General features: G+C 60.2%; 193 protein-coding genes, 1 tRNA gene and 24 pseudogenes (1 of these 218 running past the window's edge). 96 read left to right on the forward strand and 122 right to left on the reverse strand.

The features are described from left to right. Window positions 1-244: 244 nt before the first annotated feature. Entirely contained in the window at window positions 245-1,042 is a 798-nt protein-coding gene (locus J4G43_RS48980) for an ATP-grasp domain-containing protein (protein WP_208089146.1), read from the forward strand. A gap of 187 nt (window positions 1,043-1,229) precedes the next feature. Here J4G43_RS48980 and J4G43_RS48985 read toward each other — a convergent pair whose 3' ends face one another. Together J4G43_RS48985 and J4G43_RS48990 are read right to left on the reverse strand one after the other, a co-directional pair. Beyond that, window positions 1,230-2,150, reverse strand: a complete 921-nt coding sequence (locus J4G43_RS48985) for an amino acid ABC transporter substrate-binding protein (protein WP_208089147.1) — start codon at window positions 2,148-2,150, stop codon at window positions 1,230-1,232. 12 nt (window positions 2,151-2,162) lie between these two features. After that, a complete protein-coding gene (locus J4G43_RS48990; protein WP_063980689.1) occupies window positions 2,163-3,458 on the reverse strand; it encodes a dicarboxylate/amino acid:cation symporter in 1,296 nt (431 codons plus the stop codon). 209 nt (window positions 3,459-3,667) lie between these two features. Here J4G43_RS48990 and J4G43_RS48995 point away from each other — a divergent pair, with 209 nt between their 5' ends. From J4G43_RS48995 to J4G43_RS49015, 5 genes are all read left to right on the forward strand, one after another. After that, entirely contained in the window at window positions 3,668-4,669 is a 1,002-nt protein-coding gene (locus tag J4G43_RS48995; protein WP_208089148.1) for an NADP-dependent oxidoreductase, read from the forward strand. A 236-nt stretch (window positions 4,670-4,905) separates the two neighbouring features. Beyond that, window positions 4,906-5,697 (forward strand): cysteine rich repeat-containing protein, encoded by a 792-nt coding sequence (locus J4G43_RS49000; RefSeq protein WP_208089149.1) that lies wholly within the window; start codon window positions 4,906-4,908, stop codon window positions 5,695-5,697. Between the two features lie 126 nt (window positions 5,698-5,823). Next, complete coding sequence (locus tag J4G43_RS49005) at window positions 5,824-6,039, forward strand: hypothetical protein (RefSeq protein ID WP_028148322.1); 216 nt, start codon at window positions 5,824-5,826, stop codon at window positions 6,037-6,039. Window positions 6,040-6,227: 188 nt separating this feature from the next. Continuing rightward, the gene (locus J4G43_RS49010; RefSeq protein WP_085398803.1) at window positions 6,228-7,367 is read left to right on the forward strand and encodes an FAD-dependent monooxygenase; all 1,140 of its coding nucleotides are present in this window, start codon (window positions 6,228-6,230) and stop codon (window positions 7,365-7,367) included. Further along, window positions 7,364-8,977: a benzoate-CoA ligase family protein gene (locus J4G43_RS49015; RefSeq protein WP_208089150.1), complete on the forward strand. Its 1,614-nt coding sequence runs from the start codon at window positions 7,364-7,366 to the stop codon at window positions 8,975-8,977. Before J4G43_RS49010 ends, J4G43_RS49015 begins: the two co-directional genes overlap by 4 nt. A 163-nt stretch (window positions 8,978-9,140) precedes the next feature. Here J4G43_RS49015 and J4G43_RS49020 read toward each other — a convergent pair whose 3' ends face one another. Together J4G43_RS49020 and maiA are read right to left on the reverse strand one after the other, a co-directional pair. Next, window positions 9,141-9,653, reverse strand: coding sequence for a MarR family winged helix-turn-helix transcriptional regulator (locus tag J4G43_RS49020; RefSeq protein ID WP_208089151.1), 513 nt, complete (start codon window positions 9,651-9,653; stop codon window positions 9,141-9,143). Next, the gene (gene maiA, locus J4G43_RS49025) at window positions 9,643-10,275 is read right to left on the reverse strand and encodes a maleylacetoacetate isomerase (RefSeq protein WP_208089152.1); all 633 of its coding nucleotides are present in this window, start codon (window positions 10,273-10,275) and stop codon (window positions 9,643-9,645) included. Before maiA ends, J4G43_RS49020 begins: the two co-directional genes overlap by 11 nt. A gap of 209 nt (window positions 10,276-10,484) precedes the next feature. Between maiA and gtdA the strand changes: the two are divergent. Further along, a pseudogene (gene gtdA, locus J4G43_RS49030) lies at window positions 10,485-11,526 on the forward strand (gentisate 1,2-dioxygenase). A gap of 122 nt (window positions 11,527-11,648) precedes the next feature. Here gtdA and J4G43_RS49035 read toward each other — a convergent pair. From J4G43_RS49035 to J4G43_RS49050, 4 genes are all read right to left on the reverse strand, one after another. Beyond that, a complete protein-coding gene (locus tag J4G43_RS49035) occupies window positions 11,649-12,467 on the reverse strand; it encodes an ABC transporter permease (RefSeq protein ID WP_208089153.1) in 819 nt (272 codons plus the stop codon). Beyond that, window positions 12,460-13,233, reverse strand: coding sequence for an ABC transporter ATP-binding protein (locus J4G43_RS49040; RefSeq protein ID WP_071908427.1), 774 nt, complete (start codon window positions 13,231-13,233; stop codon window positions 12,460-12,462). The genes J4G43_RS49035 and J4G43_RS49040 overlap by 8 nt, the downstream gene beginning before the upstream one ends. Window positions 13,234-13,301: 68 nt before the next feature. Beyond that, window positions 13,302-14,306 carry an ABC transporter substrate-binding protein gene (locus tag J4G43_RS49045; RefSeq protein ID WP_208089154.1) on the reverse strand — a complete coding sequence of 335 codons (1,005 nt, stop codon included), beginning with the start codon at window positions 14,304-14,306 and terminating at the stop codon, window positions 13,302-13,304. Between the two features lie 45 nt (window positions 14,307-14,351). After that, entirely contained in the window at window positions 14,352-15,719 is a 1,368-nt protein-coding gene (locus J4G43_RS49050) for an FAD-dependent oxidoreductase (protein ID WP_208089155.1), read from the reverse strand. A gap of 110 nt (window positions 15,720-15,829) precedes the next feature. On the opposite strand from J4G43_RS49050, the gene J4G43_RS49055 reads away from it, so the two are divergent. Continuing rightward, window positions 15,830-16,714, forward strand: a complete 885-nt coding sequence (locus J4G43_RS49055; RefSeq protein ID WP_208089156.1) for a LysR family transcriptional regulator — start codon at window positions 15,830-15,832, stop codon at window positions 16,712-16,714. Between the two features lie 43 nt (window positions 16,715-16,757). Here J4G43_RS49055 and J4G43_RS49060 read toward each other — a convergent pair whose 3' ends face one another. Both J4G43_RS49060 and J4G43_RS49065 read right to left on the reverse strand, forming a co-directional pair. Beyond that, window positions 16,758-18,794, reverse strand: coding sequence for a methyl-accepting chemotaxis protein (locus J4G43_RS49060; RefSeq protein WP_208089157.1), 2,037 nt, complete (start codon window positions 18,792-18,794; stop codon window positions 16,758-16,760). Between the two features lie 17 nt (window positions 18,795-18,811). Then, a complete protein-coding gene (locus J4G43_RS49065; RefSeq protein WP_208089158.1) occupies window positions 18,812-19,801 on the reverse strand; it encodes a TRAP transporter substrate-binding protein in 990 nt (329 codons plus the stop codon). Window positions 19,802-20,000: 199 nt separating this feature from the next. Here J4G43_RS49065 and J4G43_RS49070 point away from each other — a divergent pair, with 199 nt between their 5' ends. Continuing rightward, window positions 20,001-20,249, forward strand: a complete 249-nt coding sequence (locus J4G43_RS49070; RefSeq protein ID WP_225005592.1) for a hypothetical protein — start codon at window positions 20,001-20,003, stop codon at window positions 20,247-20,249. Window positions 20,250-20,469: 220 nt separating this feature from the next. Then, window positions 20,470-20,865 carry a riboflavin biosynthesis intermediates N-glycosidase gene (locus J4G43_RS49075; RefSeq protein ID WP_225005594.1) on the forward strand — a complete coding sequence of 132 codons (396 nt, stop codon included), beginning with the start codon at window positions 20,470-20,472 and terminating at the stop codon, window positions 20,863-20,865. Here the strand turns inward: J4G43_RS49075 and J4G43_RS49080 are convergent. Further along, a complete protein-coding gene (locus J4G43_RS49080) occupies window positions 20,862-21,659 on the reverse strand; it encodes an enoyl-CoA hydratase-related protein (RefSeq protein WP_208089159.1) in 798 nt (265 codons plus the stop codon). The genes J4G43_RS49075 and J4G43_RS49080 overlap by 4 nt on opposite strands. Window positions 21,660-21,818: 159 nt before the next feature. On the opposite strand from J4G43_RS49080, the gene J4G43_RS49085 reads away from it, so the two are divergent. Further along, a complete protein-coding gene (locus tag J4G43_RS49085) occupies window positions 21,819-22,793 on the forward strand; it encodes a ketopantoate reductase family protein (RefSeq protein ID WP_135215913.1) in 975 nt (324 codons plus the stop codon). A 3-nt stretch (window positions 22,794-22,796) separates the two neighbouring features. On the opposite strand, the gene J4G43_RS49090 is transcribed toward J4G43_RS49085, so the two are convergent. Further along, window positions 22,797-23,474, reverse strand: a complete 678-nt coding sequence (locus J4G43_RS49090) for an alpha/beta hydrolase family protein (RefSeq protein ID WP_208089160.1) — start codon at window positions 23,472-23,474, stop codon at window positions 22,797-22,799. A 127-nt stretch (window positions 23,475-23,601) separates the two neighbouring features. On the opposite strand from J4G43_RS49090, the gene J4G43_RS49095 reads away from it, so the two are divergent. Then, complete coding sequence (locus J4G43_RS49095; RefSeq protein WP_208089603.1) at window positions 23,602-24,747, forward strand: acyl-CoA dehydrogenase family protein; 1,146 nt, start codon at window positions 23,602-23,604, stop codon at window positions 24,745-24,747. Window positions 24,748-24,753: 6 nt separating this feature from the next. On the opposite strand, the gene J4G43_RS49100 is transcribed toward J4G43_RS49095, so the two are convergent. Further along, complete coding sequence (locus J4G43_RS49100; RefSeq protein WP_208089161.1) at window positions 24,754-25,728, reverse strand: helix-turn-helix domain-containing protein; 975 nt, start codon at window positions 25,726-25,728, stop codon at window positions 24,754-24,756. 156 nt (window positions 25,729-25,884) lie between these two features. Here J4G43_RS49100 and J4G43_RS49105 point away from each other — a divergent pair, with 156 nt between their 5' ends. Both J4G43_RS49105 and J4G43_RS49110 read left to right on the forward strand, forming a co-directional pair. After that, entirely contained in the window at window positions 25,885-26,610 is a 726-nt protein-coding gene (locus tag J4G43_RS49105; RefSeq protein WP_063980670.1) for an alpha/beta fold hydrolase, read from the forward strand. Between the two features lie 198 nt (window positions 26,611-26,808). Further along, complete coding sequence (locus tag J4G43_RS49110; protein ID WP_208089162.1) at window positions 26,809-28,419, forward strand: ABC transporter substrate-binding protein; 1,611 nt, start codon at window positions 26,809-26,811, stop codon at window positions 28,417-28,419. Window positions 28,420-28,455: 36 nt separating this feature from the next. Here the strand turns inward: J4G43_RS49110 and J4G43_RS49115 are convergent, their stop codons facing one another. Next, on the reverse strand, window positions 28,456-29,595 hold the full coding sequence (locus tag J4G43_RS49115) for an amidohydrolase/deacetylase family metallohydrolase (protein WP_208089163.1): 1,140 nt from the start codon (window positions 29,593-29,595) through the stop codon (window positions 28,456-28,458). Between the two features lie 288 nt (window positions 29,596-29,883). Here J4G43_RS49115 and J4G43_RS49120 point away from each other — a divergent pair, with 288 nt between their 5' ends. Then, window positions 29,884-30,399 carry a BA14K family protein gene (locus J4G43_RS49120; RefSeq protein ID WP_084794944.1) on the forward strand — a complete coding sequence of 172 codons (516 nt, stop codon included), beginning with the start codon at window positions 29,884-29,886 and terminating at the stop codon, window positions 30,397-30,399. Window positions 30,400-30,577: 178 nt separating this feature from the next. Here J4G43_RS49120 and J4G43_RS49125 read toward each other — a convergent pair whose 3' ends face one another. Both J4G43_RS49125 and J4G43_RS49130 read right to left on the reverse strand, forming a co-directional pair. Then, window positions 30,578-30,859, reverse strand: coding sequence for a DUF2569 family protein (locus tag J4G43_RS49125; RefSeq protein WP_225005598.1), 282 nt, complete (start codon window positions 30,857-30,859; stop codon window positions 30,578-30,580). 8 nt (window positions 30,860-30,867) lie between these two features. Further along, window positions 30,868-31,251 (reverse strand): hypothetical protein, encoded by a 384-nt coding sequence (locus J4G43_RS49130; protein ID WP_225005860.1) that lies wholly within the window; start codon window positions 31,249-31,251, stop codon window positions 30,868-30,870. Window positions 31,252-31,688: 437 nt separating this feature from the next. Here J4G43_RS49130 and J4G43_RS49135 point away from each other — a divergent pair, with 437 nt between their 5' ends. The 3 genes from J4G43_RS49135 (at window position 31,689) to J4G43_RS49145 (ending at window position 36,039) form a co-directional block, all read left to right on the forward strand. After that, complete coding sequence (locus J4G43_RS49135; RefSeq protein ID WP_028148347.1) at window positions 31,689-32,744, forward strand: tyrosine-type recombinase/integrase; 1,056 nt, start codon at window positions 31,689-31,691, stop codon at window positions 32,742-32,744. A 738-nt stretch (window positions 32,745-33,482) separates the two neighbouring features. Further along, window positions 33,483-33,926, forward strand: coding sequence for a hypothetical protein (locus tag J4G43_RS49140; RefSeq protein WP_208089164.1), 444 nt, complete (start codon window positions 33,483-33,485; stop codon window positions 33,924-33,926). After that, the gene (locus J4G43_RS49145) at window positions 33,916-36,039 is read left to right on the forward strand and encodes a type IV secretory system conjugative DNA transfer family protein (RefSeq protein ID WP_155258175.1); all 2,124 of its coding nucleotides are present in this window, start codon (window positions 33,916-33,918) and stop codon (window positions 36,037-36,039) included. Before J4G43_RS49140 ends, J4G43_RS49145 begins: the two co-directional genes overlap by 11 nt. A 35-nt stretch (window positions 36,040-36,074) precedes the next feature. Here J4G43_RS49145 and J4G43_RS49150 read toward each other — a convergent pair whose 3' ends face one another. Beyond that, window positions 36,075-36,263, reverse strand: a complete 189-nt coding sequence (locus tag J4G43_RS49150; protein ID WP_028153890.1) for a zinc finger CCHC domain-containing protein — start codon at window positions 36,261-36,263, stop codon at window positions 36,075-36,077. A gap of 199 nt (window positions 36,264-36,462) precedes the next feature. On the opposite strand from J4G43_RS49150, the gene J4G43_RS49155 reads away from it, so the two are divergent. Both J4G43_RS49155 and J4G43_RS49160 read left to right on the forward strand, forming a co-directional pair. Next, window positions 36,463-37,422, forward strand: a complete 960-nt coding sequence (locus tag J4G43_RS49155) for a replication-relaxation family protein (RefSeq protein WP_208089165.1) — start codon at window positions 36,463-36,465, stop codon at window positions 37,420-37,422. A gap of 1,811 nt (window positions 37,423-39,233) precedes the next feature. Then, on the forward strand, window positions 39,234-39,863 hold the full coding sequence (locus J4G43_RS49160) for a hypothetical protein (RefSeq protein WP_208089166.1): 630 nt from the start codon (window positions 39,234-39,236) through the stop codon (window positions 39,861-39,863). Window positions 39,864-39,890: 27 nt separating this feature from the next. On the opposite strand, the pseudogene J4G43_RS56290 reads toward J4G43_RS49160, so the two are convergent. Beyond that, window positions 39,891-40,056: pseudogene (locus J4G43_RS56290) on the reverse strand (IS5/IS1182 family transposase); the annotation flags it as partial. A gap of 277 nt (window positions 40,057-40,333) precedes the next feature. Here J4G43_RS56290 and J4G43_RS49165 point away from each other — a divergent pair. Together J4G43_RS49165 and J4G43_RS49170 are read left to right on the forward strand one after the other, a co-directional pair. Then, window positions 40,334-40,738 (forward strand): annotated as a pseudogene (locus J4G43_RS49165) (ATP-binding protein). Between the two features lie 52 nt (window positions 40,739-40,790). Beyond that, window positions 40,791-41,108 carry a site-specific integrase gene (locus tag J4G43_RS49170; RefSeq protein WP_208089167.1) on the forward strand — a complete coding sequence of 106 codons (318 nt, stop codon included), beginning with the start codon at window positions 40,791-40,793 and terminating at the stop codon, window positions 41,106-41,108. A gap of 528 nt (window positions 41,109-41,636) precedes the next feature. Here J4G43_RS49170 and J4G43_RS49175 read toward each other — a convergent pair. After that, complete coding sequence (locus J4G43_RS49175) at window positions 41,637-42,662, reverse strand: IS110 family RNA-guided transposase (protein WP_208089168.1); 1,026 nt, start codon at window positions 42,660-42,662, stop codon at window positions 41,637-41,639. Window positions 42,663-42,948: 286 nt separating this feature from the next. Next, window positions 42,949-43,845 (reverse strand): IS110 family RNA-guided transposase, encoded by an 897-nt coding sequence (locus J4G43_RS49180; RefSeq protein ID WP_225005600.1) that lies wholly within the window; start codon window positions 43,843-43,845, stop codon window positions 42,949-42,951. A 115-nt stretch (window positions 43,846-43,960) separates the two neighbouring features. Between J4G43_RS49180 and J4G43_RS49185 the strand changes: the two genes are divergently transcribed. After that, window positions 43,961-44,800, forward strand: a complete 840-nt coding sequence (locus J4G43_RS49185) for an IS5 family transposase (RefSeq protein WP_208089169.1) — start codon at window positions 43,961-43,963, stop codon at window positions 44,798-44,800. A 126-nt stretch (window positions 44,801-44,926) separates the two neighbouring features. Beyond that, window positions 44,927-45,964, forward strand: coding sequence for an IS110 family RNA-guided transposase (locus J4G43_RS49190; protein ID WP_038381005.1), 1,038 nt, complete (start codon window positions 44,927-44,929; stop codon window positions 45,962-45,964). Window positions 45,965-46,082: 118 nt separating this feature from the next. On the opposite strand, the gene J4G43_RS49195 is transcribed toward J4G43_RS49190, so the two are convergent. The 5 genes and pseudogenes from J4G43_RS49195 to J4G43_RS49220 all read right to left on the reverse strand — a co-directional run bounded on the left by J4G43_RS49195 (window position 46,083) and on the right by J4G43_RS49220 (window position 50,105). Beyond that, complete coding sequence (locus J4G43_RS49195; RefSeq protein ID WP_208089170.1) at window positions 46,083-46,748, reverse strand: recombinase family protein; 666 nt, start codon at window positions 46,746-46,748, stop codon at window positions 46,083-46,085. A gap of 310 nt (window positions 46,749-47,058) precedes the next feature. After that, window positions 47,059-47,714: pseudogene (locus J4G43_RS49200) on the reverse strand (transposase); the annotation flags it as partial. A 479-nt stretch (window positions 47,715-48,193) separates the two neighbouring features. Next, window positions 48,194-49,353: pseudogene (locus J4G43_RS49210) on the reverse strand (IS110 family RNA-guided transposase). Window positions 49,354-49,413: 60 nt separating this feature from the next. Beyond that, window positions 49,414-49,653, reverse strand: a pseudogene (locus J4G43_RS49215) (IS256 family transposase); the annotation flags it as partial. Window positions 49,654-49,799: 146 nt separating this feature from the next. After that, entirely contained in the window at window positions 49,800-50,105 is a 306-nt protein-coding gene (locus tag J4G43_RS49220) for a recombinase zinc ribbon domain-containing protein (RefSeq protein ID WP_225005606.1), read from the reverse strand. A 286-nt stretch (window positions 50,106-50,391) separates the two neighbouring features. On the opposite strand from J4G43_RS49220, the gene J4G43_RS49225 reads away from it, so the two are divergent. Then, on the forward strand, window positions 50,392-51,366 hold the full coding sequence (locus J4G43_RS49225; RefSeq protein WP_208089171.1) for a GmrSD restriction endonuclease domain-containing protein: 975 nt from the start codon (window positions 50,392-50,394) through the stop codon (window positions 51,364-51,366). Window positions 51,367-51,492: 126 nt separating this feature from the next. Here the strand turns inward: J4G43_RS49225 and J4G43_RS49230 are convergent, their stop codons facing one another. Next, window positions 51,493-52,836: an IS1380-like element ISBdi2 family transposase gene (locus J4G43_RS49230; RefSeq protein WP_208089172.1), complete on the reverse strand. Its 1,344-nt coding sequence runs from the start codon at window positions 52,834-52,836 to the stop codon at window positions 51,493-51,495. Window positions 52,837-53,104: 268 nt separating this feature from the next. Between J4G43_RS49230 and J4G43_RS49235 the strand changes: the two genes are divergently transcribed. Beyond that, entirely contained in the window at window positions 53,105-53,572 is a 468-nt protein-coding gene (locus tag J4G43_RS49235; RefSeq protein WP_028182172.1) for a HEPN domain-containing protein, read from the forward strand. Between the two features lie 169 nt (window positions 53,573-53,741). Here J4G43_RS49235 and J4G43_RS49240 read toward each other — a convergent pair. Further along, window positions 53,742-53,971: pseudogene (locus J4G43_RS49240) on the reverse strand (recombinase family protein); the annotation flags it as partial. 204 nt (window positions 53,972-54,175) lie between these two features. Here J4G43_RS49240 and J4G43_RS49245 point away from each other — a divergent pair. Further along, window positions 54,176-55,216 carry a M28 family metallopeptidase gene (locus J4G43_RS49245; protein WP_208089173.1) on the forward strand — a complete coding sequence of 347 codons (1,041 nt, stop codon included), beginning with the start codon at window positions 54,176-54,178 and terminating at the stop codon, window positions 55,214-55,216. A gap of 13 nt (window positions 55,217-55,229) precedes the next feature. Continuing rightward, entirely contained in the window at window positions 55,230-57,086 is a 1,857-nt protein-coding gene (locus J4G43_RS49250; RefSeq protein WP_208089174.1) for a hypothetical protein, read from the forward strand. Between the two features lie 15 nt (window positions 57,087-57,101). Here J4G43_RS49250 and J4G43_RS49255 read toward each other — a convergent pair. The 3 genes and pseudogenes from J4G43_RS49255 to J4G43_RS49265 form a co-directional block, all read right to left on the reverse strand. Next, window positions 57,102-57,373: pseudogene (locus tag J4G43_RS49255) on the reverse strand (thiamine phosphate synthase); the annotation flags it as partial. Window positions 57,374-57,411: 38 nt separating this feature from the next. Then, window positions 57,412-57,771, reverse strand: a complete 360-nt coding sequence (locus J4G43_RS49260; RefSeq protein ID WP_208089175.1) for a hypothetical protein — start codon at window positions 57,769-57,771, stop codon at window positions 57,412-57,414. 140 nt (window positions 57,772-57,911) lie between these two features. Further along, complete coding sequence (locus J4G43_RS49265; protein ID WP_208089176.1) at window positions 57,912-58,112, reverse strand: tyrosine-type recombinase/integrase; 201 nt, start codon at window positions 58,110-58,112, stop codon at window positions 57,912-57,914. A gap of 278 nt (window positions 58,113-58,390) precedes the next feature. Here J4G43_RS49265 and J4G43_RS49270 point away from each other — a divergent pair, with 278 nt between their 5' ends. Next, window positions 58,391-58,534, forward strand: coding sequence for a transposase domain-containing protein (locus J4G43_RS49270; RefSeq protein ID WP_208089177.1), 144 nt, complete (start codon window positions 58,391-58,393; stop codon window positions 58,532-58,534). Between the two features lie 146 nt (window positions 58,535-58,680). Here the strand turns inward: J4G43_RS49270 and J4G43_RS49275 are convergent, their stop codons facing one another. Next, window positions 58,681-59,580: an SH3 domain-containing protein gene (locus tag J4G43_RS49275; RefSeq protein WP_225005867.1), complete on the reverse strand. Its 900-nt coding sequence runs from the start codon at window positions 59,578-59,580 to the stop codon at window positions 58,681-58,683. 379 nt (window positions 59,581-59,959) lie between these two features. On the opposite strand from J4G43_RS49275, the gene J4G43_RS49280 reads away from it, so the two are divergent. From J4G43_RS49280 to J4G43_RS49295, 4 genes are all read left to right on the forward strand, one after another. Next, entirely contained in the window at window positions 59,960-60,946 is a 987-nt protein-coding gene (locus tag J4G43_RS49280) for a DUF3616 domain-containing protein (RefSeq protein ID WP_208089179.1), read from the forward strand. 70 nt (window positions 60,947-61,016) lie between these two features. Further along, window positions 61,017-62,366 (forward strand): S8 family peptidase, encoded by a 1,350-nt coding sequence (locus J4G43_RS49285; RefSeq protein WP_208089180.1) that lies wholly within the window; start codon window positions 61,017-61,019, stop codon window positions 62,364-62,366. 78 nt (window positions 62,367-62,444) lie between these two features. Beyond that, window positions 62,445-62,618 carry a hypothetical protein gene (locus J4G43_RS49290; RefSeq protein WP_225005608.1) on the forward strand — a complete coding sequence of 58 codons (174 nt, stop codon included), beginning with the start codon at window positions 62,445-62,447 and terminating at the stop codon, window positions 62,616-62,618. 471 nt (window positions 62,619-63,089) lie between these two features. Continuing rightward, window positions 63,090-65,132: a YtxH domain-containing protein gene (locus tag J4G43_RS49295; RefSeq protein WP_208089182.1), complete on the forward strand. Its 2,043-nt coding sequence runs from the start codon at window positions 63,090-63,092 to the stop codon at window positions 65,130-65,132. 448 nt (window positions 65,133-65,580) lie between these two features. On the opposite strand, the gene J4G43_RS49300 is transcribed toward J4G43_RS49295, so the two are convergent. The 5 genes from J4G43_RS49300 to tnpA (J4G43_RS56295) form a co-directional block, all read right to left on the reverse strand. Continuing rightward, window positions 65,581-66,003, reverse strand: a complete 423-nt coding sequence (locus J4G43_RS49300; protein ID WP_208089183.1) for a hypothetical protein — start codon at window positions 66,001-66,003, stop codon at window positions 65,581-65,583. A gap of 602 nt (window positions 66,004-66,605) precedes the next feature. Continuing rightward, a complete protein-coding gene (locus J4G43_RS49305) occupies window positions 66,606-67,256 on the reverse strand; it encodes a UPF0149 family protein (RefSeq protein WP_063712394.1) in 651 nt (216 codons plus the stop codon). Continuing rightward, complete coding sequence (gene tnpC / locus J4G43_RS49310; protein ID WP_035681142.1) at window positions 67,253-68,803, reverse strand: IS66 family transposase; 1,551 nt, start codon at window positions 68,801-68,803, stop codon at window positions 67,253-67,255. The genes J4G43_RS49305 and tnpC (J4G43_RS49310) overlap by 4 nt, the downstream gene beginning before the upstream one ends. A 50-nt stretch (window positions 68,804-68,853) precedes the next feature. Next, a complete protein-coding gene (gene tnpB, locus J4G43_RS49315) occupies window positions 68,854-69,210 on the reverse strand; it encodes an IS66 family insertion sequence element accessory protein TnpB (protein ID WP_018273742.1) in 357 nt (118 codons plus the stop codon). Then, window positions 69,207-69,629 carry an IS66-like element accessory protein TnpA gene (tnpA, locus tag J4G43_RS56295; RefSeq protein ID WP_018273743.1) on the reverse strand — a complete coding sequence of 141 codons (423 nt, stop codon included), beginning with the start codon at window positions 69,627-69,629 and terminating at the stop codon, window positions 69,207-69,209. Before tnpA (J4G43_RS56295) ends, tnpB begins: the two co-directional genes overlap by 4 nt. Window positions 69,630-70,118: 489 nt before the next feature. Between tnpA (J4G43_RS56295) and J4G43_RS49325 the strand changes: the two genes are divergently transcribed. The 5 genes from J4G43_RS49325 (at window position 70,119) to J4G43_RS49345 (ending at window position 76,625) form a co-directional block, all read left to right on the forward strand. Further along, window positions 70,119-70,562 (forward strand): hypothetical protein, encoded by a 444-nt coding sequence (locus J4G43_RS49325; RefSeq protein ID WP_208089184.1) that lies wholly within the window; start codon window positions 70,119-70,121, stop codon window positions 70,560-70,562. An 85-nt stretch (window positions 70,563-70,647) separates the two neighbouring features. Then, window positions 70,648-72,672, forward strand: coding sequence for a type IV secretory system conjugative DNA transfer family protein (locus J4G43_RS49330; RefSeq protein ID WP_208089185.1), 2,025 nt, complete (start codon window positions 70,648-70,650; stop codon window positions 72,670-72,672). 131 nt (window positions 72,673-72,803) lie between these two features. After that, window positions 72,804-73,925 (forward strand): potassium channel family protein, encoded by a 1,122-nt coding sequence (locus tag J4G43_RS49335; RefSeq protein WP_208089186.1) that lies wholly within the window; start codon window positions 72,804-72,806, stop codon window positions 73,923-73,925. A 557-nt stretch (window positions 73,926-74,482) separates the two neighbouring features. Then, entirely contained in the window at window positions 74,483-75,370 is an 888-nt protein-coding gene (locus J4G43_RS49340) for a replication-relaxation family protein (protein WP_208089187.1), read from the forward strand. Window positions 75,371-75,992: 622 nt separating this feature from the next. Further along, on the forward strand, window positions 75,993-76,625 hold the full coding sequence (locus J4G43_RS49345) for a LabA-like NYN domain-containing protein (protein WP_208089188.1): 633 nt from the start codon (window positions 75,993-75,995) through the stop codon (window positions 76,623-76,625). A 1,264-nt stretch (window positions 76,626-77,889) separates the two neighbouring features. Here the strand turns inward: J4G43_RS49345 and J4G43_RS49350 are convergent. From J4G43_RS49350 to J4G43_RS49380, 7 genes and pseudogenes are all read right to left on the reverse strand, one after another. Then, on the reverse strand, window positions 77,890-78,627 hold the full coding sequence (locus J4G43_RS49350) for a hypothetical protein (protein WP_208089189.1): 738 nt from the start codon (window positions 78,625-78,627) through the stop codon (window positions 77,890-77,892). 1,283 nt (window positions 78,628-79,910) lie between these two features. Then, the gene (locus J4G43_RS49355; RefSeq protein ID WP_208089190.1) at window positions 79,911-80,108 is read right to left on the reverse strand and encodes a hypothetical protein; all 198 of its coding nucleotides are present in this window, start codon (window positions 80,106-80,108) and stop codon (window positions 79,911-79,913) included. 353 nt (window positions 80,109-80,461) lie between these two features. Then, window positions 80,462-84,814: a GLUG motif-containing protein gene (locus tag J4G43_RS49360; RefSeq protein WP_208089191.1), complete on the reverse strand. Its 4,353-nt coding sequence runs from the start codon at window positions 84,812-84,814 to the stop codon at window positions 80,462-80,464. Window positions 84,815-84,894: 80 nt separating this feature from the next. Continuing rightward, a complete protein-coding gene (locus J4G43_RS49365; protein ID WP_208089192.1) occupies window positions 84,895-85,677 on the reverse strand; it encodes a hypothetical protein in 783 nt (260 codons plus the stop codon). A gap of 569 nt (window positions 85,678-86,246) precedes the next feature. After that, window positions 86,247-86,517, reverse strand: a pseudogene (locus J4G43_RS49370) (transposase); the annotation flags it as partial. Between the two features lie 825 nt (window positions 86,518-87,342). After that, window positions 87,343-89,025 (reverse strand): ATP-binding protein, encoded by a 1,683-nt coding sequence (locus J4G43_RS49375; protein ID WP_208089193.1) that lies wholly within the window; start codon window positions 89,023-89,025, stop codon window positions 87,343-87,345. Between the two features lie 177 nt (window positions 89,026-89,202). After that, window positions 89,203-90,471 carry an IS256 family transposase gene (locus J4G43_RS49380; protein WP_038952271.1) on the reverse strand — a complete coding sequence of 423 codons (1,269 nt, stop codon included), beginning with the start codon at window positions 90,469-90,471 and terminating at the stop codon, window positions 89,203-89,205. A 671-nt stretch (window positions 90,472-91,142) separates the two neighbouring features. Here J4G43_RS49380 and J4G43_RS49390 point away from each other — a divergent pair. Then, window positions 91,143-91,734: pseudogene (locus J4G43_RS49390) on the forward strand (transposase); the annotation flags it as partial. Between the two features lie 611 nt (window positions 91,735-92,345). On the opposite strand, the gene J4G43_RS49395 reads toward J4G43_RS49390, so the two are convergent. The 5 genes from J4G43_RS49395 to J4G43_RS49415 all read right to left on the reverse strand — a co-directional run bounded on the left by J4G43_RS49395 (window position 92,346) and on the right by J4G43_RS49415 (window position 94,885). After that, complete coding sequence (locus J4G43_RS49395) at window positions 92,346-93,017, reverse strand: hypothetical protein (RefSeq protein WP_155258166.1); 672 nt, start codon at window positions 93,015-93,017, stop codon at window positions 92,346-92,348. A 182-nt stretch (window positions 93,018-93,199) separates the two neighbouring features. Next, a complete protein-coding gene (locus J4G43_RS49400) occupies window positions 93,200-93,439 on the reverse strand; it encodes a C-terminal helicase domain-containing protein (RefSeq protein WP_208089194.1) in 240 nt (79 codons plus the stop codon). Between the two features lie 235 nt (window positions 93,440-93,674). Further along, a complete protein-coding gene (locus tag J4G43_RS49405) occupies window positions 93,675-94,127 on the reverse strand; it encodes a hypothetical protein (protein ID WP_155258167.1) in 453 nt (150 codons plus the stop codon). A gap of 149 nt (window positions 94,128-94,276) precedes the next feature. After that, window positions 94,277-94,516 carry a hypothetical protein gene (locus J4G43_RS49410; RefSeq protein WP_208089195.1) on the reverse strand — a complete coding sequence of 80 codons (240 nt, stop codon included), beginning with the start codon at window positions 94,514-94,516 and terminating at the stop codon, window positions 94,277-94,279. Window positions 94,517-94,636: 120 nt separating this feature from the next. Beyond that, window positions 94,637-94,885 carry a hypothetical protein gene (locus J4G43_RS49415; RefSeq protein ID WP_208089196.1) on the reverse strand — a complete coding sequence of 83 codons (249 nt, stop codon included), beginning with the start codon at window positions 94,883-94,885 and terminating at the stop codon, window positions 94,637-94,639. Window positions 94,886-95,501: 616 nt separating this feature from the next. On the opposite strand from J4G43_RS49415, the gene J4G43_RS49420 reads away from it, so the two are divergent. After that, window positions 95,502-96,845: an IS1380-like element ISBdi2 family transposase gene (locus J4G43_RS49420; protein WP_208084195.1), complete on the forward strand. Its 1,344-nt coding sequence runs from the start codon at window positions 95,502-95,504 to the stop codon at window positions 96,843-96,845. Between the two features lie 289 nt (window positions 96,846-97,134). On the opposite strand, the gene J4G43_RS49425 is transcribed toward J4G43_RS49420, so the two are convergent. Beyond that, the gene (locus tag J4G43_RS49425) at window positions 97,135-97,809 is read right to left on the reverse strand and encodes a hypothetical protein (protein WP_208089197.1); all 675 of its coding nucleotides are present in this window, start codon (window positions 97,807-97,809) and stop codon (window positions 97,135-97,137) included. Window positions 97,810-98,086: 277 nt separating this feature from the next. On the opposite strand from J4G43_RS49425, the gene tnpA (J4G43_RS49430) reads away from it, so the two are divergent. Next, on the forward strand, window positions 98,087-98,503 hold the full coding sequence (tnpA, locus tag J4G43_RS49430; RefSeq protein ID WP_208089198.1) for an IS66-like element accessory protein TnpA: 417 nt from the start codon (window positions 98,087-98,089) through the stop codon (window positions 98,501-98,503). Window positions 98,504-98,535: 32 nt separating this feature from the next. On the opposite strand, the gene J4G43_RS49435 is transcribed toward tnpA (J4G43_RS49430), so the two are convergent. Then, the gene (locus J4G43_RS49435; RefSeq protein WP_028153840.1) at window positions 98,536-98,829 is read right to left on the reverse strand and encodes a hypothetical protein; all 294 of its coding nucleotides are present in this window, start codon (window positions 98,827-98,829) and stop codon (window positions 98,536-98,538) included. Further along, window positions 98,829-100,238: pseudogene (tnpC, locus tag J4G43_RS49440) on the reverse strand (IS66 family transposase); the annotation flags it as partial. The gene J4G43_RS49435 and the pseudogene tnpC (J4G43_RS49440), both read right to left, overlap by 1 nt. A 218-nt stretch (window positions 100,239-100,456) precedes the next feature. Between tnpC (J4G43_RS49440) and J4G43_RS49445 the strand changes: the two are divergent. Further along, window positions 100,457-100,600, forward strand: coding sequence for a hypothetical protein (locus tag J4G43_RS49445; protein WP_208089199.1), 144 nt, complete (start codon window positions 100,457-100,459; stop codon window positions 100,598-100,600). 99 nt (window positions 100,601-100,699) lie between these two features. On the opposite strand, the gene J4G43_RS49450 is transcribed toward J4G43_RS49445, so the two are convergent. Next, on the reverse strand, window positions 100,700-102,040 hold the full coding sequence (locus J4G43_RS49450) for an HAD family hydrolase (protein WP_208089200.1): 1,341 nt from the start codon (window positions 102,038-102,040) through the stop codon (window positions 100,700-100,702). A gap of 456 nt (window positions 102,041-102,496) precedes the next feature. Here J4G43_RS49450 and J4G43_RS49455 point away from each other — a divergent pair, with 456 nt between their 5' ends. Together J4G43_RS49455 and J4G43_RS49460 are read left to right on the forward strand one after the other, a co-directional pair. Then, complete coding sequence (locus J4G43_RS49455; RefSeq protein ID WP_225005610.1) at window positions 102,497-102,691, forward strand: hypothetical protein; 195 nt, start codon at window positions 102,497-102,499, stop codon at window positions 102,689-102,691. A 26-nt stretch (window positions 102,692-102,717) separates the two neighbouring features. Next, window positions 102,718-103,780, forward strand: a pseudogene (locus tag J4G43_RS49460) (IS630 family transposase). 459 nt (window positions 103,781-104,239) lie between these two features. Here J4G43_RS49460 and J4G43_RS49465 read toward each other — a convergent pair. Together J4G43_RS49465 and J4G43_RS49470 are read right to left on the reverse strand one after the other, a co-directional pair. Then, entirely contained in the window at window positions 104,240-104,563 is a 324-nt protein-coding gene (locus J4G43_RS49465; RefSeq protein WP_028153387.1) for a DUF3768 domain-containing protein, read from the reverse strand. Window positions 104,564-104,575: 12 nt separating this feature from the next. After that, window positions 104,576-104,821 carry a hypothetical protein gene (locus tag J4G43_RS49470; protein WP_208089201.1) on the reverse strand — a complete coding sequence of 82 codons (246 nt, stop codon included), beginning with the start codon at window positions 104,819-104,821 and terminating at the stop codon, window positions 104,576-104,578. A 213-nt stretch (window positions 104,822-105,034) separates the two neighbouring features. Between J4G43_RS49470 and J4G43_RS49475 the strand changes: the two genes are divergently transcribed. Then, a complete protein-coding gene (locus J4G43_RS49475; protein WP_080677730.1) occupies window positions 105,035-106,213 on the forward strand; it encodes a type IV secretory system conjugative DNA transfer family protein in 1,179 nt (392 codons plus the stop codon). Between the two features lie 84 nt (window positions 106,214-106,297). After that, window positions 106,298-106,699, forward strand: a complete 402-nt coding sequence (locus tag J4G43_RS49480; protein ID WP_208089202.1) for a hypothetical protein — start codon at window positions 106,298-106,300, stop codon at window positions 106,697-106,699. A gap of 256 nt (window positions 106,700-106,955) precedes the next feature. Here the strand turns inward: J4G43_RS49480 and J4G43_RS56300 are convergent, their stop codons facing one another. The 6 genes from J4G43_RS56300 to J4G43_RS49505 all read right to left on the reverse strand — a co-directional run bounded on the left by J4G43_RS56300 (window position 106,956) and on the right by J4G43_RS49505 (window position 110,880). After that, complete coding sequence (locus J4G43_RS56300; protein ID WP_408581400.1) at window positions 106,956-107,366, reverse strand: helix-turn-helix domain-containing protein; 411 nt, start codon at window positions 107,364-107,366, stop codon at window positions 106,956-106,958. A 432-nt stretch (window positions 107,367-107,798) separates the two neighbouring features. Continuing rightward, window positions 107,799-108,263 carry a hypothetical protein gene (locus J4G43_RS49490; RefSeq protein WP_225005612.1) on the reverse strand — a complete coding sequence of 155 codons (465 nt, stop codon included), beginning with the start codon at window positions 108,261-108,263 and terminating at the stop codon, window positions 107,799-107,801. Between the two features lie 56 nt (window positions 108,264-108,319). After that, the gene (locus tag J4G43_RS49495) at window positions 108,320-109,084 is read right to left on the reverse strand and encodes a HesA/MoeB/ThiF family protein (RefSeq protein ID WP_196238342.1); all 765 of its coding nucleotides are present in this window, start codon (window positions 109,082-109,084) and stop codon (window positions 108,320-108,322) included. Between the two features lie 190 nt (window positions 109,085-109,274). Beyond that, window positions 109,275-109,769 carry a hypothetical protein gene (locus J4G43_RS49500; protein WP_208083423.1) on the reverse strand — a complete coding sequence of 165 codons (495 nt, stop codon included), beginning with the start codon at window positions 109,767-109,769 and terminating at the stop codon, window positions 109,275-109,277. 23 nt (window positions 109,770-109,792) lie between these two features. After that, window positions 109,793-110,146 carry a helix-turn-helix domain-containing protein gene (locus J4G43_RS56305; RefSeq protein ID WP_038945455.1) on the reverse strand — a complete coding sequence of 118 codons (354 nt, stop codon included), beginning with the start codon at window positions 110,144-110,146 and terminating at the stop codon, window positions 109,793-109,795. A gap of 278 nt (window positions 110,147-110,424) precedes the next feature. After that, window positions 110,425-110,880, reverse strand: a complete 456-nt coding sequence (locus J4G43_RS49505; protein ID WP_208083424.1) for a hypothetical protein — start codon at window positions 110,878-110,880, stop codon at window positions 110,425-110,427. Window positions 110,881-110,945: 65 nt separating this feature from the next. On the opposite strand from J4G43_RS49505, the pseudogene istA (J4G43_RS49510) reads away from it, so the two are divergent. From istA (J4G43_RS49510) to J4G43_RS49520, 3 genes and pseudogenes are all read left to right on the forward strand, one after another. After that, window positions 110,946-112,536 (forward strand): annotated as a pseudogene (gene istA, locus J4G43_RS49510) (IS21 family transposase). Continuing rightward, window positions 112,445-113,167, forward strand: a pseudogene (gene istB / locus J4G43_RS49515) (IS21-like element helper ATPase IstB); the annotation flags it as partial. The pseudogenes istA (J4G43_RS49510) and istB (J4G43_RS49515), both read left to right, overlap by 92 nt. Before the next feature lie 493 nt (window positions 113,168-113,660). After that, window positions 113,661-115,055, forward strand: a complete 1,395-nt coding sequence (locus tag J4G43_RS49520; protein WP_225005614.1) for an integrase catalytic domain-containing protein — start codon at window positions 113,661-113,663, stop codon at window positions 115,053-115,055. A gap of 51 nt (window positions 115,056-115,106) precedes the next feature. Here the strand turns inward: J4G43_RS49520 and J4G43_RS49525 are convergent. Continuing rightward, window positions 115,107-115,400, reverse strand: a pseudogene (locus J4G43_RS49525) (sigma factor-like helix-turn-helix DNA-binding protein); the annotation flags it as partial. A 169-nt stretch (window positions 115,401-115,569) separates the two neighbouring features. Here J4G43_RS49525 and tnpC (J4G43_RS49530) point away from each other — a divergent pair. Then, a pseudogene (gene tnpC / locus J4G43_RS49530) lies at window positions 115,570-116,727 on the forward strand (IS66 family transposase); the annotation flags it as partial. Between the two features lie 1,085 nt (window positions 116,728-117,812). Here tnpC (J4G43_RS49530) and J4G43_RS49540 read toward each other — a convergent pair. From J4G43_RS49540 to J4G43_RS49565, 6 genes and pseudogenes are all read right to left on the reverse strand, one after another. Beyond that, entirely contained in the window at window positions 117,813-120,326 is a 2,514-nt protein-coding gene (locus J4G43_RS49540; protein ID WP_208083425.1) for an AAA family ATPase, read from the reverse strand. Beyond that, the gene (locus J4G43_RS49545) at window positions 120,310-120,570 is read right to left on the reverse strand and encodes a hypothetical protein (protein WP_208083426.1); all 261 of its coding nucleotides are present in this window, start codon (window positions 120,568-120,570) and stop codon (window positions 120,310-120,312) included. Before J4G43_RS49545 ends, J4G43_RS49540 begins: the two co-directional genes overlap by 17 nt. A gap of 469 nt (window positions 120,571-121,039) precedes the next feature. Further along, a pseudogene (locus J4G43_RS49550) lies at window positions 121,040-121,198 on the reverse strand (transposase); the annotation flags it as partial. Between the two features lie 102 nt (window positions 121,199-121,300). Beyond that, window positions 121,301-122,403, reverse strand: a protein-coding gene (locus J4G43_RS49555; RefSeq protein WP_208083427.1) for an IS3 family transposase whose coding sequence is annotated in 2 segments (ribosomal slippage) — window positions 121,301-122,142 and window positions 122,142-122,403 — 1,104 coding nt in all. Because the reading frame shifts where the segments join, the coding sequence is not laid out codon by codon here. Between the two features lie 207 nt (window positions 122,404-122,610). Beyond that, entirely contained in the window at window positions 122,611-123,933 is a 1,323-nt protein-coding gene (locus J4G43_RS49560) for a hypothetical protein (protein ID WP_208083428.1), read from the reverse strand. A gap of 21 nt (window positions 123,934-123,954) precedes the next feature. Next, on the reverse strand, window positions 123,955-125,676 hold the full coding sequence (locus J4G43_RS49565) for a S8 family peptidase (RefSeq protein WP_208083429.1): 1,722 nt from the start codon (window positions 125,674-125,676) through the stop codon (window positions 123,955-123,957). Window positions 125,677-126,836: 1,160 nt separating this feature from the next. Between J4G43_RS49565 and J4G43_RS49570 the strand changes: the two genes are divergently transcribed. Together J4G43_RS49570 and J4G43_RS49575 are read left to right on the forward strand one after the other, a co-directional pair. Beyond that, entirely contained in the window at window positions 126,837-127,745 is a 909-nt protein-coding gene (locus tag J4G43_RS49570; RefSeq protein WP_208083430.1) for an SIR2 family protein, read from the forward strand. Further along, window positions 127,723-130,305 carry a pentapeptide repeat-containing protein gene (locus tag J4G43_RS49575; RefSeq protein WP_408581401.1) on the forward strand — a complete coding sequence of 861 codons (2,583 nt, stop codon included), beginning with the start codon at window positions 127,723-127,725 and terminating at the stop codon, window positions 130,303-130,305. The genes J4G43_RS49570 and J4G43_RS49575 overlap by 23 nt, the downstream gene beginning before the upstream one ends. Before the next feature lie 562 nt (window positions 130,306-130,867). Here J4G43_RS49575 and J4G43_RS49580 read toward each other — a convergent pair. Next, window positions 130,868-131,908, reverse strand: a complete 1,041-nt coding sequence (locus tag J4G43_RS49580; RefSeq protein WP_208083432.1) for an IS110 family RNA-guided transposase — start codon at window positions 131,906-131,908, stop codon at window positions 130,868-130,870. A gap of 89 nt (window positions 131,909-131,997) precedes the next feature. Further along, window positions 131,998-132,267: pseudogene (locus J4G43_RS49585) on the reverse strand (integrase core domain-containing protein); the annotation flags it as partial. Window positions 132,268-132,347: 80 nt separating this feature from the next. Here J4G43_RS49585 and J4G43_RS49590 point away from each other — a divergent pair. Beyond that, the gene (locus tag J4G43_RS49590; RefSeq protein ID WP_038945046.1) at window positions 132,348-133,370 is read left to right on the forward strand and encodes an IS110 family RNA-guided transposase; all 1,023 of its coding nucleotides are present in this window, start codon (window positions 132,348-132,350) and stop codon (window positions 133,368-133,370) included. Here J4G43_RS49590 and J4G43_RS49595 read toward each other — a convergent pair. Next, window positions 133,346-134,547, reverse strand: a protein-coding gene (locus J4G43_RS49595) for an IS3 family transposase (protein WP_408581402.1) whose coding sequence is annotated in 2 segments (ribosomal slippage) — window positions 133,346-134,286 and window positions 134,286-134,547 — 1,203 coding nt in all. Because the reading frame shifts where the segments join, the coding sequence is not laid out codon by codon here. The two genes, J4G43_RS49590 and J4G43_RS49595, sit on opposite strands and share 25 nt — an antisense overlap. Before the next feature lie 999 nt (window positions 134,548-135,546). Here J4G43_RS49595 and istA (J4G43_RS49600) point away from each other — a divergent pair. Further along, the gene (gene istA / locus J4G43_RS49600) at window positions 135,547-137,085 is read left to right on the forward strand and encodes an IS21 family transposase (protein WP_208083433.1); all 1,539 of its coding nucleotides are present in this window, start codon (window positions 135,547-135,549) and stop codon (window positions 137,083-137,085) included. Window positions 137,086-137,100: 15 nt separating this feature from the next. Next, window positions 137,101-137,664, forward strand: a complete 564-nt coding sequence (locus J4G43_RS49605) for an ATP-binding protein (protein WP_208083434.1) — start codon at window positions 137,101-137,103, stop codon at window positions 137,662-137,664. Between the two features lie 32 nt (window positions 137,665-137,696). Here J4G43_RS49605 and J4G43_RS49610 read toward each other — a convergent pair whose 3' ends face one another. From J4G43_RS49610 to J4G43_RS49620, 3 genes are read right to left on the reverse strand one after another with little or no spacing between them, the layout of a single operon-like run. Next, a complete protein-coding gene (locus J4G43_RS49610) occupies window positions 137,697-138,722 on the reverse strand; it encodes a tyrosine-type recombinase/integrase (RefSeq protein ID WP_028154610.1) in 1,026 nt (341 codons plus the stop codon). Beyond that, on the reverse strand, window positions 138,719-139,696 hold the full coding sequence (locus tag J4G43_RS49615) for a tyrosine-type recombinase/integrase (protein WP_035680914.1): 978 nt from the start codon (window positions 139,694-139,696) through the stop codon (window positions 138,719-138,721). The genes J4G43_RS49610 and J4G43_RS49615 overlap by 4 nt, the downstream gene beginning before the upstream one ends. After that, complete coding sequence (locus J4G43_RS49620) at window positions 139,693-140,433, reverse strand: tyrosine-type recombinase/integrase (RefSeq protein ID WP_208083435.1); 741 nt, start codon at window positions 140,431-140,433, stop codon at window positions 139,693-139,695. The genes J4G43_RS49615 and J4G43_RS49620 overlap by 4 nt, the downstream gene beginning before the upstream one ends. A 122-nt stretch (window positions 140,434-140,555) precedes the next feature. Here J4G43_RS49620 and J4G43_RS49625 point away from each other — a divergent pair, with 122 nt between their 5' ends. Next, entirely contained in the window at window positions 140,556-141,830 is a 1,275-nt protein-coding gene (locus tag J4G43_RS49625) for an IS256 family transposase (protein ID WP_161532324.1), read from the forward strand. A gap of 674 nt (window positions 141,831-142,504) precedes the next feature. Next, window positions 142,505-142,753 (forward strand): annotated as a pseudogene (locus tag J4G43_RS49630) (ATP-binding protein); the annotation flags it as partial. A gap of 257 nt (window positions 142,754-143,010) precedes the next feature. Here the strand turns inward: J4G43_RS49630 and J4G43_RS49635 are convergent. After that, window positions 143,011-143,283, reverse strand: coding sequence for a hypothetical protein (locus J4G43_RS49635; RefSeq protein WP_208083436.1), 273 nt, complete (start codon window positions 143,281-143,283; stop codon window positions 143,011-143,013). A gap of 136 nt (window positions 143,284-143,419) precedes the next feature. Between J4G43_RS49635 and J4G43_RS56530 the strand changes: the two are divergent. From J4G43_RS56530 to J4G43_RS49650, 3 genes and pseudogenes are all read left to right on the forward strand, one after another. Beyond that, window positions 143,420-143,874 (forward strand): annotated as a pseudogene (locus J4G43_RS56530) (IS110 family RNA-guided transposase); the annotation flags it as partial. A gap of 1,208 nt (window positions 143,875-145,082) precedes the next feature. Beyond that, window positions 145,083-145,847 carry an outer membrane protein gene (locus tag J4G43_RS49645; protein ID WP_208083437.1) on the forward strand — a complete coding sequence of 255 codons (765 nt, stop codon included), beginning with the start codon at window positions 145,083-145,085 and terminating at the stop codon, window positions 145,845-145,847. A 182-nt stretch (window positions 145,848-146,029) separates the two neighbouring features. Beyond that, window positions 146,030-146,212: pseudogene (locus tag J4G43_RS49650) on the forward strand (IS256 family transposase); the annotation flags it as partial. A 455-nt stretch (window positions 146,213-146,667) separates the two neighbouring features. Here J4G43_RS49650 and J4G43_RS49655 read toward each other — a convergent pair. Beyond that, window positions 146,668-147,132: a hypothetical protein gene (locus J4G43_RS49655; protein ID WP_208083438.1), complete on the reverse strand. Its 465-nt coding sequence runs from the start codon at window positions 147,130-147,132 to the stop codon at window positions 146,668-146,670. A gap of 538 nt (window positions 147,133-147,670) precedes the next feature. Between J4G43_RS49655 and istA (J4G43_RS49660) the strand changes: the two genes are divergently transcribed. Together istA (J4G43_RS49660) and istB (J4G43_RS49665) are read left to right on the forward strand one after the other, a co-directional pair. After that, window positions 147,671-149,428 carry an IS21-like element IS1631 family transposase gene (gene istA, locus J4G43_RS49660; protein WP_100214066.1) on the forward strand — a complete coding sequence of 586 codons (1,758 nt, stop codon included), beginning with the start codon at window positions 147,671-147,673 and terminating at the stop codon, window positions 149,426-149,428. A 4-nt stretch (window positions 149,429-149,432) separates the two neighbouring features. Next, a complete protein-coding gene (gene istB / locus J4G43_RS49665; RefSeq protein ID WP_038952109.1) occupies window positions 149,433-150,200 on the forward strand; it encodes an IS21-like element IS1631 family helper ATPase IstB in 768 nt (255 codons plus the stop codon). On the opposite strand, the gene J4G43_RS56315 is transcribed toward istB (J4G43_RS49665), so the two are convergent. Next, window positions 150,154-150,726, reverse strand: coding sequence for a HesA/MoeB/ThiF family protein (locus tag J4G43_RS56315; protein ID WP_208083439.1), 573 nt, complete (start codon window positions 150,724-150,726; stop codon window positions 150,154-150,156). The genes istB (J4G43_RS49665) and J4G43_RS56315 overlap by 47 nt on opposite strands. Before the next feature lie 97 nt (window positions 150,727-150,823). Between J4G43_RS56315 and istA (J4G43_RS49675) the strand changes: the two genes are divergently transcribed. Together istA (J4G43_RS49675) and istB (J4G43_RS49680) are read left to right on the forward strand one after the other, a co-directional pair. Further along, window positions 150,824-152,359, forward strand: coding sequence for an IS21 family transposase (gene istA, locus J4G43_RS49675; RefSeq protein WP_208083440.1), 1,536 nt, complete (start codon window positions 150,824-150,826; stop codon window positions 152,357-152,359). Between the two features lie 14 nt (window positions 152,360-152,373). Then, window positions 152,374-153,126 carry an IS21-like element helper ATPase IstB gene (gene istB, locus J4G43_RS49680; protein WP_038943657.1) on the forward strand — a complete coding sequence of 251 codons (753 nt, stop codon included), beginning with the start codon at window positions 152,374-152,376 and terminating at the stop codon, window positions 153,124-153,126. Here istB (J4G43_RS49680) and J4G43_RS49685 read toward each other — a convergent pair. From J4G43_RS49685 to J4G43_RS49700, 5 genes are all read right to left on the reverse strand, one after another. Then, window positions 153,111-153,398, reverse strand: a complete 288-nt coding sequence (locus J4G43_RS49685; protein ID WP_208083441.1) for a hypothetical protein — start codon at window positions 153,396-153,398, stop codon at window positions 153,111-153,113. The genes istB (J4G43_RS49680) and J4G43_RS49685 overlap by 16 nt on opposite strands. Before the next feature lie 97 nt (window positions 153,399-153,495). Beyond that, entirely contained in the window at window positions 153,496-153,990 is a 495-nt protein-coding gene (locus J4G43_RS49690; RefSeq protein WP_208083442.1) for a type 1 periplasmic-binding domain-containing protein, read from the reverse strand. A gap of 23 nt (window positions 153,991-154,013) precedes the next feature. Then, window positions 154,014-154,367: a helix-turn-helix domain-containing protein gene (locus J4G43_RS56320; protein ID WP_038945455.1), complete on the reverse strand. Its 354-nt coding sequence runs from the start codon at window positions 154,365-154,367 to the stop codon at window positions 154,014-154,016. Between the two features lie 278 nt (window positions 154,368-154,645). Next, window positions 154,646-155,998 carry a hypothetical protein gene (locus J4G43_RS49695; protein ID WP_208083443.1) on the reverse strand — a complete coding sequence of 451 codons (1,353 nt, stop codon included), beginning with the start codon at window positions 155,996-155,998 and terminating at the stop codon, window positions 154,646-154,648. A 29-nt stretch (window positions 155,999-156,027) separates the two neighbouring features. Further along, entirely contained in the window at window positions 156,028-157,812 is a 1,785-nt protein-coding gene (locus J4G43_RS49700; RefSeq protein ID WP_208083444.1) for a recombinase family protein, read from the reverse strand. Window positions 157,813-158,506: 694 nt separating this feature from the next. Between J4G43_RS49700 and J4G43_RS49705 the strand changes: the two genes are divergently transcribed. From J4G43_RS49705 to J4G43_RS49715, 3 genes are all read left to right on the forward strand, one after another. After that, complete coding sequence (locus tag J4G43_RS49705; protein WP_028153381.1) at window positions 158,507-158,686, forward strand: hypothetical protein; 180 nt, start codon at window positions 158,507-158,509, stop codon at window positions 158,684-158,686. 68 nt (window positions 158,687-158,754) lie between these two features. Continuing rightward, window positions 158,755-158,952, forward strand: coding sequence for a hypothetical protein (locus J4G43_RS49710; RefSeq protein WP_155258091.1), 198 nt, complete (start codon window positions 158,755-158,757; stop codon window positions 158,950-158,952). 359 nt (window positions 158,953-159,311) lie between these two features. Continuing rightward, the gene (locus J4G43_RS49715; RefSeq protein WP_208083445.1) at window positions 159,312-162,191 is read left to right on the forward strand and encodes a DEAD/DEAH box helicase; all 2,880 of its coding nucleotides are present in this window, start codon (window positions 159,312-159,314) and stop codon (window positions 162,189-162,191) included. A 63-nt stretch (window positions 162,192-162,254) separates the two neighbouring features. On the opposite strand, the pseudogene J4G43_RS56535 reads toward J4G43_RS49715, so the two are convergent. The 3 genes and pseudogenes from J4G43_RS56535 to J4G43_RS49730 all read right to left on the reverse strand — a co-directional run. Next, window positions 162,255-162,428, reverse strand: a pseudogene (locus J4G43_RS56535) (IS66 family transposase); the annotation flags it as partial. 360 nt (window positions 162,429-162,788) lie between these two features. Beyond that, window positions 162,789-163,097: a DUF3768 domain-containing protein gene (locus J4G43_RS49725; RefSeq protein ID WP_028153377.1), complete on the reverse strand. Its 309-nt coding sequence runs from the start codon at window positions 163,095-163,097 to the stop codon at window positions 162,789-162,791. 155 nt (window positions 163,098-163,252) lie between these two features. Further along, window positions 163,253-163,495, reverse strand: coding sequence for a hypothetical protein (locus tag J4G43_RS49730; RefSeq protein WP_028153376.1), 243 nt, complete (start codon window positions 163,493-163,495; stop codon window positions 163,253-163,255). Window positions 163,496-163,823: 328 nt separating this feature from the next. On the opposite strand from J4G43_RS49730, the gene J4G43_RS49735 reads away from it, so the two are divergent. After that, complete coding sequence (locus J4G43_RS49735; protein WP_049831950.1) at window positions 163,824-164,717, forward strand: type IV secretory system conjugative DNA transfer family protein; 894 nt, start codon at window positions 163,824-163,826, stop codon at window positions 164,715-164,717. Window positions 164,718-165,637: 920 nt separating this feature from the next. On the opposite strand, the gene J4G43_RS49740 is transcribed toward J4G43_RS49735, so the two are convergent. From J4G43_RS49740 to J4G43_RS49750, 3 genes and pseudogenes are all read right to left on the reverse strand, one after another. Next, window positions 165,638-166,510, reverse strand: coding sequence for a tyrosine-type recombinase/integrase (locus J4G43_RS49740; RefSeq protein ID WP_208083447.1), 873 nt, complete (start codon window positions 166,508-166,510; stop codon window positions 165,638-165,640). 131 nt (window positions 166,511-166,641) lie between these two features. Beyond that, window positions 166,642-167,087: pseudogene (locus tag J4G43_RS49745) on the reverse strand (ATP-binding protein); the annotation flags it as partial. 2,113 nt (window positions 167,088-169,200) lie between these two features. Beyond that, window positions 169,201-169,803, reverse strand: a complete 603-nt coding sequence (locus J4G43_RS49750) for a hypothetical protein (protein ID WP_208083448.1) — start codon at window positions 169,801-169,803, stop codon at window positions 169,201-169,203. A gap of 880 nt (window positions 169,804-170,683) precedes the next feature. Between J4G43_RS49750 and J4G43_RS49755 the strand changes: the two are divergent. Continuing rightward, window positions 170,684-170,851, forward strand: a pseudogene (locus J4G43_RS49755) (transposase domain-containing protein); the annotation flags it as partial. A gap of 564 nt (window positions 170,852-171,415) precedes the next feature. Here J4G43_RS49755 and J4G43_RS49760 read toward each other — a convergent pair. The 3 genes from J4G43_RS49760 to J4G43_RS49770 all read right to left on the reverse strand — a co-directional run bounded on the left by J4G43_RS49760 (window position 171,416) and on the right by J4G43_RS49770 (window position 173,854). Next, window positions 171,416-172,810, reverse strand: a complete 1,395-nt coding sequence (locus J4G43_RS49760; protein ID WP_155258247.1) for a P-loop ATPase, Sll1717 family — start codon at window positions 172,808-172,810, stop codon at window positions 171,416-171,418. Further along, the gene (locus J4G43_RS49765; protein ID WP_155258248.1) at window positions 172,811-173,377 is read right to left on the reverse strand and encodes a hypothetical protein; all 567 of its coding nucleotides are present in this window, start codon (window positions 173,375-173,377) and stop codon (window positions 172,811-172,813) included. Window positions 173,378-173,695: 318 nt separating this feature from the next. Next, complete coding sequence (locus tag J4G43_RS49770) at window positions 173,696-173,854, reverse strand: hypothetical protein (RefSeq protein WP_193376000.1); 159 nt, start codon at window positions 173,852-173,854, stop codon at window positions 173,696-173,698. Between the two features lie 883 nt (window positions 173,855-174,737). Here J4G43_RS49770 and J4G43_RS49775 point away from each other — a divergent pair. Together J4G43_RS49775 and J4G43_RS49780 are read left to right on the forward strand one after the other, a co-directional pair. After that, the gene (locus J4G43_RS49775) at window positions 174,738-175,724 is read left to right on the forward strand and encodes a PLL family lectin (RefSeq protein WP_208083449.1); all 987 of its coding nucleotides are present in this window, start codon (window positions 174,738-174,740) and stop codon (window positions 175,722-175,724) included. A 358-nt stretch (window positions 175,725-176,082) separates the two neighbouring features. Continuing rightward, the gene (locus tag J4G43_RS49780; protein ID WP_208083450.1) at window positions 176,083-176,574 is read left to right on the forward strand and encodes a recombinase family protein; all 492 of its coding nucleotides are present in this window, start codon (window positions 176,083-176,085) and stop codon (window positions 176,572-176,574) included. Window positions 176,575-176,854: 280 nt separating this feature from the next. Here J4G43_RS49780 and ftsZ (J4G43_RS49785) read toward each other — a convergent pair whose 3' ends face one another. The 8 genes from ftsZ (J4G43_RS49785) to J4G43_RS49815 all read right to left on the reverse strand — a co-directional run bounded on the left by ftsZ (J4G43_RS49785) (window position 176,855) and on the right by J4G43_RS49815 (window position 181,733). Continuing rightward, window positions 176,855-177,994 carry a cell division protein FtsZ gene (gene ftsZ / locus J4G43_RS49785; protein ID WP_028151348.1) on the reverse strand — a complete coding sequence of 380 codons (1,140 nt, stop codon included), beginning with the start codon at window positions 177,992-177,994 and terminating at the stop codon, window positions 176,855-176,857. A 52-nt stretch (window positions 177,995-178,046) separates the two neighbouring features. Further along, the gene (locus J4G43_RS49790; protein WP_080660048.1) at window positions 178,047-178,538 is read right to left on the reverse strand and encodes a hypothetical protein; all 492 of its coding nucleotides are present in this window, start codon (window positions 178,536-178,538) and stop codon (window positions 178,047-178,049) included. Between the two features lie 471 nt (window positions 178,539-179,009). Then, window positions 179,010-179,474: a DUF3768 domain-containing protein gene (locus J4G43_RS49795; protein WP_228411339.1), complete on the reverse strand. Its 465-nt coding sequence runs from the start codon at window positions 179,472-179,474 to the stop codon at window positions 179,010-179,012. 123 nt (window positions 179,475-179,597) lie between these two features. Beyond that, window positions 179,598-179,726, reverse strand: a complete 129-nt coding sequence (locus J4G43_RS55545; RefSeq protein ID WP_256461401.1) for a hypothetical protein — start codon at window positions 179,724-179,726, stop codon at window positions 179,598-179,600. A gap of 227 nt (window positions 179,727-179,953) precedes the next feature. Further along, a complete protein-coding gene (locus J4G43_RS49800; RefSeq protein ID WP_208083451.1) occupies window positions 179,954-180,226 on the reverse strand; it encodes a hypothetical protein in 273 nt (90 codons plus the stop codon). Between the two features lie 83 nt (window positions 180,227-180,309). Further along, window positions 180,310-180,612: a type IV secretion system DNA-binding domain-containing protein gene (locus J4G43_RS49805; protein WP_155257920.1), complete on the reverse strand. Its 303-nt coding sequence runs from the start codon at window positions 180,610-180,612 to the stop codon at window positions 180,310-180,312. Window positions 180,613-180,867: 255 nt separating this feature from the next. Further along, on the reverse strand, window positions 180,868-181,146 hold the full coding sequence (locus J4G43_RS49810) for a hypothetical protein (RefSeq protein ID WP_155257921.1): 279 nt from the start codon (window positions 181,144-181,146) through the stop codon (window positions 180,868-180,870). Then, a complete protein-coding gene (locus J4G43_RS49815) occupies window positions 181,143-181,733 on the reverse strand; it encodes a twin-arginine translocation signal domain-containing protein (protein ID WP_028151352.1) in 591 nt (196 codons plus the stop codon). Before J4G43_RS49815 ends, J4G43_RS49810 begins: the two co-directional genes overlap by 4 nt. Before the next feature lie 1,577 nt (window positions 181,734-183,310). On the opposite strand from J4G43_RS49815, the gene J4G43_RS49820 reads away from it, so the two are divergent. Further along, entirely contained in the window at window positions 183,311-183,799 is a 489-nt protein-coding gene (locus tag J4G43_RS49820; RefSeq protein WP_028151354.1) for a hypothetical protein, read from the forward strand. 556 nt (window positions 183,800-184,355) lie between these two features. Here J4G43_RS49820 and J4G43_RS49825 read toward each other — a convergent pair. Beyond that, a tRNA-Arg gene (locus J4G43_RS49825) sits at window positions 184,356-184,432 on the reverse strand. Window positions 184,433-184,574: 142 nt separating this feature from the next. On the opposite strand from J4G43_RS49825, the gene J4G43_RS49830 reads away from it, so the two are divergent. Together J4G43_RS49830 and J4G43_RS49835 are read left to right on the forward strand one after the other, a co-directional pair. Then, window positions 184,575-184,928 carry a VOC family protein gene (locus tag J4G43_RS49830; RefSeq protein ID WP_208083452.1) on the forward strand — a complete coding sequence of 118 codons (354 nt, stop codon included), beginning with the start codon at window positions 184,575-184,577 and terminating at the stop codon, window positions 184,926-184,928. Between the two features lie 124 nt (window positions 184,929-185,052). Beyond that, window positions 185,053-185,346, forward strand: a complete 294-nt coding sequence (locus tag J4G43_RS49835) for a GYD domain-containing protein (protein WP_135215901.1) — start codon at window positions 185,053-185,055, stop codon at window positions 185,344-185,346. 57 nt (window positions 185,347-185,403) lie between these two features. Here J4G43_RS49835 and J4G43_RS49840 read toward each other — a convergent pair whose 3' ends face one another. The 5 genes from J4G43_RS49840 to J4G43_RS49860 all read right to left on the reverse strand — a co-directional run bounded on the left by J4G43_RS49840 (window position 185,404) and on the right by J4G43_RS49860 (window position 190,109). Continuing rightward, window positions 185,404-186,360 carry a tripartite tricarboxylate transporter substrate-binding protein gene (locus J4G43_RS49840; protein ID WP_063980664.1) on the reverse strand — a complete coding sequence of 319 codons (957 nt, stop codon included), beginning with the start codon at window positions 186,358-186,360 and terminating at the stop codon, window positions 185,404-185,406. A gap of 46 nt (window positions 186,361-186,406) precedes the next feature. Beyond that, on the reverse strand, window positions 186,407-186,778 hold the full coding sequence (locus tag J4G43_RS49845) for a dimethylsulfonioproprionate lyase family protein (protein ID WP_035708285.1): 372 nt from the start codon (window positions 186,776-186,778) through the stop codon (window positions 186,407-186,409). A gap of 27 nt (window positions 186,779-186,805) precedes the next feature. Continuing rightward, on the reverse strand, window positions 186,806-187,444 hold the full coding sequence (locus J4G43_RS49850; protein ID WP_085399166.1) for an RraA family protein: 639 nt from the start codon (window positions 187,442-187,444) through the stop codon (window positions 186,806-186,808). A 23-nt stretch (window positions 187,445-187,467) separates the two neighbouring features. Next, window positions 187,468-188,985, reverse strand: a complete 1,518-nt coding sequence (locus J4G43_RS49855; RefSeq protein ID WP_208083453.1) for an AMP-binding protein — start codon at window positions 188,983-188,985, stop codon at window positions 187,468-187,470. Between the two features lie 95 nt (window positions 188,986-189,080). Further along, window positions 189,081-190,109: an alpha/beta hydrolase gene (locus J4G43_RS49860; RefSeq protein WP_208083454.1), complete on the reverse strand. Its 1,029-nt coding sequence runs from the start codon at window positions 190,107-190,109 to the stop codon at window positions 189,081-189,083. A 208-nt stretch (window positions 190,110-190,317) separates the two neighbouring features. Between J4G43_RS49860 and J4G43_RS49865 the strand changes: the two genes are divergently transcribed. Continuing rightward, the gene (locus J4G43_RS49865; protein WP_063980660.1) at window positions 190,318-190,953 is read left to right on the forward strand and encodes a hypothetical protein; all 636 of its coding nucleotides are present in this window, start codon (window positions 190,318-190,320) and stop codon (window positions 190,951-190,953) included. A 76-nt stretch (window positions 190,954-191,029) separates the two neighbouring features. Here the strand turns inward: J4G43_RS49865 and J4G43_RS49870 are convergent, their stop codons facing one another. Both J4G43_RS49870 and J4G43_RS49875 read right to left on the reverse strand, forming a co-directional pair. Continuing rightward, window positions 191,030-191,245, reverse strand: a complete 216-nt coding sequence (locus J4G43_RS49870; RefSeq protein ID WP_166065373.1) for a hypothetical protein — start codon at window positions 191,243-191,245, stop codon at window positions 191,030-191,032. A gap of 29 nt (window positions 191,246-191,274) precedes the next feature. After that, the gene (locus J4G43_RS49875; RefSeq protein ID WP_208083455.1) at window positions 191,275-192,282 is read right to left on the reverse strand and encodes a 2-dehydropantoate 2-reductase; all 1,008 of its coding nucleotides are present in this window, start codon (window positions 192,280-192,282) and stop codon (window positions 191,275-191,277) included. A gap of 167 nt (window positions 192,283-192,449) precedes the next feature. Between J4G43_RS49875 and J4G43_RS49880 the strand changes: the two genes are divergently transcribed. Further along, the gene (locus J4G43_RS49880) at window positions 192,450-193,052 is read left to right on the forward strand and encodes a YidB family protein (RefSeq protein WP_208083456.1); all 603 of its coding nucleotides are present in this window, start codon (window positions 192,450-192,452) and stop codon (window positions 193,050-193,052) included. Between the two features lie 42 nt (window positions 193,053-193,094). After that, window positions 193,095-193,367, forward strand: a complete 273-nt coding sequence (locus J4G43_RS49885; protein WP_080586664.1) for a GlsB/YeaQ/YmgE family stress response membrane protein — start codon at window positions 193,095-193,097, stop codon at window positions 193,365-193,367. A gap of 127 nt (window positions 193,368-193,494) precedes the next feature. Here the strand turns inward: J4G43_RS49885 and J4G43_RS49890 are convergent, their stop codons facing one another. Beyond that, window positions 193,495-194,280 (reverse strand): SDR family NAD(P)-dependent oxidoreductase, encoded by a 786-nt coding sequence (locus tag J4G43_RS49890; RefSeq protein ID WP_038934418.1) that lies wholly within the window; start codon window positions 194,278-194,280, stop codon window positions 193,495-193,497. Window positions 194,281-194,540: 260 nt separating this feature from the next. On the opposite strand from J4G43_RS49890, the gene J4G43_RS49895 reads away from it, so the two are divergent. The 3 genes from J4G43_RS49895 to J4G43_RS49905 are packed head-to-tail and all read left to right on the forward strand — an operon-like array spanning window position 194,541 to window position 197,611. After that, window positions 194,541-195,602: an acyl-CoA dehydrogenase family protein gene (locus tag J4G43_RS49895; protein WP_208083457.1), complete on the forward strand. Its 1,062-nt coding sequence runs from the start codon at window positions 194,541-194,543 to the stop codon at window positions 195,600-195,602. A gap of 18 nt (window positions 195,603-195,620) precedes the next feature. After that, window positions 195,621-196,781 carry an acyl-CoA dehydrogenase family protein gene (locus J4G43_RS49900; protein WP_008133127.1) on the forward strand — a complete coding sequence of 387 codons (1,161 nt, stop codon included), beginning with the start codon at window positions 195,621-195,623 and terminating at the stop codon, window positions 196,779-196,781. Between the two features lie 17 nt (window positions 196,782-196,798). Further along, the gene (locus tag J4G43_RS49905; RefSeq protein ID WP_208083458.1) at window positions 196,799-197,611 is read left to right on the forward strand and encodes an enoyl-CoA hydratase/isomerase family protein; all 813 of its coding nucleotides are present in this window, start codon (window positions 196,799-196,801) and stop codon (window positions 197,609-197,611) included. 200 nt (window positions 197,612-197,811) lie between these two features. Here the strand turns inward: J4G43_RS49905 and J4G43_RS49910 are convergent, their stop codons facing one another. The 4 genes from J4G43_RS49910 to J4G43_RS49925 form a co-directional block, all read right to left on the reverse strand. After that, complete coding sequence (locus J4G43_RS49910) at window positions 197,812-198,549, reverse strand: VOC family protein (protein WP_208083459.1); 738 nt, start codon at window positions 198,547-198,549, stop codon at window positions 197,812-197,814. 15 nt (window positions 198,550-198,564) lie between these two features. Next, window positions 198,565-199,353: an enoyl-CoA hydratase gene (locus tag J4G43_RS49915; protein ID WP_208083460.1), complete on the reverse strand. Its 789-nt coding sequence runs from the start codon at window positions 199,351-199,353 to the stop codon at window positions 198,565-198,567. Window positions 199,354-199,462: 109 nt separating this feature from the next. After that, a complete protein-coding gene (locus J4G43_RS49920; RefSeq protein ID WP_208083461.1) occupies window positions 199,463-200,671 on the reverse strand; it encodes an ABC transporter substrate-binding protein in 1,209 nt (402 codons plus the stop codon). A gap of 611 nt (window positions 200,672-201,282) precedes the next feature. Then, a protein-coding gene (locus tag J4G43_RS49925; RefSeq protein ID WP_085967151.1) for an IS3-like element ISRj2 family transposase occupies window positions 201,283-202,412 on the reverse strand; the annotation gives its coding sequence in 2 pieces (ribosomal slippage) (window positions 201,283-202,160 and window positions 202,160-202,412; 1,131 coding nt in all). A gap of 70 nt (window positions 202,413-202,482) precedes the next feature. On the opposite strand from J4G43_RS49925, the gene J4G43_RS49930 reads away from it, so the two are divergent. Continuing rightward, entirely contained in the window at window positions 202,483-203,223 is a 741-nt protein-coding gene (locus tag J4G43_RS49930; protein ID WP_208089205.1) for a thermonuclease family protein, read from the forward strand. Window positions 203,224-203,258: 35 nt separating this feature from the next. Next, the gene (locus tag J4G43_RS49935; RefSeq protein ID WP_208089206.1) at window positions 203,259-204,749 is read left to right on the forward strand and encodes a M48 family metalloprotease; all 1,491 of its coding nucleotides are present in this window, start codon (window positions 203,259-203,261) and stop codon (window positions 204,747-204,749) included. Between the two features lie 153 nt (window positions 204,750-204,902). Here J4G43_RS49935 and J4G43_RS49940 read toward each other — a convergent pair whose 3' ends face one another. Next, window positions 204,903-205,316, reverse strand: a complete 414-nt coding sequence (locus J4G43_RS49940; RefSeq protein WP_208083462.1) for a c-type cytochrome — start codon at window positions 205,314-205,316, stop codon at window positions 204,903-204,905. 72 nt (window positions 205,317-205,388) lie between these two features. After that, complete coding sequence (locus J4G43_RS49945) at window positions 205,389-206,717, reverse strand: MFS transporter (protein ID WP_071908449.1); 1,329 nt, start codon at window positions 206,715-206,717, stop codon at window positions 205,389-205,391. A gap of 182 nt (window positions 206,718-206,899) precedes the next feature. On the opposite strand from J4G43_RS49945, the gene cyoA reads away from it, so the two are divergent. From cyoA to J4G43_RS49980, 7 genes are read left to right on the forward strand one after another with little or no spacing between them, the layout of a single operon-like run. Beyond that, window positions 206,900-208,060 carry a ubiquinol oxidase subunit II gene (cyoA, locus tag J4G43_RS49950; RefSeq protein ID WP_208083463.1) on the forward strand — a complete coding sequence of 387 codons (1,161 nt, stop codon included), beginning with the start codon at window positions 206,900-206,902 and terminating at the stop codon, window positions 208,058-208,060. A gap of 11 nt (window positions 208,061-208,071) precedes the next feature. After that, the gene (gene cyoB / locus J4G43_RS49955) at window positions 208,072-210,069 is read left to right on the forward strand and encodes a cytochrome o ubiquinol oxidase subunit I (protein WP_071908451.1); all 1,998 of its coding nucleotides are present in this window, start codon (window positions 208,072-208,074) and stop codon (window positions 210,067-210,069) included. Further along, window positions 210,070-210,699: a cytochrome o ubiquinol oxidase subunit III gene (gene cyoC / locus J4G43_RS49960; RefSeq protein WP_208083464.1), complete on the forward strand. Its 630-nt coding sequence runs from the start codon at window positions 210,070-210,072 to the stop codon at window positions 210,697-210,699. Continuing rightward, a complete protein-coding gene (gene cyoD / locus J4G43_RS49965) occupies window positions 210,696-211,076 on the forward strand; it encodes a cytochrome o ubiquinol oxidase subunit IV (RefSeq protein ID WP_085399178.1) in 381 nt (126 codons plus the stop codon). The genes cyoC and cyoD overlap by 4 nt, the downstream gene beginning before the upstream one ends. A 47-nt stretch (window positions 211,077-211,123) precedes the next feature. Further along, window positions 211,124-211,972 carry an SURF1 family protein gene (locus J4G43_RS49970; protein WP_208083465.1) on the forward strand — a complete coding sequence of 283 codons (849 nt, stop codon included), beginning with the start codon at window positions 211,124-211,126 and terminating at the stop codon, window positions 211,970-211,972. After that, window positions 211,944-213,323, forward strand: a complete 1,380-nt coding sequence (locus J4G43_RS49975; RefSeq protein WP_208083466.1) for an ATP-binding protein — start codon at window positions 211,944-211,946, stop codon at window positions 213,321-213,323. The genes J4G43_RS49970 and J4G43_RS49975 overlap by 29 nt, the downstream gene beginning before the upstream one ends. Continuing rightward, the gene (locus J4G43_RS49980; protein WP_014490373.1) at window positions 213,313-213,846 is read left to right on the forward strand and encodes a response regulator transcription factor; all 534 of its coding nucleotides are present in this window, start codon (window positions 213,313-213,315) and stop codon (window positions 213,844-213,846) included. Before J4G43_RS49975 ends, J4G43_RS49980 begins: the two co-directional genes overlap by 11 nt. 2 nt (window positions 213,847-213,848) lie before the next feature. Here J4G43_RS49980 and J4G43_RS49985 read toward each other — a convergent pair whose 3' ends face one another. Then, window positions 213,849-214,739, reverse strand: a complete 891-nt coding sequence (locus J4G43_RS49985) for a LysR substrate-binding domain-containing protein (protein WP_063980644.1) — start codon at window positions 214,737-214,739, stop codon at window positions 213,849-213,851. 128 nt (window positions 214,740-214,867) lie between these two features. Here J4G43_RS49985 and J4G43_RS49990 point away from each other — a divergent pair, with 128 nt between their 5' ends. Beyond that, on the forward strand, window positions 214,868-215,539 hold the full coding sequence (locus J4G43_RS49990) for a hypothetical protein (protein ID WP_210387282.1): 672 nt from the start codon (window positions 214,868-214,870) through the stop codon (window positions 215,537-215,539). A 176-nt stretch (window positions 215,540-215,715) separates the two neighbouring features. Here J4G43_RS49990 and J4G43_RS49995 read toward each other — a convergent pair whose 3' ends face one another. The 5 genes from J4G43_RS49995 to J4G43_RS50015 all read right to left on the reverse strand — a co-directional run bounded on the left by J4G43_RS49995 (window position 215,716) and on the right by J4G43_RS50015 (window position 222,619). Further along, complete coding sequence (locus J4G43_RS49995; RefSeq protein ID WP_208083467.1) at window positions 215,716-216,513, reverse strand: CarD family transcriptional regulator; 798 nt, start codon at window positions 216,511-216,513, stop codon at window positions 215,716-215,718. Between the two features lie 344 nt (window positions 216,514-216,857). Beyond that, entirely contained in the window at window positions 216,858-217,196 is a 339-nt protein-coding gene (fdxA, locus tag J4G43_RS50000; protein WP_063980643.1) for a ferredoxin FdxA, read from the reverse strand. Between the two features lie 132 nt (window positions 217,197-217,328). Then, complete coding sequence (locus J4G43_RS50005) at window positions 217,329-217,559, reverse strand: S4 domain-containing protein (protein WP_244623368.1); 231 nt, start codon at window positions 217,557-217,559, stop codon at window positions 217,329-217,331. A gap of 49 nt (window positions 217,560-217,608) precedes the next feature. Next, a complete protein-coding gene (locus J4G43_RS50010) occupies window positions 217,609-220,998 on the reverse strand; it encodes a helicase-related protein (RefSeq protein WP_208083468.1) in 3,390 nt (1,129 codons plus the stop codon). An 805-nt stretch (window positions 220,999-221,803) separates the two neighbouring features. After that, window positions 221,804-222,619: a DUF3108 domain-containing protein gene (locus J4G43_RS50015; protein ID WP_063986025.1), complete on the reverse strand. Its 816-nt coding sequence runs from the start codon at window positions 222,617-222,619 to the stop codon at window positions 221,804-221,806. Between the two features lie 570 nt (window positions 222,620-223,189). On the opposite strand from J4G43_RS50015, the gene rpmB reads away from it, so the two are divergent. The 4 genes from rpmB to ftsZ (J4G43_RS50035) all read left to right on the forward strand — a co-directional run bounded on the left by rpmB (window position 223,190) and on the right by ftsZ (J4G43_RS50035) (window position 226,497). Beyond that, window positions 223,190-223,501 (forward strand): 50S ribosomal protein L28, encoded by a 312-nt coding sequence (gene rpmB / locus J4G43_RS50020; RefSeq protein ID WP_063980641.1) that lies wholly within the window; start codon window positions 223,190-223,192, stop codon window positions 223,499-223,501. A gap of 515 nt (window positions 223,502-224,016) precedes the next feature. After that, window positions 224,017-224,286, forward strand: coding sequence for a hypothetical protein (locus tag J4G43_RS50025; protein ID WP_208083469.1), 270 nt, complete (start codon window positions 224,017-224,019; stop codon window positions 224,284-224,286). A gap of 607 nt (window positions 224,287-224,893) precedes the next feature. Further along, complete coding sequence (locus J4G43_RS50030; RefSeq protein WP_228411340.1) at window positions 224,894-225,184, forward strand: hypothetical protein; 291 nt, start codon at window positions 224,894-224,896, stop codon at window positions 225,182-225,184. A 50-nt stretch (window positions 225,185-225,234) separates the two neighbouring features. Then, complete coding sequence (ftsZ, locus tag J4G43_RS50035) at window positions 225,235-226,497, forward strand: cell division protein FtsZ (RefSeq protein ID WP_085399187.1); 1,263 nt, start codon at window positions 225,235-225,237, stop codon at window positions 226,495-226,497. A 435-nt stretch (window positions 226,498-226,932) separates the two neighbouring features. On the opposite strand, the gene J4G43_RS50040 is transcribed toward ftsZ (J4G43_RS50035), so the two are convergent. After that, window positions 226,933-227,481 (reverse strand): nucleotide exchange factor GrpE, encoded by a 549-nt coding sequence (locus tag J4G43_RS50040; protein WP_225005617.1) that lies wholly within the window; start codon window positions 227,479-227,481, stop codon window positions 226,933-226,935. 276 nt (window positions 227,482-227,757) lie between these two features. On the opposite strand from J4G43_RS50040, the gene J4G43_RS50045 reads away from it, so the two are divergent. Beyond that, the gene (locus J4G43_RS50045) at window positions 227,758-229,098 is read left to right on the forward strand and encodes a T6SS phospholipase effector Tle1-like catalytic domain-containing protein (protein WP_208083471.1); all 1,341 of its coding nucleotides are present in this window, start codon (window positions 227,758-227,760) and stop codon (window positions 229,096-229,098) included. Window positions 229,099-229,457: 359 nt separating this feature from the next. Then, window positions 229,458-229,703, forward strand: coding sequence for a PilZ domain-containing protein (locus J4G43_RS50050; RefSeq protein WP_028149457.1), 246 nt, complete (start codon window positions 229,458-229,460; stop codon window positions 229,701-229,703). A gap of 245 nt (window positions 229,704-229,948) precedes the next feature. Here the strand turns inward: J4G43_RS50050 and J4G43_RS50055 are convergent, their stop codons facing one another. After that, window positions 229,949-230,356, reverse strand: coding sequence for a hypothetical protein (locus tag J4G43_RS50055; RefSeq protein ID WP_063980635.1), 408 nt, complete (start codon window positions 230,354-230,356; stop codon window positions 229,949-229,951). A gap of 322 nt (window positions 230,357-230,678) precedes the next feature. Next, window positions 230,679-230,686, reverse strand: partial view of an NADH:flavin oxidoreductase/NADH oxidase gene (locus J4G43_RS50060; protein ID WP_208083472.1) — the 3' portion only. The gene runs 1,105 nt beyond the window's last position; only the last 8 of its 1,113 coding nucleotides appear in the window; its start codon lies off the right edge, out of view; the stop codon is at window positions 230,679-230,681.

Below are 230,686 nucleotides of genomic sequence, written 5' to 3' on the forward strand. Positions count from 1 at the left end.
ACCTCGTTCCGGATGCAATTGATGCCGCTCAAACCGGCATTTGCGGCGGAAATGGCCACATCATTAATGAATCTGCTGCCGGGCACGCGCGGCGGGCAATTTCTTTTCCCTTCAGGGCCTGATTGCAGCACTTAATTTCCGTCGCGCTCGCGAGAATTTCATTAAGAATAGCTCTGACTTTCACCCCGGCTTGGCGCCGTTTCCCGCATTTTTGCGGCTTTTGGCGACAGGAACGACTGAACACATGGCGAGCGGCGAGCGGATCTTCGTCCAGGCGATCAGGCGCTATTGCGCGACCCACGGCATCGCGCTCGATGTCCGCGCCGGCGGCTGGCTGCTCGCGATGCGCAGCCGCGCGAAGCGCCACTTCGCGTTCGGCTACGACATCGGCCTCAACAGCGCCATCGCGCACCGCCTTGCCAACGACAAATCGGCCACTGCCGAGGTGCTGGCGCTTGAGGGCGTACCATGCGTTCCGCATCACCTCTTCCTCAATCCGGAGCTGGGCAAGAACGTTGTTGGCCCCAATTGGCGAGACGCAATGCTCGAGCTGCTTCACGACCATCCGCAAGGCGTGGTGGTGAAGCCGAACGAGGGGACATCGGGGCGCTCGGTGTTCAAGGTGACGACGGAGGCGGAACTCGACCACGCGGCTGCCGAGGTCTTTTCGATGAGCGCCGGACTCGTGATCTCGCCCTATGTCGCGATCGAGCAAGAGGTGCGCGTGATCCTGCTCGATGATGTGCCACTCGTCGTCTACAGCAAGCAGCGTGGGTCGGATTGGCGACACAATCTCGATGCCGGCTCAAAGCCGGTGCTGCTGGAGGACGACAAGCATCGTACGGCCTGTGTCAAGCTCGCGACCGATGCCGCCAACGCCATCGGCATCGCTTTTGCGTCAATTGACGTGGTGCGCGTCGACCGTGATTGGCGCGTGCTCGAGATCAATTCCGGCGTGATGATGGAAGCGCTGGCGAAGCTGCATCCGGAGCTGGTGCAGGCGACGTACGACGCGGCGCTGGATCGGGTGTTTGGGGCATAACGTTGATTGAACTCTCGCGACAAAATGCACTGCGCCCCCTCTCCCCTTGTGGGAGAGGGTGGCTCGCCGCGTAGCGGCGAGACGGGTGAGAGGTCTCTCTCCTCAACGTAGATTTAACGTGCGGATAGAGACCCCTCATCCGGCGCTTCGCGCCACCTTCTCCCACAAGGGGAGAAGGAAGTAAGCGCTAATTGTTCGCGCTCGCGGAGTCGTCCATCGCCTTGAACGCCTCCTCCAGCTGCAGGGAGATCGGCACGTTCAGGCGTTCGCCGGTGGGCAGCCGCGCGGTGAACCATTTGTTGTAGAGCGGAACCAGATCGCGATTGGAGCCGAGCTTGCGGAAGGTGCGGTCGACCACCGCCGTCAGCTGAGGCTCACCCTTCCTGAACATGATGCCGTAGGGGTCATAGGACAGGTAATCGCCGGTGACGCGGAACTTGTCCTGCGCCTTGTGGCGCGCGATCAGGCCGGAGAGCAGGATGTCGTCCGTCGCGAACGCATCGGCCTTGCCGTCGACGAGCATCTGGTAGGACTGCTCGTGGTCGGGCGAGGTGACGATGTTGAGGCCGAGCGAGGACTTCTTGTCGGCGGCCTGGATCGCCTGCTCGTTGGTGGTGCCCTTCGTCACCACCACGGTCTTGCCCTTCAGATCGATCAACGACTGGACCTTTGACGCCTTCGGCACCATCAGCTTGGTGCCGGCGACGAACATCAAAGGCGAGAACGCGACGCGCTTGCCCCGCTCGGCATTGGCGGTGGTCGAACCGCATTCCAGGTCGATCTTGTTCTGGAGCACGGCGTCGATGCGGTCGTCCGAGGTGACCTTGACGTAGTCGATCTTCAGATCGGGATCGTCGACCTCGACGCCGATCTCCTCGACGATGGCCTCGCAGAGTTCGAGGCTGTAGCCGATCGGGCGGCCTGACTGGTCGAGGAAGGAGAACGGCGGCGAGCTCTCGCGATAGCCGAGCCGCACGGCGTGCCTGTTCTTGATGGCCGACAGCGTCGGGCTAAGCCCTTCACTGCCGCCGGTCTGGGCGGAGGCGCCGGTTGCCAGCAGGCACGCCGCCAGCAACAGGCCACCCGATATCGCCGTTGAAAGGCGCATGATGCACTCCCGTCAATGGCCGGCCATCGCGGGCAGTTCGCCCGGAACCATGTCCGGCGTCGTCGCTTCGCCGGGTCCGAGCTCGTGCTCGGGCCCGAGCTCACCTTCCCACTTCGCGACCACGGCGGTCGCGAGCGAATTGCCGATGACATTGGTGGCGCTGCGTCCCATGTCGAGGAACGTGTCAATGCCCATGATCATCAGCAGGCCTGCCTCGGGGATGCCGAACTGCGACAGCGTCGAGGCGATCACCACGAGGGATGCGCGCGGCACGCCGGCAACGCCCTTGGAGGTGATCATCAACGTCGCGAGCATCGCCAGCTGCGTCGCGAGCGACATCTCGATGTGGTAGGTCTGCGCGATGAAGATGCTCGCGAAGGTGCAGTACATCATCGTGCCGTCGAGATTGAAGGAGTAACCGAGCGGCAGCACGAAGCTCGAGATCCGCGACGACGCGCCGAACTTGGTCAGCCCCTCCAGCGTCTTCGGATAGGCCGCTTCCGAGCTCGCGGTGGAGAACGCGATCATCAGGGGTTCGCGGATCAGCTTCAGCAGATGGCTATATCGCGGCCCGATCACCACAAAGCCGACGATCATCAGGATGACCCACAGGATCCCAAGCGCGAGATAGAAGCCACCCATGAAGACGATGAGCTTCCACAGCACGCCGAGGCCGTTCTTGGCGACAGTGGCCGTGATGGCGGCCCATACCGCGAGCGGGGCGAACAGCATCACATAGCTCGTCACCTTGAGCATGATGTGAGCGACGTCGTCGATCATTGCCAGGATCGGCTTCGACCGTTCGGGCATCGAGCCCATCGCCACCGAGAAGAACACGGCGAAGATCACGATCTGCAGGATCTCGTTCTGCGCCATGGCGTCGGCGATCGAGGTCGGGATCAGATGGGTCAGGAATTTTTCGATCGAGAAGGCCGAGACCGGCAAGCCGGTCGATTGCCCCGCCTGCGGCAGCGTGCCGGGGAAGTTCGCGCCGGGCTGGAGCAGATTGACCATGACGAGGCCGAGCAGCAGCGACACGAAGGACGCGCTGACGAACCAGCCCATGGTCTTGGCGAAGATGCGCCCGAGCCGCGAGCCGCTGCCCATATGCGCGATGCCACCGACCAGCGTCGCAAACACCAGCGGCGCGATGATCATCTTGATCAAGCGCAGGAACATCATGGCGATCAGGTTGATGGAGGAAGCCCATTCGGCTCTGGTGTCAGGCAGGAAGTTGAAGATCGCCGCCCCCATGACGATGCCCAGCACCATCGCGGCCAGAATGTATTGCGTAAACTTGTTCGACATCGCTTACCCCCACCTACACCGGCGCTTCATGATGTCGCAGATATGACGACGACGCAACACGCTTGGCGTGCTCGCGCGATGGCCTGATGTTCCCGTTGCGAAACGGGTCGGCGCGATCTAGCCTTCATGCAGCGCACAACGAATGCGGCTTGCACGTTTTCTTTGCGCGGCTGCATCAATAATCGTCAAGCAAACGAAGAGGAAACGCCATGAGCAGCAGCATCAATCGCCAGATTCTTCTGGTCGAAAAGCCCAGCGGCAAGCTCGGTGCCGAGCACTTCAAGATGGTCGAGGGCGCGATGCCGGAGCCGAAGGACGGCGAGGCCTTGCTGCAGGTGCGTTACATCTCGCTCGACGCCGCTAACCGCGCCTGGATGCATGGCGCGACCTACCGCTCCGCGGTCGAGGCCAACAGCGTGATGGCCGGCGGCGGCATCGCTGAGGTCGTCAGCTCGAAGGCGCCGGGGCTGGCTGCCAGCGACATCGTGTTCGGCGACACCGGCTGGCAGGAGTTTGCCGCGGTGCCGGCAAAGCATCTCACGAAAATGCCGAAGCTCGAACCGATGACGCATCTGCTCAGCGTGTTCGGCATCGCCGGCCTCACCGCCTATTTCGGCCTGCTGGAGATCGGCAAGCCCAAAGAGGGCGAGACCGTCGTGGTGTCCGCGGCGGCCGGCTCGGTCGGCTCGATCGTCGGTCAGATCGCCAAGATCAGGGGATGTCGCGTGGTCGGCATCGCCGGCGGCGCAGACAAGTGCAACTGGCTGACCTCCGAGCTCGGCTTCGATGCCGCCGTCGACTACAAGGACGGCGCGGTGTTCAAGGCCCTGCGCGCGGCGGCGCCAAAAGGCATCGACGTCTATTTCGACAATGTCGGCGGCGACATTCTGGAAGCCTGCCTGCCGCAGATGAACAATTACGGCCGCATCGCCTGCTGCGGTGCGATCTCGCAATATGACGGCGCACCTGCCGCGCACGGCCCGCGCGGCGTGCCCGGCCTGATCGTGGTGAAGCGGCTCGTCATGCAGGGCTTCATCGTGATGGACTACATGAAGGAGAGCCAGCGCGCGCTCGCCGACCTCCAGGGCTGGGTCGCATCCGGCAAGCTGAAGGTGCAGGAGGACATCATCGACGGATTGGAGAATACGCCGAAGGCGCTGATCGGATTGCTGGCGGGAGAGAACCGCGGCAAGCGCATGGTCAAGCTCTGACGCCGTATTGTTCGAGCATGATCTCCGCGCAAACGCGTTCCGCGTTTGTCGCGAGGGAAAGCCGCGGCGCACTTTTCCGGATCATGCTCTAGTTACGTCGCAATTGCGCCCGTATAATCTACTTGCGGTAGAGGCCGAGGCAGCCAATGATGCTGCATGCGGCATCACCCGCAATGATTGCTTGCATTACATTTAAAAATTGTCGGCGTGACCGACAGGGCAGGGAATTTACCCAAATGTTCAACACGTTGAAACATGCATCAACGCGTCGCGCGCTGCTGGCGGCAACGCTCTTCGCAACTGCAACAGGCGCATTCGCGCAAGCGCCGACCGACGCTCAGAAGAGCGCCATCCGCTCCGCATGCCGCTCGGACTTCATGGCGCACTGCGCGAGTGTCACGCCCGGCGGCGTGGAGGCGTATCAATGTCTCCAGAAGAACATGTCCAGCCTGTCATCGGGATGCCAGACCGCGGTTCGCGCGGTCGAGCCCGCTGCGGCGCCGAAGACTGAAGCTGCACCCGCCAAGTCCGAACCGGCAAAGACCGAAGCGGCCCCCGCCGCCGCAGCCGCTCCGAAAGCGGCGGCGTCAAAGCAGCCGAGCAGCACGCAGATTGCCGCGGTCAAGAGCGCGTGCCGCGCCGATTATCCCAAGGTGTGCGCCAGCGTGCCGCCGGGTGGCGCCCCCGCCCTCGAATGTCTCGAGAAGAACAAGGCCAAGGTTTCGCCGGCCTGTGAGAAGGCGGTGAGCGCCGCAACCGGTGGCGGCGGCGCTGCTGCGACAGCAGCACCTGCGGGCGCAGCTCCTGCGGCAGCAGCACCGGCGGCGGCGCCGGCCGTGATCGTTCTGCGCCCGCTACGGCCGCGCGAAGAACTGTTCATCGTGCGCTCGGCCTGCGGTGCCGACATCCGCACGCTCTGCGCCGGCGTCGCGCCGGGCGGGGGCCGCATCGTGCAATGCATCTCCAGCAATGCCGCGTCGCTGTCACCCCCCTGCAAGGAAGTGCTGGCGCCATTCGCGGCGCGATAAGCGGCGCGGGATTGCGCGCCAAGCGCGCGCCACCGACCGGCCGCGCGCGAATGAATTTTCGCGCGCCTGCCGCGACAGACCCTTTGCAAGTAACCGATTTCGATCACGACAAGACCGGAGAAAGACATGCGTTCATTTCTGCTTATTGCTGCCGCGCTCCTCGCCTTCGGCGCGAGCATGACCTTTGAGTCTACCGATGCCAACGCGGTGGTGTGCGCCCGGGGCGTCTACCGCGCCGGCTGTGCCGGGCCGAATGCGGCCGTCGTGGTGCGCAAGCCGGTTCCCGCGGTCCGCTGTACCAGGGTGCTGGTGAACGGCGTCTACGTGAAGCGCTGCGTCTGACCCCGGATGGCCAAGCTCGCGCGGTTTGGCTATGGTTCGCAACGTCACTGCCCCGGACACGCGCCTGGCGCGTGTCCGGGAGTAAGCTTCGACGCGCCCCGCCTTCGATAATTCCGCTGGCGCGGACGGCCGGAGCACATTAGTGTACCCCTAGATAGTAAGTATACTGTCAATTAGGGAGGCAGACGTTGCGGATCGCCGTGATTGGCGGGGGGCCCGGTGGGCTCTATTTCGCCTATCTCTGGAAGAAGCGTCACCCCGAGGATCAAGTCGACCTGTTCGAACAGAACCCGGCCGACGCGACCTGGGGCTTTGGCGTCGTGTTCTCCGATCAGGCCCTGGAATTCCTGCGCGCCGACGACCCCGAAACGGTCGATGCGATCGCGCCGCATATGGAGAGCTGGGAGAACATCACGCTGAACCTTCACGGCGACAGCGTCGCCATCGACGGCGTCGGCTTCTCCTCGATCGGCAGGCTGGAGCTCTTGCAGTTCCTCCAGCAGCGCGCGCTCGACGCCGGCGTCACGCCGCGCTTCGACACGCAGATCCACGCCATCGACCAGCTCAACGGCCACGACCTGATCGTCGCGGCCGACGGGCTGAATTCGCTGGTGCGGCGCGCCTATGAGGGCGATTTCGGCACGTCGCTGTCCTACTCCTCCAACAAGTTCGTCTGGTACGGGACCTCGAAACGCTTCGACACGCTGTCGCAGACCTTCGTGAAGACCGACCGCGGCGCCTTCAATGCCCATCACTATCGCTACTCCCCGACCATGAGCACCTTCCTGGTCGAATGCGACCACGCGACATGGCAGGCCTATGGCTTCGCCTACAAGGATGCCGAGCAGTGCAAGGGCGTCTGCGAAGAGGTCTTTGCCGACACGCTGGGCGGCCACTGCCTGGTCTCCAACAAGTCGGTCTGGCGCAACTTTCCCTGGGTCTGGAACGAGCACTGGTCGTTCAAGAACATGGTGCTGCTCGGCGACGCCCTGCACTCGGCGCATTTCTCCATCGGCTCGGGGACGCGGCTCGCGATCGAGGACGCCATTGCGCTGGTCAAGGCGCTGGAGTCGGATGCGCATCTGTCGACCGCGCTGCACCGTTATCAGGCCGCGCGAAAACCGGTGGTGCAGAAGCTCGTCAATGCCGCGCGCACCTCGGCCTTCTGGTACGAGCACTTCGCCCAGCACATGCAGCTCGGCCTGATGGACTTCGCCTACAGCTACATCACCCGCTCCGGCCGCATCGACGACCCCCGGCTGCGCACGATGTCGCCCGCCTTCATGACGCGCTACGAGGCCGAGAAGAACGGCGGAGATGCCGCATGAGCAGCGAGATCCGCGATCAGGTGCCCGCCGACAGCCCGGGCGCCCGCGAAATCGGCTTTGCCATTCCGCAAACCTACAATGCCAGCCGCGTGCTGTTCGACCAGCTTGCCAAGGGCCGCGGCGCCAGGCCCGCGCTGATCGGGCCCGCGGGGACGCGCAGCTATGCCGAGCTTTGCGCGGAAGCTTGCCGCTGGGGCAACGGTTTCGCGTCGCTCGGCCTGAAGCGCGGCGACCGCGTGCTGCTGTTCCTCGACGATACCCCGGCCTATCCGGCCGCATTCTTCGGCGCAGTGCGTGCCGGCTTCGTACCGCTCCTGATCAACACGCTGACGCCGCCGGACCTGCTGCAATTCTATCTCGCCGATTCCGGCGCGGCGGTCGCGGTGGCGGATGCCGAATTCGCGACGCGCTTCGATGCGGAGGCCTGCAAGGCGACCTGCCTGCGGACGCTGATCGTCGTCAACGGCGACGCGCGCGGCCACGCCGCGCCTGCGGCGATCGCGGCGCCAGGCTGGCTCGCGCGGTTCCCGGCCGAGCTCGCGGAAGCGGACACCGATCGCGACGAGATGGCGTTCTGGATGTACTCCTCCGGCTCGACCGGCCGGCCCAAGGGCATCGTGCATCTCCAGCACGACATGGCCTACAGCGATGCCGCCTTTGCGCAGAACGTGCTGAAGCTGACGCCCGGCGACATCTGCTTCTCGGTGCCGAAGATCTTCTTCGCCTACGGTTTCGGCAACTCCGTTACCTTCCCGTTCTCCGCGGGTGCCGCGACGCTGCTGCTGCCGGGCCAGCCGAAGCCTGCATCGATCTTTGCCGCGATCGAGCAACACAAGCCGACGGTCTTCTTCGGCCTGCCGACGCTGTACACCTCACTGACCAAGGCGGAGGGAGCAGACAAGACCAACTTCTCGTCGCTGCGTATGTCGCTTTCGGCGGCCGAGGTCCTGTCTGCGGACGTCTTCAACGGCTGGAAGACTCTCACCGGCCTCGAGATCGTCGAAGGGCTCGGCTCGACCGAGGTGCTGCACATCTATCTCTCCAACCGCCCCGAACAGAAGAAGCTCGGCGCCGCCGGCCTGCGCGTGCCAGGCTACGAGGTCGCACTGCGCGACAAGGACGGCCGCGAGGTCGGCGACGACGAGGAAGGCATCCTGTGGGTGCGCGGCGATTCCAACACACCGCTGTACTGGAACCGGCCGGACAAATCCGCCGAGACCATCCGCGAGGGCGGCTGGATCTACACCGGCGACCGTTTCGTGCGCGATGCCGAAGGCTTCCACTTCTTCCGCGGCCGTGCCGACGACCTCATCAAGATCTCAGGCCAATGGGTCTACCCGCTCGAGGTCGAGCTGTGCCTCGCCGACCACCCCGATATCCGCGAATGCGCCGTGTTCGCCGCCGAGCTGCCGGACCGGCGCATGACGCTCAAGGCGGTGGTGGTGATGAACAACCGCGCGACCGATCAGAATGAGGCGACGCGGCGGCTACAGGATTACGTCAAGGGCAAGTTGCTTCCCTACAAATATCCGCGCGAGGTGATCTTCATCGACGAGCTGCCGAAGACGGGAACGGGGAAGATTGATCGGCAGGCGTTGCTGCGGATGTAGCAGTCCCAAACTCGCTGTCATCGCCCGCGAAGGCGGGCGATCCAGTATTCCGAGACGGCGAGAGATGCGGAGAAGCCGCGGCGTACTGGATTCCCCGCCTTCGCGGGGAATGACAGTTGAGACTGGGGCAACGGCGTCACTAAACACGAGAGACGCCCCGCCCTCACCCCGCCTTCCCCAGATGCTCCAGCGCGTCCTCCGCGCGCAGCGGCACGCGCGAGGCCTCGTTGTTGAGGTCGACGAGCTGCACCAAAAGCCCCATCAACGCCTTGCGGTCGGCGGGTTTCAGCGGCTCCAGCATCCGCGCCTGGGCGCGCTCGTCGGCCGGGATGATCTCGCGCAGGATCGCGGCGCCTGATTTCGTCAGATAGAGCAGCTTGATCCGCTTGTCTTCGGGTGCCGGCTTGCGTTCGATAAAATCCTTGGCCTGCAGCCGCTCGATCACGCTGCCGAGGGTGGAGCGGTCGAAGGCGATCACCGCCGACAGCCGTGTCGCGTCGATGCCGGGATGGGTGTGAATCGCGATCAGCACCGCATATTGCACCGGCGTAAGATCGAACGCCTTGCACTCCTCCATGAAGATCGAGACTGCGATCTGCTGCATGCGCCGGAACAGATAGCCCGGCGCGGCATAGACCGCGTCGATCGTGATCGGAAGGGCGGGCTTACTCGGCATCGGGCTGCTTCTCCGGCGCGGCGCTTGCGAAGGCCGGCAGCGCCTTTGCCGCAGCCTCCGCCTTCAGCAGCCGCGGATAGGCCGACACATCGACGCCGAAGCGGCGGGCATTGGCGAGCTGCGGCACCAGGCAGAGATCGGCGAGCGTCGGCCCATCGCCGAAGCAGAACGGCCCCGCCTCGTCCCTGATCAGCGTCTCGCAGGCCGACAGCCCCTCGCGGTTGACCCACGCCGCCCAGTCCTGGACCTTCTCCTCGGCAAGGCCGAGCTCGCGCAGCCGCGCCAGCACCTTCAAATTCTGCACCGGGTGGGTGTCGCAGGCGATCGCCAGCGCGAACGCCCTCACCTTCGCGCGTGGCAGCGGATCCTTCGGGAGCAGCGGCGGATTGGGATGCGTCTCGTCGAGCCATTCGATGATGGCGACCGATTGGGTCAGTACCGCTCCCGCATCGTTCTCCAGGGTCGGCACCAGCCCTTGCGGATTGATGGCGAGATAGGCGGGCGCACATTGCTCGCCCTTGCGAAGATGATGCGGCAGGTGCTCGGCGCCGAGACCCTTGAGGTTCAGCGCGATCCGCACCCGATAGGCGGCGCTGGAGCGGAAATAGCCGTGCAGCTTCATCGGAACCCTCCCTGTATTTTGTTCGTCATTCCGGGGCGACGCGTTAGCGTCGAGCCCGGAATCCATAACCACGATCGGGAGTATGGATTCCGGGCTCGCGCCTTTCGGCGCGCCCCGGAATGACAGCGGCTTTGTAGGCCGTTCGTCACGTTGACGCTACCTAGATCGTCAGCATACTGTCAATCAACAAAACGAACGGGAGCCGTACCATGGAAGCCGTGACCAAGACGCCGGAACGCGAGGCGTTCTACCGGAAGATCGACGGCGAAAACCTCACCGCGCTGTGGACGGTGATGGGCGATTTGATCACGCCGGAGCCGAAGAGCGCCTGCCGCCCGCATCTGTGGAAATTCGACGTCATCCGCGACTACATGACGGAAGCGGGCCGACTGATCACGGCCAAGGAAGCCGAGCGGCGCGTGCTGGTGCTGGAGAACCCCGGCCTGCGCGGCCAGTCGAAAATCACGACCTCGCTCTATGCCGGCGTGCAGATGGTGGTGCCCGGCGACGTCGCGCCCGCACACCGGCACAGCCAGTCGGCGCTGCGCTTCGTGCTCGAAGGCAAGGGCGCTCACACCGCGGTCGACGGCGAGCGTACCGCGATGGAGCCCGGCGATTTCATCATCACGCCGTCGATGACCTGGCACGACCATTCCAACGAGACCGATGAGCCGATGTTCTGGCTCGACGGCCTCGACATCCCGCTGGTGCAGTTCTTCGACTGCTCTTTTGCGGAAGGCTCCAAGGAAGACCAGCAGAGGATCACAAGGCCTGCCGGCGACAGCTTTGCGCGCTACGGCCACAATCCGCTGCCGGTCGACGCGAAGCGATCGTCCAAGACCTCACCGATCTTCAGCTATCCCTATGCCTACACCCGCGAGGCGCTGGAGAAGGCCCGCGCGAGCCAGGAGTGGGACGCCTGCCACGGATTGAAGCTGAAATTCAGCAACCCCGAGACCGGCGATTTCGCAATGCCGACCATCGGCACCTTCATCCAGCTGCTGCCAAAGGGTTTCGAGACCGCACGCTACCGCGCGACCGATGCGACGGTGTTCTGTCCGATCGAGGGCAAGGGACGCAGCCGGATCGGCGATGCCGTTTTTCGAATGGGGCCCGCGCGATCTGTTCGTGGTGCCGAGTTGGCAGTGGGTGACGCACGAGGCCGAAGACGACGCCGTGCTGTTCAGCTTCTCGGATCGCCCGGTGCAGCAGAAGCTGGATCTGTTTCGCGAGGATCGCGGGAACGCGTGAGCCGCCGGTCTCGTAGGGTGGGCAAAGGCGCCCTTGCGCCGTGCCCACCACAGTTCAGCGACTGATGAAGAGATGGTGGGCACGCTTAGGCTTTGCCCACCCTACGGTCGCACGGGTTGTGGCTACCGCCAGTGCAGCAACCGCGTCTCCAGCCAGCCAATCACCTTCCCCACCACAAGCCCGAACACCGACAGGATCACCACGCCCGCGAGCAGCTGGTCCGTCTGCATCAGATTGCCGGCCTGAAGCACAAAGGCGCCGATGCCGTATTGGGCGCCGATCATCTCGGCACTGACGACCAGCAGCAGTGCGACGGACGCGGTGATGCGGAAGCCGGCGAGGATGGCGGGCAGCGCGCCGGGCCAGATCACCTTGCGCACGATGGTGGCGAAGGGAACGTTGAAACTCTGCGCCATGCGGATGAGGTTGCGCGGCACCGCATCGACGCCGCTATAGACCGAGATCGCGGTCGAGAAGAACACGCCGAGCGCAATGGTCGCGATCTTCGGCTCTTCGCCGATGCCGAGCCAGAGAATGAGCAATGGCAGCAGTGCGATCTTCGGGATCGGGAACAGCGCCGAGATGAAGGTGATGCCGACGCTGCGCGCAAGCCGCGACAGGCCGATGGCGAAGCCGACCGCGACGCCGGCCGCCGTTCCCAGCACCCAGCCGACGCCGATGCGCAGGATAGAGGCCGACAGATGCTGCCAGAGCGCGCCTGACATCGCGAGCTCGTAGATCGCCCGCGCGATCGCAGCCGGCGCCGGCAGGAACAGCGGATTGACCAGCCCGGCGCTGCCGGCCGCCTGCCAGATCGCGATGACGAGGGCGAGCGCGATCCAGCCGCCGAAGCGGCTGCTGGCGGGCACGAAGCCGGCGCCGCGAAAACGGACGCGCCGCGTCGTGTCGTCCTTCGCAGACATCCCCGCGCGATCAAGCATGCTGAACCTCGCGCTCGGCGTCGATCGCCTCGTTGCGGATCAGCGACCAGATCTGGTTCTGAAGCGCCAGCAGCTTTTCACGCGCAGCGATCTCGCCGCGCTCGGTGCGCGTCATCGGTACGGTCACGACCTCGCGAATGCGGCCCGGCCGCCGCGACAGCACCACGATGCGGTCGGCGAGCCGTGCGGCTTCCTCGAGATTGTGGGTGACATAGACCGCGCCCATGCCGCCATCGGCGAGCAGGCGGACGAAATCTTCCATCAGCAGCTCGCGTGTTTGTGAATCCAGCGCCGACAGCGGCTCGTCCATCAGCAGGATGGCGGGCTTGACCGCAAGCGCGCGCGAAATGCCGACGCGCTGGCGCATGCCGCCGGAGAGCTGCTTCGGATAGGTTGTGCGGAAGTCGGTCAGGCCGGTGCGACGCAAGGCATCGTCGACCAGCGCGCGGCGCTGCACGGCCGAGAGCTGGGTATGCAGCAGCGGGAATTCGACATTCTCCTCCACCGTCGCCCAGGGCAGCAGCGCGAAATCCTGGAACACGAAGGTCAGCGGATTGAGGCTGTCCGCCGGCGGAGACCCGCGCAGCTCGGGTGCGCCCGAAGTCGGCTGCAACAGCCCGCCGAGAATCGACAGCAGCGTGCTTTTGCCACATCCCGAAGGCCCGACGATCGCCACCACTTCGCCGGCGCTGACGGTGAAGGAAACGTCGTCGAGCACGGCGAGGTCACCGAAGCGATGGCTGATGTGGTTGGCGATCAGGTCCATTCTATCTCTGTCGTCTGTTCCGGTCGTTCCGGGATGGTCCGAAGGACCAGCCCCGGAATGACAAAGGTTTAGTCCGCCTTCACAAAATCCTTGGCGATGATCGTGTTCACATCAAAGCCCTTGTCGGCAAAGCCCTGCTCCTGGAGCCATTTGATCTGGTTGTCGACGTTCTTGACGTCCAGCTTGCCGTCGGGATCGATATAGGCGCAATTGCCGACCACCTGCTCGACCGGCAAGTTGGTGTATTTGGCGATGATCTCCAGCAGCGGCTTGGTCTTGTCGTTGATGGGCGCGACGCCGTCCTTCATGGCGGCGAGGATGACGTCGTGATATTCGCGGTCGGCTTTCGCGAGCACGCCGAGAAATTTTGTCACCAGCACCTTGTTGGTCAGCGTCTTGGGCGAGGCGAACACCGCGCCCAATTGCCAGGGCGTCTCGTCGCCGACCCATCCCAAAAACTTCGCGCCGCCCTCGTCCATCAGCTTTCGCGCGGTGGAGATCGGCAGCAGCGCCGCATCCACGGTTTCGCCCTTCAAGGCGGCGGCTGCGTTCGACAGCGATTGCAGCGGCACGATCTTCACGTCTGCGAGCTTGAAGCCGAATTTGTCGGCGAGCAGCCCCAGCGAATAGTGAAAGGATGAGCCAACCTGCGTCACGGCTATGCGCTTGCCCGCGAGGTCCTTCGGAGTCTTCAACCCGGCGGCATAGGCGTTGTTGCTGGCGAAATAGCCGATCAGGGGATAACCGGCCTTCTCGCGGCTCATGCCGCCGATCACTTTCAGCGTGCCTTTGCCGGCGAGATTGTAGAGACCGGCGGTGAAGGCGGTGACGCCGAAATCGATGTCGCCCGAGGTCGTCGCGACCGCGATCGGCTGCGCCGCATCGAAGAACTTCAGCTCGACGTCGAGACCGGCCTCGCGGAAATAGCCCTTGTCCTGCGCAATGAAGACGGGCGCGGACGACGACAGGCGGAGCACGCCGACCCTGGCCTTCAGCGCGTCTTCGGCCCGGGCCGTGCCCATCGCTGTGATCGCCATCAGGCCAGCCAGTGCGAGCCGCGCAATCCCGATCATCCCGTGTCCTCCGTCGTCGTTCTCTCGGTCGTAATGTTACAACCGTCACAAACCTTCGGGCACGGGCTGGTCCCGCCCGATGAAGGCGCCCTGTTGTTTCAACGTTTCCTGTAATTTTTCAATGGGGATGTCGCGCGGGATGCGGTTTCCTGAGAGCGCGAGCGCCGCGGCGGAACCTGCGGCCTCCCCCATCACGAAACAGGCACCGGAAACCCGCGCCGCCGACTGGCCCTCATGGGTCATCGAGGCGCAGCGGCCAGCGACGAGGAGATTGTCGACGCCTTCGGGCACCAGCATCCGGTAAGGCAGCTCGTTATAGCCGCGCGATTCCGGGATTGGCGGGAACGTGAAGACGACGTCGCCGGGAACATGGGCCTCGATCGGCCAGCCATTGACGCCGATCGAATCCGCGAACGAGGCACAGCCGAGCACGTCCTCGCCGCTGAGCTGGTAGCCGCCCTTGATGCGGCGGGTCTCGCGGATGCCGAGCTGCGGCGGCAAATCGACGATGTAGGATTTTTCAAAGCCCGGCACGGTGCTGCGCAGGAACTCGAATGCGGCCAGCGCCTGCTTGCGGCCCTCGATCTCGCCGCGGGTGAGGTCGTCGGGCTCGATGCCGTTGATGGCATGGCCGTCCTCGCGCGCCACTTGCGTGAAATTCACCCGCCATTCGATGCCTGACTTCTGCGGCCGCACGATCGCGCTCTTGCGCGGGAATGTGTGGGTGCCGGCGGCGATCGCCTTCTCCATCAATTGCGGGATGGTCCGCCAGGCATCGCCCGCCTTGTCGGGATCGATGCCGTTGAGGCGGAGCATCATCGAGGGGTACATCGGATGGCCGTGCTCGTCGCCGAGCTCGAACGGCGCCCCGGCCCAGACCGCGAGGTCGCCGTCGCCGGAGCAATCGATGAAGATCTCGGCGCGGACCGCCTGCCGTCCGGCCTTGGTCTCGACCATCAGCGCATCGATGCGGCTGTTATCGCCCATCACGACGCCGGCACCGAGCGCATGGAAGAGGATGTGCACCTTGTGGCTTGCGAGCAGCTCGTCGGCCGCGATCTTGTAGGCCGCGGTGTCATAGGCCTGGGCGAAGACCTTGCCGAGGATCAGATGCGGCGCGTTGAGGCCGTTCAAATGATCGATCCGCGCCAGCAGCTCGGACGCCATGCCCTGCACCAGCCGGTGGGCCTGGCCGTAGACATTGCCATGCAGGCCGCAGAAATTGGTGACGCCGGCAGCCGTGCCCATGCCGCCGAGGAAGCCGTAGCGCTCGATCAGCAGCGTCTTTCGACCCGCGCGCGCCGCTGACGCCGCCGCCACGATGCCGGCAGGGCCGCCGCCGAGAACGACGACTTCATATTCGCCGTAGAGCGGCACCTGGCGTGCCGGTTCTTCGATCATCATGGCCCGCATGCGCGTCCGCTCCCAAAATCTCTTGCTTGAAGCCGACTATGAATTAACGCAGGGCGAGCTACAATCCACCAAAATACGCGATCAGCTTTCTCGAATCGAGAAAGGTCGACATGGACATCCTGGTAAACCTTCAGGCCTTCCTCGCCACGGCGGATACGGCCGGATTCTCTGCCGCCGCGCGCAAACTCAATGTCTCGACCTCGGTCGTCGCCAAGCGCGTCACGCAACTGGAGGCACGGATTGGCGCGCCGCTGTTCCATCGCTCGACCCGGCAACTGCGCCTGACGGAGGCCGGCCAGCGCTATGTGCATCGCGCCCGCAGTGTCGTCGCCGATGCCACCGACCTGCTCTCGCGAATGGGCGAGAAGGGACACGATCTCGTCGATCACCTCCGCATCAAGGCGCCGACCTCGCTCACCGTGGCGCGCCTTGCCGACGCCTTCAGCGCCTTCCAGACGCAGAACCCGCGATTGAAACTCGAGATCGTGCTGATCGACCGCCCGGTCGATCCCGTCACCGAAGGCTTTGACATCGCCATCGGCGCCTTCCCTCATTCCTTCGGCGGCGTGGTCGACGAGCCGCTGTGTCCGCTGAAGCGGCTGCTCTGCGCCTCACCGGCCTATTTGAAGAAACACGGCGCGCCAAAGCACCCGCGCGACCTCGTCGACCATCGCTGCCTCAGCTTCCTGCCGACGGGACCGGAGTGGATCTTCGACGGCCCGCGCGGGCGCATCAGCATCCAGGTCAGCCCGCTGCTCTCCTCCAACGAGGGCCATGTGCTGGCGCGCAGCGCGATCGCCGGCAACGGCATCGCGCTGATCTCCCATTATCTCGTGGCGGATGCCCTGCGCGACGGTACGCTCAAGCCGGTGCTGCGCGACTTTCCAATTCCCGAGCTGTGGATCAAGGCCGCGATCCCCGAGCGGCGGCGCAACGCCGCCGCGGTGCAGGCTCTCTTGCGCGAATTGAAGAGCGCGCTGCTACCGGTGCTGTAAGGCCGCCTCGTGCGCCCCCATGGCGTCGCCGGCTTCTCCGGGTTCAGGCCGCCGAGCGGATGGTGTGGAGGAAATCGTCGACGTTCGACCTCATCGAATCCGCCTGCTGCTTCAGGGCGGCTGCGACCGTCAGGGCGGCTTCGGCACCGGCGTCGGTCTCGCCCGCCACGGCGCGCACCTGACCGATTTCCTGCGTCACCGCCGTGGTGCCGTTGGCCGCCTCCTCGACGTTGCGCGCGATTTCGCCAGTGGCCGCGCCCTGCTCTTCGACGGCCGCGGCAATCGCCGTGGCGATGTCGGCCAGTTCCTTGACGGTGGAGCCGAACTGCCTGATCGCCTGAACCGATTGGCCGGTCGCGCTCTGGATGGTCGCGATCTGGCTGGCGATCTGCTCGGTCGCCTGCGCCGTCTGGGTGGCGAGACTCTTGACCTCGCTGGCGACGATCGCGAAGCCTCGTCCGGCGTCGCCGGCGCGCGCCGCTTCGATGGTCGCGTTCAGCGCCAGCAGATTGGTCTGGCTGGCGATGGCCTGAATCAGCTGAATGATGGTGCCGATCTTCTCAGCCGCATCCGACAGCCCATGCATCAATTCGGAGGTGCGGTTGGTCTCGTCGGTCGCCCTGTTCGAGACCGCGACGGAGCGGTGCACCTGGCTCGAGATTTCACGGATCGAGGCCGCGAGTTGCTGGGTGGCGGAGGCGACGGTCTGCACATTCATCGATGCCTGCTCGGCGCGGGTCGCGACCGCTTCGGCGAGCCCGCGTCCGCGTTCGGCGACCTTTGCCAACTCCTCGGCGCTGCGCCCCATGTCGTCGGCACGGCCGCCGACACCGGAAATGACTCCCTGCATGCCCTGCTCGAAGCGGCCGGCAAGATCCGACATCATGCGGGCGCGGTCAGCCTCGCTGGCTTCGCGCTGTGCCGTCGCCTCACCTTCCATGCGGCGAACCGCCAGCGCGTTTTCGCGGAACACCTCGACGGCGCGCGCCATGCGGCCGATTTCGTCGCGCGAGTCGCCGCCCGGGATCGGCTCATCGAGCTCGCCCGCCGCCAGCGATTGCATCCGGTCGGTCATGCTGCGAATCGGACCGGACACGCTGGCGCCGATCAACCACGCCAGCACCGCTCCCAGCAGCAGCGCGCCGGCCGCGGTCGCGATGACGGTCTGCTTGGTCTGATCGACCGCTGCCGCGGTCTTGTCGCCCTGCTCGGCGCGCACGGTGCCGAGCTTCGCGTTGATCTTGTTGACGTGGTCGTCGATTGCCGCACTGGCTTTCTTCAATTCGGCCTGCCTGGCGCGCAGATCGGCGGCCACCTTGATGACCTCGTCCAGCGCGGCCGCGTCGGCAGTGATCGCGGTCTTGAGCGCGGCGACCAGCGCCTTCAGTTTGGCGTCGCTCGCCCCCGCCAGCTCAGCCTCGGTGTCTGCGATCGCCAGCTGGGCATAGGACAACGCCTGCCTGGCGTCGTCGGCATCGCCCGTCGACAAAGTGGAGCCATAGCGCATCACGGTGATCCGCAGTGCGTCAACGACGCCGGCCAGACGCATCGGGTTGACCAGCCGTTCCGCGTCTTCGGACCGGTTGGCGAGCGCAACCTGGATACCGCTGACATTGAGGCCGGCGGCTGCACCCTGGGCGTCGGTTTTCGTGGTCGCGGCGCGCAGCCGATCCGCCGCCTCCGCTGCCGCGGTGAACGACGAGCGATAGGTTTCCAGCGCGGTCTTGACCGGGCCGATGCCTTCCGCGATCGCTTGCAGCTTGCCGAACTGCCGGTCGACCTGATCGGCCAGTTTGCCGACGCCGTCGATGGCCTTGGCCGCGGCATCCTTGTCGCCGACATTCCAGGTTCGGATGAATTTCTCGACCGCCGAGTTCGCCTCCAGAAGCGCGGCCCGCGCCTGTGACATGCCGGCGTCGCCGGCAGCGCTGGTCACGAGCTCATTGACCGTTCCGCCGATCCGCTCGACCTGGACCATGGCGAAGCCCGCGAGCAGGACCAGAAAGCTGAGAACCAGCGCGAAGCCGCCGAACACGCGCGGACGAACGCCGACGCGGGACATCATGTGCGATAATTTCATGGCAAATCCGAAATTCTTCAACGGGTGGAGCGGATGGCGGCGAGCAGATCCTTGCCAAACCGCTTCTCGAATTCCTGATCGAGCGGCTTGACCGCGTCGACGAAGGGCTGGCGATCGAATGTCTCGATGACGTCCATGCCGCCGCTACGCACTTGCTCGAGCGATGCGGCATCGAGCTTCGCCTGCCAGGTCGCCTCCGCTCCCTCCTTCGCCAGCGCGATCAGCATGGCCTGGTCGGCCGGCGGAAGCTGTTCGAACATGGCACGGTTGGCGACGAACGCGATCGGCGCGAAGAAGTGACCGGTCAGCGTGAGGTATTTCTGGACTTCGTAGAGCCGGGAGCCGGCGATGGTCGGCACCGGATTTTCCTGCCCATCGAGCCGGCCGTCCTTCAGCGCGGTATAGACCAGCGGAAATTCCATCGGGACCACTTCGGCGCCGAGCGCCTTGAACGTCATCTGGTAGATCTCGTTCGGAATGACGCGAATCTTGAGACCTTTGATATCCTCGGGCGTGCGAACCGGCCGTTTGGAATTCGTGACGTTGCGAAATCCCTGTCGGCCGATTGCCAGCAGCGTCAGCCCCTTGTCAGCGAATTTGGTGGCGATTGCCGCGCCGGCCGGACCTTGTGCCACGGCCTTCGCGTGGGCTGTGTCGCGGAACAGGAAGGGAATGTCGAACACGCCAAGTTCGGGGACGACCGAACTGACCACAGACCCCGACAGCACCGCCATATCGACCGAGCCGGCCCGGGTCGCCGCCAGGATGGCGTTCTCGCTGCCGAGCGCGTTGGTGGCACGCTCGTCGATCACGATGCGCTTGCCGGCCGATGCCACCAGCTTCTGGCGAAACTCATCGGCCCCGATTTGCTGCGGGCTCCCCAGCTGGGAATTGAATGCCAGAGAGATCAATCGCGGTGAAGCGGCAGCCGGTTGCAGAACCAGCAGCCCTGCCGCCGCGGCGACGATCGATCCGGCTTTCCAAAGTCCCAAAACTCGTCTGTGCATTCGACACCATGGCGTGACAATTGTCGTAACCCTAATGGCGGGGAATGATTGAACCCTTAAGGAAGGCCCCGCGGAATTACGGAGATTCGCCTCGATCCGTCGCCGACGAAATTTGGGACGGAGGTCCGATGCAGATGGTATCGGATTGCTGTCTGATAATGAGTGGTTCGAGGGAATTACGATGGGATCAAGGATACACGTGGCCGCCGCCATCGCGATCTGCATCATGGGAGGTACGGCCCCGGCCCGCGCCGAGGTCGCGCAATGCCGGTTCATCCAGGCCAAGCCGGAGCGCGAAGCGTGCTACCAACGTCAGGAAGCCGCGCTGGCCGCCAAGCGCAAGCCGGAGCCCAGCGCGGAAAGCAAGACGCTCGAATCGATGCGCCAGATGCGGCAGGACGACGATGCCGTCTATCGCAGCATCAACAACATCTGCCGCGGCTGCTGAACGGTGCAACTTGTCACCGAAGTGACGGAAGGGAACGTCGATGCAAATTGAGGACGTTGGGGCCCTGAAGAGCGCAATAGACTCCGGGTGGGCTCCCGAATTTCTGCTGTTTTGGGGGCATACCCCAAAGGATCAAAGGATCGATAAGCACGTGCTCAGCCAGTGGTGGCCGGCAACGTTCTCCGTTGACGCTCGGACATACGCGACCGCCGAACACTAAATGATGGTCCGGAAGGCCGAGCTGTTCGGGGATCAAGAGACTCTCGCTGCCATTCTGTCTTCGTCCAGCCCCTCTGAGGCGAAGAGCCTTGGCCGGGCCGTGCGCGGCTTTGATGAAGAGCATTGGATTGCACATCGCTTCGAGACGGCGGTACGCGGCAATTTTGCGAAGTTCGGCCAAAACGCCGAGCTTGAAGACTGGCTGCTGGCGACGGGCGATGCGGTGCTTGTGGAGGCCAGCCCTGTCGACAGGATTTGGGGCATCGGTCTTGCTGCCGACGACAAGCGGGCAAGAGAGCCTCACAAATGGCGCGGACTGAATCTGCTGGGTTTTGCGCTCATGAAAGTTCGCCACTTGCTGAGATCAAAACGGTTGGCGAGCCCCCCTTTCCCCTAGCCGCTACCCCAATTCGCCGCTCGCTTCTCCGCGAACGACGCCAGGCCCTCCGCCGCCTCGGCGCTCTGGCGCTTGACCGAATGCAGGCGCACGAGCCGCTTGTACGCGGCATCGTCCACGGCCATCCCGCCGAACGAGCTCTCCAGCGCGAGCCGCTTGGTCTCGGCCATCGCCTCCGGTCCGTTGGCAAGGAGCTGCTCGACCACCTTGGCGCCGGCGGCTTCGAGGTCGGCGAGCGGGACGACCTCGTGGACGAGGCCGATGCGACGGGCGTCTTCGGCACCGAAACGTTCGCCGGTCAGCGCGTAACGGCGGACTTGCCGTACACTAATGGCATCGCAAAGCTGCGGGATGATGATCGCGGCGGTCAGGCCCCAGCGCACCTCCGTGATCGAGAACAGCGCATTGTCCGCCGCGATCACGACATCGCAGGCGGCAATCACGCCGGTGCCGCCGCCAAAACAGCCGCCCTGCACCAGCGCGACCGTCGGGATTGGCAAGGTATTGAGCCGCTGCACGGCCTCGAAGGTCGCCCGCGACGCCGCCTCGTTCGCCTCAGGCGATTGCGGCCGCACGCCGTTGATCCATTTGAGGTCGGCGCCGGCCTGGAAATGCTTGCCGTTGCCCCGGAGCACGACGACGCGAAGGTTGGACTTCCCGCCGAGATCGTCCATGGCTGCGAGCACGCCTGCGATCAATGCGCCGTCATAGGCATTGTTCACTTCAGGCCGGTTCAACGTGACGGTCGCAACCCCACGCTCATCGAGGGTCCACAGGACGGGGTTGGCAGTCATCGGCGATCCTCCGGGCATCTTGTTTGCCGCCCACTATGGCTGAGGCAACTCATCCCGATCCATATCTTTCCGGCGTAGGGCGGCCGCGTCCATCGCATGGCGGCTTGTGTCATGCTGCTGCCGGGCGACATCACGGGATCAGGGACGGGACATCACACCATGCGCATCTGCATTTTCGGCGCGGGCGCCGTCGGCAGCCATATCGCGGTCAGGCTGGCCCGCGCCGGCCATGAGGTCTCGTGCGTGATGCGCGGCGCCCATCTGGAGGCGGTCCGCGCCAATGGCCTGAAGCTGCGCGTCGGCGATTCCGAGGTCACCGCCAAGGTGAGCGCCTCCGGCGATGCGGCCCAGCTCGGCCCGCAGGACGTCGTGATCAGCACGCTCAAGGCGACCGCGCTGACGGGGCTGGTCGCCAGCATAAAACCGCTGCTCCATGACGACACCGCGATCGTCTTTGCGCAGAACGGTATTCCCTGGTGGTACGGCATCGGCCTGCCGCCGCGGCATCCGACGCCGCCCGACATTTCCTTCCTCGACCCCGGCGGGCGCTTGCGCGCATGCATTCCGAAAGAGCGGATCGTCGGCGGCGTCGTCTTCTCCTCCAACGAGGTGATCGCGCCCGGTGTGGTGCAGAACCTGACGCCGGACCGCAACCGCCTGCTGATCGGCGAATGCGACGACCGCAATTGCGAGCGCATCACCAGGCTTCGCGGCGTTCTCAACGACGCACGGCTGGAATCGCCGCCGGTGGCGGAGATCCGCGAGGCGATCTGGTCAAAGCTCCTGACCAACATGTCACTGTCGGTGCTGTGCCTGCTCACCGGCCAGACCGCGCGCGGCGTGCGCGACGACCCCGCCTTTGCCGAGGTCATTCCGCGCATGCTGAACGAGGCCAACGACATCGCGCAGCACTTCATCCCCGAGGTCAAGCGCGTGACGCGCAGCGGCCCCGCCCCCAACCACAAGCCGTCGCTGCTCCAGGATTACGAGCTTGGCCGCGCCATGGAGATCGACGTGCTGGTGAAGGCGCCCGCCGCCTTCGCCCGCACCGCCGGCCTGTCGACGCCGACGCTCGACCTGATCGCCGCGCTCGCGATCCAGAAGGCGCGCGACAAAGGGCTTTATTCCGCTTGAGCCTTAAGCGAGCTCATCGATCCAGGCCGTGAGCGTGTCGAGCACCTCTGCAAGCGCCTCTTCATTGGTCCGGCCGGACTTCTTCAGCACCGCGAAGGAATGATCGCCGCCGGCGACCTCGTGCAGCGTCGCCTTCGGGCCGAGCTGCGCAATCACGGGCTTGAGGAGGCCGAGATCGGCAAGCCCGTCGCGCGTGCCTTGCAGGAACAGCATCGGGATCTCGACATGGGCCAGGTGCTCGGCGCGCTCCGTCGACGGCTTCTTGTCGGCGTGCAGGGGAAAGCCGAGGAAGGCGAGCCCTTTGACGTCAGGCAGCGGCGCCTTGGACTGCGCCTGCGAGGTCATGCGCCCGCCGAAGGATTTTCCGCCGGCGACAAGCTTCAGACCGGGGCAGAGCCGCGCTGCGTCCGCGACTGCCGCGCGGATGGTGGCGTGGGCGACCGCCGGCTGGTCAGGACGGCCCTGCTTGTTTTCCATGTAGGGAAAATTGAAGCGGAACGTCGCGATGCCACGATCGGCGAGCCCCTCCGCAATCTTGTCCATCGATGCATGCCGCATCCCTGCACCGGCGCCGTGCGCAAGGACGTAGCAGGCGCGCGCATTGGCCGGCTGCACCAGGATCGCGGAGACCGTGCCGATGCGCTCGATGTCGAGCTTGAGCTCTTGAGTTTTGGTCGCCACAATCAGCCATCCCGACAGACGCGTTTTCCGGCCGCCTTGGTAGCGTCACCGGCGCAGCGTGAAAACACAATAATTGCCGCCGCCGACCAGCCTACCAAGCCGGAAAGCCGCATTGACCGAGGTGACCATGTCCTACCGCTCCTCCTGGATGACCGGAGAGCTCGAAATCTTCCGCGACCAGTTCCGGAAATATCTGGCCAAGGATCTGGCACCGCATGCCGAGAAATGGCGCGAGCAGAAGATGGTCGACCGCTTCGCCTGGCGCGGGCTCGGCGAGATGGGCGCCCTGCTGGCCAGCGTGCCGGAGGAATATGGCGGCCTCGGCGCCACCTTCGCCTATGACGCCGCCGTGCTCGACGACCTCGAGAGCACGGTGCCGGAGCTTACGACCGGCGTCTCCGTGCACAGTGCCATCGTCGCGCACTACATCCTCAATTATGGCTCGGAGGAGCAGAGGAAGCGCTGGCTGCCGAAGATGGCTTCCGGCGAGATGGTCGGTGCCATCGCCATGACCGAGCCCGGCACCGGCTCGGACCTGCAGGCCGTCAAGACCACCGCGAAAAAACAGGGCAATTCCTACGTCATCAACGGGCAGAAGACTTTTATTACCAACGGCCAGGCTGCCGATCTCGTCGTCGTCGTGGCACGCACGGGTGAAGCAGGTGCAAAAGGCATTTCGCTGATCGTGGTCGAGACCGCGGGCGCCGACGGTTACAAGCGCGGGCGCAACCTCGACAAGATCGGCCTGCACGCCTCCGACACGTCAGAGCTGTTCTTCGACAACGTCACGGTGCCGCCGGAAAACCTGCTCGGCAAGGAGGAGGGCCAGGGCTTCGTACAGCTGATGCAGCAATTGCCGCAGGAGCGCCTCGCGCTTGCGGTTGGCGCGGTCGCCTCGATGGAGCGCGCGGTCAAGCTCACCACCGAATACACCAAGGAACGGAAGGCGTTCGGCAAGCCGCTGATGGATTTCCAGAACACCGCCTTCACGCTCGCCGAGCGCAAGACCGAAGCGATGATCGCGCGCGTCTTCGTCGACTGGTGCATCGAGCGCCTCGTCGCCGGGGATCTCGACACCGTCACGGCGTCGATGGCGAAATACTGGTGCTCGGACAAGCAGGTCCAGACCGCCGACGAATGCCTCCAGCTGTTCGGCGGCTACGGCTACATGCAGGAATATCCGATCTCGCGCATCTTCATCGATTCCCGCATCCAGAAGATCTATGGCGGCACCAACGAGATCATGAAGCTGCTGATCGCGAGGTCGCTGTAGCTCTGTTCATCGCGCACGCCAATCGCGTGGGCGGCAGCCGAAGCGCTGCTTGAAGCGCCGCGCGAAGTGGGAGAGATCGGAGAAGCCCCAGTCGAACGCGATGGCGCCGATCGCGCGGCCGCCCGATGCCGGATCCTTCAGATCGGCCGCCGCGCCCACGAGGCGGCGATCGATCACGTAGTCCGAAAATGTCGTGCCGGAGCGTTCGAACAGCTTGTGGACATAGCGCTCGCTGATGCCGACGGAGCCGGCGACCGCCGCGACCGTCAACCCAGGCTCGCGCAGCCGCTCGTGAATGGCGCGGCGCAGCGCCAGCACGGTCGCGTCTGCAAAGCTTGCGGCTTCCGCCGTCTGCGCCCGCGAGCGGCGCGACAGGCTGAGCGCAACGAGATCGAGCAGCACGTCGAACAGCCGAATGCTGTCCTCTTCCGCCATCCGCAATGCGCCGGCATTCAGCGATCGTGCGGTCTCGACGATGAGGTGACCGACATGGGGATCGTCGGAGACGCGCTCGGCCCTGAAATCGAACGACGGCGGCAGCCGGTCGCGTAAGGCGCGCGACGGCACCCAGAACGAAGCGACCTCCAGTGTCGGACCGCGATCGTGCAGCAGCGTCACCACGCGGTCGCTGTCGACGATGCCGACCTGGCCGCGCGACAGGCTGACCTCGCTGTCGCCCTGGAGCATGCGGCAGCGCCCGGCGAGCTTGAAGTTGAGATAGAAGCAGCTCTCGCGCGATGCCGCGATATCGGCACGCGAGCGATTGACGGTATGCTCGGGAAACATCACCCGGTTGATTGCGCCGGCGCCGAGCCCGATCGTCTCCACCTTGGCCGGGAAGCGCGACGTCGTGGCCGATTCCGGCGTCAGGTTCATGAATGCCTGGCAGATCGCCTCGCGGTAATAGGAAAACTGCTCGTCCGGCCGGGTCACTGCGGTGTTCCAGACGACGTGCCGCGGCCGGCTTGTGACCTGCTCCATCAGTTCGCTCCGAGACCAATCCGGTTCAGCGCCAGCCAAGCGGAAAATGGCCGGCCGGTTCACACTTCGCACAACAAGAATTGTCCGCCGCGCCTCGCGAGCGCCGCAAAGGACCCACGTCATGCCGATCTAACCACACTCGGGAGCAGCTACAACATGTCGACCTACGTTCTCGTCCATGGCGCCTGGCACACCGGTGCCGAGTTCGAACCCGTCGCGGCCCCGATCCGCGCCGCCGGCCACAAGGTCTATACGCCGACAATCAAGGGCAATCGCCCCGGCGATGCCAAGACGACCGGGCTGAAGGACGCGATCCAGTCGATCGCCGACTATCTCGCCGAAAACAATCTGAAGGACATCGTCCTGCTCGGCCATTCCTATGGCGGCATGATCATCACCGGCGTCGCCGACCTCGCGCCCGAGCGCATTCGCCGCCTGGTGTATTGGAATGCCTTCGTGCCCAACAACGGCGAATGCCTCAACGACATGGTGCCGCCGCACTTTATCGGGCTGTTCGAAGCGATCGCGGCCGAACGCGGCGACAGCTCCGTGGTGTTGCCCTTCCCGATCTGGCGCGAAGCCTTCATCAACGATGCCGATCTCGAGACCGCGCAGCGCGCCTATGACGTGCTCAATCCGCATCCGTTCGCGACTTTCACCGACAAGATCGCGCTCAAGACCAATCCGGCGGAGATGCCGCTGGCAAAGTCCTATATCAACTGCACCGAGGACGTCGCGATGCCGCACAGCCATCCCTGGCATCCGCGGCTCTCGGAGAAGCTCGGCCTGTTCCGTCTGGTGCAGGTGCCGGGAAGCCACGAGCTCTGCTTCTCCGATCCGGCGCGGCTGGCCAAGGCGATCATGGAGGCGGGGCGCGACTGAGCTGCGTCCGTCAAGAGCGCGACGACTTTCGACGATTGCTCCTACCGCCGGCTTCGGCGGCACAGCCCTTGCTTGTCCGCTGACGAATCCAGATCGGTAGAAGCAACCCCTGCTTGTCACGTGTGGCTCCCCGCCATACGCTGCCCGTGTTCGGCAACCGCCATCTGGTTTTGTTTTGCGTCAAGTCAGGAGAAGCGAATGGTTCACGTCTCGCGACGGAAACTGCTTCAGCTTGCGGCTGTTGCGCCATCGGCACTTCCTCTGGCCTGGACGTCGGTTGTATCTGCCGCGACCGGAAAGAAGACCCTGAGCGCGGTGATGCAATCGGACCTTCGCGTCACCGACCCTGGCTTCACGACAGCCATCATCACCCGCGACCATGGCTACATGGTCTACGATACGCTGCTCGGCATCGATTCCAGCTTCAAGGTGCAGCCGCAGATGGCCGACTGGACGGTGTCCGCGGACAAGCTGACCTACACTTTCACCTTGCGCGACGGCCTGAAGTGGCATGACGGCGCACCGGTGACGGCGGAGGATTGCGTGGCCTCGCTGAAGCGCTGGGGTACGAGCGTCGACGGCATGGCGCGCAAGCTGATGGACTTCACGGCCGGTATCGAAGCCGCGGACACCAAAACAATCGTCTTCAAGCTGAAGGAGCCCTATGGCCTGGTGCTGGAGACGATCGCCAAGCCATCGTCGGTCTGCGCCTTCATGATGCCCAAGCGGCTTGCGGAGACCCCGATCACCAAGCAGATTCCCGAGCAGATCGGCTCCGGCCCGTTCAGATTCGTCGCGGCCGAATTCCAGCCCGGCGTAAAAGCCGTCTACGAAAAGAACACCGACTATGTGCCGCGCAAGGAGCCGGCCGAATGGACCTCGGGCGGCAAGGTGGCCAAGGTCGACCGGGTCGAGTGGATCACGATGCCGGACGCGCAGACCGCGCTCAACGCGCTGCAGTCAGGCGATATCGATTTCGTCGAGACGCCGCCGTTCGACATGCTGCCCGCGCTCGAGTCCAATCCGGACATCAACGTATCCATCCTGAACAAGTTCGGCTTCCAGTCGTTCGGCCGGATGAATTTTCTGCATCCGCCATTCGACAATGTGAAGATCCGCCGCGCCGCGATGCTGGCGATCAACCAGAAGGACGTGCTCGACGCGCAAATTGGCAATCCCAAATACTACAAGCTGTGCGGCGCGTTCTTCATCTGCGATACGCCGCTGGCGAGCGACGCCGGCGGCAAGACCCTGATCAAGGGCAACGGCATGGCGGACGCCAGGAAGGCGTTGGCCGAGGCCGGTTATGACGGCACGCCCGTGGTGATCCTGGCGCCGACCGATCAGATCCTGCTGAAGGCGCAGCCGGTCGTGGTCGCACAGCTGTTGCGCGACGCCGGCTTCAAGGTCGATCTGCAGGCCATGGACTGGCAGACCGTGGTCACCCGCCGGGCAATCCAGAAGCCGCCGAAGGAAGGTGGCTGGAACATGTTCTTTACCTACCAGGGCGCCGCCGACTCATTGAACCCGCTGGTCAACGTCCCGATGGTCGGCAAGGGCACGAGTGGCGGCTGGTACGGCTGGTCCGAGGACCCCAAGCTCGAGGAGTTGCGCGATTCCTTTGCCCGCGCGACCTCGCCCGAGGAGCGCAAGAAGATCGCGCTTGAGGTGCAGAAGGAAGCCTACGACCAGGTGATCTACGTCCCGCTCGGCCAGTTCCAGGCGCCGAGCGCCTGGCGCAAATCGCTCACCGGCGTGATCGACGGCCCGGCGACGCCGATGTTCTGGAATGTGGACAAGAACGAGTAGCTTCCTCTCCCCGTTCTCACGGGAAGAGGCAAAGCCCTAATTCGGATGCCACCAGCGGCCGCCGATCACGACGCCCTCGGAGACGATCTTGCGATCCCCGATCAGGTGCTCGCCGACGACGTCCTCGTAGTCGAACTGGCCCTGCCTGACCGTAACAAGCGTGGCGTCGCCGACGCAGCCGGGCTTGAGGCTGCCGAGTTCGGGCCGGCGCAGCGCCATCGCCGCGTTCACCGTCGAGGCGGCGATCACGTCCGACAGCTCCATGCCCATGCACAGGAATTTCGACATGGTCGTGACCTGGTCGAAGGCCGGGCCGTCGATGCAGAGCTGATGGATGTCGGAAGAGATGGTGTCGGGATAGAAGCCGTTGGCGAGCATCGCGCGCGCGGTCTTGAAGGCGAACGAGCCCTTGCCGTGGCCGATATCGAACAGCACGCCGCGCTCGCGCGCATCCAGCACCGCCTTCTTCACCGTGCCTTGCGCGGTCGCCGGCGTATTGGGGAAGGGACGGAACGCATGGGTCAGCACGTCGCCCGGACGCAGGCGGCCCAGCACCTCCTCGTAGCTCGGCGGCGGATGGTCGATATGCGCCATCAGGGGCATGCCGACCTCGTTCGCGACCTCGAGCGCGATGTCGAGCGGCACGATCCCCGACGTGCCCGAGGAGTGCAGCCCCACGCGCACCTTGATGCCGACGATGAGGTCGCGGTTGGCATCGGCCACCTTGGCCGCCTCGATCGGATTCATCAGCCGCAACTCCTCGCTCTCGCCGACCATGATCCGGTGCGAGAAACCGAAGATGCCGGCATGCGAGACATGCAGATAGGCGAGGATGCGAACCTGGCTCGGCTCGATCACGTGCTTGCGGAAGCCCGCGAAATTGCCGGGACCGGCGCTGCCGGTATCGACCGCCGTGGTGACGCCGGAGAGGCGGCAGAATTCCTCGGCGTCGATGCCGAGCGAGGTGCCGCCCCAATAGACATGGGTGTGCAGATCGATCAGCCCCGGCGTCACGATGAACTGCGAGACGTCGCGCACATCGGTGCCCGGATCGGCCTTGAGCCCGGTGCCGATGGCGGCGACCTTGCCGCCCGCAAAGGCGACATCGGTCACGGCATCGAGCTTCTGGGACGGGTCGACCACACGGCCGCCGCGCAGGATCAAGTCGAAAGGCATTGTTGTCTCCGGATGGGGTAGCGAGGCGTGGCCGGCACGTCGGCACGGCCAGGAAGGACTCTTTCGCTTCTAGCAAATTTTGCGCCGACGAGCGTGGCAAACTGCGACGATTGCCCATGACAAAATGGCGATCCCGGGAAGACACGTGCGAAGCTGAAACATCCGCGGCCTATTGAAAAGACGGCGAGCGCGCATCCGGCAAACATGGAGTCGTCGGCAGGTCTCGGGCCAATGAGTGTCCGGCAAAGGTCGAGACGTGGCCGACATCATGTAGCTGGAGAAAAAACGATGGAACGACTGAAATTGCTTGGCGTGATCGCTCTTTGCGCAACCTTGGCGCCGGGAGCGGCCGCCTCTGCGCGCGGCGGCGGACATGGGGGCGGTGGACATGGGGGCGGTGGCGGACATTTCGGAGGCGGCGGCGGATTTCACGGTGGTGGGCACTTCGGAGGCGGCGGAGGCTTCCACGGCGGAGTTGGTCACTTCCGGGCCGCCGGCGGCTTCCATGCGCCACGTCCCGTCGCGGCCGGCGCCGGCTTCCATGGCGGTCAATTCCATCATGCCGGATTCCGGCATCGCTACCGCCACGCATTTGCTTACGGCGGGGGTCTTGGCCTTGGCGGCGCCTTAGCGCTGGGCGCCTATTCGGGCTGGCCTTACTATGGCGGCTACGACGACGGCTACTACGGCGATTACGACGACTCCGCTGATGGCTCGTCCTATTGCGAACAAAAATATCGCTCGTACGACCCGGCTTCGGGAACGTATCTCGGCTACGATGGCAAGCGACACCCCTGCCCATAGCTCGATGTGGTGATGTCTTCGAGCCGTGCTCGCCGGCACTTCGGGAGTCCCTGAGATCGCTGACGACGCACGGCCCGAACAATTCGCAACTGGGCGGCCTGGTTCTTTTTTATTGGGGACTTGACGGGCAGCAAAACCAGGAGAACAGCCCCTCCGCCACGCGCGTCATAAGGCGGGTCTACTTCGTGAACGTATTCGCGACCCTGCGGGAGCGAAGGACGTACGTTATCCAAATCGTGGCACTGATTGCACCGACAACCGTTTGTCCGACCTGTCGAGGTTCGATGATGAAAAAATCGCTGAACGGGCGATTGAGGGCGGCGGAAAAAAACGATGCGACGCAGAGGAGATCGACGAGCGGCATCAGCACCGCGCAGATCATTTGTACGATGAAGAAGGCTGGAAACCTGTGGGAGTGTCTGAACAGGTGCACCGTTGTCCAGATCGCGAAGCCGATCATGGCGGCGTTTACCAGATTTCACTCCAGATCACCGTGGGAAAGTAAGTCCAGACTTTGTCGTCGATCGATTGCACATATTGTCCGACGTTGAAGATCAGGCGCAGGATGCCCATCACCTGGCCGAACGCGAGAAGCGCGAGCCAACCGCTGATGCCGGTCATCTCGCGCCGGACATCTTTGAAGGCAGTAGCGTCCTCGGCGAGAACGGCGGGCTCCCGAACGGCGGCCGCCGGTGGCGATGCCGGCTCTTGCGGCGGCGATTGAAGAAGCTGCTGCGCGATCTGGTGCACCTCCTCGACCGGCTTCCAATCCTCGAAGCCGTGCCGCCGGACCATCACACGCCGAGGATCGGCGATACGAGCGAGGAGCGTAAGGAGTTCCGAAATCGAGATCGGGCCGCGCTGCTGCCCGCCGTCCGCGTAGTATCATAAATCCGTCATGCCGACGCCCCCGCACCCGCACCCGCACCCGCACCCGCACCCGCACCCGCACCCGCCGTATTCTACCCGACGTAGGTACACGTCACGATAGAAAAACGATTAGTGGGGGGTATTGGCACTACACGCCCATGGCGACGCGCGGCAAATGGCGATCCCGGCATGACTCGAACATGCGACCTACGGTTTAGGAAAACGAAAACATTACTTTTCCAACGTTCGCCAACGTACGTCATAGCCCCCGTAAGGTCCTCTTTATACTTGCTTTTCCCTCCCCAAGGTGCATCCTCGTTAGGCGCTCCAACTCGCCCCTTCGAGGTGCCAAGGCGGTGCCACACATCAAGCTTTCAGACGTCGGCCTTCGGTCTTTGCCTCTCCCTCCGAAAGGGACGGTGGACTATTGGGACCTGAGCCTTCCATCATTCGCTTGCCGTGTCTCGCAGGGTGGCGCAAAGACCTTCATCCTCAAGACCTACAACTCGCGCCGAGCGATCGGGAGATGGCCCCTCATCAGCCTTGCGGCGGCTCGCCGTGAGGCAAAGCGAATTCTCGCCGAGAAGACGCTGGGCCGGATCCAACCTCAATCCATAACCGTCGCGAAAGCGCGGGAGCTCTTCCTCAAGGAGAAAGGGAAAGCAAGGCGAGTACGGACGGTCCAAGATCTAAAGGACCGCCTCGACCGTCACTTCGACATTCCAGGGCAGCTTGGGAAGGTAACTCACAATCAGATCGTTCGACGACTTGAAGCGATCAAAACGCCCCAGGAATTCAACGCGGCGCTCCGCGTGGGACGAACCTTTTTCACGTGGTGCACCAACCGTCGCTACATCACCGAAAACCCTACAAGGGGTATCGACCGCCGCTCGGTCCTGTCCCGGACGCGGGTCCTCTCCGATGAAGAACTCAAGAAAGTTTGGACTGCATGCTCCGAGCCTCATAAGGACATGCCGGAGGGCTATCGCACAATCGTCAAACTATTGATCCTAACGGGCCAACGCAAAACTGAGGTCGCAGGTTTGGATAAGGCGCACGTCTCTTATAATCAGAAAACTGTCTCTCTTCCAGGCACCTTAACCAAGAACAAGCGAGGGCATGAACTTCCGGTAGGCAACTTGGCTCAGTCTATCCTGGCTCCCCTGCTCACATGCAATTCTCTTTTGTTTCCAGCTCGCGGCAGATCAACGCCATTTAATGGTTGGTCGAAGAGCAAGAAAGCACTCGACAAAGCGAGTGGTGTCACCAATTGGACGCTTCACGATCTTCGCCGCACATACCGCACAATTCACGCTCGCATCGGCACGATGCCCCACATCGCCGAACGCCTGATCAATCATGTCTCGTCCCGCTCAGACGTCGAAGATATCTACGACAGGCATACTTACCTACCTGAAATGGCGCGCGCGATGAAAAATTACGAACACTACCTCCTTCAGAACGTGCTACCTTAAGTCGTCGGCTGACACTTAACAGCCGTCGCGACGGCTCCCAACAGATGGAGCTAAGCGATGACTGGAAAGGAAGTGGTCAACTGGCGTGGGGTTAAGGCACTTGGAATTCCCTACAGCCGCACGCACTGGTTTAGGCTCTGTGCATCTGGTGAGGCACCGATGTTTTTCAAACTACGTGCTCACAGAAACAGTCCGCCGGTCTGGTGGCTGCACGAGATTATCGAGTGGCTCGAAGCTCGCGCAAAGGCCAAGCCTGCCGACGCTCCGAGAAAGTAAGGAGCGGGGCTGGCCCTCCAAAGCCAGCCCTTCCTCCTTAGAGGTTTTCCTGGCGATCCAGCCTTATACCCCGCCATACGCCCCGCCTTTAGGGTAAGGCGGGGTCGACGGTTGGCATGCGCTGGCCTGGGGCAGCATGTATGGTCGACAAACCCCGACTTGCCGTGCGACTTTGGTGGTGCTGCCGCACCACGACGCGCGAAAGCGCGGGCATGCGTTCCTCCTCATATTGGAGATTGATCCATCTCAGACGTCGTCCGAGCCTCATCAATCTCTTCATCATGAGGACAAGCTTTCAGCGCAGTGGCTCCGAAGATGCGGGAGAGCTCTGGCTCGGCTTACCACGAGCCGACGGACAGAGCTTAGCCTGATAGGAGTGAGATCGTATGACGGGAAACACTATCTTTTGCTCCTCAAGCGTGCATAATCCTTTCTTTGCTTCCTTTGCAGAGGAGTTATCCCATGCAATTAAAGCTCAAGCGCTCACAGCGCACGGGCGGCATGCTGGGCGGAAAAGTGATCTTTGCTCTCGATGCACGCACCGATCTGACGTCCGACGAAAAAGGATTGGTGAGTAAGTACGGGCTTGGAAAGCTCGCCGTATACGACAGCGAGGCGCGTAAGAAACACGGGGAGGCGGCGTACGGTCACTTCGATGAGAGCGCAAGCAGAACCACTGGACGTTCGCTTTGGAAAAGCGCTCGCGGCATTGCCAGTGCTGCCATGATGGCGCTTTCGCTCCGGATCACTGTCGAGACCTTGATGAGCGGCCAACACATCGAATGCAAGGATCTCGACGAGCTGCTTGGCGCCGAAGCGGCCATTCTGAATGCCTGCAAAAACCTCAAGGCGTATCTTGAAACGGCACAGACCTTCGACGGGCGGGAGGACGTCGTTGAGTTCTAAGCTTCCGAAATACGTGCCTCCGTCCCCGTTCACGCCGTTTCTTCGGCGTTTCACGGACGAACGGGCGCGTGATCTGGCTGAAACGATCGGCCTCTACAATGAAGTGCGCAATACGTATGTCGGTTCGCTCTGGGCCAATCCCCAGGCGATTGAGCATGTAAATACGTTGATCGCCGAACGGGTCGGCGAGGCTGTCGATCTGCCGAATTCATCTACGCTCTTGAACGCACTCGACCGCTGTCAGCAAGAGATTCTCGCTCTTGAGACCGCGATCTTTGCCTTCCCGGAAATCGACCTGAAGACTGCTGTTCTCTCCCTGAAGGAGCATGTTGATCTTCGCCAGTACCTGCGCGCCAAACAGCACTTCCTTGCCAACGACGAGCGCGTCGCCGAGCTCCTTATGGATACGCTCGCCGGCGTGTTTGAAGCGATTGCCTCGGCGCTACCAAACCTACAGGACACCAATGACACGGCACCGCCACTCACCGTCCCTGTTGTGTGTCTTCTCCGCAATCCGGGCGATCTCATCGCCCGCCTGATAGCTACGATCTCCCAGCGGGAGACCGCAGAAGCAGGTCTATTTTCAGCGCTCCAAGACCGCCTGTACAGAAATGTATGTCTCGCCTCGGGCGTTTCCCCGAACGATGAGAAGCCGCGTAAGCGGCTCGTCGAGGCAGACAACTCCGATCTTCCTCCCATGGAGCTCGCGGAAGCCTATTTGAGGGAAACGCCTTTTCTCGACCTCTTCCTCTGCCCAATACCCTTTTGCATTCCCGCAAAGGCTCGTTTCGAGCACCAATGGATTGTTGCGCCGCCAGGCGCCGGCAAGTCGACCCTTCTCCAATACCTAATCTTGCGCGACCTTGAGCTTGTAGCCGCAGATCAAGCGTCCATCGTCGTCATGGAAAGCAACCGCGATCTGATCAAGGCGATCGAAGGCCTCAGGGTATTTGCGCCCGGTGAACGCCTTGATGGCAAGCTCGTCGTCATCGATGCCGAAGATGTCGAATGGCCGGTCGCGCTCAATCTATTTGACGTCGGCATCGGGGAGACGCACTCCTACTCGCCGGCGGAGCACGAAGGCTTCCGAAACGCCGTGCTCGCGCTCTACGATTACATCTTCAGTGCCTTACTTTCGGCGGAGATGACCAGTCGCCAGAATACCTTATTTCACTTTACGATCGAACTTCTTCTCACGATCCCGTCAGCTACAATCGACACGCTCATTGATCTCATGCAGCCCGGAGGCCTTGCCAAATTCAAGGAGCATCTGCTCGTCCTTGATTCTGATGCGAGGCGCTTTTTCGAGCTGAAGTTCAACAGCAAGGAGTTCGACCGCACCAAGGAGCAGGTCGTTGACCGGCTATTCGCTGTTAAGCGCATCCGCACTCTGTCTCGGATGTTTGCGGCGCCGAGATCCAAGTTCGACTTTTTCACTGAAATGAGTGCGGGGAAGGTCATTCTCATCAATGTTCCGCAAAGCCTGCTTCAAGAAGACGGCGTGGAGATCGTGGGTCGTTTTTTCATTTCAATGATCTTGCTCGCTGCACATAAGCGTCAGCTTCTTCCAAAGGATCAGCGTCTCCCCTGTTTCGTCTACATCGACGAATGCCAGGATTTTATCAAGCGTGACCCAAAGATCCCGGTCATTCTTGACCAGGCGCGTAAGCTGAATGTGGGCGTGGTCCTTGCGCATCAGCGATTGCAGCAGATGCAACCGCACGTCCTCGATGCACTCTATGGTGCAACTGCAATAAAGTTCGCCTCAAAAATCAGCGACGCGGCGGCCCATGCGCTCGCGCGCGACATGCGAACCACCCCCGAATTCATCCTCAATCAGCCGCAGTACCATTTCGCCGCCTATGTCCGCGGGGTGACAAATGCCGCGCTGTCGGTCGGCATCCCGGCCACCGACCTAAATAGGGCGCCGCGGATGACAGCCGATGAGCACAATGCTGTTCGGAAGAGCATTCGAGAGCGCTACGCGGTCAAGCCAGTGTCTACGGAAGTTTCTCGGACGGATGTTAGGGAGCGGCAAACCTCATCAGAAGAGCCGCCCAATGCGGGATCGGCGGCTGTCCCTGAGCGGGACGGTGATGATTGGCGTTCATAGCACACAGAAGAAAGCCCGCCGAAGCGGGCTTGTTGTTAGTTCGCTGCGTCGACCGTCTTTGAAGGACATGCGCTCGCGCGGTGTCCAGGCTCGTTGCATTTCGAGCATTTGGGAACTCGGCGCTCGCGAACCACGCCGCCGAGAAGCTCGCCGAGTTCGGCGTTTAAGTCCTCGCGCTTGGCGATCAGCTCTTTGACGCGCGCGATCTTGCTGTCCAAATCCATGTGAACCACCTCCTTTCCGACGGAAGAGATAGGCCGTGTAGTATCGCACGTCTGCTCGATTCAGCCGTGCGAGCGTCGGTTCGTGTTGTGCATGTGCCGGTATGTGGAAGGAAGAGCCGCAGTAATGATTGTTCACTTTTTCTTGGGTACACAGGGACAGACGGCCTGCATGCGAAGGCATCTGATACATTGCTTTCCGATGGACGAGACCTTAACCCCAGCTTCGAAACGTCGGCCCCGTTTCCGCCGCTCGTCAGAACCCGTTCTCTTTCGCATCACTGACGGTGACGCGCTTATCCTGCAGCAACTAGCTCGCTATCGCTTCTTGCGATCCACTCACATTGCAGCGCTGGTTGGGCGCTCACTGGATCGCGCTAACGATCGACTATGCCGCCTATATCATGCTGGATATGTGGATAGGCCGCGGGCGCAGCTCGACTACTACCCCACGTCCGGATCGACACCTATGGTCTACGCCCTTGGTGACCTCGGTATACAATTTCTTGCCGAGCGAGGAATGGAGTTCGCAAATCTCGAGTGGAGCCGGAAAAACCGGGAAGCGGGCCGGCCGTTCATTCAGCATCAGCTGGAGGTCGTCGACTTTCACGTCGCCCTGGAACAGTCCACGCGTCGTCGGAATGACGTAAGGCTGCTTCATCCCGAGGAGATTATCACGAGTTCACCTGAGAGCACCCGCAAGAAGCGAAATCCGTTCGCGCTGCGGGGCAGCATCTCGCGCGACGGGAGTTCGCTCGATATCGGCGTGATTCCCGACCTTGTGTTCGGCCTGATGTTTCCGGACGGGTCCCGCCGCTGCTTTATGGTAGAGATCGACCGTGGCATCATGCCCATCACGCGAGCAGATGTCACCCAATCCGGCTTTGAGCGAAAGATGCGCGCGTATCTCGCCGCTTATGCCGAGGGGCGACATATGCAGCAATTCGGTTGGAAGACATTCCGCGTACTCGTTGTGACAACCGATCAACAGCGCCTTCAATCCATGCTCGGAGCACTGCAACGGCTTAAGGCGGAAGATCCGGGCCCGACTTTGTTCTTCTTCGCGTTGCGGGACGAGCTGCGCGTCGAAGGTCCGATCGAACAGGTATGGCGCGATGGATTGGAGAAGAATACGAGATTGACACCAGGCCCACGCGCATGAGGCGAACTGCGCGCAATTTGCGCTTCCGAAAAGAGTGAGCTCAAGAAAGACCTCGACAGCCTTATAATTGGCCTCGTACTTAGGCACCCTGTTGAGCATAGCTGGTACTTATGTTTAAAGCGCAAGCAGCAGCAGCGACCAAGAGCACAAGAACTCCTCTGCGCATGATTCGCCTCCGATTCAAAAACGACTTTGCCGCACAACTTGGTTATTCGAAATTTTGAGCAAGCAAGGGATACCAGGAATCTTCCCCGGTATTGCGGGTCAACCTTCGCGTTAGTAGGGATGCCGATCAACACCTAAAATTAGTGGTGGGAGGAATTGTCTCCGCTCGGGCCCTCAGAGACTGCCACGTTTCGCTTAAGCCGGACACGGGCCGTAGCGGCGAGGGACGCCGTTGATGCTGCAACTTGGATCATCCAAGACCTCCCGGTGCCGCCGCAGTTGGCAAGAAATCCTCCCGATCTACTTGCGCGCCAGATCTCTGAAGATGTCTTGCGAGGGGCCGCCATAGAGTACCTCGACAACCCATCTCGCTGACCTGTCCTCGCCGCCTTTGGACTGACGGGCTTTCTCGCTGAGTCCTATGTCGCTCAGTGCCATACCTCGCCATATCCCCATCTTGAGATCGGACTTCTTTGCCAAACTCGGCAATCCGGTGGGCGCGGCCCGCTTCTAAGTCATGACCAAGTCGCTGACGCCAACGCCGGTCCTGGACTTACGGCTTTTCCGCTTCTCTGGCTGCAGGTCCAAACAACCCAATTGACCCAGAGGCCCAGGCCTGCAGCCAGCCAGCAAAGCTTCCTGCGCATACATTGCGGATATCGGCTTGCACGCGTTATCAAAAAGACCTCTGCTGATCGTGCGGAAGCCTTTCGAGCTGTGGGCCTCCGCGAACGCCATCGTATTCCCGCCGGAGCGCCTTTGCCTTTTTCGGAGGAAATTTCGAGGCAAGAACAGGTGGTGTTTGAAGCTAGGAAATCGGACTTTGAAGGGGTTCTGCCCGGGTCAATGGTCAGCCACGTCTTCGTATATCGCCGGCCGCAGTGCGGTTTCACCCGCCTCGAAAAGCAGGTCCTAGAGCGTGCCGCGGATCATCTGACCGACGAGGAATTTTCTTCAGCACTTGGGATCAAACCCGGAGCCGTTGCGCCGCGTTGGCGATCCATTTACGCGCGCGTCGCGGAGCATGTGCCCTCTTGGCTCGACGCTGGGGCGAGCGTCGGAAGTGCGGCCCGCGGAAAGGAAAGGCGGCAGCGAGTTATCGCGTTCGTTACTGAACACCCGGAAGCACTTCGGCCATATCATGCGGGGCAGGCCAACTCTTGCACGCATTTGACATTGCGTGTGCGTGCGCTACAATACACCCGCAAGTCGTATCGGCAGAATTGCTTTGCCTCGTGAGACGAACGTCGGCCCTGAAATTGTTCGGGACGACGTGACGTCTCAGGAGGTTCAATATGCCAGACGTGAATGAAGAATTGCGTCCAGCACGCCGAGCAATTCGAGCGCTGGGGATGTACAGTGATCTCTCTAAAAGTGAACGCGGAAGGCTCATTGAGATAATCACTGAAAGCACGAATCCCGGGGACTCGTTCGACGGACTCATTCAAGCGAACAGTCTCAGCCCGGAAGAGAGAGAAAAGCTCGTGAGGGCAGCAAGCAAGAATCCCTGGACAGCATTTGACGCGTTGCACTTCCTTAAGGGGTTGACGCCTCATGAGAGGGACATTCTGCGCGCTGCCGCAAATAACATTTAGTGTGAACTCAAAGGCCGACACCGTCGGCCTTTATATTTGGGAGAATTGGCCGTGAGTGATACCAGTTCCAGACTCAATACTGTTTCAGCAGATGCCCGTTATCTTGCTGCTTGGAGCGAAGTGAACACCAGAATTGCTCAGAGGCAGAATGCCTTTTATATCTTTCTGACGATTTCTCTCCTCGTCATCGCATTCAGTTTCTCAAAGGATGGGACCGAGGAACTGCGCACTAGGGCACTCGTGTTACTCGCTGTGCCGCTAACTGGTCTTGCTATGGCCCTGCTCAATGATAAGCATGATCAGACCATCTCTTTGTTGCGATCTTTCTTGCGTGAGTGTGAGAAGCTAGGTGTGACAGAGGAAACTTTGCATCTGGGTAACATCAGCTACAACCTTAACGTGCATTTTGCGGATCCTGCCGCAGAGTTTCGTCGTCATCATAACAAAGCGTTTGTGATCGCAATCGCTCTAATAAGCATGGTCGCGTTTCTCATACTTGTGTCAAAGAACTCAAGCGCAATTGTTTCTCTGGATTTGCTATCGTTCGCAGTGACGTACGTGATCGGCTACGTTGCACTTACAACCGCTGCCATGTATGTAGTGTGGAAGCCTGTTCAGTATGATGAAATAACACCGATTGAACGGCAACAGAACAGGTTCAAGGCGGCGACCGATCGATAACGAAGCGCGGGTCGATATAGTCGGCCGTTAAGAAGCCCAACTGACTGCCGGCATGGCGGCGAATGGCTGCCATAGGGCGAGCAGGATTGGGCGCAGCAGAGCTCTCAGCCAGGCGAGGACGCGGCGGAGATTGTGGCCGATGGCGGAGAGGATGACGTTTGCAGCGTCGCGCACGGCCTACGAGATGGCAGCGGGACCAGGACAACCGTCTGCCGCCTTCTGGCAAGGCTGGGCCATGAAGGCGTTGCCGCTCGGTCGCGATCCGTTGGAGCGCCTCGATATCGATGCCCTCCAAAGCATCCAAACTGCGCCTAAACAGTGCCAAGCTCCGTCAGGCCGCCACCATCGAGAATGTCGACTATCGGACCGCTTGCGGTCTCGACCGCTCCCTCTTTCAGAGCCTCACCACCTGCCAATGAATCCGCGAGCACAACCATCTCGTCATCGGTCCGACCGGCACTGGCAAGTCTTTGCTGGCTTGCGCGCTCGGCAACAGGGCCTGCCGCGATGGCTTCTCGCCCCCCCCTACGAGCGCGTGCCCCGCTTGTTCGCCGATCTCGCCCAGGCGCGTGGCGAAGGTCGTCTCGCTCGGCTGATCGCGGCGCTGGAGCGCGTCACTCTACTCATCTTGGACGACCGGGGACGAAGCGCTCACTGCCGACCAGCGCCGTGATCTACTCGAGGTCGTCGATGATCGTTACGACAAAGGATCATTGTTGATCACAAGTCAGCTCCCCGTGTCGCAATGGCATGACGTGATTGCCGATCCCTCGCTCGGAGACGCCATATTGGACCGCATCATTCACAACGCCCACCGCATCGAGCTCAAGGGTGATAGCCTGCGTCGTCGGGCCGACGATAGGACAACAGCTTGAATACCGCGCGCCCGATCGCCCCAGAGCTCTCAGGCTGTTTGTCGCGCGAAGAGTGGTCGACATCGGACGACCTTGGCTTCGATTTCTCGGTTGGTGGCGTGAACCGACCGTTGTGTTCCGGTACCACAACCAACTCGACCGGTATGTGACATGGATGCGCGATGAGCGCGGATTCTCGCCATCGACGGTGGAGCAATGGAGCCGGATGATCGGCAGCTTGCTGCGCTGGTGCGACCAGACCAACCGGCAACTCAGGGAGCTTCAGCCCGAGGACATCGACGCCTATTTCGTCGCCCCGTCGACGGGACGATGGTCCCGCGTTTCGGTGGCCCACACGCACCGCAGCGCGGCGACAACCAGCATCGGTTGAGGTACTTGTTAACCGTGCCCTGGGCCAGGCCGAGGCTCCGGGCAACCGCGTGCTGCGATATTGTCATTCGGCCCTTTAATTGCAGTTTGTTGTCAAGCTTACATTTCTGAACTCGCCCACGGCTCGGTGGTAGTGCTCGCGCCGTCGGAGCTGGTCCGGTTGCGGAGACGGCGCGGGCGCGGCTTACTTGCCTGTCGGCCAGGCATTAGATCGCCCGGGTTTTGTGATGTCTTCGCTAGGGTCATGGTCCTTTATATGGACGCCTCCCGCTTGCCAAGGCTCGCTTAGAAGGGATGCCACACAGAATACGGCTGCGGTTTTATATCCGGCCTGTTTGTGCAGGTGGGATACCTGCTGGCCCTGATGGAATTCGCTGATCCACGCCTCATTTTCCGAGAGGGCTCGAAGCCCAAAGGACCATTCAGGTTTAGTGGATCACGGTCCGACCTGTTTGCCATCACTCTTCACGGGACTTACGCAACCTCAGAAGATCCACCCTTTCGCTGGCTGAATTGCGGGGCGAACGACCTACGCCGGCGAGCTGTTGTGTTCACGCTGGTACAGCTGGCCATGGGCCAGAAGCGCCCATAGCGTACGCGCAGTCTTGTTTGCCATCGCCACGATGGCCACATTGATCGGTCGGCGCTTGACCAGTTTCACAATCCACTCTGGAGGTGATTTGCTGTGTGTTAGCACGGACCGCGCGCCATGGATCAACAGCGTGCGTAAGTAAGTGTCGCCGCGCTTGCTGATGCCGAGCAACTTCACACGCCCACCCGTGCCGGTCTGACAAGGCACCAGCCCCAGCCATGCGGCAAACTCGCGCCCAGACTTGAACGTTTTGGCATCACCGACCGCCGCAACCACTGCCGTGGCCGTCAGCAGACCGACGCCCGGAACCTCCGCCAGCCGCCGGCAGGCATCGTCCTGTCTGTACCAATCACGTAGTCGGCGCTCGATCTCGACAACCTCTTCATCGAGCCGACCGATCCGCGCGAATTGTTCGCGCAGCGTATCGACCAATACGGCGGGTAATCGATCCGCCAAGTTGGCGAGGATGCCCGGTAGACGCCTGGCAATGCCACTGCGTCCTAGCGGCATGACCTCGCCGTACTCAGTCAATAGGCCACGCAGCGCGTTGATCTGCGCGGTGCGAAACTTTACTAGCTGCTGCCGTATCCGGTGCATCGCGAGCACCGCCTGTTGTGCTTCTGTCTTGATCGCTGCCGTCCTGACGCCTGGCTGCTGCACCGCCATCCAAATTGCCCGAGCGTCAGCCATGTCATTTTTGTTGCCGGAGACAAACGCCTTGACCTGCAGAGCGGGCAGTAGTCTTACCTCGTGGCCCAATGCGACCAACTTTCGTGCCCAATGCTGCGCGCCGCCACAGGCCTCCATACCGATTAGGCATGTCGGACGATTCGCGAAGTGTGCCAGAAATGTCTTGCGCTTGAGTCGGACGCTGGTGATTTCGCCAGTCTCTTTGCTGACCTCGTGCAACTGGAAAACATGCTTGGCTATATCTACGCCAACGACCGCTCGAATATCTTTCATGCTCGGTCTCCTATTTTGCTGCAAGCGCGCTGACCCAGGCATCTTTGATCCTCCCTGCCGGGTGGCACGCTCTCTTGACGCTCCTACCGATTTGGGAGGGAGGCGTCCATTTCATTTTCCGAGTTCGCAAAACGCGCCTCATGATGATGTCCGGATCGGGTGCCTCAACGTGTGCAGCGGAGCGCGGGCCAGCCGCCACCAGCCGATTGACCGAGGTCACCACGACTACCGTCCCAGCGGGACATCGCCAGCCCGGCGGACCGGACCAGTAACTTGCGAGCAAATATCAGATTGGCTTCGGCTGGCCCCAGTCGAACGATGTGCCATCGACCCAGATGCAGTGGAGAATCACGGCGATTTTTCGGGCGATGGCGACCTTTGCCTCCTCATGCCGATCCGCTTGGCGAGCTTCATGCCCCAGGCCTTGAGGGAAGACCACTTTTTGGTTCGATATAGTAAGGACAGTGGCGGCCTCGAACAAGTAAGTTCGGAGAAGCCGGTCGCCCCATCGAGATATCTTTCCGTTGGTGTCCGTTTCGCCGGACTGGCTGCGCCGCGGCGTAAGGCCGAGGTAGACGCCGACTGTCGAAGCCGATCGGAAGCGCGAGGGGTCATCGATCGTGTGGCGGAACGTTAGGGCCGTCACGACGCCGACACCTGGGACCGTCATCAGGCGACGCGTCGTCTCGTCCAGCTTTGCCAACCGGCGGACCTCGTTGTCGAACTTACCCTGTTGTTGACAGACGTTCTCATGGATCGAGAGCAGCGGCGATATCACGCTGAGAAGTAAATGATCAACGCCCAAGAGTTCGCTGACCTGGTCGCGGAACTGTTGGCCGATCGCGCGAGGGAATAGTAATCCACATTCCTTGATCAAGCTGCGGACCTGGTTCTCGATGTCTCGGCGCATGGACACTAGCCGAGATCTGGCGACGAGGATCGCTCGGATCTTCTGGCTTTCCTCGCTTTTGACTTTGACCTCTCGATACCATCCAACCCGCACCAGTTCGGCAAGGCCTCGTGCATCATTTTGATCGCTCTTGTTCATACGGACCGACAAAGCTGCGTGCGCATGCCGAGCGTCGATGCAGACCACCGGAAGCTCAACCCTGCGGAGTTCATGCCATAGCCAACTCGCCATCGCCCCGGTCTCAAAGCCGATACGCTCGGCATGAGCGCGCATGTTTGCGAAGCAGGTCAGTCAAGGCACCAGGATTAAGAGGCCGACCGGAAACTAAAGTTGGGTGATTTCAGCAGGTTGTGATTCTTCGAGGTGTTCGAAGCCATCGGAGAAGCAGATGACCTGGACCGAAATCACCCGCTGTCAGCATGACAGACGAGAGCTCCGCTATGCAAGCGATTGTACGGATGCGGAATGGGCCTTGATCGAGCTTTTGATGCCAAGGCCGAGCAAGGTCGGTCGCCCGCGCAAGACCTGCATGCGATCGGTATGGGATGCGATCCAGTACATTGCGACGACTGGATGCCAATGGGCGCTTCTGCCGAAGGATTTTCCTCCCTTCACGACGGTCCAGTACTATTTTTATGGCTTGCGCGACAGCGAGGCGTTGGATTTGATCAATGAAGCCTTGGTTGAAATCGCGCGTGGACTTGCTGGACGGGAGCCGCAACCAACGGCGGCGATCATCGACAGTCAATCAGTCAAGACGACCGAGAGCGGAGGGCCGCGCGGCTTTGATGCGGGCAAGAAGATCAAAGGTAGCAAGCGCCACATCGTCACCGATACACAAGGAAATTTGCTGAGCGCCATCGTGCACCCGGCCAATGTTCAGGATCGGGACGGTGCCCCGGCCGTCGTCACTTTGGCGTGTGCGAGTTACCCGACTATTGCACACTTGTTTGCTGACGGCGGCTACGCCGGAGAAAAGCTTGAACACGCACTCCGGAAAATCGACGGGCCCACGATTGAAATTGTCAAACGCCCGGATGACGCAAAAGGCTTCGTTATTGTTGCCCGACGCTGGGTCGTCGAACGCACCTTGGCATGGCTCAACCGCTGCCGACGTCTCGCCAAGGATTGGGAGGCTTCCGTCACCTCGGCTGAAGCATGGCTCCTTGTCGCATCAACCCGACAGCTGCTGCGCCGCATCGCCAGATCGGCCAACGTTAAGTCATGAATTTTGAGTCAGATGGGGTATTCGGCCTGTTGCTGAGCCCCGCGTTAGCAGGGTGCTGCGCTTCAGGTTGATGATAAACGTGGTCTGTTTTCGAACAGCCACAAGCATCAGACGGAGAAGCGCAGCATGAAACATTACGCTGGACTGGACGTGTCGGTCAAAGAGACGTCCCTGTGCATTGTCGACGAAACGGGCCGCATTTGCCGGGAAGCGAAGTTGGTGAGTCACCCGGACGATCTTCTTGCTGCACTCAACGATCCGATTTGGCGGTTTGATCGGATTGGGCTCGAGGCTGGACCGCTGTCGCAATGGCTGTTCAGCGGGCTGGCGGAGGCTGGCCTGCCGGTAATCTGCATCGAGACGCGACATGCCAAGGCGTTCCTCAAGGCGCAGGTGAACAAGAGCGACCGCAATGATGCGCGTGGCATTGCGCAGATGATGCGCGTCGGCTTGTTCCGGCCTGTCCACGTCAAGACCCTGATCAGCCAAAAGCGACGGGTCCTGCTTGCCGGTCGCAAGCTGCTTCAGGAGAAGGCCATTGCCATCGAGAATGACATTCGTGGGCTGTTACGCAACTTCGGCTTGAAGGTCGGAATTGTGGGGGTGATCGGCTTTGAACAACGTATCCACGAACTCGTCGGCGGTCAGCCGGAGCTGGCCGAACTCATGGAACCGCTTCTCGTCGCCCGACGCGTTTTACGCGAACAGTTCACACAACTGCATCGCAAAGTGCTTCTACTTGCCCGGGAAAGCGAGGTCTGTCGTCGGTTGATGACGATCCCTGGTGTCGGCCCCGTCACGTCGCTGGCCTTTATCAGCACGATCGACGTTCCCGCCCGCTTCAAGAGTTCGAAAGCCGTCGGGCCGTCCCTTGGATTGACGCCAGTTCTCAACCAGTCCGGCGAAAGCCACCGCATCGGCCGGATTTCGCTGTGCGGTGATGAAGCCATGCGAGCGCTACTCTATGAGGCCGCACAGGTCATGCTGACGCGGGTGCAGAAATGGTCCTGGCTCAAGGCGTGGGCCATGCAGATCGCCAAACGACGCGGGCAGCAGAAGGCGATCGTCGCTTTGGCGCGGCGGCTCGCCGTCATCATGCACCGCATGTGGAGCGACGGAACGGAATTCCGCTGGACACGGGAGGCCACGCCCGCGGCACAATAGTGCGACGCGCGGTCCACGCACCCGTTGTTTAGCGGGAGGAGGTCCCTCGCGGGACGATGGACGAGATGAGTTCGCTTTGGGCTCTTGTACGGTCGCGTCCTTGCGATCAGCACGCGAGTCAGATTGTTCCGTCTCGTTCTACTGATCCCATGCTGGGAGAGCCATACGGCTGATCCCGAAGAGAAGCACGGCCCCGCGAGCGGTACCGAACCCAAGGAGGCACCCAATCAAGCCCTTGACTAAATCCGGCCGAATAGAGAAGACTCTTAGGAATGTAGTTATAGCCATAGAGAGCCTCACTCACGAGGATGTGGCCCTCTTTTACTTTGCGAAGTTTCCCGAGCCGAAAGCGTTCCGCGATTTTTGCGCGCTCATACTCAGCAAACAGACCTCGCACACCATGCAAAATTTTCTCTTCGCTATTCTTCGGGGCAGAAACAGTAACAAATATGATTTCAATTTCGGCCTCTCGCAATTCGTCCATCACCAGTTCTTGGTAGGAATATCGTCGAGCTAGCCGATCAGGGTCATAGACCAAAACGGCTTGCCATGTTTTTTCTCGCGCATCCTGGCGGAGCTGATCCAGCGACGGTCTGACAAGAATGTCTCCACTCCAGCCCTCATCAATGTATTCTTTGACGATGCTATAACCGCGCTGACGAGCGAAATCTCGGAGCGCTGTTAACTGGGTCTCGACGGCTCCCTCCTCCTCTTGTCGCGTAGTCGAGACCCTCGCGTATATTGCAATCAGCTTTGTGCTTGGTACCAATTCTTCGTGGTTCATACTCTCTATAGAGATAAGTTTAGTCCCGACCCCCGGTATGAGTCGACTCGGTTGGTGCAACGTGATGATGAACACATCCAATAACGGAGCGCATTCTCAGGACTCAAATAGAAGATCAAAAGCGCTAGCTAACCGCATATGGTGTCCAGCTGGTGGCTCGTCATGTAATTGATAGTGGACTTGAGGCATCGTCCTTGTTCCCATCCTCGCATCATGTACTTTCCAGCAGCTAAAATGCTAGGCGGCAAACAATGCGGGGATGTCCCGATCGGTGTTGAACTACGTCGGGCCGACGTTGCCGGCATGAATGTTATGCGACCCTCGTGATGTGGGCAACGGGCTTGATCGTCATGCGATCGTGGTGAGCTTGAAGGGCCGCACGCAGAACCGACAATTGCCTATGCGCCTTCAATCGTCGGGAAGCCCTTGTTGGCCTCGATCGTGCCGGCCGCGACCCATCGCAAGGCCATACCGGCGTTCCGCCAGCGTTTGACGTTGCGCGTGACGCGGCGAATGGTGCCCATCATGTTCTCGGCGATGTTGGTACAGGCGAGCGATCGACGAAGCTCCTTCGGCAGCTTCAACCGGACGACAGTTAGGATTTCGTCGAGGCCTTCGAGGATGCTCGCCGCTACGCCGGGCCATTGCTGGTCGAGCCGACGCGCGAGATTGCGGATCAATTTTTCAGCCTTGTCGGCGTCATCGAGCTCCCAGGCCTGGCGCAGCACCCGACGGGTGGCCGCATGATGCTCTTTCGGCAGGCGTTCCATGATGTTGCGCGCCTTGTGGATCTGGCAGCGCTGGATCGCAGCGGCCGAACCGAAGGTGCGGCGGATCGCCTTCGACAACGCTTTCGCCGTCGGCGATGAACAGTCTTGGCACCGTCGGGTCGAGCCCGCGCGAGACCAAATTGTCCAGCAGGGCCTGAACCGTTGCGGCATTCTCGGTCGCCCCTTGTATGAGGCTTCTTTTGTCAAGAAGTTCGGCAGTGCAACGCATGTCTTGTCCTTCGTCAGTTTCTTTGTTCGATCTGAAAGCCCGTTTCTTCGTCCCGACCCGCGGCAGCGCCAGGCCGTCGCGCGCAGGGGCTGTCAAGGTTGGCCGGCGGACCAACCTTTCGAGATGCTTCGCTCTTGCGAGGCCATACCTTGACAGCTTCGAGCACGCCGGCACGGTGGGTGCGGTCGGGATGACGATCAGAGGGGAGCCCGCTTTCGGGCGCGGATCAGTCGCGCCACAACCTTGTATCCGGTGGGTCCAGGGACCCGAACCATGATGCAGTCATGCGCATCGGCAGCGAAGCTCCGAGGCGGCGGACCCATTCTTCCTCTCGGCATGACAGCCATGGGGCAACTCGGGACCCCGCCACCTCGAACCGTCATCGGCGGCCCGTCACAAGCGGACGGACTGGGCCGAAACTGTCGGGTGCCTTCAGTGACCTCCGTTCATTGCGCCGGGCGCAGAACGACGCCGTCCGGTACCACGCCCTCGCGCACCAGCCGCCACAGGGCGATCAGAAGCTTGCGCGCCAAGGCCACGATCATGGTCTTGCGAGTGCCGCGGGCGCTCTCAGTGCGGCCTCGAAACCACTGCGCCAAGGTGCTGTCCTTCTGGAACATGAGAAATCGCCACGCCAATTGGATCATGCCGCGTCGAACCCGAGCGTTGCCGGAACGGGCCAGCCCTTTCTCTCGCCGTTTTATGCCACTCTCGTCGGGCGAACCCGTGAGGCCCGCATAACGTGCGACGGCCCGTCGATCGCGCATGTTTCGCGCCAGCACCTCCTGCACCAGCATGTCGGCCGTCTCGATGCCAACCCCGATCACCGCGCCAGTAGGAGCACCATGGCGTTTGGTCCATCACCGGGCGCTTGCTCGATGCGTTCCAGGCGAGCATCCTCGATTTGGCGGATCTGATCATTGATCAGCCGGCGGCGCTCCATGTCGCGACGCAGCTCAGCCAACATGTTGGGCAGTATTGGCTCTCCCTCAGGAGTGCGCAAATCTTCAAGGCGTCCGGCTGCCTTCTTTAGCTTGGGATTGAAGCCGCGGATGCCGAGCCGAATTAACGCTGCTTTCATTCGGTTGACGATCCGACTCCGATCTCCAACGAGGCTCTCGTGCTCGCGGTTGGGCCGCTTGGCGTCTTCGTCCTTGATTGTCGGGATCGCCACCATCTTGCAGTGATCACGCTCGCCGCGCAGCCAGCCGAGAAAAGAGCGTTTGAGCAAGCTGGTGTCGAGCCGATCGGTCTTGGCGCGCCGGTGCTCGCGCGATACCGCGACGCTCGATGCGTGAATGACGTGGACCTCAATATCATGTGCCCTGAGCCAGCGCGCCAGCCAGAAGCCGTCACGGCCGGCCTCGAAAGCGACAGCGATGCGTTTGATGTGATGCCCAACCTTCGCCGCTTCGTCTCGCCATCGATGCAGCAATTTCAGCAATGCGCTCTCATCGACCGCGAGCTTCTTCAATGGCTGGCGCTCGACACCAGGCACAATGCCGGCGACGAGCCAGCTCGACAGGCTCAGTTCGATAACGGCGATCAGCGTGCCGTCCGGATCGAGTGGGCTCGGCGATCGGCTCAGATCGTTCAACTTTTGCATGGGGCGCTCCATCGGTTCACATTAGCAACGATAGATGCAATATCCTCGCCACCGCCCCATAGCATCTTCCACCAGCGCCAGCGGATGCTTGTTGCCTTCGCCGTCAACCCCGATCGCGGCGACCAGCACGAGATCGTCGCCGAGATGCAGCCCATCGATTTGGACCACCAGAAGGTCGAGCGCGGACAGATCGGCAGCCATGAAGTCGGCCAGCCGCGCCGCCGACAGCGCGACGAACCTCCGCGAGGCCGCCGACTTCGAAACCCCCGATCCGGGCGGTGCCGGCACGTCACCCTCGGGCTCTCAACCTCGGCGACATGGGCAAGCGAACGGTTCCAGCTGCCCCAAGCTCCCCGGCGACCAGACGATTCGCTGGATTGCCGAAGGGCGCGGTCGGACTTCGCGGACCTGATCCCTCTGCTGCGTGGCCGCAGCAGCCGCGGTCGTCACCGCGGCGATGGCGCCAAGGCAAACCACGCCGGGAAGCGCTCCTCGATGGCGTCGTCGACGCGCAGGCTGCCAGAGGCGCTGCAATGGGAACTACCATTGTCCATCCAGGCCCGGTTGCAGCTGTAACGCGGGATGTGATTGCGTGTGCCGGAGTAACGAAGCGTCAGCTTCCGGCCGCAGCGCCTGCAGCGGATCAGGCCAGCGAGCAGCGCATCGCCATGCTTGGGCGCGCCGTGATGCTTGCCGGTTGGAACGTTGCCGGAGACCATGGTGCGGATCGCTTCGAACCTTTCCCAGCTCACGTAAAGCCATCGGCTGCTGCACCCGGGCGGACGATACCGGCCTTCGCCAGCGCATGAGGCGCAATCGCCCAGGACGCGCGCCTGTTCAATATGCACCGTGAACGTGCAGAGAATGCGGCACATTCATGATGCTGAGCACTCGCACAGGGGCGCAGAGGCCTTTGTTCAGAAGAAGCCTTTCCCACTGTCTATCTTGACTTGGATACGGACCCTCTGGTTAGGATTCGATATGGCGTGAATGCCTAGCTGCCAGCCCGCCTTCCCGGTTTCGAAGGAGAAGCCACAAATGACAGAGACCGGCAACGATGCACCGGAAGACTATGAATTAGATCTTCAAGAAGGCGTTGACGACGAAGCAGACAACGACACTGAGGACATAGTCGGCTTTAACATTACCAGCTATGGCGCGGACTACACGGTCGACTCATTGGTGAAGCGTCTCAATACTGGTGCATTCTTTGTACCCCCGTTTCAGCGCGCATACATTTGGAATCAAAATCAGGCTTCACGATTTATCGAATCTCTGCTGCTTGGCCTCCCTGTGCCGGGCATCTTTCTCTACAAGGAGCCTGACACCAATAAGCATTTGATCATTGATGGACAGCAGCGACTAAAGACGCTTCAGTATTTTTGGTCGGGCTTGTTCTTTGAAAAGAAGTTTAGGCTCACGAATATCAGCAAGAAATGGCTGGGCAAAACGTACGAAGAGCTGGAGGAGCCGGATAGGCAGAAGTTAGAAGATTCGATCGTCCACGCAACCATTTTCCAACAAGACGAGCCAAGATTTGGTGATCAAAGCATCTACTATGTCTTCGAACGAATCAACACCGGAGGGTTGCGACTCTCTTCTCAAGAGATTCGCGTCTGTCTGAACTACGGGCCGTTCGCCAAGATGCTTCACGATGTGAACGCGCATGAATCTTGGCGCGACATTTTTGGAAGCCCGAGCAAGCGCCTCAAAGATCAAGAGCTGATACTTCGATTCTTTGCTTTCTACTTCTCTGACGTAACGTATGAACGCCCCATGAATGTGTTCTTCAATAATTTCATGGCGAAGAACAGAAACCTCAACGTTCGGCCCGAGGCCGAATTCGTAAATGCGTTTAAATCCAGCATCGATTTTATTCGAAACTCCGTCGGAGAAAAGGCCTTTCGACCGCGCGGCACACTCAACGCAGCCGTCTTTGACTCAGTAATGGTCGCTACCGCCAGAAGGCTAGCCCGTCCTATTCGTGAGAGTGCGGCTTTTGGGCCCGATTGATGCGGCCGCACATCTTGTCTGACGAGGCGCACAGGATTGCCTTCGGCTTTTCGCCGCCTGACGACCGGTACTTTGCAACGCGCTTGAGGGATAGGTTGGGCGAACGGGGGGCGGACGCCCCGCCGGTCAAGGACCGAGCGGCAGCAGCGCACCTGGCAAGCCGCGGATCAGGTCGGCTTCGGGACATGCCGCGGCGAACGCAAGGCGAATGCGGCTCGTGGTCTCGACGACACGGGCGGCGAGCTTCAAGAGCCGAAGACGCAGCGTCGCGAACTCGGCAGCGGCCAATTCCCGGGCTTTGGGAATGGCGTCGCGCACGGTCAGCATCAGCCAATAAGCGGCCGTATGGAGCACGAGACGGACCTGGTTGGCGAGCGCCGAACGGCAGCTGGTGCGATCGGAGGCGAGCTGCGTCTTATGCAGCTTGATCAGATTCTCGGCTTGGCCGCGCGCGCAATACAGGCTGTCGTAGATCCACTCGGCCGAGCCGACATCGAGGCTGGTGACGACGAAGCGGATGTCGAGGCCGAGCATCGTCGCCTCAATACGGGCGACAGTGCGCCGTTCGCGATCCCAGGACTTTGCCTTGTGGCGCGTCTCGGTATAGCCACGCAGAACCGGCAGGTTCTCGATGGCGCGTCGGGTGCGGATGTCGTCGGCGACCTCGTCGACTTTTCTGGCGAGCGGCTTGGTACCGGACAGACCGAAGATGTAGTCGATGCCGTTGGTCTCGCACCACGCCATGGCCTCCGGCCGGGCATAGTGCCCGTCGCCACGGAACGTAATTCGCGTGTTGTGCCACCGCGTCCGGATATGCCGTACCAGGCGGCGCAGAAGGGCACGCACCTCGACGCCGCCCGGCGTCTTGCCGGGCCGCAGCACGACCGCCACGGGCCGGCTCTTCTCCGTGTCGTAGACGTGGATCGGCAGGAAGCAGCGTTCGTCATAATGAGCGTTGAACAGCGAGAGCTGCTGATGGCCGTGGACGACGTCGCAGGTATCATCGATGTCGAGCGTGACGGATGCCGGCTCGCGCGGGTAGCTATCCATCCATGCGTCGACCAAAATGTAGGTCAGCCGGATCACGTCGCGCAGGCGCGGAGCATTCTCCAGCCGCGACAGCGTCGGCTGGGAACACAAATCCCGGCCCGTGTCCGGCAGCCGTCCGCAGGCCAGTTTGAATGCCGGATCGGACCTCAGATGATCGAGGTCGTCGGCGTCCTCGTAGCCGCAGCAGATCGCGAACATGCGAGCGCGGAGCATATCGACCAGGCTGTGCACGACCCGCGTCGGATCGCGCCGATCCGGGAACACCCGGGCCAGATTGTTGGCCAAACCGAGACGCCGCTCGGCCATCGCCAGAAGCATCACGCCCCCGTTCGAGGTTAGGCGCCCACCATCGAAGGCAGCTGTGACTTTCTTGGCGTGAACGGCTGGAAACGAGAAGGGCGGAATCGTATCGTCGGTCATGGCGGGCGTGGCGTTCGCGGTTGGAGGTGATGGGGTTGGCTTCGCAACCGAATCCTACGCCGCATCAGCGCTTTACCCCTCAGGCGCACTCTTACGAATAAGACGGGCTAGGTGCGTCGCCAATAACGCAGCCTGAAAGCTTCCTCAGCTGCTACAGTGAACTCCTCGCGGCTCCACAATTTGCGGAGAGTATAAATCGCTCGACGGCGGACGAAGTGCGCGTCATGGAGCGGATGAAGCTGGCGTACGACTATATATCGAAAGCGCGATGATAAACGCAGACCTTGATAAGTTGGTCAAGCGAGCGCGCAGCTATATTGATTTAATTGACGCCTCTGCCCTCGATCCCCAAATCGTTACGCTGTTGCATCGCTATATTTGCGTTCTACTTTCATCCAACATCGATAAGTCTATACAGCTCATTCTGATAGAATACGCCAGAATCAGTGGGAACGGCGCGGTAAAGCGGTTTGTCTCCAAGAAACTAGAGCGCGGCACAAATTATCAGACCGAAAAAGTTACTCAGCTGCTGGGGTCCTTTGATCCACGCTGGGCAGAGCAATTTGAGGCCACCGCGAAGCAGTCGGATCTCAAAGAGAAGTTGGATTCTCTGTACGGGTTAAGGAACTCCATTTCGCATGGAGAACAAATCAATATAAGCCGTCCATCGCTTGATGGATACTGGGACGCTCACAACAGAGCAGTGGGCCTGATACGCAAGATAGTGCTTGGATGACCTGCCACTGCTTTTTACGAGCCGAACGGTATTCTTTAGCTAGGCGCAGACATAGAAGCTCACATCGGCTCACGAACTCAGCAGCCGATAGCCGATCGCTCACCCACTCCGCCAGACGGGGTCTCTTTGCTTTGAATTACCCACATCTGCAGTTGCAGGTACCTGCACGGCCTCGAAAGCCACCGAGGCGAATGCCTCGCGCCTTGGCGGCCGCCAGAGCCACTCTGGTCCGCTGGGATATCGCTTGAGCTTCGTTTTCGGCGACGGCGGCCAAAATGTGGTTAGTCTGTTCGCCTGAGGAAAATCGATGGCTTCGAAGTCGGTCCCCGACTCCATGAGATTGGAAACGAAGGCAACGTTTCGAGCCAAGCGGTCGAGCTTGGCAATGATGAGGGTGGCCCGGCGGGGATGTCCCGGGTTGTGTTGAATTTCTGAAGAGGTCGGCGTTGCCCAACAGCGTCCGAACGCCGACGCGACCGCGTTTGCCTGCTTCTCCGAATATGTTTTAGGCAAAGAGTGTGATATAGATTACACTTTCTGATTGATAAGGCGCGCTACGATCGCGTTGTGATTTTGCGGCTGATGCTAACGCGGATGCCAGACATGCATATTCTTAATCGTCATTTCATGACGCGACGTCAGGGGTGCATTGCACTGGGCGGTCTTGTGCTCGCCGCGATGACGGGCCAGTCCCGCGCCCACCAATCCCAGCTCTATCCTCTGGAAGAGAAGAAGCGCGACAAGGCGCGCGGGCGCACCGACAGTCAGTCGTCCAAGAGCAAGAAGAAGGACGCCGGCATTGAGACGGTCATCGGCAAGATCGACAGCGCCCGCATGAACGAAACGCTAAAGGCGCTGACGGCATTCCCGACCCGCTGGTCGAAGTCGCCGACGCTCGCCCAGGCCTGCGATTTCATCAAGCAGCAATTCATCGGCTTTGGTTACGACGCCAGCCGCGTCCAGCTTGTCGAGTACAAACTGGGCGACGGAACGGTCGGCCGCAGCGTGATATGCGCGCCGGAGCGGCTAGATCAGGGCTTTGTCCTGATCGGCGCCCATTACGACTCGATTTCGGAAACGCCGGGCGTGTCGGCTCCCGGCGCCGACGACGACGGCAGCGGAATTGCCGTGGTGCTGGAGATGGCGCGCATCTTCGCCGGCGTCGGCCTGAAACGCGGCGTGATGTTCGCGGCTTTCGGCGGCGAGGAGCAGGGGCTGTTCGGCAGCCAGGCGGTCGCCGATCAGGCCGCCAGGGACAGATGGGCTATCGACGTCATGGTCAACCTCGACATGGTCGGCTTTGTCGATCCGCAACGCCCGACCAACATCGTGGTCGAATACGACATGGGCAACAAGGACCCGAAAAACGACGCCGCGGCGAAGGCTTTCGGGCTGCAGATGGCGCAACATGCGGCCGACTATACCGGCATGACGGTCGAGCACACCGACATCTGGAGCAGCGACTACATGCCGTTCGAGGCCAAGGGCTTCCCCTGCATCGGTCTCTACGACGGCGGGGCGGATGCGCCTTTCTATCATACGACGCAGGACAAGATCGCACAGGTCGATATGGCGCGGCTGACCGACGTGGCCCGCCTTGTCTGCGCCTTCCTGGCCACCACTGCGGAACTCAAATCATCCTGACCGGAGCACGCCAATGTTGATAACGACAGGAAGTGCCACTTTCCGCGAGAAGATAATCATCTCATGTCTGGCTGCGTTTGCCGCAGGCGCGGCCTGGCCCGCCGCCGCCCAGACGCGCGACACCATCAACCGTCTGCCGAACACGATCTACCTGCCGGACGCCGCCCCGGCCGCGCCCTCGGCGGACAAGAACGTCGTCAAGAGCCTGTCGGCGTTGCCGTCGGCAACGCTCGATCTCAAGGGCACGGCGCCAAATCCGGCGGCGATTTCCGCCCAGGTTCAAAGCTTCGTCGCACAGAACGCGAAGGAACTCGGTCTTGAGGGCAACGCCGCCAAGCTGGTCGTCAAGAGTACCCGCGAGACCCTGACCGGCCGCTATGTCAGCATGGAACAGAGGCTGGATGACATCCCGATCATCGACAGCCAGGTCCAGTTGACGGTGAGCGATCAGGGCGCCGTGCAATCCGTCGCGCGCAATGTGGTCGACGTCCCAACGGCGAGCGTCGCCTCCGTCAAGAAGACGGCGGAGGTCTCGCAAAAAGCCGCGGAAGACATCGTGTGGAAGGACCTGAATGCGAGCGGCGAATATCTGGAGCCGCCGACGGCCGAGAAGGCCTATTTGAATGAGAACAATGTCCTGACGCTGGTCTACGTCGTCAAGATGGCGGTCTCGAAGCCCTTCGGCTACTGGGAATACCGTGTGGATGCGAATACCGGTCGCATCGTCTCTAAGAAAGACAGGGCCATCAAGGAAGGCAAGCACAAGCGCGACTTGCCCGGCAGCCCCGATCTCTCCGCCGCCGGCGTACCCGCGGATCGGGAGGCCGCGCTGGCGAAATTCAATCAGCGCATGAAAAGCATGATGCCGGTCGACAAGAAGACAGCGAAGGTCGCCACCGGCAAGGGACTGGTGTTCGAGCCCAATCCGGTATCCAGCCTGAACGATACCGGTTTGGAGGACAATGACCCGCCTTCCAAGTTCGACAAAGCCTATGTTGAAGTCGCCCTCGTCGGGCTGAGCGAGGCCGGAGGCAAGCTCAACCTGCAGGGTCCGCTGGTTCGCATAGATGATTTCGAACCCGGCGACGGAGGCGTCAGCCGTCCGCCCTCGACATCGACGGGGACATGGACCGCACGCCGCGGCGACAACGCGTTCAACGACGTCATGACCTATTTCTACATTAATAGCAGCATCACCTATCTTCAGAAGATCGGATACACCGGAACGCGAGATCTGTTTCCGAATGGCATCGCTGTCGACACTGACGGTCTCAATGGAGCCGACAATTCACACTTCGTGCCCGGCTCTGACCGGCTGGCCTTCGGCCATGGCTGCGTGGACGACAACGAGGACACTGACGTGATCTTCCACGAACTCGGCCACGCGATTCATGACCATATCAACGTTGACTGGGGCGGCGGAGACTCCGGCGCGATCGGCGAGGGTTTTGGCGATTACTGGGCGATCAGCCAGCGCAAACAGATCAAGAATGGTTTTCAGGTCGATCCGGTAAAAGTGTTCGAGTGGGACGGGATCGATGCGTGCTGGGGCGGACGACGGGCCGACCGGCTCAATGCGAGGTATGATCCCAATCGCACCTACGGCGCACACCAGTCGATGGGCAGCTTCGAATCCGACGAGCTGTGGTCGACGCCATTAGTGAGCTCGTTGCTCGAACTCACCGGCGCCGGCGAAACCATCGAGTCGGTCGACCAGGTCGTGCTCGAAGGCATGTCCGGCATCGGCAGCAATTTCACGATGCGGACGCTGGCACTGGCGACGGTCGCCAAGGCGAAGGCGCTGTTTCCCGGCGAGCCGCACGCGGCCGTGTTCGAGAAACACTTCAAGCATCACAAGATCATTCCATGATCTTGTGATGGAGGGTCACGCGGCGGTGGCTTGTTCTGCGAGCCATTGCCGCACCCGCGCGTCGGGGTCGACGTTCTGCGTGACGTCGCTGACGCGGCAATCGAGTCCGCGCCCGCGGCAAAGATCTCGGCTGACTGCTCGAACTTGATGCCGCCGATCGCGACCAGCGGGATGTCGCCGATGCGCTTTTTCCACTCGGTGATTTTTGGAATGCCCTGCGGCGCGAAGCGCATCGATTTCAGCGTGGTCGGAAAAATCGGGCCGAGCGCGATGTAGTCCGGCTTCGCCGGCGGGGAACAAGCCGTCAGAAACTGCAAGGTAGAAATCACCTTTGAGGATATGGGATCATCGTCTTCGATAATAATATCGCCGACGTGAATGCCGATGCGAAGCCGCCGATCAACTGCTTGGCATTGGTCGCGATCGCTTCGAACACCGGCGTCGTGTCCGAAGGTGAACTGGCAATCACCTTCATCTCGGCCGTCGCCGCCTGTTGCTCGCGGGACTGCAAGTCTTTGCTGGGATCGGAGATCGAATGACGCTTAGCTCGGGTGGCCGCTGGCGCAATGCGGGGCTTGGTCTTGGTGGTCTTGCGGCCCTTTGCTGGGCCAGCGTTGCGGGCGATCGCCGCGCTCGTTTTGCCGCCCGTTCTCGATGGCCGCGCCATATCTGCCCCAGGGGTCAAGAAGAGCATCCTATCGGGCTAGACCGTCCTTCAGGAAGGGGCGGATCAGGCTGTGTCGTATGTTGCCAGCAGGCCAAGCTGTTTTCCGCTAAGGGTCCTTCGCGACCTGGTTGAGCCAGTATCAGGCCCGGCCATGTCCGTCAGCGCCAGAAGTCCTTGAACCTGCCCGGCGACAACTCGGTGTATCGCACCGTGTGCTGGATGTTGCGGTGGCCGAGGTAAGCCTGCAACGCTCGCGTATCGTGGCCCTTGTTGGCCAGCGCAAAACCACAGGCGTGGCGCAGCATGTGAGGATGAGCCGGAAAGCCTAGCTTGGCTTCGACACCAGCGCGCTCCACCATACCGCCTTCGGCGGAACAAGCGTCCCTGCCGGGACGAAGGTGTTGGCAATCTCGAAGTCGTCCCTGCGGGCGTTATGCACCGCGCTCTTCACATCGAGATGCACACCTCTTGAACGCCATCATGCGGCGGCTGTAGAGACGACCGCGGAAAGAACCATGAACCCGGCAGTGGATGATTTTTGTCTAATCGGGGTTGACACCGTACCCGCGATTAAAGAACGGACGACTAGTTCGTGGCCACCGAAGCGTGAGAGGTGCGGCGTATCGCGGATGCGCGCTTGACCGACGCCCTCACTAGGATCGTCAACGGCGATCCAAACAGCGACATCGACGAGCTGCTTCCGTCGGTCCATTGCCGAAACACCTCAAAGCCGTGGCTGAGAACGACGCTCACCTCGAAAGTGCTGGATACGGCGTCTTGAGAAAGGCGTTGACCTCGCGAAGTCCGCTGTTTCCGTGCTTGCATATTTGGAGAAAGAGAGAGACCCGAACAGGATTATTGTGGCGATCGGATTGCGGAGGACATCCATCACGGCGCTATCGCATTTCAAGGCTCCGTTCGCGCACGCTAGACTACAGGAGCCATGTCGTCGGCCGGCTCGGGGACGTCCTCTCGTCCGGCCACGTGTCGTTCAGCCGGCGCGAGGAAGCTCGCAAAGACGTATCCGTCCAGAAGACCGTCTCCTTCCAAATCCACGCATACCCAAGACGGTTCCTGGCTGTCGTTCTCGACCACGTTCAGTTCGGTGCCGGCTGGAAGCGTCTTTTCGGACTCGAAGTTTGCTCCTGGTCCGCCTCGCAATTTGAGACCTCCCCGTGCGATCACTACGTAGCGCCCGGCCGCAAGCGCTCTCCCAGCGGCCACGGTACGGCACAATTCCAGGAAGTCAAAGATTCGTTCGCCGTAATATTTTTTCGCCGTCGAAGTGCCCTGCTTCAACCCCTTGGCCGAGTTGTAGCCGCCGGTGTTATAGACGATCGCGACCTTGGCGAATTCGAGGTCGGTGAGGCTTGTCCTGGACTCAAAGCCGAATTTTCTCAGTCGGCGCTGTAATTCGCCGAGACAATGCTTGAGCGAATTGGCGAAGCTCTCATAACGCCGCTCGAGGAAGTACTCGGGGTCGTCCTTGAAGAACTGCAGATCGCGCTGAAACACACCGAAGCCATGGCAGAATTTCTTAGGATTGGCGACCGCGCCCTGATAGCCGGGAACGAAGGCCGCCATATCCTCAAGCGCCTTGCGAGCAATGTCGAACATCGCCTGCCCGTTCGTCTTTGCAATTAGTTCCTCCTTGTTGTGTGGGAAGGCCTGCCGGCCCCGGCCCGGTCCCCTGAAGTCGATCGTGTCCCCGACGCAGAGCGCAACTATGCGCTCGAGCGGAAGCGTCCGTCTGCGGAGCGCGGCCCAGCATGGTCTCTTCCTTCCTGGAAGAGCACCTACGGCCGAACGAAACGAGTTTAAAATGATAATCCCCACAACCTTAGGGCACTATCTTTGGCAGCTCAAGGTTCAGGGTGAAAATCTGGTGCGACTTTAGCGCGCAGTTTAGTCGATCGCAGAAAAGGGATCCCCACTCCCCCCGAAAGCGAGAAGCCTCACAGGCGGGGCCAATTCGAAGGATTGAACTGACGAGCGCGCCTCCTTCCGACGTGCTGTCCATTCCAGCCGCAGCAGACGACCAATCAAGAGGCGGTTGCACATGGTCCCAACGTGTACTATCTTGTCTAATGTAATTAAGATTGCACATTGCGGAAGCCCCAACGCTTCGCCCGTAATTACAATTGCATCTCAAAGCTTCCGGCTAATGAAATAGCGCACCTTTTCTGCAGGCCAGAGAGGAACGGCTATGAAGCGCCTCCGCGTTATCGGGTTTGTCCTCGCGATGACCTGTAGCACAGCTGCAGGTCAGCAGCACGCAGCGATTGTCGAATATTCCGATATGTGCGACGCATCGGCTGCAGCTGCAGTATCAGCGGACATGTTTATTGTTGCAAACGATGAAGACAACGTTTTGCGTGTCTACCGCCGCGGCGAGCCGACAGTCGTACAGGCATTTTCGCTTGACCAGTTTCTCAGACCCGACCCCGACGAACCAGAAGCCGACATCGAGGGCGCGACGCGCATAGATGAGCGAGTATATTGGGTTACGTCGCACGGTCAGAACAAGAACGGCAAGAACCGCCCTAGCAGGCATCGACTATTTGCGACCACGGTAGCGGTCCAAGACGGCAAGGTCACACTCACATTTGTAGGCACCGCCTATAGGGATCTACGGGCCGATCTGATCGCCGCGCCGCAGCTCGCAAAATACAACTTGAAGGTTGCGGCAACCATTGCGCCTGAGGATCCGGGCGGGTTCAATATCGAAGGCCTAGCCGCAACGCCCGATGGTCGCCTTCTGCTGGGATTCCGCAACCCCATCACCGAGAAGGGTAAGGCGCTAGTTGTGCCGGTCGAGAATCCCAAAGAGGTGATCCTGGGTAAAAAGGCCCAGATCGGATTGCCGATCGAAATTGTGCTCGACGGTCGAGGCATTCGAAGTATCGAATTCAACCAAGAGCGTAACCTCTATTTTATCGTCGCTGGGCCCTACGGCGACGTTGGGTCCTTTGCACTCTACACTTGGTCCGGACAACCAGAGAAAGACCCTGAGATTGTCAAGGGAATGGACCTTAGCACGCTGAGTGTTGAGGCAATCTACTTCGCACCAGGTGACAAGATGCACCTCCACGCAATTAGCGATGATGGTGGTCGCAAAATCAACGGTAAGGATTGCAAGAAAGTCGACCGGAAAGCGCAAAGCTTTAGAGCAATGTCTCTGATCATTCCCTAGGTAGAGCCACTACTCTTTAGCCTTCGATTCTGGCCGATAGGAGGAAGTCCATTCACATTAGGAGGGATTTATGGCTAAGCGATCGACACGCCGAATTTCTAGCGAGCAGGCTGAAGGCACGCCACGCCTCGGCACCGTGGTGCGGTTTACGCCGCAGGCAACCCGCACAGGTGTCAAACAACTCGAAGGAAGTGGCTTTCGCGTGGCCTCATCGAAGGATTTCCGTTCAGCCGATGCAGTGCCAAATAATTTCGATGGCGCTGATGTACAGTACTTTGAGCGCTTCGGTATCGCCATCGTCAGGCGGGACGGCGAACGGCTGAGACCCATGGTGGAAAGGGCTATGCAGCAGAAAATCGTAAGCGCCGTCCGGCCCGAGCGGACGTACCGCGCTCTTGGTGGGGCCGGAATGCAACGAGCTGAGGCCCCGCAAGCGTCATTCGCTGGAGTCGCGACACTGGATCAAGACTACCTGCGGGGCTACCGCGATGGCATTAGTGAATTAGTTGACCGCCTGCTGGGCAACGAAGTGGCAGAAGGCGAGCGGGCGGCTGTGGCACGGGTTGACGAGACAGCGGCCACTTGGGGACTGCAGGCGACAAGGGTCATGGGCAGCAGTCTGACGGGTGCCGGCATCAGGGTCGCGGTGCTTGACACTGGCTTCGATCACACTCATCAGGATTTCGTCGGTCGTGCCGTCACCAAGAAGCTGTTTGCGAGCCGCAGTAGCGAGAATGATGTGCACGGCCATGGCACACACTGCATCGGTACCGCTTGCGGTCCGATGCGTCCAACCTCCGGCCCGCGCTACGGCATTGCCTACGAGGCAGAAATTTACGCGGGAAAAGTACTAGGTGATGACGGCTTCGGCACCGATCGCTCGATAATCGCCGGCATGGATTGGGCACTGGATCAGGGCTGCCAAGTTATTTCGATGTCGCTCGGCGCCGCGACCCGACTTGGAGACCAGCCGAGCGACGACTACGAGCAGATCGGACAGGTCTGTCTGGATGCAGGGACGCTGGTAATCGCCGCCTCCGGCAACGAAAGCCTACGTCCGCAGCGGATCGCCCCAGTGGGTTCGCCGGCGAATGCATCCACGATTATGGCGGTGGCGGCCGTGGATAGTGCCCTCCGCATCGCCTCCTTCTCCTGCGGTGGAATGAACCCAGACCAGGAGGTGGACATTGCCGCACCTGGTGTTGCCATACTTTCGAGTATACCTGGAAATAACTATGACCGCTGGGATGGAACCAGTATGGCGACACCCCACGTGACCGGGGTTGCAGCTCTACTTGCTCAATCCAATAATGCCTTTCGCGGCTGGGCGTTATGGGCGCGCCTGCTTCAGATTTCAAAGCGGCTGCGGTTTCCGGCGCGTGACGTTGGCAAAGGATTTGTCCAAGCGCCACCTTCGTGAACCGCAAATCCAGGTGATCTATGTATGGTGGAAAAAGTTAACGTCACGATCCGAATAGAGAAGTCGGAGCAAAATCGAATGGACGAGATCATCGACGCCCTCAAGGTTAGCGGGCTCGACGATGTCGAAAGCCATAAACGGTTCATGATCGTCAACGGTAGCGTCAACGCTGATGCCCTTGATGAACTCCGCAAAGTGAAGGGCGTTGCGTCGGTTCATCAAGACCGCGCCTATAAGACGCAGAAGCCCTAAGAAGCAAAACCCGTCGCAAATTTGAAGTGCCGCCCATCAGTCTTGAAGGTCACCTCCATCCGGACCGCGCGCGTGCGCGAGCCGTGTCACACGCCGGGACTTACGCAACCTCCGTCGATCACCGCGATAGGAAACTATCCTCGCAGTTGAGCAACCCGAGTTCGAAGAGACGAACGCTTTGGTCGCGTATTGGCTAATCCGCTCGACCGTGCCTACGACGTTGGCGCCCGGCGGCGAGGGCCTGCGCGCCGTGACCAACTGCAGCGAAGCCGGGCTTGCGCACCAGCACCTATGGTTCGGGTTCGGAGGGCTCCGTCGGCGAATGCGGCTATCTCGTCAACATCGAGGCGAGCGCGGCCCGAGCGGCTTTGCTTTCTCGCCTCGCTCACGCGGGTGCCTGGCGCCCGGGAAACCATCTTGGTGCGAGGATGAAGTCAAGCAATCATATGGTAACCGCTCGGGAGCTGTCCAATGAGCATACCGGCTTTTCTAGGATTCTTGATCGGCGCCGCGATCGGGGCTGTTGCCACGTCAACGTCCGGCCCGGAGCTTCGCGCGGAAGCCGTTCGGTGGATTACCGAGGCGCGCTGGACAATCTATCTCAACCGGCCGACCTGGCGATTTCCTGCGGTGCTCTCAGCAATACTCAACCTGCTTCAGGTAGAAATCCTGCTTATTCTCGTCTCTTTATGGTTGCTGGGACTGGTTTGGGCAATTTTCAGTTCGCCGACATGGAGCGATCAGACCTATATTCGGTACATCGTCGGCTCGCTGGTAGGTATGGCGGCAGCTCCGTGGATCTGGTTGCATTTTTCACGGAGCTTCGACGTCAGCAAAACTGATGGCGGGGTTGCAAGCGAAAGCGGTCAGCTTCCTAGGTATCGGTTTGTTAGTTTCGTGCTGGGTGCCGCACTACTTGTCGCGATGTTGCATCCTTATATGGCGACGTGGTTGACCCGCACAAATAAGATCGAAGGCTTTGGCGTCGCACTAAGCTTCGTACAACCTCGGAACGAACGTGGATCACAGATCCTGCAGGTTGGACAGCAGGCCCCAACGTCTCTCGGTCAGACATCAAGCCGCCTGGCCAGCGCGACGTCCCGCGCCCATCTGGTCGCGACCGGTCATCCTGATCAGAAGCCGGGAACGACACGCCGGACATTGAAGGACGTCACGACCAATCTGGAAGGATTCAGCGACCTTTCGGTGATCGATCGCGACAAGGTGTATATCGCGTATTTTGAACACGAACGTAGCGCTAGGCGCGGACAACCCACGCTGAGTTTGACTTTCGCTAACCTTCAAGAATACGTCAACGCTGCAAGTCCGAAAATTGATCAGGGGCCCGACGACGCATTCCTGGCAGAGCTAGCGGATTTCTCAGAGTGCATTTCACTGTACGCAGAAAATGTTCGCGATTTCCGGCTGTTTCTCGTCGAATCCAACGTCTTCTTGCGATCGCTGCTGGTTGATGTAGCCGCACAGTGGAGCGAGAGAGGCGTGACATTCCCCGCCCCGCAGCAGATGCCCATTAATCAACGGGAAGGCTCAACGCTGAATTTGAAGAAATTCGATGCGCTCGCGCTCCAAGTGGTGCAGGCGTTAAAGAAGCGCAATGTTCATACTAGCTCAGATGTCTGCGGTAGTGTCGACAAGCTGACGAAAAAAGTCATCTTGCTGAACGGCGTAGGTAAGACCCCCTATCCCGCGTACCAGATAGCCCACTACATGGCAGCGATCGATTCGGTCGAAACCGGAGTTCTGATCCTCCGGGATTGGATCTTCCGGCAGCACACGCAGTACAAGCCCGACTTTATTCGAAGCGACCCGGAGCAAGGTTGGTACGCGATTCGCGCTATGCTGACGTCAAGCCAACTTCCCTATCGTTTCGGAAGCGTGTCTCCGACCCACCGGTCATTGGTAAAGTTTCAGCAGGAAACGACCGAACGCATTGCCGCGCTACTGAACGTTCGCGACGGGCGGTCATGGCGCTCCTTATGCGAACGGCTCAGCGAGCGCGGATTGCACGCTCAAATAGGCCGATATCTCGCCATGACCTACGCCGACGAACGAAATTACCTTTACGAACTGCTTCGGCCCGAGGATTTTGGTCTAGCACCCGGCGAGGACGCCCTGAAAAGCACAGACCTTTCACCGGCGACCTACCTTGAGGAAGCCGAAGCGATACTGGGTGCGTCGGGATGCTTTGAGGGAGTTCCGAGATTCAATCGCCAATTGATCAGTGTATATTACCTCAATGCAGCTCAACTGCGGTACTCACTTCGCATCCTTAAGGAGGGGGACGAAAAGCTTGCCTTGACGCAAAAAATCCGGGCTGACCTGGAGCAGGCAAGACAGCTCGACGCCGAGCGAGAGCGTGAAAACTCTCGTCAAATCAGTATCGTCGAGGCCCGGATCCTGGACTTGTTGCGCCAACCCGAGGAGTTTGAACCGCACCGAGCCCGATTGGCCGAATTCCGCAAGATACTCGACAAGGAAAGCGCTAAGGACTAAAGTTACTAGCATAGCGACTTTCAGTGAGTTCGGATCATGCTGCGCACGCTGACGTTCGTACTTTTCACGCTACTCATTGCATGGGCACCGATTTTCGAAGTATTGGCCCGCACCGATCCGTAGCAGAAAACCCGCTGGGTCAAAGACCCAAAATTGATACTGCGGTTCGCAACATTGTTGCGACGATCATCGTTGTTGCAACAATTGCGGTTGTAAGATCGCCATTTCCGTTATTGCTCACACCTTTGCTGTGATCTGGGCCGCAGTACCTACGTGCTAGTTGGTCTGCAAAAGTTGCGCACCGGCAATTCGGCATCTTGCCCCGAGAATGGAGAGACTCCATCTCCCGCGATCCATGCTTAGGGCGCGAAGCTGACTACCAATATCCATTCGCGGGTATGACTACATCTGCGTGCGCGGGCAAACCATACGTGATGCGGTTGCATGCTCAGGGATGCGACAACGACAATGTCCTTGCCGGAGTCCTCGATCCAACGATGGCAAGGACGCGGGTGGAATCCCAGTAGACGTCAATCAGTCCGCGCCACACAGTATCCAGCTCGCGGCGCAATGCGATCGGCTCGCGCGTAAACCGCAGATAATCCGACACTGCTCGGTCGGTGCTCGGTCCATCCCACCAGATCTGGAGTTTGCCGGCACCCGTCGAATCATCCCAGTATTTGTCTTTGAGGAACTCCTGACCCATGAACAGCAGAGGCACGCCCAACCCGGTTATGAGTAGGCCTGCGATCTGGGCTCGGCTGCGAGCATACCATGATATGGGATTGCTAGGGTCGGCTGCGACGGGAATGCGCGGCTTCTTGTCTGCGTCCGAGTGGGAGGCGAGCAGGAGATCATGGTGCTCGAGCATGGCGACGGCGCGCGGTCCTCAGGGACTTGGAGCAAAAGGAACGCTAGCCCTTCAACTCACCAAGCCAATGATGTTCTGCACTTTAGAAACTTAGAATCGCTGGGAGAAACGATCTCGGCACGATCTACGAAAAATAGCATAATCATCGGAGGAGCGTGCTGCATTGCAAAATTCAAAGCTCACCGAAGAATTTCACAGAGGTCGTCAATTTAAGATAGCATCACTCGTCGGCTGACTAACAGCCGTCGCAACGGCTCCAACCCAACGGAGCTAAGCGATGACTGGAAAGGAAGTGGTCAACTGGCGTGGACTTAAGGCACTCGGAATTCCCTACAGCCGCACGCACTGGTTCAGGCTCTGCGCGTCTGGTGAGGCACCGATGTTTTTCAAACTACGTGCTCACAGAAACAGTCCTCCTGTGTGGTGGTTGCACGAGATTGTCGAGTGGCTTGAGGCTCGCGCCAAAACCAAGCCTGCCGACGCTCCGAGAAAGTAAGGAGCGGGGCTGGCCCTCCAAAGCCAGCCCTTTCTCCTTAGAGGCTTTCCTGTCGATCGTAAACGGTACGAGAGGCCCACGGAGCCACGGACTTGGTGCGGACGGCCTACGCACCGCGCTTGAAGCGTATAGGCATCCAGAACTGCCGGAGGGCCTCGACGGTTGCTGGAATGTTGCGCCAGGCGTTTTGGATGATGGGCTGCGTTCCCAGCGTGCGCCGGGCCGGGGGTAGCAAGGGTCGACCGGCGTCGTCGATGCAATGGACCAAGATCGGCCGCAGCATAAGGTGTTCGGTTCCATTCGGGGGGAGAAGCCGCGACCAGACGAGAAGCCGAAGCTTCATGACGGCGTAGAAGCCCATGCACCAGGGCTGCGGGTCGACTTCGCCGTCCGGTGATCGCACGAACAGCGGCTCGAAGCTCTCCGGTCTCGTCGACAGCGTCTCGCTGATAGCGTTGTGGCGCATCAGCGTGGCGGCGATTGCCGAGAACTCCTCGGTGTCGTGATTGAAGGCGTCGGGATCTACGCCGAGGAGCGGGCACACCCATTCCTCGGACGCCATCGAGACCGGCCCGGCGACGACCGCGGCCACCGCGCCATCGAGCATGGAGAGCGACGTCGCCCGCGGATGCCGAAGCGTCGGCGACCTGGCGCGCTTGCTGATCCATTGCCCGAGCCGTTCGAACGACATGGCATAGTCCGCCATCGTCGTCTTGCGTGCTTTTCGCGTTCCCCGCCCTTGCTTCGGCTTCGTCATGCCACGGCCCGCTTTTCGGCTTCGCGTGCGGCCTTCCAGTTCCAGGCCAGAAGTTCGTGAAGCTGGTTGGTCTTCGTGGCGCCGCTCACCATGCGATCGAGAACGTCGACGAGATACGCCTCGGGGTCGAGGCCATTCAATTTCGCTGTGTTAAGAAGCGAAGCGAGTATCGCCCAGGTCTCGCCCCCGCCTTCGTCACCACTGAACAACGAGTTCTTTTTTCCGATCGCAATTGGCCTGATCGATCGTTCGACCGTGTTGGTGTCCGGCTCGAGCCGCCCGTCATCCAGGAACGTCGTCAGGCCCTGCCAGCGTTCGAGCATGTAGTCGATCGCCTTGATGAGCGTCGAGCGGCGGGAGATCCCGTCCTTCACCGCGATCAGACGGGCCCTCAACGCCTCCATCAGCGGCTTCGTCTCGGCCTGTCGCGTCGCGCGGCGTTCCCCAGCATCGAGACCGCGGATCCTCTCCTCGATCGCGTAGACGGCCGCAATGCGCTCGATGACCTCCGCGGCGAAGGGTGAGTTCGTCGTCTTGTGCACCCTCACGAAGTTGCGGCGCGCGTGAACGAGACAATACGCCAGCTGGATCTGGCCCGACATCATCGCATCGCCCGCCAGCGAGGCGTAGGCGGCATAGCCGTCGACTTGCAGCACGCCTTCGAAGCCGGCTAACTGCGCCACGATCTCCTTTTTGCCGCGACCACCTGCGAACACGTAGGCGACCGCCGGCGGCGCCGGCCCCTTCCACGCCCGATCGTCCGTCGCGTGCGCCCAGAACTGGCAGATCCTCGTGCGGCCGCGTCCCGGATCGAGCACTGGCATCGGCGTCTCGTCGCAGAACAGCCGCTCGAAGCCGTGCATAGTCTTCAGTTGCAGATCGTAGAGGCCCCTGACCAGCCACGCCGCGCTCCCCATCCAGCGCGCCAGCGTCTGACGGTCGACGACGACACCCTGACCCGCCAGGATCTGCGTCTGGCGATAGAGCGTCGATTGCCAGGCATATTTGGCCGCGGCGATATGCGCGATCAGCGCCGTCGTTGCCATGCCGCCCTCGACGAGCCGCGCCGGTGCCGGGGCCTGGACAATCGGGCCCTCACAGGAGCGGCAGGCGTATTTTGGACGGATCGTGCGGAGCACACGCAGCCACGCGGGAACCCGATCGAGCGCTTCGCTGCTCTCCTCGCCGATCCGATGCATCTGACCCGTGCAGCACGGGCACAGCGTGGACGCCGGCTCGATCACCCGCTCGACCCGAGGCAGATGCGCCGGCAGCGCGCCGATGTTGCGCTTCGCTTTGCGCCGCTCCGGCCGCGGCGCGTCCGGTTTGTCGTCATTGGCCGGGAGCTGTGAGCCGGCGGTCCGTTCCAGATCAAACGCGATCTGTTCGGCGCAGACGATCGCCGCGCGCTCCGATCGTGCGCCGAAGATCAGGCTCTTCAACGTGGCGATCTCTGCGCGCAGATCATCGTTCTCGCCTTCGAAAGCCAGCACCATCTCGGCAAGAGCCGCAGGGTCAGAGGGGAGATCTTCGGGGCGAAGCGCCATATCGCAGAGCTACACGAACGCACTCGCAATCGCCAGCAAAACAAGACGCTTCAGGCAACCTTCGTCGGCCGCTTCGTCACCTTCGGGACCACACGCGACCACTCCGCAAGACCTTCAATCAGCATCGCCAGTTGCGCCCCCGTCACCGGCATCGTACCCTCGCGAACAGGTGGCCAGGCAAAGCCCCCATTCTCCAGCCACTTCGTCGCTAGAACCATTCCCGAGCCGTCAAAAACCAGTAGCTTCAAACGATCCGATCGCTTCGATCGGAAGACATAAACGTCACCGCTGTAGGGCTTGCCGCCTAATCCCTCCGCTACCAGCGCGACAAGGCCATGAACGCCTTTACGAAAGTCAATCGGCTGCGTCGCGACGAACACACGGACCATTGGACCGAAAGAGATCATCGCGTCGATCTCACCGCCGCCAGCACGCGCTCCAGCGTCGCGGCGTCGACGCCGACGGGCACGCGCACCGTCGCGCCCGCGATCATCACCTCGATCCGCTCGGCCGGATCCGTCAGAACATGCGCCTTATCGATCGCGTTCGGCTGCGCCTCGACGGCGGCCTCGAGCCTGACTTGCACGAACTGCGGCGCTTCGCTCGACGCGAGCCGCGCCTGGCGCCGCCACACACTGAGCAGTCCCCGGTTCACCCCGTTGCGTCGAGCCACCTCGGAAATGCTCGTCTCCGGATCGGCACTCTCGGCCACGATCCGCGCCTTCTCCGCATCGCTCCAACTGCGCCGTCGCCTCTCCCCTGTGATCACCTCGATCCGCTGATAGGAGGCGGCATCATGCCCGTCTTGATGTCTGTCTTGATGCATGGAACGAGCGTCCCTCGCGTTGTCAAATCCACGCGCGAGTCTCGCTCATCCCGTCCACCTAAACGAGGTGGGGTCGTCGTACCGCTATCTGTCGATCCAGCCTTATGCCCCGCCATACGCCCCGCCTTTAGGGTAAGGCGGGGTCGACAGTTGGCATGTGCTAGCCTGGGGCAGCATGTATGGTCGACAAACCGCGACTTGCCGTGCGACTTCCGTGGTGCTGCCGCACCACGACGCGCGAAAGCGCGGGCATGCGTTCCTCCTCTGATGCGAGATTGATTCCATCTCAGACTTCGTCCGAGCCTCATCAATCTCTTCATTAGGAGGACAAGCTCAGCGAGTCCTCAAAAATGTAGGGGCACTTGCTCGGGCTCTCCGGAGCAGATGGTCAGCGCTCAAGTTGGAGGAGCAAGATCGCGCGACGGGAGAGACTATCTTTCTGCGTCTCAAGCGTGCATACTGACTTTTTTTGCACAGGAGAATTACTCCATGCAACTAAAGCTTAAGCGCTCGCAACGTGCGGGCGGCATGCTCGGCGGCAAAGTCATCTTTGCGCTCGATGCGCGCACCGATCTCACTCCCGATGAAAAAGGACTGGTGAGCAAGTACGGTCTTGGAAAGCTCGTCGTATACGACAGCGAGGCACGTAAGAAACACGGCGACGCCGCCTATGGTCATTTCGATGAAGGCGCAAGCAGCACTACCGGGCGCTCACTTTGGAAAAGCACTCGCGGCATTGCCAGTGCAGCCATGATGGCGCTTTCGCTTCGGGTTACCATCGAGACCTTGATGAGCGGCCAGCACATCGAATGCAAGGATCTCGACGAGCTGCTTGGTGCCGAAGCAGCCATTCTAAGCGCCTGCAAAAATCTCAAAGCATATCTTGAAACGGCCCAGACCTTTGACGGACGGGAGGAGGTCGTTGAGTTCTAAGCTTCCAAAGTACATACCTCCGTCTCCGTTTACGCCGTTTCTTCGGCGTTTTACGGACGAACGGGCGCGTGACCTATCTGAAACGATGGTCCTCTACAATGAAGTGCGCGCTACCCATGTTGGTTCGCTGTGGGCCAATCCTAAGGCGATTGAGCACATCAATACGTTGGTTGCCGAGCGCGTGGGCGAGCTTGTTGATTTGCCGCAATCATCCACGATTTTGAAGGCGCTCGACCGGTGCCAGCAAGAAGTGCTTGCCCTTGAGGCCACGATCTTTTCCTTCCCCGAAGTTGACCTGAATGCGGGGGTGCTTTCCCTCAAAGAGCATGTTGATCTTCGCCGCTATCTGCGAGCTAAACAACACTTTCTCGCCAATGACGATCGCGTAAGCGATCTGCTCATCACGGCCCTCCGTAATGTCAGCTGGGGCTTTATTTCGAGCTTGCCCGCCTTGTCCGAGAGCATGGATGCTGCGCCACTGACCGTTCCACTCGTCTGTCTGTTGCCTAATTCTCAGGAAGTGGTGGATAGAGTAATCGGAACTATCTGCAAAAAGGAGCACGTGGAAGCCGGTCTCTTTATCGCGCTGTACGAGCGATTGTACGCCAGTTTGTGCGAGGCCTCCGGGAACTCTCCCGAAGATGAAAAGCCTCGAAGGCCGATGATCTACGCTGCCGACTCCGAGCTTCCGCCTATAGAGTTGGTCGAGACCTACCTCAAAGGCACACCCTTCCTTGATCTCTTCCTCTGCCCCGTACCCTTTAAGCTCCCGCAAAAGTCCCGCTTCGAGCATCAGTGGATCGTTGCGCCGCCAGGTGCTGGCAAGTCGACCCTTCTTCAGTACTTGATCTTGCGCGACCTTGAACTCGTTGCCGCGGATCAGGCGTCCATTGTCGTGATGGAAAGCAACCGCGATCTCATCAAAGCGATCGAGGGTTTGAAGGTATTTGCGCCTGGGGAACGCCTTGGTGGCAAATTGGTCGTCATCGATGCCGAGGACGTCGAGTGGCCAGTCGCGCTCAATCTCTTCGACGTCGGCATCGGAGAGATGCATTCCTACTCGCCGGCTGAGCACGAAGGGTTCCGAAACGCCGTGCTCGCGCTCTATGATTACATCTTCAGCGCGTTGCTTTCAGCCGAAATGACGAGCCGACAGAACACATTGTTTCATTTCACGATCGAGCTTCTGCTGACTATTCCGTCGGCCACCCTGGACACGCTCATTGACCTCATGCAGCCGGGTGGCCTTGCCAAATTCAAGGAGCACCTCACCAAGCTTGATCCGGATGGGCGGCGCTTTTTCGAGCTGAAGTTCAACAGCAAGGAGTTCGACCGGACAAAGGAACAAGTTATCGACCGGCTCTTTGCCGTCAAGCGTATCCGGACGCTCTCGAGAATGTTCTCGGCACCAAGATCGAAGTTCGACTTCTTCACTGAAATGAGTGCTGGGAAAGTTATTCTCATCAACGTTCCGCAAAGCCTGCTTCAAGAAGACGGCGTGGAGATCGTGGGTCGTTTCTTCATTTCAATGATCCTGCTCGCCGCACACAAGCGTCAGCTTCTCCCAAAGGGGCAGCGCCTACCTTGCTTCGTGTACATCGATGAATGCCAAGACTTCATAAAGCGCGATCCGAAGATCCCGGTTATCCTCGATCAAGCACGTAAGCTCAACGTGGGCTTGGTCCTTGCTCATCAGCGATTGCAGCAGATGCAGCCGCACGTACTCGATGCGCTCTATGGTGCGACTGCGATAAAGTTTGCCTCGAAGATCAGCGACGCTGCGGCTCATGCGCTTGCGCGCGACATGCGAACAACCCCAGATTTCATCCTCAATCAGCCGGCATACCATTTCGCGGCATACGTCCGCGGCATGACAAATACCGCACTGTCGATCGGCATCCCGGCTACGGACTTTACGAAGCTCCCGCGCATGGCAGCGGCTGAATACACTGCCGTGCGCAAGCGTATTCGAGAGCGCTATTCGATCAGACCAGAAGCGCCGGGAACTGTTCAGAAGGAAGTCCGTGAGGAGCGAATGAACCGGGAGACAGCCTCAGAGCCTGCCCGTCCGGCCGAGCCGGACTTTGGGGGCGATGATTGGAGGTCCTAAGTGCCGAGGCCGAACCTCGTGCGATCAGAAGGCGCTGACGGCGAACATAGCACGTGTGGGCGAAGGTTGATCTCGGTTCCGGACAACCCATCGGGCAAGCTCGACGCTCCCAAGCTAGAGGGGGAAACGAGATGGATTACGCAACGCGAACACTGCTGAAGTCAGCCGGAATGAATGTAGGGTGGCTGCTTTCCAGCGGGTTCTTCTATTGGCTCGTGGCGTCCTCACCTGCAAGCGCTATAGTTTCACTTGTGGCAGCTATCGGCTCGGGTCTGCTGCTCTTCTTGGCCATCCGGATTTACTTGCTGTGGTTCGAAAGTATAAAGCAACATCCACCCAGCAATTTCGCGGTGCCGGCTCTAGCTCTCGTTGTCTATTTCTCTCTCCTGATCGCCATGTGGTCCTACTTGTACGTCTTTCTCGCGCGGACGGCAGAGGATGCAAGCTTTCCGTTCTGCTCCGGCGCTGATCCGATCGATCCGAAACAGTTCGGTCTTCTCGAATCCATCTATTTCGCCGTCATCTCCTTTGCCACGGTTGGCTACGGAGATATCTACGCGTGCACGAGCGGATCGCGCTGGGCGCTCGTGGCGGAACTTTCGAATGTCGTGACGATCGGTTTCATCGGGCTTCCTGCCCTCGTGAACATGGTGATTGATCTCGCGCAGCGGAAGTTTGCAAACATCAAATCTACCAATGGCGTCACGGATATGCCCTTTGTCACGGGCACGTTGGTCGTCGGTATGGCAATTATCGCGTTCGCTGAGCCGGTGACTTACGAAGTTCTGACGGCGGGAAATATGCCCGACGGCGAGATTATCCAGATATACGCTGGGATTAGCGCTGCGATGCTCATCTCTATTGCGTTCGGCGCGCTCATGGTGGCGACTAACCGGATGCTGGGCGGGCATGACACGCGACCGATATTGCTCAAAAGGGCGATCCGGCTTGTCGTGCTGGGCTACGTGCTTTTCGTCGAGGGCATCGCCTACCTTTACCTTCTTATTGATCGGCCCGGCGCAAACGCCTTCGCGTTCGCAAGAAGCGGCGAGCATCGACTCGATTTTGGGAGCGCAAGTTATTTCAGCCTGACGACGCTCACGACGACGGGATTTGGCGACATCGCGCCGCTATCGCCGACAGCGCGGATGGCAACAATCGGGGAGATCATGGTCGGGATCGTGTTTGCCTTGTTCGCTTTCGGGCTCGTCATCTCGGCCATCGTGAGCCAGCGCGTGCAAAGCCGCGTATGAGCCAGAGGCCTGGTTCCAGTTCGGCTTTGGGAGATCGAGCGATTCCCCACCACATCTAAAGGCATTCGGGTGAACGGAAGAAGCCCGCCGGAGCGGGCTTAACAGTTAAGCTGTGAGTGCCTGAGTAGCCTTCGTTGGGCAGCCGTTGGCTCGATGTCCGGGCTCATTGCAGATCGAGCATTTGGGAACACGTCGCTCGCGCGCGGCGCCGCCAAGAAGCTCGTTCAGCTCGGAGTCCAGTTCTTCGCGCTTGGCGATCAACTCCTTAACTCGCGCGATCTTTCCGTCTAGCTCCATGTGTATCACCTCCTTTCTGAAGGAGAGTAGATAACGCCCACGTCATCGCTCGTCTGCTCTATTCAGCAACGAGCGCTTCTGCGCTTGTCTTGCTATGTGCAGCCACGTGAACGCATGGACGTCAGTAGCGATAGTTCACTTTTTCTTGGGTGCGCGCCGGCCGGTCGCTTGCACAACGCCGGATCTGGTACATTAGAGCGATGAATGGTGCCTCCACTTTAGCCCCGACACGCCGGCCTCGCTTCCGCCGCTCGTTAGAAATGCTCTCCTTCCGGCTCACTGAAGGCGACGTGCTGATCCTGCGGCAACTAGCGCGTTATCGGTTCTTGCGATCATCGCACATAGCGGCCCTTGTGGGCCGCTCGCTTGATCGCACCAATGATCGACTATGTCGCCTCTTTCATGCAGGATACGTCGATAGGCCGCGCGCGCAGCTCGACTACTACCCCACATCAGGTTCGGCACCTATGGTGTACGCGCTTGGCGACCTCGGGGCCCAATTGCTCAGCGAGCGCGGCGCTGAGTTTGCAAATTGCGAGTGGAGCCGGAAAAATCGCGAAGCGGGCCGACCATTTATTGAGCACCAGCTGGAGATCGTCGAGTTTCACATAACGCTGGAACGGTCCACGCGTGGTCGGAGTGACGTACGGCTCATTCATCCCGAAGAGATTATTGCGAGCTCGCCTGAGCGCACCCGCAAAAAGCGAAACCCGTTCGCATTGCGAGCTACGATCTCGCAGAGCGAACACGCGCACGACATCGCTGTAGTTCCCGACCTTGTGTTCGGTCTGATGTTTCCCGATGGCTCGCGCCGTTGCTTCATGGTAGAGATCGACCGAGGCACGATGCCGATCTCCCGCTCAGATTTTCGACAGACTAGCTTCGAGCGAAAGATGCAGGCGTATCTCACCGCGTACGGTCAAGGACAACATACGCAACAGTTTGGTTGGAAGACATTCCGAGTGCTTGTTGTGACCACTGATCAACAACGTGCCCGGTCCATGATCGAGACGCTCCAACGGCTGAATGTGCCGCAGAGCCCCGGACCTTCCCTCTTTTTCTTTGCCTTGGCCGACGAGCTGCAGAGGAACGATCCGTTGGCTCACAATTGGCAAGATGGAGGTGGCCGCGCCACCCGCTTGAGCTAGGTAGTAGATCAGCCCAGTGTGCCCCCGCCCCAATCGGGGCTCAACGCTACCCCGGTCCTTAACAGGCGCACGGCGCTATGAGGCCATCCTTCGCTGTGACTGGTCCGGCGAGTGCTTTGCTCTCTGAGCCGGCCCCCCGTTGGACGCCTTCGATGACGTCGACCGATAGGAAGCCGAAAGTAGCAATAGAAAAAGCGCCTTGGCTGCTTTGTATCTGGCGGCGGCGCGGTTGTCTTCCCGACCCCACATCACAACTGTCTCTTCGCTGGTGCACACGCACCAAGTCCACCCTCGGCCTCGCCTCTTCAGGGTGACATCATAGATTGGGAATTGATCAGACATTGCACTGCGAAAAGATTGCGAACGGCCAGAGAATAGTTCAAAGGCCTGACCTCATCCACAGGTGCCGACACCCCTTTTTATGCGCCCGGGGGGAATTTTCGCTCGAATGAGGTGTCCGAATTAATCTTGGCGGCTGCAAAACTGTTTGAAGGTTAAAGGACCTCGGTATAGCATCGGGAGGTCCGGCTTTGCTGAAAGTGTTTAGAAGTGCCGCCTCATTGGCGGGTTCACATATGCGCCCCCCGCAGCACGGCACTTCCTCCTCCAGAGATCACTTATCATGTCATCTCCCAGCAAGATTGCGCTCTTCATTGACGGGGCCAATCTTTACGCCACGGCGAAAACGCTCGGTTTCGACATCGACTACAAGCGCCTGCTGGGCGAATTTCAGAGTCGCGGGACGCTGCTGCGGGCGTTCTACTACACCGCCGTTATCGAGGACCAAGAATTCTCCTCGATCCGGCCGCTGATCGATTGGCTCGACTACAACGGCTACACGGTCGTCACCAAGCCGACCAAGGAGTTCATCGACGCCGGCGGCCGCCGCAAGGTCAAGGGCAACATGGATATCGAGCTCGCTGTCAATGCCATGGAACTCGCCGAGCATATCGACCAGATGGTGCTGTTCTCGGGTGATGGCGACTTCCGCTCCCTGGTCGAGGCCGTCCAGCGCCGCGGCGTGCGGGTCACGGTGGTCTCCACCATCGCCAGCCAGCCGCCGATGATCGCCGACGAGCTGCGCCGCCAGGCCGACGTCTTCACCGACCTCGTCGAGCTGCAATCCAAGCTCGGCCGCAATCCGTCTGAACGGCCGGCACCTCGTGAGCGCGAGTCCCGTTATCGCTCGCACCAGGTCCCAGAGCATGAGACCACCCCAGCCGTTAGCGGAAATGACAGCCTGCTCGAGGACTGAGCTTCGAAGAGAGGCTGCTCGTGTGATCCCGAAGCCATGATGACCGGTTGGCAGGCGCACGTCGGCTCGTCCGTTCGAGCTGAGCCGCGGAGAGCGCAACGAATAAGCCAGGCATTTGCGCCGGGCTGATCGCTAATACAAGTCGGTTCTGAGCAACGGACCAACTAGACAAGACTCGGTCGCGTCCAGTCGGTCCGGATTCCGACATTGCAATGCTTGCCCACGAGCGTCGCATAGCTTGTTGCTACCCTCGCGCGCCTTCCGAGACGCCGTCGCGATTGCCGGCAGGTGCGCTTTGGACGCGCAGGAAGGCATTCGAAACTGATGTGAAGCCCGAACCGAAAAGTGGTTCCGGAAAGCTGCGTCGAAGCGGCCTAACTCGCCGCAGCCAACGATAAATTTGGTTATGGCCTGTAATCATGATGACTCCATCGCAAAATTGAAAAATATGTTTGGGGAAAACACGGGAGGTTGGAATGGAAGCTGCCCGCCGCTTTCGAGCAATGGCATTGCTGTGCCGACAGACTGCGGCGCGACAGCCTGAGAGGAGCTGGAAACTGCTGGCAGAGGCAGAATATTGGGAGCATCTCGCGGCTGCGGCTTTAGCTCATTGAGCTTACGCCGAGCGATTTTTCGATCTTACTCTTTTCGTCGACGTCTTAGTTCAAGACCTTTTCTGAGGCATGTGATGTCCAGTACGCGTCAGATTTACAGCTGTGCTGTTTTGAGCGAGCGACACCAAACTCTTGTGGCGGAGCTTAGAGAAGTGGAGAAGCTTCGAAGTAAGCTCCGACATGTCGAAGCAAGAACGCTCGGTAGAAGACGGCGCGCCAAACCGGGCAGCAGAGCAAGAGCCGTGATCTAGCTCGGCGCGAGACTGGCTCTCTAATCAGGATAAGCGATCGCTTCGATTTTCCTTCGACGTTGCACCTCGATATACAGCAACGAGCCGGTCGCCTTCCCAAAGCTCAACGTCGTGCTCGCCATTCATTTGCTCGGCTCGACATCTCGCAGCCCGCTCGTCAATGCAGTCGAGCTTTGCGGCGCAAATCACGCGTCGGCTGCTGTCCACCACGAACACTTTGTACCGCATGATGGCAGTCCCATCGAAAGGGAGACTGACATCGTAGTCGAATAGCCGTCCGAAGCAGTGCTGAACTTCCGTGCAGGCGCGCGGAACCTTTGTAGGTGTGGCAATTCGGCTATACCAAAGGACCATCGATCGCGGGCCATGTGTCAGGTAATCTGGCCAAGGTGGCGCGCTTCAGCGGCGTAATCTCACCGCGTGCCGAAGTGAGCGGCTCGAGCTTAAGAGGGAGAACATCCCGAGCATCATCAGCAGTACGCCCAGCCAAGTTGCGGTCCGGCTAGGCCCCTCGTCACGAATCTCGGCGAGGCGCGTTCCGATCGGCACAGCTGGAGGGGCGGGCGAGGTCATAGCGTCGTTGACGGTGGGCGCTGCTCCGAGAAGCTGCTCAACGTCGACTTGGCTGAGCACGGGGTGCATGGGCGTCGGCTGGCGGCTGTGCTCTGCAATGGGAGCCGCTGACACAAGAGCCCCGTTCATACCGAGATCCGAGGCAGCCTCAGCTATCTTGACTTCAGGGAAAGGCGCTTGAGGCTGCTCAGCCGGTGTCGAGCGCAGCATTTCCGCGCGCGCATCAGCGGCCCCACTCTGCCCAAGCCTCGCAGTTCCCTTATCGTCCACATTAGCGGTGCGTTCTTGGCCGACGCGACGACGAACGGTTTTCTTCGGCTTCGCCACACCTTCGGTCAGGAACCAGCATTTGTGGTGCCCGTCCATTCGATAGACCCAATGCTGGCCGTCGGGAGCCGAGTCGCCAGGCCGTCCCAGGCATGCCGCTTGCGGGGGAGAGCTCACTACGGGTTGGGGGGCAGCAACATTGAAGATATCCGCGAGAGGACCGGCGGACGCAGGAGCTGTGGAAAGAGTTTCAACAAGAAGCAAACTGGCAAAGCAAAATCGCAAATAGCCGGACATCGAAAACTCCCGGTGTTGCGCCCGCCATGACCCTTCGCACCGAGATAGGCGACCATGCGGCTCAAATCTGGCGACGCCATGGATTCATTGTGCTTCGCACGCGAGTTCCGGGACCGAATGCAAGGCCCGGCCGGCAGCTCACGGTTGCAAGGAATAGCTCCACCGGTCCAGTGGTCGAGCTCCCGGGGGGGCCGGCAGACATTGCGCCTTCGGCGCCTTGCGCGATCCGTTGCTATCTTATTCCCGCCGGGCATCGGCTGTTAAGGGTTGGTTTAGCTCCCGGCGGGATCATTGGGCACCACAAGGATCCGTGCATGCAACCGCACCATGCCAATACCTTGGAAAGGATCGGGGTGGTCGCGGATCACGGCAGTGGCAAGCTCGCGACGCCCATCATCCTCGACCAATCGGATTTCTCGACGTCCAATCGAGATGAGATCCTAGCGCTATTGGCGCCAAACAGCCATTCAAAGCTCACCATTTGGCTCGTCCTTGCCGCGTTGGCTGGAGGGTTTGGATTGGGATGGGCTGGTGCTTGGTACGGTCCTGCAACTATCTCGGCTCTCAACCGAGTTGCTCAGATCGATACGGCGGGGCGCCGCATGCCGGACACAAAGTCAGGCGGGAAGGTTGAAAGCGCCCGCAAGATAGGCTCAGCATCCGCCACGCGAACACAACTTGGTTCAGGTCAGCCCTCCACATTCAGTGCGAGCCTCGCTCCGAAGCCTCGGGTCAGAACGTTGAGCGGAGCGCAATCGGCAGAACCTTCTTCGCCTGTCGAGGCGGACATGTCTGTGACCGACTCTCTCCCGTCGTCGGAGCCACTCCTGCCGGTCCCTGAGACGAAACCAACGACCATTGTGGGTTGGACAGTTCTTGACGTTCGCGGCGGAACGGCGGTGCTTGAGGGGCCGGACGGGATCCGAATGGCAGCACGGGGCGACTTAGTCCCCGGCGTCGGGCGCATCGACTCTATCGTGCGTTGGGGTAATCGGTGGATAGTTGCAACTGGTCACGGATTGATCTCGACGCCGTAGGCGTCACGCTTGCGATGAAGGCGTGCCATCCATTCGTCCCGTCACCGATTGGCATCCGGCTATTGTGAGTTGACGCTGGATCTCGGGGGCAGCCAGTTGGGAAAGAAGAATTGAGTTCGTCACAAGCGCTCCTACCAAGCTAACCTCGGCTGCGGGTCGACGAGGAGGGACTATGAACTTCCGGTGCCTGACGCAACGCAAGCTCCGCGCCGTTTTTAAGGGGGCGTAAGGGGGGTAGTGCTCGAACTAGCGCTGATGACCCAGACCGATGCCTAGTGTGCGCGCCTTTTGCCTCAGCGATCCTTCTGAACGCTTCATCAGCTTTGAAAGCTTCGCGACCGATGTCTTCGCCTTTGAATGTGCACGCAGCTCTTTCACGTCGTCTTTAGTGTATTCGCGACGAACAGACTTCTTGTTCTTGCTTGCCTTTGTTTTCTTAGCCACTAGCGCCCTCTCGATTGCACGATGCGGGTTAGTACCACAGCTATCCTGTTCCGCAAGACATCAGCATCGCCGCCAGTATCAGTGACTCCGCGTTGGCGCGAATCGCGGACGAGAATCGTGAATTGGAAAGACTTGAGCGCATCAAGGAACTACTCGACCACCAAGAAAAGATTGGGCCCGGAATTGACGGGCCTTCAGGCCACCCAAGAGTTGGAAGCGCTCTCTACCCGAAGCGAAGAGGTCGTACGAAGGCAGAAACCGCGCGCAAGAAAACCCACAGCGCCACGCACAACGTGACTGTGTCGATAAATTGGTTTAGGTCAGAAGCGGGCTGACCAAGAGTGAGTCATCTCTCAGACCAGTATGAAATCCTTGGCTATCAGTGATTGCAAGTTGGTGTTTCGGAGATCGATGAGCTCGTGGGTGTCGGATACGATAATCACGTCCGGGCCCAGTTGGAAGCTGTGATGCTGGATCAAATCGAAACTCGCGGCCGGCGAGGCATGGGGGTCCGCTTGGCGAAATAGGGCGTGGTCGAGTTCGAGCATGTCGTGGTTCGACGACGTCGCATCGAAATTGTTGACGATGGCTAGTCCAAAGCCGGGCTTGAACACGAAGGTGTCGACCACATTGGCGTTGCCAAACTCGAACGCTCCCCTGGCAACTTGCACTTTGATCGTTTGGGTGTCTTGCAGGCCGCCATCCGACGCAGCGACCTGAACCTGATAGCTGCGGCCATCCTGTGGCATCGACTTGAAGGACAGGGCGCCGGAGACGGGATCGATGGCGAATACCTTTTGATCTTGCCCCCCGATGATCGAGTATTTGATGGTCGTATTGGGGTCAGGGTCGGTAGCGCGCACCGTGTCCACGTATTTTGTATCATCCGTGATGATGATCGACGCAGTCGCGCCGGCGCCGTCAGAGGTGATGATCGGGGCATAGTTGGTTACCGTCGCCTGGAAAATATCGGTGGCTGCCGAACCGCTGGCGTCAGTAGCTGTCACCTTGATGTCGAAGCTGCCAGCATTGCTGGGACCGGGCGTGCCACTGAAAATGCCGGTGGCGGCGTTGAAGGTCAGCCACGACGGCAGTGCTGTCCCATTGCCCAACGTTGCCGCGAGCGTCAGATGGTCACCGCTGTCGGCGTCCTGAAAAGTATTGGCCGGCAAGGTGAGTGAAAACGGCGTGCCCGCGGTTAAAGCCTGGGTCAAGGTTTGATTGACTAGAGCTGGCGCGTCATTGCTGCCGACAACATTCAACGTCAGGACATTTGCGGTAGCTAGAATGCCATCGGAGACGCTGTACTGGAACACAACGTTGTCGGTTTGCAATGCCGCGAGGCTGTTGAATTTGGCAAACCCAACGGCGGTCAAGGATAAGGCCGAATTAGTCAGCGTGTAATCGGTGCCGAGCACCAACTTGCGCCCGCCCGCACTCGTGACGGACAGATCGAAGCCGGAAACCGACAGCAGATCCCCGATATCCGGATCGTTCGCTCCAATCAGCAGGTCTTGGCTGAATATCGGGCCATCTTCACCGACGCTACGCGAAAGCGCAGATACCGACGGCGCTTCGTCGACTACCTTGATCGTGAACGTCTCGAATGCAGTATTGCCCGCGGCGTCGGTCGCGCTTGCAGTAATCGTATGGGTGCCGAGCGCGAACATATCGCCGGAGTGCACCACGGTCTTGTCTTCTTTGAAGACGACGGGATCATTACCGTCAACGAGATCACTGGCCGTTGCCGAAAATGTCGCCTTGGCACCTGCCAGACCCGTCGCATGCACGGTGTGGTCGCCTACCGGCGTCAGCGTCGGCGGGTCTAGGTCTTGATTGTTGCCGAGATGGCTTAATGCCGTCGCAATGGCACTGGTCAATTTGGCTCCAGAGAACGCATCCACGATAACTTGAAGCTGCGACGGATCGTCGGCCGATTGCTGGATGGCGTTTGATACAGAGCCTTGAAACACCCGTTCGATGGCCGCGATGTCATTCAAGAGCGCGTTACTGCTACCGTCGGCTAGCGCCTTTTCGTCGAGTGCTGCGTTGCTTGCCGCAATCAGGGAAGCAATGTTGTCGGCAACGCGTTGGCCGAGGCTCAATGACTCGGACTGAGCAATGCTGCTGATCAGCGCGCTCAGCGCCGCATTATCAGTTAAGATGATGCCGGAGCCGCCAATTGCAGCGGCGATTGCCGCAAACGCGTCATTGGCGCCGGTTACGAATGTGCCACCAGCCCCGACCAGTGCCGACGCGATCAGCGAGACCGTGTTGTAAACCTTGGCAGCTGTCACAGCGACTTCCGCGCCGGCAATGTCGCCAGCCTGAACGGCCGCAATCGGATCGAAAGTAGTCAAATTTAAACTCGGAGGCAGTCCAAATGCTGCAAGAACTTTCAGGTCAGCGACAGAATCGCCCTGCGACTGCAAAGCGCTTATGAGTGTCGTCAACGGCGTAATGACGGTCGAGCCTGTCGGGGCCTCGAGGGGCCCTTTGAATGGAAGTCCTGTAGAGGTGTCTATTCCTCCGTAGGCTACTAGCGGGCCAACTTCTCCAATCGGCTCAAAGTAGCCTCCACTATCGGTTACTGTGAAAAGCTCGTCCGGATCGAGTATGCCGTTATTGTTATCATCCGCGAATACGAGCGCACCCGAAATATTGCCATCAATGACCTTTTGCCACTTAAGATAGGGATAGCCGGTATTCAACAGTATATTTTCGCTCCATACTGCGGGGTCGAAGCCGGTGGGAAGTATTCCCAATTTCAGGAAGAAATTTGCAATGGGTGTTCCTCCTGAACTCGTCGACTGGCCGGTGCTTTGTACGTCCCAATAGGAATTGGTAATCAAAGAGCCGTTTTGTGCAACGAGACCTCCGGCGATGGCAAGCGAGCCCGCGGTAACCTTTCCTGTCGCGTATGACTGAGTGATCGAGCCGCCATAGGAATGCGAGACAAGGCCGCCAACATCTGAACCGGTGCTGCCAGTCACAGGACCTTTTGCGTATGATTCAAATATTGTGCCCGAGTTCATCTGTCCGACGAGGCCGCCAGCATCCCCGCCATTGCCGACTATCACGGAGCCCCTTGCAAAGGATTGCGAAATGGTGCCGTTAAACAAAATTCCTACGAGCCCACCGTCCCAGCTGGGACCACCCGTACTGACTGATCCGGTCGCGTAGGATTGGAAGATCGTGCTGTTGCTTACTGAAGCCCCTACGAGTCCTCCAGCCGCGGTGCTCGAGCCGTCACTGATCACTGACCCAGTAGCGTAGGAGTTCTGGATTTTGCCGCCGGTTGTACCAAAACCGAGCGATCCGACTAAGCCTCCAATCTCCACAAGGCCCGAGCCATACACCCCGCTGTGCCCTTTGATCGTTCCACTCGCGTATGAATGGTCGATCATGCCGGAGTTGCCTCCGGCGAGACCGCCTAGGTCGACAAAAATGGTGCTGTCGCTTGTGATCGTTGCAGAGGAATGCGAGTCTTTAATAATTTTGCCGAAATTCCAACCCGCGATGCCGCCGATAGAGATTCCGTTCAGTCCAGCAACGAAGTTTCCGGCGGTGCCGCTGATCGAGCCAGTAGTATAGCTATTCTCTATCGTTCCGAGGTTACGTCCGGCCAATCCACCGACGTCGTAGCCGCGCGGAGCCGAGACGGAAAGGTTTGTCAGCCCGAGGTTAGAGATCTTCCCGCCAGGGCCAACCTCCGCGAAAAGGCCGACGTAAATACCATTCCCAACTATGTGCAACCCGTTGATCGTGTGACCATTGCCATCAAATGTACCCGCGAACGGTTTCGAGGAGGAGCCAATAGGCGCGATGGTTGCTCCCGAAGCATCGATATCTGCCCCCAGAATATAATGTCCGGCGATGTATTTCCGAACAATTTCTAAATCGGCCAACGTATTGATAGTTACCGCTGGATTTGAGGGAGGAGGCTCCCACCGAAACAAATCTGCTTCGATACCTCGGCGACTCGGGTTGTCTGAAAGTGCTTGGATGTCGTTAGCGATCTGATTGAAGGAGCTATTATTTCGTAAGTCAGCAAGGACTGTGGCAAGGCGCGGGGCTGCCAAACTGCCGTAGTTCCATGCGAGGCTCTCAAGTACCGCTTGTCGTAACGGCGATAAGCTGAGAAAGTTGGCTTCACCGATATCCCGCTCAATCCCCGGAATTCCGGCATTCGTTTGCGTATCGAGGCGATGAGTCAGCTCAGCGAGCGCTGCTGCTAACGTTACTTCAGTAGATTCCGTGACCGTATGGCCGTAGGACCAACCTCCCGAACCATCCGGAATTGCGTACGTGTCGCTGCCGAATCCTACTCGGTAAGCATTTTTGTCCCAATATGCATTTGAACTGAAGGATTCGAACTCCTGTATTATCAAGCTTCCCAGGTGGTCTGGATTAGGCGTCACCGTCGCTGTTAGAGCATCAATTTCAGCCTGCACAATCGCAATGGTTTCTTTTCCATAGCTGCCGGCATTGCTGCCGGCATTCACGCCTAATTGCTGCTGGAGGGACGCCACCGCGGCCGTCGTAGCGGGACCATAGATTCCAAGCCCCGTGTGCACATCGGCTTCCGTCACAAACCCGTTCTTTAGAAGCCAGTTTTGGAGTATAGCTATTTTAGCTTGATCAGTACTTTGCGGATTTAGGATGTCTGTTGGGAAGCCGGATAGTAGGCTAGCGACTAACGTCATCTTCTACTCCCATTTTACCGCGTTACGAACGGCCATCATTTGGCGTGATCAGCACCCATTTTCATAATCCGTGAAAAGGTTCACAGAGCGTCGAATTTCAAAGTAGAGAGGACTGCGTTTGCAAGTTGTTCACTTGCATCTGAGAATCGAAAGAGAATCATGTGTGCCGAATCTTGAATGTAAAGATAGCTAAATCCGTGCGGGTAGTTTCCGAAATGAGCCCGATATGCAGGCCGGCCGTTTATCGTTAGAGTCTCAAAATCATTCGGTTGTCCATGGCTGCGAACATACGTCTCGAGATTGCGCATGGGAGATTGAAAAACAAAGAATGAGAAATTGTTCGGACTTCCAAACGATCCATCTTTTTCAATAAAGCGAGTACAAGAAGACGTTCCCGCATCGACACCGTCACAAGGTAAAACGATGTCGCTTCCGAGAGGAAGAACGTGATCGAGGAAGGATATGGATGCGCCTGAAGGATACCGTAGTGAAAATCCATATTGGATATTTGCGTATGTTTTCCAACCTGAAGCCATTACAGCTTGCGCTGAAGTTCTGTCGACTGCGCGCTCTTTAAAAGCAGTTGTAGAGCTGACAATACCATGGAGGCCGACACTGGCACTGGCATCGGTCGCGAGCTGTCTGGTAGCTTGGTTGACCGCGGTTTGAGCTGTTTGCAGGGCAAGATCGCGAGCCGACTGCGGGAGTTCGGAATGGCTTTGAACGAATATCAGAAGAGTAAGTGTTAGTTGCAGAACAATTGCCAAACTTGAGAGCGGCATGATGCTATTGAACCATAGCGAGCAGGCACGGCAAGAACGTGCCGTGGATATCGTTTTCTCAAATTGAAAAGAAGCGATCATTGATTTCGATGAAGTTTTATCGGCAATCGCTGTTTCCTGGCGTGAATGATCTGCTTACGTAGTTCGAACACGGGATCGTGCGAAACAACGCCCAGCTCCGGCATTGCCCCAAATCTTCGTGCGAAGCGCTCTGCAATTGGCTTCGGACCAAATGTCTTGTTGAGCACGGTTGGAGCTGAAACTCGCCCCGTACAAAGCCATTTCAGAGAATAGAAATGCCCGGTCCGACCTCCAGTCAAAATAGCCTTGACGTTCAGCTAGTACGTCCCGCGTATCGGAAGTACGGGCTCCGTTAGCCTCGTTTCCTTACGATCACGTCGGTCAAGAATACGTTGAATATAGAGCTGCGCTCTCGACGCAGACGCTGCGGTGCCTGCCGATGGCATCGACGTTGCCAGTTCAAATAACGGCGGTCTCGGTATGCCGCCATTTTGTGGGCAGCTGTCGGCGCTCAATTGCGCCTCGCTCGAATTTGATGCTTTTTCTTTCCAGGAAGCAACAAGAATTGCGCGTTTGACGGGAAACGATATCTTTCCACACCCAATTACCCGCCGCTGCCGTCTGACGAGCAGATCCTTCACCGCGCCAGAGGTCGCCGCACGCGCCGTGCCGCCCGCCAGGCGACGCTTACCGGCTTCGAGGAACTCCTTGGACCAGCCATAGTACATTGAGGCGGCAATGCCCTCGCGCCGGCAGAGCTCGGAGATATTCTCCTCGCCCCGCAGTCCTTCCAGCACGATACGGATCTTCTCTTCCGCCGAATACTGCCGCGTGTCTGGCGCCGAATGTCCTTTAGCACTGTTCTGCCGGCGCTTTGCCCGGTCCGGATTTCTGCTTCATCTTCGCTCCTGGTGGCTACGATGAACCAGAAATCCACCCTCCGCAAAATCCTTCAATTTGTCTCACATGCGCTGACGGCGAACAACAAGTATCGGGACGGCTTTACAGTCGCCCAATAATACCTTCATCAGCTTGAACCAGACGTTCGTCATGCCGTTCTCGGAAACGCCGGTGCGGTCATTTCCTTTAGGGTTGGTTCAGAGGATGCGACATACCTGGCGCGGGAATTTCAAGGCCAATTTGATGAAACCGATCTGTTGCAGTTGCCCAACTATCGTATCTACTTAAAGCTTATGATCGCTGGCGTACCTTCGGCAGCTTTCAGTGCGACCACGCTGCATCCGATGAGGCGGTGAGCCTCAGAGGACGGCGACGAGCTAGCTCGTAGACGGTCGTGTTGGAAATGGCCCGAGGAACAAGGATGCAAAGCCTTGGCATCGTTATCCATATCAATTCTGCGCTTTATCCCCTGGATCACCGGCATGGACACGGCGTCAGGGGGTGTCTCCAGGGGCGTATCGAGGGCTTGCTGAGGCAGCGAATGCTGGCGCCTCAGTGGCGGTCTACCAGCCAGTTCGGCATTGCCGATCGCTTCAACTTCGCTGGCATCGCCGGGGAGTGTTCGGGACACTGCCAGCTTGATGAGATTGTCGCATGGGCGCACCTCCTTGGACTGTGTCGCGTGGATCCGTGGTCGGAATAGATATGGAAGTTATTGCGAACAGGCCGAACGCCGCGTGTTGAAAGAAAGCGGGCAACTAACCCCCGTGATCATTCGAGCAAAAAGGCGGACGTTTCACAGCCACTCCAAAAGAAAGCCAAAAGCTAGCCGCCGTAACTGAGCGTCTCAACCTCCTGATATAGCCTTCGAAGATGATCGTCGGACATGTCGATGATGGGCTCATACATGAACGAGTTCATATGGATGTTCTCCGGGGTCATCAACATCACTCGTTCAATGATCGCAATGTTGGCGGTTTCGGTCCCGAACTGCTTTTTGTACTCTCTGAGCAGCTTAGGGGTTTGAGCCGAAGTTATGCCAGCTAGCAGCTTCTCATCCTTTATTCGTTCGGCCATGAATTTTTCAGCAGCAATTCGCGTGGCTATCGACAAGACGACTTTATTCTCGAAGTTCATACCTTCCGTCGCGTCGAGGCATTCCTTGGCGGCGGTGAAGACGTCCGACAATACAGAGCCGCTACCATCGGGCAGCGTTATGGTTGAATGGAACACGCGATTGTAGACCTCGGCTAGTGCGTTCCGCGTGATCGTAGCGCTGTCTGTCTTCCAATGCAGCAATGATGTAAGCGTCCCATAGTCGGCGTCAGCGTCGCCTTTCGTGAATTCAACAAGGTTGCGAATGAACGGTATTGAGGCAATTCGCTTCTTCGCATCCGAGTGAAAGTTTAACTTCCAGTCATTCACGAAGATGTTTTTTATGCCGGCCGCCTTCTGCAGCGAAAGCCCGGCGGAACTTTTCGATGCCATGTAGCAGTAGTCGTAATCGACAAATCGGCTATTTACGGTCCGAAAGAAATCGAAATTGTGTGTGAGGATTATCTGACTAAACGTTTCATCATCTGCAATGTCCTTCAGGTATTGGATGATGGCATATTTGTTCTTGTAGTCGAACGAGTCAGCGATATCATCGACTACGAGTACGCTCTTCTGGTTTGCTGCTCGCCGCGCCTCGATTTCGAAAAGGATGTTCAGGATATATAGGGCTTTCTTTTCACCCGTGCTGAGCGCCGAGATGAGGGCCACCCGATCAACCGATGTGCTTTCTGTTCCATCCTTAAAGATGAAGCCGAGATTCAAGACAGGGTCTTCACCGAGCATGACGGAGATTTTGTTTTTCGCGACAAGCTCGAACGGCACAAAGAACCGGTCGTTGAAGATCTCAATCGTTTCTTCCCAGCGGGTGCGTTCCGCGGCAGCTTCCTTTTCGATCTCGGCTTTCCTCTTCTCTACTAAACGGTAGTGAGCCAGCAGCTCTTTGTAGAGTTCGACATTTGCAAATATATACGACTTCCAGACCTCTTCTCTAAAGGCGTCAACGTTTGCGAGATTGGCTAACAGCTCTTCGCGCTGCTCAATGTACGATTGGAAGTCGCGCACCGTCGCATTTTTTTGGATCAGCTTTTCAATTTCTGAAAACTTCTTTCTGAGCGTTGCGTCGTTTGTGATCCCCTCTTTTTCCTTGGAGATAAGGGCCTCCAGGTCCTTCGCATCGCTTATTTCGAGGCGCGTTCCGGACACGAGGTTTATTGAGTGATTGGCTTTGAAGAAGCCGTGATCAGCAAGGCTCTTGGCTACCGACGCAGCATTGTAGTAGTTGAAGATGCCGCGTTTGAAGTAATTCGATTTAGCGAGGAGCTCATTGTACTTTTTGATGTAGTCCTCGATGGCTGTTTTGACGTCCTTCGTCGCGAGAAGCCCCGTGACTTTATCGTCGAAGACTGTGTCATAATCGACATCGCTGAAGGGGGCAGACTTTTGAGCGAGCAACTCAGATTCGATGCGGAATAGTGCTTTTCCGAACTGATCTTCGCTTGCCGTGAATGTCCGCGAGATTTCCCTTTCGATGTCTCGCTTTGATCCAGATTGGGCTTGGAGCGCTTTAATGAGATTGCCTTTGCATTCCTCGACCTCGAGCTATGGCTGATTTTGGGTGACGCGGCCTGATCAGGCGGCGTGGCTTTCAGTGTTCGGAATGACTTCGATTCCGTCGATGAACTTTACACCGGCGATGACTTTCGGCAACTGGTTCGTGCTCTTCAATCGCCGCCAGGTCTTCGATGCGGCGTCGATGAGCTTGAACACCATCAGCTTCGCAGTTTGTTGCGACAGCGATCCCTTGGTCCGCACCGTTCGGTGGCGCACCGTGGCGAAGACGCTCTCGATCGGGTTCGAGCTGCGTAGGTGGATCCAGTGCTCAGCAGGGAAGTCGAAGAAGGCGAGCAGCGCATGGCGATCCTTGATCAGGCACTCCACCGCACGTCCGTATTTGACGTGGTATTTCTCGACGAAGACGTCGATCGCGGTTTCAGCTTCGGCCCGGTGTGGGGCCAGATAGATGTTCCGCAGGTCGTTCTTCATGGGGCCCTGCACGGATTTGGCGACCTTGTCGAGTACGTTGCTCACTTTATGGCACCAGCATCGTTGGTGCCGCGTGCCGGGAAAGGCCTCGTCCAGTGCCTTCCAGAAGCCGAGGGCGCCGTCGCCGATGGCGAGTTGCGGGGCAATCCGTAACCCGCGTTGCCGCAGGTCGATCAGGAGTTCGCGCCAGCTCTGCGCGCTCTCGCGCACGCCGACCTGGAAGCCGATCAGCTCCTTCTTGCCTTCCGGCGTGGTGCCAATCAGCACCAGCATGCATTCGCTGTGATCTTCCATGCGGGCCTGCAGGTACACGCCATCGGCCCAGATGTAGACATAGCGACGCGCCGACAGATCGCGTCTCTGCCAGCGTTCGTACTCGACCTGCCAATCGGCCTTCAGGCCGGCGATCACCGAAGGCGACAGGTTCGGCGCATCCTTGCCGAGCAGCGCCGAGAGCGCCTCCTGGAAGTCGCCGGTCGAGATGCCGCGCAAATAGAGGACCGGGATCAAGGCATCCAGGCTCTTCGTCCGCCGCGCCCATAGCGGCAGGATTGCCGAACTGAAGCGGAGGCGGTCGCCTGGCCCGCTCGCTCCGCGGTCGCGGACCTTGGGACGAGCGACCTCCACCGGACCGATGCCGGTCGCAATCTCGCGCACCGGACCGTGCCCATGTCGGACCAGGCGCGCTCGACCGTCGGGCAGCGTCAGATTGGCCGTGCTGGCCAGAAACGCGCCAACCTCGATCTCGATCGCCCTGGCAAGCAGGTCCCGCGCGCCGGCACGAACGATATCGGTCAGTGGATCATCAACCGCGGACGGCTGACGGAAAGCAAGAACATTGGTAGTCTCGGTCATGGCGTATCGCTCTCCTCGAGAGGTTCTGGCAGGCTCGTCACCCGCCTCGATACGCCGCCTTCCTCACACCGTCATCACCCAGATTCCGCCATAGCTCCTCGACCTCCTCGTGCAGGCTGACATATTCTTGTTTTAGCTTTGCATTGATGAGCAAAGTCGAGGTCTTCTCGTTATTCCCAAACACCTCGTCATAGGGCCGGACAACCAGTACGGCGTCCTCGGAAAGGGGGGGGCACCGTCGATGGTAACGGTCCGCTTTGTGGTCCGGGTGGGGAATATTCGGTCTTTCGATGGCTGACCATCTGCAATGTCCTGGAAAGTCGTCGCCAGCGATGATTTCATTGCTCCATTGGGAGCGTAAATGGCGAACGCTCTCGCCTTTTTGAAATCGAAGTCCGCTTTGAACTTCTTGATTCCGTAGCAGTTCTCAAGGTCTATACTGATCTTAGGCATAGCGTGCTCCGACAGTTCGCGGCGCATGGTACGGCCGATGCTTGGTTGAGCCGAGTGCCTGTCTCTATTTATCCACGAGGATCACACGGCTTCTTCGGCCAGGCAGCAGTGAACCTGTTTATTGGTCGCAACTGTGGTAGCCTGTCTTATTCGCAAGAGTGCGTCTGAGGGGCTGGCGAGCGTGGTGCAAGCTGATGCGGCAACACGCGAATTAGTTCCGTGGCGACGGGCACGATGCTCGGCCGGAGGCGATGGCGTGGTGCGAGACCAACGGCATCGACTACATCTTCGGCTTGTCCGGCACCAAGCCTCTCGCCAGAAAAGCCGACGAGGTCGCCGACGACATCCGCACGCGACGCGCCACAAGGCAAAGTCCTGGGATCGCGAACGGCGCACCGTCGCCCGTATTGAGGCGACCATGCTCGGCCTCGACATCTGTTTCGTCGTCACCAGCCTCGATGTCGGCTCGGCCGAGTGGATCTACGACAGCCTGTATTGCGCGCGCGGCCAAGCCGAGAATCTGATCAAGCTGCATAAGACACAGCTCGCCTCCGACCGCACCAGCGTCGTTCGGCGCTCGCCAATCAGGTCCGTCTCGTTCTCCACACCGCCGCTTATTGGCTGATGCTGACCGTGCGCGACGCCATTCCCAAAGCCCAATTGGCCGCTGCCGAGTTCGCGACGCTGCGTCTTCGTCTCTTGAAAATCGCTGCCCGTGTGGTCGAGACCACGAGCCGCATTCGCCTTGCGCTTGCCGCGGCCTGTCCGGAAGCCGACCTGATCCGCTGCTTGCCAGGCGCGCTGCTGCCGCTCGGTCCTGGAGGGGCTCGCCCACCCCATCCCTCAAGCGCGCTGCAAAGTACCGGTCGTCAGGCGGCGAAAAGCCGAGGGCAATCCTGTGCGCCTCGTCAGACAAGATGTGCGGCCGCATCAATCGGGCCCAAAAGCCGCACTCTCACGAATAGGACGGGCGAGGGACGTTGCATTCCTTGAAGTAGGAAGATATTTCAGCCTCGGCTAAGTGCTCCCAGTACTCCGCTTCTGCGAGGAGCTTCCAACTCTGTGCGGTATTGTATGCCGCCTGCTGACGACACAGTGAGCCCCTTGCGCGCAAACGCCGAATATCCTTCACTTGTCCACCTCCCTCGGTTTTGTTTTCCACACCTTATTATCTTTCTTTTGTGGCAGTAATAATAATTATGAGAAAAAAACTGTTCACGGTGCGTATGGGAGGGAGCCCTTGGTCAAAGGCTTCCCTTCCTATTAAGACATCCGAGAGGTGGCGCGAAGGGTTTGTCTAAATGTGTAGCCGCACTGCAGGCGCATCGAGGCGGTCGGGAGATCAGACTGCACTACCAGCTGAAACGCGGCGCTGAGGTAGCCGCGGGTTTAGTCACGCGCATCGGCGACGTGAAAGGAGATCAGCGCGCCTTGCCTCCGAGGCGAGGCGTATCTCGCACAGCGAACAGTGGAGGCACCGGGATCGCAGTGCACGAGGCTAGTGTTGTGCGGATGCTAACGCTGAGACCCTCAAGGGCTTTTGCGATCTCGGTCGCCTGCACGCGCACACGACCGAGTTCATGCGCTGTGAGCACAAACCGGTTTAGATCCTCCTTAGCCCTGATCGAGCTAGGTCGCTCGGTTTCTACTATCTGCCGTGTCGCGGCCAACGCCTTTGTGAGCTCGCCATCAACGCGGGCGAGAGTTGCTGAGAAGGCGCGAGCCTTGCTGGCGATCGTTTCAATTTTCGGCGTTTCCGAGCCATCGCACGATTTGAAGGTGCTGTCGTGCAAACGTGCAACGTCGGCGGCGACAGACTGCGCCCTGATGACCTGTGCTTTGACGTGCTCGTTTGCTGCTTCCACGTCTCCAATGTTGCGCACCGATTGATAGAGTTCGATCACTAGACTGCCGTCGGGTGTCTGATCAATTAATTCATCCAGCGGCACGATTGGACGGGTGATCACGGTTTCGGTCTGGGCCTTCCGGTCGCTCGTCCGCGGCGGTAACTGATCGTCGGAAAGCTTTGGAGCCGTGCCGCCCGCTGTGGCACACACGATCTCCGCTACCAGGCATAGGAGTCCTACGCGCACAGTAACCTCCCTACCAGTGGTGATCTCCGTCCGCTCACCAGTTGACGGAGAAAATCTCGCCATCACTCACGCGCCGGCATTGCCGAGCTTTCGTAGATTGCTGCGAATGTCCTCGATTGTCTTTGTCCGTCCTTCGTCAGGCCGGACTCTAACTCCTTCTGGAGGAAATTCTCAGGGGCAGGTCAATAGGTAGCCGCGAGATACGGGACGCCGATCTCCAACGTCGGCGCATCGCCAGCGTTCAGCCGCTCGCGCTCGACTTTGCCGCCAATCCGATCAACACGACCGGTGCGTTGCTCGATAGTCGCAGGATTCCACGATAGGCCATGATGAATGACGTGGCGGCACTCTCTGTGCAGATAGATGCCTTCAGCCCCTACCTGGGTAGAAACCAAGATTTCCGGCCTGTAGGGTGTGTTCAACGAAAGGGCACCTCGCAATGAAATCCATTCCGCGTAGGTTCTTCCTCGCCATCCGCCACAAACCCTTGGACTCCTTGGATGATGCACGCAAGCTCATCCTTCGCTACTGCACCATCCCTCCAGCAAGGACCATCCTGCAATGAAGCAGCCCGCCACCATTGCATGCGGCTGCCAATAGCCGCAGCGCGCGACCGCCACAATGGCACCCGCGCGGTTGGGCAGTGGATCAAGTCCTTTACTGCAAGAACTGAATGATCGTCTGAAGTTGGGTCTTCAGATTGTTCCTGAACTCCACATAGTTGCCGTAGCTCACGGGGTTTTCTCCGTGCGCGCCGCCCGAGCAGCTCAAAGCCAAGCCGTTGATCAGCGCGTCGTACTCAACCAAGCCAGTCTTGATATGTTGAACGCCATCCGGAATCTGGCCTCCCTGCAAAGACATCTGTCCGGCGTGCAGCTCATTCACGGCCCCATAACCATGAACCTGCAACGCACCCCAGCTAACGGGTGGCACGCCGTTCGAGCCGCCCGAGCAACCTTGGCTCATAGACACCATCTGAGCTTGGATCGTGGGCACCGCGCTGCCGAGTAATTCTATCGCTTTCTTCACGGGGTCAACAGCAGCAAACGCCGTACTGGACAATAGAAGCGCGGCGCCCATGAATGACGCCGCCACATTTCTGTAGCTCATCTGAAGATCCTCCAAGACATTTATTCTTTGAGTCCAAACAAATCACGACCGATGCTGTGCCAGGCAACGCGCGCAACGTTCGGTCGCAACAAGCTATCACGACTCAGATTGCGTGTCACCGCTTTGAGCTAGACCCCGCAACTATACGGTCAGTCATCCACCGAGCCGCACGCAGGCAGGCCGCGATTCACACCCGTGGCCCCACGACAATTGATGATATTTTTCCCCACCGGCTTGCATTTGCCCTCGGTGCGGTATTTTTCGGCGAGGTCGCTTTTCACGCCATAGATTGTGTAGTCGGCCTCAACCCAGCTTCTGCCTTGCCCAACGCCTTGTTTCGGGGTCCAGGTGTATATGCCGACACCGCGTTCGTTAGTCGTTGCCGACATGAGTGACGCTCTGTCTCCAGTCGCTGGAACCACCGAAACCGTATGGATCGATGCCCGGCAGTAGACATAGCCTTGCGGCAACTGGATCGTGAAATGACCTTCCTCGCCCTCCCTTGTGGCCTAGGGAACGATCGCAAGCACTGCGGAAACCAAGGTCGGCGACACACCAAGATACGAAGCCGCACCCTTGAGAACCGCGCTGCAAGCCTGGTTGTTGGCGCATTCTTTGAACACGTCGCCGGGCTGTTTCGGTTGCATGACCGGATCAACCTTTACACTTGTCGCGACGAAATCAGTCTGCGCGCAAGCGCCCGCGCCCGCGCTCGCCATCAAAAGAAACAATAATGACAATACACGAACGCAAATCATGCCAGACCCTCCGACAAGAAATCGTGTGTGAATGTGACGAAGATTATTCCATCGGCGGGGATAGTCAACCTCCTGTTGCAGGAATAGTTTAATACGTGTCGGGTCGCACGCCTAGGGAGGTTTGGTTTTGTCGCTAGCGATCCGCGATGGCTCTACCTAGCCCGTCTTATTCGCGAGAGGGCGCCTGAGAGGCTGGCGAGCGTGGTGTAAAGCGCTGATGCGGCGTAGGATTCGGTTGCGAAGCCACCCCATCACCTTCAACCGCGAACGCCACGCCCGCCATGACCGATGATACGATTTCAGACCACTATCGAGAAGCAAGAATTCAACACAAATAAAACCTCTGCCTCGCGCTCGATCTCTTCATGCTTGATAGTCTCGTTTCGGAGGCTGATCACCTACCGCGTCTAATAGGCCGCTCGCGCCGGTTTCTTTGGACGCGGCACGACCGCGACTCCACGTTTCGGCACAGAAATGATCGGGAGTCACTCAATCTTTCTTCAACTTAACCCGTCTTATTCGTAAGAGTGCGCCTGAGGGGTAAAGCGCTGATGCGGCGTAGGATTCGGTTGCGAAGCCAACCCCATCACCTCCAACCGCGAACGCCACGCCCGCCATGACCGACGATACGATTCCGCCCTTCTCGTTTCCAGCCGTTCACGCCAAGAAAGTCACAGCTGCCTTCGATGGTGGGCGCCTAACCTCGAACGGGGGCGTGATGCTTCTGGCGATGGCCGAGCGGCGTCTCGGTTTGGCCAACAATCTGGCCCGGGTGTTCCCGGATCGGCGCGATCCGACGCGGGTCGTGCACAGCCTGGTCGATATGCTCCGCGCTCGCATGTTCGCGATCTGCTGCGGCTACGAGGACGCCGACGACCTCGATCATCTGAGGTCCGATCCGGCATTCAAACTGGCCTGCGGACGGCTGCCGGACACGGGCCGGGATTTGTGTTCCCAGCCGACGCTGTCGCGGCTGGAGAATGCTCCGCGCCTGCGCGACGTGATCCGGCTGACCTACATTTTGGTCGACGCATGGATGGATAGCTACCCCCACGAGCCGGCATCCGTCACGCTCGACATCGATGATACCTGCGACGTCGTCCACGGCCATCAGCAGCTCTCGCTGTTCAACGCTCATTATGACGAACGCTGCTTCCTGCCGATCCACGTCTACGACACGGAGAAGAGCCGGCCCGTGGCCGTCGTGCTGCGGCCCGGCAAGACGCCGGGCGGCGTCGAGGTGCGTGCCCATCTGCGCCGCCTGGTACGGCATATCCGGACGCGATGGCACAACACGCAAATTACGTTCCGTGGCGACGGGCACTATGCCCGGCCGGAGGCCATGGCGTGGTGCGAGACCAACGGCATCGACTACATCTTCGGTCTGTCCGGCACCAAGCCTCTCGCCAGAAAAGTCGACGAGGTCGCCGACGACATCCGCACGCGACGCGCCATCGAGAACCTGCCGGTTCTGCGTGGCTATACCGAGACGCGCCACAAGGCAAAGTCCTGGGATCGCGAACGGCGCACTGTCGCCCGTATTGAGGCGACGATGCTCGGCCTCGACATCCGCTTCGTCGTCACCAGCCTCGATGTCGGCTCGGCCGAGTGGATCTACGACAGCCTGTATTGCGCGCGCGGCCAAGCCGAGAATCTGATCAAGCTGCATAAGACGCAGCTCGCCTCCGATCGCACCAGCTGCCGTTCGGCGCTCGCCAACCAGGTCCGTCTCGTGCTCCATACGGCCGCTTATTGGCTGATGCTGACCGTGCGCGACGCCATTCCCAAAGCCCGGGAATTGGCCGCTGCCGAGTTCGCGACGCTGCGTCTTCGGCTCTTGAAAATCGCCGCCCGTGTCGTCGAGACCACGAGCCGCATTCGCCTTGCGTTTGCCGCGGCATGTCCCGAAGCCGACCTGATCTGCGGCTTGCCCGGCGCGCTGCTGCCGCTCGGTCCTTGACCGGCGGGGCGTCCGCCCCCGTTCGCCCAACCCATCCCTCAAGCGCGTTGCAAAGTACCGGTCGTCAGGCGGCGAAAAGCCGAAGGCAATCCTGTGCGCCTCGTCAGACAAGATGTGCGGCCGCATCAATCGGGCCCAAAAGCCGCACTCTCACGAATAGGACGGGCTAGCAGGCGGTCAAGCAAGGCAAGTGTATCTCGTTGCTCAGGCGTAGGGTCGAACGTGTCGACAGGGGTTTCCAACATTGCTTGTGAACCGCAGCGTTGAGGTTATCGTGAATGAGCCGGCTTCAGCGGCCGTAGCGCAGCTGCGGAGGCGGCGCTTTCACGAGTTCATGGATCAAGAATATGGCAGCGATGCAGAACGCGACGGCAAGGAACACGAGCACGCCATCTGTCAAGTAGAGCTTGTACTCATTCACACTAGAAGCTGAGTTGGCGCCGTAGAGCCGCTGCGCCAACGCGTAGCATGGCGCGTTTTCACAACCTAAATCATGCGCCTTGACTCGGCTCGACCAGAATCCTGGCGCGAGCGGTGAAGTGCCGTTCCATGTGTAGATATTGCTATCGAGGTACCTCGCGAGGAATAATACGAAGGCACTCACGACCGAGACCACGAACGCAGCCAGCGTGACCCACGAGATAGTCGTGTTACGGCCGCTCTCTTCCAACATGGTGTTCGGCGGCACGAGGGTGCCCGCGCGCGCGCGACGCGCCTCTCGAATGTAGAGCGCGGCGACGATCGACAGAGCCACCCCAACGACCAGGGTGACCAGCAGTCCCCAGTATCCCCGCGAGATCAACACGCCTTCCTCAAGATGAGGTCCGTCGAGGCCGCCTCGAACGTACACGCCCCAGCCGATCGCAAGCGGTACAAACGCCTGGCCAATCCAGGTCCACGTCTTGGCAAGCGCTTTCATAACTTTCCCTTCACGTCTCGTCGCGCCGCCATCATGCACGTTCACCGAGCGCTTTGCTCCAATTTATTCGTGGTTCGCTTGTCAATCAGGTCCTTGACGAGGGCCGTGATCTTCTCCGCTGGGATTACAGCAACCGAGATCAAGTCGTGCGGGTTTCGCACGTGCCGAACATTCGTCCGCACACTATACGGCGACGCGTTCGGATCATGGGCTACCCCCGCGAACAAAAGTCACCAGACCGTCCTCGCGCTCGCGACTATCCGTAAGCCTCCGAGGGGAGACGCCTTGCGGCGGGCTGGCCTGATGGTTGAGAACTGTACGTATGGACAGCCATACGATCAGTACGTTGAATCGGCTGGAAGTGGTTGATACAGGCCGGCGCCGGCGTTGGTCTGAGGAAGAGAAGGCGCGGATTGTTTTGGACAGCCTGACCGAGCCGCGCCTGGTTGCGGCGACAGCGCGGCGATATGGCTTATCACGTTCTCTGCTGGTGACTTGGCGAAGAGCCTTCGCAGCGAACCGGACCAAATCCGAGGCTGGTTTTGTCAGGGCAGTTGTGGCCGAGGGTGGGCCCGTGACGTCGGTGGCGGCCTCATCGGAGAGCGCGCCAGCACATTCGACGGAGCGTCGGATTGAGATCGAGCTGGCTGGCGGGCGGCGCGTCATTGTCGATGCGGGCGTCGACGTTGAGGCGCTTCGCCGGATCGTCGGGGCTCTGGATCGTAAGCATGCGGCGTAGGCCGCGGGCTGGCTGGTTTGTCCAGTTAACGGCTAAACCTCGTCGGGCTTTTCGGCCTTCGGCTTAACGATCCGGGCGAGCACCTGGCGGCGTTCTTGAATGATCCAAGGAGCGTCCTTGTGGATCTGGATCAGATTTTTGAGGTTCTCGATTCCATCACGGGTGAACGCCATCACACCGTCTTCACCGACGCCGACGACCCATAGCTGACCATCCTCGGTGTCCATTTCCTCGGCAACCTCGAACAGCCATTCCTCGTTTTCTCCAAGCATATCGGCGACGTGGCCAAGAGTGAACACGTGGCTGACTTTGTTGACGTGCCCCATCAAGCCGCCTGCATCGCAAGGCCTTGCTGTTGAGCAGTCTTCCAATTCCAAGGCAACAGCTCATCGAGCCTATGAGCGGGGTGTGCGGCCATGCGAGCGAGCACGTCGGCAAGCCAGGCCTGAGGGTCGACGTCGTTCATCTTTGCTGAGACGATGAGACTATACATGGCGGTGGCGCGACGCCCACCGCGGTCAGACCCGCAGAATAACCACGACTTTCTGCCCAATGCGATGCCGCGCAGCGCTCTTTCGGCGGCGTTGTTCGAGAGGCAGACGCGGCCATCGTCGAGGAAGCGCGTGAAGGAGCCCCAGCGCTTGAACATGTAGTTCATGGCCTTTGCCAGATCGTGACCGCGAGAGAGCTTGGCGCACTGCTCGCGCATATAAGCTTCCAGATCGGCAACTAAGGGCACGCTTTGCTCCTGGCGAACAGCCCTTCGGTGGTCGGCGCTTTGACCATTGATCGAGCGCTCGATTGCGAAGAGGGCGTCGATACGGCGCACGATCTCGATCGCAATCGGCGAGAGCGCTATCTCCTTCTTGCCAGCAGCCTTACGTCGCGCGTTTTCCTCAAGATCCGCCATGGCGAAGAACGGGCGCCGGGCATGGACCCAACAGGCCGCTTCCATGATAGGCCCAGGACTTCGCTGGGGCTCATAGAGTTTGGTGTATCCGCCGAAGGCGTCGGCCTGCAGGATGCCGCTATAGATGGTCAGATGCGCCTGCGGATGCTCGCCCCTTCGATCGCGCGAGTAATAGAACATTGCCGCCGGCGGATCCGAGCCGCCGAAGGGGCGGTCGTCCTTCACATAGACCCAGCATCGAGCGACATCGCACTTGCCCAAGGCCAACACGGGCACGGTGGTGTCGTCGCCGTGGAGGCGTTCGGCTGCCATGACGTGGGCTGCCAACAGGCGCGACAGCGGCTCCAATACGGTGCAGCAAGCCCCAACGGCATCGGCTGCGGTCGACAGACTGATCGGCACCCCCTCCAGCGCGTACCGCTCGGTCTGCCGGTTCAGCGGCTGATGCTGGCCGAACTTCTCATAAAGGAGCATGGCCAGCAGGCTCGGCCCCGCCCATCCTCGCGGAATCACATGGAATGGCGCCGGTGCCGGACTGATTTTCTCGCAGTCCCGGCAGGTGAACTTTTCCCGCACCGTCTCGACCACTTTCCACTGGCGCGGTACTGATTCCAGGGTCCGGGTCACATCCTCACCAAGCTTGCGCAAGCGATGGCCGCCGCAGCATTCACACGCCGTTGGCGAAGCGATCACCACGCGCTCGCGGGGAAGATGATCAGGGAAGGTATTGCGTTCGGGACGCGCGCGCCTAAATCCGCGCACAGTCGTCGTCCCGGCGACAGCTCTCTCGGCCGCAAGCTCGTCTTCGGTGGCGTTACTCTGGATCCGCGATGATTCCGATCCCTACGGGAGTTCGGGTGTGGCTGGCGACGGGCCACACCGACATGCGCAATTATGCGGAGCCTACGATTATGCGGAGTGCGCGGCCGTTCGATCCGAGATCCGCTCCGTTATCAACAGTTTAGTTCCCAGTGCCCTCTTCCTCGCTCCGCATAATCTGGGGCCTCCCTTCTGTCTTGATGGCAACGAAAGGGAGACAAGGCATGGCCAAGTCGAGTGAGAATCACTGCCATGGGCAGCGCTGCATGGTCGCAGGCGATCTCGCCCCGCTGGTGACGGAGTTCGCACGACACCTGACGGTGTTGGGGCATTCGGTCCTGTGGCCGTTGTACGGCCTTGGCGATTGAGGATGCCGGCGATCTTTTGGCTAGTAGCTCTGCTGAGCCACTCTTTCGTTGTCGCACAACATCTGTTTTTGCGACGCAAACAAGTGGGGTTCTTGACTTTCAATAATGTCGGCCGGCATGCGGGACGTCTTCTGACGCCCGCACACGGCTTTCGGCCAGTTCAATCGCGTGGATTAACTTCGAGTAGTCCTCAAAACTCAAAGTGCGCTTATCAGCACTGGCTTTGAGGGAAGCGATTAGCCTAGCGTGAATGAAGGATGCCCCGATATCCCGCGCCGCAGCTTCATCCTTCTCATGATCCCCTACATAGAGCACGCGGCTCACCGGTACACCGGACAGATTCGCAATTTTTCGAATTAGAAAAATCTTGTCGTTCTTAATGTGCCCCTTGAGCTCTCTGTCCTGATATTCGTTTCTCCCGACGATAATGCCGACGTGTGGGATGCCCGCTAGTTTGAGCGCCGATTCAATTCGTTCCTCATCAGTGAGGGATGCTACGGCAATGGAGTACCCTCGTCCGCGGATCTCTTGAAATGCTTCTTTAACTCCAGGAAACACCTTCGAGTTCACGTAGTCTTCCAATTCCGGTTTACTCATCTGCGGCGGAAACAACGCCTCTCTTCTAAAGGTGGATCGCTTCTTATCCAAAAAGTCTTCGATTTCTGAAGGGGCGCTTCGCAGAACGTTCTTTAGTATGTCTGACGCATGCGGGACGCTATCGACGATTCCCTTCAATAGGGAGAATCTCGCTTCTGTACTTGCCTCAAAGCTGCGTCGAAACTCGAGAGCGAGATACTCAGCCCATTGTGGTTCTCTCAGCAGCTGTTCGATGCCAAATATCCAGGCTTTGATCTTAGCCTCATAGGTATCAATTATGGTATCGTCGAAATCGAAGGCGATTGTATGAATGAGGCCAGGGCCCCAGTAGTAGTCAAACCAGTTTTCGACAATGCTTAGTAGCCTGTTGTGTTCGTGGTTCGGCGATTTGTGCGATTGAAGCGACTTTGACCAGGTAACAGCCGCGGTACGAATGGGTTGGAATCGATCTTGGCCTTGAATGGGTTGGGGCTTGAGCGTCCACTCATAGGCCGAAAAGAGTGCCCGCTTGGAGCCATCTGCGAGCCTGACAATTGTGCCGCGCAAGGTTTGTAGAGCAGAATAATAGCGCACTTCGATTTTTAGCCACGGATATTTTTGGATCAGACTGTTGGCGTGCTCCTCAGCGAAAATTATCTGGGCTCTTCGTCTAGGCGACTCCGCCCCCTTATCCCTAAGGAGGATCTGAATTTCGACCCGTCTATCAATGCCCGCCGCTTCTCGGCCAGCAGCAAACCGATCGATTGGTGCGACAATTGATCTTCCTGTATGTCCAAGTATTTTTATTTTTATAACGCCGCTATCCTCGAACGAGTTCAGAAAGTCGACGACATCGGTTGTCATTTCTCTCCTCCCCTCTCCAGGGTTTAAGATAACACAGCCACAACCAAAAGGCGATATCAAAAGAATGCCCCCATTTAGACAATGGGGGCAGTAAGAACACGATACGCTCGTATGCTTTACCTTTCTGGCGGCCTGCTGCTTTCGGGCGTTACATCACTCGGCAGCAACAGTATGTCTTGGCCGCTTGTTAAAGGGAAATTCCCCAATAACAAATAAAAGCCCTTCTCGCCCTGTCGCGGGAGCGCCACTCCGACCTTAAGCCACTCGTCATCTACGCCCGGCCGCTTCAAGAGCACATAGCACTGGTGAGCTTCTACAATGGGGTAGTTTGCATTCATCGGACCCTCTCAAAGAACAAGTTGCGTTGATTCCTGCCAACTAGCGTAAGCAGGTGCCAATCGACGAATTAACTGGCACCTGCCCGCGCTGATCGAACTGTCAGGAGACGCAATGAGAGTGAACAAGGCAAAACGCACGGCGCAGGCAAGACCTGGACCGCACCTTCAATGCCAAACGGCAATTAACTGCTCGTATTATATACTGGAAACGACAGCTGAGCAATTTGACACCAAACTTCAGCTGATCCTCGGCGCGACCCCGATGATGGGCATCGCCTTGCTAACTGTTGGAGCTAGTACCCACTTTTCTTAGATCGTGAGTCGTGATTCAAGGTCGGGATGATACCCGAAGCAAGAGAAGTCCACCTTTCGAGGAAAGATCGCAAGGTGCTTGAGGCGTGTTGTCGCTCACCGGTGACGTTTCAGCGCGATTTGAAGCGGGCGCGGATAGTTCTGTTGGCGGCGGATGGGCGCGGTACCCGGTCGATCGCCAAGGAAGTCGGGGTCCAGCCGCGGATTGTCAGCCTTTGGCGGCATCGCTATGCCGACCATGGCATTAAAGGGCTACAAGACAAGCCGCGGCCGGGCAAGCAGCCGATCTATACGAAGACGACCGACAAGCGGATTCTGAAGCTGTTGGACAAGCCGCCGCCGCACGGGTTTGCGCGCTGGACCGGTCCTCTGCTGGCCGGGGCGCTGGACGATGTTGACGTCCAATATGTCTGGCGGTTCCTGCGCGCCACAAGATTGACCTCGCATCTCGAAAGTCCTGGTGCGAGAGCAACGACCCGAACTTTACGGCCAAAGCCGCCGATGTCGTTGGCCTTTACGTCGCCCCGCCAGCGAAGGCTATTGTGCTCTGCGTGGACGAGAAGCCTTCGATCCAGGCTTTGGAGCGAGCGCAAGGTTATCTGAAGTTGCCCAATGGCCGCGCCTTGACGGGCCAGAGCCACGATTACAAGCGGCATGGCACCACAACATTGTTTGCGGCGCTCGAAGTCGCCACCGGAAAGATCATCGCAACGCATTCAAAACGCCGTCGCCGCGTCGAGTTTCTCGATTTCATGGACAGCCTCACCGCGGCCTTTCCGAACCGCCAGCTTCACGTCATCCTCGACAACCTCAACACCCACAAGAAGAACGAGGACTGGCTTAAGGCCCACCCCAACGTGCAATTTCATTTCACGCCGACAAGTGCGTCCTGGCTGAATCAGGTCGAGGTATGGTTTTCGATCCTGCAGGGGCAGTCGCTTAGCGGCATCTCCTTTACAAGCCTCAAGCAGCTTCAGGAACACATCGACGCCTACGTCAACGCGTACAACGACAAAGCCGAGCCCTTCGTCTGGACCAAAAAAAGGTCCGTCAACGTCGCTTCAAAGGCCGCCGTATCACTCAGCTCTGATTCCGGGTACTAGATCGCCAAAGGCTAGGCCGTCATGGTTAAGAGATTCTTAACGCGCGAGCAAACCGATCTTCCGGCTGCGCGCGGGCGGGAGCAGTCTTCATTCCCCCGAACGCCTCTCCTTTAGCTAACGCGGGATGGGCGAGTATCATGCGGAGTCAATATGGTTTCTGATCACCCGCGTTCACGCAAGAAAAAACCCTCGTAATGAAGCGAGGGTGTGGACAAAAAGATCGTCCGAGTAAATCCGCACTGGCTGGGCTCTACGGCATTAGGCCGCAAGTCGGGCCTACCAAGATTCCCCGCAACGGGCGACCAACCCGCTAGGTGCTTCTTCCGTTGTGTCATGAAGGGAGACGGATAAGGTCCGTGCCCCGCGCGTTGACGCGGCACCCCTCTCTTGGTCGGCGTCGGTTACCTCAAGAAACGTCGGCTCGATGCCGCCGTCGATCTCGGGGCTCAGTACTCCGCCGCAAGCATGAGCGTGAGCACGCGCGTCGTACGTTCCGGATCACTAGGATCTTCAGAACCGTTCACCAGATCCTTGTCGTAGTAGTCGATCTTCCAAAAGAACTTGCGCCCCACCAGGTTGAAGCTCCCGAAATCGTGCTCGTCATGCGGGTCGTTGTCCGCCGAGAATTCCGAGAACTTCGTCACTTGAACGAGCGCCTCGGCTTTCACACAGTCGGGCAGTTCGTAAACGCCTGATGTCATCATGACCCTGCCGCCGTGGAATGTGCGGCGAAAGGCGTCGTTGAGTTCGCGAATGCGGTTCTTACTCATGGCCGGACCTCTTTAGATGAGTCCGGCGAGCACAAGCGCCGATGTGACGGTGTTGCCGCCACACGCCTCGCAGAACCCCTGTTCCTGGTCGGGTTCCATCTCGACCGTGTAGTCGCATCCCTCCGTCATGCAGATGGCGGGACACACACTGTCCGTAAGAGCTGCCAATAGAAGAAGATCGTCGAGGCTTTCAAAGCCCTTGAGATCGCAGAGCTTCATCAGCTTTACCGCCTTATTGGAAAGAACAAATGCCGACATGTCTTTCTCCTCGCTACGGGCATCCGAACCATTCGGGTGCTCGATTGCGAGGAGATGCGGAAAGATCAAACTCTTGAATTATGTTCGCTCATGACAGGAAATTCTTGGAGCCGCGCGATTGTGCCGGTGTGGCACCAGACAAACGACGGATGCGTTTGGCACCGTCTCCCGCCTAGCGGGCTCCCAAGCCATGCGCGACGATGTTTGCAACCTATGTCGATAGATAATGTTACGCATTTTGCACGCGTTGATTTTCGTCACGATGAACGTGTCGTTGGGATCAAAAACGAAGATCGCCTTTCGCACATCTACATAATCGGAAAAACCGGGACCGGGAAATCGACGGTGCTAGAGACGATGGCGCTGCAAGACCTCGAACACGGCCGTGGCCTTGCTCTCATTGATCCGCACGGCGATCTGGTCGAGCGCATTAACGCGCATGTGCCAGCGAAGCGCCGAAACGATGTTCTCTATCTGAATGTCCCCGATCCCACTCAGCCCTTCGGCTACAATCCCCTCCGCCATGTTAGAGAGGGCTATATTGCGCTTGCCTCATCGGGGATGATGGAGGTGTTCAAGAAGATGTGGCCGGATGCCTGGGGCGTGCGCATGGAGCACATCCTCCGCAATGTCCTCATGGCACTCCTGGAGCAGCCCAACGCGACAATGAATGATGTCCTTCGCGTCCTGACCGAACGATCGTTTCGACAACAGATCGCCCATACGCTGAAAAATGAAACGGTACGCACTTTCTTATTGAAAGAATTCGATCGCTTTTCATTCGGCTATCGGACTGACGGCACGGCCCCCATTCAAAATAAAGTTGGGGCCTTCCTTTCGGACCCGCTGCTCAACCGGCTACTGACCGCGCCCGAGCACGACCTTCACATTCGGCAGATCATGGATCAGGGCAAAGTGCTGTTGGTCAACCTGGCCAAAGGTCAACTCGGGGAAGATAGCGCGTCACTTTTGGGAGGATTGCTGGTTACGACGATAGGACTCGCGGCACTCACTCGGGCGGAAGTCCCACCTTCCGAGCGGCGAGATTTCTTCGTGTACGTAGATGAGTTCCAGACCTTCACGACACTGGCCCTGGCAAACATGTTCGCGGAGTTACGCAAGTATGGCGTCGGCTTCACGGTCGCCCACCAATACCTGCACCAGCTCGAACCGGACGTTCGCCACGCGATCTTGGGAAATGCCGGTTCCATCATTTCCTTCCGGATCGGTGCCGAGGATACCCCGTACCTAGTCCGAGAATTCCATCAGAGATTCGAAGAAATGGATCTCTTGCAGCTGCCGAACTACCACATCTATCTCAAGCTCATGATCGACGGGATGCCATCGAACCCCTTCAGCGCAGTCACGCTTGATCCCGAGACCGCTCAGTGAATTCTCCGAACCCTAACTACAGCTGTGGATGGCTATGCAGCCAACCGTACGGTACGGGGGGGCCGGTTTCTCCACCGGATCATTATGACAAAGTTGTCATATCACTCGGTCATTGTCATCGCTTTCAACGAACTCGAAGTCGCGTTAGGCGGCGCGCTCATGCATTTACTGAAGCAGGACGAGGACGTTGGCGCAGCGTTCGTCGCCCACCTGGGCGCATCCCAGAAGATTCGTCTGCTACAGGAGCTTGAGGGCAAGATTGACCATGAGGCCACTCGCCAAGAATTTCGCAGCAAGGCATTGACACCTGCGGTTCAAGGCTTGTCTCTGGTCATGTGTGATAAATGTGAGTTCATGCGAGCCCAGGACGGAATGAACATTGGTGGGCTAACGGTTCTCTTTTACTCGATCTTGGAATCAGCGTTACCGGCGGCCACGGAGCCCACCGGGTCGCCGGAAGCAGCCGTTCAGCAATCGAGCCGCTGATTGATTCTTGGCGGGAGACGATCAGTCAAAACGCCTCATCCTTGAAACCGTCGGTTCGAACCCGGTCCTGACATGAAAAATACTTAGGATTGAAGCCAAAAAGCCATTCGCATCGGTCCATAACACACCGAACTCATACTCATTGCTGCCGGATTGAGAGTGGACCAAATTCGCCTTCACCCCGACCGCGCTACACCGTGGGTGTGCCGCCAGCGGCGAGCCCCGCGACAATTGCTGCTCCTCGCATTGCCTCGCCCTAATTGTTACGCATTGCCCTCACCCAGAATGTTACTGGACAACTTCTCGCCGATGACTGGGGCGACGTCACCGAATTGGTTCGGTGGCGTCTATGGCGGGAAGGATCAGTATGGGCGCGCGGCGCGAAGTGGTGTCGGCGGTGACAGAGCGTTACCGGTCGGCCCAACGGGCGGTGACCCAGACGGTTGCCATTGCCGGTCTTGGCGAACAGGCGAAGTTCCAGAACCGTGTCGGTGACGTCGTCTGGCAACGGCCAGCTCAAGCCCGCGGCCTCGAACCGCCGGAGCGCCAGCCGCACCGTCGAGGGTGCCGCGCCCACCCGTCGCGCAATCTCGCGGCTCGGCAGTCCGGCCGCCTTCATTCTGATCACATCGCGCACACGACGCATCGCAAGCCTCTCCGTCGGCATCCAGGTCCCCTTCGCAAAGCCGAAAGGGTTGACCCTATGGGAGCCAGAAGAGGTCTCGTCACCCGGGCGACATCATCTCGGAATCATGGGCGACATCGATCGGAATCCGCACGGGCCCGACTTTTTGGGTGGCTGCATCCACTATGAGACTACCGTTTGCGGATCGTGTACGTCTTTGTGAGCGTTTCTTTGAATATGAACCACCCTAGCCAAACTAAGAAAAATCCGAATGCCAGCATCAAGAGCAATTCGAGGTTCAAATTTGCTAGCCCGTAGGCCTCAGCGAGATAACAAGTGTCTCGAATGATTACCAACCCCATCAGAGCAATTGCGACCGCAACTACGTAGGGCATCAACGCACCCGATGTTTCTTGACCTTCGCGGCGAGGTCAGCGCGCATATATTGATAGACTTTCTTAATCATCCAGCGCTTTAGCTCCACGGTTTGCCGTCGCGGATATAGCGCGACGTGCGCTCAGCCCACAACATCGCGAGAAACATGGCTGTCGGCAGATCACGAGGCTCCTTGCCAGGCCCGATGCAGATACGCGGTCGGTCGGAACTGAGGCCCAACCGATGGGTCGCTTGCGCATCGCAGGCACGGCCGCCATAGCCCCGCTGTTGCTCGATGAAAATTTCGTAGCTTTCCGTAGTCCGCTCGAAACGGAACACGAAAAGATCGCCAGACACGCTTTGGTGGCTCAGTCGCCCGTTGCCGTGCTCAGGAACCTGCTGACGGATTAAAGCCAAGTTCGGGTTGTTGCCGCTGTATACATTCTTTAGTTCCACCGGCGTTGACACTGCTCTCTCCGGTGTCGATGCGACGGGCAGTTGCCTGCCCATCGCATCGCTCTGGTCGAGATCGATTACGCAATCAATGGAAAGTGTCAGGACCAATTGGTGATGGTTCCCAGACGGAAAGACGTTGAACTGTCGTTCCCATATTCTTCTCCTCATTGCCTGTCGCGCTCCTGGTTAGGGTGTTCCGAGCGCTGCACCGGAGGCTTCGCGCACGCGCTCGTGCCGCACACCGGGCACCGCCAACCGCTGGGAAGCGGCTCGCGGTAGGCTCGGATCGGAAAAATCTCTCCACTCGCGCCATGAATTCCATTCAAGCCAATCCAGCATGGCAACTGGGCGAAATGCTCGCCAATGGATGCAATGGATAACGTTGACCCAGCCCGGTAGTGGAGAAGCCCGAGCGCGACCCACGCCGCCTTGACATTCAAGGTCTCAGGAACGATGCGGTGACTATTGAAAAATGGCGGCGATTGATGTCCGGCCCCATGACGATCGCACGCGCTCTTGAGGAGGCACCGCACGCAACCAAGACCCGGAGCGTTCCGCAAAGTCCCCGCGATAACATATTGTCGGTTGTCGCCTTCCGTCCTGATGTGCAACGCATCGATGCCGAGCTGAAAGGCCGCTCGGCTTAATCGCATTGCCGCAGACAGGCTGTCTGTTCCGTCGATGATGAGATCGGCATTTCGAAGGACGGCATTGAGGTCTTCAAGTTCATTGTCGCGACAGGCGAACGTCTGGACTTGGACTTCGGGATTGATGCGTCTGACACGATCGGCCGCGACATCCCCTTTTAGTCGTCCGATGTCATCGCACGCGAAGCCGGACTGGCCAATATTTTCGCGCTCGACGGTGCCGCCATCGACAAGGACGAAATGACCGATTCCGCTTGAGGCGAGATATTCTATCTTGCTCAAGCTCCTTCCGGTACCGAGAAAGGCGATGGTTGTCCCGGAGAGAAGCCGGGTGCAAAGCTGTCCCCGTTGCCGATCAGCGAGCGTACTCTTCACAGTCTTACTCCCTGGATGGGGCAAGGATTGAATCACGGCTGGTCGTCGTTGAGAACCGACCGTGAACGCGACATTTTGACTCACGAGCAGCGAGCGGCTATGTCGCCTGTCGATCACCATTGATTGAGTAAAAAAACATCAACGCCAAAGCCGCCGCATCAAAAAGTCCCATGCGCGCGTCCTCGCTCATCCATGGCTTCCGCGGCGGCGGAACGTACCGCTCGAACGCCGGAATCCTTTTTGCGATCACTTCCGCGAGGCTCTGCTTGTTCACGCAACCAAGGCAATCGAAAGCAGCTCGTACCTGATCACGCGAATATGCGTACACGGGAATGCCACGACTCTTCGCCAGCTCGGCGATTGCCGCGTTGAGGTAGGTGATCCGCGGCGCACGCCGTGTACCCTCCGGCGACGTGTCTTGAAGGACCAGAATGTCCGGCAGATAGCGATCGAACTTCTTGCTGATATGCGTGACGCATCGCCCATGCTTTCGAGGACCGCGGATTTCCCGCATACCCCAATCGAACGGAGACAAATGGCCTTCAAACAGAACGAACCCAAAGCCGCGCGTGTTCAAATAGATGGCGAGCACGAGTGCGTACCGGCGAAGTCCATTCATACACTTGAATCGAGGGGCTTTGTTTCCGATCGCTGAAACAGTTGTTCAAGAAAGTCCAACTTGATGCGTGTCGTCTTGGACGAATCGCCCTGAAGCTCTTCATAGAGTTCATTAGCACGTCGAAGCACGGCCTCGTGTAGCTCTGACATGAGGCCCGGAAATAACTGCAAGGGGGACATATTGAAGACCAGCGCGCATATGAATACCGCATCAATGTTCGGCTTTCGCTTCAACCCTTCAATTCGCGTGACGGCGGTTCTCTTTATACCGATCAAAAAGGCCAGCTCCTCCTGAGTGAATCCCCAGCGGCGGCGAAGCGGACGAAGGTATGATCTGCGAGGGTGGTGCATATATAGTGATACGGCCAGCCATTAAGATGACAGGCATGCACACTATAATCGCCTATGGTACGATCCCGTTCGAGACACGAAAAAGTGCCCGCGTGGAACGAATGAGACGCAGAATACGCGGCGCGCCCTTTCCTCTCGTGACTTTGGGAAGCATGCACAATGTCGCATGAAGAGAAGGTGGACGTGGGGACATGGGGGCGTGGCGGGCCCTGCGCACCCTAGAATTGTACGTACTCGCACTTGAGCATTCCCTCGCCCTGTCTCGTTGTGGAGGCGTGCTACAAAGTCCCCTTAGTCCCCACGCCCCCCTCTGCTGCCGAGACATCGGTGATGATATTAACGCCGTATCGGCCGCACAGCACCTCTACTTTTTGCCTCTCATTCATGGGAATTACATACACGCCGTGGCTCTTGTAGGTTTGCAGGTTGAGTTTCTTTCTCAAAACGCTGCCAATCCATCGATTCGTGATCGGGCGCTCGTACTCGGCGCCGTATCGCTCGATGAGCCCCATGGTCACATCGGCAACGGGAACAATCGGGCGGTCTGTCGTGATCATCAACTCCGCAAGAACTTCCAACACTTGGGCTTCCATGAGGAGGCCACGTTCCGCAACGATCGACGCCTGAGCGTTATGAGCAGCGTTCCGAAGTGCGGCGCGCAGCTCCGGGTTGCCAATGACGCTGAGCTGTGTTTCGGCATGGAATAAGGACCCCGTTTTCGGGGTGATCGGCATCCAATCGGGACCCCGGGATAAGGGTCCACAGTGGCTTCCATCGAGTCATGGAAGCCGAGGTTGGGATGCTGGTGGTGGAGACGATTGGTAAGATCCGTCGCGCCTACTTTGTTGATGGTCGTCCGATCAAGGCGATCTGCCGAGAACTTGGCGTATCGCGGAAGGTGGTTCGCAAGGTCATTCGTTCTCAAGCGACGGAGTTCCGGTACGAGCGCGAGACGCAGCCGCTCCCGAAGATGGGTGCCTGGAGTGCCGAGCTTGATCGGTTGCTGGCAGGGAATGAGAGCAAGGCGGCGCGGGAACGGCTGACGCTGATCCGGCTATTCGAGGAGCTTCGCGGCCTGGGTTATGCCGGCGGCTATGATGCGGTTCGTCGATACGCACGACGGTGGAGCAAGGAACGCGGCACCTCGACAGCGTCGGCTTATGTGCCGCTGAGCTTTGCACCCGGCGAAGCCTACCAGTTCGACTGGAGCCACGAGGTCGTCCTGCTGAGCGGCACCACGGTGATGGTGAAGGCTGCTCATGTCCGGCTCTGTCACAGCCGCATGCTGTTCGTGCGGGCCTATCCGCGGGAGACGCAGGAGATGGTGTTCGACGCCCACGACCGGGCATTCGCCTTGTTCAAAGGCACCTGCACCCGCGGCATCTACGACAACATGAAGACCGCGGTGGAGACGATCTTTGTCGGTAAAGGCCGTCTCTACAATCGCCGCTTCCTGCAGATGTGCAGCCACTATCTGGTCGATCCGGTCGCCTGTACGCCAGCGTCGGGCTGGGAGAAGGGGCAAGTCGAGAACCAGGTCGGGCTGGTCCGGGAACGCTTCTTCACGCCGCGGCTGCGGTTCAAAACCCTCGACGAGTTAAACGCCTGGCTGCTCGACAAATGCATCGCCTACGCCAAGGCTCATCGCCATCCGGAGCTGACCGATCAGACGATCTGGGACGTGTTCGAAGCCGAACGCCCCAAACTCGTTCCCTATGCCGGCCGCTTCGACGGCTTCCATGCGGTGACGGCATCGGTCTCGAAGACCTGCCTGGTGCGCTTCGACAACAACAAGTACTCGGTCGCAGCCAGCGCAGTCGGACGACCGGTCGAGGTTCAAGCCTATGCCGATCGCATCGTGATCCGTCAGGATGGACGTATCGTTGCCGAGCACCCGCGATCATTCGGTCGCGGCGAGACGGTCTACGACCCTTGGCACTATGTGCCCGTGCTGGTGCGCAAGCCCGGTGCCTTGCGTAATGGCGCTCCCTTCAAGGACTGGGTGCTGCCCGCAGCGATTGAGCGTGTACGGCGCAAACTCGCCGGTGCCGACGATGGCAATCGACAGATGGTCGACATCCTCAATGCGGTGCTGACAGACGGATTGCCCGCGGTGGAAGCCGCCTGCGCCGAGGCGGTCGCTCATGGCGTTCATTCCGCCGATGTCGTTCTCAATATCCTGGCCCGTCAACGTGAACCCGCCCCACCGGCCAACATCATGACGCCGGCCGCACTGACGCTCCGTCATGCACCGATCGCCGATTGTGCCCGCTACGACAACCTCCGGAGGACCATCTGATGGAACGAACCCAAATCTTCGACCTCATGGGCGAACTCAAGCTCTACGGCATGAAGGCTGCCTTCGACGAGATCATGGCAACTGCCGTTAAGCGCCAGCACGAACCTCAGCGCATTGTCGGCGACCTGCTCAACGCCGAGATCAACGAGAAGCAAGCCAGGTCGATCAAATACCAGCTCACCATTGCCAAGCTGCCGCTCGCCAAGGACATCGCCGACTTCCAGTTCGACGGCACGCCGATCAATCAGACTCTCGTCAATGATCTCGCTGACGGCGGCTTCATCGCCCAACAACGCAACGTCGTGCTGGTTGGCGGCACCGGTACAGGCAAAACACACCTGGCCATTGCCGTCGCCAGAAGTTGCATCCGCAATGGCGCTAGAGGACGCTTCTACAACGTCGTCGACCTCGTCAACCGGCTCGAGACCGAAACCCGCAACGGTCGGCAGGGACGGCTCGCCGAGCATCTGACCCGCATGGACTTCATCGTCCTCGACGAGCTGGGCTATCTGCCGTTCGCGCAATCCGGCGGTCAGCTCTTGTTCCATCTCATCAGTCGGCTCTACGAGCGCACCTCAGTCATTGTCACCACAAATCTTGCGTTCGGCGAATGGCCGAGCGTGTTCGGCGATGCCAAAATGACCACCGCGCTACTCGACCGATTGACCCATCACTGCGACATCGTCGAGACCGGCAACGACAGCTGGCGATTCAAAAGCCGCGACGATGTTCAAACAACCCGCGCTCGCGCCGTCTCCGCAACCCCGACCAGCTCCGACGACCCGAGCGCTACCAGCAGAGCACGCCGATCAAAGGGGTCCCTTTTGGAGGCCGATAGGGGGCGCATTGCCTCACCCAGAATGTTACTGGACAACTTCTCGCCGATGATTGGGTCGGTGCCATCGAATTGGTTCGGTGGCGTCTATGGCGGGAAAGATCAGCATGGGCGCGCGGCGCGAGGTGGTGTCGGTGGTAACGGAGCGTTACCGATCGGCCAAACGAGCGGAGAAGGGACGGATCCTCGACGAGCTGTGCGCGACGACTGGCTGGCATCGCAAGCATGCGGTGCGCGCGCTCAGGCGACGCGAGGCGGTTGGACCGGGCGAGGTCGAGGCAACAAGAAAGCGAAGACGCAGATATGGCGCGACGATCAAGGACGCGCTGACTGCGCTGTGGGAGGCGTCGGATCGGGTGTGCGGCAAGCGGCTCAAGGTGATGATCCCGACCTTGCTGCCTGCCCTTGAGCGACATGGCCGATTGCAGCTTGGCCAGTCGGACCGTGACCGTGTTCTGGCTATCAGCGCCGCCACCATCGATCGCCTGCTCGTCGATGTGAAGATCGCGGCGAGCGGCGGCAGGCGGCGCCGTGCCGGGTTCCATTCGGCAATCCGGCGCGAGGTCCCGATCCGCACCTTCAATGACTGGAACAGCCCGCCGCCGGGCTTCTGCGAGGTCGACATGGTAGCCCATGGCGGCACGTCGGAGGCTGGCTCGTTCATCCAGACCCTGACGATGGTCGATATCGCCACGGGCTGGACGGAGTGCCTGCCGTTGCTGACGCGGGATGGCTCGCTGGTTGCCGAGGCGATCAACCGCGCACAGAGCCTGTTCCCCTGGCTCTTGCGCGGCGTGGACTTCGACAACGACAGCGCCTTCATGAACGATGTCGTCGTGCCATGGTGTCGCCAACAGAAGCTCGAGGTGACGCGCTCGCGTGCCTATAAGAAGAACGATCAGGCGTTCGTCGAGCAGAAGAATGGTGCCGTCGTCCGCCGCCTCATGGGCTATGGCCGCTTCGATGGCGTCGAGACGGCGCGTATGATGGGCCGCCTTTATGCTGCGGCACGGCTCTACGTCAACTTCTTCCAGCCGTCGTTCAAGCTGAAGGAGAAGCGTCGCGAAGGGGCTAAAGTGATCAAGCGTTATCATGCTCCGTTGACGCCCTATCAGCGCGCGCTGGCCCATCCCAAGGTGACCGCGGCTGTAAAGCGGCGGCTACGCGATCAGTATCGCTCGCTCGATCCGGTCGCGCTGTTGGCCGAGATTCGCGCAACCCAGGACGAACTCGGCAATCGCGTCGATCGTCGTGCCGGACAGGCGCGCTGCCTGCAACGCGCTTGCACGAGCACCGCGCCGGCGACCGCGGCGACGTTTGCGAAGACGCTCGGCAAGACGGTGACGGCCGGCGAGCCGCGTGCCACGCACCGGCGAAGCCGTCGGCCCTATAAGACCAGGGTTCGCATGCCGTCCAAGCTCGACCCGCATCTTGCTGCGATCGAAGTCTGGCTCGCAGAGCAGCCGCAGCTGACTGCACTCGCCATCGTCGGCCGGCTGAGCGAGAAACACCCCGAGGAGTTCGGGACGAGACAGCATTCGATCGTGCAGCGTCTGCTGAGGGCGCTTAGACGGAGGGCTGCCGAGCAGTTGGTCGCGGAGGAGTCGCTCGGCGACGCCACCACCGCTGCCCCATTGTCCGGGGTTGTGGACGGCTCGGGCTATGTAGGGCCCGACCCGCCCACAGCCCCTCCCACCGAGCAAGCTTGGAAAGCAACCTGGCGCGGCCAATCAGTCGACATCGCATCGACCGCTGCAACGGCGCCATCAGGGTAACATTCGCAGATGCGGCAATACGGGGGGTCCCAGTCAAACGCCGATTGACATTACGTTGCGCCGGCGGAGCTCTTTATCGATGTAGCTCCAGTCGGGCACCGGCCGCTGCGGGCTCTGAGACGCCGGTCGTGGGGCCGGGAAAAGCAAAAGCTCCAGGTCTTCATCGGTCATTCCCTCCGGAAGCGGCCAGCTCAACCCAGCAGAGCGGGCGCGGCTCAGGTAGCTGTGCACAACGCCGTTGCTGACGCCCACGCTCCGCGCGATGGCCCGCTCTGGCAGGCCTTGAAAATGTTTTAACCGAAGGACTTCCTTGATCCGGCGCATCGACAATCTCTGGGTAGGCATTGGACTTCCTCGTTAACCACGAGGTCATCCCTAAGCCGGTTGAGTTGTCGGCCGAAGCGCTGCAAGGCTCCGAAAGCCTTGCTCACGATCCCGCGAAATCGTTGCTCACGATCGTCTGAAATCTCTGCTCACGATCCCCTGAAATCCGCGCTCACGATCCCGCGAAACGCGCAATTGCGAGAAGATCACCCAGCCGCCGGCGCCGTTCCATGCCACGCCGCGCGGCTTCATCGGCCCGCAATTGCTGGCGACGATTCTGTTCGACAAGTTCGGCATGCATATCCCGCTCAACCGCCAGAGTGCGCGCTTCAAGTGCGAGAGGATCGACCTGCCGTTGTCGACGCTGGCCGACCAAGTCGGCCACGGGACCTTCGCCGTCATGCCGCTCTTCCACCTGATCGAGCGTCATGTGCTCGCGGCCGAGCGCCTGCATGGCGACGACACCACCATCCGCATCCTGGCCAAAGGTAAGTGCGTGACCGGGCGCATCTGGACCTATGTCCGCGATGACCGCCCCTTCGCCGGACCTGCGCCGCCGGCGGCGGTCTATTACGCCTCGCGCGACCGACGCGGCCACCATCCGCAGAAGCATCTGGCCGCCTTCACCGGCATCCTGCAAGCCGACTGCTACAATGGCTTCGAGCCGCTGTTCGACCCGCAGAAGAAGGTGCTGCCGATCACGCCGGCGTTTTGCTTTGCCCATGCGCGGCGGGGCTTCTTCGAACTGGCTGACATCGAGAAAACCGCCCGGGAAGGCCAGAAAGGCAAACCGGTCTCCCCGATCGCGTTGGAGGCGGTCAGGCGCCTGGATGCGCTGTTCGAGATCGAGCGCGCCATCAACGGCCGCAGCGCGGACGAGCGGCGCGCCGTGCGCCAGGAGAAGAGCAAACCGCTTCTCGACGACATGCACGCCTGGTTGCTGCGTGAGCGCGAAACCCTCTCGCGCTCTTCCGTGGTCCTGAAGCCCATGAACTACATGCTCAGGCGCTGGGACGACTTCGCCCGCTTCCTCGACGATGGCAGGATCTGCCTCAGCAACAACGCGGCCGAAAGAGCGTTGCGGGGCATCGCATTGGGAAGGCGCAACTGGACCTTCGCCGGCTCCCAACGCGGCGCCGACCGCGCCGCCGTCATGCTCACCCTCATCACCTCCGCACGCCTCAACGACATCGACCCGAAAGCCTGGCTCGCCGACGTCCTCGCTCGCATCGCCGATCTTCCCGCCTCGCGTCTGCACGAACTGCTGCCCTGGGAATGGAAGCGCCTGCGCCAAGCCGACATGCCCGCCGATCAGCAGGCCGCCCGAACCTCTCGTGCCACATCATAAACCCGCCAGCGCTCGCGCGCCCGCGACCATCCCGCGGCCTTGCCCGTGTGCGTACGATCTTGCGGCGGATATCGCGGATGATCCGGCCCAGCCGGCTGCGCAGGATGCGCAACTGCCGCTGATGCCGCTTGAATGTACGCATCCGACGGGGCTTACGATTACCCACATTTTTTGAGGTGCAGGGAGTCGAAAAACTTGAGTCGCCAGAATCGCTTGTGATTCTTTGATGGGCACCTGATTCGAGAAGAGGTGCTCTATGGGACTGACTTCACGCGCCCGGGACGGCCTTCTGCTATCCGTTTTGCTCATCGAAGATGAATTGCACCTTCCCCTTGTATCCAATCGACATTCTGGAAACGACTTCGTTGACCATGAAGGATACGGATACCTTCGGCGGGCGCGGCCCAGCCGGCCAATACCAACACGGGGTCCTCGCCTACCGCGCTGTCGTCCACGTACAACCTTGAAGAGGTCCATGCTCGCCTCTGTCAGATTCGCACGTCAGGTGATATTAGCGAGTCCTTCAACCATTGGGCAATATTCATGAACCCGATCAGAAGGTTTGGCGCTACCTCAGCCTCTCCCGCTTCATCTGGCTTCTCCAAAACCGGGAGCTCTGGCTTTCCCGCGTCGGCCTGCTTGAAAACCCTTGGGAGTGCGCAATCACGGCCGAAGAAGTGAGCTATCTCACCGCGCGTGCCCCCGTCCCAAACACGGAATTGCACACGTCCGCCGATTGCCGACGCCGGAGCTCGATCCTCTGGATGTGGCGACCGATCAGGTGATCGCAGCATGCGATGGCGACGTCCGTGCGGCCGTCCGGACCTTGATCGTCGCAAACGGCCTCTTGGAGGCCGAGCTCAGTGATGTCTATGCCGCAACCTCAAAGGGATACGCGCGCGGTGTTAGGAGGCGTGACCAAGACTAGGCGAACCAAATAAATAGACGACGAAACCAAGAGCTGCGCCACGCGAGCAAAAATAGGCACTCCGGCCATCCGAAGCGCACGAACTTCGGACGCGCCCAGCTTTTTCGTGGATCGTTCGAGCTGCATGGCGTGTACGGAAAGCAAGGAGTCAAACCTCCTACCCCAAATAATCTTTCTTGAGCCCTTTCAAATCTCCCAACGCCACTTTGAGTTGGCTGCTTGACGGAGGCGTGTCGTCATGTGGGCCCGGCGTCACATAGTTGTACGCCGCCGTCAGCTTGCCTTTGTGCGCAGGATTCCGCGTGAGCAGCGCAAGCGCTTGAGCGCTGAAATCTCCATAGTTCTTTCCGTCATAATCAGTGATCATCGCAGTATTGTCGCCGTTGGCATGCCGCGACTTCACGAGAAGCTCCTTGCAGAAACGCTCGATTGTTCGGCGCAATCTGGTTGCGCCCTCCTTCCGCTGGTCGCCGTCGTGAGAAAGGATGAACGGCTTCGCCTGTACCAGCATGGTTGCCAAATCATCATCCTGGCTTCGTACTTCCGTCCCGGCGACCGCATTGTCGCGCACCAATTGGAACTGAGCCGCGCCGCGATGACGCCACCGGTGACCGATATCCTTCCACGTCGAGTAATCCTGGGTAAGTACGATGACCTGAATGCCGGCATCCAACAGTGCCTCAATCACACTTGAAGCGAAATTTGGCCGGAAGTCGTCGTCGCTCGTGAGGACCGGATCGTCCAGCAGGACGAATCCCGCCCCGCTATCGATCGCACGGGCCAAGAACAACGAAAGACCTAAGCAGTGCAGTTGCGACTGGCTGAACACCGCTACCGCGTCCCGGATCTGCGGGTTGCTGCGGTCATCATTCGCGGACAACGCGACCTTGAGATCGATGGTACGACGGGCTTTAGCGCTCCGCCTACGCACCGAACTGAAGAATGTCGACTCGCCAGGGCGGAGCCTCTCCCACCAATCCAAAACGTCATCGCTCAGATCGCCGAATTTCTCATCCGCGACTTTTCCGTTCGCGACGTCGATTTCTTTTACCGCCCGCCCAATGGCCGCAACTTTTTCCGCATGCAATCGAAAGAGCTGTAGGGCTTTGAACAACCGTGCGGGATCGGCCGCAACGATCAGTAGCTCTTCCCAGCCTCTCGTTTGAGCACTTTGATCAACCGCCGGTTTTATTGCTTGCGCGAGCGGTTGAGCAGCGGCTGCGTACTCTGCGTGAACGGCATCAAGATCCGCATGCATCTGTTCAAAACGACTAAGCCTGTCCACAAGCGAATTCGTGTTTTTCCAACCGCCAAGATCGGCGAGAGCCGCTTTGATGCACTCGCGAATGACTTCGCAGGCGCGCAGAAACTTCTGGGTCTCCCGCCAGAGCTTGCCTGAGGCGAGCAGCCACGCTTTCGTCCCGATCGGATTTGCTGCTAGCGCTGTGATGCGGTCGACGCGAAAGCCCTGCTGCCGACGCTCCGCGCCAGTTATCTGCATGAATTTCGGTTTAGCCTGTTCCGCCCCTCGAATAAGGACTTGTACCTTCGTGTCCATGAAGGTGAGCCCCGTGGACAACGTGCGTTCAGCGTCCTGATAGTTCTGGTTTGCTTCAACCTGCTTCCGAATGTGAGTGACTCGTTCTGGCGTCAGGCTTACGGGCGAGCCGCACAGTGGACAATCCATTGGAGCCTTGCAATCGTGAACGGCCGGGACTGCCAACGCGCTTTCAAAGAGAGCCACGAGGCGACGCGTTTCCTCTGTGACAGCATCGCGCTCTTTTTGAAAGGCTTCGATTTTCTCAGCGAGCTGCCCATCAAGACGATCGATCGCTGGAAACGGCTTGCGCGTGAACAGGTCAAGTGGGAACTCGAGCTTGCGACGGTTCTCCAAAGCCTCCGCAAGCTGGTTGATGCGTTCAACTCGAGAAGGCGCCGCAGCAACCCCTATCGAGGTAAGTAATGTTTCGACTGACGCTGCAAGCGACCGTTCAAGTTCGATCAGTGTTGGTGCGCCCTGCAACGCCCTTACGTCGTTCGCAAGACCCCCAATATTGCCGAGGGTATCGAGCTCGGCGATCACGGTCATATCTGGCGGATCAAGTTCGGCGGAAAGGCAGGCGACTGCCGAACGGAAGTCCTCCAGATCTTGCGTATCGAGGACGGCCCGGAAATAAGCAGCGCGGTCCGTTGGCGATGCCGTAAAGACGTAGCCGAGCGTATGTTGTGCAAGTACTGGCGCCCGCAGCGGCGGGTGCTGAAGCCGGATGCCTATCTGATCCTCGATGTCGGCTTCCGTACAGGGCTTTCCATCAATCTCAAGCCTGCTGGTACATGCCGCGTTGCCATCATAGTCACTCGCCAATGTGCGCCGGAGCTTCCGGATTTTGCCATCCGCACACGTGAACTCCGCTCCGACGTAGAGAGGTACGCTCGGCGGTATGTGCGCGTTGCGGAGCGCTTGTGAAAATTCGTCCTTTGCGCTGGCAAGGAGGTCGCGTCGCGCGATGTGGCCTGTCAGAAGGAACTCTATGGCTTCGGCAAGGCTCGTTTTGCCTTGGCTGTTGCCACCCCATATCGCGGCCACGGTATCGGGCAACGTGATTGACTGAGGACTGGTGCCGAATCCCCGAAAGCCTTGAATTTCAATTCTTCTAATCCGCTGCGTCATTGCCAGATTTCTTAATTGTAAAGCGCTCGTCGACAACCTGCCGCAGCCGGGCCTTCGCGCCCTGTTGATCGCCTGTCGCCCAGACATCAAGCAGGGCCCGCGCCAGTCCATCTGGTTTTAGATGAGTGCGCAGACGTTCTACGTTGGACTGCGCGGGCCCGTTTTCTGACCCGGCTTGATCGTCAAGAATGTTTTCAGACATAATTCCTAAATATTTGAAGGATTGGTCCGCACTGCCAGACATGTCCGGAAGCTCTTGCAGCTTAGCAGGAACAACCGGAGCGGGAAAAGGAGCGGGAGCAGCACGCGGGCGATGGTGCGCTCATTCATCCACAGGTTAATGAGCGCTCGTACGCTCAGTTCTGGAACTTTGCCAGGCAGCGCAACAAAAACCCCGCCATAAGCGAGGTGTGGACAAAAAGAAGTCCAAGGTAGATCCGCACTGTTCGGGCGCATGTCAGCATCACGCTGTCCGTCAGGCCTTCCGAAGGTCCCCACAACGGTGCTCCTCCTGCTGGAGCGTCCATCCGCTGCGTCTAGCCCGTCCTATTCGTGAGAGTGCGGCTTTTGGGCCCGATTGATGCGGCCGCACATCTGCTCTGACGAGGCGCACAGGATTGCGTTCGGCTTTTCACCGCCTGACGACCGGTACTTTGCAACGCGCTTGAGGTATAGGTTGGACGAACGGGGGCGCACGCCCCTCCGGTCAAGGGTCAAGGACCGAGCGGCAGCAGCGCGCCTGGCAAGCAGCGGATCAGGTCGGCTTCCGGACAGGCCGCAGCAAACGCAAGGCGAATGCGGCTCGTGGTCTCGACCACACGGGCAGCGATTTTCAAGAGACGAAGACGCAGCGTCGCGAACTCGGCTGTGGCTGACCTGCCCCTGAGTATTTCCTCCAGAAGGAGTTAGAGTCCGGCCTGAAGTGCAGCGAGACCGAACTTTGGACCACCCGGAACTAGAGTTTTGCGCCTCGGTCACGTTGGCGGGCTGGTTACGCCGACGTGGTTTTGCAGCAAAATCGGCGGTTGATTGCCGATCGACCCATGGGGCCGTTCTTCATTATAATATCTGCGCCAAGTCTCCACTTTTTCCTCGGCATCCGCAAGGGATAGGAACCAGTGGGCGTTGAGGCATTCGGCCCGGAAGCGGCCGTTGAAGGCCTCGATAAACGCGTTGTCGGTCGGCTTACCGGGCCTGGAGAAGTCCAGCGTGACACCGCGCTGGTAGGCCCACAGGTCCAGATCGCGCGACACGAACTCGCTGCCTTGATCGACGCGGATCGTTGCCGGGAATCCCACTTCCTTGCAGGCCCTTTCCAGTATCGCCACGACGTCGCTGCCGCGGAAGGTGAACCGTGGCTGCAGCACCGGTGAGAAGCGGGAGAAAATATCGACGATCGTGAGCACGCGCAGCTTATGTCCCGTCGCCAACTGATCGTGGACAAAATCCGTCGCCCAGGTCTCGTTCGATCGTGTCGCCGGCCTGCGGTCGTCGCGCAGCTTGGCCTTGACCCGGCGCTTGGGCGTTTTGTTGCGCAATTGCAAGCCCAATTCGCGATAGATGCGCCGTGTCTTGTTCTGGCCATGGCGCCAGCCATCACGGCGGAGCAGAACGTGAACACGACGATAACCGTAGCGGATACGAACATGGCAGATCTCCCTGATCTTCTGTTCGAGGGCAGCCTGGCCGGAGCGACGGGACTTGTAGTGGTAGGTCGAGCGGTCAAATTCGAGAGCGTCACAGGCCTTACGGATCGAGACCTGCCATTCGCTGCGGACCGCGTCGACCAGCTTGCGCTTCCGGCCAGGCTTCATAGCTTTCGGCGGATCACGTCCTGCAGCATCTCCTTGTCGAGCGAAAGATCGGCGACCAACTTCTTCAGCTTGCCGTTCTCCTCCTCGAGCTGCTTCAACCGCCGCATCTCGGTCGGCAGCAGCCCGTCATACTTCTTCTTCCAATTGAAGTAGGTCGCCTGGCTGATCCCGGCCTTACGGCAGATCTCCGCCACCGCAGCCCCGTCGCTGCCCTGCTTCAGGATGAACGCCTTCTGGGCGTCCGAAAATTTTGAGGCTTTCATCGTCGTCCGCTCCTCCCAGCCGAGGGGATTCGGCAGCGAAAACTCTAGCCAAAAATGGTCCAGTTTGCCGGCCTCAGATCAACCGGAAGAGGCGGACATACGGCCTTACGTTGAAGTACGGTTGAATGCGGGCTGAACGCGACTTGGGCGCTGTTGTTCAATCGCCGCAATCAGTCAACCGATAAGGCGAGTGCCGATCACGTGAATCTAAGTGATCCCCACTGCAGACAGGATCGCATGGGCGACTTGGGGGCCCTTTACGTCGCTATGGTTGCCGATGAACGCATCGGCCCGCAGGTTATGCACCTTCCTGGGCACGAATCGGTAGACACCGGAAGCGGGAAGCAGGGTTCCCTTGACCAACTCGACGGACTTCATCTTGACCGCGCCGTTTCGGCCGATTCCGCCATAGATGTCGTTTTCGTCGCCTAGCGCATTTGCGTTGTCGAATGACAGTCGTGAAGCTATCGCGTAGGCGATCCCGACAGCTTTGTCGTTGACTGTATGGGTCGCCAGGATCGGCCCTGCCACTTTCGATTGGCCGACAACCTTACGGAAGTAGCCGTCCTTTCCACCATCGAACCTTTCGCTGAATCCGTTATGAGAAAAAGCGCCTTGCAGCAGCGATAGGCTCGACGGCCGGATTGTCGTCGGGCCGTCCACCGCCGCGGTGACGACCCGCGCGCCGAAACTATGTCCGATCAGATGGATACGCAGATCGGGCCGCAAATTGCGAACGGACCCAAGCACGCCGTTGACCACCTTGCTGACTACGCCGGCGCGTTCCTTCATCTGATAATAAGTGGCGTAGTTCAGCAGCCGCCACGCCGCCGCTTTGATGCCGGTGAAAAAATCTTCGAATGACGCCACGCCACCAGCTTGTTCGTCTATACCGAGGGCTATGCCACCTCCACCTCGCGCTGGCGCCGGGAACGATGGTTTCGACAGGGCAGCAAGTAGTTGGCGGGGTTCTTGGGCGAAGAGCTGGTCGGACGCATCATCCGCAGCGTCGGTTGGCGCGTTTGGCACCAGTGAACGGATGATGTTCACGAACTCTTCCTGCTTGGTGACCTCGCTTTCGATGCCATCAATCAGCATTTTGGCGTGCTCGAGCAGCGCCTCATCGGGAACGTCGAAGGTGCCCTTCAACGAATCCAGCTTCCGCTTGACCGCCAACGAACTCAAGTGGGCACCGTCGTCAAGGCTCGCTGCTCCTCCTGACGGTATCAATTCGTTGTCCGCAAACTTTTTTGAGGGCCAGAAAATGCCGACGACGGCGAACTTTCTGTCTCTCAAGGCGGCGTGGCCAGGCATCAGCGCGGCGAGGTTCGCGAACAGCTCTTCGTAGAGCTCCTGCGCTTCGGCGCTGTCGTTATTCCAGCCATGGCTGATGACGAACAGATCCGTAAGCTGGGCGGCCCCGGAATTGCGCACGGAGTTCTCGATCGCGGCCTTTTGAGACGCGCTGAACTCCTGACCGTCCTTAGTGATCTCCAGCCTGAAGAATGGCATCCCCGCGATGATATCCATGGCTCATCTCCGAACGTAGTTCTAGACCGATTGGATCGCGCGCATGAGATCGACCAGGCCCCTACCCTGAAAGTAGACCGCTCGCTTCAGGTCCGTGGCAGTGGACATGAAAATTTCCTTCACCGCTTCGGGTTTGCCAATGAATTCGCGTCGCACCGACAGAAACGCCGCGATGATGCCGGAAACATGGGGCGCAGCCATGCTGGTGCCGCTGTCTTCCTTGTAGTAAGCGGTGACGTCAGCAGCTTGCGAGGGATCTGCGAGTTGCGAGGCCTCCGCGGCCGGTGCAGCGCTGCCCGACGCAAGATTTGCAGAGCCCGTGTAGCCGCTCCGGCACGAGATGATCTTCTCGCCTGGCGCCACCAAGTCGGGCTTTAGGCGGCCGTCGCCGGTCGGTCCTTTCGAGGAGAAATAAGACACCCCGTAGATGTGGGGCATCTCGCGATGCGTCGATCCGACCGTAATCGCCAGCTCCGCATTCCCGGGATCGTTGATCGTCACGTCCTGTCCGGCGGGGACCGCTCCGAGGGCCAGCGACTGGTTATACCCGTAGCCGGTATTGCCGGCCGCAACGACGACAATGACGCCGGAACGCACGAGCCGATCGACCTCCACACAGAGCGGACTCTGACCGCAGGCAAACCATTTCGGTTCGAAGTCGTAGCCGACGCTCATATTGACGCCATGGACGCGGATACGCCGGCCACCCCCATTGAGCTCCTGGATATATTCGATCGCTGCGATCATGTTGCTGGCGAGACCCTTGCCGCTATCGTCCAGCACTTTCAGGCTGAGTAGTTTACATTGCGGCGCCATGCCCGACATCACCGGGATGTCCGTCACCCTGTCGGGCACGACAGAACCAGTTTCGTTCCGGCGTTGAACAGTTGCGACAATTTTTTTCTTCCCCTTCTCGGCTCGAAACTCACCGGCGATGATGCCGGCAACGTGGGTTCCGTGTCCCTTCGTGTCCAGGCGCGCACTAGCCGCTAGTTCCGCGTCGCTGGCGCTTCCCATGGTGAAATCGCGGTGGGCAACCGGATCGCTTAAGTTAAGATTTTCGTGCTCCGCAAAATGCGGGTGCTCAGCGTCAATTCCGGTATCCAGGACTGCCCACACGATATCTTTTCCCGAGGTGCCAAAGGCATTGCGTGCCGCATCCGCCTTGACGGTGCTGATGGAGAGATTGGTGAAGGGACGAACCTCGTCGTCCTGCCAAATCCTGTAGAGCGGCGACTTGCTTAGCTTGCCGTCGGAAGTCCGCTTTTCCTCTCGCGATCTTTCGCTTTGCCGGACCAATGTCTGGATGTTGGCGGCGCTTAGCCGCCCAAAAAGATATTGCTGACTATACTTGCTCTTGGTGCCATCAATTCCCTGCCGCTTTCCTTTGCCTGACGCGGATTGTTCGGTGCGAGAGGAGGCCTGGCCGGCCGGTTGCGGATGGGAACGGAGCACGCCGGGCAGCGCGTCAATCCACTCCCAGAGCGTATAGCGGGCAGCGGACCTGCCGCCTGAATACTCGAGGTTGACGTCAATAATGATGTCGAACTCGTCCTCTGGCTTGGCATCGCGCACCTTTTCCAGAAGAGGCATTGCGATGATCGTGCGATCTAGCGTTCGCGGCGTGAACGGCTCCTTCTGCGGATCACTTTCAGGAAGATTGGACGGCGGCGGCACCGAGGACGGCGGGCTCGCCGCCGAGTCGGTGCCCTTACGAGGTTTTGGCTTTCTTTTCTTAGCCATGATGCTCCTCTAGCCCCGAATGATGGCGCGGAGAGGCAAGGCTGTCAATTTGCGGTTGTGCGGAATACCAGCCGGTCAAGGTGCGGCGAGATACCGCGTCACCGCAGCCCTTCCGAGGTCGTTGAGCTTAATCGGTGAGTTGAACTGACGTCGGATATGGGCCCTTTTCAACAAGTTTGAAACACAGCTCCGGATGGCCACGCTCAACCTTCTGCTTCATGCGATCGCCAATCTTTGCGAGACATCCAGCTCAACGGTGCTGACCTTTTTTGGTTTGACATGAGTTTGCCATGAGAATGGAACAGTCAACGTGCTGCGCCTTGTTTGGGTTCGTGGGACAAGCGGGCTGTTGAAAAAGGCGGTCGCCGCCGACCAGCGACTATAATTTATTAGCTGCGACGCGAAATTCGGAGATCGTGCGTGCGGCGGCGACTAGAAATGACGGCTTGACCAGCTCGGCTCGGAGCAGTGTCTCCCAGCGTTCCTGCCTTCACTAGTCCGCTGCACCTCCAGCCGCTTGATGACCCCCGATGACGGGTTGCCCAACATCGTCGCGTCCGAAATGTCCGAGTGCGAAATCCGTAGGGCCGAACGCGTCGAAGGCACCGATGCGGTTACAACGACGCGCTTATAGATCGGGCGCCTAGACCAGGTGATATTGGACGGGCAGCTAAGGCCCGGACCCGACGACGCCCAGCCCGCGGCGGGCGCGTCGCTCGGAACAACCGCCGCCCATCGTCGCGGCTTCTAGTCCGGCTGCGCGCGACTGGTGCGGGTCGTGGTTAGAGCGCGGCTATCCGACAAGCAGCCATAGCCCGAGGATCCAGGCGGCGGCCGTGGCCTGCGTGAGGGATGGCCTTGGCTAAGGGCGCTCCTTCACCTTTTGCGGAGAGCACAGTTCCGTACTGATCGATAACACTTTACTGCAGTGCAGTGCAGTCCGTGAGACAGAGCCAGTTTTGTGTTCCAATTGCGATAAATTTGTGTTTCCACTGCATTCAAAATTGTGTTACCATAGCTATTCTAGTTGAAGTTGGACCTTTGAGCTTTTTGGGAGGAATCGATGCGCTTCATTCCCATTCTGTTGCTCTCTTTCCTACTCGGGGTCGGCGCCCTTTCAGTCGCAAATCAAGTCGTGCAATCCGCACAGGCTTGCCAACGTGGATGTTAAGGGCGGTGATCCTCCGCTCGACGCCTCTGAACGAGACGATCTAGAGGCGGACTTCCGGCTGATCGTACAGGCAATCAAGGAAGAGAGATGCATTCCGTTCCTGGGAGCTGGCGCGTCCCTGAGCGACCGCGCGGACAGCCTGCCTAGCGGTCCCGAACTTGCTCGCAGGATTGCTGACGAGGTCAAGTATCCCGGTGAAGACAAGGGCGATTTCTTGCGCGTCTGTCAATATTACGAGACGGTCATGGATGCCTATAGTCTCCGGCGGTTTATCTATAAGAGCTTAACCATAAGCGACGCAGCGCCTGGGATCGTACACCACAAGCTTGCACAGATGCCGCTCACTCATATCCTCACTACGAATTTTGATAACTTGATGGAACGAGCATTCCGAATTGCTGACAAGGAGCCGATCGTCGGCCTTTACGACTGGAGGTACGACAAGGCGCAAGACTTGCCGAGGGGCACTCGAAGAAAACCGATCGTCTACAAGCTGCACGGCACCGCGGAAGAGGATAGGCTTATGAGCATGCTGTGCACCGAGGACGATGTGATCGAGTTCATTGCGCGTCTTACCCGGGGGGAGCCCGTACTCGCGCCCGTGATCCAGACGCTCTTCACCGAGTTCAATTCCTTCCTATTCATAGGTTATGGATTACGCGACTGGAATATCCGCTCAATGATGCGATCCTTGAGGTGGAATGTTCCGAAAACGTCGACCAAGTCATTCGCCGTGCAACGTAAGCCTCGTGCACCGTCGACTGCTTCTGGCCCGAAGAAGGATTGGGAGTGGGACAGCATCTCCCGCTATTGGGACACAAAAGAGAATCTCAAGATCATCGACAGCACTGCCGTCGAATTCACGAGTGCCTTGTATGATCGCTTTAGGCTCGTCTGAACGAAAGTCTACAGTGCTTCAAGGCCCGTTTCTCGGACCGCGGCCCTTCGAAGATAATGAACTCGATCGCAAGTTCTTTTTCGAGCGCGACCAGGAGGCCGCCGACGTCCTTGATCTACTTCTGCGGTCGCGCCTCGTAGTGCTATACGGGCCCTCAGGCGTCGGGAAAACGTCTTTGATGAACGCCGGCGTTTTTCCCAAGTTAAAAGACCGCCGTCTCGAGCCAGTTCCGATCGATTTTGGGCTTGTGAGGAGCAGGCTGGGAGTTTCCACCGGTTCTAGCGTTACTGATTGCTTACTACAACAGGAGTTGATCCGCCAGATCGGGACTAGAAAATGTGCTCCAAAGCCGCCCACCGATCCTCTCAAAACACCTGACCTCTGGTCCTTTCTGCGACAACTCGATTACGGGTCGGGAATGGTGCTGGTCTTCGACGACTTCGAAGAGCTGTTCGGGATATCGCAGGTTGAGCAGGCTAGGGAATTTCTAAGGCTTCTCGGCTGCATCGTATCGAATCGCGTCCCCCCGGAGCACATCTTAGCCGCAGATCGGCAGCTGGCGGCCGTTGAAGCCGGGTCCAAGCGCCAAGCCGAACTGATTGAGCTGGCCCGCGGGAGCGTCGACATTCCGGTGCGTGTGGTCATTTGCGTGCAGGAGTCCTTCCTACCGCAGGTCCAGCAGCTGCAAACGTTCATTCCCAACGTTTTGAAAACATCTTACCGCCTTCAGCCTTTTACACAGGAAGAAGCAGAAAGCGTGATCCTTTTCTCTCTCCAGGCACGGAATTCTGGAATTTCGAAGGAAGATGCAGTTCGGTTTAGCAAAAGTGCCATCAAATCAATTGTCGATTTCCTCGGCGCCCGCAATGAGCGCGTAACACCTGACCTCACCTCCAATCTTCAGATCAGCCGGCCAGTCGACCCGACGGAACTGCAGATCCTATGTCAATCTATATTTCACGAAGCTTTGCGCAGAAACAGAACACCATTCCTCTATAGCGCATCGCTTCTGGCACGCCTCTATAAGCGGCAACGTCTGATCAAGACGGAGGATCTACGCGGCGAGACCGGCATGCGACGCCTTCTCGATCGCTATTACGTTCAGTCGTTACGTCTTTTACCTGCCTTACGCCTGGGTCACAATCCACAGGGCTGGACGCCTTCCTTGTCGAATCTCTTGTTGTTTAATTTGCCGCGCATCGCCATGGCCCGTTTTTGCGAAAATGGACTTATTCTGCCAAACAGGCGCAATACCCAAGTCCAAGAGGTCGCCGAAAGTCAGTTTGGCGTGAACCGATCCGATTTAGACACGTTCGTAGATCGACGCTTTCTGGTTCGGCGGGATGCCAGGCCCGGTACCTTCTTTTATGAGCTGGCCAGTGAATCGCTTGCCGAAATGCTGCGCCGCTTCTTGCGGCGTCGGAGGTCTCTTCGCAATGTCATGGTTTTGCCATTGATTTTGACCTGTGTTCTCCTGCTGCAGTTCCTAGGTTGGGACATCGGGACGAGTGAGATCCTGCTGCCGCGAGTGCCTGCCACACTGCACTCGCCTATAGCAAAATACATTAGCTGGCGGGGCCGTCCGGTCGATCTTGCTTTTGCGGGATTAGCTGAACTATCGCTGAGAGATGTCAGCTTCAATGGAAGCAAGTTTACAAACGCGATAATGAACGGGGCCATTCTTGAGGGTTTCCAAGCCAATCAGAGTATGTTCACTGGAGCAAACCTTGAATCCTCGATTATAGACGGATCCGATTTCATTTCAGCGAAGCTCGACAAAACGAAGCTAAGCGGGGCTACGTTCAATAACTCAACGCTTTCGAAGGTGAACTTCGCGAACTCGTCGCTGAAGGACATCAAGTTTCTTTCCTCTAATCTATATGACAGCGATTTCACTCAGGTGATCAGCCCTACAGGCGAAGCGCCGCACAAGGTTGTAGAATTTAATAACTCAAATTGGTGGCTCTCGAAGGGTTGGGACGAGGCGGCGCGCTGGCACTTTTACCGCCAATTCGAACTGCGAAGTTATGTAGGATCCGTTCAGTACGAAAAGGATTATTCAACGCGGTGCCATAACATCAGAACCGGTACGACTGCCGTCGACCGTGCGGCCTTCGTGGTGACCCTCGCGTGGTTCATTCTCGTGAATGGCGGCGACTTGGAGGAGGCGCAAAGTTACATTGACCAAGCGCGTACTCTTGGAAAGGACTCAGGGGGAAAAGCCTTAGATGTGGAGCTAAGCGCCTCCATCGAGGAATATCAGGCGCAGATGTTCCTGAGGAAAGGCAACGACAAAGCAGCGCGCGATCTGTACGAGTGGCTTATATCGGGTAGAGAGTGGCCGGTAGCTGCTGAGTGGCGATACCGCTACGCTATCGTGCTACAGCATCTTGGCGAGAAAGGTGCTGGGGATATGAAGAAAAGTGCCAGCAAGGACTTTGTCTTTACGCCGACTTACGAACAGGTCCTGTTCGAATGGGATTATCCACCTACCAACAATATCGGCCGCACGGAGCGATGCAAACTCCCCCCAGAATTGGAAAGTCAACGAAAGCGGTGATTTGGGCACCAGTTGTTAATCGGCGCGGGTCCCGACGCCGATCGGCGAACTAACCCGTCTTATTCGCGAGAGGGCGCCCGAGAGGCTGGCGAGCGTGGTGTAAAGCGCTGATACGGCGTAGGATTCGGTTGTGAAGCCAACCCCATCACCTCCAACCGCGAACGCCACGCCCGCCATGACCGACGATACGATTCCGCCCTTCTCGTTTCCAGCCATTCACGCCAAGAAAGTCACAGTGACCTTGCCCCAAGTTTTATCCAGTCCTGAGTTCGCTCCGGCTGACCTTGCCCCCATATGTGGAACGGCCCGCGAGGCAAGAGCTTTTTCAGTCGATTTCACACATTGGAACGGTGCGGTCATATGTCCGGCCTTTGCGCGCGGCACAATATGGCCGCTGGCCTCGATGAGATCCGCGGAACGAGGAGCTAAATCAAGTTTACGCGCTTGAGCGCATTGGGGGCAGTAGCTTCACTCGTTTCGGGATTTCGTCCCATGGGTTCATCGCCTGTTGTTGCACCTCGCCCTCTGCCGGCCTGCGCCGGTCAGATCGTTTTGGCGGTCACTACGTCACCGCGGCAATCGCCAATGGGTCGGGACGCCGATAAATTCCGCCCTTGTTCAGGAGCGCCCAGATGATCCGCGCCGTCTTATTGGCCTGCGCGACGGCGGCAACCTTGAAGGGGCGTCTGGCGAGAAGCGCCTTCAGCCACGGCCGCGCCCGAACGTCGTTTCGGACAAGCCGCAAGACGGCCGTTGCCCCGACAACGAGGAGAGAGCGGAGTTCTGGATTTCCCATCTTCGATATTCGTCCCAACCGCTCTTTGCCTCCGCTTGAATGAGGCCGCGGCGTCAATCCCAGCCAGGCGGCAAAGTGGCGAGCCGACTTGAACCCGCCGGGATCCGGCACAAGCGCTTTGATGGTCGCCGCCGTAATGGCGCCGACGCCAGGGATCGTGGTCAACCGACGCATGTCCTCGTCGTGCTTGGCCTCCGCGACGATTGCGCGCTCGAGCCTCTCGATCTGGTCGGCTGAAGCTTCAATCTCGTCGGCAATAGCCATCAGCGCGAAGCGCGCTGCTGCGGGCAGGCGTGCATCTGTCTCATCCCGTATGATTGCGACCAGCGCCTCAACCTTTGCCAGGCCGGCGGTGGCGATGATCCCCAATTCTGCCAGATGCGCGCGCAACGCGTTGACCGACTGCGTTCGCTGCCGCACTAGAAGAGCGCGGGTCTTCAGCACCATCGCGGCAGCCTGTTGCTCAGCCGTCTTAATCGGCACGAAGCGCATGGTCTTTCGGGTCACCGCTTCGCTGATGGCCTCAGCGTCCGCCGCATCCGTCTTGCCACGCTTGACGAAGGGTTTGACATAAGCCGGCGGAATGAGCCGGACCTCATGACCGAGAGCTGCGATCTCGCGCGCCCAATAGTGGGCGCTACCGCATGCTTCCATCCCCACCAGGCATGCTGGCAGCTTCTCAAAGAAACGCAGAACTTCGCTGCGCCGTAGCTTCCGGTTGAACACGGGTGAGCCCTCGGCATCCGCCCCGTGAACCTGGAAAACGTGCTTGGCCAGATCCAGCCCGATGGTGATAACCTGTTTCACGGAACGGTCCCTCCTTTGTGGCGTTCGAACAACGACCACGTTCTAGCACTTTGATGCTGTTGGAGCGGGCCGTTCCACCACATCAAGTTTTATCCAGTTCTGAGTTCGCCCCTGCCGTTGGATTTGCCCGGTTGGGCGGTGGAAGCGACGGGGGCTGGCGCGGAGCCTTCGGCATAGCGCAGCGCCAGATCCCGGCGCGGGTGGCATGTCATCGCGAACTCGGACGGGGTTCTCCATCCGAGCTGCGAGTGTGGTCGTGTGTCGTTGTAATCGGCCCGCCAACATCCAAGTGTGACGCGGGCTTGTGCCAGTGACGTGAACAACGTCTCGTTCAACAGCTCGTCCCGCAGCCGGCCGTTGATGGGGAAGACGGCCCCGCTCCCTCGGCGCCGGCGATATACTGGCGATGGACGAACCCCGCTAACAGGAGCAATTCACCATGGAAATCGCGACAATTGGGTTGGATATTTCGAAGCACGTATTTCACATCCATGCAGTTGATGGCCAAGGCCAAGTGGCCGGTCGCCAACGCCTCCGGCGAGGCGAGATCGTGTCGTTCTTCTCCTCGCTCGCACCTTGCCTAGTCGGCATTGAGGCCTGTGCGACTGCTCACCACTGGGCGCGGGAGATTCGGCAGTTTGGACACGATGTGAGATTGATCCCGCCAGCCTATGTTAAACCCTACCTACGAAGAGGAGCCAAGAATGACGCCGCTGACGCGGCCGCGATCTGCGAAGCGGTCACCCGTCCCAATATGCGGTTCGTTCCAATCAAGAGCGTTGAGAACCAGGGCTTCTTGATGCTTCATCGTGCAAGAGGCTTGTTGGTCCGCCAACGAACCATGACAGCCTGCGCGATTCGGGCTCACTTTGCTGAGTTCGGAATCATTGTCGGGCAAGGCCGGCAACGGGTGGATGGTCTGGTGGACTTGTTGGATGACGAGGAACTGACGCTACCGGCCCACGCCCGCATCGCACTAGCCGTCCTTGTGAACCAACTGAAGGAATTGGACCGGCAGGTCGAGGCCATCGAGCGCGAGATAGCTCAGATCCAGCGAGTAAATCCGATGGCGAAGTTGCTGTCCACAATTCCCGGGATCGGTCCCATAACGGCCACGGCTCTCGCCGCGACCGTACCGGACGCAACAATGTTCCGCTCCGGGCGGGAGTTCGCGGCCTGGCTTGGCCTGACGCCTAAGCAGAATTCCACCGGCGGGAAGGATCGGCTCGGCCGGATTACGAAACAGGGCGATTCCTATCTCAGGCACTTGCTTGTCATCGGGGCACGTAACGTCGTTCGGTACCCAAAGGCTCGCTCCCGGGTTGGAGGCGGCTGGATCGAAGCCCTGCTTGAACGGCGTCGGCCGATGGTCGTCGCCATCGCCGTTGCCAACAAGTTGGCCCGGATCGTCTGGGCGATGATGACGACCGGGGAATTCTATCGGCCTAAGCTCGCGGCCTGACTTTCCGCGTATGTTGGCCACCTTATGGTGTGAGGGCAAATGACAGCATGATGGACACCGGCGGAGCTGGGGATCGAGCAAGCCCGAAGAGCTTTAAGCGCAACAAGCGCGACCCGTTGATGAGGCCTCGATCCGCGATCTCCATCAGGGCCAGCGGCCATGGCATCGGTCGCACTAACAGGCCGGATACATGAACGCACCCGACCGGAATCCAAAGTGCTGCTGAATCCCTTGCATCCGCGGGGCCGTCTATACATGAAGCTTTCGATGAAGGCATTCTGCGTCGGCTTGCCGGGCGCGATGTAATGCCAGGCGACGCGGCTCTGATCGGCCCATGTCAGGATGGCGTTGCTGGTCAATTCGGTGCCGTTGTCGCTGACCACCATTTTGGGCTTGCCGCGCTCGATGATCAGCCGATCCAGCTCCCGCGCCACCCGGGAGCCAGACAGCGAGGTGTCGGCCACCAGCGCCAGGCACTCGCGGGTGCAATCATCGACGACGGTGAGGATGCGGAAGCGGCGGCCATCGGTGAGCTGATCCGACACGAAGTCGAGAGACCAGCGGTCGTTTGGCGCCATCGCGACCGTCATCGGCGCTCGGGTCCCGATCGCCCGCTTGCGGCCGCCACGGCGACGCACCGCAAGCCTTTCTTCCCGGTAGAGCCGGAACAGCTTCTTGTGGTTGACCACGTAGCCCTCACGCTTGAGCAGAACATGCAGGCGCCGATAGCCGAAGCGACGGCGCTCTTGGGCGATCGCCCTCATGCGTTGGCGAAGGCCGGCTTCGTCCGCCCGGGTCGTTTGGTATCTCATGGTCATGCGGCAGCAGCCGATGGCTTTACACGCCCGCCGTTCGCTCATCCCGTGGGCAGCCACGAGATGTGCGACAGCCTTCCGCTTGGCCGCGGGCGTCACCACTTCTTTCCCAGGAGGTCCTTCAAGGCCGCATTGTCCAGCATGGCGTCAGCCAAAAGCCGCTTCAGCCGCGTATTCTCGTCCTCCAGCGTCTTCAGCCGCTTGGCCTCCGACACCTCCAGCCCACCGAACTTGGCCTTCCATTTGTAGATGCTGGCGTCGCTGACGCCGTGCTTGCGGCATAGATCGGCGACCGACACGCCGGCCTCATGCTCCTTCAAAATCCCGATGATCTGCTCGTCCGAAAAGCGGCTGCGCTTCATGCTCTGGTCCTTGTCGTGGGCCAGAGCGAACTTCAAACTGGATTAAGCCCGTGGGGCAAGGTCACCGCTGCCTCGTTTCTCGCTCTCCGCAATTTCCGTCCCAACTGACGAACAGGAAATCCCAGACGCAATCATCCACTCACCGTCAAATGTGCAGCTAGTCGTTCCGATTAATGAGAGGGCTATTGAAAGACGGTATGCGGCATTCCTCCACACCGAGTCTCACACGGAGAAGCAGATTTTCCAGATGCGGATGGATTTAGCAGGCCTTGAACGATTGACCCTCGAAGAGCATGTAGCACGGCTGCAGGCTCTCTTGGTCAAGTTCAACATCGCAATACGCGTCGTAATCATCAGGTATTTCAAGTCGCTGATTGCGTTCGTGTGGACGGTGATCATGCTTACGCTTTGCCTTGCCGTCGTGAAGCAGCACACGGTTCACAGGCCTGGCAGTTACCCCACCGAATACTGGTGTCTATTTTTCGGCTTCATATGGGCGAGCCTTGCACCTCTGCTCGTGGCTCTTCCTCTGGTATGGGTCACTGCGAGAGGTGACCAAAACAAATCATTGCGACGGGTACGGCGAGACCCCCATCTGATCGGTTTCGAGCGCACAGTTCTGGCACTTTGTCTGACAGCAGCTTTTGCTAGCAGCGTTGGCCTTTGGGAATATCATCTGCCGGAAAACCAATTATACGTACTCTGGATCACGGTGTTCTTCGGGATACTCGGGTGGACCGCTCTAGGCGTGAGGCTTTGGTGGGTTATTTTTCGTCGAACTTGACTCAAGGTAGCCAAGAAACATGCGTGTTCCAGCCGATCGTGATCACCGATTCCAGGCCATCGTGATCACTCATTCCAGAGCATCGTGATCACCGTTTCCACCCGATCGTGATCGCTATTTCCAGCGATCATGATCGGGGGCAATGGGGAGGCGCGCACCGCTGACAGTCTGCAACCCGGCTACCTTGGTCTTTTGCCCAACCGCAGAGGATCGAGATGCCGACCGAGAGACTGTCCATGCGCCACATTCGTGAAGTTCTACGCCTGCACTACAGCGTCGGCATGTCGCAACGCGCCGTTGCCCGCAGCCTCGGCTTGGCCCAGGGCACGGTCAGCAAGTACCTCAATCGAGCCCGCCGCACCGGCCTGACCTGGCCGTTGCGGCCAGAGCTGGATGACGATGCCCGGCTCGAGAACCGCCTGTATCCGCCACCCTCCGATCGACCCAGCGACGAGCGTCCGCAGCCGGATTGGGCGCTCGTGCATCGCGAGCTGCGGCGCCCGAACGTCACGCTGATGCTGTTGTGGGAGGAGTATTGCGACGCAAGCTCCGACAGCTTCAGCTATTCGTGGTTCTGCGAACGCTACAAGGAATGGGCCGGCCGCCTCAAACCGACCCTGCGCCAGGTTCACGTCGCCGGCGAGAAGCTGTTCGTCGACTATTCCGGCCACACGATGGAGGTGGTTGACGGGCTCACGGGTGAGGTGCGCAGCACGCAGATCTTCGTCGCCGTGCTCGGCGCCTCGAACTACACCTACGCCGAGGCCAGCCTCAGCCAGAGCCTGCCGGACTGGATCGCCTCGCACGTTCGGGCCTTTGCCTTTTTCGGCGGTGTGGCCCGGCAGACGGTGAGCGACAATTTGAAGGCCGGCATCACCCGGGCCTGCTTTCACGAGCCGATGGTCAACCGGACCTATGCCGATCTCGCCCGCCATTACCGCACCGCCATCGTCCCGGCGCGGCCGTATCGGCCGCGCGACAAAGCCAAGGTCGAGGTCGGGGTCCAAATCGTCGGGCGATGGATTCTGGCGCGTCTGCGCAACCGCCGCTTCTTCTCGCTCGCCGCCCTCAACGAGGCGATCCACAGCCTCCTTGTCGAGCTGAACGATCGACCTCTCCGGAGCTGGGGGCGAAGTCGGCGCGACCTGTTCGAAGAGCTCGATCATCCGGCGCTCACCCCCTTGCCGGATGAACCGTACGAGTATGCCGAGTGGAAGCGCTGCCGGGTCAACCTCGATTATCACGTCGAGATCGCCAAGCATTACTACAGCGTCCCTCACAGCCTCGTTCATCAGGAGGTTGAGGCCCGCATCACCCAAAAGACCGTCGAGATATTTCTCCGCGGCAAGCGGGTGGCGTCGCATCTGCGCAGCACCTTGCCGCATCGCCCGACCACGATTCCCGAGCATATGCCGAGCTCGCATCGCCGCTATCGCGACTGGACCCTTGAGCGCATTCGTTCGGAAGCCGCCAAGGTCGGTCCCGATGCCCAGACGCTGATCGACGTCATCCTGCGATCGCGGCCACATCCGGAACAGGGCTTCCGCTCGGCCATCGGCATTCTCGGGCTGGTCAAGCGCTACGGCCAGGAACGCGTCGATGCCGCTTGTGCCCGGGCCCTCCTGCTCAACGCCCGTTCGTACAAATCGGTCGCCGCCATCCTCAAGAACGGCACTGACAGAACTGCTCCTCCCGCCGAGGAGGCGCCCATCCTCTTCCACACCAACATCCGTGGCCGCAGCTATTACAATTGATCAGGAGAGATCAGCATGCTCATTCACCCCACCGTCGATCGCTTGCGCGCACTCGGCCTCGCCGCCATGGCCGATACCTGCGTCGAACTGCAGAACAATCCCGAGGCGGCCGAGATGCCGCACGCCGATTGGCTCGGCCTCCTCGTCGATCGCGAGGTCACCGGCCGCGACAACCGCCGCCTCACGCGCCGCTTGACCGGGGCCAAGCTCCGTCAAGCCGCCACCATCGAGAACATCGACTATCGCACCGCCCGTGGTCTCGATCGTTCGCTCTTCCAGAACCTCGTCACCTGTCAATGGATCCGTGACAGCAACCACCTGGTCATTGTCGGCCCAACCGGCACCGGCAAGTCCTGGCTTGCCTGCGCGCTCGGCAACAAGGCCTGCCGCGACGGCTTTTCCGTCCTCTACAAGCGAACATCCCGCCTGTTCGCCGATCTCGCCCAGGCGCGCGGCGAAGGCCGTCTGGCGCGCCTGATCGCGGCCCTGGAGCGCGTCAATCTCCTCATCCTCGACTTATGTGCAGCACGCAGTGATGTGGAGTTGAGGGTTGACAATCGGCGCTGGTCCGGTTTTTGACAGCCCCAACTCCACATAATTTACCCTGTAGGTCATAGCCTCTTAAGCCAATCAACAATGTTGATCGCCGCAGAAGAGACGTGCCCAGCGCGAGGCGGTGCGAGGATCTCGGGGAACACCTGCATAAGCGCTTGGCGTTTTAGATCGATGTCCGCCCTTGCATAGGTCATGGTTGTGTTCAGCGACGAATGCCCAAGCCATTGGCTGATGGTCGCGAAGTCAACTCCCGCCTTCAGGAGAAAGATGGCGGTCGTATGCCGCAAGGAATGGGGATGGATCCGCTTCTGCTGCAGCGTGCGGGTTGCGTTGGCTCCGGCCGTGATGTGCTTCTTGAGCAGGTAACGAACGCCAAAGCGGGTCAACTTGCTGCCCTGGCGGTTCACGAACAGCGGAGCGTCGCGGCCTCCCGAATGAGCAGCACTGTTCGACAGTTCTTGCAGAAGTCGTGCGGTTTGCGGCCAAATTGGACACAATCGCGTTTTGTCGCCCTTGCCGCGCAGCCGGATTTGATGAGGAGGATCAGTGCGGATGTCGCACAGCCTCAGATCGAGGATCTCCTGAACACGGGCTCCCGTGTTGAGCATCAATGCGAACAAGGCATAGTCGCGTTTGCCCCGTTCTGTGGACCGGTCGATCGATTTGAGCAACGCTTCTACTTCCTGCGGCTCAAGGTATTCGATCGGCTTGCTTCGCGCGCCGCGTTTGAACGGTACGCCTAGCACGCGCTGCAGTTCGGCGAGATAGGCGGGCTGTTCGGTTGCGAGAAAGCGAGAGAACGTATGCAGCGCCGCCAGCCGCGCATTGCGAGTGGCTACTCCATTGTGACGCTCAGCCTCTAGAAACGCCAGGAAGTCCTGAACCTGCTTCGCCGTGAAATCGACGAGATCGAGATCCTCGATAGCCTTGGCCGTTTGCGACGAAGTAAAGCGCAGGAACAGAACGAGCGCATCCCGGTAGTTGCGTATGGTGTGTCGGCTGGTACCCCGGAGCGTCGGCAGATACTCTCGGAAGAAGCGCTCGATGCTCTTGCCGAGCTCGTTAGGTCTTTGCGATCTCATGCGGCACCTCCTGTGATGAGGTGGCCGAAATGCCTCTCGAGCCGATCGCTGGCCGCAGCAGAAAGTTGTGGAATCCAGCGGAGGTAATAGGCAGTCGAAACAATTGAGACGTGCCCCATGTACATCGCAAGCTTTGGCAGATTGGATTGGACATCCGCCCCTTGCTGGTACCATCGCAACAGCGATCCGACCGCAAAGCTATGGCGAAAGTCATGCACCCGCGGGGTTCGCCCGTCGGGGCCTCGAACGTCGGCGACTTGGAATAGCGTTTGGACTCCTTCCCGCAGGCCGGTACCTGTGTAGCCGCGCACGCACCCCTTGGTATTGCAAAGCAAGGGTGAATCCGCCGAATGGCTCAGAGGTGATCGCAACCGCTTCCTGAGGTACAACCTCAGCTCCCGACAGGCATCCGGCGACAACGGGACGATCCGCGACTTGTGGAACTTCGACGCACGAATGTGCAAAATGCCATGGCGGGCATCGACGTCGGCCAAGGTGAGACGCAGCAGCTCGCCCCTACGGAGCCCCGCGGTGTAGAGCAGGACCACGGCAAGTCGCATCACCGCTGGCCGCAGCGGCGAACTTGACGTCGGAGCCAAATGATCGGCTATGGCCAACATCCTGGCGACTTCGGCCGCCCCAAAGATGACCGGCGGTGCATGGGGGCTCCGACGTGGGAAGCGATTGATATCCGGAACGAAGCAACTTGGCTCGGTACGCTGACGATAGAGACAAAAGTTGCGCACGATACGCTGGCGATTGCGCCTCGTGTTTGCAGAAAGATGACCTTGTGACACGCACCATCCCTCGAAGAGCGCTTGGTCGAGGTCAGTACAGGTGTTCTTCTCCAGAAATTGACGCAGAGCGTCGATTACGCGCTCCTCATGAACATAGCCGCGCCCGAGTGAACGTTGCCTCTGCAAATAACGGTCCACCACTTGGTTGAACGGGATCGCCGATAAGGTCGCGCTCATGCCGCGTCCTCCTCGATGCCGATGGTCGCCGTTGGCAGAGGAAGCGCGACCTCTCGCAGGGCCCCGGTCTGCAGCCGGAGATAGACACAGGTGCTCTCCAGAGTTCGATGGCCGAGCAGATCACCGATCACCTTGACGCCGACACCACGATCGAGCAGACGCATCGCAAACGAATGGCGCAGGCAGTAGGAGGATGTATCCTGCAGCGGCAGACCGCTCTGACGTGCGCGCTTCTGGTAGAGATCGCCTATGGCGTAGTGCGTGAGGGGACCGACCGGGGGGCTTGCGCGGAGGAAAAGTTCGCGGTGCGCCCCGCCGGGCCGGCCGCGGCGCAGATAGCGCCTGAGGATGCGTATGGTTTGTTCGGCTAGAGGAAGCGCCAGATCTGATCTGGTCTTGCACTGCTTGACGCGGAGCGTGCGGCTATCCCAATCGATTGAGCCAAGCGTCAGTGCGATGATCTCGGAGGGCCGCAGGCCGTAATGCGCCATCAAATGGAGGATCGCATAGTCTCGCCAGCCAAGCCGCTCCGATCGGTCGATGGAGCGCAGCAGCCGCTTTACAAGCGGCCAAGCCAGAGCTCGAGGCGGTCGTTCACCTCGGTAGGCGCGCGGCGCGTCAATTGCGTCGAGCCGTTGCCGAATCTCGCCGTGGTCGAAGCAAAACCTAAGAAAGGCGCGGAGGCGAGCGACAACGTGCTGTAGGGTTTGTCGCTTAATGCGCCGCGCTTTGGTCATTACGAACCGATCGACTGTGGCCGGGGGATGTCCCGGGTTCTGTTGAATTTCTGAAGAGGTCGGCGTTGCCCACCTTGAGCCGGTAGGCTCGGGGTGCTGATTCCACAAAGGAGAGCAACGCCATGACGAGAGATATCACACCGGCTGGTTCGCCGGCGACCGGGGCTGTGGACGAAGCGTTTGCAGAAGTGCGGGCGAGCTTTGATCGGTTCTGCCTTGCGGCGGGGATCGAAGCGCTCGGCACGATGATGGAGGCGGATGTCACGGCGGCCTGCGGGCCACGCCACGGTCGCGACGCGGCACGGCGGGCGCACCGTTGGGGCCGAACGCGGGGACGGATCGGCTTCCACGGCGGCAAGATCGAGGTCGAGCGCCCGCGGGTCCGGGGCGTGGACGGCCGCGAGGTCACGATCCCGAGCTGGGAAACGGCGGCGGCGGAGGATTGGCTCGGTCGCTGGGCGATGAACCTGATGCTGATCAATGTGTCGACGCGCCGGTTCGGCCGCGCTGTCCGGCTGCCCGAAGGTGACGTGCCGGCACCGCCCGGATCGGGGATTTCGAAGTCGGCGGCCTCGCGGAGGTTCGTAGCGCTGTCGGCGGCGCGGCTGGCCGACTTCATGGCTGCCGATCTGTCCGCGCTCGACCTTCTGGTGGTCCAAATCGACGGGCTGCATCTCGGCGACGATCTCGTGCTGGTCGCCGCGATCGGGGTTGACGGCGAAGGCAACAAGCATCCGCTGGCTCTGGTGGAAGGGGCGACCGAGAATGCCACAACGGTTCAGGCCCTGCTGGATAACCTGGTCTCGCGCGGGCTCGACCCGACGGTGCCAAGACTGTTCATTGCCGACGGCGCGAAGGCGTTGTCGAAGGCGATCCGCCGCACCTTCGGTTCGGCCGCTGCGATCCAGCGCTGCCAGATCCACAAGGCGCGCAACATCATGGAACGCCTGCCGAAAGAGCATCATGCGGCCACCCGTCGGGTGCTGCGCCAGGCCTGGGAGCTCGATGACGCCGACAAGGCCGAAAAATTGATCCGCAATCTCGCGCGTCGACTCGACCAGCAATGGCCCGGCGTAGCGGCAAGCATCCTCGAAGGCCTCGACGAAATCCTGACTGTCGTCCGATTGAAGTTGCCGAAGGAGCTTCGTCGATCACTCGCCTGTACCAACATCGCCGAGAACATGATGGGCACCATTCGCCGCGTCACGCGCAACGTCAAACGCTGGCGGGATGCCAGTATGGCCTTGCGATGGGTCGCGGCCGGCATGATCGAGGCCAACAAGGGCTTCCGACGATTGAAGGCGTATAAGCAATTGTCGGTTCTGCGTGCGGCCCTTCAAGCTCACCACGATCGCATGACGATCAACCCCGTTGCCAACGTCACGAGGGCCGCGTAACATTCATTCCGGCAACGTAGGCCCGACCTAGTTCAACAACGATCGGGACATCCCCTGTGGCAGCTGACAACGCATGCAGCGGGGCGCCAGCTGGCAAAGCGTACGCGAGCAAGCTCTTCACTGTTGCGATGTGCTGTTCCAGGGTCGCGCCGGTAAGGCCACGCACCTCCGATAGATACCGTCTGTAGCGACCAAGAAGTGCTGAGAACGGCTCGGGTACTGCTTCTTTGACGAACAGCCGCCTCGCGATGAGAAAACGTTCAACGGCGCGTCGGGTGCCTTGCAATGACGCGGGGGCAAATGCTTGCGACAAGAACCGTCCTGAAACGCCGGTATCGCAATCAAGCCGCGCTGAACACATCCGGTCGAGAGCTTCCTTTAGGCCTCGTACGTGGTGGCAGGCCGTAGATCGGGCGTAGCCAGCCGAGATGAGCCAAGTAGCGAAATCTTCCAACAAAGTGCCATTGGGCGATGCCGTGTAACCCGCGTGAACCTTCCGGAATAAGTGTTCGAGCATGGTTGCCTCCTTCGGATGAACGAGAGAGAACCACGCTACCGTCGTCAGTTATGTTGAGTAGGGACGGTCGAAGCGGCTGTTAATAGCGGGGAGAATCTAGATCGCTCCACATCACTGCGTGCTGCACATAAGTCCAGTCACGTTGAGCTCAACGTGACTGGACGACTGGGGACCCGAACCGCTCACCGCCGACCAGCGCCGGGATCTGCTGGAGATCGTCGATGATCGCTACGACAAGGGATCCTTGTTGATCACAAGTCAGGTCCCCGTGTCGCAATGGCATGACGTCATTGCCGATCCCACCCTTGGCGATGCGATATTGGACCGCATCATTCACAATGCCCACCGCATCGAGCTCAAAGGCGACAGTCTACGGCGACAGGCTGGCGAAAAGAAAAAACCGTGAGCACCTCGCGCACGATCGCCCCGCCGGCCCACAGGCCCCTCCCATGGACCGCCGGGACGATCTCCAAACTAACCCGCCAATCTTGACGAGGAGAGCTGGCAGAGCTGGCCCCGGTTGTTTGGACAGCGCCCCGCTGGATTTAAGTGGATTCCTGCCGGGTTATGCTGAACGCGGGGCTTTACGGTTTTGTCGTTGCGTCGGGAGGGCGTAGCCCGACCAGAGCGACGACAAAACCGTCGGCGACGGTCATGCGGCCATCACCATAGCTTGCGTGCCGAAGTAAGCCTCGTCGGGCGTGTTCGCCTCCGCACCTGATCGCGATCACTGGAATCCGTGATCACCATCGCCTGGAACACCTGATCACCATCCCTGGAATGCGCAGCAATGTCCTGGAAAGTCGTCGCCAGCGATGATTTCATTGCTCCATTGGGGGCGTAAATGGCGAACGCTCTCGCCTTTTTAAAATCGAAGTCCGCTTTAAGCTTCTTGATTCCGTAGCAGTTTTCAAGATCTATACTAATTTTAGGCATAGCGCGCTCCGACAGTTCACGAGGCACGGTACAACCCAAGGTTGGTTGAGCCGAGTGCCTGGCGCCATTTATCCACGAGGATCACATAGCTTCTTCGGCCGGTCAGCAGTGAGCCTGTCTAATGGTCGAAAACCTTCGCGTATTGGCCGATGAGGGCAATGACTTGACGCCGATGATGAGGCGCACGCTTCGTCGGCTGTTCGAGGACTTCGGGCGCCTCGAACACCGCATCGCCGAGATCACACGTGAAATCGAGGCTTTGGCGGCGAGTGACGAACGAGCGCGGAGGCTCATGACTGTTCCCGGGATAGGCCCACTGGTGGCGACGGCATTCGTCGCGAGCGCCGGCAGTGCTAGTCAGTTCGAAGGGCCAAGGACCACGCAGCGTGGCTTGGGCTGGTCCCTCGTGAACACTCAACCGGTGGTAAGACGACCCTCCTTGGGATCAGCAAAAGAGGCAATCACTACCTCAGACGGCGACTGATTCACGGCGCAAGGTCATGCGTCATGCATCTGAACCGTACCTCCGATCGCCTGGGTTCGTGGTTGACGGGCCTCGAAAAGCGCATGCATGCCAACAAGGTCACCGTAAACCGAGTATTCATCTGCGATGTCCTCGGGATTCAATGGCTTGAACAATACGGCGACTTGTACTTGTTGGCTACTGTAACCTTGCAACGTTTGGCGCGTCCGGCCTTGCCGGGCCGGGCTGTCGTGAACGAAACCGCGAAGATGCGTCTCCACCATCCGGCTTCACGTCGAACTCATGCATCAAGAAGTCGTTCTCGGTGGGTACCCGCTGTCAACCGATTTTCGGATTGAGACAGCGGAATTAACACCAAGGAGCGGGACAAGCAGAACTAATAGAAACGATCGTACAAAGGTCACCGAAAGGCGGCCTTTGTTCTGAGTATTGCTTGTTTTTGCATGACAACGGTCAACCGAAACCCGAGGCGAGCTAGAGATTAGCTTTTGCGAGATTTTTACGGTTGTTCGATTTTCGACTTTTGCAACAATATCGGGCACAAGGCGACATGCCGGGGGCAGGGAATGCTCCGATGAGCGGCAGTGTGGCATGGCAGACACGACCCGCAGGGCGCTACCAGCGGCACTTGGTCGCCAAGCAGGCTCACCGTCGATCAGGCGAAGGGGCGACCCGGTTGGCGTCGCTGGCAGCGGATGCCAAAAATTCATTTAGCAAGTGTCGCTTGATCCTGATCGGTTCACGCTCGCCTTGGGAAGCGAGCAAGAGAACGCGCTCGGCAACTTCCAGAGCAGATCGCTGCTGCTGACGAGTGAATGACGGACTGGAAAGAACGTCGTCTAGAACGTCGCGGAGCAAATGTACTGTTGCCGTGTCGTATGCCATGCGCCAAAAATACCCCGCTGTCGAAACAATAGGCGCCGCAGCGCTGGCGCAAGGGAAGGAAGTGAAGCGTCGCCGGGCTCGAAATAAGCGTCCCGGCAGCGCTTATTCTCTAACTGAGCGCTGAAATCCCAGTTGCCCTGAATGATGCAATGGTCATGCCACAAGTTTGTGACGGCGGTTCGCCCGGGGGCTGCCGTGTGACAGTCGAACAGCGAACGGAAGCCCCGATCGCGATCTACAGTCCAAACTCCCTCGACTCTCTCCAGGGGCCAATACGCACCCTGAGTGCATTTGGTTCCATGATAAGGAATTGCAATATCTGAGCCGAGTGTTGCGGCTTAGCTACATCAACATTCAGGCGAACGGGATAGTATCGATTCCTAGGTGGGCGTCGTGCTTTTTTGAACTTCTTTCTGGGAGATTTCTCGTAATGAAAAAGCTTCTGATTGTCGCGGCCGGGATGATGGCCGTGGCTCTATCCGCCCCTGCGGCGGCGGCTGATTTGGCGGCTCGCCCCTACACCAAGGCTCCGCCGCCGGTGGTCGCTCCGATCTATGACTGGACTGGTTTCTACATCGGCGCCAACGGCGGATGGGGCCAAAGCCACAATTGCGTGGATTTCGTCACGCTCGCAGGAACAGTTGCAAGCGGTTGCCGTGATCGTTCCGGAGGCGTCGTTGGCGGACAAATCGGATATCGTTGGCAGACCAATCAGCTTGTGTTCGGATTGGAAGCGCAGGGCGATTGGGCCGACCTCAGCAACACGCGCGTCAGCCTGTTCAACCCGACGCTTTCAACCACAGTTAAGACCGACGGTATCGGCCTCTTCACGGGCCAACTCGGTTGGGCGTGGAACGCGTCACTGCTCTACGTGAAAGGCGGCGCGGCCGTAACCAGCAATCGCCTGACAATATTCGACAACACCACCGGGATCGGTCTGGTCTCGGCAGATAACACGCGCTGGGGCGGCGCGCTGGGTGTCGGCTGGGAGTATGGCTTCGCACAAAACTGGTCGGTCGGTGTTGAATACGACCATCTGTGGATGGGACATGCGAACAACTCCTTCTCCGTGGCCGATCCGCGGCTTGCGGCCGTACTCAACGACCGGATCAGCCAAGACGTGGATATGGTCACTGTGCGCTTCAACTATCGCTTCGGCGGGTATGGAAAAGCTCCTGTCGCGGCGAGATACTGATCGCTCCTGTCTGCGCAAACCAAAGCCCCGGCTCACCGGGGCTTTTTTGCGAGCTATGAATTGCTAGCGGTTGCTTTCTTCTTTGCAGAGCTATGCGGGAAACTGGGTGATGACGGAATGAGATAGGCGGCGTATCGAGGCGGGTGTCGAGCCTGCCAGAACCTCAAGGAGAGCGATACGCCATGAACGAGCATAGCAACATTGTCCCACTGCGTCAGCCCGATGAGATCGACGATCCACTGACGAATATTTTGCGATCTGGTGCTCGGCAGCTGCTTGCGCAGGCTGTCGAGATGGAAGCCGAGGCGTTTCTCGCCGCGATGAAGGGCCTGAAGCTTCCCGATGGCCGCGACCGCCTCGTGCGGCTCTGCATTCTATCCCCCCGTAGAATGCTGCGGACAAGCAGCCGTATCACGATAGGCTGAAGGGCAGCATTGGGGAAGTCGCTCAACAAGACCAATTCGACCTAAGCTTCCGGCGCGACAGATCTGCCGGAATGCGAGCCCGACTTTTTGGGTGGCTGCATCCACTATGAGACTACCGTTTGCGGATCGTGTACGTCTTTGTGAGCGTTTCTTTGAATATGAACCACCCTAGCCAAACTAAGAAAAATCCGAATGCCAGCATCAAGAGCCATTCGAGGTTCACATTTGCTAGCCCGTAGGCCTCAGCGAGATAACAAGTGTCTCGAATGATTACCAACCCCATCAGAGCAATTGCGACCGCAACTACGTAGGGCATCAACGCACCCGATGTTTCTTGACCTTCGCGGCGAGGTCAGCGCGCATGTATTGATAGACTTTCTTAATCATCCAGCGCTTTAGCTCCACGGTTTGCCGTCGCGGATATAGCGCGACGTGCGCTCAGCCCACAACATCGCGAGAAACATGGCTGTCGGCAGATCACGAGGCTCCTTGCCAGGCCCGATGCAGATACGCGGTCGGTCGGAACTGAGGCCCAACCGATGGGTCGCTTGCGTATCGCAGGCACGGCCGCCATAGCCCCGCTGTTGCTCGATGAAAATTTCGTAGCTTTCCGTAGTCCGCTCGAAACGGAACACGAAAAGATCGCCAGACACGCTTTGGTGGCTCAGTCGCCCGTTGCCGTGCTCAGGAACCTGCTGACGGATTAAAGCCAAGTTCGGGTTGTTGCCGCTGTATACATTCTTTAGTTCCACCGGCGTTGACACTGCTCTCTCCGGTGTCGATGCGACGGGCAGTTGCCTGCCCATCGCATCGCTCTGGTCGAGATCGGTTACCCACTCAATGGAAAGTGTCAGGACCAATTGGTGATGGTTCCCAGACGGAAAGACGTTGAACTGTCGTTCCCATATTATTCTCCTCATTGCCTGTCGCGCTCCTGGTTAGGATGTTCCGAGCGCTGCACCGGAGGCTTCGCGCACGCGCTCGTGCCGCACACCGGGCACCGCCAACCGCTGGGAAGCGGCTCGCGGTAGGCTCGGATCGGAAAAATCTCTCCACTCGCGCCATGAATTCCATTCAAGCCAATCCAGCATGGCAACTGGGCGAAATGCTCGCCAATGGATGCAATGGATAACGTTGACCCAGCCCGGTAGTGGAGAAGCCCGAGCGCGACCCACGCCGCCTTGACATTCAAGGTCTCAGGAACGATGCGGTGACTATTGAAAAATGGCGGCGATTGATGTCCGGCCTCATGACGATCGCACGCGCTCTTGAGGAGGCACCGCACGCAACCCCCCGTGGGTCGGTCAAAATCCCCCGGGTATGGTCACTTGAAACTCCCCCACCTGATGATCGCCGTCAGCGCCGCTGAACAGCAGTAGCCGGTCAGGCAGGACGTTTATGTTCGACCCCTTTAGCCAGCAAGGGGCCGGGGAGTTGAACGTCTTGAAGCGACATCTGCAAAGCACCGTACTTACATTACTTGATCGCAACACCAGCCAGCGCGAGATTCACCGGCTGACGGGTGTCGATCGCAAGACGATCCGGCGTTATCAGGCGCTGCGGGCCGGTGCGGAGGCAAATTCCCCCGGGGAAGTGACCACCGGCTCGGTGAGCGCGGACGGCCAAATTCCTCCACCCCGACCACCGGCTTTTGGGACATCGGAAGCGACGGTCACCAGCAGCCTGGCCCGTTCGGCTTGCGAAGCGCATCGGACGTGGATCGAAGAACAGGTCCGGCTGAAGCGGAACGCGCAGGCGATTTACCAGGACCTGGTTGATCAATTTGGCTTTCCGTCCAGCTACCAGAGTGTCAAGCGGTTTGTGCGCCGGTTGCGGCACGCTGATCCTGAGCAGTTTGATCGTCTTGAGTTCCTCCCCGGCGAGGAAGCTCAGGTCGACTATGGCGAGGGCGCGCCGACGGTTGATCCGAAGAGCGGGCGGTACCGTCGTCCCCGCCTGTTCGTGATGACGCTACGCTACTCGCGGCGCAGCTTCCGGCGGGTAGTCTGGAAGTCCAGCCAACAAGTCTGGGCGCAGCTCCACGAAGAGGCGTTCCGGTATTTTGGCGGGGTCCCCAGCTATGTCGTGCTCGACAACCTGAAGGAAGGCGTCCTCAAGCCGGATTTGTACGAGCCCCAGCTCAACCCGATTTACAGCGCGATGCTGGCTCATTACGCCGTGGTCGCCGATCCCGCGCGCGTGGCCGATCCAAATCGGAAAGGATGCGTCGAGAATGCGATTCAACATACCCAGGGCACTGCGCTGGCCGGACGGCGCTTCGAGACGCTGGAGGCGCAAAACGAGTTCTTGAGGCACTGGGAGGAGAACTGGGCTTCCAAACGCATCCACGGCAGCACGCGCCGTCAGGTCGAGGCGATGTTCCAGGAAGAGAAGCCGCACCTGCGGCCGCTGCCTGTCGCTCCCTTCCGCATCTTCACCGAAGTCGTCCGGACTGTCTGCGACGACACCACCGTACGCGTCGACAACAGCTATTACGCCGCGCGGCCCGCGCCGATCGGCAGCCAGGTCGTCGTGCGCATCTACACCACCACGATCGAGATCCGTGATCGCCACACCCGTGCGCTGCTGCGTGTTCATTCCCGGATGGCGCACCCCGGTTCTGTCGTCCTGCCGACCAGCGAACGGCCGTTCAACCCGTCGCGGCAAACCGCCGTGCTGCTGGCGAGCGCCGAGCGCATCGGACCGCAGACCAGGGCCTTGTGCCAGCAGGTGTTCGACACCGAAGGGCGCCCCGGACAGCGCGCGATGTGGGGCATTGTCGGGCTGGGCCGGAAGTATCCGGCGCGGCTGGTCGAGCAGGCCTGCGCGCACGCCATCGACAACCGCATCTACCGCTACAAGCACGTGCGTGCGACCGTCGAGCGGTTGTTCGAACAGGCGATCGAGCAGGTTGGAGTGACGCCACAGCCGGCATCGCCGCTCACCCAGGATCATCCGCTGATCCGTACCCCCGCGGAATACGGCGACCTCTTCAGCCGCGCTGTGCGGCGCGACGCCGACGACAATGGTCGGCAGGCCGAGGCTCACGACGATCACGCCACGGCAATCCGCGCTCGTGTCGCCTGCGCAACCCCGGCCAACTCCGGCGCCACGAGCGCTCCCGCTGCACCTTCTCACCTTAAACTGGAGACCTAGCCACATGATGACCATGCCGGAAATTGAGCGTTGCCTACGACAGCTGCGCCTGTCGGGTGTCCGCGACACGCTGCAGACGCGCGTGCTCCAGGCGCAGGGCGCCAACCAGCCCTTCCTCGAGACCTTCTCCCTTATCCTGCAGGATGAACTGGACCGTCGTCAGTCCCGTCTTATCGAGCGGCGATACCAGCAATCCGGGCTCGACGAAAAGCTGACGCTCGCCGAGTTCGACTGGTCCTTCAATCCCAAACTGCCACGTCAGACCTGCTTCCAGCTCCACACCCTGGCGTTCATTGCCGCTGGCGAGAACGCTCTGCTTGTTGGCAAACCTGGCACCGGGAAGTCGCACATCGCCAAGGCGATTGCCTATCAGGCGATCCTGCAAAGCCACAAGGTCCAGTATCTTGAGACCGACGACTTCTTCCACCGCTACGCCCTGAACTCTCCGGCACAACGCGAGGTCCGGCTGCGAACCATCATCGACTGCGATCTCCTCGTGCTGGACGATCTATTCCTCGCACGCGCCATCCCCGACGACGCCGGCACTTTGCTGCAGACCCTGATCCATCAGCGTTACAAACTGCGCCGCAGCGTCATCGTCACCTCCAATCGCGTCGTGCAGGATTGGGGGGCATACCTTGGGGACAACACTATGAGCACGACGATCCTCGATCGCCTTATGCATCATTGCCATCTGCTTGAGTTCGACGGACGCAGCTATCGGCTCAAAGAAGCCGCTGAAGCTCTTGCCCGGGAAACAAACTCAAACTAACAGTCCCTTGTCCTGCCTCGCGGGTGGAGGAATTTGACTGACCACACCCGGAGGAATTTGAAGTGACCCGCGGGGCGCAACCAAGACCCGGAGCGTTCCGCAAAGTCCCCGCGATAACATATTGTCGGTTGTCGCCTTCCGTCCTGATGTGCAACGCATCGATGCCGAGCTGAAAGGCCGCTCGGCTCAATCGCATTGCCGCAGACAGGCTGTCTGTTCCGTCGATGATGAGATCGGCATTTCGAAGGACGGCATTGAGGTCTTCAAGTTCATTGTCGCGACAGGCGAACGTCTGGACTTGGACTTCGGGATTGATGCGTCTGACACGATCGGCCGCGACATCCCCTTTTAGTCGTCCGATGTCATCGCACGCGAAGCCGGACTGGCCAATATTTTCGCGCTCGACGGTGCCGCCATCGACAAGGACTGCGGATTCCGATTTATTCCGGCCAGGTATTCCGACTTGAAGCCGGCCATCGTTCCGATTTGAAGCCGGCCACGATTCCGAAATGAAACCGGCCGGCATTCCGATTTGAAGCCGGCCGGGTTTTTGGAAGTCGGCGTTTTCGTTTGGGTCAGTCCCTCAGGCATCAAGTCCCGCGTTGATCAACGTGGGGAAGCGGATGCCGGCCAAGAGAGAACTGACCATGCGACAGATACGACAGATGCTGCGGCTTGCCCGTGATGGGGTGAGCGCCCGGGAGATTGGGCGCACGCTCGGCGTGGCGCGCAGCACCATCCAGGACAATCTCAAGCGTGCCTTGACTGCCGGGCTGGCGTGGCCTTTGGCGGGCGATCTGACCGACGCCGTTCTTGAACAACGTCTGTTTGCCCATGCCGGCGTCAGGCGCGGCTTTCGCCGGCGCCGGGAGCCGGATTGGGCCTCGCTGGCCTGTGAGCTGAAGCGGCCTGGCGTCAATCTGATGGTGCTGTGGGAGGAGTACCGGGCGGTCCACCCGGAAGGTTATGGCTACAGCCGGTTCTGCGATTTATTCCGGGAATTCGACCGGCGGCTGTCTCCGACGATGCGGCAGGACCATCCGGCCGGCGACAAGGTCTTTGTCGATTACTCCGGCAAGAAGATCATGATCGTTGATCGCGAAACCGGGGTTGTACGCGATGCGGAGATCTTCGTCGCCGTGCTTGGCGCCTCGAATTACACCTACGCCGAGGCGACCTGGACGCAGACACTTCCGGACTGGATCGAGGCCCATGTCCGGATGTTCCGGTTCTTTGGCGGGGTGCCACGCCTCGTCGTTCCTGACAATCTGAAGTCCGGCGTGCACCGGGCTTCGTTCTACGACCCTGAAATCAATCGCAGCTACGGGATGATGGCGTCCCATTACGGCGTTGGCATCCTTCCGGCACGGCCAAGAAAGCCGCGGGATAAGGCAAAAGTGGAGGCCGGGGTTCGGTTTGCCCAGACCTATATCCTCGGGCGGCTTCGTCGCCAGACCTTCTTCTCGCTGGCCGAGGCGAACGCAGCCATTGCCGCTGCGCTGGAGCGGATCAACGCGCACATCATGCGCCGGCTTGGTGTCAGTCGCCGTCAATTGTTCGAGACGGTCGAGATGTCGGTCCTGGCGTCGTTGCCGGACGCCGACTATCAGTTTGCGGAATGGCGCGTGGCCCGCGTCTCGCTCGATTATCATGTCGAGATCGACGGCTTCTTCTACTCAGTTCCACACGGCCTGATCCGGGAGCAGGTCGACGTCCGCGCCACCACCCGGACCATCGAGCTGTTCCATCGGGGTTCGCGTGTTGCGGCTCACCAGCGCCGCTACGGCGGCCGCCGGCACGGCACCGATCCCGACCACATGCCCAGCGCGCATCGGCGTTACGCCGAGTGGACTCCCGAGCGGTTCCGGCGCTGGGGACGATCGATCGGGCCCAACACTGAGGGGCTCGTCCTCGCCATCCTGGCCAATCGGCCTCATCCCGAACAGGGATTCCGGACCTGTCTGGGTGTGCTTCGGCTGTTCAAGGATCTCGATCCAGAACGCGCCGAGTTGATCGCGGCCCGCGCGGTTGCGGTCCGCGCGCTGACCTACAAGAGCATCGCCTCGATCATCGCCAACAAGCTCGACCGCAGCGCTCGCCCCACCGATGACGTCGTCGTCGACCATCCCAATCTGCGCGGCCCCGGCTACTTCCATTGAAAGGAAAATCCAGCATGCTGACCCATCCCACGCTCGACCTGCTGCAAAATCTCGGTCTCCACGGCATGGCCAAAGGCTTCAAGGAGCTTGATGCCCAGCCCGAAGCACGCAGCCTCGAACATGCCGAATGGCTGGCCCTGCTCCTGGAACAGGAGAAAACGCAGCGACAGCAAAAGCGGTTTGAGAGCAGAGCTCGCGCCGCCAAGCTACGTCATGCCGCTTGCGTCGAGGATGTCGACTACCGTGCCATCCGCGGGCTCGACCGCACGCTCTTTCTAAAACTCGCCGCCGGCGACTGGATCCGAGCGAGGCATAATCTCCTTGTCACTGGGCCATGCGGCGTCGGCAAGAGTTGGCTTGCTTGCGCCCTCGGCCACAAGGCTTGCCGGGACGACTTCGCCGTTGCCTACCATCGCGTCCCGCGTCTGTTCGCCGCTCTCGCACTGGGACGCGCCGACGGACGCTATACCAGGATGCTGCGGGCGATCGCACGACTTGATCTGCTGATCCTGGACGACTGGGGACCAGAACCTCTCGACGCCGACCAACGCCGTGATTTGCTCGAAATCGTCGAGGATCGATACGAAGCCCGTTCGATTATCGTCACCAGCCAGCTGCCCGTCGATCGCTGGTACGAAATCATCGGAAACCCCACCATCGCCGACGCGATCCTCGATCGCCTCGTCCACAATGCCTACCGCATCGAACTCAAAGGAGAGAGCCTCAGGAAGCAGAAGCAACCCGCTCAAGATCAACCGGTCTCTTGACCTTCCCAGCCCTCGACGACATCATGAAATTGACCCATGCGAACGACGCAACGGGTGGCCGGCTTCAGATCGGAATGCCCGGCCGGCTTCGAATTGGAATGCATGGCCGGCTTCGTCGGAATCCGCACAAGGACGAAATGACCGATTCCGCTTGAGGCGAGATATTCTATCTTGCTCAAGCTCCTTCCGGTACCGAGGAAGGCGATGGTTGTCCCGGAGAGAAGCCGGGTGCAAAGCTGTCCCCGTTGCCGATCAGCGAGCGTACTCTTCACAGTCTTACTCCCTGGATGGGGCAAGGATTGAATCACGGCTGGTCGTCGTTGAGAACCGACTGTGAACGCGACATTTTGACTCACGAGCAGCGAGCGGCTATGTCGCCTGTCGATCACCATTGATTGAGTAAAAAAACATCAACGCCAAAGCCGCCGCATCGAAAAGTCCCATGCGCGCGTCCTCGCTCATCCATGGCTTCCGCGGCGGCGGAACGTACCGCTCGAACGCCGGAATCTTTTTTGCGATCACTTCCGCGAGGCTCTGCTTGTTCACGCAACCAAGGTAATCGAAAGCAGCTCGTACCTGATCACGCGAATATGCGTACACGGGAATGCCACGACTCTTCGCCAGCTCGGCGATTGCCGCGTTGAGGTAGGTGATCCGCGGCGCACGCCGTGTACCCTCCGGCGACGTGTCTTGAAGGACCAGAATGTCCGGCAGATAGCGATCGAACTTCTTGCTGATATGCGTGACGCATCGCCCATGCTTTCGAGGGCCGCGGATTTCACGCATACCCCAATCGAACGGAGACAAATGGCCTTCAAACAGAACGAACCCAAAGCCGCGCGTGTTCAAATAGATGGCGAGCACGAGTGCGTACCGGCGAAGTCCATTCATACACTTGAATCGAGGGGCTTTGTTTCCGATCGCTGAAACAGTTGTTCAAGAAAGTCCAACTTGATGCGTGTCGTCTTGGACGAATCGCCCTGAAGCTCTTCATAGAGTTCATTAGCACGTCGAAGCACGGCCTCGTGTAGCTCTGACATGAGGCCCGGAAATAACTGCAAGGGGGACATATTGAAAACCAGCGCGCATATGAATACCGCATCAATGTTCGGCTTTCGCTTCAACCCTTCAATTCGCGTGACGGCGGTTCTCTTTATACCGATCAAAAAGGCCAGCTCCTCCTGAGTGAATCCCCAGCGGCGGCGAAGCGGACGAAGGTATGATCTGCGAGGGTGATGCATATATAGTGATACGGCCAGCCATTAAGATGACAGGCATGCACACTATAATCGCCTATGGTACGATCCCGTTCGAGACACGAAAAAGTGCCCGCGTGGAACGAATGAGACGCAGAATACGCGGCGCGCCCTTTCCTCTCGTGACTTTGGGAAGCATGCACAATGTCGCATGAAGAGAAGGTGGACGTGGGGACATGGGGGCGTGGCGGGCCCTGCGCACCCTAGAATTGTACGTACTCGCACTTGAGCATTCCCTCGCCCTGTCTCGTTGTGGAGGCGTGCTACAAAGTCCCCTTAGTCCCCACGCCCCCCTCTGCTGCCGAGACATCGGTGATGATATTAACGCCGTATCGGCCGCACAGCACCTCTACTTTTTGCCTCTCATTCATGGGAATTACATACACGCCGTGGCTCTTGTAGGTTTGCAGGTTGAGTTTCTTTCTCAAAACGCTGCCAATCCACCGATTCGTGATCGGGCGCTCGTACTCGGCGCCGTATCGCTCGATGAGCCCCATGGTCACATCGGCAACGGGAACAATCGGGCGGTCTGTCGTGATCATCAACTCCGCAAGAACTTCCAACACTTGGGCTTCCATGAGGAGGCCACGTTCCGCAACGATCGACGCCTGAGCGTTATGAGCAGCGTTCCGAAGTGCGGCGCGCAGCTCCGGGTTGCCAATGACGCTGAGCAAGGGCAACATGATCTGGTTGAGGCGTGGTTCGAGTTTTGGATCAGCCAAAGTCGCATCGAGCTTGACCTCGTGCCTTCTGTGAAAGCGATACAATAACAGCTTGTTGCGCAGCTCGCGCGCTTCTTCCTTGAATGTTTCCGGAAGGTTGATCGGAACATCATCCCGAAGCGGACGCGCGCCCGTTTCCTCTGTGATAAACCGGCTCTCTAGTCCTCGGTCTTCATAGAGGCCGCGTGTGGCCACGATCTTGGGACCAAAAACATGAAATGCCTGCGGATTAAACTCCCGTTGTTGATTCATCATGGTGCGCAGCACCGGCATGCCACGCACGTTGCCGTTGTTAAGGATTTTTACAATTTCTGATCGCTCGTCGCTGAAGCGAAAATCAGCCTCATCAAAGATGAGGGTTCCGCGAAAAGCATCGAGTGTATGGAATATTGGTGAGACGGTTGAGGCGCCGCTCGCGAAGAACGGCTTGTAGCAAAGTGAACCAATCGTGAGGAGCATACGCGTCTTGCCCGTGCCGAAGTCTCCGCGAAGCCGTAGATACGGCAGATCGTTGAATGCGTCGTACAGCCAGGTCAGCAAGACGTAATAACAAGCGACCTGCTCGAAGGACGGACTGAGATCCGCGTATCGATGTATAAAATCCGCGATTTCCGAGACGAGCTGTTGCTCGCTGCCGTACATGCGAGGTTCTGACGGCAGAAGCACAACCTCGTTCTTAATGAGATTGTTGTTCGGAGAGAATGGGACGAGCCGGTACCGCTCCGACACGTCTACGTGACCTTGCAACGTCCAACGTCCAGCATTGAAGAGGACAAGAGACGTAATGCGAATTTCCGGCCGGTATATGAGTTCAATAATCGTCCCGTCTTCGAGCACCTCCGAAACCGTGGGGATGATTTTCCTTTTCTGTTCGTCCCGCTCTGGTCCCGGCATAGGGTGAGCGTACTGACGCAGCGAGCAATTCAAAGTGACGGCATTGTGCCATCGAGGCACGATCGATGCTCTGCGGGTGGTACGGATCGAAGTATCCTCCCGTTCCGATCACGGCTCTCGATATTTCGTTCATAGCGAGGAGCTGGAAGCGCGATGCACAATTCAAAGGGAATGTGGCCCGTTTTCGGATGTCGAGTTGCGCTCACTCCATGCCTATGGCTAGTTTTGAACTCGACATGATCTTTTACTGGAATATAGCCATGGACTTGTAATTCTTGGGGTGTTCCCACGATTTTCTCTACCGTATTCAGTAGTATCGCCCGTCTCGCCTGAAAACTCAAGTTGTGGAGCGCTGTCTGCGCTGCATCAGAGAATTGTTTGATCTCGTCGGCGCTCGGCATTTCGGTGACATAAATAGCGTTCGTCTGTTGTTGCGCACTCGCGATGGTGTTTTTCAACGACGTAAGTTTCTCCCGTAGCGGGGTCGTGTATTCTCTCAGCTGCTCGACGGTGAACAGGCCAGCGCCATACGCTTTGTTGTAGCGATCCTCCTGTACCTTCAATGCGGCTAATTCTTTTTCCGCAGCGGCAACATCGCCGCCAGATGACTGCACCTTCGCCCGGCGCGTCCCCAACCAGCGCCTGATCTGTTCAGAGAGCAATTCTTCCGAGCCCATCAAATCGGCAATCTTGTCCCAAACGAGCCTATCGGCGATGCGCGCATTTATTCCCCGTTCCTTGCACGTTGCTGGCAGAGGAAAGCTGAGCACTCTATCGGTACAACGATAGTAGAGGTGCTTGCCTCGCAGCACACCTTCACCGGATCTACTTCTCCCGCAGACGCATCCAATCTTGCCCGCAAGGAGATACTGATTCTTTCTGTTCCGTTGAGACAGCGCGAAGTTGGCGTCGAGTTGTGCGCGCGCGCGTTCAAAGAGCGTTTTATCTATGATCGCAGGCACCGGAATAATGAACCACTCTTCTCCCGGTCGCATTCGACGACTCGTCTTTTTTACTTTTCGATACGCGTCTTGTTTGATTGGGTGCTGAGGCGCCACAGCGTATGATGCGCCCCAGTGGGCTTCGCCGATGTAGCCCTTGTGCCTCAACAATGTGCTGAGCGTGCTCGTGTTCCAAACCCCCCGCTTGCTTTTGCGGGGCTTTATGCCGAGTCCCTGTAGTTTGCGCACGATTTTCCGTAAGGTGCAGCCGTCGTCGGCGACCCAGGTGAAAATTGACTTCACAATCCGCGCTTCTTCTGGATTAATTTCGTAATATCCATGCCTGCCGTCGAGCTTAGGAATGTAGTTATAGCCATAGAGAGCCTCACTCACGAGGATATGGCCCTCTTTTACTTTGCGAAGTTTCCCGAGCCGAAAGCGTTCCGCGATTTTTGCGCGCTCATACTCAGCAAACAGACCTCGCACACCATGCAAAATTTTCTCTTCGCTATTCTTCGGGGCAGAAACAGTAACAAATATGATTTCAATTTGGGCCTCTCGCAATTCGTCCATCACCAGTTCTTGGTAGGAATATCGTCGAGCTAGCCGATCAGGGTCATAGACCAAAACGGCTTGCCATGTTTTTCCTCGCGCATCCTGGCGGAGCTGATCCAGCGACGGTCTGACAAGAATGTCTCCACTCCAGCCGTCATCAATGTATTCTTTGACGATGCTATAACCGCGCTGACGAGCGAAATCTCGGAGCGCTGTTAACTGGGTCTCGACGGTCCCTTCCTCCTCTTGTCGCGCAGTCGAGACTCTCGCGTATATTGCAATCAGCTTTGTGCTTGGTACCAATTCTTCGTGGTTCATACTCTCTATAGAGATAAGTTTACTCCCGACCCCCGGCATGAGTCGACTCGGTTGGTGCAACGTGATGATGAACACATCCAACGAAGGAGCGCAATCTCAGGACCTCCTCAAATAGAAGATCAAAAGCGCTAGCTAACCGCATTTGGTGTCCAGCTGGTGGCTCGTCATGTAATTGATAGTGAACTTGAGGCATCGTCCTTGTGCTCATCCTCGCATCATGTACTTTCCAGCAGCTAAAATGCTAGGCGGCAAAAAATGCCAAACACGCACATTCGCCCGCCAGCCGTTTTGAGTTGGACTGCCGTAACTTCTCGCGAAGCGCCTCAGCTCGCGTAATGTGCTCGCAAATCATCCGAGAGGACTTTCTCGCCTTTGACGCCGAATTCCTTCGCGCACCTCCCCCCCTATCCGGATCGATGGATAACTGCGAGCAGGGCGTATATGGCTGGCGCATTGAATCACGGCGAGCCCGCGCTGAGAATCGCACGCGAGCGCGGCATTCTGACTCAGGTAATAAGACCTTCCCCTGATTTTGGCGAACCACTCTGGGGTTGTCTCACTCGCCTGTCGGCCGATTGAAAGAGCTGCCTCTGCCAATGCAGCGCCAATTATCGTCTTATTGGTCTTGATGATGTCTCCCACGAGATCAGCCTACTGGACACTGTCCAGATTCGAGGGAGAAGCAGCAGGAATCATGCAGCGTTGGACTGCCCTCGGAGCAGAGAATCCGAGGCTGGTGATCGTCGACATTCTCGAAGTCGTTCGGCCCGACGTCAGCGGCAAGCGGCAGAAGACGCTGTACTCCATCGACTATGACGCTGTGCGCCCGCTTCAGCAATTGGCGGCCCAGCTCAATATTACGATCATAGCGTAAGGCCGGTGCAGAGAATCTGCTGGAAACTATCCGGCACGTGGGGCGTGGCGGGCGCGGGCGACGCTGTCATGCTGCTCGGCGAGGACGTTTCCGGCAAGTTTCTGTACTGCAAGGGTCGCGAGATCGAGGAATATCGCTTCATCGTAAAGATGAATGACAAGTGCCGCTGGGAGCGGCTCGGCCACAAGCCCGAGCACGGCCGAGCGGCTGCACATCATCGGCGTGCTGGCCAACGCAAGGGGGCCGGTCACAACGGAGCAGAATAGCTGAAAAGCTGCACGGCCTGATGGAGCATCGCAATGTGGCCAACCTCCTTCCCGTGATGGCGAAGGAGCGCGAGATTCAAACAAGGCGTGGCCCAGCGCGGGGCTGTCTGCGGCGGCGCCCACTGGCTTACGAACCCCGGGTAACCTCGGTCGCAGTCAATTGGCACAACTCTATTGAGAATATATTAGCGATCGACGCGACAGTGGCGGGCAAGACGTCCCCAGCAGCTGATGCGCTGGTAATCAAACGATCTCGGTAAAAACACGGGCCTGCGTGTTTTTGGTTGTAAAACAATTCAAAACCCTATTAGAGATTGAGCCGCATTCCGGAAACTCGGTTTGATTGCCTGGGGGATATAATGAAATTGGGTTTGCCGCCCGGCCACGGGCTTTCGGAGTTTGTCGTTTCCTCAACTGAACTTCTTCCCAAAATGGATGGAGAGCCATTCATCACTGACATTCAGTTTGAGGCGCTCCAGGCCGGTGTGAGTCTCGGTAGTAACGTCCTCATCAGTGCACCTACCTCTACGGGCAAGACGCTGATTGGCTGGTGGACGATTGCATCCGCAATAGCGGCAGGAGGCCGCGCTGTTTATCTCGTGTCGCATCGGGCGCTGGCAAAACAGAAGTTTGAAGAGGCGCAGCGCCTCTTCCTGCGAGGACCGCTATCGGGCGATCGAGCGGCTATCGTATGCGCAACAGGAGATGCTGTTGAGGACGCTTCAGGCCGTAGAACCAACGCACCCATGACTGCTACAATTCTTGTGGCAACGTATGAGAAATTCTTGGGTTGTTTGTCCGTCGGCGGGCCGCCGCGTGATCTGACGGATGTTTCGTTCGTTTGCGACGAGGTCCAGCTCGTAGGAGATCCGCACCGAGGTCAAAACGTTGAACTGTTACTTGCTCTTATGCGCCGATCTGGCTGGCGACAGCTTGTAGGTTTGTCTGCCGTAATGAGCGAGAAAGATGCGGAGAGCTTCGCGAGTTGGCTCGGTCTAAGGCTCGTTCGCATTGTTTCGAGGGAGAAAGCACTTCGCATCGAATGCAGAGCGCCAGATAATATACACAGCATTTCTGTTGCACCGGGAGCAGTCGGTGAAATTCAGCGAGAACGAAGAAGGGCCGAGCGCGGAACAAATCGGATTGTCGCTGAGCTGATACGGAGTCCGGGCGCAGCCCCCGTTATCGTGTTCTGCATGAAAGTGGACGATACCTATAATCTGTGTGCCGAATGGCATCGAGGAAAACCTGAGTTAGTCGCGATCTCGTGGCCACCATCGTTGGAGCTAAGTGACAATTTGAGGAATGCGCTTACACGGAAGTGTGCATTTCACAATGCGGAGCTTAGTGAAGCTGAAAGACTCTTGGTCGAAGAGCAAATTACTGCGGGGCAAGTGGACGTCGTTTACGCCACTACTACCTTAGCCGCTGGCGTAAACTTTCCATTAGGTAGTGCCGTATTCGCAGCATGGAAGCGTTGGAACTTCGATCGCAAACGCCACGAGACGATTGGAAAGTCTGAATTCCAGAACATGGCAGGCCGTGTCGGACGGATGGGACAAGCTGCGGTTCAAGGACTGGTCATTATGTGTGCCGACGGAGCTGCCGCAGCCGCCGAGGCCGAACAATTGATGGATCTAGATTCCCAGGAAGAGCTTGGTGCCGGAATAACTCCTCAAGACTTTGGCACGCTTACGCTTCAGTTGTTCGCGGGCAAACTCTGTTCGAGCCGGCAGGACGCATTTGATATCGTTGCGTCAACTCTAAGCGCTGCGCGGGAACAGTCGCGAAACATCGCTGGCATCGCGCACTGGCAGGACGATCTTGATCGACAGATAGATCGCTTGGTCGGGACAGGCTGCTTGATCGAGAGTATGTTTGGCGTGGTCGTGACCGCGTTCGGTATCGCCGTGGCTCGGTCGGGTATGAAGCCCGAGACAGCTCTTTTCTTCATTGAGAATTTGGCTGGGCACGCGGTAGGTCTGTCCGAGCTTCTTCCCAAAGCAGACGGCTCTGGATCGGAAGACGATCTTTTGTTTGTCCTTGCCCACTCGGCCATCAGTTCCCCGGAGTTCAATCTAGCTGGCGGCAAAGCAACCAGATCAGTCCATTGGCGGATATCGCAGCCAAACCTCGCGACTAACAGCTATGCTCGCAGACTCTCTGCGCGACTTTGGGACCAACCCTGGATGGGAAACGTGCCCGCAGCTAATGGCGCATTGCTTCTAGCAGAATGGGCGGCTGGGAAATCTCGTAGTGATGTCGAAGCGGCGGTATCAGGCGTTCGGCTCGGCAACATTGAAAACCTCGCCAGAGACGTGGCATGGATATTGACAGGAATTTCCGAGATCATTTCCGACATAACCTCCCCAACACTTGCCGACGAAAGCAAGCCCGCAGCGCTCCGCGGTAATAATCCCGCGATCCAAGCCACCCGTTGTCTCGCGCGATCGCTGCGCCGACAAGCAACACGCATCGCCAACGGTTTACCCTCCGATATTCTTTGGATGACGAATCTCGACCTACCGGGAGGCCAAAGGAGACTCGCAAGACAACAGATGCTTTCCCTTCGTTTTCAAGGGCTGGTCCAACCACATGAATTAATGGATGGATCGCCAGCCGCCGATGGAAAGCGACGGCTCGGGCTAGCAGGTGAGCTCGTTCCAACTCTGGCAAATCAGGTTCGAGATGCGGCGCGGCGCTGGAAAGCCTCCGAGAGAGAATATTTTCAGCGCATCCATCATCGGAGAGCTGACAAGGCCATTTGCGAGCCAATTATCTCGGCGCTGTACGTCGCTAGGGGGACACAACTCGAAGACGCGTTCGCCGCGGCCATGGCGTCTATCTCGGTTGAATGTGAGTCGCTGGACCGTGTTGGGAAGCAAGCGCATCCAGACTTCTTGATTAAGATAGAACAGTATCCATCGATCGTCGTTGAGATAAAATCCAAGGCTAACGATACCGATCTAGTTGCTTTGAATTCCGCGACTGAGGTTCTGGCGGCCTCAGAATTGATAGGTCTGAAAGACAATTTTTGCGTGACGGTTTGCAGCCCCGGTGTAGAGCCAAGTGTTCCAAGCCTTATTGAAAGTTGCCGCCGATTGTGCGTTGTGAACGTATCCGACTTGGCCGAGGCCTTCCTACGCATAAAGGAAGGTTCGCTAACACGGGAGGGTTTCTACAATTGGCTAACAACGCCGGGGGTCGCCGCTAAGGAAGATTTGCCTCATCCCAATTGAGACTAGGGAATCGTCATGGCGGTCGTGCGGTTAGAGCGGTTTCGCCGGAACACGATTGTCCCCCTTGTGGCCGCGCTTCTTTCCCGTTGTGTTTTCGACGGGTGGCAGGCCCGTGTCCGGAAGTACGGCGATATTGTTCGTTTCACTGCCGGCGTCATCCTCATCGGCGGCCTGCTCGGCTTCATTGAAGAGACGATCGACGTGCTCTTCACTGCGTGGCGCAAAACGATGCAGGCGTTGTGGCGCTTTGTCGAGCAAGGGGTGGTACCGGAGGGCGCTACGTTGAAGGTCTAACGAGAACAATGTTGTTTCTGAGCTTGCCGCAACTGCGGTAAGGCGGGCTGGCGACCGGGAAGATTGATGGCTCTTCGTAGCCCAGTAGTAGTTTGGTCGCCTCCCGTGCCTTTCAGGCTCCGGCTTACGTGAATAGCGATTGTGGTGCGAAGGCGATTGCCTTCGACCGGATACAAGTCAATGCGCTGGTGCGCATGGTCACGGCTGCAGCAGGAACGGTCGAAGTTGGCTTAGCAAGCGTGAGTAAAACCGAGTCTTCAGAAAAGAGCCCCACTTTTGAATGTGGGGCAAGTCGCCGTGGCGTTAGTACTCGGAGGCCAACATGATCGTCAGCACACGATTGACGACGGGATCTCCATTTGCGTCCTTGACATCTGGCTCCTCATACAAGTCGATCTTCCAGAAGAACTTTCGACCAACCAGGTCGAAGCTTCCGAAGTCGTGCTCGCCATGAGGATCGTTCTCCTCTGTAAACCCGGAGAAATCCGCCACCTGACGGAGCGCCTCGGCCTTTACGCAGTCGGGTAGCTCGGCGACTCCGATTGTCATCATTACCTTGCCGCCGGAGAACGTGCGTCGGAAGGAATCGTTGAGAAGGGCGATACTATTCATCATCGCACTCCTCCGCGTCCTTGCTCCTATAGGGCGGCATGTGGCGAGCGCCGCAGTATGGACAGTCATCGCCACATTGTGCGGACCACACGTCGCTCCACTCGCGGTTTAATTCCGCGCGGTGATAGTAATTACGAACCAACATCGTCGGCCTCCTAGATTAGGCCGGCCAGCACAAGTGCTGAGATGATCGTGTTGCCACCACATGCTTCGCAGAAACCCTGGTCCTGGTCGGGCTCCATGTCGATGGTGTTGTTGCACCCCTCCGTCATGCAGATCGCCGGGCTCGCATCTTTCAGGAGAGCTACCAACAGAAGATCGTCCAGGTCTTGGAAGCCCCTCTGATCGCAAAGCGTCACCAGCTTTTGAACTCTCTGGGCAAGAGAAATGTTGGACATCGTGTCCTCCTCGCTACGAGCATCCGACCCATTCGGGTGCTCGTTCGCGAGGCGGAGCGAGCGTCCACTACTGAGCGAAATTAGAAGAAATGCTCAATCGATCGTATGGACGCTCGTCGCGATGCCTCCGCCTCGTCACCGAAACCCGGACATGCATGCAGGTTCCGGATCGCAGGGCGGAACGTGAAAGATCAAATCTGCAACGATTGTCGCGGCTAACGCCAGTTGAGTGGAGAGGCGAAATCGTGCTCCTGGGTCACGAGGCCGACGTGACCTGGGGAGGCGTTACACCCTCTCTGTCAGTGCACGTGGTGCAGGAAGATAGGGCATGTCTCCCGGAGTAACGCGCTTCGCGCGCACCGATTACCGCAACGACGATTGCACCTTTGGGATCAAGGACGAAGACCGCTTCTCGCACATCTACATCATCGGTAAGACGGGTACCGGAAAGTCGACGTTAATCGAGTCCATGGCGCTGCTCGAGCAACCGCACGCCACGATGCACGACGTGCTGCGCATCCTGTCGGACCGGAAGTTCCGCGCCGAGATTGCGCGACATCTGAAGAATGAGACGGTCCGGGCGTTCTTCATAAAAGAGTTTGAGCGATTCTCGTTTGGCTATCGTGCCGACAGCACAGCGCCGATCCAGAACAAAGTGGGCGCCTTCCTTTCAGATCCGATACTCAACAGACTTCTAACTGCTCCGCAGCATGATCTCCACGTGCGGCAAATCATGGATGAGCGCAAAGTACTGCTGGTGAACCTGGCCAAAGGGCAAATCGGTGAGGACAGCTCGTCGCTCCTGGGCGGATTGCTCGTCACTACGCTCGGGCTTGCTGCGTTCAGTCGCGCCGACCTACCCGAGTATGAACGGCGTCCCTTCTTTGTCTACGTTGACGAGTTTCAAAACTTTACGACGCTCGCCATGGCGAATATGTTCTCAGAGCTTCGCAAGTATCGGGTCGGTTTTACCGTCGGCCACCAATACCTCCATCAGCTTGAACCAGACGTGCGCCACGCGGTGCTGGGAAATGCGGGGACGATTATTTCGTTCAGAGTTGGCTCGGAGGATGCGACGTATCTGGCGCGGGAATTTCAAGGTCGATTCGATGAGGTCGATCTTTTGCAGTTGCCCAACTATCGTATCTACTTAAAACTTATGATCGATGGAGTCCCTTCGGCGGCTTTCAGTGCGACCACGCTGGCTCCGATGAGGCGGTGAGCCTCAGAGGACGTCGAAGAGTGTAAGCTCGTAGACGGTCGTGTTGGAAATGGCCCGGAGTGAGAAAGATGTAAAGCATTGGCATCGCTGTTAGTTCTTCGCTTTGTCCCCTGGATCACGGGCATGGACACGGAGTCAGGGGGTGTCTCCAGGGGCGCGCCTGGGCAACGAATGCTGTCGCCTCAGTGGTAGCTCTACCAACCAGTTCGGCATTGCCGACCGCTTCAACTTCTCCGGCTCGCCGTGGAGTGTTCCTGCTCGATGAGATTGTCGCATGGGCGCGCCTCCTTCTACTGAGATCTTGGCAGAGTGTCGCGTGGATCCGTGATCGGAATAGATGTGGAAGTTATCGCGAACAGGCCGAACGCTGTGTCTTGAAAAAAAGCGGAGGCGGAACAACTAGCCGCGTGATTATTCGGGCAGGAAGACGGACCTTTCACAACCACTCCAAGAGAAAGCCAAAGCTATTCGCCGTAAACTGAGCGTCTCAACCTCCTGATATAGCCTTCGACGATGATCGTCTGATCGTCCCACTCGAGTGGCATGAACGGGTCAATGCGCAGCGCTTTGTCCTGGGGAAAGCCAATAGCATTTGTTTCTAGCAATAGCTCAGGATGTCGTGCGCGTGCTTCTGTATTTCCGGTAGCTTTCGTTCGGGTGCGTTCGAGTTGCGCAATTTGTTTATCCAGCTGCCGCCAAAGGTCTTAAGCAATTGACAGCATGTGCCTCCACACCGGCCGGTATCGTCGTGCTGGCTTTCGCACGGTGCTCCGTGGGTTGACGATTGATGGCCGAGCACGGGCTCGCTGCCTTGCTCAAATGTGTTCCGCCATCAGTGGAGCGCTCATGGCCGGTAGTATGATCACTCGCTCAGAAAAGCACTCCGGATGCATGCTGTATCCGTTTTCGGTCCGACTCGATTAAGCGTTGCGGGCCATCCTAATCTTCAGCGAGAGCGAGAGCAGCCGCCTCCAGGACGAGCCCACATTCCTGGATCGCAACACCAGTAGGCGCCGCGTGCCAAGCGTCAGTGCGATGATCTCGGAGGGCCGCAGGCCGTAATGCGCCATCAAATGGAGGATCGCATAGTCTCGCCAGCCAAGCCGCTCCGATCGGTCGATGGAGCGCAGCAGCCGCTTTACAAGCGGCCAAGCCAGAGCTCGAGGCGGTCGTTCACCTCGGTAGGCGCGCGGCGCGTCAATTGCGTCGAGCCGTTGCCGAATCTCGCCGTGGTCGAAGCAAAACCTAAGAAAGGCGCGGAGGCGAGCGACAACGTGCTGTAGGGTTTGTCGCTTAATGCGCCGCGCTTTGGTCATTACGAACCGATCGACTGTGGCAGCTGACAACGCATGCAGCGGGGCGCCAGCTGGCAAAGCGTACGCGAGCAAGCTCTTCACTGTTGCGATGTGCTGTTCCAGGGTCGCGCCGGTAAGGCCACGCACCTCCGATAGATACCGTCTGTAGCGACCAAGAAGTGCTGAGAACGGCTCGGGTACTGCTTCTTTGACGAACAGCCGCCTCGCGATGAGAAAACGTTCAACGGCGCGTCGGGTGCCTTGCAATGACGCGGGGGCAAATGCTTGCGACAAGAACCGTCCTGAAACGCCGGTATCGCAATCAAGCCGCGCTGAACACATCCGGTCGAGAGCTTCCTTTAGGCCTCGTACGTGGTGGCAGGCCGTAGATCGGGCGTAGCCAGCCGAGATGAGCCAAGTAGCGAAATCTTCCAACAAAGTGCCATTGGGCGATGCCGTGTAACCCGCGTGAACCTTCCGGAATAAGTGTTCGAGCATGGTTGCCTCCTTCGGATGAACGAGAGAGAACCACGCTACCGTCGTCAGTTATGTTGAGTAGGGACGGTCGAAGCGGCTGTTAATAGCGGGGAGAATCTAGATCGCTCCACATCACTGCGTGCTGCACATAAATCAAGAATGAGCAGATCGAGACGAGCGATAGCGCGCAGCATCTTGGTGTAACGGCCATCGGCGCGGCCGAGTGCGAGGGCGGTGAAGAGACGCAGCACGCGATGGTACGCAACTGAGAAGTCGTCTCGGCAAGCCTTGTTGCCGAGGGCGCAAGCGAGCCAGCTCTTGCCGACGCCGCATGGCCCGGTAACGAGGAGATTATGTCGTGCCCGGATCCAGTCGCCGGCGGCGAGTTTTAGAAAGAGCGAGCGGTCGAGGCCGCGGATAACGCGGTAATCGACATCCTCGACGCAGGCGGTATGACGTAGCTTGGCGGCGCGAGCTCTGCTTTCGAACCGCTTTTGTTGGCGCAGCGTTTTCTCGTGTTCCAGGAAGCCAGCCATTCGGCGTGTTCGAGGCTGCGCGCTTCGGACTGGGCATCGAGGTCCTTGAAGCCTTTGGCCATACATGCACGCCACGAATGAGACTATCGACCGTGATGCGAAGTGAGAGTGCTGCCATCGTGGCACTTACCGAGGCGCGGAACAGACGATAAAAGGTTTTACCGAGGCCTAGAAATTGCGCGGCCGCACCGTCGGACAATGAAGGGTGCTCCCGCGTGCTTTCAAGATGCCCCTTTGTTGCGTCTCTGTGTTTCTCGCGGGCTCCACTTTCGTAAACGATACGATTGCCGAGCCGATATTTTTTGATAAGCGCGTGTGCTTCGGCATTGAGGCCGACCCGCGCATCGAGCATGAAGATAATCTTCCCGGTAAGGTGACGTCGCTCTGACCGCTTTAATTTGAGCGCCATAGGCTGTGAGGGTGGTAAGACGAGATTGTCTGGCTCGGGAGAGTTGCGGGCGGGCACTTCTCCGGGGAGCGAAGATACCTGGTTAGCAGCATGGGCTTCTGCAGAAGCGTCAAACATGCGAGCCGCTTCAGGAGCCACTTCCGGCCGCTCGGTCGTGCCGGGCGAGACCTCTCTTCGGGCGCTTTCTAAGCCGTACCTCATCCACAGAAAGGCAATAAGCATGGCCGCGGCAGCAAGAGCAAGAGCTACGGCACGCTGGAAGGCTGGATCGTTCATTGGATTGAAAGCGTTCCTCTTATTTTCTTCTTCGAAAGATGCCGTCCTGCTTTCTGCCAGTCGAGGCCCGTCGCTGGGGATGACGCATACGCCGGTAGTTGTGTCACACCACGAACATCCGCCGCCGCAACTTCGCGTACCCAAGCCGTTGGTGGGTGAGTTCGCGCCACTGGCCCCCTGAACACCGATTGGCCTTTGTCCGGTCAGCTGCTGCCAGCGCCGTACAAGCTCAAGTCGCCGTTGCGATAACCTGACCCGGTCGTCCAATGAACCACGCTGAATTGACAGCGCCGAATTACAGGCGCCTATGCCAACATCAGTGTTCTGAGCGCCATCGAAGCACGCCTGCCATTGCTGCAGAAACCTCTCGTATTCAATGTCGTGCGCCTGCTGGTTTGGCGGTCTCTGCTGAACGGCATATTGTTCTGCGTCGCTTTGACCAGTACTGGTCTGTGCTACGGAAGAAAGGTTGAAAATAAGAACATCGTCGCGATGCCTGACTACACGGCAACTCGAATCTACGATTGGCGCTTTTCCGTACATTGCGACGCCGCGCTGATCGGGCGAGACGGGTCCTGTTACAGCATACGGTAGCGCGCCGCATACTTTAGAGAAGACGTAGGCCGTTCCAGTATATTTATCGCGGTCCCTGCGTCCGTCGAAAAGAAGGGTTCTGGGCTGAACTCCGATTTCCAGAAGATCGGCGGATGGGGTTTGATAGTGAAACTGTCGCCGTGCACCCGCAGCTGAAAGGGCGACTGTCGAGCCATTGTGATGCCAGAGGGTCGCTTCCTGCGCGGCCACCTCGGCGGAAACCACAACTACCGCTAAGCAAACACGCAACCAGATCTGCGCGCGAGTCGCATGGCCACAGCTCGCGAACTTCCTCGCCCATACGCCCAGCCGCAGCGTCACACCTTACCTCTTTCCCGCTCGGGTCTGGCGGAAGTGCAATGCTATGCCATAGAAAATCACATCCACGCTTTACAATCTAGAAGGTTCTTGCGAGGCAGCCTACCGCATCGGGCGAGTGCGAACGAACCCCATGCGGCGTCCGCTTGGCTCCACTAAGCGGATCTCCCGTCCCGATAATGGGACAGCAATAGTAACCCTTTATGCTACCTTAGCGGGCGAACCGCTCTTCGGCGGCATTTGCAATTCGCTAGCGTCCGACACACCGCTCTCGCGGCGCCGCCGCGGTCAGGGAAAAATTTACGGGCTTAGTTTGCGATGCTCCTGGGTGTAAGGTATCTCGCGATTAAGTTGGCGAGGGGAGGAAAACATGGCGCAGCGTCTGTGCAGTCTGTGCGCAAAAAACAAAGATATGAAGAATGGCAAGATATGTGAGAAGGGACATTTCGTTTGCTACGAGTGCCAAAAGGGACGCACCAGGTGTCCAATGGATGGCACTAAGCTCTCGTGATCGCCGCGCCTTGAGCTATCGGGGCATTCTGTTCTGAACGAACTAAACTGGCGATGCGTAATCGCGCTTACGGCACTGTCACAGTCCTCAGGTATTGTATGTATTTGTCGCGCGTCGCTTCGAGACTTGCGTGATCCGGCGCATATTCTTCCCTGAATATTTCAACTCTATCGCATATGGGCTGGATTCCCGATGGAAGCTGTTTTTTGGGAAGCGCAGCCGCGATGGCATCCCACTGTTCTTTCATTTTGGCGATCGAGGGGTCCTTGGCGCGGAATCTTAGTATCGTAACGAGCTTGTTGTTCGGCGCTCCGATATCAGCACCGCGCAACACCTCGACGCCCATCAGGTTCAATGCAGCCCTAGTGCTTTCATCCACGGTGAACAAGCCGTCGATCTGCTGCACCTCGAATTTAGTGCCGTGGAAACCAGACGATTGCGACGCGTACCCTTTCCGGTACATTAGGGCGATCGCGTCGCGCACCTGTGGCTCAAGCCATTCTTTGAATGCTGCCATGTAGATCTCTTCTTCCGTGGGCTTGGGGTTTTCCTTAAGCCGCGTCTCTTCTTCCGTTTCCATGAATTGGTGGATTTGTCGTCGCAATACGCCAAACTGCGAGCGGAGTGTCTCTGGATCTTTTCTTTGTATGAGCCCTTCTAAGGAAGACATTGTCGCTATTCTAGCATGCCCGGGAGCATTGGCTTTTGACGCACCCAATTTTAGATCGTCAAGCTTCCGGAGTACCGTTAATCGCTGGGCACGGAAACGGTTGCTATGCGCGCCAGTGAGGACGAGCGTGTGGGCACGCGTAGGCATGCGACAAGAGAGTTATTCTTGTCGTCAGCGGACGCCGTTGGCGATGCGGCTCGAAATGAGGGGCGAGTACGCAGGTAACATGCCGTCGATGACGTTGACGTCATCGACGTTCACGCGACGTCAAAGTAAAGACCAAGAAAAAGAAATTAGCATGAAGACAGATGCGAATTCTTCAATTCGAAACGCGGCTATGTTCGCTTCCTCGATAAGCACAGCGCGTGAACCGACTCGATTCCGTTAGAAGCAATCTCGTCTCGGCCTGGGATATATACCTCTTAGAACCCAACCGTCCTCCCCATGAAGAGATTGAAGGCCAAGCATCGGACGGAAGTCCGTTGCAGCTTCAATCTCCAACTGTGGGGGAACGTATGCCCGCGCTCGCGCGCTGTGGTGCGGCGGCACCACGGAAGTCGCACGGCAAGTCGGGGTTTGTCGACCATACATGCTGCCCCAGGCCAGCGCATGCCAACCGTCGACCCCGCCTTACCCTAAAGGCGGGGCGTATGGCGGGGTATAAGGCTGGATCGCCAGGAAAACCTCTAAGGAGGAAGGGCTGGCTTTGGAGGGCCAGCCCCGCTCCTTACTTTCTCGGAGCGTCGGCAGGCTTGGCCTTTGCGCGAGCTTCGAGCCACTCGATAATCTCGTGCAGCCACCAGACCGGCGGACTGTTTCTGTGAGCACGTAGTTTGAAAAACATCGGTGCCTCACCAGATGCACAGAGCCTAAACCAGTGCGTGCGGCTGCCATCTATAGCCTCATCGCCACGGCAAAGCTCAATGACATCGACCCGCAGGCTTGGCTTGCCGACGTGCTGGCGCGCCTACCGGATCACCCTGCCAGGCGCATTGACGAACTGCTGCCTTGGAATTGGCAGCCTCAAAGCGTCGCTCACGCCGCTTAAGCGCGATCAGTCTTCCGCCAAAAAAACGGCCTAGCCGGGGGCCGTCGCCGGATGCGTACGTCCATTGTGAGCACCCTTGCCGAAGATGACTCTTCTAACGGTGCTCCCAAGACTCCGCACAAACAATCTGAAGGGCCTCGGCGCTACGCTTACGCTCGGCCGCGTGCGCTGTCTTTTTTTAAGTGTGATCTTTCAGCGCTGGAAAAAACGCCAGAGCGACGCGATGCCAGTCGATATTCCACGACGTTTCAAAAGGGCGTGCTCCACAATGCGGTTCCGCTCCTTCTTGAATTCCAAGACCAACGACTGATCGACCGCTGTGCCTTTCTTGCCTTTCAAAGGAAAGAAGCGGGGGTCCGGTCCGAAAAGCTCCTCACGGCCGTGCCCACGTGGATCCAGACGCGACGCGGAGCGCATAGTTTCCAATGGGCACCTTGGTCGAATAGGGCTCGCCGCCCCTCACAAAGACCCAAATTTGATCTTTCGAATTCGCCACTGAGCTAGGCTGTTCAGCTTCTGCCTTTTGCCGCATAGCGGCCAACAACTTTGTAAATCGCCGTCCACTCATTTAAACAATGGAGAAAGCTCAATCGAATCGCTTCTATCCAGAGCCTCTAAGGGATGTCCTTCCCATGGATAGTGGCGGCGCCCATTGGCTACAAAGACAAACGCGCCAAGCGTCCCAAGGAGAGCGCTCGCGCGCGGTATTCCAGCCTGAACATTGATTACCCAATCGTACTTTGCGCGAATTCCATGAAGCGGGCCATGAGGGTCCGAGATGCTGCTATCGACTGCAGCATCCACGGACTGGGTTGTCATCGACGGTTTAAGGTCGCGAACAACTGCAACAGCTGCTTTACAAAAAGCATCGACGCCGGGGTAGATACCGCCAAATAGACGCGACATATCTTTATATTTGTCATCTTTCAGCTGAGTAGAGGCGCTGAGCAGGTTATCTTTGGAAAGCTTTACTCCGGCTGATGCTGATTGGGCCGCCGACAATAAGAATAGCACGTCGCGAGGACCGTTTATGATTCGGGGAAAAACTAAATCAGCGAAATCTTTCTGAGTCAGACCGAACACATCGTTCCATTCGGACTTCAACCGTTTTTTCACACGGAGAGACACAAACTCGATCAGGTCATCTCGTGTCCATTCGAGCCGCGCAACACTATCCGCAAAGTGAGAGTAGTCCGTGTAGTGTTCCTGAACGCTGTCGAAAACGTGGAATTTTGTGAACGCCGCAACGCGAAGACCGGCTGTGTGAATTTCAGCAAGTAGGTTCAGCAAAGCTCCGATTCGAAAGGCATTTGCTCGATCTGTTAGAGCGAGTCCGTGTCCAACGATGTACTCGGGATTGTCAACGACAAGACAGAACCTATGCTTCTCGGCCGCTGTAACTTTTTCAAGGCATTTCAGAGCTGCGCTGGCCAAGTCCTTTCGCCGGACTTGCTTAAGGTACCGGCCTCGCTCTTCTTTACTAAGGCTGAATCCAGTTCCAAGAATCTGTAGGCTCGCGAAACGGTCCTTGACAAAATCCACTACACTTTGCAAAAAATTCTCGGTCACGAAATCCTCGGCTTCTGCATAAGCGTCGCGGAGAGTTTTGGATTGCCCCTTTCTTAGCTGTGCCGGACTTCGCCCAATTAACTCCCCGAGCAAGCCCGCGAGCAACTCTGCACGAAGCAGAGTACGATAATCTTCATCGTTGAATGAGGGATCGTCTACGAATACCCTCGCAGTAGTTGCATCCAGTGATATTGTCGCATAAGGCGAATCCTTCGAAAGCAACCATTTTTTAAACGCAGTTTTTCCAGCACCCGGCCGAGACAGAATAAGGAATGGCCCTTCGCCGGATGGAGCAGATAAGATATTCTGAATGAAAGCCGTTCGATGAAAATAATCTAGGAGGTGTGCATCGCGCTCGGCTGAGAGCGGTCCAAAAGATGCCTGTGACACTTATGCGCTCCTTTTTCCGTTTCCACTCACGAGAACTGGAGAGCGTGACAGAGACAGAGTTGCGCCAGGATCATCCAGTAGCATATAAACAGCCCATCGAAAGAACTCTTCGGCGCGATTACCTGAAACGCTTGCGCTGGCAGCGACCTTATCAAGAGTCGCCAGCTCGCCCTTACGCAAGATTGCACCCGACCTAGTTTGCAAATCTGTGGCGACTGAAGCTGGCGGCACATTTAGCTGCGTAGCTAGAAATCTGCGTGCTCGATCAGCGAGTAGTTGGATCTTGTGGATGTCAGACGTGGGCTTCGGATTCAGACCAAGCGTAAAGGCGCCATCGGCTTCAGAAAGGACGCCAAGGGCAACTAGGAAGCGGAGATATTCCCTCACACGCTCTGATGATATGTAGGCGGCGAGATTCTTGAGGAAGAACTCTTCCGACTTTTGGCTTTCGATCAAGGCAACGATTGAATCCAATTCATATGCATTACCACGTCGAAGTAGTGTAATTAGTTCGGCCGACTTTCTGGTAATTCGAGCATATTTGCGCCCGTCTGGTCGGAACTCCATGGCAATTTCCCTCGCACTGCAAAGCGCACAATTGCTGGTCGCCGTTGTTTTGCTTGCCTCGCGCTTTCCGCCTAGCTCTTGGCGCCCTGGCTGGACGAGGGGAAACACCGCGCCGGACGGACACTGGGCAATCGGCCGCGGTTCGGATCGAAAAATTAGATTTTATCCGTAGTGGCCAACAAGTCAAGGTTGCAGTTCGCCCCCGGGTGTTCCTGCGGAAGGTTCGCCAAGGAAAATAACAGATCGATTGAGAAAGTTTGGGAGGGCTACGTCGGAGCGACCAGCAGCGCCAACCATTTTCAGCCCTCCCAAGATTACTTACTCTACGATGGCGGCGCGCAGCTTCTTCGTGGCCTGCTCATTTCTTTCAACAAGCGCCTCTAATGCATCTAGATCTTCCTTGTCGAGTTTGCCCGCTTTCAATTTGCGCTTGATTTCGCCGATCTCTTGATCGGAAGGCTCTTTCTTGAGGGTCATGAGGTTCTCCTGTTAATTGCGACGAACAGAGAATAGGCCAAGTTGCACCTGAGCGGCTGGCCGACAAGCAAGGGCCACCAAACATCCGGTGCCTCCTTCAAAAGGCGCCAACCGCGCTCCAAATGTCCGCCATCGTTCGATATCGCGATCGCGATCGCGATATCGATCGCGCCTGGTTAGTTTGATCGTATCCCTGAAAACGTCGCGAGGCACCTACCAGAATTGGGTGACCTGCGCCGTCCGTCCAAATCAACGCAGTCATGAACATTTACGGCTGTACATGCGGCGGTCGCGCGTAACCGGCAAGGAGCCCCATCTGGCGAATTGGGTAGCCGATTGGCCATCAGCTACTGAGTTTGTGAGCTGATGTGAGCTTCTATGTCTGCGCCTAGTTCTGGAACTCGAGCCTTCCATATGATTGAGCCGTCACCGAGCGCCTTGAGAGCGCTGCGCAGCTTCGCCGACGTAGGTCGGACGAGTTCAAAGCGCGAGTTGTGGCAGAGGCGTTGGAGCCGGCGCGAGCGTATCGGCGATCGCTCATCGGATCGGCATTCACCATCGGAGCTGTTCGCCTGGCGCCGTGACGCGGATAGCAAAGCTCTGCTACCTGTCTCGCGCAGCGCCGGGACGTGTGGGGTGAGCGCAACCAAAGCGTTGCTTCGCTCACTGCAGCAAGCGTTGAGAATGCAGGGAACTTGAACGCGGGATCACTTTCACGCGAGAGCGTCTTGTCGGCGCCATCGCAAGGCAAAAGTGTGCTACTAGAGATTGCGCGCCGTTAATTGTTCTCGTCATAACACAATTGGAGGTTGTCGTGACAAATGCAGCAGCAGCGCTTACCCACTCGGTATCAGTGACAGAGAATTCCGATGGACGATTGGAGGTGTTTAGTCTCGGAATCGATAGGGCACTCTGGCATATCTGGCAGGAGAAGCCGCATGCCGGTCCGTGGTCAAGCTGGGCCTCGCTTGGCGGCGTTCTCACCAGCTCGCCGTCCAGCGTCGATAATTCCGATGGTCGGCTGGAGGTGTTTGCGCGCGGAACCGATAACGCACTCTGGCACATCTGGCAGGACAAGCCACATGCCGGTCCGTGGTCAAGCTGGGCCTCGCTTGGCGGCGGCATCACCAGCGATCCCGCCGTGGTCGACAATTCCGATGGCCGTCTCGAAGTGTTCGCCCGTGGCACCGACAACGCGTTGTGGCACATCTGGCAGGAGGAGCCGCATGCCGCTCCGTGGTCCGGTTGGGCCTCGCTTGGCGGCCAGATCACCAGCGATCCGGCGGGCGTGATCAATTCCGACGGCCGGCTCGAGGTTTTTGCGCGCGGCACCGACAACGCGCTTTGGCATATCTGGCAGGAGAAGCCGCATGCCGGTCCGTGGTCAACCTGGACCTCGCTTGGCGGCCAGATCACCAGCGACCCCGAGGTGTTCATCAACTCCGATGGCCGTCTCGAAGTGTTCGCCCGTGGCACCGACAAAGCGTTGTGGCACATCTGGCAGGACAAGCCACATGCCGGACCGTGGTCAGGCTGGGCCTCGCTCGGCGGCGGCATCACCAGCGATCCCGCCGTGGTCGACAATTCCGATGGCCGTCTCGAAGTGTTCGCCCGTGGCACCGACAACGCGTTGTGGCACATCTGGCAGGAGGAGCCGCATGCCGCTCCGTGGTCCGGTTGGGCCTCGCTTGGCGGCCAGATCACCAGCGATCCCGCCGCGATCGCCAACAGCGACGGCCGGCTGGAAGTGTTTGCGCGCGGGACCGACAACGCGCTTTGGCACATCTGGCAGGATAAGCCGCACTCCGGACCGTGGTCCGGCTGGGCATCCCTGGGCGGCGTTCTCCTGAGCGATCCACTCGCGGCCTGACGGACTGCACAAGAGGCCGGCCGTCTCACAAGGCGGCCGGCGCCTAACTGACCCATCATTATGCTACTACGTCTTCACGCAACGTCGCTTGATCGCGCGCTAATTCCGGCTTTTGGACCGGCCCTCGGCCCCGTTACCCGTTTTAATCCGTTGAACGGCGATTTACGCTTCGGGCTTTAGGCGGTTAACCGAATCGGCTCGGATCTCATAGAGATCCAACTCGCTTTCAGCGGCAGAAATCTGTGCCGAAATGGCATGTCGCACCCTCTCGCATGCTCGAGCCAACTTGGCACGATCTGTGGACTTCTGATTCGCGTAAGATCGAGTTCGATTCTAGAGCCGAGAGTCAGTGTCACTTATGCGTTATTTCATCTACTGTCGAAAATCATCGGAAGCCGAAGATCGACAAGTCGCGTCAATCGAATCTCAGTTGACGACGTTGAAGCGAGCATTCGTCGACAGATCTGACATTGAAATCGCCGGCATATACGAAGTGTCATTCAGCGCCAAAGCCCCTGGTCGCCCACAATTCGGTGAGATGCTCGCTCAGATCGAGAAAGGAGCAGCTCACGGGATCATCGCGTGGGCGACAGACCGTCTTGCACGCAATTCGATTGATAGTGGACGAATCATCTACATGCTCGATTGTGGCGTGATCCGCGATCTTAAATTTCCAACGTACACCTTCGAAAACAACTCGCAGGGCAAGTTCATCTCCAGCGAAACCTTGATGTCCTCGGCGGCCATCGGCGCGCACCTCTTGGGCAGCCTGGGCGGATGCCTCTCTGAAAACGACATCAACGTCCTCAGCAACCCACTGATGAGGAGCTTCGTCGCGGCGAAGCCATAGTCCGGACTTTGCCAGTAACGACCGCGCATGCCATCGGGCGCGTTGTAAAGGAGGTCACAGGTTTCCAGCTCTACGCGAACGATAAAGATGATCTGCCGCCCGTCTTCCTCGCCGGGCGGAGCATCGTTATAGGGCCAGATCCGATTGCTGATGACGGTTGCGCTCTCAATGACCCGCGATGGGATTTCCTCGAAAGACAGATCATCGTTATCAAGATAGGCCCGTCCCGTGGCCCAAAGCCTTGATGTGTCCCACTCCGGTCTAATCATCCGCGCTACCTTCATATTCCAAATCGACGTTGCCGATCTCCGTTCGGGCTAGCGGGCGGTCGGCGGCATGGCGCCCCTTCAAATGGCGGCGGCAGCCGTGCGCTATGCTCGATCTGGTCGGAGACGCGGGGGCTATCGTTGCGCAGCCGGCCGGCGAGTTCCGAAAAGGAGCTTTCCGCTGGTTGCCCCTGGCCGAGATTATCAATGCCGGTCCCCACCACCGAGACGCGAACCGTACCTTCCAATTGCTCATCAAAAGTGGCGCCGATGATGATATTGGCATCCTGGTCGACCTCTTCGCGAATGCGGCTGGCGGCTTGGTCGATCTCGAACAGTGTCAGGTCCTTGCCGCCAGTAATAGAGATGATGAGGCCACTGGCTCGCTTGAGCGAGGGGTCCTCAATCAATGGATTGGAAATCGCGGCTAGGGCGGCCTTGAGCACCCGCGATGGGCCAGAAGCCTCGCCCCTGCCCATCATCGCCTTGCCCTTTTCGCGCATGATCGAAAGAACGTCGGCAAAATCGAGATTGATCAAGCCCTTTTTGACTATAAGGTCGCTGATGCAGGCCACACCCGAATGGAGCACTTGGTCGGCCAGGGCGAAAGCTTCGGTGAATGTGGTCTTCTCGTTGGTCACCCGAAACAAGTTTTGGTTTGGGATGATCAGCAGGGTGTCCACCGTCTTCAGCAGATCCGCGATGCCGGCTTCGGCAAGGCGCATTCGGCGCTGGCCCTCGAATTGGAATGGCTTTGTGACAACACCAATGGTTAGAATGCCAAGCTCACGTGCAGTCTTGGCAATAACAGGCGCCGCTCCGGTGCCGGTGCCGCCGCCCATTCCGGCGGTAACGAACACCATGTGTGCGCTGGTCAAATGATCACGGATGGCATCGATTGCCTCTTCAGCCGCGGCGCGCCCGACGTCAGGCTGCGAGCCGGCCCCGAGTCCTTTAGTCACCTGGGTGCCCATCTGGATGAGGCTCTTGGTCTTCGACATCGTGAGCGCCTGTGCGTCTGTATTGGCGACGACGAAATCGACACCCTGCAAGCCGGCCGCGATCATGTTGTTGACGGCATTGCCGCCGGCGCCGCCGACCCCGAACACGATAATGCGCGTTTTCAGCCCGCGAACATCGGTAATGTTGGTCATTTTCGGCCTCACGATTGCGTCGGTAAGCTGGGAAATGAGATGACTCGAAATGCTACCTCCAAGCATTGCGATCTGCTTTGACCAAGTCCGCGGCTAGATGGCCAAGTCTGGAACCGGCTCGTCCGTGGCCGTCGATCGAGCCACCAGCTTGGACAGCGGTCCGCAGAGAGCCTTCAAGCCGCGCCGTCATCTTCTTGGCCGCCGAAGCCTCAGCAGTTGCCCGTAGCACCTCAGCCATTAGGCGATCGGCGCGCTCGCGCTCGCGCTCGAAATCCGCCCGATGACCAGCTGCCGTCGCCTCGAGCCGCGCGATCTCTGCCTGCAACCCCAGGATACTTTCCGCTCGCAGGGCGTTGTTTGGCTGTCGACCACCGGTTCGCCGCGGCTTATGCCGCATTTCGGCGAGATCGACGCACACCAACGCGTTGCCATCGTCTGAAAGTGAGCGCGGCAACTGACGCCGCTTGGCAAGCGAACGAGCGGCCCCTGGCGAGACTTTCAGGCGGGCAGCCAGTGCGACATAGGTCAGCCTCTCAATTGGCATCGGCTGTCCTCCTGGGAGCGTACCGGGGCAGTGTGCGCAGATCGGCAAAAGCTAGGCCGTCATGGTTAAGAGATTCTTAACGCGCAAGCAGACCGATCTTCCGGCGGCGCGCGGGTGGGAGCAGTCTTCATTCCCCCGTACGCCTCTCCTTTAGCTAAAGGGATGGGCGTGTATCATGTGGAGTCAATATGGGGTCTGATCACCCGCGTTCGCGCAAGAAAAAACCCTCGCATAAGCGAGGTTGATGGACAAAAAGATTGTCCAAGTAAGATGCGCGCTGGTTGGGCTCTACCGCATCAGGCGGTAAGTCGGGCCTGCCAACGTTCCCCGCAACGGGCGCTCAACCCGCTAGATGCGTTTTCCGCTGCGCCATGACGGGAGGCGGATGAGGCTAGTGTCTCGCGATAATGCTGCACGCCTCTGTTAACCTTTCAGACTAACCCAAGATCCTTTCGGTTGGTCGGGCGGGCATCAGTACTCTATGGCAAGCATGAGGGTGAGGACCCGCGTGGTCTTTTCAGGATCGGCCGGGTCCTCGGAGCCGAATTCGCACTCCTTGTCGTAGTAGTCGATCTTCCAAAGAAAGCGGCGGCCAACCAGATTGAAGCTACCGAAGTCGTGCTCGTCATGCGGATCGTTGTCCTCACTGAATTCCGAGAAATTCGCGACTTGAACGAGCGCTTCCGCCTTCACGCGGTCCGGCAGTGCATCGACGCCTGGCGTCATCATGATCTTGCCGCCGCGAAAGTTGCGGCGGAAATCGTCATTGAGGAGAGCGATCCTATTCGTCATCGCTTTCTCCCGCGTCTTCGCTCTTGTATGGGGACATGTGGCGGGAGCCGCACTGCGGACAATCATCGTCACATTGGGCGGACCACACACGCCCGTCCACTCGCGGCCGCATTCTGCGCAGTGGTAGAAGTTTCGGATTTGCATGGCCGGCCTCTTAGATGAGACCGGCGAGCACGAGCACCGATACGACGGTGTTACCACCACACGCCTCGCAGAAGCCCTGGTCTTGGTCGGGCTCCATCTCGGCGGTATGGTCACATCCCTCCGTCATGCAGATGGCGGGACACACAGTGTCGTGATGACTGCGATAAGCAGATCGTCGAGGCTGTCGACCCCTTGAAGATCGCAGAGCTGCATCAGCTTTACAGCCCTAATGGAAAGAGCAATGGTGGACATCTTGTTCTCCTCACAACCGGCCCGAACCATTCGGGTACCGGATAGCGAGGCGGATCTGCTTGAGCACTTTCAGCGCAGCTTGAGAACGCCCTCCGTCTCGCTACCGCCCCCGAATGGGAGCGGACAAAGAACCTGTCCGAACGCAACTTTGCCTTCTTGCGGGAATCGGAAGTAGGCGTGAGCTTATGCCAAATTGGCAAATATGAGATTCGACGCAATTCCCTATCCTACAGTTGCTGGACAGGCTGAGATTGGCTTGAGGGGGCAAGCGTGACGGCGCTAAAGGGCGTTGACGGCGTCCCATCGATCATCAGCTTGAGATAGATGCGGTAATTCGGCAGCTGCAAGAGATCAACTTCCGCGAACCTCTCGTGGAATTCGCGAACAAGATACGGGGCGTCTTCGACACCAACCCGGAACGAGATGATCGAGCCGGTGTTGCCGAGGACGTGGAGCGTCGCGTCCGGCTGCTCCAAGAGAGCCATAAGTACGTTGCGCAAGATGTGCTCCATGCGCCCCCCAGGCGTCGGGCCACATCTTCTTAAAGACATCCATCATGCCCGAAGCGGCGAGGGCGATACGATCATCGCTGACGTGACGAAGGGGGTTGCGAATCAGTCGCGTCCAGATAGATCACTCTATCCCGCTGCGATGCCGGAATGCGCGAAGCAACACGAGCAACAAGGTCACCGTGCGGATCAATGAGGGCGAAGCCATTCCCCCGCTCGGCATCCCGCAGCGCCATAGTCTCGATCAGACTCGACTTGCCGGTGCCAGTTTTGCCGATGATGTACATGTGCAAGAGCCGGTCTTCCGTTTTGATCCCGAAGACGCGGTTGTCATTCCGAAAGTCGATGCGGGCAAAACGAATGAGATCACTGGCCATATTCCGCCGATGGTGTCTTTGCCCGTCCCCCGCGACTAGACTGCTGATCTTGCCCAAATTCGCGGCTGGCTTTCGGCCCGAAAACGATTCGAAAGGCTAAGCAAAAACTCCGTACCTTAGGCTAGGAATGCGACGTTCCTAGGTCAGGCTGCAGATTCTTATGATGTCGCCCGGGTGTACCGATTTGATCTCGCCAAAACCGCTGGGGGATAACTCCCCCGGCAGCCAGCGCTCGCCTCAGATGGGCCCGAGTGATCAGTTCACCGTGCCGCGATAAGGGATGGTCGCGACGGGGACCAGATCTGGACCGCCCTCGTCTGGACCGTTCGCCTCGACGATTGATCGCACCGCTTCGCGGTCGAGAATGGCGGCACTTGGGAAGACCGGGCCATTATCGAGCACCGAGGGCGAAGTTGTCGACGATCGAAACGCAAGGCATCTAAATAATCGAACCATGCCGGAGCCCATTGGTTCGACCTTTCGGATCGTGGTGGCGAGGCACTCCGGCGCGCGCCGAGGCGTTGCGGGTTTCATGCCTCCACCTCCCGGCCGAGCGCGTCCTGGATCGAGAACAGCAATGTTTCAATCTGGTCGTTCGTCCGGAGCATGACCGGATCGACCTCCTGCGCAAGGTAGCCCACGAGCGCCCGAACGCCAGCGATCGACGTGGGCGCGGTGAGCAGCTGGCCGAGAACCTCGAAGGCGGCGGCGTCTGCCACGCGCACCGCGTCCTCGGCGTCGCCCATCACCTCCGTGTAACGGTTGAGCGCGGCGCCGAGATCGGCGTGTGCCGTCCGGCGCTGGGGTTCGGAGAGGCAAGCAAGCGTGTCGATGCGCTCGTGGTTATAGACGACGATCGGCTGTCCAGCCGGAAGCGCAACACTGGTGTAAGGGTAAAGGCCGATAGCCTCGTCGACCAAGATCCTCTCCCGGCGGCAATAATCTGCCACGAGATCCTCATAGGTGATCGCGGCCCGGCGGTGCTGGTGGATAAGGTCAAAGGTGGGGTCATTCGGGCCTGCGGCCTCTACGACCGCTGGGGCGCCGGCCAAGGCCGCGACGGCGGCCGCGCCGAGAAAACGTCTGCGTGATGTGGTATTTGTGGTTTCAGCCCGCGTCATGGATCACAACTCCTGTGCGGCTTAGGGCTGGAATCCCGCGGTGCTCAAGTGGCTAACCGCGATTTCCGAGCTGATGCTGGCCAGGATCGGGTTCATGCTCGAGTTCAATCCGAACCGGATAAGACCACCATTGGGGCAGGCGCGCGAGCGCCGATGGCAGTTTGGATCTATGTCAACACCAGCAAACAAATTTGCGACAAGGACCACATCAAGCTCTTCGCGACCGCTTGAACCGGTTCGTTAGTTGGAAACTGACCGCTTCTCCCACCCGACACCCGCGTCAAAGGCCCGCGCCGCCTGTTCCAGAAGTTGCTTCTTCCAGGCATAGATCTGGTTCGGGTAAACCTCATTACCCTCGGCAATCGTCGTCGGTATCGGCACCCAGCATCCCCAATTGGGGAGATGTGGCGTCCAAGTTGACGGCCCTTGGCTCGACGACAAATAAAGACGCCGCTCCTCTTCGTCCTAACTCCCCGCCGCGAGTTCTTTCTTTGCGCATGCAAGCTTGGCGACCCGGTTTCTGATCGCCCCCTCACTGCGCGTTAGCTCTCTCGCGATCTCTCTCGTAGCTCGCCCGGCTTCCCGCAGTTCGAGGTAAGCGATCTACACGATGGTCTGAACGAACAGCGGGTTCAGATCCTGATTCTGATAGGCCCGGAGTCAGCCAAGGCCTAACGGTGGCTGACGGTACAACATCAACAGTGGATCGGGCTCCTACCCACTCTGGTGGCGCGCGGATTGTGTCTCTACTGCTACTCTGTAGTGCGCCGCCATCCCTCCGCGGCTGGACTCGCCGCGACAATTTCAATGCTTCCGCGCACGCCGCATTTGCATTCGAAAAGGCGGCTGTGAAAACTATCATCCTTGGAAACAAGCATGTACTTCGGTGAACCCAGACTGGACCTGCGGGCGCGCCAAGGCCCCCGTCCACAGACCCACCTAAACTGGTGGCTCGACCCCCGCGCCCGTTGTCCTAGGTTGCGGGTCGTCTTCGCATGAAGTTACGAGGAATGTCAGGCCCCGTCCCAGTGGTTCACATCGGCGAAGACTCTGCTGAGCAGGTCGCATTTAAGCTGATGGAAAAGGTAGCGACTATGGAACAGCGATCGATACACTACCACGACGATCTCAAACCGGCTGGACCGTTGCGGATCGCAATTGGATTCTCGACGCTTACGCGGAATGTCTGATGGCGGTGAGAGAGCCCAATTGCCGTGGCGCAGTGCGTGACCCCATCGCAACGCTGCCCTCTGACTGAGGGACTTCAAACCTACGAAGTTGCGCCGGACACATCGGCTGTCGCCTAATGCAACGCTCCCAGGCCATCCGTCGGTCTGGTCGAGATCGGACTAAAAGGCGAAGGGGAAATGAAGCGCGACGTCCTGAGTGAATTTGAGAAACGAGCAAGCGGTCCGATGGCATCCGCGGAGCGCACGGCCCTAGCGGAGTTACTGCTCCCCCAATCCGCTGGGCAGATCGTTTTTTCCAGAGGACCGGCGCGCGCGACTAAGAATGTTTGAAAAGGCGCGGCGGCAGGCGCGACCGGTCGAGATCGGGCGGAAGGCGAAGGGCTCAAAATGAGCGAAGAACAGAGCCACGAGGGATCGGTGTCGCAAAATGCGGACGAACTAAAGGAACGAGAGTTCGATCTCAAACTCATTCAAGCGTGGGCGGAGAGCAGGAATCGCATCGCTGTCGCGGTTGCGGTGCTAAATGGCGCAACGCTGGCGACTGTCATCGCGACGATGAAAGATAAGGGCAACATCGAGCCCAACATGTCGACGCTAGGATTTTCGATCTTCGGCTTGGCTGCCGGCATGGTGGCAGTAGCATTCGCGTGGCAGTTTGCGGACTCTGCCATGGAAAAACTGATGAAGCGCGAGAAAGCTGCCACCGCGATCCTGGTTCATTGGCTCGTCGGCCTCGTTTTTTTCCTCGTCATAATGGCGTCGGTCGGAGGCTTCTTATTGTCCGCCAGTTATTTCAGCGGCTATATGCAAGCTGGCTTTAGAGTTGCGCATGGTCCCTATAGAGGGCGAGCAAAAAGTTCAACTCTGCCATGGTGACTTGTCCTGATGGCACACAAGACGCCAGGAATGTTCCGGGCCAACCTCTGACATTAAGATATGCTGGCTCGCGTCGTTGACGAACGACGCGCTCGGCCAACTAGAAACCTCACGCACTCCCGGCCGGCGTGGCCACCTGTAAAGCCGTGACTGCGGCTTGCTCGCGGCCGGCCTCCAGCTGATCGGCGAAACCCGTACAGCCCGTGACACTCTCAGCCGCGGCTTGGATCATCTCCATTGTGGCCGGCACCGCCTCGGCGATCTCACGAATTTCCGTGAATGTACATGCAAGAAGCGATCGTCGTCCTTATGGCGAAAACGCGGTCGTCATTGCGAAATCAACGCGCACAAAGCGAATGATCTGACCTGCGTCCATACCACACGCATTGTCTCTTTGCGCGTGCTCGTGCGGGAGAGCCGTTGTTTTGCCGAGATCCGATCATTCGCCACGACCGCATTTCTCGTCTGGTCCCTCTCCTTCCCGCCTTTGGCGTTGGCGGTGCCAAGGAGGTGCCACACCCGAGAGGAAGCATTTCGCTAATGCATTGAAATAACTTGGCGATCCCGGGAAGACTCGAACTTCCGACCTACGGTTTAGGAAACCGCCGCTCTATCCGGCTGAGCTACGGGACCGCGGAACCCGCTGGTACGGGTTCGATCCCGTCATAGCAGAGCAAAATGCAGTTCGCCAGCCGTCAGGCGGGCCAGACCATCGTCAACCTGAACGGGGCGGCTATACAATCGCTTCCAGGCCCCTCTCGGCGGAGCAGCTCACATGATCGAAAGCATCAGCGCCATCACGCTCGGCACGCATGACATGGGGCGCGCCGTGCACTTCTACCGTTCGCTGGGGTTTGAGCTCCTGTATGGCGGCGAAGCCGCTGCATTCACCAGCTTTCGCGCCGGCACCGGCTATCTCAACCTGACGGCGCAGCCGGACGACAAGCGCTGGTCCTGGTGGGGCCGCATCATCTTCTACGTCGCCGATGTCGACGGGACCTACGAGCGCGCACGCGCCGCCGGATGGCAGCCGTCGACCACGCCGCGCAATGCGGAATGGGGTGAGCGCTACTTCCATCTCACCGACCCCGACGGCCATGAGCTCAGTTTCGCGCGACCGTTGTCCTGACCGCATAAGTCACATCCGCTGACGTTCGCAACGCGCAAGTAGCGCTGTCTCAGCCGCCGTGGCAAGCTCGGCGCGGTTGCCTCAAGCGAGAATTGTATCTGGGTTCTAACCAGGGAGGACGACCATGGTAACCTATGTCGTGCTGGCGAACTTCACTGATCAGGGAGTCCGCAACGTCAAGGACTCGCCGAAGCGGGCCGACGCCTTCAAGGAGATGGCCAAAACGTTCGGCGTGACCGTGAAAGAGATCGTCTGGACGCAGGGACGATATGACGTTGTAACCGTTCTCGAGGCTCCAGATGAGGCTGCCGCGATGTCGCTCAGCCTTAGTCTCAGCGCACTCGGCAATGTCCGCACCGAAACGCTGCGCGCGTTTTCGGCGGCAGATATGACAAAGATCGTCGGCAAGATGCTCTGACGCTCAAGCCCGCGCGAGCGCACTGGACCCGGGATGGCAATCCCGGGAATAGGCCTCTCATGCCCTGATATTGTTCTCGCGCACCACCTTGCCCCAATAGGCGACCTGCTTGTCGAAGAAGCTCTTGAAGGCGGCGCCGTCCTGGAGCAGCAGCGTCATCTGCTGGGTCTCCTTGAGCTGGGCGGCGGTCGCGGGCTCGCTCAGGATCTCCCTGGACGCCGTCGCCATGGCCGCGACGATATCCGGCGGAGTGCCCGCGGGCGCGAAAACGCCCCACCACGCCAGCGTCTCAAAGTCTGGAAAGCCGGCCTCGATCGCGGTCGGCGTATCCGGTAAGCCCGGCAGCCGCTCGCGGCCGAGTTGCAGGATCGGCCGCAGCATGTTGGTGCCGAGCTGGGCCGAGACCAGCGCCGCCGATCCCGCGATCAGATCGACATGGCCGCCGAGCACGTCGTTCATCGCCGGGCCGCCGCCGCGATAGGGCACGTGCATGATCTCGACGCCGGCCTTGGTGCCGAGCACCGTCATGGCGAGATGGCCGAGCGTGCCGATGCCGACGGAGGCATATTTCACCGCGCCGGGCGTCGCCTTGCAGGCGGCGACCACGTCGGCAAAGCTCTTGTAGGGACGGCCGGCGCCGGCGGCGATCACGTAGGGCGCGGTGCCCACCAGCAGCACCGGCATCAGCTCGCGCTCGACATCGACCGGCGGCTTGTCGAGGATGGACGGGATCACCGCGTGGGAATCGAAGGTGACCAGGAACGTCGAGCCGTCCGGAGGACTCTTCGCGACCTGCGCCGCCCCGAGCGCGCCGGCGGCGCCCGACTTGTTCTCGACCACGACGATGCGGTTGAGTTTTGTCTGTAGATTGGCCTGCAACAGCCGCGCCATCGCGTCAGTCGATCCGCCCGGCGGAAACGGCACCACCAGCGTAATCTTGCCGGCCTGCGCCACCGCTGGCGCGATTGCGAGAATAGCGGGCGCTGCCAGCAGCGTGCGTCGTGTGATCGTCATGGTCCCCTCCCCTTTGGTTTTGCGCCTGGCTTTTGCTCTTTGGCGCTTAGGTCGTGCCGAAGCCCGACCCCGCTTTCTTGTATTCTGGCCGTGGTGGACTGAAAATGTCCAGCACGCGGGCCCCATCGGGGCCGGCGCGCATCGTGTGTGGCACATTGCCGGGCGTGCGCCAGAAATCGCCCTTCTTTACCGGAATTTCCTCATCGCCCTGGACGCGGATGGCGGAGCCGTCGAGCAGCACGCCCCATTGCTCCTCGGGGTGATGATGCAGCGTGCCTTGCGCATGCGGGGCCAGCGTCACCACCGACAGCATCGCCTGCTCGCCGGAGAAGATGCGCGTGGTCACACCCGCCGCGAGTTCGCGGAAGAGGCCATCGCTGGCATCGTCGATGTTGTGAAATTCGTCCTTCTGGCTCACGCCGCCCTCCCCTTCATTCTGATCTGATCAGGATTTGCCATAGGAGCCCTGGTAGCGGCCCTCGCGGATCGCCTTCATGGTCTCCTCCTCGCGCGCGACCTGGGCGCGGACGGCTTCCAGCAGCGCCGCGGCGCCGGCGGCGGGGAACGACACCACGCCGTCCTCATCGCCGACCACGATGTCGCCGGGCGAGATCACGCTGCCGCCGATCGTAACAGGCACGTTGATCTCGCCGGGGCCGTTCTTGTAGGGGCCGCGATGGATCACCGCGCGGGCATAGCAGGGAAAGTCGTCAGCGGCGAAGGCCGCGACGTCGCGGATCGCGCCATCGATGACATAGCCTTCGGCTTTGCGCCACTGCGCGATGTTCTTCATGATCTCGCCGACCAGCGCGCGGGTCTCGTCGCCGCCGCCATCGACCACGATGACGTCGCCCGGGCCGACCAGCTCGAGCGCGCGGTGGATAGCCAGATTGTCGCCGGGGCGGGTGCGTACCGTGAAGGCCGTCCCCACCAGCTTGCCACCGCGATGATAGGGTTTTAGCCCGACCGCGCCCGGCAGCCGGGCGAGATTGTCTGAAATGACCGAGGTCGGCGCGCCGCGAAAGCCCTCGATGATCTCGGCCGGCGGCTTCGGCACGCTGTTCGCTGCGATGGTGATCGTCATGTCTCAATCCTTCTGCATTCTTCTTATTCGGCGTGCGCCAGCGCCTTCGCCGGCCGAATCCGGAAGGCGCGCCCTTCCTTCATCCACGCCGCGCGCTCGTCGCGCAACAGGGTGCGGCGAACTTTTCCGGAATCATCGCGCGGTGGCGCGCTGACGATCTCGAAACTCTCGGGGTGCTTGTAGCGGCTCAGCCTGTCCTTCAAGAAGTCCGCCATGCCGTCGGCGATGGTCTGACCATCCGCGCCAGATTCGGGCTCGACGATGGCATGCACGCGCTGGCCCAATTCGGGATCGGGCAATCCCACGACGACGCAGGAGCGCACGCCAGGGCTCTCAGAGACCGCAGCCTCGACCTCCGCTGGATAGATGTTGGCGCCGCCGCGCAGCACCATGTCGGCGAGACGGTCGCCGACATAGAGATAGCCTTCGGCGTCCAGCCGGCCGATGTCGCCGAGCGACTCCCAGCCGTCCGCGCGGCGCTTCGGCTCGGCGCCGAGATAATGATAGGTGGCATCCCTGCCGTCATTGTTGAGGAAATAGATCTCGCCGGTCTCGCCGGGCGCGACGTCGTTGCCGTCCTTGCCGACGATGCGCAAGCGCGCCATCTCCCCGATCTTGCCGACCGAGCCCTTGTGCGTCAGCCATTCCGTGCCTGATATGATGCAGGAGCCCTGGCGCTCGGTGCCGCCATAGAGCTCCCAGACGCGCTCAGGGCCGAGCCAGGCGATCCAGTTCTCCTTCAGCCAGGGCGGCATCGGAGCCGCCATGTGGAAGACGGTCTGAAGGCTCGACATGTCGTAAGAGTTCCGCACGTTCTCCGGCAGCGCCCAGATTCGGTGCATCATGGTCGGCACGAAATTGACCCATTGCACGCGCTCGCGCGCGATCTGCCGCAGCGTCTCCTCGGCGTCGAACTTGACGAGGCCGGTAAGCTGGCCGCCGGTGAACAGCGCGTAGTGCGACACGATGAACGGCGCATTGTGGTAGAGCGGACCGGGATTGAGCAGCGAAACCCCGAATGGAATGTTGAGCGGCGGCGCGGCGACCGTGTCGGTCACGGCCGGCTGATGATCGAGGATCACTTTCGGCCGGCCGGTCGAGCCGCCGCTGGTCATGGCTTTCCAGTAGCGAGCCACCGGCGGATCGAGCGGCTCGTCCGAAAAACCTTCCGGCACGAAATCCGCCGGCAGGCGGTTCGGCGCGTTCCAGTCGGCCTCGCCGCCGACCACTAGCGCCGGCTTCAGGATGTCGAGCACCGCAGCGGCTTCGCCGCGCGGCAGCCGCCACGACAGCGACGTCGGCGTCGCTCCGCACTTCCATACCGCAAACGAGGTCTCAAAGAATGCGTTGCCGTTAGGCAAGCCGATTGCGACAAAGTCGCCGGGCTTGACGCCCTTGGCCATGAACGCCCGTGCGCGCCGATTGGCGCCGCGTTCGAGCTCGTCCCATGTCAGCGTATCCTGCCCGTGACGGACGGCGATCGTGCCTTGCGGTTTGCGTTGAGCGTGCCAGCGAGGCACGTCGGACAGGGGCAGCAGCATCAGGTGTTTCCACTTCGTCTTCTTGGCGTCGTCTCAGGATGAGGCGTCGCGAGACGAAGTGTAACAGCCGGAGCCAAGCCTTCAAGATGTCGATGTCAGCGCTCTGCCCCGCAGCCCGGAATATCGAACAGCGCTGCGAGGCCGCATTTCGAGGTCAGCATCTTGTCGCCGTCATGGCCGACCCCGGCGACGTCCCAGACCCGGTGATTGGGCGTGCCGCGGTCGCGCTTGGCCATCGCATCCGCATAAGCGTGGCCGCGGGCGTAGCGCGTGGGACCTTGCGCCTCGGCCATGCAGCTCTTGTCCAGCGCGGGATGCTTCGGATTGGTGTCGAGCGTGCCGAGCAGATAGATCACCTCGCGCTCGACATAGCGCTGCTCCAGCGCGACCGGCGTTGCGTTCGCAAGATAGGGCGGACGCCCGTCCATGCCGTATTTCCAGTTGTTGTAGCCCGGGCAGGATGCGGCGATCGCGGGCACGGGCCGCGTGTTGCTGAAATAAGCGTAGGAGGAGGGATTGGCGACGACGTAGCGGACATCGATATGCTGGCGCGACAGCGCCGCCTCGCCTTTGCCGGCGATGGCATAGCGTTGCGCGACCTGGCCACCGCCGGAATGGCCGGCGACGACGACCTGCTTCAGATTCGGGAAGATGCGCCGGTCCGAGAGTTTTACGAGGATCGCATCGAGCGCATCGAAGGATGAGACCGGATTCGGTGCCAGCGCGGCGTCGCCGCCCTCCCATCCCTCCAGCGACCAGCGCAGCGTATCCGCGGGCAGCTTGTGCGCGTCGATATCGATCTCCGCCAGAAACTGCGGGACGATCATCAGCGCGCTCTTGCCGTCGTCGCCCGCCGCAACCTGCGCAGTATGGGCCGACATGTAATATTCGTCGGCATTGCGCAGGCGTCCGTGCAGCACGATGATGGCGCGCGAGATCGCCGGCAGCGGCAGCGACCAGTCGCTGGAGAGATAGAGCGGCAGCATTCCCTGGCCGCCGACCGAGAGCCGCGCGTCGGCAATCGCCCTCACCGGCTTGCGGTTGGGCGCCTCCTCGTCCGCTGCGAACGCATAGCTGGAAATGAACGCCAATGTGATTGCGGCGAGACGGGCCAACGCTCTCATGACGGATATTCCCCTTCGAATTCAAACCAATAAAGTCTAAGCCGATCATGTGCCGCGCGGCTGTGACTCCCGCGCCACGTCAAGCAAAAAATGTCAGCATTGCAGTCATGAAATTCCCGAGTTCCACGGGTGACAAGCCGGCGATAAAGGGGCAAAAATCGGACCCGACTCAGTTCGGGTTGAGTTTTGCAAGGAATGCTCTCGTAGAATGTCGGACGTAGTTGCATCGCGTCGTGCGGCGCTAGTCGTTGCCGCAGCAGGATTTCTTCTGCTGACGCCGTTGCATGCCCACGCCCAATGGTGGAAGCGCGCGCCGGTCGATTTCGAGGAATGCGCCGACGCCGCCGAGAAGGCCGCGAACAAGACCGAGAAGACGGCTGCGCTTGCCGATTGCAACGCCAAGTTCGCCGGCCGCCGCAAGCCAGGCGGCGGCTATTCCTATTACGATTTCCTCCAGGACCGCACCTTCGACATCGCAGGTCCCAATCCGACGCCGGAGGAGCAGAAGAGGATCGACGAATCCTACACCTCCTACCTCGCCAATCAGCGCCGCAGCAATGAAGCGGCCCAAGCCGCCGCGCGTCAGCAGCGCGAGCAGCAGGAACAAGCGCGGCAACAGCAGGTCGCTCTGCGAACCGAGGTCGAGCGCGTGTCCGTCCCGGTCGCGCGCGTGCCTGTCCCGGTCGAGCGGCCGAAGGTGCAGCAGTCCGTGAGCCCGCGACCGAAGGGCGCGCCCTGCACCAAGGGCTCGTTCTCCTGCGAATGGCCGCGGCTATCGGAAAGCTTAAGCGATCTGAAGAAGCTGTTCACCCCGGCGCCAAGCAAGCCGGCGAAGAAGGGGTAAGCTCCTCGCGCAGCAAACTCCGCTGTCGTCGCGGACAAGCGGAGCGCTGATCCGGGACGACAGCGGGAGTGTGGCGTCAGTTCGGCTGCTTCTTCTTGCTGCGCTTCGGTTTGACCACCGGCGCACGCGCGGGCTCTGTTGTCGTCGGCGAATTGCCCAACTGCGACCTGCTCTCCTGCAACCGCCTGTCATAGCCGGGCGAGTTCACGACCGTTGGCGGCCTTGCGTAGGCGAGCGTCGACGCGGCGCAGAGCGCGGCCAGCGCGAGCCCAATCATCAGACAACGCGTCATCGTTGCTCCTCCTGCCGCCCGGCTCGCACTCAGGCCGCCCCGCGGATCTGCTGCGGCGTCAGCCGCGGCGGACCATTGCCTGCCGCCTCGGCCCGCTTGATCAGCGCAACAATGCGGCGCATCAGCGGCACGTCGACGTTGTTCTGCTCGGCGAGTGCGATGACTGCGCCCTGGAGATAGTCGATCTCGGTCTTGCGGCCCTGCTTCAGGTCCTGCCACATCGAGGAGCGTGCCTCGGGATCGATCTTCATCGTGCGCCCCAGGATCGCATTGAAGATCACATCGGGCAGCCTCAGCAGGGTCGGCGTCCACCTCAGCGGGATCGGCGTCGCCGACACCGGCGCGATGCCGGCGGCGTTCATCGCAGTCACGCCTTCCGCCATCTGATCGGCGAACAGTCTTCGCCAGTCGCGGTTCGCCAGTTGCGCGGCAAGCGGCATGTCGGACAGCGCGCTGAGCGCATTGTTCAAATTGATGATCAGCTTGCCCCATTGCACGCCGGTGATGTCAGGGCTTGCGCGCATGGCGAGGCCGGGCACCGACAGCGCTGCGGCCGTATTCGCCTCATCCTCGCCGACATGGATTTCGCCGGACGTCGAGCGGTGAAAACGCCCCTCGCCCATCGCGATCACGTTGAACGGCACCATGCCGGCGAGCACGGGCCGGCCACCGAGCCGCTCGCGCAGAACCGCGACATTGCCGACGCCGTTTTGCAGGGAGACGATGACGGCGTCCTGCGGCGCATGCCGGGCAATCTGGTCCGCGACATCGGCGGTGTCGGCGCTCTTCACCGTGACCAGCACGATGCCGGCGTTGTGGAAGATCGCGGGATCCTCCGACAACGCGAGCTGGCCCGCGCCGAGCTTCTGCTCGGAGCCGTCGAAATCGGTCAGCCGCAGGCCGAACCGCTCGATCTCGGTTTTGACCCGCGGCCGCACCAGCAGCGCGACGCGGCGCCCTCCGGCCGCCAGCTGGCCTCCGACGAAACAGCCGATGGCGCCCGCGCCGGCCACCACGATCGGTCGATCCGCAACCACCTGACCTTGCTCCCTTGAATGACCTGCCCTCGATAGCAGAGGCAATGCCGGCTGCCCATTGGTTGCGGTGCATTCGCCTTGTAACCGTCATGAGAGCCTCATATGTTTTTGCCCCGGGGGCTGTCACCGGCGAGAACTCGCCGACGAGAACGCCAAAGGAGAGCACCATGGGTCTACTCGACGTCCTCAACGGCATGCAGAACGGCCCCCGCGGCCCGAGCACGCCCAGCTCTGAGCAATCCTCCGGCGGCATGTCGCCAATGACCATGGCGCTGCTCGGCCTGATCGCCTGGAAGGCCTTCAAGCATCTGACGGCTGGCCAGCCCGACGCGGCGCCGGCGCCGCAGCAGCGCTCGCCGCTGCCGCCTCCGACGCCTGTCAATACGGGCAGCAGCGCTGTTCCCGGCGGCCCCGGTGGTAGCGGCGGCCTCAGCGATCTGCTCAAGGGCGGCCTCGGCGGCCTGCTCGCGGGCGGCGCCGCCGGCAGCGTGCTGAGCGGCGGTCTCGGCGATCTCCTCAACCAGCTCCAGCAGGGCGGCCACGGCGAGACCGCGAGCACCTGGGTCGGCAAGGGCGAGAACAAGGCGATCGCGCCCGGCGATCTCGCCAGCGCCCTCGGCGCCGACCAGATCCAAAGCCTGTCCGCCCAGAGCGGCCTGTCGCGCGACGAGCTGCTCTCCGGCCTCAGCCAGTATATGCCACAGGTGATCGACCACCTGACGCCGGACGGACGGCTGCCGACCGAGAACGAGCTCTCGGGCAGACTCTAATCGAACCTTGATCTACGCGTTCTCGGGAAGGGGAGCACTGACATGAGCATGGGCGGCCTGTTGTGGATCATCGTCGTCGGCTTCATCGCCGGCCTCATCGCGCGCTGGCTGGCGCCGGGACCGAACAACCCGAGCGGCTTTATCCTCACCACCATCCTCGGCATCGCCGGTGCGTTTCTTGCGACCTTCATCGGACAGGCGATCGGGCACTATAGCCCCGACCAGGGCGCCGGCTTCATCATGGCCACGATCGGCGCGGTGGTGGTGCTGTTCATCTGGCACCGGCTGGTCGCGAGCGGCGTGATAAAAGGATAGCGGTGCGGGACGTCGGGCACGACGCCGCCCTCGCACTCCGTCATTGCGAGGAGCCCTTGCGACGAAGCAATCCAGACTGTCCGCGCGGACGCTCTCTGGATTGCTTCGCTTCGCTCGCAATGACGAATTAAGTTATCAGATGCATCCCCGCATCCATCCGCACGACCTCGCCGGTCATGTTGCTCGACGCCGGCGTTGCCAGGAAGCAGACAAGCTGCGCGATGTCGTTGGCGGATGAAGCGACCTTCAGCGGCACCTTCGCCACCACGCTGTCGCGCACCTGCTTGGCGCCGGCCTCGCCGCGGCCCTTGGTGAACCAGGGCGTGTCGATATAGCCGGGGCACACCGTGTTGACGCGGATCAGCGGCGCCAGCGCGCGCGACAGCGACAACGTCATCGTGTTGAGCGCGCCCTTGCTCGCGGCATAGGCGATCGACGAGCCGACGCCGCTGATGCCGGCAACCGAGGACACGTTGACCACGGCGGACGGCCGCTCCGAAGCCTTCGCGCCGGCCTCGAGCAGGCTGCGCGCCGCGCGCACCATCTGGAACGGGCCGATCGTGTTGACGCCGTACAAGCGCTGGAAATCTTCAGCCGACAATCCATCGAGATCGGCATGCGCAACATGCTTGGTGATGCCGGCATTGTTGACGAGCACGTCGAGCCGGCCCCAGCCGCTGGCTGCCGCGACGATCTTGCGGCAATCCTCGTCGCGCGAGACGTCGCCCTGCGCGACCAGCACTTCCGCCGCCCCCGCCTTGCGGCAGAGTTCGGCCGTGGCCTCTGCTTCCTTCTGGCTCGAAGAATAGTTGATGACGAGCCGCGCCCCGCTCCGCGCGAGAATTTCCGCAGTCGCTGCACCAAGTCCGGATGCGGACCCCGTCACGATTGCGCACAAGCCATCTTTTGCCATCCGGATTTCCTTCCCCTTGATTGAATACAAGCCTTAAGCAGCTGGCCCTGTTTAGCGAGTTTGCCGCGCCCTGCAAATCGACCAAACTCCGCTAAGCGGAATTAGTCCATAGCAGCTCTTGCGCCCATGCCGGAGCCGCAGATGGGCCTGCGGTCAACGCTTGTCAGGGCCATGGCTTTTTCGGATCATCGGGCGCAAGAAGAGACCGCGCGCCGCGCCGACCGGACGGAACGCGCCAATGGCAAAACACGGGGAACGCTGTGGCGGAGAGTGACAATATCGTCGTCGAGACCGCGGAGAAAATCTTCGCCGATCTCGCCGATCCGCAGACCATCAACAACGACAAGAAGGGTTCGTGGCAGGCGCCGCTGTGGCAGGCGCTGAGCGAAGCCGGCTTGCCTTTGTCCTGGGTGCCTGACGATCTCGGTGGCTCCGGCGCCAGCCTTGCCGACGGCTTTGCGCTGCTGAACGCCGCCGGCCGCTTCGCAGTCGCGGTTCCCCTGGCCGAGACCATGCTCGCAGGCTGGCTGCTTGCGCAGGCGAAAATCGCCTCACCGGAAGGCGAAATGACCGTGCTGCCGGCGAGCCCGAAGGACCGCATCACGCTCGATGCCGACGGCGCGCTCTCCGGCCGCGCCCGCGGCGTGCCCTTTGCCAAGACGGCGAAGCACTTTGCGGTGCTGGCGCATGGCAAGGATGGTATCTCGATTGCCCTGGTCGATGCGAGCAAGGGCCGGATCGAATCTGGACTCAACGTCGGCTACGATCACAGCGATACCGTGACGCTCGACAAGGTCCAGCCCGTCACCGTCAAGCCCGCGAAGGGCTTTGACCAGACCACGCTCATGCTGATGGGCGGCGTCGCGCGCAGCCTTCAAATCGCGGGCGCGCTGGAAGCGATGCTCGACATCTCCGTGCGCTATTCCAACGAGCGCGTCGCGTTCGAGAAGAAGATCTCGAAGTTTCAGGCCGTGCAGCACAACCTCGCCCGCCTCGCCGGGGAATCCGCCGCCGCGCTTGCGGCCGCAACGTCCGCGGCCGACGCCATCGCGAACGCAAAGTCATTCGACGACGAGGTCTACCTCGAAGCCGCCTCGGCCAAGATCCGCTGCGCGGAAGCCGCGGAGAAAGGCGGCGCCATCGCGCATCAGGTGCACGGCGCCATCGGCTTCACCAGCGAGCACATCCTGCACCGCTTTTCGCTGCGGGCGCTGGCCTGGCGCGATGATTTCGGTTCGGAGAGCCATTGGGCCGTCGAGCTCGGCAAGCTGGTGGCAAACCGCGGCGCCGACGAATTGTGGCCGCTCGTGGCTTCGCGCTGATCAGGGGACGAGACAACAATGACCGCTGCCCTCCGTTTCGATCCGATCCGCTTGCCCGAGAAGTGCGAGCAATTGCGCAAGGAAGTGCGCGCCTTCCTCGCCGAGGAAATCGCGGCCGGCACCTTCGATCCGCACAAGCCCAACCGCGAAGACACCGACGCGCCGGAATTCTCCCGCCGGGTCGGCGCCAAGGGCTGGCTGGGCATGACCTGGCCGAAGAAATATGGCGGCCAGGAGCGCTCCTTCCTCGAACGCTACGTGGTGACCGAGGAAATGCGCGTCGCCAACGCGCCGACGCGGCGTTTCTTCGTCGCCGACCGCCAGAGCGGGCCGGTGCTGATCAAATACGCGCCCGAGCATATCAAGATGGATATCCTGCCGCGTATCTGCCGCGGCGAGATCTGCTTTGCGATCGGCATGAGCGAGCCGAACTCCGGCTCCGACCTGTTCGCGGCCAAGACGCGCGCGACCAAGACCGACGGCGGCTACCTCATCAACGGCACCAAGATCTGGACCTCGTCGGCGCACATCGCCGACTACATGATCGCGATCTTCCGGACCTCGCAGCCGACCAAGGAAAACCGCCGTCACGGCCTGACCCAGTTTTTGGTCAAGATGAAGCAGCCGGGCATCCAGGTGAACCCGATTGGGCAGATCACCGGCCAGTACGAGTTCAACGAGGTCGTCTTCACCGATTTCTTCGTGCCCGATGATCACGTGCTCGGTGAGGTCGACGGCGCCTGGAAGCAGGCGACGAGCGAGCTCGCCTATGAGCGTTCCGGCCCCGAACGTTTTCTGGAGACCTATTACGTGCTGACCGAGCTGGTGCGCGCGGTCGGCCCCAATCCGGATACCCGCAGCGCCGAAGGCATCGGCCGGCTCGTGGCGCAGCTCCACACCATGCGGCGCATGTCGGTCTCGGTTGCGGGCATGCTGCAGGCCGGCAAGGAGCCGGTGGTGGAGGCGTCCATCGTCAAGGACATCGGCACGGTCTGGGAGCAGCAGCTTCCGCACCGCGTGCGCGATCTCGCCGCCTTCGTCGAGGAGACCGCGACCAACCGCGAGACGCTGGAGCGGCAACTCGACTTCGCCATCAAGACCGCACCGAAACTCACCATCCAGGGCGGCACCACCGAGGTGCTGCGCGGCATCATCGCGCGCGGACTGGGTCTGCGCTAATTCAATCGAGGATCGTCATGAGCACCTATAAAGATATCGGCGTCGAAAAAGTTGGCCACGTCGGCACCATCGAGATCCGCCGCCCGCCGCTGAACTTCTTCGATATCTCGCTGATCAACCAGATCGCGGATGCACTCGACGAGTTCGATCGCGACATCGAGATCCGCGCATCCGTGCTGTCGGCACAAGGCAAGGCATTCTGCGCCGGCGCCAATTTCGGCGATCCGGCGCGGCAGGCGCAGGAAGCGCGCGAGGCCGAGAAGAAGGGCGACCCGGCCGACAACCTCGGCCCGATCAACCATCTCTACATCCAGGCCGTGCGCATCTTCCGCGCCAAGAAGCCGATCGTCGCGGCCGTGCAGGGCGCGGCCATCGGCGGCGGGCTCGGTCTCGCAGTGTCGGCCGACTTCCGCGTCACCTGCCCGGAAGCGCGCTTCTCCGCCAATTTCACGAAGCTCGGTTTCCATCCCGGCTTCGGCCTGACCGTGACGCTGCCCGAGCTGATCGGCAAGAACAACGCTGAGCTGATGTTCTACACCAGCCGCCGCGTCACCGGCGAGGAGGCAGTGAAGTGGGGCCTCGCCAACGAGCTGGTGCCGCAGGACCAGGTGAAGGCAGGCGCGATGAAGCTCGCCGCCGAGATCGCCGAATGCTCCCCGCTCGGCCTCCTCTCCACCCGCGCCACGATGCGCGCCAACCTCGCCGACCGCGTGATGGCCGCGACCAATCACGAGCTCGCCGAGCAGACGCGCTTGCGCGCGACTGAAGATTTCAAGGAAGGCGTCAAGGCCACCGAAGAGCGCCGCGCGGCGAATTTCAGGGGAAGGTAGTCTCCCCCTCTCCCTTTGTGGTGACGTCTCCCTATTCTTCCTTGAGCGGCCGCACTCTCAGACCCGTCATCCTGAGGTGCGAGCTGCGCGGTGCGCAGCACCGTGCGGAGAGCCTCGAAGGATGAACGGCCCCGCCGGTAGCCGTCGCCCTTCGAGGCTCGCCAAAGAGGCGAGCACCTCAGGGTGACGGATCACTGAAATCAACTGACGCGGAACGTCACCCCGCCGAGCAGAAACTCGTTCCCCGCAACCGCGAGCCCCTTCGCCTTCGCGGCATGCAGCACGCTCGCGACATCCGCCACCTGAAACTCCAGCGCGCTCATGATCTCGCTGGCGCCCTTCACGAAGCGGAAGGTGGCATTGGGCAGTTTCAATTCGGCGCCGCCACTCGGTACGATCCCGATGATCTTCCCCCAATGTTCAGCGAGCGCCTGAGGATCCGGGCTCTGCATCTCCACGCCCGTCAGCGCCTGCGTCACATCCTTGCGGATGAACTTTTGCCAGTCCGGCCCTGCCGGCGGATACGCCCCCAGAATATCGTCGCTGCCTTTGGTATGGTTGAATTCGATGAAGGCGGCGCGGCAGTCGCGGGGGTGGAGCTGCACGCCGTGATAGGGCGCGTGGTCGATCACGTTGGCGGTGCGCACGCCCATCGCATTGGCGTTGCGGCCGCGTTCGTCCGGATCGTCACAGCAGAAGATCGCCATATAGCCGCCGCGGCCGCCGGTCTTCTCGATGAAGCGGCCGGCGGTGGTGCCGCCCTTGAACGGCGCGACCACCTCCAGCAGGATCGTGTCGACCGGGAGCAGCGCGTTCTCCAGGCCGTATTTGGCGACATTGCCATCGCGGTAGCAGACGTCGAGGCCCATGATCCCGGCGATGTCGGAGACCACAGGCGCGAGCTGCGGCGCGACGAGGCAGATCTGCCGGAGCCGCATATAGGGCGCCTATCGTCATGCGCCCTTGAAGGTCGGCTTGCGCTTCTCGACAAAGGCCTTCGCGGCTTCCTTGTGGTCCTCGGTGTCGCTGCAACGGGTGTGATGGATCGCTTCGCCGTCGAAGCAATCTTCCAGCGCCAGATGCTCGGCGTTGTTGATGTTGCGCTTGATGAAGCCGAGCGCGATCGATGGGCCCTGCGCCAGCGACAGCGCGAGCTCGTGCGCGGCCGTGTCGATCTCGGCATCGGGCACCACCTTCGTCACCATCCCGATCGCATGCGCCTCCTTCGCCGTGAGCACCGGCGACATAAGATAGAGCTCGCGCGCCCGCGCGCTGCCGAGCAGCTGCGTCAGGAAATAGGTGCCACCGTAGTCGCCGGAGAAGCCGACCTTGGCGAAGGCGGTCGTGATCTTGCAGGATTCGCTCGCGATGCGCAGGTCGCAGGACAGTGCCATCGAAAGGCCGGCGCCGGCTGCCGCGCCGTCGAGCTGCGCCACCACGGGCTTCGGCATCTGGTGCAGGATGCGCGAGACCTCCATGCCGCGGCGCAGGTTCGCCATTTTCACCTCGAACGGCAGCGGCGCACGGCCAGCCGCCATCGACTTGACGTCGCCGCCGACGCAGAACGAGCCGCCCGCGCCTTTGAACAGCACCGCGCGCACCTCGGGATCGTCGGCCGCGCGCCGCGCGGCCTCGACCAGCCCCGCGACCATGTCGGGGTTGAGCGCGTTCTTCCGCTCCGGGCGATTCATCGTGATGGTGAGCAGCCCGCCTTCGAGCTTTTGCAGGACCATGTCGTTCATGGGACGTCTCCCTTGTTGTTGTTTTGCTCGGGCCTCAGCGACGAAGCAATCCAGACCGTCTCTGCGGAAACATCTCTGGATTGCTTCGCTTCGCTCGCAATGACGATCTCTATTTCTTCACCAGCGGGCAGCGCGACTGCTCGAGCGACTGGAACGCCTCGTTGCCGGGCACGGTGGCGAGCAGCTTGTAGTCGTCCCAGCGGCCCTTGGACTCAGACGGCTTCTTGACCTCGAACAGGTACATGTCGTGGATCATGCGGCCGTCCTCGCGGATCTTGCCGTTCTTGGCGAAGAAGTCGTTGATCGGTGTCTCCTTCATCACCTTGATGACCGCGGCCGAGTCGGTCGTGCCCGCCGCCTTCACGGCCTTCAGGTAATGCGTGACGGACGAATAGACGCCGGCCTGCGCCGAGGTCGGTACGCGCTTGGTGCGCTCCATGAATCGCTTCGAGAACGCGCGCGTATCGTCGTTGAGGTCCCAGTAGAAGGCTTCGGCGAGCAGCAGGCCCTGCGCGGTCTCCAGCCCGATCGAATCGATGTCGGAGACGAAGGCGAGCAGCGGCGAGACCTTCTGGCCGCCCTTGGTGATGCCGAACTCGGCCGCCTGCTTGATGGCGTTGACGGTATCGCCGCCGGCGTTGGCAAGGCCAATCACCTTGGCCTTGGACGCTTGAGCCTGGAGCAGGAACGACGAGAAATCCGACGTGTTGAGCGGATGGCGCACGGCGCCGAGCACCTTGCCGCCGGTCTTGGTGACGACGGCGCTGGTGTCCTTCTCCAGGTCCTGGCCGAAGGCGTAATCGGCGGTGAGGAAGAACCAGCTGTCGAGGCCGGACTTCACGGCGGCAAGACCGGTCACGTTGGCCTGGCCATAAGTGTCGAACACGTAGTGAATGGTGTAGGGACCGCAGGCCTCGTTGGTGAGACGGATCGAGCCTGGGCCGTTGAACATGATGATCTTGTTGCGCGCTTTCGCGATCTCGCCGGCGGCGAGCGCAGTGGCCGAGGCCGCGACGTCGTAGATCATCTCGACGCCCTGGTTGTCGAGCATGTCGCGGGCGATGTTGGCGGACAGGTCAGCCTTGTTGAGATGGTCGGCCGCTAGCACCTGGATCTTGCGTCCCAGCACCTCGCCGCCAAAATCTTCGACGGCCATCTTGGCCGCGGTCTCGCTGCCGGGGCCGGTGATGTCGGCATAGAGGCTCGACATGTCGAGGATGCCTCCGATCTTCAGCGGCGGCTTGTCCTGGGCCTGCGCGGCGGCGCTCGCACTCAGGGCAAACGCTGCGGCAAAAATGCCCGACAAAATATTCTTCATCGAAAAAGACCTCCCTTATCGCGCCGTACTCTGATGGCGGCTTGGTTATTGCTCTTGGTTATTGCTGTTGCCGCAATCATGCCGCATGCGCAAGTGCGCAGCAAGCGCGAGGGCGTTGCGGGCGCATGATTGCCGCACATGTTTTCCGCAAAGCGGAATGGCATGTTGCGGCGAAATGTTTCCACCGTCATTGCTGTGCAAGTTCATTAATTCGCTGATCGAGTGTGAGGCAATGGCGACGCGTCACGCGAACTGCCGTAGGGTGGGCAAAGGCGCGCTCTTCGCGCCGTGCCCACGAGCCCGCGCGACAAATCAAAGACGTGGGCGCGCTTCGCTTTGCCCACCCTACGATAGCCTTCGCGGTTCGCCACGTTTGCGTTAGAACTAGAGCACAACGCAACCTTTCCGGGCACCGTGACGCGACTGCTTCATCTCATCGTCGCACTTCCTCTCGTCGCCGGTCACAGAGCTGGCCCCGGTTGTTTGGACAGCGCCCCGCTGGATTTAAGTGGATTCCTGCCGGGTTATGCTGAACGCGGGGCTTTACGGTTTTGTCGTTGCGTCGGGAGGGCGTAGCCCGACCAGAGCGACGACAAAACCGTCGGCGACGGTCATGCGGCCATCACCATAGCTTGCGTGCCGAAGTAAGCCTCGTCGGGCGTGCGCCCGTCAAGGCTCGAGTGAGGGCGTCCCTGATTGTAGAAGGCCAGATACTTGGCAATTGACGCTCGCGCCTCGGACACGCTGTCGTAGGCGCGGAGATAAACTTCTTCGTATTTGACCGTGCGCCAGAGCCGCTCGACAAACACGTTGTCGCGCCAGGCGCCCTTGCCGTCCATGCTGATGGCGATCTTCGCGTCCAGCAGCACATCGGTGAACTCGAGGCTGGTGAACTGGCTGCCCTGATCCGTGTTGAAAATCTCGGGCCTGCCGTGCTTCGCCAACGCCTCCTGGACCGCTTCGACGCAGAAGGCCGCCTCCATTGTGATCGAGACGCGATGGGCCAGGACCCGTCGGCTGAACACATCGACGACCGCCGCGAGATAGACGAAGCCACGCCGCATCGGAATGTAGGTGATGTCCATTGCCCACGCATGGTCGGGCCGCTCGATCTTCAATCCGCGCAACAGGTACGGGTAGATCTTGTGACCCGGAGCCGGCTTGCTCGTGTTCGGGCGACGATAGACCGCCTCGATCCGCATGCGCTTCATCAGCGTCGCGATGTGGCGGCGACCGGCGTATACGCCCTCCCGCCGCAGCAACGATCGCAGCATACGCGCTCCCGCGAAGGGATAATCGAGATGCAGCTCATCGAGCCGACGCATCAAGGCAAGGTCCTCGGCCGAAACTGGCCGAGGTTCATAGTAGACCGTGCTGCGAGCCAGCTTCAGGACCTTCGCCTGGCGCACGATAGAAAGATCATGATCGCGGTCGATCATCGCTTTGCGCTCAGCAGGCCCGCCTTGGTGAGCGCGCCGGACAAAAAATCGTTTTCCAACGCCAGCTCGCCGATCTTGGCATGTAACGCCTTCAAATCGACCGGCGTCTCGGCCGATGTCTTGTCATGCCCAAACACGCCGGCGGCGCCTTCCAGGAGCTGGTTTTTCCAGATCGTGATCTGGTTCGGATGAACATCAAACAGTTGCGCCAGCTCCGCCAGTGTCTTGTCGCCTTTGACCGCAGCCAAAGCAACCTTCGCCTTGAATGCCGGAGAATGCGTCCGGCGGCTCTTCTTCGTCATCTTCGCTCCTGATTCGCAGCAAGAATCCTCGCCGCTGTCAGGCAGAAAATCCACTCAAGCTACTGTCCGAATTTGCGGGGCCAGCTCTCACACCGCGTTCGCCGCACCGTGCCAGTTCGAGTCCCAAGGCGACGGCCGCGTCGCCGCAATCGTCGATGCGCGTGGCGTGCGTCTCGACGACGGCCGCGAGGTGCGCCTCGCCGGGATCGAGCCAACCGCAACGACGAAGCAGGCGCTGACGTCGCTGCTCACCGGACGCGACGTCACGCTGCGCGGCACCGGCGACACGCCCGACCGCTACGGCCGTCAGGGCGCACTCATCTTCGTCGGCGAAAGCGAGGCCCCCATCCAGGCTGTGCTGCTCGCCCAGGGCGCCGCCCTCGTCTCCGCCGAGATCGCGGACAAGGACTGCGCGGCGGCCCTGATGGCGGCGGAGACCGAGGCACGGCGCCAAAAAAAGGGCAACTGGGCTGACCCGTCGGCCATAAAAAACGCGGAAAGTCCGGACGATATTTTGGCGGGGATCGGGCGCTTTATGGTGGTCGAGGGCAAAGTCCTGTCGGTCCGGCAAGCTGGGGCAATGACCTACCTCAACTTCGGACGAAACTGGACACGCGGCTTTGCCGTGACTATTTCAAAGCGCACGCAACCCGCGTTCGAAAACGCCGGGATTACTCTTAAGTCCCTGGAAAATCGACGCATTCGCGTCCGGGGCTGGGTCGAGGGGAATACAGGGCCGCGCATCGATGTGCGCCTTGCGGGACAGGTCGAGTTGCTGGGCGCAAACGAGCCGACAGGGGTAAGGCCCTAAAAGGGGCCAGGCACGGATTAAGCGACGTGGATGGGGTGCTAGAACGGCACGTATCGAGTGAACGCCGCCGCCTGCGGGCTGCGCCGGCAGCGCTGTGCCTCGTGCTGGGCTCAGCCCTTGCCGGTTGCGGCGACATGAACCGGTTCCAGACCGCAGCAGCCCCGCCGACCGTGGCGATGCCCAAGCCGAAACCGGCCGTCGCGCAGACCCCCGCCACCGAAAAGGAGCACGAGCGCATCCTGGCGAGCTATGGCGGCACCTATGACGACCCCAGGCTCGAATCGCTCGTCAGCAAGACCGTCGACCGACTCGTCGCGGCGTCCGACCGCCCCGACCAGGGCTACAAGGTCACCATTCTCAATTCCGGCGCGGTGAACGCGTTCGCGCTGCCGAACGGCCAGCTCTATGTCACCCGCGGCCTGCTCGCGCTCGCCAGCGACACCTCGGAATTGTCCTCCGTGCTCAGCCACGAGATGGCGCATGTGCTGTCCAAGCACGCCGCGATGCGCGAGGACCAGGCGCGCCAGGCTGCGATCGTGACCCGCGTCGTCACCGACATGAGCAACGATCCCGATCTCACCGCGCTTGCACTGGCCAAGACCAAGCTCACCATGGCGAGCTTTTCGCGCAACCAGGAGTTCGAGGCCGACGGCATCGGCGTCGGCCTTTCCGCCAAGGCACATTTCGACCCCTATGGCGCCGCCCGCTTCCTGTCGGCGATGGAGCGCAATGCCGAGCTCAAGGTCGGCAAGACCTCGCTCGATCCGCGCGCGCAGGATTTCACCTCGTCGCATCCGGCCACCCCCGAGCGCGTGCAGAATGCGCAGACCATCGCACGGCAATATGCGGCGCCCGAGGGCGCCGAGCGTGACCGCGAGACCTACCTCGCCGCGATCGACAACCTCGTCTATGGCGAAGATCCCAGCGAAGGTTTTGTGCGCGGCCGGCGTTTCCTGCACCCGAAACTCGGCTTCACCTTCCAGGCGCCGGACAATTTCACGCTCGACAACACCGCGCAGGCGGTGATCGGCGTGCGCGACGGCGGCTCGCAGGCGATGCGCTTCGATGTCGTGAGGGTGCCTGCCGAGCAGTCGCTGGGCGATTACCTGAATTCCGGCTGGATGGAGGGCGTCGAGAAGGCCTCCACCGAAGACATCACCATCAACGGCTTTCCGGCTGCGTCCGCCACCGCCAAGGGCGATCAGTGGCAGTTCAAGGTCTATGCGTTGCGCTTCGGCAGCGACGTCTATCGCTTCATCTTCGCGGCTCGGCAGAAATCGACCGAGAGCGAGCGCAACGCGCGCGAGACCGTCAATTCATTCCGCCGCCTGACGCTCGACGAAATCCAGGCCGCGCGCCCCCTGCGCATCAAGGTCATCACCGTGCAGCCCGGCGACACCGTGGAATCGCTCTCCCACCGCATGGCCGGCGTCGATCATCCCGCCGAACGCTTCCGCGTGCTCAACGGGCTCGATCGCACCGCGCAGGTGAAGGTGCGGGATCGCGTGAAGGTCGTGGCGGATTGACGCGCGCTTAGCGCGAACGCGGGATCTCGGGCCACAAAGACAGTGCCGTAGGGTGGGCAAAGGCGCGTAGCGCCGTGCCCACGATCCGTAATGATAGCGACAGATGGTGGGCACGCTTCGCTTTGCCCACCCTACGAGACCTGCTCTGCCGACCTACCGCGCCTTTTCCTTCAGAAACGCGATGATATCAGCACGATCCCGCGCGTCCGGGACGTCGAAAAACATCTTGGTTTCCGGCACCATGGCCTGCGGTCCGGCCAGCCATTTGTCGAGATTGTCCTCGGTCCAGACGATCCCTGAGTTCTTCAGATCGGCCGAATAGTCATAGTCGGGCACGCTGCCCGCCTTGCGACCGACCACGCCCTTGTGCATCGGGCCGACAGCGTTCTCATTGATGGAGTGACAATCTGCGCAGCCCTTGTAGAGCGTTTGGCCGCGCGCGGCGTTGCCGGTGGCGTGGGCAAGCCCGGTCGAGAAAGCGATCGCGACGATGGTGAGGACCAGGCTTACGGTGAGGACTAGGCTTGCAAAACTTTGCTGGTGGACGGGATTGGACCGGACGTTCATGAGATCTCCTGCTTGCGTCGCCGCAAACAGGATCGTCCGGCCTGAATTTTATTCCCGTCCGCTGGACGCGGTTTAAGCGCCCGCGTCCATGTCGCCCGCCTCGCGCTGGCCGCTGAGCCAGAGTGCGAGCAGCGTCCAGAACGCGCCTGACAGCAGATACGCACCCGACGCGATGACGCCGAGATTGGTGGCGAGCAGAAGCGCCACCAGCGGCGCGAAGCCGGCACCGAACAGCCAGGCCATATCCGAGGTCAGCGCGGACGCCGTGTAGCGGTACGCCTGCCGGAAGTTCGAGGCGATCGCGCCCGAGGACTGGCCGAAGGAGAGACCCAGCAGGATGAAACCGATCACCATGTAGATGGTCTCACCGAACGCGCCGGCATCGAGCAGCTGCGGAGCAAAACCGCTGTAGATGGCGATCGCGATTGCCGATCCCATCAGCAGCGATTTGCGGCCGACGCGGTCGGCGATGATGCCGGAGGCCACGATCGCCGCGACGCCGAACACGGCGGCGACGATCTCGATGATCAGGAAGCGCACCGGGCTTTCGCGGGTGAACAGGAACACCCAGGACAGCGGAAACACCGTGACCATGTGGAACAGCGCGAAGCTTGCGAGCGGCGCGAATGCACCGAGCATGATGTTCTGGCCTTCGCGCGCGACGGTCTCGGAGATGCGCGCGGGCTGCAATTCGCGGGTCTCGAACAACGAGGCATATTCTTCCGTCGTCACCATGCGCAGGCGCGCGAACAGCGCCACGACGTTGATGGCGAAGGCGACGAAGAACGGATAGCGCCAGCCCCAGTCGAAGAAGTCGTCGGCCGAGAGGTTACCGGCGAAATAGGCGAACAGCGCGCTCGCCACGATCAGGCCGAGCGGGGCGCCTAATTGCGGAACCATCGCATACCAGCCGCGCTTGGAGGGCGGCGCGTTCAGGGCCAGCAGCGAAGCCATACCGTCCCAGGCGCCGCCCCAGGCCAGACCCTGCGCGATACGCGCCAGCGCCAGCAGCCAGATCGCGGCGCTGCCGATGTCGTGATAGCCGGGCAGAAACGCGAGCGCGACTGTGGCGGTGCCGAGCAGAAACAGCGCCGAGACCAGCTTGGCGGTTTTGCCGTACTCGCGATCGACCGTCATGAAAATGACGGTTCCGATCGGCCGGGCCACGAATGCTAGCGCGAAGATCATGAAGGAATAGAGGGTGCCGGTCAGCTCGCTGGTGAACGGGAACACCAGGCGCGGGAATACGATCACCGAGGCGATCGCGTAGACGAAGAAGTCGAAGAATTCCGAGGTGCGGCCGATGATGACGCCGATGGCGATTTCGCCGGGACTGGCCTGGTCGTGGCCATGCTCGCCCGAGTGGAGGTCTGCCATTGCGGGGGTCTGTGCCGTCGCCATTCGTGCGCCCTTAACGTCCTGAAAACCAAAGCCGACCGCCCGGCGGGGCGCCAGGCAATCTGCCCCTGTCTGACCCAACATTCCGCACTGCAACATTGGACAAATTGTCCAATGTCCGGATTGCTGCGCCGCAGCTACCCCTTGGGCCCGCAAAGGAAACTCATTCTCATAAGGCTCGGCCCGTGTCCCGTCTCAAGATCCTGGCGCTGCTACCCCTGGCAGCTGCGCTCAGCGGCTGCAACTACGTCGTGCTGGCGCCTGCCGGCGATATCGCAGCGCAACAGCGCGACCTCGTCATCATCTCCACCGTCCTGATGCTCCTGATCGTCGTCCCCGTGATGGCGTTGACGGTGCTGTTCGCCTGGCGCTACCGCCAGTCCAACACCTCGGCCCGCTACGAGCCGGATTGGGACCACTCGACCAAGCTTGAGCTGGTGATCTGGTCGGCGCCGCTGCTGATCATCATCTGCCTAGGCGCGCTGACCTGGATGGGCACGCATCTGCTCGACCCCTATCGCAACATCGGCCGCATCCATGCGGAACGCGCCGTGGACCAGTCCAAGGCTCCGCTCGTCGTCGATGTCGTCGCGCTCGACTGGAAGTGGCTCTTCATCTACCCCGATTACGGCATCGCTACCGTCAACGAGCTCGCCGCGCCGGTCGACCGCCCGATCAACTTCCACATCACCGCCTCCTCGGTGATGAACTCGTTCTACATCCCCGCACTCGCCGGTCAGATCTACGCAATGCCGGGCATGGAGACGTCGCTCCACGCCGTGATCAACCACGCCGGCACCTACAAGGGTTTTTCGGCGAACTACAGCGGCGCCGGCTTCTCCGGCATGCACTTCAACTTCAAGGGCCTCGACGACAAGGGCTTTGACGCCTGGATCGCGCAGGCCAAATCAGCCGGCGGCTCGCTCGGCCGCGCCGAATATCTCCAGCTCGAAAAGCCGAGCGAGAACGAGCCGGTGCGCCGCTGGGGCACCGTCGATTCCGACCTCTACCGCCTGATCCTCAACATGTGCGTCGAGACCGGCAAGATGTGCCAGAGCGAGATGATGGCGATCGACGCCAAGGGCGGCAACGGCCATGAGGGCCTGAACAACACCCTGCCGCTGGCCTACGACAAGTACGCCCGCCGCGGCAGCCCGCTCGGGCCGGAGCCGACCTTCGTCGCCGGCACCTGCACGCCCGATGCGCCGCAGGGCAGGACCACCGCCTCCATCACGGCACCCGCCGACACCGCGCCGCTGCTCGGTGCCGGCCTGAAGCGGCCGATCTTCACGCCGCTGAAGTCCTCGTCCTTCTTCCTCGGACAACGTCCGAAGTCAGACTCCTAAAGAGAGCTCGCATGTCTCCTGATCTTCTCAAGCTCATCTTCGGCCGTCTCGGCCTCGATTCGCTGCCGCTGCACGAGCCGATCCTGGTCGGCACCTTCGTGATGGTGGCGCTCGGCGGCGGCGCACTGTTCGCCGGCATCACCTATTTCCGCCTCTGGGGCTATCTGTGGCGCGAGTGGTTCACCACCGTGGACCACAAGCGCATCGGCATCATGTACATGATCCTCGGCATCGTGATGCTGCTGCGCGGCTTCGCAGACGCGCTGATGATGCGCGCACAACAAGCACTCGCGTTCGGCGGCTCCGAAGGCTTCCTCCCCGCCCATCACTATGACCAGGTCTTCACTGCCCATGGCGTGATCATGATCTTCTTCGTGGCGATGCCGCTGGTTACGGGCCTGATGAACTATGTCGTACCGCTCCAGATCGGGGCACGCGACGTTTCATTCCCGTTCCTGAACAATTTCAGCTTCTGGATGACGGTCGGCGGCGCGGTGCTGGTGATGGCTTCGCTGTTCATCGGCGAATTCGCCCGCACCGGCTGGCTGGCCTATCCGCCGCTGTCGAACATCGGCTACAGTCCTGACGTCGGCGTCGACTATTACATCTGGGCGCTGCAGGTCGCAGGCGTCGGCACGACCTTATCCGGCATCAACCTGATCTGCACCATCGTCAAGCTGCGCTGTCCCGGCATGACCATGATGAAGATGCCGGTGTTCACCTGGACCGCGCTCTGCACCAACATCCTGATCGTCGCCTCCTTCCCCGTCCTGACCGTCGTGCTCGCGCTGCTCTCGCTTGACCGCTACGTCGGCACCAACTTCTTCACGAACGATTTCGGCGGCAGCCCGATGATGTACGTGAACCTGATCTGGATCTGGGGTCATCCCGAGGTCTACATTCTGGTTCTCCCCGCCTTCGGCATCTTCTCGGAAGTGACCTCGACCTTCTCCGGCAAGCGGCTGTTCGGCTACACCTCGATGGTCTACGCCACGGTGGTCATCACCATCCTGTCGTACCTGGTCTGGCTGCACCACTTCTTCACGATGGGCTCGGGCGCCAGCGTCAACTCGTTCTTCGGCATCACCACGATGATCATCTCGATCCCGACGGGCGCGAAGATGTTCAACTGGTTGTTCACGATGTATCGCGGCCGCATCCGCTTCGAGCTGCCGATGCTGTGGACGATCGCCTTCATGCTGACCTTCGTGCTCGGCGGCATGACCGGCGTGCTGCTCGCAGTGCCGCCGGCCGACTTCGTCCTGCACAACAGCCTGTTCCTGATCGCGCACTTTCACAACGTGATCATCGGCGGCGTGGTGTTCGGCGCGTTCGCCGGCATCAACTACTGGTTCCCGAAGGCATTCGGCTTCAAGCTCGATCCGTTCTGGGGCAAGCTGTCGTTCTGGTTCTGGGTCACCGGCTTCTACATGGCCTTCATGCCGCTCTATGTGCTCGGCCTGATGGGCGTGACCCGCCGCCTGCGCGTGTTCGACGATCCGTCCTTGCAGATCTGGTTCGTCATCGCCGCGATCGGCGCCGGCCTGGTCTTCCTCGGCATCCTCTGCATGCTGATGCAGTTCGCAGTCAGCTTCCTCAAGCGCGAGCAGCTCAAGGACGTCACCGGCGATCCCTGGGATGCACGCACGCTGGAATGGGCGACCTCCTCGCCCCCGCCGGACTACAACTTCGCCTTCACCCCCGTCGTTCACGACAATGACGCGTGGTGGGACATGAAGAAGCGCGGCTATCAGCGTCCGCTCTTGGGGTTCAAGCCGATCCACATGCCCAGCAGCACCGGCACCGGCATCATCCTCGCCGGCCTCGCCACCGCGATGGGATTCGGCCTGATCTGGTACATCTGGTGGCTTGCCGCCGTGAGCTTCATCGCGATGCTCGCCGTCGGCATCGGTCACACCTTCAACTATCACCGCGACTTCGACATCCCGGCCGACGACGTCATCCGGACCGAGGACGCGCGCACCAAACTGCTCGCCGGAGCCAAGTAAATGACTGTCGCTGTCAATCCTACCCAAACCGGCGAGCCGGTCTTCTATCTCGCCGACGAACACCCGCATCCGGAAGGCTACAGCACCCCGCTCGGCTTCTGGATCTACCTGATGAGCGACTGCCTCATCTTTGCGATGCTGTTCGCCGCCTTCGGCGTGCTCGGCGGCAACTACGCCGCCGGCCCCGCCCCGAAGGACCTGTTCGAGCTGCCGCTGGTCGCGGTGAACACCTCGATGCTGCTGCTATCGTCGATCACCTATGGCTTTGCCATGCTGACGATGCAGCAGAACAAGATCGCCCAGACCCAGATGTGGCTGGCGATCACCGGCCTGTTCGGCCTCACCTTCATCGGCATCGAGCTCTCCGAGTTCGCCCACATGATCCATGAAGGGGCGACCCCGCAGCGCAGCGCCTTCCTGTCCTCGTTCTTCACGCTGGTCGGCACCCACGGCCTGCACGTCTCCTGCGGCCTGATCTGGCTGGTGACGCTGATGGTGCAGGTCTGGAAGTTCGGCCTGATCGAAGCCAACCGCCGCCGCCTGATGTGCCTGTCGATGTTCTGGCACTTCCTGGACGTGGTCTGGATCGGCGTCTTCACCTTCGTCTATCTCCTGGGAGTTCTGCGATGAACACCGATACCCACGCCGCCCACGCGGACGGCCATCACCACGGCGACGACCACGCCCACGGCACGTTCTCGACCTACATGCTCGGCTTCGTGCTCTCGGTCGTGCTGACCGCGATCCCGTTCTGGCTGGTGATGAGCGGCGCGCTGCCGAGCAAGCAGATCACCGCACTGGTCATCATGGCCTTCGCGGTCGTGCAGATCGTCGTGCACATGATCTACTTCCTGCATATGAACACCAAGTCCGAGAACGGCTGGAGCATGATGGCGCTGATCTTCACCATCGTCATGGTGGTGATCGCGCTGTCCGGTTCGCTGTGGGTGATGAACCACCTCAACAGCAACATGATGCCGATGCACCAGATGACGGGAATGAAGTGAGCGCGACTCCGAAGTGAGCAGGGCTTGGAAGTGAGCAAGGCTTGAACGTGAGCAAGGCTTGGACCGTGACAGGCAGGGACAAGGGCGCGCGCCGCAAGGCTGCGCGTCCGCGCCTGTGGCTCACGGTCCTCTCGCTCACGGCCTTTGCACTTCTGATCGCACTCGGCGTCTGGCAGATCGAACGGCGCGCCTGGAAGCTGGCGCTGATCGACCGCGTCGAGCAGCGCGTCCATGCCCCGGCCCAGCCGATCCCGTCGCCCGCGGCCTGGCCGGCCGTCTCCACCGCAAACGACGAATACAGGCACGTCAGCCTCACCGGCCGCTTCCTGCATGACCGCGAGACGCTGGTTCAGGCCGTCACCGAGGAAGGCCCCGGCTATTGGGTGCTGACGCCGCTTCAGCGCGGCGACGGCACGCTGGTCCTGGTCAATCGCGGCTTCGTGCCGTCCGAGCGGCGCGACGCATCGACGCGCCAGAACGGCAATCCGGACGGCCAGGTCGAGATCACGGGCCTGCTCCGCATGACGGAGCCGAAGGGCGGATTCTTGCGGAACAACGTGCCCCAGCACAACCGCTGGTACTCGCGGGATGTCGCCGCGATTGCGGCAGCGCGCGGCCTCGACCATGTCGCACCCTTTTTCGTCGATGCTGACGCCGGATCACAAACCACCAGCGGCCCGATCGGCGGATTGACCGTGATCAGCTTTCCCAATAACCACCTGATCTACGCGCTGACGTGGTTTGCCCTGGCTTTCATGCTGGCGGGTAAACTTTTCGTCACATTCGGCGGCGGGCTGTTCCGCCGCAAGCGCTTCGTCCACGAACCGGCCGGCGGCTCCGATGCCACCGCCCGCAGGACGGGATCAGATGCTGGAACGATCGTCGAATCTACCTGACGACGGAATGACGCATGACGCCGTCACGCTGCAATCGCCGGCGGACGCGCGCAGCGAGCTGATCGGCGTTGCGCCGACCGACGACGAGACCAACCGCAAGAACATGGCGCTGCTGATCCAGCTGCGCTGGACCGCGGTGGTCGGGCAGATCGTGACCATCGGCGGCGTGCATTTTGGCCTGGGTATTCCCCTGCCATTGGAACGGATGGGCGCGGTGATCGGCGCGCTGCTGCTGCTCAACGTCTCCAGCCTCGTCTGGGTGCGCCATCGCGCCGCGATCACCAACAACGAGCTGCTGGTCGCCTTGATGCTCGATGTCGCCGCGCTGACGGCGCAGCTCTACCTCAGCGGCGGCGCCACCAATCCCTTCACCTCGCTGTTCCTGCTCCAGGTGACGCTGGGCGCGGTGCTGCTTAATGCCCGTTCGACCTGGTCGCTGGTCGCACTGACCTGCGCGAGTTTCATCTGGCTGACCATGGCCTACCGGCCGCTCGACCTGCCGCCGAACCCGATCAGCGAGGCCTACAGTCTCACCGTGACCGGCATGCTGCTGGGCTTCGTCCTCAACGCCGTGCTGCTGGTCGTGTTCGTCACCCGGATCAACAGGAATTTGCGCGAGCGCGATGCGCATCTGGCGGCATTGCGCCAGCATGCGGCCGAGCAGGACCACATCGTCCGCATGGGCCTGCTCGCCTCCGGCGCTGCGCATGAACTCGGCACGCCGCTCGCCTCGCTGTCGGTCATCCTCAGCGACTGGCGCCGCATGCCCGATCTCGCCGCCGATCAGGAACTTGCCGAGGATCTCGCGGAGATGGAAACCTCTCTGCAACGCTGCAAGACCATCGTGACGGGCATCCTGGTGTCGGCGGGCGAAGCGCGCGGCGAAGGCTCCTCGCCGACGACGGTGACGGCCTTCGTCACCGCGCTGGTGAACGAGTGGCGCGACGCACGCTCGGCCCGCACGCTCTATTTCGTCAACACGTTCGGCGAGGACGTCGCGATCGTCTCCGACGTCGCGCTGAAGCAGGTGATCTTCAACGTACTCGACAATGCCTATGAGGTCTCGCGCGAATGGGTGGAGCTGCTGGCCGAGCGCGAGGGCGACAATCTCGTGCTGTCGATCAGCGATCGCGGCCCGGGCTTTGCGCCGGAGATGCTGGCGCAACTGGGAAAACCCTATCACTCGAGCAAGGGCCGCGCCGGCGGCGGGCTCGGCCTGTTCCTGGTGATGAACGTCGTGCGCAAGCTCGGCGGCAGCGTGACCGCCGAGAACCACAGGAAGCGTGGCGCCACCGTCCGCCTGACGCTGCCGCTCGCAACGCTCGCGATCGGAGGAAATTTTGACGCCTGACCGTTCGCTCATCGTCGTCGAGGACGATGCCGGCTTCGCGCGCACGCTGAAGCGCTCGTTCGAGCGCCGCGGCTACGACGTCGTCCTCGCAGCTTCGATCGAAGAGGTGCGGAAGGTGCTGGAGGAGCGATCCTTTGGACACGCGGTGGTCGATCTCAAGCTCGGCGGCGCCTCGGGCCTCGCCTGCGTCGAGCTGCTGCACACGCACGATCCGGAGATGCTGATCGTGGTACTGACCGGCTTTGCCAGCATCTCCACCGCCGTCGAGGCGATCAAGCTCGGCGCCTGCCACTACCTGGCAAAGCCGTCGAACACCGACGATATCGAAGCCGCCTTCAACAAGGCCGAAGGCAACGCCGAAGTCGCACTCGATGCACGGCCGACCTCGATCAAGACGCTGGAATGGGAGCGCATCCACCAGACGCTGATCGAGACCGATTTCAACATCTCGGAAGCGGCGAGACGATTGGGCATGCACCGGCGCACGCTGGCAAGAAAGCTCGAGAAGCGGCCGGTGAAGTGAGCCTAGGACGACGCCGTCGCGAGCTTGCCGACCTCGGAGAGAAGCAACTTCAGGATCGGGGATTGATTCGCCTTGTGATAGGCGACAACGAGATCAAGCTTGGGTGCTTCTCCCCGCACCGGCCGGGTGGTGATGGTCTCCGGCAAATATCGCTTCGTGTAGGCCGGCAGCATCATGACGCCGCGCGTCGACGCAATCATCGAGATCGCGTGGACGACGTTGTGCACTTCGCGATCGGGCTTGAGGTCGATTCCGGTCCGGCTGAAATAATCCAGAACGATACGGCGAACCGCGGGAGCGGATTTGGACGGTAGGTAGAAGGTCTCGTCCCTGATCTCCTCGGGCGCCACCGCGGCTTGCGATGCCAGCCGATGGTCGCTCGGAAAGACGAAGACCAGCGGATCGGTGCGCACGCGCCGGCAGACCAGATCTTCCATGTGCTCTTCCGACCGGATGAAGGCAGCATCGAGCTTTCGCCGCATCAGGGCCTTGGCAAGCGAGGGCGAATAATCGCTCGACAGGCGGATATCGATGCCGGGAAATGCGTCGCGCAGAATGCGATCCACCTCGGGCAGCAGGTCGATTTCGGCGCCCGACAGAAAGCCCAACGAGAAAGCGGGCTGCGGGGGCTGCGCGGCACGGAGCGCCGCTTCCTTGGCAGCCTCCGCCTGAAGCAGCGCCATTCTGGCGTGCTCGAGAAAGGCCTTGCCGGCCGCCGTCAGCGCGATGCCTTGGGCGCTGCGGTTCATCAAGGGAACGCCGACCTCCCGTTCGAGATCCCGGATTTGCCGGCTGAGCGACGGTTGCGACGTGTGCAGCTTCTGCTCGGCCGCAACAGTCAAACTGCCCGCATCGGCAACGGCGACGAAATAGCGGAGATGCCGAAGCTCCATCGCGATCTCCCATATCTCGCAGGCATGGGGCCAGCTTACAAAGTCTTTTTCCAAGCGGCCAGCTGCCCGTATAGCCGGCGTGAACGAAGTCTGCCTGGCAGGCAGAGGCGCACGGGAGCGAGCTTCACATGCTCAAGAGCATTCAAACGTCTCTGCTGATCCTCACGCTGGCGGGATCTGGCGAAGTGGCTGCGCAATCCTCCAACACGCAGGCAAAGGCAAACAACATGGAACTGGATGTGACAGGATTGAAGCAGGCGTTGCTCGGCGACTGGGAAAGCATCGCACCGGAGGTGCGCCCGAGCGCGGCGAAGAACGCCGATGGCACGCTCAAGCCGTTCTATCTCAAGCGGGCCTTCAAATATCTCCCCTCCGACCGTTTCGAGCTCGAGATCGTCAACTCGGCCGATCCCTACAGCGCCGTGCCGCTCGCGCGGATCAGGATTGGCGGCCATATGCTGTGGAGGGGTGCGCATCCCATCGCTCCGGGCGCGCAGAAGGTCGACTTCGTTGCCGACGAGACCTACGAGGTTACGCCGCTGGCACAGGGATTTGCCGATGTGCTCAACAAGGTCGCCGCGGTCGGATATGCACCGTGGGACGTTGGCGCGCCCCAGAGCATCTTCGGCAAGACCTTCGCTCCCTTCGGTCTCGCCGAGGCCACGAACTTCATGGAATATGATCTCGTCTATCTCAGGGGCGACCTCCTGTTCTGGGGCGCCCGCAACATCGACGGCCGTGGCTTTGACACCGAGCAGAACCGGCCGACCAATTTGCAGATTCCGCTGATCAGGAAGTGACTCGGGTCAAGTTCGTCACACTCTCCCTCGACGCGATGCCCTCAACACGGGGCCTGAACACCCGTGGCCGTGCGAACGCATGGATTGCACCGTCACAAAGCCTGATCCGCTCAAAACAAAAAAGCCCGGCCAACCGGCCGGGCTTTTGATTGCTTGCAATCGACGCTGCGAGACGCTTACGCGGCCTCGTCGGCGACGGCGGTGTCGTCGCCATCGGTATCGCCGTCGGCATCCGCCTCGCCCTCGCCGTCGGCGGCTTCCGCCTTGGCGTTGGTGCGGCGCGGGCTCTTGGCGAGCTGGGCCTCAATCTCCTTGACCGCTTCGGTCTCGGTCGAGTGCTGCACAACCGCGATCTCGCGGGAGAGACGATCGAGCGCCGCTTCATAGAGCTGACGTTCAGAGTACGACTGCTCGGGCTGCGACTCGGAACGGTAGAGGTCGCGCACGACTTCCGCGATCGCGACGATGTCGCCCGAATTGATCTTTGCTTCGTATTCCTGGGCGCGGCGCGACCACATGGTGCGCTTGACGCGGGCGCGGCCCTTCAACGTCTCCAGCGCCTTCTTCACCAGCGCGGGGTCGGACAGCTTGCGCATGCCGACGTTCGCGACCTTGGCGGTCGGCACGCGCAGCGTCATCTTGTCCTTGATGAAATTGATGACGAACAGCTCGAGCTTCGCACCGGCGATCTCCTGCTCCTCGATGGCCAGGATCTGGCCAACGCCGTGAGCGGGATAGACGACGAATTCGTTGGCCTTGAAGCCCTGGCGCTGGGTCACGACCTTCTTTTCCTCGACCTTCGGCGCGGGTGCAGCAGCCTTCACGGCCGGCTTCGCAGCAGCAACGGGGGCTTTGGCAGGGGCGGCAGCAGCAACAGGAGCCTTCGGAGCAACGGGCTTGGCAGCGGAAGCCTTGGCAGCAGCAGGCTTGGCAACGGTCGCTTTCGCGGCCGGTTTGGCAGTCTTGTGAGGCATTGCGCTTCTTTTGTTCTTCGAGGACTTTGCAGCCGGTGCCTTAGTCGCGGTCCGACCCTTGGATGCGCTACGGCTGGCCGCGGCGACTTTTTTGGCCTCCTTATGGGAAGCCCTCGCTGAAGTACTCTTTTTACGCGTTTTCTGTGACACAGCCTGCGCGCGGAAACTGCCACGCCCCTGTTCGACATTTGGTTTCACGGGAACCCAACGGGGCCAACTGGGCTGACGGGGTTCAGCTTAATGTGCTCAATATAGCACATTTCCTGCAAAAATCAATGATTTAGGGGTCTTGAGGGCTGGTTTTCGGCGCAGACGAAGGTATTAGGGTTAAGTTTGGGCGAGAATTAGTCTCCCGAGCCCGGGTTCGGAGAAAAATATTTCTCGAACTTTCCTTCCTGGCCGTCGAATTCCTTCGCGTCGGGGGGTGATTCTTTCTTCTGGGTGATGTTCGGCCAGCTTTTGGCGTAGTCGGCGTTGACCTGGAGCCACTTTTCGAGGCCCGGTTCCGTGTCCGGCTTGATGGCGTCGGCGGGGCATTCCGGCTCGCACACGCCGCAGTCGATGCACTCGTCAGGATGGATGACGAGCATGTTCTCGCCCTCGTAGAAACAGTCGACCGGGCAGACCTCGACGCAGTCGGTATACTTGCACTTGATGCAGGCTTCAGTGACGACGTAAGTCATCCAACGCTCCGAAAAGCTCTTTTAAAAGTCGCGGCTTGCGTAGCGCGGATGGCCCGGCGCCGCAAGGTCGGGAACGGCCGATCATGACGGCTTTACGCGTTTGATCGACCAAGAAATGAATTCAAAGCGCAATTAATTGCGCTTCGCTTCGCTCAGCTCCTCGTAGAGCACGCGGGCCGAGGCGGCATCGCCGCGGCGCTCGTTGAAAGCGGTTACTTTCAGCACGCGCACGGTACGATCGAGCGCGATGGTGATCACGTCGCCGATCTTGATCGCATGGCCCGGCGACTTCTCGCGCGTACCGTTGATGCGAACGTGGCCGGACTCAACAAGTTCGGCCGCGGAGGTGCGCGCCTTCACCACCCGCGCGTGCCACAGCCATTTGTCGAGGCGCTGCCGCTCGGTCGTGGGATCACTCCTTGCGACCGGACAGCTGCTCTTTCAGCGCAGCAAGCTTTGCGAAGGGCGAGTTCGGATCGGCCGGACGATCGCGCTCGCGCGGGTTCGCGCTCGAGGCGTAGGGGCGCAGCGACGGCCCGCCCTGACGGTCGCGGCCCTTGTCGCGGTCACGACCGCGATTGTCGCGGCCCTTGTCGCGATCGCCGCCGAACTTGCCCTTGTTGCGATCGCGATCCTTGTTGTCGCGATCCTTGCCTTCGAAGCGGCGGTTCTTGTCGTCGCGCCCTTCCTGGCGCGGCGCGCCTTCGGCACCACCTTCGCGCGGCTTGCGGAAATCCTTTGCCCCATCCCTGCGATGACCGCCGCCGTGACGATGGCGCTCATTGCGCTTCTCGCCGTCGGCTGACGGCGCGGCCTCGCCTTCGGCGGGGGCGGCGCCAGCTTCGGCACCGGCCTGCTGCGGGCGCTGATTGTGGTGACGCTGATGGCGATGCCGCTCGTGGCGCGGCTTGCGATCGTCGTGACGGCCGCCGGGACGCCAGACCTCGACGAGCTCGGGCTCGCCAGGCACAGCGGCAGCCTCGACCGGCGCGGCGGCATCGGCGGATGCAGCGGCTTCCGTTGCAGCGGCCCCGGCGGGAGCGGCTTCCACCGCCTCGGTGGGCGCAGCAGCCTCTTCCGCGGGCGGCGCGATGCCGGGGGCATCCTCGGGCGTGACGGGGGCATCAGGCGATGCTTCGAGCGCCGGCTCTTCATGCGCGGGCTCGTCGTGCTGCTCCATGCCGGGCGCGTCTTCGACGGTGACGGGCTCGGCGGCGGCTTCGATCGCGGTGTCCGCGCTTGCGGCGGCATCATCGGTCGCAGTCGGTTCAGTCGGAGCCTCTGCGCTTGCTTCGGCAGCCGGCGTCTCCGCGGCGGCAGCCACCGGCTTCGGCGGCAGCGGCGCACGCTTCTCCATGCGATAGCCGAGCGCGCGCAACACCGAGGCGAAATCCTCGCCGGCCGAGCCGGTGAGCGAGGTCATCGCCTGCGTCACCACAAAGCTGCGGCCGTCAAACGCGCCGGCGGGCTTTTCGCCGGGCGAGTTCTCGCGCCAGGCCAGCGCCGGGCGGATCAGATCGGCAAGGCGCTCCAGGATGTCGACGCGCACGGCGCGCTCGCCGGCCTGCTTGTAGCCGAGCACGCGATACGCATCGCGCGGCAGCTGCTTGTCGACCGGGAACGAGGTGCGGCCCGAAGATGCCAGATGCTGCGCGCCCGACAGCGAGGACAGATCGACATTGTCCTGCTTCAGCGCCCACAGCAGTGCGGCCAGCGCGCGTCCGGCGGGCTTGAGCAGGCCGGGGAAATAGATGTGATAGGCGCCGAAACGGACGCCGTATTTGCGCAACACGGCACGCGAGGGCTGGTCGAGATCCTTCAGCTCGTTCGCAATCTTCGGCCGTTCGAGCACGCCGAGCGCCTCGACCAGCTGATAGGCGATGCCGCGGGCAATGCCGGTGACGTCCTCGGCCTTCGAGAGCTCGAACATCGGCCCGAGCAGCTTTTCGATATGCGTCTTGAGCCAGAGCTCGAGCCGGGCCTGCACCTTCTCACGCGGCGCACCGGTGAGGCGCTCGTCGGAGATGATGCGAATGCGCGGATGCAGCGCCTCCTCCGCGGCAGACAGGCGCGCCACGGCATCGCCGGTCCAACGGATCGTGCCTTCCGAGGTCAGCACGAACTGATCGTCCGGCGCATTGCCCAGTTTTTCGGCGCGCGCGTTGATCTCGCCGGCGAGCACCGCTTGCGCTGCAGCCTGCAAGGCTTTCGCATCGGAGCCTGCTTCCGCCGCATCCGGTGCAAAGGTGAAGCCATCGAGGCGGCCGATGACATGGCCTTCGACGATGACTTCGCCGGTCTTGCCGATTTCAGTATTCAAGCTCGTGTTCTCCCGCAGGCGGCGCATCAATACACTGGTCCGGCGATCAACGAAACGCTCAGTCAAGCGTTCATGGAGCGCATCCGATAATTTATTTTCGACCTCGCGGGCGATCCCCTGCCAGCGTTCGGGGTCTTTCAGCCAGTCCGGGCGGTTGGCGACGAAGGTCCAGGTGCGGATCTGAGCGATCCGGGCCGACAGCGTGTCGATGTCACCGTCGATACGGTCGGCCTGGTCCACCTGGGCCGCAAACCAGGAATCGGGGATGCAGCCCTTCTGCATCAGGAAGCCGTAGAGCGTGGTGACGAGCTCGGCATGGGCCGCCGGCGACAGTTTTCGGTAATCGGGGACCTGGCAGGCCTCCCACAGCCGTTCCACGGCCGCCTTGCCATGCGCGATATCGCGCACCTCGACGTCGCGGGCGGCGTGGTCGAGCACGCGCATGTCCTCGGCGATCGGCGCGCGCGTCAGAGCCTCATGGCCGGGCGACTGGTTCAGGGACACCTGGAGCGCGCCGAGCGAGGCGAAATCCAGCTTCGCATTGCGCCATTGCAGCATCTTCACGTTGTCGAAGGTGTGGTTCTGCAGCGCGTTGACGAGCTCGGGCTCGAACGGCCCGCAGCGGCCCGTCGTCCCGAAAGTACCGTTGCGGGTGGCGCGGCCCGCACGCCCGGCGATCTGCGCGAATTCGGCCGGCGTCAGGCGGCGGAACTGGTAGCCGTCGAACTTGCGGTCCGAGGCGAAGGCGACGTGGTCGACGTCGAGATTGAGGCCCATGCCGACGGCGTCGGTGGCGACGAGGTAGTCGACGTCGCCGTTCTGGAACATCTCCACCTGCGCATTGCGCGTGCGGGGCGACAGCGATCCCAGCACCACGGCCGCGCCGCCATGCTGGCGGCGGATCAGCTCGGCGATGGCGTAGACCTCATCTGCCGAGAAGGCGACGATGGCGGTGCGCCGCGGCTGGCGCGTGATCTTGCGGTCGCCGGCGAATTCCAGCTGCGACAGGCGCGGCCGCGTGATCATGGACACGCCGGGCAGCAGCCGCTCGATGATCGGGCGCATCGTGGCCGCGCCCAACAGCAGCGTCTCGTCGCGGCCGCGGCGGTTGAGGATGCGGTCGGTGAAGACGTGGCCGCGCTCCAGGTCAGACGCGATCTGGACCTCGTCGACGGCAAGGAAGGAGACGTCGAGATCGCGCGGCATCGCCTCGACGGTCGAGACCCAATAGCGCGGGTTCTTCGGCTTGATCTTCTCTTCGCCCGTGATCAGCGCGACGGCCTCGCTGCCGACCCGTGCGGCGATCTTGTTATAGACCTCGCGCGCGAGCAGCCGCAGCGGCAGCCCGATCACGCCAGAGGGATGCGCGAGCATCCGCTCGATGGCGAGATGGGTCTTGCCGGTGTTGGTCGGCCCGAGCACTGCAGTGACGCCCGCGCCGGGTGCGCGCTCGGAGGCGAAGGGGGAGGAGGAGAAGGCCATGTCTGGGGATTAGGTAGTGGCGATTTGGGCGAATGTCAGTGCTGCTTTGGGGTGTGTTGAGGGCTGGGAGGTGTCGGCCATGTCTCCGAACGCTACGCTGCAGCCAAGCATTCCGCTGTCATGCCCCGGCTTGCCCGGGGCATCCAGTACGCCGCGGCCTGTCCGCTCAACCACAACGGCCTCGGCGTACTGGATCGCCCGGTCAAGCCGGGCGATGACACCGAGAGTGTGGGAGCGCGCTCCCCAAACCTCGCGCAACTGTCTCACTTTGCGACGCTTTTCCCGTTGGCTTTAAGCTTCGGAACGACTCTAGAACGAATCGCGGCCGAATCGCTGACTCCCGCTGAAGCCTGTTCCGTTCACGCCACATGTCGCGGGACTCTTATTGGTTGTGCACTAGATGGAGTTTTGCCCTGCCGCACAAGCGGCGTTTCGATCACCGGTTCCTTAAAATTGGGGACGGCGCGGAGTCGAATCAGAATCGCGGAGGAGTCAAATGGATTCCCGGGATCACGACCCCCAAACTCATTTTCGCGAAAACAACCCCATGCACAGTAGCCAAACCATTGAAATAACTAGACCTCTTAAACCGCGAAAATGACGGATCGCAGCCCGTCTGATGCGGCGCGCTTCTCACCCTCCCCTGGAGGGGGAGGGTCGCGGGCATGGAGCGAAGCGAAATGCGCAGCGGGGTGGGGTGATCTCTCCCCTCGAACAGTGCCCGCATGGAGAGATCACCCCACCCCGCTCGCGCTGCGCGCGATCGACCCTCCCCCTCCATCCAGGGGAGGGTGGGCAGCGGCGCCTACTGCGTCTTGGCGACCTTTGGCGGCTGGGCTGAGGTGATGAAGCTGGTCGCTTCCAGCATGGCCGGGCCGAGCGGCGTCGGCACTTTCAGCCAGAACGGGACCAGGATGCGCGTGCCCGCGACGGGGGCGAAGGCGATCTCGATGTTGCGCTGGGCGGCGAGGTATTTGATCACGGGACGGTCGGGAATGTAGCCCGCCACGGGCACGAAATAGAGCGCGCAGACCACCACCGGGCCCCTGTAGCCCTTCTCCGCCTTCACGCTCTCCATGCGCTTGAAATCGAGTTTCAGCTCGTAGCGCATGCGGCCGTCGAACACGGGTGCTGCGTTGTGGCAGGCGTCCGGCGTCACGGGGTCGCCGGTGCCGGGCACGCGCAGCAGCGAGGCCGTCATCGGATCCCAGACGCCGCGGCGATGCGCATCGGTGACGACGATGCGGTCGGCATCGACCGGCGGCTCCGGCACGATGCCGAACTCCTTCACATTGCCCTTGTCGAGCGTGATGCGGATCTCTTCGGTCTTCTTCGAGGTGGTGGTGGAGGCCTGGTAGCCGGTCGCGACCAGCGCGCCGTTGACCACCCTACCTTGCGAGGCGCCGGTGCCGGACCCGCCCGCGAACGATTTCAGCAGCCCCGTGGTGCCGCCGGAGGCCGCGGCCGCGAACACGTCGTCGCCGATGTCGATGTTCCAGGCGCCCTTGCCGACGGGAATGCCCGCCAGCGTCGCCTCATACTGGGCCTCGAGCTTGCCCTGCGCCGCGACGGGCTCCGCCCCCCACGCCACCACGAGCCCGCAAAGGGCCGCGAAGGCCAGCCGGCCGGCAGAGCGCGGACTGACTGAGCCGTGACTGACAAAGCCTTGGAGCCAAAGTCGGGGGGATGTGAGCACGAACAATCCAATCGGGGCGCGAACGGTTGTTACTTAAGCCAAAAACCGCGGCAAACAATGTGTCGGGGCGTCAAGGCATGCGGAACTCCATTTGATACTTCGGGGGTGAATGCGCCCTTTATGTGATGGTAAGGCACTTCAATCATTGCCGTTTTGGTGATCGGGGGTGGTAAGGTCGTGCCACTTATTCCCCTGTCATGCCCCGGCTTGACCGGGGCATCCAGTACGCCGCCGCCCCTCGGCTCCAGCCGCGCCGCTGGTGGAATACTGGATCGCCCGGTCAGGCCGGGGATGACACCGGATATGCGGCCTGAGATCCCGGGTTCGCGCTCGCGCGCGCCCCGGGACGACGGGCCAAAAACGGCCCGTCGCCTTGACGTCCCGTCCCTTCCCCCCTATACGTCCGCCCGCTCCCTGCAAGGACACAGAATTAGCCCCCGTGGCGCCCAGAATGGCGGCCGCAAATCGTTTGGGGGACAGAAGAGGATTTCTACCATGTCTCGCCGCTGCGAACTGACGGCCAAGGGCCCCCTCGTCGGCCACAAGGTCAGCCACTCCAACATCAAGACCAAGCGCCGCTTCCTGCCGAACCTCGTCAACGTGACGTTCATCAGCGAAGCGCTCGGCCGCAACGTGCGCCTGCGCGTCTCCACCAACGCGGTCAAGAGCGTCGACCACAATGGCGGCCTCGACCCCTTCCTGCTCAAGGCCAAGGCCGACGTCCTGTCGCCGCGCGCCCTCGAGCTGAAGCGCGCCATCCAGAAGAAGGTCGGCCCGACGGCCGCGCCGGCGAAGAAGGCCAGCTAATCCAATTTTGAAATCGGGCGGGGGCTAAGTTGCGTCGCGTGGCGTAGTCTTAGCCAGTAGAGTTTTGCGTCGCGGCCGGATCGAAAGATCCGGCCGTTTTTGTTTTTGCGCTCAAGCAATGACTTTAAGCGCTCCGAACAAAGTCTCCGTGACGTAAGCCCTTAAGACTACCCACTTAACTCTTCCTGCGCTTGTACTTCGGCTCTTCGAGCGTCTAAATTGCAAAGAATGAGGAAATCGGCAGCGAGATTTCCTCGATAGCTCAAGGGGGAGAGCTCTGGAATGGCACTAACTGCGGTAGAAGCAGAGCTTCTGCTCATACAGAAATTCAAAAAATCACAGATTAATCTATTACAGAATGGCGTCCGCCTAGTTGGCTTAGGCTCAAAGCTTTAGAGCGTTTGCGAAACTTCTGCATTGACGAGCATCACTACTCGTTCTTCCGAGTGGGGCTTAGAGATAAGCACGAACACGCTGAGGCATACCGATTGCTTCAGAGCTTGGTCGACTTGCGCATGATCCACCTCGTGAAATCAAGTCTTTCCGAAGCGCATGCGGTCGGCGAACGATCGGAAGTTTATATGGTAGACTTGTCTGAATATTCGGGTTCACGTCTGAAGAAAGATCTCACGGTGATCGAACTCAAGGGCGACATCTTGGTACTCCGAAAAACCGGAAAGCAGGGCAAAAGCGTTGATGCTGATACAGCTCGCAAGGTAGTGCAGATTTTCCGGACCGGACCGGAACTGAACTTAGCCACTTTTGCCGATCTTGTTTCGCAATGAATTCCGCTATGCTCGCCCCGGTAGCATAACCGGGGAGGGGCATGCCGTGGAGCACGCGCACAAATCCGATCCGAAAAATCTCGTCATCTGCAGTGGCAGCACCGGCAACGAGATCTCCGAGAACATCTCAACGTCCTGATGCTCTATCGCTGCCTGCGCAAGACGGACAGGATGCAGCCGCCGCGCGTTAACCGTCCGTTAACCAACGCAGCCTAGCCTGCGGCAATCGTCCAGCCATCATTAGCTCGAAATGCCTTCCCGGTTTGCTCCAGGAGAAGCGCCGATGTGCGTTGCGTTGTTGACGTATGCCGATCTCAGTGCCCGCCTCAATATCTCGCGCGAGGCCGCTCGTGCCCTGGCGAGACGTCGCCGTTTGCCGCGCTCGCGGGCGGAGGACGGCAAGGCTCTGGTGAGCGTTGATCTCTCCGAGCTCCGCTACACGCCCCGCCCGCGGCGGGCCCGCCGGGCGGACCCCCTCGATGCCTCCCTGGCAAAAGTCGAGACATTGGAGCCATTTCCGTTCCGACGAGATCGGAACGGGGCTCCAGATTCCTGTTCTGACGCGTTTTCCTTGCGCGAACCGGTACCCACTTCGCTCGAAAACGCTATGGAGACCGAAGCATTCAAGGCGGAGATCGCGCGGCTCGAAAATGTCGCCGCCGCCTACAGGGCAGTTTTCGAGCGCGAGCGCGAGCGTGCCGATCGCCTGGCCGTCGAGTTGCTGCAGGCGGCCGCCGAAACGGCGGCAGCCAATGCGTGGGCGGCACGACTGGAAGACGAAGTGGCGGACTTACGGACCGGTCGCCAGGCTGGCGGCGCGACCGCGGGACAAGCCGCACGTCGATTGGGACATCTGGCCGCGGCCATCGTGGGCGCAGACCGCGCGGCTCGCAGATAGCACTCGAACCCTTCTCCATCCCGGCCTGCCGGAGCAATCGCGAGGACAGAATGACTGGCATGACCGATATTCACGAGATGAAGGCGCGCATTGTCGTGTTCGGAGTCGGCGGCGCCGGCGGCAATGCCGTCAACAACATGATCACGTCCGGGCTGCAGGGGGTCGACTTCGTCGTCGCCAATACCGACGCGCAGGCGCTTGCCATGTCGAAGGCGCCGCGCCTGATCCAGCTGGGCACCCAGGTCACCGCAGGCCTCGGCGCCGGCTCGCAGCCCGAATTGGGACGCGCCGCAGCCGAGGAGGTCATCGATACGATCCGCGATCAGTTGACCGGCGCGCACATGGTGTTCGTGACGGCCGGCATGGGCGGCGGCACCGGCACCGGGGCCGCACCCATCATCGCCAGGACCGCGCGCGAGCTCGGCATCCTCACGATCGGCGTGGTCACCAAGCCATTCTATTTCGAGGGCCAGCGCCGCATGCGCTTTGCCGAAGCCGGCATCGAGGAGCTGCTGAAGACGGTCGACACCCTGCTGATCATCCCAAACCAGAACCTGTTCCGGGTGGCCAGCGCGAAGACCACGTTCGCCGATGCCTTCGCCCTTGCCGACCAGGTGCTCTATTCGGGCGTGGCCTGCATCAGCGACCTCATCGTCAAGGAAGGCCTGATCAATCTCGATTTTGCCGACGTTCTCTCCGTGATGCGGGAGAAGGGCAAGGCCATGATGGGACGGGGCGAGGCTTCCGGCGAGAAGCGCGTGCTCGCCGCCGCCGTGGCGGCCATTTCCAATCCGTTGATCGAGAACCCCTCGATCAAGCGCGCCAGCGGCCTCATCATCTCCATCACCGGCGGCAAGGATCTCATGCTGTACGAAGTCGACGAAGCCGCGACGCGGATTCGCGACGAGGCCGACCCGGACGCCAACATCATCGTCGGCGCCTCGTTCGACGAAAGCCTCGAAGGCATCGTCCGCGTCTCGGTGGTGGCGACCGGGATCGACAATGTCGACCCGGCGCAGCTGGCGGCGCCGGTGGAAACCGCACTCACGCAGCTCGCCGGCAGGCTGCGCGACGACAGCCGCCGCATCGCCGATCGCATCGAGCAGCGCAGTGCGCCGCTTCCGCACGTGGAAAGCCCGCCGCTCCGCCCGGCGGCCGGCCGACCCGCAGTGCAACCGGCAAGGCCCGATCCGGAATATGCGCGCCGCGCGGCGCCTCAGCCGCTCGATCCGTACGGCCGCACCTCTCCGCGCAATATAGCCGACGAAGACCTTCTCGACATTCCGGCCTTCCTGCGCCGCTCCGCCAACTGAGCGATCGCAAGAGGGGGAGTTACTTGCTTGGCGACCAGCGAGCCCAACAACAGGTCGTCATCCCGGGGCGCGACGAAGTCGCGAGCTATGATGCGCAATTGCGCATCTGAGGATCCATCGGACCGCAGTGACTGTTGAGCAATGGATTCTCAGGTGCGCAATTGCGCACCGTAGCTCGCGCCAAGAGGCGCGCCCCGGAATGACGGAGCCGCTTGCGGGAGAGGGCTATCGCATATGACAATCTGGACAGCCTGAGCGCGCGCCTCGTCCTTCGAGACGACCGCTCCGCGGTCTCCTCAGGATGAGGCTAATCGGCATTGGTACCCGTTGAAACCAGGGTCGCGCACTCCGTCCTCATCCTGAGGAGCCCGCCGTAGGCGGGCGTCTCGAAGGATAGCCGCAGGCGAGCTTCCTATCTGCGCGCGCGCCGATCGTTCACGCTGCCGTGCTGCGCGGGGTCTCCGCCGTTTCCCTTTTTTCCGGCTCCTTGTCGCGAGACAGCCATGCCGGGAAGCGAAGCAGGCGATCGTTGCCGTCTTTTGGCGGCTCGATGGGCGGTGCTTCATTGGCCGAACGCGGGAGGTCCAGCACGGCCTGCCCTGCCCGCACCGCATCCGCGCGCTGATCCAGTTCGCGCATCAGGGGATCGAGCACGCTGTCGATTTCGGTCGCCACCGACACGATGAAACTGTTGAGCTCGCGGGCCTCGGGCACGACGGCCGAGGCCGACTCGATCGCCCTGGAGAGACCATCGACGACGGGTGCAAACGCGCCGGCGGCTTGTTTGATTCGCGTTCTTATCGCTTCGATCTCGGCCAAGACGCGATCACGCTCCCGCCTGGTCTTCTCTTCCGAAAGGCGGGCTTCGATTTCGGCGATCTGAGCCGTGAGAGTCGTGGCTTCGGATGCGAGTGCATCGCGGCGCAGGCGCGCACGATCGAGATCGCGGCTGAGATTGTCCACTAGATCGTCCTTCCCGAACATGGCTTTGCTCCGTAGGACAGCCGTGACGCGAACCGCCAGCCGGTTAAGCGAACCGAAGGCTGGATCGGCCGAAAAAGGCATCAACTTCGGTCGCGTCATATGGGCCGACATGGTGACCCCCACCGTCCACATTAGGCGACGGCATGGTTAACAAGCGGTTAATGTCAACAGATGATGGAGCAATGAGGCACCATGCCGCCGACGCCGACTTCGTCTCCTCGCTGCCATCCATTTTCGCTATACTCGCCCCGGTAGCATCACCGGGAGGGGCATACCGTGGAGCACGACGACCAGCACAAACCCAAAACCGAGCCGAAGAACCTCGTCATCTGCTGTGACGGCACCGGCAACGAGATCTCGGAGAACATCTCGAACGTCCTGAAGCTGTATCGCTGCCTGCGCAAGACCGACAAGACGAAGCCACGGCAGATGGTGTTTTACGATCCCGGCGTCGGCACGGTGACGGAGCCTTCGACGTGGCACCGGCTCAAGGCCAACGTCAATCTGGTGCTGGGGCTCGCCACCGGTTATGGGCTCGATGACAACGTGCTGTCAGCCTATTGCTTCCTGGTCGAGCATTATGCGCCGGGCGACCGCATCTATCTGTTCGGCTTCTCGCGCGGCGCCTACACCGTGCGGGTGCTGGCGGGGCTGATCCACAAGATCGGGCTGATCTCGCCGGAGCAGGCGAACCTCGCAGGGTCCGGCCTCGTCGCCTACAAGCAATATTCCGGCACCGGGCGCGGCAACGACATCGAGGACCTCAAGGATGTCGCCTTCGACGAGAGCGGGCCGCTGCCGAAGGACGAATTCGATCTCGCAGCCCAGTTCGCGCGCATCACCTCGACGCGCTGGCCGACCATCCACTTCATCGGCGTCTGGGACACGGTGGCGAGCGTGATCGTGCCGCGACGCGACAATTTCTTCTTCGTGTTCAGCCTGGAGGAGCTCGCCTTCACGCTGCGCAATCCGAGCGTCAAAATCTTCCGGCAGGCGATCGCGATCGACGAGCAGCGCTGCATGTTCCGCCTCAAGGCGTACAAGGAGCCGCAGGAATATTGGCGCAACCGCTACGTGCCCGACGAGAAGAAGGAGCCGCAGGACATTTTGCAGGTGTGGTTCGCCGGCGTGCATTGCGACGTCGGCGGCGGCTATCCGGAAATCGAGAGCGGCGAGTCCAAATATCCGCTGATCTGGATGATCGAGGAAGCCGCGAAGGCCGGGCTGAACTTCAACCCGCGCACCGTGAACCAGCTCGCCTGGGGCATCCAGCGCAAGAACTCGCCGTTCCAGTATGTCGAGCCTGCCTACACCGGCAAGGTCGGCGAGCTGCACAATTCGATGACGGCGCTCTGGCGCGTGCTGGAATATCTGCCGAAGAGCGCGAAATACAAGGAATGGCCGGAGCGGAAGGTTTTTCTGGGCTTCTACATCCCCGATTGCGAGCCGCGCGTGATCCCCGAAGGCGCCCATGTGCACGAGAGCGTGCTGAAGCGGATGGCGGTGGAGCCGGGCTACCGGCCGGTGAACTTGCCGAAGGATTATGTGACCGTGCCGATGCCGGTGAGGCCGCATGCGGAGGCTAGTGTTGAGGCTGATGAGATCGTGACGGCGTAATGGCGCTGCAAGCTCGTCATTGGAGGCGGGAGCGCGCCACATGTTCAGCTGTCGTCCCTGCGAACGCAGGGACCCATAACCACAAGGAGCCGTTTGGCGCGGACCAGTGGCTCGGTACGCCCACCGCCGACAACCGACAGATCACGCGGTATGGGTCCCTGCGCCCCGTGCGCAATTGCGCACTAGGCAGGGACGACAGCGGAGATGGAGGTGGCCTCACCCCGCTACCGGCGCTTTCTGCGTTCGCTGCTACTTTTCATTAAAATTCTCAGGCCGCCCTTAGTCGGATCGCATCAACTCTTTTCCATCATGCCGCTCAAGACCACCCGCGCCGTCCGCGGAATTGGAGGAGAGTGCCAATGCATCCGCGCCGACATGCCCGCGTGAAACCGTCCGGGCTGGTGTCCCGCCAGGCCAAGATCATCACCGACCCGCGCGCGCCGGTGATCCCCTGCACGCTGATCGACTACTCGCCCGGCGGCGCCTGCGTCGATCTCGGCGGGCAGGTGAATATCCCCGACAGGTTCGAACTGCTCCACGTCAACACCAAGAAGCGCTGCCGCATCGCCTGGAAGCGCGGCTCGCGGATCGGCGTGGTGTTTTAGCGGTGCTCAACGCAGCTGAATAATGCCGCTGAGCATTCCGCTCTGCTCCCTCCCCCCTTGCGGGGGAGGGTTGGGGAGAGGGGTGGCCCAGCAAAAGGTCTTGGCTGCGTGCGAGGTGACGCAACAGAGGCTCGCTTCATTCGATAGCGCGTGCCGTGTGGCTACCCCTCTCCCTAGCCCTCCCCCGCAAGGGGGGAGGGAACGCGGTGTGCTTGTGGCGCGACCTTTTCCAACAGCTGTCGTAGCTACGCCCGCATCCTGGCTTTCGTGCCGGCGACGATCTGCATGGCGACGCCGGCGATCCAGCCGAACAAAGCGAGCCAGGTCCACGCCAGGTGCGGCTCGAGGCGGAGCACGATGACGCCGACGGAGGCGAGCGCGGTCAGCGTGGCGCAGAGTGTGCCGGCGGCGCTGAGGAATTCCGCGGCGTCGATCGCGCTGTGCGCGTCGTCGAAGGGCAGCTGCGGCGTGTCGATGCCGAGATAGAAGCCGACGAAGCCGAGCAGCATCATCAGCAGCAGGAAGCCCTGCGTGGTCAGCGGGGCGATCGACGATCCCACATAGGCGCCGACGAACAGCCCGCACGCCGCGCCTGCCATCGCGAGGCCCACGCGCTCGAAAACGTGGGCAGTCTTGCGAACACGAAACCGCATGGCGGGCCTCCCTGAGGAGTTGGGTGCGCGAGAGGGTAGGCCAGTTTTGCGGTGCGTGGAAGGTGAGGAGAGTTACGGATGCGTGAGGGCGCGGGATAGTGAGGGCACGATGGCCCGCGCTGCCCCCACCGCTGTCGTCCCGGACAAGCGAAGCGCAGATCCGGGATCACCACAGGGAGAGATTTGGCGAGGACTTTAAGTTGTGCAGTGGCAACTCATACCGCGCATTATAGTGAGATCACGCGGTATGGGTCCCTGCGCCCCGTGCGCAATTGCGCACTAGGCAGGGACGACAGTTGTAATTGCAGCGCCCTCTCGCGCCCTACCTTG

Origin of the sequence: Bradyrhizobium barranii subsp. barranii, assembly GCF_017565645.3 — a bacterium.
GTDB lineage: Bacteria > Pseudomonadota > Alphaproteobacteria > Rhizobiales > Xanthobacteraceae > Bradyrhizobium > Bradyrhizobium barranii.

Bases quoted from the DNA above. Each gene is read 5' to 3' on its own strand.
- J4G43_RS48980 (WP_208089146.1), top strand. From the start codon at position 245: ATGGCGAGCGGCGAGCGGATCTTCGTCCAGGCGATCAGGCGCTATTGC.
- J4G43_RS48985 (WP_208089147.1), bottom strand. From the start codon at position 2,150: ATGCGCCTTTCAACGGCGATATCGGGTGGCCTGTTGCTGGCGGCGTGC.
- J4G43_RS48990 (WP_063980689.1), bottom strand. From the start codon at position 3,458: ATGTCGAACAAGTTTACGCAATACATTCTGGCCGCGATGGTGCTGGGC.
- J4G43_RS48995 (WP_208089148.1), top strand. From the start codon at position 3,668: ATGAGCAGCAGCATCAATCGCCAGATTCTTCTGGTCGAAAAGCCCAGC.
- J4G43_RS49000 (WP_208089149.1), top strand. From the start codon at position 4,906: ATGTTCAACACGTTGAAACATGCATCAACGCGTCGCGCGCTGCTGGCG.
- J4G43_RS49005 (WP_028148322.1), top strand. From the start codon at position 5,824: ATGCGTTCATTTCTGCTTATTGCTGCCGCGCTCCTCGCCTTCGGCGCG.
- J4G43_RS49015 (WP_208089150.1), top strand. From the start codon at position 7,364: ATGAGCAGCGAGATCCGCGATCAGGTGCCCGCCGACAGCCCGGGCGCC.
- J4G43_RS49020 (WP_208089151.1), bottom strand. From the start codon at position 9,653: ATGCCGAGTAAGCCCGCCCTTCCGATCACGATCGACGCGGTCTATGCC.
- maiA (WP_208089152.1), bottom strand. From the start codon at position 10,275: ATGAAGCTGCACGGCTATTTCCGCTCCAGCGCCGCCTATCGGGTGCGG.
- J4G43_RS49035 (WP_208089153.1), bottom strand. From the start codon at position 12,467: ATGCTTGATCGCGCGGGGATGTCTGCGAAGGACGACACGACGCGGCGC.
- J4G43_RS49040 (WP_071908427.1), bottom strand. From the start codon at position 13,233: ATGGACCTGATCGCCAACCACATCAGCCATCGCTTCGGTGACCTCGCC.
- J4G43_RS49045 (WP_208089154.1), bottom strand. From the start codon at position 14,306: ATGATCGGGATTGCGCGGCTCGCACTGGCTGGCCTGATGGCGATCACA.
- J4G43_RS49050 (WP_208089155.1), bottom strand. From the start codon at position 15,719: ATGCGGGCCATGATGATCGAAGAACCGGCACGCCAGGTGCCGCTCTAC.
- J4G43_RS49055 (WP_208089156.1), top strand. From the start codon at position 15,830: ATGGACATCCTGGTAAACCTTCAGGCCTTCCTCGCCACGGCGGATACG.
- J4G43_RS49060 (WP_208089157.1), bottom strand. From the start codon at position 18,794: ATGAAATTATCGCACATGATGTCCCGCGTCGGCGTTCGTCCGCGCGTG.
- J4G43_RS49065 (WP_208089158.1), bottom strand. From the start codon at position 19,801: ATGCACAGACGAGTTTTGGGACTTTGGAAAGCCGGATCGATCGTCGCC.
- J4G43_RS49075 (WP_225005594.1), top strand. From the start codon at position 20,470: ATGATGGTCCGGAAGGCCGAGCTGTTCGGGGATCAAGAGACTCTCGCT.
- J4G43_RS49080 (WP_208089159.1), bottom strand. From the start codon at position 21,659: ATGACTGCCAACCCCGTCCTGTGGACCCTCGATGAGCGTGGGGTTGCG.
- J4G43_RS49085 (WP_135215913.1), top strand. From the start codon at position 21,819: ATGCGCATCTGCATTTTCGGCGCGGGCGCCGTCGGCAGCCATATCGCG.
- J4G43_RS49095 (WP_208089603.1), top strand. From the start codon at position 23,602: ATGTCCTACCGCTCCTCCTGGATGACCGGAGAGCTCGAAATCTTCCGC.
- J4G43_RS49100 (WP_208089161.1), bottom strand. From the start codon at position 25,728: ATGGAGCAGGTCACAAGCCGGCCGCGGCACGTCGTCTGGAACACCGCA.
- J4G43_RS49105 (WP_063980670.1), top strand. From the start codon at position 25,885: ATGTCGACCTACGTTCTCGTCCATGGCGCCTGGCACACCGGTGCCGAG.
- J4G43_RS49110 (WP_208089162.1), top strand. From the start codon at position 26,809: ATGGTTCACGTCTCGCGACGGAAACTGCTTCAGCTTGCGGCTGTTGCG.
- J4G43_RS49115 (WP_208089163.1), bottom strand. From the start codon at position 29,595: ATGCCTTTCGACTTGATCCTGCGCGGCGGCCGTGTGGTCGACCCGTCC.
- J4G43_RS49120 (WP_084794944.1), top strand. From the start codon at position 29,884: ATGGAACGACTGAAATTGCTTGGCGTGATCGCTCTTTGCGCAACCTTG.
- J4G43_RS49125 (WP_225005598.1), bottom strand. From the start codon at position 30,859: ATGATCGGCTTCGCGATCTGGACAACGGTGCACCTGTTCAGACACTCC.
- J4G43_RS49140 (WP_208089164.1), top strand. From the start codon at position 33,483: ATGCAATTAAAGCTCAAGCGCTCACAGCGCACGGGCGGCATGCTGGGC.
- J4G43_RS49150 (WP_028153890.1), bottom strand. From the start codon at position 36,263: ATGGATTTGGACAGCAAGATCGCGCGCGTCAAAGAGCTGATCGCCAAG.
- J4G43_RS49155 (WP_208089165.1), top strand. From the start codon at position 36,463: ATGGACGAGACCTTAACCCCAGCTTCGAAACGTCGGCCCCGTTTCCGC.
- J4G43_RS49175 (WP_208089168.1), bottom strand. From the start codon at position 42,662: ATGAAAGATATTCGAGCGGTCGTTGGCGTAGATATAGCCAAGCATGTT.
- J4G43_RS49180 (WP_225005600.1), bottom strand. From the start codon at position 43,845: ATGCGCGCTCATGCCGAGCGTATCGGCTTTGAGACCGGGGCGATGGCG.
- J4G43_RS49185 (WP_208089169.1), top strand. From the start codon at position 43,961: ATGACCTGGACCGAAATCACCCGCTGTCAGCATGACAGACGAGAGCTC.
- J4G43_RS49190 (WP_038381005.1), top strand. From the start codon at position 44,927: ATGAAACATTACGCTGGACTGGACGTGTCGGTCAAAGAGACGTCCCTG.
- J4G43_RS49195 (WP_208089170.1), bottom strand. From the start codon at position 46,748: ATGAACCACGAAGAATTGGTACCAAGCACAAAGCTGATTGCAATATAC.
- J4G43_RS49225 (WP_208089171.1), top strand. From the start codon at position 50,392: ATGACAGAGACCGGCAACGATGCACCGGAAGACTATGAATTAGATCTT.
- J4G43_RS49230 (WP_208089172.1), bottom strand. From the start codon at position 52,836: ATGACCGACGATACGATTCCGCCCTTCTCGTTTCCAGCCGTTCACGCC.
- J4G43_RS49235 (WP_028182172.1), top strand. From the start codon at position 53,105: ATGATAAACGCAGACCTTGATAAGTTGGTCAAGCGAGCGCGCAGCTAT.
- J4G43_RS49245 (WP_208089173.1), top strand. From the start codon at position 54,176: ATGCATATTCTTAATCGTCATTTCATGACGCGACGTCAGGGGTGCATT.
- J4G43_RS49250 (WP_208089174.1), top strand. From the start codon at position 55,230: ATGTTGATAACGACAGGAAGTGCCACTTTCCGCGAGAAGATAATCATC.
- J4G43_RS49265 (WP_208089176.1), bottom strand. From the start codon at position 58,112: ATGGTGGAGCGCGCTGGTGTCGAAGCCAAGCTAGGCTTTCCGGCTCAT.
- J4G43_RS49280 (WP_208089179.1), top strand. From the start codon at position 59,960: ATGAAGCGCCTCCGCGTTATCGGGTTTGTCCTCGCGATGACCTGTAGC.
- J4G43_RS49285 (WP_208089180.1), top strand. From the start codon at position 61,017: ATGGCTAAGCGATCGACACGCCGAATTTCTAGCGAGCAGGCTGAAGGC.
- J4G43_RS49290 (WP_225005608.1), top strand. From the start codon at position 62,445: ATGGACGAGATCATCGACGCCCTCAAGGTTAGCGGGCTCGACGATGTC.
- J4G43_RS49295 (WP_208089182.1), top strand. From the start codon at position 63,090: ATGAGCATACCGGCTTTTCTAGGATTCTTGATCGGCGCCGCGATCGGG.
- J4G43_RS49300 (WP_208089183.1), bottom strand. From the start codon at position 66,003: ATGCTCGAGCACCATGATCTCCTGCTCGCCTCCCACTCGGACGCAGAC.
- J4G43_RS49305 (WP_063712394.1), bottom strand. From the start codon at position 67,256: ATGACGAAGCCGAAGCAAGGGCGGGGAACGCGAAAAGCACGCAAGACG.
- tnpC (WP_035681142.1), bottom strand. From the start codon at position 68,803: ATGGCGCTTCGCCCCGAAGATCTCCCCTCTGACCCTGCGGCTCTTGCC.
- tnpB (WP_018273742.1), bottom strand. From the start codon at position 69,210: ATGATCTCTTTCGGTCCAATGGTCCGTGTGTTCGTCGCGACGCAGCCG.
- tnpA (WP_018273743.1), bottom strand. From the start codon at position 69,629: ATGCATCAAGACAGACATCAAGACGGGCATGATGCCGCCTCCTATCAG.
- J4G43_RS49325 (WP_208089184.1), top strand. From the start codon at position 70,119: ATGCAACTAAAGCTTAAGCGCTCGCAACGTGCGGGCGGCATGCTCGGC.
- J4G43_RS49330 (WP_208089185.1), top strand. From the start codon at position 70,648: ATGGTCCTCTACAATGAAGTGCGCGCTACCCATGTTGGTTCGCTGTGG.
- J4G43_RS49335 (WP_208089186.1), top strand. From the start codon at position 72,804: ATGGATTACGCAACGCGAACACTGCTGAAGTCAGCCGGAATGAATGTA.
- J4G43_RS49340 (WP_208089187.1), top strand. From the start codon at position 74,483: ATGCTCTCCTTCCGGCTCACTGAAGGCGACGTGCTGATCCTGCGGCAA.
- J4G43_RS49345 (WP_208089188.1), top strand. From the start codon at position 75,993: ATGTCATCTCCCAGCAAGATTGCGCTCTTCATTGACGGGGCCAATCTT.
- J4G43_RS49350 (WP_208089189.1), bottom strand. From the start codon at position 78,627: ATGTCCGGCTATTTGCGATTTTGCTTTGCCAGTTTGCTTCTTGTTGAA.
- J4G43_RS49360 (WP_208089191.1), bottom strand. From the start codon at position 84,814: ATGACGTTAGTCGCTAGCCTACTATCCGGCTTCCCAACAGACATCCTA.
- J4G43_RS49365 (WP_208089192.1), bottom strand. From the start codon at position 85,677: ATGATCGCTTCTTTTCAATTTGAGAAAACGATATCCACGGCACGTTCT.
- J4G43_RS49380 (WP_038952271.1), bottom strand. From the start codon at position 90,471: ATGACCGAGACTACCAATGTTCTTGCTTTCCGTCAGCCGTCCGCGGTT.
- J4G43_RS49405 (WP_155258167.1), bottom strand. From the start codon at position 94,127: ATGAGCTACAGAAATGTGGCGGCGTCATTCATGGGCGCCGCGCTTCTA.
- J4G43_RS49410 (WP_208089195.1), bottom strand. From the start codon at position 94,516: ATGTCGGCAACGACTAACGAACGCGGTGTCGGCATATACACCTGGACC.
- J4G43_RS49415 (WP_208089196.1), bottom strand. From the start codon at position 94,885: ATGATTTGCGTTCGTGTATTGTCATTATTGTTTCTTTTGATGGCGAGC.
- J4G43_RS49420 (WP_208084195.1), top strand. From the start codon at position 95,502: ATGACCGACGATACGATTCCGCCCTTCTCGTTTCCAGCCGTTCACGCC.
- tnpA (WP_208089198.1), top strand. From the start codon at position 98,087: ATGGACAGCCATACGATCAGTACGTTGAATCGGCTGGAAGTGGTTGAT.
- J4G43_RS49435 (WP_028153840.1), bottom strand. From the start codon at position 98,829: ATGGGGCACGTCAACAAAGTCAGCCACGTGTTCACTCTTGGCCACGTC.
- J4G43_RS49445 (WP_208089199.1), top strand. From the start codon at position 100,457: ATGGCCAAGTCGAGTGAGAATCACTGCCATGGGCAGCGCTGCATGGTC.
- J4G43_RS49450 (WP_208089200.1), bottom strand. From the start codon at position 102,040: ATGACAACCGATGTCGTCGACTTTCTGAACTCGTTCGAGGATAGCGGC.
- J4G43_RS49465 (WP_028153387.1), bottom strand. From the start codon at position 104,563: ATGAGTAAGAACCGCATTCGCGAACTCAACGACGCCTTTCGCCGCACA.
- J4G43_RS49470 (WP_208089201.1), bottom strand. From the start codon at position 104,821: ATGTCGGCATTTGTTCTTTCCAATAAGGCGGTAAAGCTGATGAAGCTC.
- J4G43_RS49475 (WP_080677730.1), top strand. From the start codon at position 105,035: ATGTCGATAGATAATGTTACGCATTTTGCACGCGTTGATTTTCGTCAC.
- J4G43_RS49480 (WP_208089202.1), top strand. From the start codon at position 106,298: ATGACAAAGTTGTCATATCACTCGGTCATTGTCATCGCTTTCAACGAA.
- J4G43_RS56300 (WP_408581400.1), bottom strand. From the start codon at position 107,366: ATGCCGACGGAGAGGCTTGCGATGCGTCGTGTGCGCGATGTGATCAGA.
- J4G43_RS56305 (WP_038945455.1), bottom strand. From the start codon at position 110,146: ATGCACCACCCTCGCAGATCATACCTTCGTCCGCTTCGCCGCCGCTGG.
- J4G43_RS49505 (WP_208083424.1), bottom strand. From the start codon at position 110,880: ATGCCGATCACCCCGAAAACGGGGTCCTTATTCCATGCCGAAACACAG.
- J4G43_RS49520 (WP_225005614.1), top strand. From the start codon at position 113,661: ATGATCCCGACCTTGCTGCCTGCCCTTGAGCGACATGGCCGATTGCAG.
- J4G43_RS49540 (WP_208083425.1), bottom strand. From the start codon at position 120,326: ATGACGCAGCGGATTAGAAGAATTGAAATTCAAGGCTTTCGGGGATTC.
- J4G43_RS49545 (WP_208083426.1), bottom strand. From the start codon at position 120,570: ATGTCTGGCAGTGCGGACCAATCCTTCAAATATTTAGGAATTATGTCT.
- J4G43_RS49560 (WP_208083428.1), bottom strand. From the start codon at position 123,933: ATGGATATCATCGCGGGGATGCCATTCTTCAGGCTGGAGATCACTAAG.
- J4G43_RS49565 (WP_208083429.1), bottom strand. From the start codon at position 125,676: ATGGCTAAGAAAAGAAAGCCAAAACCTCGTAAGGGCACCGACTCGGCG.
- J4G43_RS49575 (WP_408581401.1), top strand. From the start codon at position 127,723: ATGATCGCTTTAGGCTCGTCTGAACGAAAGTCTACAGTGCTTCAAGGC.
- J4G43_RS49590 (WP_038945046.1), top strand. From the start codon at position 132,348: ATGGAAATCGCGACAATTGGGTTGGATATTTCGAAGCACGTATTTCAC.
- istA (WP_208083433.1), top strand. From the start codon at position 135,547: ATGCCGACCGAGAGACTGTCCATGCGCCACATTCGTGAAGTTCTACGC.
- J4G43_RS49605 (WP_208083434.1), top strand. From the start codon at position 137,101: ATGCTCATTCACCCCACCGTCGATCGCTTGCGCGCACTCGGCCTCGCC.
- J4G43_RS49610 (WP_028154610.1), bottom strand. From the start codon at position 138,722: ATGAGATCGCAAAGACCTAACGAGCTCGGCAAGAGCATCGAGCGCTTC.
- J4G43_RS49615 (WP_035680914.1), bottom strand. From the start codon at position 139,696: ATGAGCGCGACCTTATCGGCGATCCCGTTCAACCAAGTGGTGGACCGT.
- J4G43_RS49620 (WP_208083435.1), bottom strand. From the start codon at position 140,433: ATGACCAAAGCGCGGCGCATTAAGCGACAAACCCTACAGCACGTTGTC.
- J4G43_RS49625 (WP_161532324.1), top strand. From the start codon at position 140,556: ATGACGAGAGATATCACACCGGCTGGTTCGCCGGCGACCGGGGCTGTG.
- J4G43_RS49635 (WP_208083436.1), bottom strand. From the start codon at position 143,283: ATGCCTAAAATTAGTATAGATCTTGAAAACTGCTACGGAATCAAGAAG.
- J4G43_RS49645 (WP_208083437.1), top strand. From the start codon at position 145,083: ATGAAAAAGCTTCTGATTGTCGCGGCCGGGATGATGGCCGTGGCTCTA.
- istA (WP_100214066.1), top strand. From the start codon at position 147,671: ATGTTCGACCCCTTTAGCCAGCAAGGGGCCGGGGAGTTGAACGTCTTG.
- istB (WP_038952109.1), top strand. From the start codon at position 149,433: ATGATGACCATGCCGGAAATTGAGCGTTGCCTACGACAGCTGCGCCTG.
- J4G43_RS56315 (WP_208083439.1), bottom strand. From the start codon at position 150,726: ATGCCGGCCGGTTTCATTTCGGAATCGTGGCCGGCTTCAAATCGGAAC.
- istA (WP_208083440.1), top strand. From the start codon at position 150,824: ATGCCGGCCAAGAGAGAACTGACCATGCGACAGATACGACAGATGCTG.
- istB (WP_038943657.1), top strand. From the start codon at position 152,374: ATGCTGACCCATCCCACGCTCGACCTGCTGCAAAATCTCGGTCTCCAC.
- J4G43_RS56320 (WP_038945455.1), bottom strand. From the start codon at position 154,367: ATGCATCACCCTCGCAGATCATACCTTCGTCCGCTTCGCCGCCGCTGG.
- J4G43_RS49695 (WP_208083443.1), bottom strand. From the start codon at position 155,998: ATGCCGGGACCAGAGCGGGACGAACAGAAAAGGAAAATCATCCCCACG.
- J4G43_RS49700 (WP_208083444.1), bottom strand. From the start codon at position 157,812: ATGAACCACGAAGAATTGGTACCAAGCACAAAGCTGATTGCAATATAC.
- J4G43_RS49705 (WP_028153381.1), top strand. From the start codon at position 158,507: ATGCAGCGTTGGACTGCCCTCGGAGCAGAGAATCCGAGGCTGGTGATC.
- J4G43_RS49710 (WP_155258091.1), top strand. From the start codon at position 158,755: ATGCTGCTCGGCGAGGACGTTTCCGGCAAGTTTCTGTACTGCAAGGGT.
- J4G43_RS49715 (WP_208083445.1), top strand. From the start codon at position 159,312: ATGAAATTGGGTTTGCCGCCCGGCCACGGGCTTTCGGAGTTTGTCGTT.
- J4G43_RS49725 (WP_028153377.1), bottom strand. From the start codon at position 163,097: ATGAATAGTATCGCCCTTCTCAACGATTCCTTCCGACGCACGTTCTCC.
- J4G43_RS49730 (WP_028153376.1), bottom strand. From the start codon at position 163,495: ATGTCCAACATTTCTCTTGCCCAGAGAGTTCAAAAGCTGGTGACGCTT.
- J4G43_RS49735 (WP_049831950.1), top strand. From the start codon at position 163,824: ATGTCTCCCGGAGTAACGCGCTTCGCGCGCACCGATTACCGCAACGAC.
- J4G43_RS49740 (WP_208083447.1), bottom strand. From the start codon at position 166,510: ATGCTCGAACACTTATTCCGGAAGGTTCACGCGGGTTACACGGCATCG.
- J4G43_RS49750 (WP_208083448.1), bottom strand. From the start codon at position 169,803: ATGTCTTCCTTAGAAGGGCTCATACAAAGAAAAGATCCAGAGACACTC.
- J4G43_RS49765 (WP_155258248.1), bottom strand. From the start codon at position 173,377: ATGGAGTTCCGACCAGACGGGCGCAAATATGCTCGAATTACCAGAAAG.
- J4G43_RS49770 (WP_193376000.1), bottom strand. From the start codon at position 173,854: ATGACCCTCAAGAAAGAGCCTTCCGATCAAGAGATCGGCGAAATCAAG.
- J4G43_RS49780 (WP_208083450.1), top strand. From the start codon at position 176,083: ATGCGTTATTTCATCTACTGTCGAAAATCATCGGAAGCCGAAGATCGA.
- ftsZ (WP_028151348.1), bottom strand. From the start codon at position 177,994: ATGACCAACATTACCGATGTTCGCGGGCTGAAAACGCGCATTATCGTG.
- J4G43_RS49790 (WP_080660048.1), bottom strand. From the start codon at position 178,538: ATGCCAATTGAGAGGCTGACCTATGTCGCACTGGCTGCCCGCCTGAAA.
- J4G43_RS49795 (WP_228411339.1), bottom strand. From the start codon at position 179,474: ATGCAAATCCGAAACTTCTACCACTGCGCAGAATGCGGCCGCGAGTGG.
- J4G43_RS55545 (WP_256461401.1), bottom strand. From the start codon at position 179,726: ATGTCCACCATTGCTCTTTCCATTAGGGCTGTAAAGCTGATGCAGCTC.
- J4G43_RS49805 (WP_155257920.1), bottom strand. From the start codon at position 180,612: ATGGCCAGTGATCTCATTCGTTTTGCCCGCATCGACTTTCGGAATGAC.
- J4G43_RS49810 (WP_155257921.1), bottom strand. From the start codon at position 181,146: ATGAAACCCGCAACGCCTCGGCGCGCGCCGGAGTGCCTCGCCACCACG.
- J4G43_RS49815 (WP_028151352.1), bottom strand. From the start codon at position 181,733: ATGACGCGGGCTGAAACCACAAATACCACATCACGCAGACGTTTTCTC.
- J4G43_RS49820 (WP_028151354.1), top strand. From the start codon at position 183,311: ATGAGCGAAGAACAGAGCCACGAGGGATCGGTGTCGCAAAATGCGGAC.
- J4G43_RS49830 (WP_208083452.1), top strand. From the start codon at position 184,575: ATGATCGAAAGCATCAGCGCCATCACGCTCGGCACGCATGACATGGGG.
- J4G43_RS49835 (WP_135215901.1), top strand. From the start codon at position 185,053: ATGGTAACCTATGTCGTGCTGGCGAACTTCACTGATCAGGGAGTCCGC.
- J4G43_RS49840 (WP_063980664.1), bottom strand. From the start codon at position 186,360: ATGACGATCACACGACGCACGCTGCTGGCAGCGCCCGCTATTCTCGCA.
- J4G43_RS49850 (WP_085399166.1), bottom strand. From the start codon at position 187,444: ATGACGATCACCATCGCAGCGAACAGCGTGCCGAAGCCGCCGGCCGAG.
- J4G43_RS49855 (WP_208083453.1), bottom strand. From the start codon at position 188,985: ATGCTGCTGCCCCTGTCCGACGTGCCTCGCTGGCACGCTCAACGCAAA.
- J4G43_RS49860 (WP_208083454.1), bottom strand. From the start codon at position 190,109: ATGAGAGCGTTGGCCCGTCTCGCCGCAATCACATTGGCGTTCATTTCC.
- J4G43_RS49865 (WP_063980660.1), top strand. From the start codon at position 190,318: ATGTCGGACGTAGTTGCATCGCGTCGTGCGGCGCTAGTCGTTGCCGCA.
- J4G43_RS49870 (WP_166065373.1), bottom strand. From the start codon at position 191,245: ATGACGCGTTGTCTGATGATTGGGCTCGCGCTGGCCGCGCTCTGCGCC.
- J4G43_RS49880 (WP_208083456.1), top strand. From the start codon at position 192,450: ATGGGTCTACTCGACGTCCTCAACGGCATGCAGAACGGCCCCCGCGGC.
- J4G43_RS49885 (WP_080586664.1), top strand. From the start codon at position 193,095: ATGAGCATGGGCGGCCTGTTGTGGATCATCGTCGTCGGCTTCATCGCC.
- J4G43_RS49890 (WP_038934418.1), bottom strand. From the start codon at position 194,280: ATGGCAAAAGATGGCTTGTGCGCAATCGTGACGGGGTCCGCATCCGGA.
- J4G43_RS49900 (WP_008133127.1), top strand. From the start codon at position 195,621: ATGACCGCTGCCCTCCGTTTCGATCCGATCCGCTTGCCCGAGAAGTGC.
- J4G43_RS49905 (WP_208083458.1), top strand. From the start codon at position 196,799: ATGAGCACCTATAAAGATATCGGCGTCGAAAAAGTTGGCCACGTCGGC.
- J4G43_RS49910 (WP_208083459.1), bottom strand. From the start codon at position 198,549: ATGCGGCTCCGGCAGATCTGCCTCGTCGCGCCGCAGCTCGCGCCTGTG.
- J4G43_RS49915 (WP_208083460.1), bottom strand. From the start codon at position 199,353: ATGAACGACATGGTCCTGCAAAAGCTCGAAGGCGGGCTGCTCACCATC.
- J4G43_RS49920 (WP_208083461.1), bottom strand. From the start codon at position 200,671: ATGAAGAATATTTTGTCGGGCATTTTTGCCGCAGCGTTTGCCCTGAGT.
- J4G43_RS49940 (WP_208083462.1), bottom strand. From the start codon at position 205,316: ATGAACGTCCGGTCCAATCCCGTCCACCAGCAAAGTTTTGCAAGCCTA.
- J4G43_RS49945 (WP_071908449.1), bottom strand. From the start codon at position 206,717: ATGGCGACGGCACAGACCCCCGCAATGGCAGACCTCCACTCGGGCGAG.
- cyoB (WP_071908451.1), top strand. From the start codon at position 208,072: ATGTCTCCTGATCTTCTCAAGCTCATCTTCGGCCGTCTCGGCCTCGAT.
- cyoC (WP_208083464.1), top strand. From the start codon at position 210,070: ATGACTGTCGCTGTCAATCCTACCCAAACCGGCGAGCCGGTCTTCTAT.
- cyoD (WP_085399178.1), top strand. From the start codon at position 210,696: ATGAACACCGATACCCACGCCGCCCACGCGGACGGCCATCACCACGGC.
- J4G43_RS49975 (WP_208083466.1), top strand. From the start codon at position 211,944: ATGCTGGAACGATCGTCGAATCTACCTGACGACGGAATGACGCATGAC.
- J4G43_RS49985 (WP_063980644.1), bottom strand. From the start codon at position 214,739: ATGGAGCTTCGGCATCTCCGCTATTTCGTCGCCGTTGCCGATGCGGGC.
- J4G43_RS49990 (WP_210387282.1), top strand. From the start codon at position 214,868: ATGCTCAAGAGCATTCAAACGTCTCTGCTGATCCTCACGCTGGCGGGA.
- J4G43_RS49995 (WP_208083467.1), bottom strand. From the start codon at position 216,513: ATGCCTCACAAGACTGCCAAACCGGCCGCGAAAGCGACCGTTGCCAAG.
- fdxA (WP_063980643.1), bottom strand. From the start codon at position 217,196: ATGACTTACGTCGTCACTGAAGCCTGCATCAAGTGCAAGTATACCGAC.
- J4G43_RS50010 (WP_208083468.1), bottom strand. From the start codon at position 220,998: ATGGCCTTCTCCTCCTCCCCCTTCGCCTCCGAGCGCGCACCCGGCGCG.
- rpmB (WP_063980641.1), top strand. From the start codon at position 223,190: ATGTCTCGCCGCTGCGAACTGACGGCCAAGGGCCCCCTCGTCGGCCAC.
- J4G43_RS50025 (WP_208083469.1), top strand. From the start codon at position 224,017: ATGATCCACCTCGTGAAATCAAGTCTTTCCGAAGCGCATGCGGTCGGC.
- J4G43_RS50030 (WP_228411340.1), top strand. From the start codon at position 224,894: ATGGAGACCGAAGCATTCAAGGCGGAGATCGCGCGGCTCGAAAATGTC.
- ftsZ (WP_085399187.1), top strand. From the start codon at position 225,235: ATGACTGGCATGACCGATATTCACGAGATGAAGGCGCGCATTGTCGTG.
- J4G43_RS50040 (WP_225005617.1), bottom strand. From the start codon at position 227,481: ATGTTCGGGAAGGACGATCTAGTGGACAATCTCAGCCGCGATCTCGAT.
- J4G43_RS50050 (WP_028149457.1), top strand. From the start codon at position 229,458: ATGCATCCGCGCCGACATGCCCGCGTGAAACCGTCCGGGCTGGTGTCC.
- J4G43_RS50055 (WP_063980635.1), bottom strand. From the start codon at position 230,356: ATGCGGTTTCGTGTTCGCAAGACTGCCCACGTTTTCGAGCGCGTGGGC.